Origin of the sequence: Pseudomonas sp. PDM19, from assembly GCF_014852215.1 — a bacterium.
In the GTDB taxonomy this organism is placed as follows: domain Bacteria; phylum Pseudomonadota; class Gammaproteobacteria; order Pseudomonadales; family Pseudomonadaceae; genus Pseudomonas.
The window spans coordinates 337,060-561,099 of the sequence record NZ_JACVBG010000002.1 but is presented as its reverse complement, the minus strand read 5'-3'; the positions used below and the strand labels follow the sequence as shown (position 1 = coordinate 561,099).

Genomic DNA, 224,040 nt, shown 5'->3' with positions numbered 1-224,040 from the left:
GGCTTCCCTGTTTCACTCGCGGCTTGCGCCGAGAGCACCTGAAGCAGGCGCGCAGCTTAGTGGCTGGCGGCCTGGGGCGTCAATTGAACAGGATGTCGCCGGGCTTGTCCCAGCAGCAGGCGGCCGCTCTACAATGCGACACACCTGTCCAATCATGGCACTGTGTAACTCCGCTAGAATGCGAACCATGACGATGACCGCCCAGCCCGGCCAGCTTCAGCTCGACACCTCCGCCAGCCCACCGCTGATGCATGTCAGCGGCGACTGGACGCTCGCGCATTTCTCCGCGCTGGAAGCCCAGGTAGCCGCCCAGCGTCACGCCGAGTCCCCCGCCACGCTGGACTTCGCCGGCCTCGGCGCGCTGGACACCGCCGGCGCCGCACTGCTCGCCGAGATCATCGGCGGCGCGCGCATGAGCCAGCTGGAACAGATCGCCCGCAACCTCCCCGCCGAGCGCCAGGCATTGCTGCGCGCCGTCGGCAGCGCCATCACCCAGTGCCGCCTGGACGAAAAGGCGCCAGAGCCCGGCAACGCGCTGGTCGACGTGCTGGAACGCATCGGCATCGCCACCCTGACCTTCCGCGAGCACCTGGTCGGCCTGCTCGGCTTCATCGGCCTGACCCTGCAGACGCTGCTGCGCAACCTGCTGCGCCCGCGACGCTGGCGGCTCACCTCGCTGGCCGCGCACATGGAGGAAACCGGGCTGGACGCCGTGCCCATCGTCGCCCTGCTGACCTTCATGGTCGGCGCGGTGGTGGCCTTCCTTGGCGCCACGGTGCTGCAGAAATTCGGCGCACAGATCTATACCGTCGACCTGGTGGGCTTCTCCTTCCTGCGCGAATTCGGCGTGCTGCTCACCGCGATCCTGCTCGCCGGCCGCACCGCCAGTGCCTTCACCGCGCAGATCGGCTCGATGAAGGCCAACCAGGAAATCGACGCCATCCAGGCCCTGGGCCTGGACCCTGTGGAACTGCTGGTGTTGCCGCGGGTGCTGGCCCTGCTGCTGACCCTGCCGATGCTGACCTTCCTGGCGATGATCTCCGGCATCTTCGGCGGCGGCGTGGTCTGTGCCCTCGCCCTGGATATCTCGCCGCGCATGTTTCTCTACATGCTGCAGAACGACATTGCCGTGCAGCACTTCCTGGTCGGCATCGTCAAAGCCCCGGTCTTTGCTTTCATCATCGCCGTGATCGGCTGCCTGGAAGGCTTCCGCGTCAGCGGCAGCGCGCAGTCGGTGGGCGAGCACACGACTTCCAGCGTGGTCCAGTCGATCTTCGTGGTGATCCTGCTGGATGCGGTCTTCGCGCTGTTCTTCATGGAGATGGGCTGGTGAGCGAACCGATCATCGTCGTCCGCGACCTCGCCAACCGCTTCGGCACCCATGCCGTGCACGAGCACCTGGACCTCGACGTGATGAAAGGCGAGATCCTCGGCGTGGTCGGCGGCTCGGGCACCGGCAAATCGGTGCTGCTGCGCAGCATCATCGGCCTGCGCCAGCCCAGCGAAGGCAGCGTGCATGTCTTCGGGCAGAACCTGCCGGCGCTGCCGCCGCTGGAACGCTCGAAGCTGGAAAGGCGCTTCGGCGTGCTGTTCCAGAACGGCGCGCTGTTCTCCTCGCTGACCGTGAGCGAGAACATCTGCCTGCCGCTGATCGAGCATGCCGGGCTGTCCCGCGCCGATGCGCAGTTCATGGCCAAGGTGAAGATTTCCCTCGCCGGCCTGCCGCCGGATGCCGGCGGCAAATACCCGGCCGAGCTTTCCGGCGGCATGGTCAAGCGCGCCGCCCTGGCCCGCGCCCTGGCGCTGGACCCGGACATTCTGTTCCTCGACGAACCCACCGCCGGCCTCGACCCCATCGGCGCGGCGGCTTTCGACCAACTCATCCTGACCCTGCGCGACGCCTTCGGCCTCACGGTGTTCCTGGTCACCCACGACCTGGACACCCTCTACACCATCTGCGACCGCGTCGCCGTGTTGTCGCAGAAACGCGTGCTGGTGGTGGGGCCGCTGGACCAGGTCGCCCGGACCGACGACGCCTGGGTGCAGGACTACTTCCACGGCCCGCGCGGCCGTGCTGCGCTGCAGGCCACCGAACACCTGCGGGAGGAAAGCTGAATGGAAACCCGTGCCCATCACGTGCTGATCGGCCTGTTCACCCTGGTCGTGTCGATCGGCGCGCTGCTCTTCGCCCTGTGGCTGGCGCAGTCGAGCAACGACCAGAAGTACAAGATCTACGACGTGATCTTCAACGAGGCGGTGACCGGCCTGTCCGAGGGCGGCACCGTGCAGTACAGCGGCATCCGCGTGGGTGACGTGGTGTCCCTGCGCCTGGACCCGAACGACCCGCGCAAGGTCCGCGCACGCATCCGCGTCTACGACAGCACACCGATCCGCGAAGACACGCGCGCCAAGCTGGCCCTCACCGGAGTCACCGGCCAGGCCATCATCCAGCTCTCCAGCGCCGCCCAGGACAGCCCACCGCTGGCCAGCAAGGACGGCGAGGTGCCGGTGATCAAGACCATCCCCTCGCCCTTCGCCAAGCTGCTGGCCAACGGCGAAGACATCGCCACCAACATCAACAATCTGATCAACAACGTGAACCGCATGTTCTCCCAGGAGAACGTCGACCGCATCAGCCGTACCCTGGACCACATCGACCAGGCCACCGGCGTGGTCGCCGAGCAGCGCGACGACATCCGCCAGACCTTCAAGGAACTGGCCGCCGCCAGCGAGCAGGCGCGCATCACCCTGGCCAACGCCAGCCAGCTGCTCGAACGGGCCAACCAGACTCTGGGCGGCAAGGGCCAGGATATCCTCGACGACACCCAGAAGACCCTCGCCTCCCTGCGCACCAGCAGCGAACGCGTGGAACAACTGCTGGGCAGCAACTACGACTCGGTGAATGGCGGCCTCAATGGCCTGGGCGAGATCGGCCCGGCGATCCGCGAACTGCGCTCCACCCTGGAAGACCTGCGCGGCGTCACCCGCCGCCTGCAGGAGAACCCCACCGGCTACCTGCTCGGCCGCGAGCGCAACAAGGAGTTCCAGCCATGACCGCCCTTCCCCGCCTGCTCGGTGTCGCCGCCCTGGTCAGCCTGCTGGGCGCCTGCTCGATCCTCCCGGAAGCGGAGAGCCCGGACTTCTACCTGCTGCCCGCCACCCAGCAACCCGCGCGCAGCAATGCGGCGGTCAACTGGTCGCTGCGCGTCAGCGCCCCCAACGCCAGCCTGGCACTGGACAGCAACCGCATCGCCGTGGTCCCGCAGGGCAACCAGCTGAGCAGCTACCAGGGCGCGCGCTGGAGCAACCGCGCACCGGGCCTGCTGCGTGACCGCCTGCTCGACGCCTTCACCGCCAACGGCAGCGTGCGCGCCCTGAGCAGTGACGAAGCCAGCCTGCAGGCCGACCTCGACCTGACCGGCGAGCTGCGCGCCTTCCAGAGCGAGTACCAGAACGGCCAGCCGGTGATCCACATCCGCTACGACGCGCGCCTGGTGCGCACCCTCGGCCAGCGCATCGTCGCCTCGCGCACCTTCGAAGTCCGCCAGCCGGTGGACGGCAAGCAGCTACCCGAAGTGGTCAGCGCCTTCGGCAAGGCGGCCGACCAACTTTCCGCGCAGGTGGTGGAGTGGACGTTGCAGCAGGGGCAGATGCAGAAGCTCACGCCACCTGCCCCGTGAGAGGGCTCAGCGACAGTGGTAGGGGCTTTCGCCCTCCAGCTCCTGGTCCGTTTCCACGTCCTTGATGGTGACGATGGCCTTCGGATAGACCGAGCAGAGTGAGTTGCGCACCGTATAGATGCCGCTGCCGTGGGCGAGGAACTTGCCGTTGCTCAGGGCCTTGCCGGACTCGTCACGGGCGCTGACTTCGTAATTGCCGGTCATGGTGATGCAGCCGGCGAGCGCCAGCAGGGAAAGGACGGGAACGAGGACTTTCATGGATTCTCCTTGGACGCGAGGCGCCCCTTCTGCCGGGGCATAGGGCGCAGGTGTCTATCCGTGACGGGTTCGCGAGAGCGGGAATGGCCAGCCAGCATGGCAAGGCCGATGCGGATACGACCGATGCCGGTCGCCGCAGTTCAGCCAGCGCCCCCACAAGAGCGCCGGCCGACGGTGTTTCAGACGAGAGGTTGCCTCAGCGCTTGCCCATCGAGCGACGCGAGCCGCGCGGATGCGGCGGGCGGTACTCGGCCTGGTCGTGAGGCTTGCGATGCTGGTAGGCGGTTTTCGCCTGCTGCTGCGCAGCAAGGGCGGCCTTGGCCAGCTCGGCCAGGGAGAGTTTGGGTTGTTCCTGCGCGTTGTCGGCGCTTTCGTCGCGGGGCGGCTGCTGAGAGGACGTCATGGGTAGACCGGTTCTGAAAGGTTTGAAACGGTGCACATGATAGCCGAAGTCGCCCTCTTCCGGCTGCCCGCCCGCACGAGCGGCGTGGGCAGACCTTCAACCCGCAAGCAAAGCCATCAACTCGTCGGCGGGAACAGCGTGTCCGGACGGGTCACGTACTCGGTCGCTTCTGCTTCGGTCATCACCCAGATCTGGCTGATCCGGCTATCCAGGCCCATCTTGATGCCGACGAACTTGCCGGTGATCTTCGGCAGCATGCCGTAGACCATGAAGCGGTTGTTCTCGTCGCGGATGCGGATGGTGACCGACAGCGGGTAGCTGATGGTCTTCTTGTACAGCCCGATGGTGATCACCTGGCGCAACAGGCTCGGCTTCGGCCGCTTGAGGGTGATCACCGGGTACACCGCGCTATCGACGAAACCCACCATCATCCCCGAGGGAATCACCCGGTCGGCCAGCGCCGGGCTGCTCAGCCCCAGCATCAGGGCCAGTGCGCCGAGTAGCTGAAGCGTCCAGCGTTGCAGCGAAGCGCGTGAAAGTACTGCTGATGTCATCGGATTTCCCGCCCTGGTTTTCCTGTTTTCGTTATCGCCCGGTTATGGCTTCCGGATCTGAGCGTGGAGCGTAGCGGTTCGCTGCGCCGCTGTCCGCACATTGATTCACAGCCTCCGGAGATTCCCACGGCAAGTTCGCGGATCGTCGCGCGACATTCCCGTGCAGGTCGGCGTCACGCGGCCGCCGGCCACATTGCGGTCGCCCCGCGCGCGCTCTATCGTGACGCATCCCGCCGTCACTCCGAGAACCCGCCATGAGCTCCCTGCGCGAAGCCCTCGCCCGCTTTTCCCGACTCGACCTGGCCGGCGGCCCGACGCCACTGGACAAGCTGGAGCGGCTGTCCGCACAGCTGGGCCGCGAGCTGTACGTGAAGCGCGATGACACGACGCCCTTCGCCCTGGGCGGCAATAAGGTACGCAAGCTGGAGTTTCTCACCGCCGATGCCCTGAAGGCCGGCGCCGACACGCTGGTTACTGCCGGGGCTATCCAGTCCAACCATGTGCGCCAGACTGCCGCTGTCGCGGCGAAGCTGGGCCTGCGCTGCGTGGCGTTGCTGGAAAACCCCATCGGCACCGATGACCACAACTACCTGAGTAACGGCAACCGCCTGCTGCTGGACCTGTTCGGCACCGAAGTCGAACTCGTACCCAACCTCGATACCGCGGACGAGATGCTGGCGCAAACCGGCGAGCGCCTGCGCCGCGAAGGCCGCAAGCCCTACCTCGTGCCCATTGGCGGTTCCAATGCGTTGGGCGCCCTGGGTTACGTGCGCGCCGGGCTGGAACTGGCGGAGCAGATTCATGGCAGTGGCCAGGAATTCTCCGCCGTGGTGCTCGCCTCCGGCAGCGCAGGAACCCATGCCGGCCTGGCAATCGCCCTGGCCGATTCCCTGCCGGAACTGGATGTCATCGGCGTGACCGTCTCGCGTACCGACGCAGCACAACGACCGAAAGTCGAAGGGCTGGTTGAACGCACGCTGGAACTGCTCGGCCACGACGCGCCGGCCCTGCCGAAGGTGCAACTGTGGGACGAATACTTCGGACCGCGCTACGGCGAACCCAATGCCGGCACGCTAGAGGCGGTGCGCCTGCTGGCAAGCCAGGAAGGCCTGTTGCTGGACCCGGTGTACACCGGCAAGGCCATGGCCGGATTGCTCGACGGCATCCGCCGTGATCGCTTCGTGAAACCCGGGCCTATCCTGTTCCTGCACACCGGAGGTTCGCCGGCGCTGTTCGCCTACCATTCGGCGAATTGACCTACCTAATAATCAGAACTAGGTATGTAATTTTTTATTATTTTATTGCATAACGATTCTGCCCATATAGTCGCCACGCGTTGACTAACCTGCTTAAAACACCAAAAACGGGGACCACCATGACCTTCTCCGCACTGCGACGTCATTTCCTGCTTGCCAGCCTGACCCTCTCCCTCGGAGCCAGCCTCTTCGGCCAGGCCCAGGCCGCCGACGACCTGCTCGCCCAGATCAAGTCGAAAGGCGAAGTCCGCGTCGGCCTCGAGGGCACCTACCCACCCTTCAGCTTCCAGGACGAGAACGGCAAACTCGCCGGCTTCGAAGTGGACTTCTCTCACCTGATCGCCAAGGAACTGGGCGTCACCGCCAAGCTCCAGCCAACCAAGTGGGACGGCATCCTCGCCGCGCTGGAGTCCAAGCGACTGGACCTGGTGATCAACCAGGTAACCATCTCCGAGGAGCGCAAGAAGAAGTACGACTTCTCTGACGCCTATACCGTTTCCGGCATCCAGGCGCTGGTGCGCAAGGGTGACGAAGGCAAGTACGACGCGCCGGAGAAACTGGCAGGCGTGAAAGTCGGCGTGGGCCTGGGCACCAACTACGAACAGTGGCTGCGCGAACACGTGCCGCAGGCTGACGTGCGGACCTACGAAGACGACCCGACCAAGTTCCAGGACCTGCGCAGTGGCCGCATCGACGTGATCCTGGTGGACCGTCTGGCGGCCTTCGACATGGTCAACAAGACCAAAGGCGCCATGGCGCTGACCGGCGCCCCCTTCGCCCGCCAGGAAGCCGGCATCGCCCTGCGCAAGGGCAACCCCGAATTGCTCGCGGCGCTGAACAAGGCCATCGAGAAGTTCAGGGCCGACGGCACGCTGAAAAAACTGTCGGAGAAGTGGTTCCAGGCTGACGTCACCCAATGATCGAAGAAAGCCTGCAGCTTGCGCTGGATTCCGCGCCCTTCCTGTTGAAGGGCGCGGTCTTCACGGTAGTCCTCAGCGTAGGCGGCATGTTCTTCGGACTGCTGCTCGGATTCGTTCTGGCGCTGATGCGCCTGTACGGTTTCACCCCCGTGCGCTGGATCGCGCGCATCTACGTGTCGTTCTTCCGCGGCACGCCGTTGCTGGTCCAGCTCTTCATGATCTATTACGGCCTGCCCCAGGCCGGCATCGAACTCGACCCGCTGCCGGCGGCGCTGATCGGCTTCTCGCTGAACATGGCCGCCTACGTCTGCGAAATTCTCCGCGCCGCCATCGGCTCCATCGACAAAGGCCAGTGGGAAGCCGCCGCCAGCATCGGCATGACCCGTGCCGAGACCCTGCGCCGGGTGATCCTGCCGCAGGCCGCGCGCACTGCCCTGCCGCCGCTGGGCAACAGCTTCATCTCGCTGGTCAAGGACACCGCCCTGGCCGCCACCATCCAGGTCCCAGAACTGTTCCGCCAGGCCCAGCTGATCACCGCACGCACCTTCGAGGTCTTCACCATGTACCTCGCTGCGGCGCTGATCTACTGGATCCTCGCAAGCATCCTGTCGCACCTGCAGAACCGCCTGGAAGACCGGGTCAACCGCCATGACCAGGAGCACGACGCATGATCGAAGTTCGCCAGCTGACCAAGCAGTTCCGCGGCCAGGAGGTGCTCAAGGGCATCGACCTGACCGTCGAGGCCGGCGAAGTGGTCGCGATCATCGGCCCCAGCGGCTCGGGCAAGACCACCCTGCTGCGCTGCCTGAACCTGCTGGAGGCGCCCAACGGCGGAACCATCAAGGTCGGTGACATACTCATCGACGCATCCAGACCGCTCAGCGGCCAGCAGGGGCTGATCCGCAAGCTGCGCCAACACGTGGGCTTCGTCTTCCAGAACTTCAACCTGTTCCCCCACCGCACCGCGCTGGAGAACGTGGTGGAAGGCCCGATCATCGTGAAGAAGGAGCCCCGCGCCCAGGCCATCGAGCGCGCGCGCCAGTTGCTGGCGAAGGTCGGGCTGGCGGGCAAGGAGGATTCGTACCCCAAGCGCCTCTCCGGCGGCCAGCAGCAGCGCGTCGCCATCGCCCGCGCCCTGGCCATGCAGCCGGACGTGATCCTGTTCGACGAGCCCACCTCGGCACTGGACCCGGAGCTGGTCGGTGAGGTCCTGGCCACCATCCGCGGCCTGGCCCAGGAAAAGCGCACCATGGTCATCGTCACCCACGAGATGAGCTTTGCCCGCGACGTCGCGAACCGGGCGATCTTCATCGACAAGGGCGTGATCGTCGAACAGGGAGACGCCAAGGCGCTGTTCGCCCATCCCCGGGAAGAGCGCACTCGCCAGTTCCTCAGCAAGTTCCTCGACCAGGGTGAGAAGCGCGCAGCCGAATAAAATCGAATTATTCGATCAATATACGCCGATATTTGCGCTTTTTTATCGATCAAGTGCGAGAGAAGATAGTCCCATGAACCGCGCGGACTGGCCCACCGGCGAGCCGCGCCCCACGAGGACTAAGTCATGATCGAACGCAGACCCTTCCAGCAACTCGGCGGCGCCAACCACGGCTGGCTCAACGCCAAGCACCACTTCTCCTTCGCCGAATACTACGACGCCGAGCGTATGGACTGGGGCAACCTCCGCGTCTGGAACGATGACGAAATCGCCGCCGGCACCGGCTTCCCGCCGCACCCTCACCGCGAGATGGAAATCATCACCTATGTCCGCCAGGGTGCGATCACCCACCAGGACAGCCTGGGCAACAAGGGCCGTACTGAAGCGGGCGATGTGCAGGTGATGAGCGCTGGCTCGGGCATCGTGCACTCCGAGTACAACCTGGAGAAGGATGTCACCAAGATCTTCCAGATCTGGATCATCCCTTCGGTACGCGGCGGCACGCCGTCCTGGGGCGCCAAACCCTTCCCGAAAGGCGACCGCGCCGGGCGTTTCGTGACCCTGGCCAGCGGCTATGAGAACGACACCGACGCCCTGCGCATCCGCGCCGAAGGCCGCCTGGTCGCCGCCACCCTGAAGGCCGGCCAGACCGCCGAGTACGAACTGGGCAACGGTCGCCGCGCCTACCTGGTGCCGGCAACCGGCAAGGTCGAGGTCAACGGTGTCGAACTGCAGGCCCGCGACGGTGCCGCCATCGCCGACGAGACGATGGTGAAGGTCACGGCGCTGGAAGACAGCGAAGTGATTCTGGTCGACGTAGCCTGATTCAGGCGCAGGAAACAAAAAAGGCACGCCAACTGGCGTGCCTTTTTTGTTTCTCAAGAATGACAAAATCAGCGCTGCACATTCAGCATGGCGGCGCAGGAGCCGGGTTTTGCATATAGCACAGTACCTGCCGGCAAGGTAGGAATGGAAAGCTCTTGGTAGTGCTCTCTGATATATGTGAGCAATAACCCATAGGTATTGGCCAGTTTTAGCCGCTCCAGCAAATCGACGGTATTTTCCGGCGCAAGCAGGATCAACTGCGTATCGCCAATCGCTGCGATGTGCTTACGCTGGAACTCTGGTGAGCGCTGATAGAGGTAATACATCTCCCAAAATGGCGCCTTCAGCCCCAGGAAAGCGTAAACCCCAGGGAAACTAGGCGCAGCCATGAACTCGCCATCCTTCAAAGAGCATTTTGCGGCGATTGCCCTTACTGTCTCCAGCACATCGGCTTGTGAGCGGTAGAGCAGAAATTTCTTACTGCCCATCGACACGGGCTGTACGCTTTGCGGATTGGCCTTTTGCGCGCGGAGCATTTGTACGATCGGTTCTGAAGGTAGCCAGGCCAACAGCACCACCAAGGTAGCCGCCACCGATAGGACGGGCGTCAGCCTTCGCCATCCGGGTTGTCGCGATGACAGGTAAAGCAGTATGAACACGACCGGAACTGCCGGCAGAACCGATTGCGCGATATGCCCGAAGTCGGCCCTGTCGAAAGCCTGGTGGAGATAGGGTAGGCCAGCAATGCTTGCAGCCCCCAGGAGCAATCGCTGCGGCATTTGACGAGCGATGGCCAATCCAGTGACCGGAAGCAGAAGGCCGCCGGTGAGGTAGAGGGCCGGCACTAAAAGGCAGAGAAGGCCAACCGCGATGGCTTGTAGTTGCTCAAGGGTCAGTGCCTGGTACCAGTCCACGCGCCAGGGAAACGGAATGGGCAATGGCAACTGCCATTGCGAAGTCAAGAGCACCGAGTCAATGAATACCTTGCGGAACTCCACATTGCCCAGGAAAAGCAAAATCACGGGAAGATAACCGACAATCACTCCAGCAGAAAAACTGCGGAAGCCCATAAAGAAGAGGTTCTTTCTCCCAATTCGTACTAGGTAGGCTCCGGTAAGGATCGCCGCGACGACAAAGAACACCCCATGGTTCCTGCCAACCATGGCCGCAACACCAGTTGCCAGACCGAACAACATCCAACGCTTGGCCGAGCCCGGCTTGAGCAGCGTCTCGAATACAACGCAAACCAGGATCAAGGACAAGCTCTGCTCAAATATCTTGTGCCGAGGAAAACCAAACCCCACTAGCAGAACCACCACGCACCCCACCCTCCAGAGCACAGGGATGCGCGCACGACATAAGGCAAACCAGGCTGCCGCGAGGCCCAGCGCGCCAAACAGCGAACAGGAGAGCAACAAGGTGAACAGCCCGGCATCGCCGGCCAGGCGAAAAATCATCGCATTCCAGTAATAGCGCCCCGGGTCGTAGCTGAAGAAATCAAGTAGCGGAATCTCGCCCAGTGCAGCCCTTTGCGAGCCGTACCAGAGCAATCCCTCATCTGCCCAACCAAAACCGAACCTCCATTGCACGAGGAATGCGAACACTGACAGCAGTAATGCCCCCGGGAGTGCCTCTCGCAGGCAATGGCGGGTATCCCTCACTTCGGCGCATCCAGCTCCACACACGCTTATTGCCCTACTCATCTTATTTTCGAGTCAACATCTCTGTGATTTGAAGAAACAGCTCGGCCGATTCCAAGCGAAACAAAGTAGCCCCGCCGAGGTCGCGACGTTGAGCAAACCGACTGGCCAGCTGCGATTGGCACTACAGCGTCATTTTGCGCACTTGCGGCAGAGGCTCATGCCATCACCGATCGGCACCAGCGAGTAATCCACGCGCTCATCCGTCTTCAGCGCCAGATTGAGCTGCTGGATCGCCCGTGTGTCCACACTTTCAGGATTCGCCTCCAGCACCCGTCCACTCCACAGCACGTTGTCGAAGATCACCAGGCCGCCCTCGCGCAGCAGGGTCAGGGCGTGCTCCAGATAGGCGGGATAGTTCGCCTTGTCCGCGTCGATGAAGACCAGGTCGAAGCTGCCTTGCTGATCGCCAGCCACCAGGGCCTCCAATGTGGCCAGAGCGGGGCCGAGGCGCAGTTCGATGCGCGAATCGACGCCAGCGTCACGCCAGTAGCCTCGAGCGATTTCGTTGTGCTCACCGGGAAGATCACAGCAGAGGATGTGGCCGCCTTCTGGCAAAGCTTCGGCCATGCACAGGGCGCTGTAGCCGGTGAACGTGCCGATCTCGAGGATGCGTTTGGCGCCGGTCAGCCTGACCAGCAGGGCAAGGAACTGCCCCTGTTCCGGAGCGACCTGCCAGCGGGACATCGGCAGGTTGGCCGTCTCGGCGCGCAGGCGTGCCTTGACGGGGGAATCGCGCAGGGAAACGTCGAGAAGGTACTGGTAGAGAGAGTCGTCCAGGTTCAGCGTGCGGGTGGTCATGGGCCCTCCTGAAGATCAGGGGTGGAGGGCGAGACTCTGCACGGCGAGGACACGCTTGGCTTCCAGGAAGGCTTTCTGCCAGTAGGCGCTGTCAAGGCTGTCCAGGCGCACGGTCCCGCCCGTTCTGGGCGCATGAACGAAGCGCCCTTCCCCGACATAGATACCTGCATGGCTGACGCCACGTCCACCGCTGGTGGCGAAGAACACCAGATCGCCGCTTTGCAGGGACTCACGGCCAACTGTGGGCGCGCGCAGGGTAATCATCTCGCGGGTGGAGCGCGGCAGCATCAGGCCGGTGGCATCGCGGTAGACATAGCCAATCAGACCACTGCAATCGAATCCGCCGTCGGGCGTGTTGCCGCCCCAGCGATAGGGAGTACCGACCAGGCCAATGGCACGGATCAGGACATCGTCAGCAGCCTGGGTGTTGTAGACGGGAGCAGTGGGCGCATTCACCACGGGGGGCGGCGACGGCGGGGTACGACTGGCACAGGCGGCCAGCGAGGCGAGAGCAGCGAGGAGAATGATGCGCTGAGGAACGAGCATGTGATGGCATCCCGTCAAGGAGTGCCATCACTTTGTACCAACAGTGACTTGAGCGCAATACTTAAAGTAAAACTTTAAGTTTAGCGAGTCACTGTCTTCGGCTCGAAGCCGGGCTCGAGTACGCGCTTGGCTTCCATATAGCTCAGGCGCCAGTAGCTCTCGTCCAGGCTGTCCACTCGCACACCACCGCCACGGCGGCTGGCGGAGTGGATGAACTGTCCGTCACCGATGTAGATGCCGGCATGGCTGACCCGACCGCGACCACGGTTGTTGAAGAAGATCAGGTCGCCCGGCTGCAGGTCTTCTTTCGAGACCAGCGGGACATCCATGTTGATCATCTCACGCGTGGAGCGCGGCAGGCTGATGCCTGCTTCTTCGCGGAACAGATAGCCCACGAAACCGCTGCAATCGAAGCCGGTCCGCTCGGATTTCCCGCCAAAACGGTACGGCGTACCGATCAGCGAGAACGCGCGATCCAGAATATCGGATACATGGGCAGTCGAACTGCCGTTATCGTTTTTGGCCCCCTCGTCCTGCGACTCATTCATCAGCGCTATGTTGTGCTGATTGACCTGGAACGCTGCTCGAGTGGCAGGCACTGAAGCGACCTGGTTCGGCTGCGATTCCGGCGAATGGCTGGCGCAAGCTGCCAGCAGCAGAACGAAACTCATGGGCACGAGGGGTGCTAAGCGTTTAAGCATGGGCACGACCGTGTCTCATTAGCTCCATTTATTAGCGGGCTAATTTGCCCGCTCAATGGGGCCAATGCAAGTTTTTTATCGAGGAATGTGACTTAGCAGGCGCGGCATAATGTCTAAGGCTCGACCAACCATTCTTTCTTCGACCACCGAACTGAGGTCGGTCAGACCCGGATTTACCTCGGCGGTAAAGCCTCCCGCGTCCCGCGTGCGCAGCACCGGCTCGATGATATAGGGGAAGCTCGCCGTGGTCCCCACCAGCAGAACGGCATCGAATCCCTTGCGCAATTGCGCATAGAGCGTGTCGATCGCCTCCTCCGGCAGCATCTCCTCGAACAGCACCACTGGCGGGCGCAATACGCCTGCACAGCGCGCGCATTTCGGCGGCAGCGGGCCATCGAGATGCCCGGCCAGTTCGCTGCTTTCCAGACCGCACGACTGGCAGTACAGCGGCGCCAGCTCGCCATGAATCTCGATCAGCCGCTCCGTCGGCGAACCAGCACGACGATGGAAGCCATCGATGTTCTGCGTCAGCACCCAGCACTCCGGCTTGAGCCGTTGCAGTTCGGCAATAGCGTCGTGGCCGGCGTTGGGTTGCGCACTCAGACAGGCCTTGCCCAGTTCAGCCAGGTACTTCCAGCACAGCGCCGGGTCCTTCTGCAGCATTGGGCCGGAGATCGCCACTTCGATGGGTATCCCTTCCGCCGTGCGTCCGTTGTAAAGACCGCCCAGGCCGCGATAGGTCGGCATGCCCGAGTCCGCGGACAGCCCGGCGCCAGTGATCACCAGGATGCGTTCGGCGCGGCCCAGTGCCGCGCCGGTGCGTTCGACGGCCGAAGCCATGCGCCCCTCCCTCGCGGCCGGGCCGCGCGTCAGTGATTGACCGTGTACGACAGCATCATCGAGATATGGCACAGCGGCCGGCCGCTTTGTTCCTGCCAGGTGTTGAACGCAGTTTGAACCAGCGCCAGGTCCTTCAGGCTGGTCGGCGTCTTGTCGACGATTTCCTGGGCCTTGAGCGCCGCGACCACATCATCGCTGAGAACGAAGGTGTCCTTCCCGGCCATGCGCAGGAAGCGCGGCGCGGACATGCCGCCCAACTGATTGCCCCGCTTGGCCAGCAGCTTCCAAAGGCTGACGATATCGCTGGACGGCCAGTCGGCCAGCAGTTTGCCGAAGCTGCCGTATTCCCGAGCGATGTCGAGGACGAACTGGGCGTTGAGCGGCACGCTCTTGAGCTTGCCGAGGTGACGGATCAGCCGAGTGTCCTGCATCAGGTTTTCCAGGCGCTCACCGCCCATCAGTACGACCTTCTCCGGATCGAAGCCAAAGAAGACCTCCTCGAAGGCCGGCCACTTGGCATCCACCAGACTGTGCTTGAGCCCCGCGCGGAAGATGCGCAGGCTGATCAGCGACAGGTAGCGATCATCACTGACCGCCGCCAGCTGGGCCGGGGACCTGGCCTGCGGCAGACGGGCTTCCAACGCTTCGACCGAGCCGAAGCGGTTCAGGCAGTATTCGTACAGCCACGGGTAATCGCGCATCGGGCGTCCTTGCGAGGTCTTACAGGTTCATCACGTCGAGGAAGCGCGGAGTGGCGGTCTCGTCGATGCGTAGGCTGTTGAAGTCGAACAGGTTGCGATCGGCCAGTTGCGACGGCACCACGTTCTGCAGGGCGCGGAACATGATTTCGGTGCGGCCCGGCGACTTGCGCTCCCATTCCAGCAACATTTCCTTGACCACCTGCCGCTGCAGGTTTTCCTGCGAGCCGCACAGGTTGCACGGGATGATCGGGAACTCCTTGAGCAACGAGTAGGCCTCGATGTCCTTCTCGTTGCAGTACGCCAGCGGACGGATCACCACGTTGCGGCCATCGTCGGACAACAGCTTGGGCGGCATGGCCTTGAGGGTGCCGCCGTAGAACATATTAAGGAAGAAGGTTTCCAGGATGTCGTCACGATGGTGCCCCAGCGCCATCTTGGTCGCGCCAATCTCGTCGGCGTAGGTATAGAGGGTGCCACGGCGCAGGCGCGAGCATAGCGAGCAGGTGGTCTTGCCCTCCGGGATCTTCTCCTTCACCACCGAGTAGGTGTCCTTCTCGATGATGTGGTACTGCACGCCGACGGACTCCAGGTACGCCGGCAGCACGTGCTCGGGGAAGCCAGGCTGCTTCTGGTCCATGTTCACCGCAACGATCTCGAACTGGATCGGCGCGACCTTCTGCAGGTACAGCAGGATGTCCAGCAGGGTGTAGCTGTCCTTGCCGCCGGACAGGCAGACCATCACCTTGTCGCCGTCCTCGATCATGTTGAAGTCGGTGACCGCTTCGCCAACCTGGCGGCGCAGGCGTTTCTGCAGTTTGTTCTGGTTGACCGAAAGGGTGCTGGCCATGGTGCTCTGGAATCCGAAGGGCAAGACGAAAAGCCGGTCATTTTACGCGCAAATCGCCAACGGCGGACACCAGACTCTTAAATCACTGATCTAAAAGACAATTTTTCATCAACACCGTAAAGGGTGTCGAAGAAGTGTCGAAGGCTAAGGAGCGGTCCTAGCGGACCGACCAGAAGGAATCCTCACGGCGGTTAAGACCTAGCTGACAGGTTAGTATGTTTGAACTTGCCCCTCACTACCGACGCTGGCCAACCATCGAAGCGGATGCTTACTCCAAAGCAGAACGCCTTTAAGCTCGAAAAGGAAACCAATCTACCGAAACGATTAGGGCCACCTTGACAACTAAAAGGCACCTTCAACAACTCATACAAATCGTCAATCATTAAAACCTGACAACACCTCAATTATTCTAACAGCGGCATGCCTAGCACATTTTTTCGAAATAGATTTTCTATGTGAAGCGTCATCCCGAGGAGTGGTTGGAGTGGGGTACTCTCTCTGATCTGTCGCCTGAATCTCTTCCGTCTCATTACCAGGAAAAACAATCACTGCAAAAACTTCGCACTTATAAACTGTCTTATCAAAAGAGTTCCCAGGAACGGAAGAAGTAAGGGAATAGTCGACATTGATAGCTGTCGTCTCTGGAGAAGCCAGTCCAATTTCATGACCGGCCCCTTTAGCTTCAGCCTCAAGAACACTGAGAATATCATCTTGAACCGGATCGCATGTAGAATCCTGAAATGCTATGGATACTTTCATTCCTATATCCTACAAATAATTTCACTTACCCAGAACCAGCCCAGCAAGCGCCACCCCTAACGCTTGCAATAAATTCTCCACCACGCCGACAAATTTAGCCATGGTATCCAGGGTCTCAGAAAATTTACCAACCTTATCTATAGTACCTTGAATTTCTTTATTTACCTCACCAAGTTCCTTGGCCAACCCTCTAAGCTTATCCGTATTTAACTCAAAGGAATTTTTTATCAGCTTTCGCTGATAGAAGTACAAGCTTTCCGAAACATCTTCAAGCCGATTCCAATCAGGCCCTCTATCCTGCTCAGTCATCAATGAATTGACATCATAAATCACATCACCAATGAGATTAATAATTTCCTGACGAGTCATTTTCCTTCCTCCTGTGCGTTGCGAATAGTCTCAATCGACTCACTGATCATTACAGCTCGCGAAACAAACACATCCATGGCCTCAGTTAGCTGCGCGAAATCCTGGGGACTCTTACTGCTGTTCGCATAAGTAACCAATTGACTGTGCGCATCACGCATAGCATTAAAACCCGGCGCTGGATTTGTTGTGATAAATGCATCCCACTTATCCTCGACAGCTTTAACCTCGGAGGCGGTCTTCTTGCGTTCGGAAGCTGGATATTTGCTTACCTTTATCGGCTTCCCATTATCATCCTTACAAGCCGCGCCTTCCGATTGGCAGTTATAATCATCGACCGACACCTGACGAGCAATCACCAAATCGGACCTTTGAGCCGCATAGAGGTTACGCATATCTTCCTCTATGGAGTCAATTAGTGCATCAACCTTCTTATTTGATTGATTTATTGCTGATTTCAACTCAGCATTAATTTTTTGCTCAATCACCATGCTAGCTATTTTTCCAGCCAACTCTGCAAACGGGCCGGCAAGGTTTTCGGTTGCCCTCGACCCATTAACCCCCTGACTCTCGTTTACTGCACCCTTTAAGCTACTCACAGCCGTGCTAAGTTTTCGCGCGGAAGTTACCGCCTTATCAGCCGAGTCGTTACTAGCAAGAGCCAGAAGAAGCTCACCGTGCTTCGCCAATGTATCGAGCGCATCCATTCGTACCTGTAAAGCGTCTGCACTAATCAACTTAGACTGTTCAATACTTTTAAAGGTTATTCGCTCATTCTTTGCCGTCAGCTGGTCAATCAATGCATCTCTTGATTTTTTATTCGCCAACGTATACTGGGTTCGCGCACTCTCAATAACAATTGTTGAAGCTTTTTGATATTTTATTATCGGGTCAGTGTAAGACGCAGGAGTTACGCAACCCGCCAATAGAAAAACAGCCGATAGCAAGAAGACATTCATTCCAAATTGTATTTTCATTCTAGTTTCCTGCTGCGCGATTTTATTCCTGATAAATCTTTCTGAGCGTAGCGAGAGCGGAAAAACAAGGACAAGAAAAATGTGACAGGCATCACACTTACATAATCACCAGTAGAAATTCCTTTTATTCGAAATTGTGCTTTAAGTGAAATTATGTAAAGCAGGCGATACAGCAAGAGAAAAAACATGCATACAGCGAGCAGCAGCAGAGTTTCCAATACAAGGTCACATGCATATCAGACAACTGTGTCCATCATAGGAAGCGCGTCGTAGGCCGATAATGGATTGAGCCGAACAGCGTCCTGGAGATATTCCGGCGACAAGTGAGCGTAACGCATCGTCATGTTCAGCGAGGTGTGCCCAAGAATCTCCTTGAGCGCCAAGATGTTGCCCCCGTTCATCATGAAGTGCGACGCGAAGGTGTGGCGCAGAACGTGGGTGCACTGACCACGCGGCAGCTCGATATTGCAGCGCTTCACCATACGGGCGAATGCCTCTCGGCAGAACGGAAAACGGTCTTTCTTGGCGAAGTAGGCCTCAAGGCGATCTTGCAGCTCCTGGCAGATTGGCACCGTCCGTACTCGCTTCGACTTGGTGTTGGCAAACACCACACAGCCGACACGAACCATCGGCCAAGTCAGACGTTGAGCTTCCGACCATCGCGCTCCTGTAGCCAAGCAGATCTCTGAAATCAGAGCCAAGTGGGGGAACGTCGAGTAATCTCGCAGTGCAGACACCAAGGTCGCGACCTGAGCTTTCGACAAGAACGACACCACATCCTGCTGAGGCTTTAGGGGCTTCAACGTGTCCAGGGGATTGGCATAGTCGATGTCACCGAGTCGGCGCAGCTCGGTATAGATAGACTTTAGGTAGGAATACCGCACGTTGATCGAGCGCGGGAGCGCCCCCTCCTCCAACTCCACCTTACGCAGTGCCACCAAGTCAGAGACAGTGAAGGTCTGAGCGATGGGATTCCCCAGCTTCGCAGCGATGAACAGCAGCATGTTCCTGCGACGTCGCCCGCTGGTGATCGCATGCCCGTGCAGCTCGTACCACCGCTCTATGAGTTGAGACAGCCGGCGCGTGTCCTTCGGCCTGGGATTCCACTCCGGCGTCACTGCCAGCTTTGCACGTACCGAAGCTTCGAAGCGTTGGGCCTCCCCCTTGGTCTTGAACCGCTTGCGAAAGCGCTTCCCCTTGATGGGCTCGACGTCGACGAACCAACGGCCATCCTCCAGCTTGGTGATCGCCATCAGATCGCGTACCCCCGCTTCAAGTACCGATCATTTATGAGTCCAATGATGTGTCTTTCGAGGTCGCGGCTGCTGTAGCCCTTGGCGGTGTAGTGATCCTCGATCACATGCCAAAAGGGCAAAGTACGCCCGACCTCTAAGGCTTTTTTTGGTGGTACGCGCTCCCGTGCAATGAGGCTGGCAAACTGGCCCAGGAACATCTCACAGTTCTTGCCGGAGAAGCCCTGAGCCGTCTTGTAGTAGCGGCGGTATTCGGTGCGATCAATGAGCGGATCGGCCTCTACCTGCACCTGGGTATCCAGGGTGATGAGCGACCAGAACGGATTGAACTCCTTCGGGCTGTCCAACAGCCGGAAGCTCTCACAGGCGTAGCCCCACAGGCCTTGCAGGTGCGGGCATAGTCCCGCGTAGGTGCGGCAGCCGATTACCTCACCAGAGGTCATGGTGGAGCCTTCGGAGAACTGCTGAACCACCGAATGGTGGAAGCGAAACTCGATACGCCAAACCGTTTCTAGCGGGTTGTAAGCAGGGTCACCATCACCGAAGGGATCGCCATTCAGGTTGGCCCAAACGCATTCCCAATAGTCGAGCTTGTCGGTTGTCCGGGCTTGGAGCGTTTTGTTGTAGATGCACAGTTGCAGCCCGCTGGCCGAGCCGAACATGTACGTTTCACCACGTCCGTACACCGAGGCGTTGCCATCGAACTCGATACGCTCGATGCCGCTGATCTGGCGAACACGCCGGGACCGGCAATGCATGCGATCCACCAAGTCAGACGGAGGCGTCCAACCCTGCACGTCGAGCGCAAGATGCACTGCACATTGATTGGTTTCGCAGGCCGAGAGCACGCCAGCGGCCAGGTCATCGAGCATACCTTGCAGGATCGACGGATCGGCGCCATCCAGGGCATGTGGCGACACTTCGATCTTGAGGTGCGGGCCGATGTTCTCCAGTTTCACGTTATGGTTCTTGATCAACAGGATCAGACCCATGTCAGCGTTCTGTAGCCGGTACTGGTAGCCGGAATCACGACCGATGCGCCCCTTGGCCCACTGGTAGCCGGCAAACTCCACGATGTCTTCCGGCTCATCGAAGATCGCCATGACCTCGGGCCGAATCAGACCGTTGTACAACTGCCGGACTGTATCCACGCCGCAACGCAACAGGCGCACACCGGAAAGATCGGTGAACTCCCCTGCCCTACTGCTGAAAAAGATGCGCCCTTTGGGCGACTCGAAGAACTGCCCGTCTTCCTGAAGTGTTGCGCGTATCTGGTGTTCTGCTGCCTTAGTCATGATTCAAACCTATCCAATGCTATCCAATGAGTAACTGGGTTATCCGACGTGTTACAGGGTCGTCGGCCGCGCCTTCGGCCTACCGCTCGTGCCTGGCGCTCCCGGCCGGCGGCGCGGCTCGCCGACTCAAAACGGAAACGCCCCGACCGGCTGCATCACCTGCAAGGCGGTGAGAAAGCCGAGCGCATACGCGAGCGCAAGCAGCCCAAGGGCGTTGATCAAGCCGTGCAGGGTCATTGGGTCCTCCAGGGGCGTGCGGGGTATTCGGAATCGGGGACGATGGTCAGCGTTGGCCCAGGGGGCGCTGCTGGGGCGGCTACGAGTTCTACGGGCGTTGCTGCGGGTGGCTGCGCTTGTCTGGGGAAGGCTCCGGCGCACACGATGGTTTCGTGGTACTCGCCGTAGGACAGCTCAGCCACGCATTCCGAACGGGCCTTCACGCCGTAGCCGGATTCGCCCATCTGCCAGGAATTGAGCATCAGCCGGCGTCCTTCGGAGTCGGTGATGACGAACATGTACATCTCGCGCTGCATGCCCTTCACCAGCCCTTTCACGCGGGCCGCCACGGCGATTTGTCGGCCCGCGAAGGGATGCTCAGCTAGTGGAAGAGTCGAAACACCTGATTGGCCAAAAACAGCACCAGCAGGAAGAGCGCGATTCGCAGTAGTAGGCGTTTGAGCAGGTAGAGCAGCCCCTTGAGGATGAGGCTCGCCGACTTGCTGAGGATGGGCAGAATCAGGGTTTTGCTGAGCCCCACCACCGACGACCTTGAGAGGTCCCATATAGCTGACAAAGCCAATAGTGCCGGCCAGCAATGCCAGTAGAAGAACCAACTTAGGCGACCGGAGCAGGCTTTTCCCTGCCTTGGTGTCCTGGGTCTTTCCGGTGGCGGTGGACTGGTAGAGGCGGAAGGTCTGCTTTCGGATTCGCTTGTATTCGACGATGGTGCCGTCAGCGGGTGGTCGGTTGAGCTGGGCGTCATGCTGGGCCTCCTTGTAGCGGCCAGGAATGCCGATCACTGCGAGGTTGGAGTGCTTGTAGGCCATCTCGCAGGTCATGCGGATGTCGTCGCGGATGTAGCTGATGTTCGGGGTGGTGAGGACGATGTCCCAGTTGAAGTGGCGGTGGCGGGTCCAGGCATCCAGCCAGCCCATGGGGCGATCCGCTTCGTGCGCCGCCTCGGGGCCACCAGGGAAATCGAACTTCTCCAGATCGCGTTCACGCCAGGACTTGGGAAACAGCAACTGGGTTTCGTCGAAGATCAGGAACGCGCCCCGCGGTGCCCACTGAAACCACGTGCGCATCTTTTCGAGGTCGGCCAGCGACTCCAGATCGAGGTTGATGATCTGCGCGGTGTTGGGGAGATCAGGGAAGACGGTGTAAGCCCGCTCCAGGGTGAAGCCCCGGACGTTGGTGATGATGACGCGACCTTCCTTGAGGGCGGGGACGGCATCGTCCTGAATCGCGCCGGAGGTTTTGTACGAGCCGTTGGGGCCATGGTGAATCTTGATGGACACAGATCACCTCCCAATGAACGGCACGAAGCGCATGCAGAAGCGCGTGGCCAGGGCGGAGAACATGATGTTGAGTGCCTGCGGTACGCCGAGAAATTGCAGCGCGGCCGCCAGCGGACCGGGGAGGGTGGCGTACATGGAGCGGACCATGTTGGACACGCCGAGGCTGTCGATCAGCTCGCGGGCGACGGTGTAGCTGACGTCGAGCAGGAATAGGAACGACTGGAGTGCGCTGTACATGGCCCACTGGGTGGCGACCACGAAGCCGTCCTTGATGAAGTCGTAGATCCCTTGGGTGAGGAAGTCCCAGATCCACTGGAGGAACAGGACGATCTGGTCAAAGAAGCTGGATAGCCATTCCATGATGGTCACTCCTTCAGAATGACGAACGCGGCCAGCACCGATGCCATGAACATCAGCGCGTAGCGCAGGTAGGAGAGCTTTTCTTCGTAGGGGGTGAAGCAGAGGCTGACGGTCTTTTTCCAGACCACGAAGGTGTCGCAGGGGAGCTTGCCGCCGCCCTCGCCGAGGTTGAGGTCGAACACCCCTTTCAGTTGGTCGGCGTTCTCTTTGATCTTCTCGGAGAACTCTTTCTTGGCTTCCGCAACCTTGGCTTCCCAGGTGCTGAGGGCGTCATCCCAGTTACCTTGCTTGGGCTGCTCCAGGGACTCTTTGGGGCCGTCGCCGCCGTTGGTGCCGCCATCACCGCCGCCCGTGCCACCACCCGTGGAGCCGCCGCCGTCACCGTTACCCGTGCCGGGGTTGCTGCCGCCGTCGCCACCATTGTTTCCGCCATCGCCGCCACCGGTATTGCCGCCGGAGCCGTCGGGGTTTTCGTTGCCACCGCCCGTGGTGGGGAAGCAGGCGGAGCCCGACCACGAATAGCCATCAGGGCATTTGTCGTCGGGGTCGATATCGGGCGGAGTTGTCTGGGCACCGGTACAGCCGACCGTGCCGTTGGCGGTCTTGCTGCATTCGAACTTCTTCGCCAGTTCGTCGAGGTAGTCCTGCAACTGCTGATCCGGGTTGTCCGGGTTATCCGACATGTCGTCGTTACCCACCGGGATCATGTCTACGGTGCAGACATTGTCGTCACAGCTATCAGGCGTACCCGGCTCGTACACACATCCGTCTTTGATTTCGGGATCGAGCTCAAGGACTGCGCCGCCATCGGTGTACGAGAACTGAATCGTCTTGGTGTAGTTGCCGCGAGTCTTGCACTCGGCATCCGAGGGGCGCGTGCAGATGCCGGTGTTGGTGTCGTAGCTACCGGAGCAGGTATCACCACCCCGAGATAGCGGCAGGCGACCATACTTCTCGCCGACTTGGTTGTAGAACAGGCAGCGGAAGGAGATCTTGGTATCCATCGGCAGCACGTAGGCTTCGGCCACCGCGTTACGTAGCCCGGCGACGGGATAGCCCTTTGCGACATAAGCACTGCACGCAGCCTGGGGAGAGGGATATCGATCCCCGTCCACCATGTACCAGTAATAGTCTTCGGCGAAGACGGACGAAGAGAAGCCGGCCAGCAGCGCGAGCAGTAGAAGTGCCTGCCTCATGTGAACTCCAAGCAACAAAAAAGCCCCTGCGGACGAACCGGAGGGGCTTCCGCTTTGGATCAGCGCGTTAGAAGAATTCGCCGCAGCGGTACCCGGTGATGAAGGCGCCGGCGAAGAACGCCCCCAACCACACCGACCAGAGCACTTAGGCCTTGCGCAGCATGCTGTAGATCAGGCCGGCGACCGCCAGGATGACCAGAGCACCGACGATGTAGCCGCCGATGTTGGACATGTCGGACTTGCCGTCGGTGATGGCCTGTTCCACCGCGCTGGTGTCGATGACGCTGGCTGCCCAAACCGGCATCGAGGACGCGGCGGTGACGGTGCCGGCGATGCACAGGTTGCGGAACGAGCGGACCGGGTTGAACTTGGCGATCTGTTGTTTCATGGCGTTCATGGTGTTTCCTCTCTACTTGGCTTTACGAAGAAGTGACGCGACCCAGCCAGTTAAAAGCCCCGTCACGAATGCCCCGAGAACGCCCGCAGCACCGATGCTGAAGGCCTCCAGGGAGAACCCGCCGTTGACCAGGATTTCAATTGCTCCAGCGGCCTCGGGCGGAATCAGATAGGCCTGTTGCCACTCAATCTGCTGGCAGCGCATCAGGCCGTCCGCCGTGGACGCCCAGCTGGTGCAGACCTGAATGGCAACCACGCCTGACATGTCAGCGGGCCTCCTTGCGCGGGCGGTCGCACCAGCTCCAGAAGGAGCGCAGGACGAACCACCAAATGGCGAAGAAGACGAACGCCGCCGCGACCACAGCGATCACGGAATCCAGCGGGTAGGGTTCGAAGAATTCGCGCACCGCACGCACGGCAGGCGATACCGCGCAAAGAATTGCCACGTACAGAACCCAGCCGAAGGCGAAACGGAGCGGCGCTTTCATCTACCTACCCTCGTCGTCAGGACTTGCTGTTGTCGGAGGGCTTGTCGCTGGCCGGCTGCTGAGTCGGGCGCTGGGCTTGTGCCTGGGGTTGCGGCTGGCGGCTCGGTGCCGGGGTGTGCACGTCTTTGCCGGTCGCGAGCAGTTCGGTCAGCACCTGGGTATTGGTGGTGCGGCCGAAACGGTCCTGAGTCGGGCGGACGACGCTAGCGAACTTGCAGAGCACCGGAGCGCCTTCAAAGACGATGGAATCCAGCAGAGTTGGCTCGACGTTGTATTCGCTGATCTCGAAGCCCTTGGCGTTGCCGCGAGCGGTTTCCGGGATCGGGGAGATGGCCTGGACGCTGGCGAAGATCTCGCCGGACTTGGTGGAGGTGTAGGTGTCGGTCTTGGTGACCCAGAGTTCGACTACGCCGCCAGTGGTTGCAAACATGTTCATTGCTAGTTCTCCTTTTGCCTTTTTTAGGCATGAGTTGGCCCGCAACCTGATTTGGTTGTTTCTCTTCAAATGGCGGGAATTACTGTTTTGCTGAACTATTCAAACATCTATTTCTACTGAAATTTCATAGATCAATTAATTTCAAATAAAGACTTTCAAACTGGATACTGTTGGATAGGACTGGACTCCATTTTCGTGCCAACTATCGATACATAAGAAAGTTTCATCTCTCTTAGATAAACGTCGTAAGGACTCCGCCCTTACCATCCCGCTCTCGCCGCCGAGGGCTCAGGAGCGCGGGGCGGTGGTGCTGCCCCTCACTCCCGAGCGGAGGCTATTCAAGGCGGAGGACGGTCAAGGGTGCGCTTCGCCCGGCGCTCCGTTTGTCCGAACGGGAACGCGCGTTCGGACAAGCCGGTGCGGCGGCCCTGGACCGGCTTGGCCTGGGTGCGGCTGTTGCGGTCAGCCCACTTCGAAATTTCGTGAGCCACGCACATCAGGGGAAAGCCGACACAGGTCAGGAGGGCGAACAGCAAACTTACGCAGAAGGTGGCGTCAGTGGGCATGGCTCAGGTCCCCAGCTCGAATGGCTCGCGGATCGGCACGAAAGGAGTCGGCTTGCCGCTGTCGTAAACAACGTACCAGTACTTCGGCGGACGGAGCGCGGGCATGTGTTTCGCGCAGGTAGAACCCGGTTCCACCCGGTACGTCGAGTGGATCGAGCGCCACACTCCAGCGACCTTGGCCATCGTGGTAACGACCGTGAAGACTCGCGTAGGGCGGCACTCGGTGCAGGGTGTGGACAGGGAGGGAGCGGGCATTGGCAGTTCGCGACGGGACCAGCAGACAGAGCAGTCGCAGTCCGGGGCGTGCGGTTGGTGCAGGTACTTCGACAGCATCGGAAGTCACCTCGCGATCAGTAGGCAGACGCGGATGAATCACGGCGAGGGAGAACAGGCACCGCATAGAAGGAAGAACGTCATCATCGCGGTTGGCTTCGACGGTCAATCGCGCAGAGGCAAGCTCCATTCGTCCTTCTTCATGGAATCTTCGTGCTGCATCCGAGAAGCCATCGGCCAAAGCCTTGTGCATCAGACGGAAAGACAGGCGTGCAGCAGCGAGCTTTTCTCGAACGCGCTGAGCACTGAGCGGAGAAAGAAGGCTCATCAGAGACCCTCCTGTTCCAGCAGACGACGACTCAGCAGCGCCACATTCACCATGACGCGGTTGCCGATCTTGATGCGCGGGATGTAGCCCACGCGAATCCAGCCCTCAACTACCCCCTCATCCATACCGATCCACGACGCAAATTTCCGCCACGGCATCAGCACGGGAGCGTTCTTCAGCAAATCGAGAGAAACCTTGCTTCCTTCCGTTTCCATGACCTTTCCTGCACTATCAGATGTCAATTATTCGGGGACATCCGACATTGCATTAAATGCAATGCCATAGATGCACCATAACAAATCAAGCACTTAATGTGTTGCACTATGTGCTAGATCATTAGAACTTTATGGAATGATCAGAGAAAGAATTATTGCTATTTGGGAATATATGGACTTGTCCGCTGCTAAGCTGGAGAAGCTGACGGCTATTGACCGCAACAATTGGTACCACCTGCGGAACGGCAGGCGACGAGCCAACGAAGACGACATAGAGGCAATAATCAAGATCGCCCCTCAGTTCGCTTTTTGGCTAACGACAGGACAGATTGCCCCGGAGATTGGACAGGTCAGCCCCGAGTTCGAAGAGGCAGACGCCCACTTGCAAGGTCCCCACGTGGGATAGAGCTGACAAGGAAGGCAGCCCTCAAGTGGTTCAAAGGAAAAAAGGGGTAACACCTGCAAGGTGTTGTGCTGCGTGCAAGACCCCAGGCACTGAAACGAAGAAGCCCGCCGATATGCGGGCTTTTTTATGGTCAGCTACCGACCCAAAGCGGACATTACAATTTAGAACGGAAATGGCCGGAAAAATTTTATGAAGGTGTTGGTGTGGGGTTGTGATGGCTCTGCCGTTTTTGGTTAGACATATCTATTTATCGTATGGGGCTAGAGACTTCTTCAGCTATACAGATTTCCATCGAAGCGCCCATGGCTCGGCCTGCGAACTTCCGATTAACTTGCACCTCAAGTGCAAGGTGCTAGCATCCTAATGTCCTTTGCCGCATAGGATCAGGAGGATCCGATGATTGGCTTGGTTTACATACTATTCTTTGCCGTCTATTTGGTCTTGTTTGTTATTGTCGTCAGCCTATCCTATCGATTTTCCAAAAGGCGCTTTAAGAAAGGGTGGGCTGGAGCGTGGGTCTCCGCAGCGATAATGTTTGGAATTGTATTCTGGGATTGGATTCCGGTTTATGTGCTTCATAAATATTACTGTTCATCGGAAGCGGGATTTTGGCTGTATAAAAGCCCGCAGCAGTGGGTAAAGAATAATCCGGGTGAGATCGGGAAAAAGTGGGGCTCCGAGTACGGAAGAAAATCAGAGACGTTAAGCCCTAATACTCGCAGGTATTGGTATTCAGACCGAATATACGTGGATGTTACGCAAGGTAGGTTCTTTTTCGATGAGCTTGGGGGAATTGAAAGAGTATTAGTCGACAGTGGGAGCGGCGACGTGCTGGCCAGAGGAAGAGAATTTGGCCGCGGAAATCCCGCAGCCTTATCATTGGGCGCGAGAAATTTAAGCGACTATAAGATATGGCTTAGCCTTGGTCGTTACAACTGTGGCCCGATTGAAAACCCCGCTGGATTCATGGATCAATTCAGCAAGAACGTCTACGCACTAGGGGAGCTGGTGAAGAAATATAAATAATGACTTATATGCTGCACGTTACAGAGCTGGCTGAGGCGACCTATACCAGCAGGCGAATTGAGAACATGGAGTAAAGCTCAGCTTTGAGATGGTCGGTTGCTGCTGTCCGCTTCTGGCCGATAGCAGCCCTGGCAACCTGTCGAAAAAGTGTCGATATCGCTGCCCATTTCTATCCGAAACTATCCAGCCCTAATGCAGTAAAAAGCCCCAGCCCCCTGATCTATCAAGGGCTATCCAACGCTATCCACTGAAAAATCATGGCTAGCATTTCTACGCGCAAAGCGACGCGTACCCCAGCCCCTCTATCGGGCTACTGCTAATCTGACCGCATGACGCCTGATCTCGAACCTTCCCTCGACCTGACGGATCAGCTCCTGCAGCTATTGCGGGAAGCGCCTGAAGGAATCTCCGAATTCCAGCTGATCCAGCACTTGAAGGCTCGGCATTCCACCCACGTGCCGCACCTGCCGCTGACCGACAAGCTGGTGCTGTTCCGCACCCATTTCCTGGTGTTCAACGCGCTCTATCGCCTGCGCGACCGGCTCTGGGAGGAGAACGCCGCGCACCTGGAGATCGGCCCGCTGCAGATTCGTCTCTCTCCTTATATGAGCGGCGTGCAGGCGCTCGGCGAGCAGGATGCCCTGCGCGCCTACTACCTCGATGAGAAACACCTGAAGGAAACCACCGAGCGCGACGTGGAGAAACTGCTGGAAAGCTTCTGGACGCGCATGCAGGGCAACGAGGAAAAGGCCGCGGCGCTGGCCCTGTTCGAGCTGGAAGACGGCCCGGTGGACTACGCGCTGATCAAGCTGCGCTACCGCCAGTTGGTCAGCCAGCACCACCCCGACCGGGGCGGCAGTACAACGCGCTTGCAGTCGATCAACAAGGCCATGGAAATTCTGGAGCGCTATTACAGCCGCCCGTGAAACTTCCATTTGCTCTAACCCCACGGACGACGTGGCCTGCAGCCATTCCTATACTGCGACTTAAGGTCGCATAGGTCGGCCGGGCACCGGATGACGCTGGCTACGCGTATTCGGCGCCTCGCTGGGGGGCGACCTTCTATAAGAAGAGGAGAATGCTGACATGATCCATCATGTGTGGGGGCTCTTCACCCATCCCGATCAGGAATGGCAGGACATCCGTGGCGAAGAAGAATCCATCAGCCACATGTATCTGACGCACGTCCTGATCCTCGCTGCCATCCCGGTCATTTCCGCCTACATCGGCACCACGCAGGTCGGCTGGGTATTGGGCAATGCAGGACCGGTCAAGCTGACGGCCGCCAGTGCGATCCAGCTGACCATCATGACTTACATCGCCATGCTCGCCGGCGTCGCCGTGATGGGCGCCTTCATCCACTGGATGGCCCGTACCTACGACGCGTCGCCATCGCTGACCCAATGCATAGTGTTCGCCGCGTACACCGCTACTCCGCTGTTCATCGGCGGCCTGGCGGCGCTCTACCCGCACCTGTGGCTGGGCATGATCATCGGCACCGCCGCGATCTGCTACACCGTCTACCTGCTCTATGTCGGCATCCCAACCTTCATGAACATTCCCAAGGATGAAGGTTTCCTGTTCTCCAGCTCGGTGCTGGCGGTAGGACTGGTGGTGCTGGTGGCAATGATGGCCCTGTCGGTCATCCTCTGGGGCAGCGGCGTCGGCCCGGAATACACCTGATTGCACGACACGAACGGAAAACCGGGCCCCAGCGGCCCGGTTTTCTTTTGCGTGCTTGCCTGAAACTCGCCCGGCTTGCCTGAACCTGCACCCCGGACGAGCGGCCGCGAGAAATCCTCCACCCGCGCTCCGACTGCGGCATAATCTGCCCCCGTCGGAGAACCACTGTATGCCTGAACAGCTCAACGCTCGCGTCGAAGCCTGCTACCAGCAGGCCGAAGCCTTCTTCCAGCGGCGCTTTCCCCGCCCGGAAGTCAGCTTCCGGCTACGCGGCCAGAAGGCCGGCGTCGCCCACCTGGATGAAAACCTGCTGCGCTTCAACCCGCAGCTGTACCGGGAAAACCACGAACACTTCCTGCAGCAGACCGTGGCCCATGAAGTGGCGCACCTGATTGCCCACCAGATGTTCGGCCCGCGCATTCGCCCGCATGGCGAGGAGTGGCAGCTGATCATGCGCGGCATCTACGGTCTGCCGCCCGATCGCTGCCATACCTACGAGATCAAGCGCCGCCGCTCCACCCGCTACCTGTATCGATGCCACTGCGGCGAGGGCAATGAATTCCCCTTCTCGTCCCAGCGCCACAACCTTGTTGCCCAGGGCCGCCGCTATTACTGCCGGCGCTGCCGTGCGACGCTGATCTTCACCGGTGAAACCCGCCGCGAGTGATGTGGTTCAGGCAATGACCTTCGCAGCCTTGAGCGCCGCAACCTGCTCGTCGGTGTAACCCAGTTCCGCCATCACTTCTGCCGTATGCGCCCCCAGCGCAGCACCGATATGCCGTGGCTCGGGCAGGCCGGCGGAGAAACGGATCGGGCAGGCCATCTGCCGTTGCTCGCCGCCCTTGCCGTTCGGCACCCGGGTGACCAGGCCGCGCTCTGCCAATTGCGGATGCTCCACCGCCTCGGCCAGCGACAGCATCGGCTCGACGCAGGCGTCCAGCGCGGCAAAGCGCTCCTGCCACTGGGCGAAATCCTGTTTCTCGAACTCGATGGCAATCTCGCGCTTGAGCGCCTGCTGCTCTTCCGGCCTGGGCGACAATCCACGCGCCGCCAGCTCCGGGCGGCCGATGGCGGCACAGAACTGCTGCATGAATTGCGGCTCCAGACTACCCACCGAGAACCAGCGGCCATCGCGGGTGCGGTAATAGTCGTAGAAGCTGCCGCCATTGAGCGCCAGGCCTTCCATCTCCGGCTCCACGCCCGCCGCGAGATAACCCGCACCAGCCATGCCATGCAGGCTGAAGGCGCAGTCGGTCATGCTCACATCGACCTGCTGCCCCTCCCCCGTCTGCTGCCGGTGGATGACCGCCGCGAGCAGGCCCATCACGCCATGCAGCGAGCCGCCGCCAATGTCCGCCAGTTGCACGCCCAGCGGCAGCGGGCCGCTCTCGTGGCGGCCGGTGTAGCTGGCGACGCCGGCCAGGGCCAGGTAGTTGATGTCATGCCCGGCGCGGTCGCGCAGTGGCCCGGTCTGGCCGTAGCCAGTGATCGACACGTAGATCAGCTTCGGGTTGATCGCTTTGAGCGCCTCGTAGCCCACGCCTAGCTTGTCCATCACGCCGGGGCGGAACTGCTCCAGCACGATGTCGTACTCCTGCACCAGTTGCTTCACCACTTCCACCGCCTCGGCCTGTTTCAGGTCCAGCGCGATACAGCGCTTGTTGCGGTTGAGGTAGGCGTGACTGGCGGAGGTACCGTCCACGTGCGGCGGCAGTACGCGCACCAGGTCCATGCGCGTGGGGGATTCCACGCGCAGCACCTGGGCGCCCATGTCGGCCAGAAGCAGCGAGGCGAACGGCCCCGGCAGCAGGGTGGAAAAATCGAGGATCTTCAGTGAGGCGAGCGGGCCGTTCATGGGCACTCCTGTTTCGCTCAATCGATGCGTGGGCGCCGCGCCTCAGAGCTTCATGCCGCGGCTGATGATCTCTTTCATGATCTCCGAAGTACCGGCGAAGATGCGCTGGATGCGCGCGTTCGCGTACATCTTGCAGATCGGATACTCCCACATGTAACCCCAGCCGCCGTGCAGTTGCACGCCTTCATCGACCACCTTGCACAGCAGCTCTGTGGTGAACAGCTTGGCCTCGGCGGCCACTTCGGGGGTGAGCTTCTTCTGGTTGTGGTCCATCACGCAGCGGTCGGTGAAGACCTGCGCCACGTCGATCTGCGTGCGCATCTCGGCGAGCTTGAAGCGGGTGTTCTGGAAGTGCGCCACCGGGCGGTCGAAGGCCTTGCGCTCCTTCACGTAGTCGACGGTCGCGTTCAGCGCCGCCTCGGCGCCGGCCACCGCGCCGCAAGCGTTGGTCAGGCGCTCCTGGGCCAGCATGTTCATCAGGTAGAAGAAGCCGCCCTTGGCATCGCCCAGAAGGTTCTCCTTCGGCACTTTCACGTTGTTGAAGAACAGCTCGGCGGTGTCCTGGCTCTTCATGCCCAGCTTCTTCAGGTTGCGCCCTCGCTCGAAGCCTTCCATGCCACGCTCGACTACGAACAGCCCCATGGCGTGCTTGTTCGCCGGGTCGGTCTTGGCCGCGACTATCACCAGGTCCGCCAGCAGGCCGTTGGAGATGAACACCTTGGAACCGTTGAGGACGAAGTGGTCGCCCTTGTCCACCGCCGTGGTGCGCATGCCGGCCAGGTCGGAGCCGGCGGACGGCTCGGTCATCGCGACCGCCAGGATACTCTCGCCACGGATGATCCCCGGCAGCCAGCGGGCCTTCTGCTCGGCGTTGCCGTACTCGGCGATGTAGGGGCCGCACAGCGCCGAGTGCAGCGGGATCATGAAACCCGGCTCGTTGATGGCGGCCAGTTCCTCACACATGATCTGTTCGTAGCGGAAATCCTTCAGAGCGGTTCCGCCGTACTCCTCTTCCGCCCAGGGCAGCAGGAAGCCCATCTCCCCCGCCTTGCGCCAGACACTGCGGTCCACCACGCCGGCTTCCTCCCATTCATCCTGGTGAGGCACCACTTCCTTGTTGAGGAAGGATCGGAAGGCATCGCGGAACAGGTTGTGCTCGGTCTCGAAGTGATTGCGCAGCATGGTCGACTCCCGGTGGGTTGAGTGCCCGCAGGGTAGGTGCTGGCTGCGCGCAGCCTCAATGACGCGAGCGCTCAGGGTCGATTGACGCAATCGCCCAGCAGATGCGAGTGTGAAACTTCCCAAAGCTGCACCGGAGAGCGCCCGCATGCAGATTCGCCCTTTCCAGCTGGGTGACATCCCGCCGTACGAAAGCTGGTTCAAGGATCCGCTGCTCGATGCACAACTGGGCCCGATGGATCGCTATTGGCTGGAACAGGTGCTGAAGGATGCGGACAAGGCCCAGTACAGCATTCTGCATGGCGGCCAACTGATCGCGGTGGTGGGGGTTTGCCTGCCCACTGCGGCGCATCCGTACTACTTCGTCACCGATCTTGCCGTGCGCCCGGAGTTACGCGGCTCGGGTGTCGGGCGCGCGGTGATGACCCTGGTGATGAGCCGGCCGGAACTGCAGGGCAGCCCCTTGTGGCGGGCCAGCGTGAGGCCGGACAACCCGACGGCACTGGCCTTCCTCATCAAGCTGGGCTGGACGCGGCTGGAAATGGGCAATCCGTTCGATGAGCTGCTCGAGTTCGAATTCCGCCGACGGCCAGCGGGGCCTTTGCTCCGCTGATCCAGCCGGTGCGTAAGTGCGGACTTTGTCCGCGATAGCTCACCGCCTACGCCGGGCCCGCCCGATCGCGGAAGAATCCGCTCCTACGCGAGCGAGAGATTCGGTGTTCGTAGGAAGGTAATTTTCCGACTCCATAAAAAAACCCCGCCGAGGCGGGGTTTACACAAAGGAGTCAAACGGTAGAGCGGCCGTTCTTAGAACACGTACTGCAGACGGGTCACGACACCGTTGCCGTCGTCGTCGCCGTTGGCATTGCGGATGCCGTCGGTGCTGACGTGAACGTAGTCCAGGGAGACCTTCACGGCTTCGTTGGCGTACCAGTTCACACCGATGGTGTTGGTGCTGGCCTTGGTGTCGCCCACGTCGCGGGTGGCGGTAGCCACGACCACGTTCGGGTCATCAACCTTGATGTGGTCGTAACGGTAGAAGACTTCCCAGGCACCGATTTCCTTGTTGGACGGCTTGATGGTGTCGAACTTGGCGCCATCGAGCTTGTACACGCGGGATTCACCGGTGATGGTGTAGGCCAGCTGGCCGTAGTAACCGTCAGCCTTGATGTCTTCGTAAGCGTCGGCATCAGCCTTCAGCTTGCGCTTCAGGTATTCGGCCTGAGCGGAGAACGGGCCGATGGCGTAGGCGAATTCAGCACCCCAGGTGGAGTCGTCCTTGTAGGAACCGGCCGGGCTCAGGGTGGCGCCGCCGAAGGTAGCGCGGTTGCCGTTGTCGCCAGCGTCGTTACCGCCGTTGGTGGCGATGCCACGCATGCCCAGACGCGGACGGATGCGGGAGTCGAAGGCGGTGTCATCCAGGTCACGGTAGGCGTAGTCCACGCCAACGTGCAGGACGTTGCCGTCGGTGTTCAGCGGAGCGAACACGCCGCGGAAGTTGAACTGCTTGACGCTGTCGCCGTCGGTGTCGTCGGCGTCCTTGGCGTAAACGCCGGCGTCCAGGTAAGCCATGTTGGCGACGACGCCGCCAACCTGGGCACCCATGCCGTCCTGGTGGGTGTTGATCCAGTCAGCCAGTTCGTAGGCGCTGGTACGCTCGGTGGCGGTGACCCACTTGGAGCTGGTGGCTTTTTCCAGACCGAAGTCCGGGTCGAAGCGGCCGAACTTCAGGGTGACCGGGCTGAAGCCGGTGTAGCTGAAGGAGGCTTCGTCGAAGTAACCGTTGTCAGCGTTACCGGAGTTGTGGGACATGTCGTAGTTGATCTGGTATTTCCAGTCTTTGTAGACAGTGCCGCCCAGTTCCAGGTAGGCGCGGCGGAAGTAGGCGCCGTCACCGTTGTTGCCGTTCTTGGTGTAGAAACCATCGAAGCGGCTGTAATCCGCTTGCAGACGGCCACCGAGCTTGAAGCTGAATTCCTTGTCGGTGGTGCCGACTTCAAGACCGCCTTTGGTCTTGATTACGATATCGGCGCCATCGGTGGTGACTGTGCCTGCGAAAGCCTGGGCGGAAACGGCCAGTGCCAGGGCAGTGGCGGCGTAACCGGCGAAGTGCTTACGGATCATCGAAGATTCCCCTTAATGGTATTTGCGTTGAACACGCCGAGTGCCTGGCTGCTGCGCGCCCCCCAAGGACTCGCACAGGCCGTTCTGGCGGCCCCCGTTTGTGTTGCTGGGAATCTTGGCGAGGGGTTATTTCAGATCAGTTGCTCGTAGATAAAACTTTTATTACAAAGGAACTTTTGATTTCCTTATGGCATAAAGGTCCTAAGCCATGTCCCACTAGGCCTTCAGGCATTTCTGAAGGCCGCTTTACCGGTATGCTGTCGCCTTCCCCAGGAAGACCGTTCCCGCCCAGGCTTTCCCATGCACGAACTGCAACCCCTGATCCAGCAGCACGGCCTCACCTTGCTGTTCTTCAACGTCCTGCTCGAGCAGTTGGGCCTGCCGATCCCGGCCTACCCGGCGCTGATCGTCGCCGGCGCCCTGACGCTGCAAGGCAGCGGCGTGCCGCTGGGCCAGGCACTGGCAGTGGCCGTCTGCGCCTGCCTGATCGCCGACCTGATCTGGTTCTGCGCCGGGCGGCACTATGGCGGCTTCATGCTGCGCAGCGTGTGCAAGGTTTCGCTGTCGCCGGACAGCTGCATTCGTCAGAGCCAGAGCTTCTATCTGCGCGTCGGCCCGCGCGCGCTGCTGATCTCGCGCTTCCTCCCCGGCGCCAGCGCGCTGACCACCACCATGGCCGGCATGACGCGCACGCCGCTGCCGCGCTTCCTCGCCTACGACTGCGCCGGAGCGGCACTCTGGGCGGGCTCCGCGCTGCTGCTCGGGAGTATTTTCAGCAGCGCGGTGGACCGCATCCTCGACCTGCTCACCGAGTACGCCAGCGTCGGCGTCGCGGCGTTGCTCGGCGCCTTCGCGCTGTTCATCGTCTGGAAGCTCTGGCAGCGCTTCAGCCTGCTCAAGCGCACCTCACGGATTCCGCGCATCAGCGTCGACGAGCTGCGCGCGCGCCTGGACGCTGGCGAGCCGCCGCTGATTCTCGATGTGCGTGCGCAGTTCGATGACGAGGCGATTCCCGGCTCCATCGCCTTCCGCCTGGACGGGGCGCTGGACGAACTGCGTGGCAGCCTGGAGGACAAGGACGTGGTGATTTACTGCGCCTGCCCCCACGAGCTTTCCGCGGCGATGCTGGCGGAGCGGCTGCAGGCGTTCGGACACCCGCGGACGTGGGCACTGTCGGGCGGGTTGGATGCGTGGCGAGCGCAAAGTCTGGGCTGAGGATTTGGCTGCAGGACCGTCATCGCACGGACGTATCCGGCAAGCGCTACGAGGTGTTCATCCCGCGCCGACTGCACAGGTCCGAATGATTCAGCGCCGCGCGCTGTCGCGGCGCAGTTCGGCGAGGTGGTCGGCCAGGCGTTCCGAGTCGGGTCGCGGCGGGTCCGGCAGCAGGCGCAGGGTGGCCTGGGCCAGACGCATCTGTCGCAGATAGCGCCGGCAGTTGCGGCACAGCAGGAGGTGCCGGCGCAGCGCCAACTTCTCGCGCCAGCCCAGCTGCTCGTCCAGCAGGTCGCTGGAGCGTGCCACCAGTTCCTTGCAGGTCAGCATTCCCCGGTCTCCTCGAAGTGCTCCACGGTGGCAAACACCTTCAGCCGCGCACGGTGCAACAGCACCCGGACATTGGAGAGCGAAACCTCCAGCAGATTACAGATCTCCTCCAACTCCAGTCCCTGGCGTTCGCGCAGCAGCAATACGCTGCGCTGCAGTTCGGAGAGGCTGAGCAGAGTCTTCTCCAGGCACTGCCGCAGTTCATCCTCGGCCAGCAAGGCTTCGGGCGAGTCCTCGTGCCAGGCCAGCGGCGCCGGGCTCCAGTGGCCGTCGGCGGCGAAGCGGGTTTCGTCGAGGCTGCCGTGGGGCGCGGGCAGGTCGTCCAGCGAAACGTCGCGGCGGACCTTGCGCAGGCGCGATTTGGCGGTATTGGCAGTGATGGTCAGCAGCCAGGTCTTGAGGCTGGAGCGACCCTGGAAGCCATCGAGGTTGCGCACCGCGGCGAGCCAGGCGTCCTGCACCACTTCATCGGCATGAGCGGCGCCGACGATGGCGATGGCCACGGCGCGCATCGCACCCTGGTAGTTGGCTACCAGGGTGCGGAAGGCCTGCTGGTCACCGGCCAGCAGGCGCGACAACAGCTCGCTGTCGTCGGCGGGCACGATCAGCGCTTGCGCAGGATCACGCTGCCGATGGAGTAGCCGGCGCCGAAGGAGCTCAGCACGCCGATGGCGCCGGCGGGCAGGTCGTCCTGGTACTTGTGGAAGGCGATGACCGAACCGGCGGAGCTGGTGTTGGCGTAGGTATCGAGGATCACCGGTGCTTCGTGGGCCTCGGCATCACGACCGATCAGCTTGCGGGTGATCAGCAGGTTCATGTTCAGGTTGGCCTGGTGCAGCCAGTAGCGCTTCACGTCGCTGACCGGGATGTCGTTCTGCGCCAGGTGTTCGCCGATCAGCTCGGCCACCATCGGGCAGACGTCCTTGAACACCTTGCGGCCTTCCTGCACGAACAGCTTGTCACGGCTGCCGATGCCCTCTTCCGCGGCGCGGTTGAGGAAGCCGAAGTTGTTGCGGATGTTGTTGGAGAACTGGGTCAGCAGCTTGGTGCTGACCACGTCGAACTGGTGCTCGCTGGTGGCCTGGTCGGCACGCTCGATGACCACGGCGGTGGCCGCGTCGCCGAAGATGAAGTGGCTGTCGCGGTCGCGGAAGTTCAGGTGGCCGGTGCAGATTTCCGGGTTGACCATGAGGATCGCGCGGGCCTGGCCCAGTTGCACGCTGTTCACGGCGGCCTGGATGCCGAAGGTGGCCGAGGAGCAGGCGACGTTCATGTCATAGCCGAAGCCCTGGATGCCGAGGGCAGCCTGCACTTCGATGGCCACGGCCGGGTAGGCGCGCTGCAGGTTGGAGCAGGCGACGATCACCCCGTCGATGTCTTCGGGGGTGCGGCCGGCACGCTGCAGGGCCTGCTTGGCGGCGGCAGTCGCCATCTCGCAGAGGATGCCCCAGTCTTCGTTTGAGCGCTCCGGAATGCGCGGCGCCATGCGCTGCGGATCGAGGATGCCTTCCTTGTTCACCACGAAGCGGCTCTTGATACCGGAAGCCTTTTCGATGAACGCCGAGCTGGACTCGGACAGTGCTTCGACTTCGCCCCTGGCGATGGCTTCGGCATTCTGCTCGTTGTGACTGCGGACGTAGCTGTTGAAGGATTCCACCAGTTCATCGTTGGAGATGCTGAACGGCGGGGTATACAGGCCGGTTCCGCTGATCACGACTTTATGCACGGTCAATCCTCTTCTCAATCTGCGCCGCCGGGCCGGGCGGCAAGGTTAGGCATCAAGGTGCCCGCCCATCGGCCGGCACTGGATATTCGTCGCTCCGCGTCCTGGCGCGAAGGCTTCGGGATGGCGATCCCCGCAACAGGGCAGTGTGCCACTCCCACCGACGGTGGGCACCTTTGCCCGCCCGGCGGTTTGCGGTTTCACCCCAGGTGCAACCGCTGATCGCTGATTATGCTGCAATTTTCGCCGAAAAGTCGCCGTGCGAGGGCGGCATTTGCGCAAGATCATGGACATAAATCACGCCACGCCTGCCCTGGAGCAACGGATTGAAATTTTCCACCGGCACCATAGGCACAGTGTTGGCGCGCCCAGGCGCGCCAGTCCTTATCCTTCAGTGCATTCCCGACTTTGCCAAGGAGACTTCAGGATGAGTGCCGCGAACCGCCCGGAAATGGACGAACAGACCCTGGAATTCGCCAACCAGGTGATCGACCTGGCCCGCCAGGGTGATACCCCGCGCCTGACCGACCTGCTGCAGCAGGGCCTGCCGGCCAACCTGCGCAACCACAAGGGCGACAGCCTGCTGATGCTGGCCAGCTATTACGGCCACCACGACACCGTTGGCGTGCTCCTCGACCACGGCGCCGACCCGGACCTGCGCAACAACGCCGGGCAGACGCCGCTGGCCGGGGCCGCCTTCAAGGGCGATCTGGAGATGGTGCGCCTGCTGCTCAGCCGGGGCGCACAGGTCGAAGGGGCATCGCCCGACGGCAAGACCGCGCTGATGATGGCGGCGATGTTCAATCGCCCGGAGATCGTCCGCTGCCTGCTGGAACACGGCGCCGACCGCGAGGCCCGCGACGCCAGCGGCCTGACGGCGCTGGCCGCGGCGAAGATGATGGGCGCGGCCGATACCCTGGCATTGCTCGAAGCCGCCTGAGTCAGTCGATGCGCACGTGCTCGGCGAGGAAGTCGAGCACCGCGCGCACCCGCGCCGGCAGGTGGCCCGGCTTGCCCAGGTAGAGCGCGTGCATGGGTTTGCGGTCGCCAGGATTGAAGTCCTCCAGCACCGCCACCAGCCGTCCGGCAGCGATATCCTCCCGTACCTGGAATTCTGCCAGCCGCGCCAGCCCCAGCCCGGCCAGCGCCAGATGACGCACGCTGTCGCCGTCGCTGGCCAGCAGGTTGCCGCTGGGCTCGGGGGCATCCGCCGGCTTGTCCAGGAATGGCCAGTCCGGCTCGACACGCCGGTAGCTGAAACCCACGCAGTTGTGCTCGCCCAGCTCGCGCGGATGCTGCGGCGCAGCGTGCCGCGCCAGATACTCGGGCGCGGCGACAATCTTGTGTCCGGACTCCCCCAGCGAACGCGCCACCAACCGCGAGTCCCGCAGTGGGCCGCTGCGCACGGCGACATCAGCACGCACTTCCAGCAGGTCCACCACTTCATCGGTCAGTTGCAGGTCGAGACTGACGCCCGGATAGCGCTCGAAGAACAGCGGCAGCGCCGGGATGAGGAACTGCCGGCCCACCGGCAGGTTGCAACTGATGCGCACCCTGCCCTGCGGCTCGGCACTGACCGAAGCCTCGCGTTCGGCTTCATCCAGATCGGCAAGGATGCGCAGGCTGCGTTCGTAGAACGCCGCGCCTTCAGCCGTGAGCTGCTGGCGCCGAGTGGAACGGTTGAACAGCCGCGCGCCGAGGCGATCCTCCAGGCGCGCCACCAGCTTGCTCACTGCCGAGGGCGTCATCCCGCACTGCTGCGCGGCGGCAGTAAAACCGCCGGTTTCCACCACGCGGATGAACACTTCCATTTCGCCGAAGCGGTTGACGTCAGGGCGGGCCATATTGAATTCAATTCACAGGTGATTTGCTTACAAGCAGTCTATATCAGCAATACGCACGGGGATAAGGTGGCGGCCATTCTACGAATCATCCGGGAGAGCCCCCGTGCCCATTGCCTTGTACGCCTTGACTGCCGGTGCCTTTGGCATCGGCGTTACCGAATTCGTGATCATGGGATTGCTGCTGGAGGTCGGCCATGATTTCGGCGTCTCCATCTCCGCCGCCGGCCTGCTGATTTCCGGCTACGCGCTGGGCGTAGTGCTCGGCGCGCCGCTGCTCACCGCCCTCACCGCGCGCTGGCCGCAACGCCGCACCCTGCTCGGGCTGATGGTGATCTTCACCCTCGGCAACCTCGCCTGTGCCCTGGCGCCGGATTACGCCACGCTGATGGCGGCGCGGGTGCTGACCTCCTTCGCCCATGGCACCTTCTTCGGCGTCGGTTCGGTGGTCGCCACCAGCCTGGTGCCGGCCGAACGCCGCGCCTCGGCCATCGCGCTGATGTTCACCGGCCTCACCGTCGCCACCATCCTCGGCGTGCCGCTGGGCACCTGGCTCGGTCAGCTCTATGGCTGGCGCGCGGCTTTCTGGGTGGTGACCGGCATTGGCCTGCTGGCCCTGGCGATCCTGGCGATCTACCTGCCGCGCCACAGCGCACCGCCGGCCGCCGGCAACCTGCGCGACGACTTCCGCGTGCTGAAGCGCCCCGCCGTGCTGCTCGGTCTGCTGACCACCGTGCTCGGCTTCGGCGGTGTGTTCACCGTGTTCAGCTATGTGTCGCCGCTGCTGACCCGCCTCGCCGGCTTCTCCGAAAGTGCGGTGTCGCCGGTGCTGCTGGTGTTCGGCGGCGGCCTGGTGCTGGGCAACCTGCTGGGCGGCAAGCTCGCCGACCGCAAACTGGTGCCCGCCCTGCTCGGCAGCCTGGTCGCGCTGGCGGTGGTCATGGGCCTGATGAGCTTCGCGCTGGAGAACCGGATTGCCGTGGTCATCTTCATCGCCCTGCTCGGCGCCGCCGGGTTCGCCACCGTGCCGCCGCTGCAGATGTGGGTGCTGGAGAAGGCCCACGGCGCCGGCCAGAGCGTCGCGGCCAGCTTCAACATCGCCGCCTTCAACCTGGGTAACGCCCTGGGTGCCTGGCTTGGCGGCATGACCATCGACCACGGCCCCGGCCTCGCCGCGCTGCCCTGGGTCGGCGCCGCGCTGCCGGTGGCGGCCATCATCACGGCGCTGCTGTGTCTGCGTCTGGAACGTGAACCGGCGATGCCGGCCGCGACCGTCCAGCAGGCCCGGTGAACGATCAGCGACACCTGACTGTCGAGGAAAGGGGCGCGCAAAGTCGCGCCCCTTTCTTTTATCCACCGACGGAGGACTCGCCCACCCATGCTGGTTTCGCTTCAGGCACTGCGGGCACTGGCCGCCTGGCTGGTGGTGTTCCATCACTTCATGCAAGTGTTCTTCGACTTCCGCGCCGACAGCCTCGGCGGCAAGCTCCTCTCCACCCGCGGCCAGGTCGGGGTGGACATCTTCTTCGTCCTCAGCGGCTTCGTGATCCACCTCTCCAGCGCCGGCCGGCCGATGTCGCCAGTGACCTTCCTGGTCCAGCGCCTGGCCCGTGTCGCCCCGGCCTACTGGCTGTACACGGCGATCACCGCCCTGATCATCTATGCCTTCGCCGACGTGATGCCGATCTACGGCGTCGGCGGCAAATCGCTGCTGCTCTCGCTGCTGTTCATCCCCAGCGAAAACCCGGGTGGTTTCGGCCTGTACCCGGTGCTGCCGGTGGGCTGGACGCTGAATTTCGAGATGCTTTTCTACGGCCTGTTCGCCCTCTCCTTCCTGGTCGCCGAGCGCTGGCGCCCCTGGCTGGTGACGGCGCTGGTGCTGCTGGTGGCGCAGGTGCTGGCGCGCGAACCCTGGCTCAGCAACTTCTACCGCAATCCGATCATCTTCGAGTTTCTCCTCGGCCTGGGCCTGGCGGCGCTGTACCGGCGCGGCTGGCTGAACCTGCCCCGGCCGCTGGCCCTGCTGATGGCTGCCGTGGCGGTGACGACCATCGCGGCGTTCCCCGCCGATCATCCCTGGCGCCTGCTGACCTGGGGCCTGCCTGCCGCCACGCTGCTGGCCGCGTGTGTGGCACTGGAGCCGCTGTTCGAGCGCAGCAAAGTGCTGCATGCGCTGGGCGACTGGTCCTATTCGGTGTACCTGCTGCACGTGATCGTGCTCTGGCTGGCCGCCTACTGGCTGCATGAGCGGCTGGGCCTGACGCCCTATCAGACGCTGAGCGTCGCCGTACCGGCGATCCTGCTGCTGTCCTGGCTGAGCTACGAATGGGTGGAACGGAAGATGGCGCGCCAGGTGCGCACGGCCTATGCGCGCCTCACCGAGCCGCTGGCGGCGAAGCGGACTCAGGCCGGGTCGCTGTAGACCAGCCGATTGCGCCCCTCGGCCTTGCCGCGATACAGGCGGCGGTCGGTGCAGCGGTAGAGTTCATCGGCATCCAGACCGTCGCCCGGCCACTCGGCGAGGCCGAAGGTGGCGGAAATCTCGATGCGCTCCCCGTGGTACATCAGCGGCGCCTCGTCGATGTCGCGGCGCAGGGATTCCACCAGCGGCTTGGCGTCGAAGCGATCGGTGAAGGGCAGCAGCAGGCCGAACTCCTCACCGCCCAGCCGGCCGATCAGGTCGGTGGCGCGCAGGCGGTGGCGCAGGCGGTTGCACAAGTGCTGCAAGGCCTTGTCGCCGGCATCGTGGCCCCACTGGTCGTTGATGTTCTTGAAGTGATCGACATCCAGCACCACCAGCACCAGCCGCGTCTCATAGCGGGCCGCCTCCTGGATGCAACGCCTCAGCGCACGCTGGAAGCTCTCGCGGCTGGCCACGCCGGTCAGCGCATCGGTCAGCGCCAGGTGCCGCAGTTGCTTGTAGGCGGCAGCGCGGCGCTCTTCATAGACGTGCATGAAGGCAATCACCAGCACGCCACAGAAGATGCCGTTGCCGATGTCGATCAGCCCCGGTGCATCCAGACGCAGGTGGTTCGCATGCAGGTACATCAGCGTGGCGATCAGCATGAACGGCACGGCGAGCAGGAAGCCACGCCACTTGCCCAGCAGCAGGTAGGCCATCACCGGCATCAGGTAGACCCAGACGAAAGCCGACGCCGAGGCGTTGGGCATGACGATGATGTAGAGGATGAAACAGAAGGTCGGCAGCAGGTAGGCGATGATCCATGGCACCAGCCGACGCACACGCTGCAGCCGGTGCGCCGCCCACAGCAGCAGCCCGCAGGTAGCGAGTTCGGCGCCCGCCAGCCAGAGATTGCCGGCGAGGTACTGCAGGATCGAGAACAACCCCAGGGTCGCCCCGGTGCAACCGAAGATCAGCCGCATCAGCAGGCGATGGTCTGCCTCTTCCAGCCCGGTAGGTCCGGCACTGGAGTCGAACAGATGGTCGGGATCGCTGTTGCGGTGCATCAGCCCTGCTCCTTGGCTCGACCGCCCGGCGGATCGGCCTGAATGGCGGCAATCGGGCACTCCAGCCCGAATCACATTTGCTGAAGACTACTCCAATTTCCTACGGTGCGTAGCCCAGCCGACGGAAACCGGTCGGATGGGCTAGCCTAGGCTGCATTGTCCATGGAGGAAGTCTATGCGTTCGATCCTTGCCGTCCTGTCCCTGCTCGCGCTTTCCGGCTGTGCTTCGTACCAGAGCGATGAAGTCCAACCCGTCCCCACCGACCGCCTGCTGGCCTACCAGCAACCGGGCAAGGACAGCGTCAAGGTCGATGTCACCCGCGACGTGGGCTACATCGGCGGCGGCTGCTTCGTCGCCCTCACCATCGACCATGAAATCGCCGCGCGCATCGGCAAGGGTGAGTCGGCCAGCTTCCACGTGCCGGTGGGCAAGCACGTGGTCGGCATCATCGGCGACAAGGACGGCGACGGCCTTTGCAGCAAGGCCATGCTGCGCCGTGAACTGCTGGTGCCGCTCGAACCGGGCGGCAACAACGCCTTCCGCATCGTCAGCGACAACCGCACCGGTTTCGACATCAAGCCGGCGGTCGAGTAACCGCCGGCACAGGTGCGCCTCAGCCGTTCAGGCGGGCAACGAGGCGCGCCTGCAGCTTCTCCAGCTCCGCCGCATCGGCCTTGTTCGCCGCGTGGATCCCCAGGCCCTCGCCGGCATAGCGGGGGACGATGTGCACGTGGATGTGGAACACCGTCTGCCCGGCCGGCGCGCCGTTGAACTGGGCGACCTGCACGCCATCGGGGTTGAGCTCTTCGACGATCACACCGGTCAGGCGCTGCACCACGCGCATTACCTTGGCCAGCGCATCGGGGTCGACTTCGAGGATGTTGCGCGCCGGAGAATTCTTCGGAATCACCAGGGCGTGGCCGTAGGACTGCGGGAACAGATCGAGGAAGGCAAGCACGTCGTCGTCCTCGTACAGCTTGAAGCAGGGAGCCTCGCCGCGAATGATCTGGGCGAAGATGTTCTGCGGATCGTAAGTGCCTTGCAGGCTCATGCTGGGTTCCTTGTCTGGTGACCGCATCGGGGCCGGTTGCTTGTCTATGGGCCCGCACCATACCGGTTTGTCGCGCGCGGGTCATGACCGTGGCCACGCAGAGGGCTATCCTGAGGGCCGACTCAAGATCCCGCTCACCTGACCGGAGTATGCATGTCAGACCTTTCCGCGTTCCCCATCACCCGCAAATGGCCCGCCGAACACCCTGACCGCCTGCAGCTGTACTCGCTGCCCACGCCCAACGGCGTGAAGGTATCGATCATGCTGGAAGAGCTTGGCCTGCCCTACGAGCCGCACCTGGTCAGCTTCGAGCGCAACGACCAGATGTCCCCGGAATTTCTCTCGCTGAACCCGAACAACAAGATCCCGGCGATCCTCGACCCCAACGGCCCGGACGGAAAACCCCTGGCGCTGTTCGAGTCCGGCGCGATCCTGGTCTACCTCGCCGACAAGACCGACTCGCTGATCGCCCCCGGCGCCAGCGGCCGCTATGAAACCCTGCAATGGCTGATGTTCCAGATGGGCGGGATCGGCCCGATGTTCGGCCAGATCGGCTTCTTCAACAAATTCGCCGGCAAGGACTACGAGGACAAGCGCCCGCTGCAGCGCTACGTGGACGAGTCCAAGCGCCTGCTGAGCGTGCTCGACCGCCACCTCGAAGGCCGCGACTGGATCATGGGCGAACGCTACACCATCGCCGACATCGCCACGTTCCCGTGGATTCGCAACCTGGTCGGCTTCTATGAAGCAGGCGACCTGGTGGGCTTCGACCACTTCCAGAACGTGAAGCGTGTGCTGGAGAAATTCCTCGCACGGCCGGCGGTGCAGCGCGGGCTGAACATCCCCAAGCGCGACTGACCTCGGAGTATTTCCTGTAGGAGCACACCATGCGCGCGAATCGCGGGCATGGCCCGCTCCTACAGGCGACTGCAGCTCAAGCCTCGACCTGGCTCCACTGCTTCGACAGGCGCTTGTCCGACACCGGCACCTTCGTCCCCAGTTGCTGGGCGAACAGCGAGACGCGGTATTCCTCCAGCATCCAGCGGTACATCACCAGTTCCGGGTCGCGCTTGCCTTCCTGGGCATGCTTGGCCACGCGCGCCGAGTACTGCTCCCAGTAACCGGCCATCTCGCCACTCCACACGCGGTCGCGCTGGACCTGACCGGCGACCTTGTCCAGACGTTGCTCGATCGCTTTCAGGTAGCGCGGGTATTCCTTCAGCCATTCCAACGGCGTGTCGCGGACGAAGCCGGGGTAGACCAGCTTGGCCAGCTGGCCCTTCACATCGTTCAGCGGCACCGTCATGGCGAGGTCGACCTTGCCCTTGAAGCGCTTCTGCAGACCGTGCCAGAGCTTGAGGATTTCCAGGGTCAAGCGGGCGATGCGCTCGGCGTGCTCGGTCCAGGCGCCTCGCTTCTTCTCGGCCAGCGACGCAAGCCCGGCGCCATCGCGCGGCAGGTTGCTTTCGCCGTCGAGAATGGCGCTGTCCAGGCTGGCCAGCAGGATGTCTTCCACCAGTGACTCGACGCGGCCCAGCTCGCGGTAGAGCAGGCCCATGTCGGTCTGCCCCGGCAGCTTGCTGCGCAGGAACTTGGCCGGCTCCGCGAGCTGTTGCAGGAGCAGGCGCTGCAGGGCGCGGCGGTGCTGGTAGTCAGCCTCGGCCTGGGTCGGGAAACGGTTTTCCTTCACCACGCCGGCCTCTTCCACCAGCGCCGGGTAGACCGTCATCGACAGCCCGGCGACCTTCTGCTGGAGCTTCTCCGCGACTTCGCCAAAGCCCTTGGCCTCCACCGGCTTCTGCGGCTTGTCCGCCTGCGGGATCGCCAGCGCAGCCTGGCTGGCCTCGGCGAAGCGCGCGGTGAGTTCAACGAGGTCGCGGCCTTCGCCGAGGAACTTGCCACGGGCGTCGACCACTTCGATGTTCATCCGCAGGTGGCTTTCCACCTGGGTCTCGGCCTCCGCCCAGGCTTCTTCCGGTACGCGGCTGCCGGTCATGCGCTGCAGCTCGCGGCCCAGGGATTCGGACAACCCGCCCTCGGCGAAGACCATCTTGCCCAGCGCGGCGCGGACGAAGTCCGGCACCGGCACGAAGTTCTTGCGGATCGCCTTCGGCAGGCTGCGCACCAGCTCGATGCACTTGGCCTCCAGCAGCCCCGGCACCAGCCATTCCAGGCGCTCGGCGGGCAGCTGCGGCAGCAGCGGCGCCGGCACGCGCACGGTCACACCGTCACGCACGTGGCCGGGCTCGAAGTGATAGGTGAGCGGCAGCTGCAGGTCGCCCAGGCGCAGGCGGTCCGGGTAGAGGCCGGCGGTGACTTCGCTGGCGTCACGGGCGAGGACGTCCTCCTCGCGCATGATCAGCAGGTCCGGCTGCTGCTTGTGCTCGCGCTCGTACCACTTCTCGAAGCTGGCGGACTGGTAGATGTCCGCCGGCAAGCGCTCGTCGTAGTAGGCGAACAGGGTTTCCTCGTCGGCCAGGATGTCGCGCCGGCGCGCCTTGGCTTCCAGCTCGTCGAGCTTCTCCAGCAACTGGCGGTTGGCTGCCAGGCACTTGGCGCGGCTGTTGATCTCGCCACGCACCAGCGCCTCGCGGATGAACATCTCGCGGGACACCGGCGCGTCGATCGGGCCGTAGTTCACCGGGCGACGGCCGATGATGATCAGGCCGTAGAGGGTGACCTGCTCGTAGGCCACCACCTGGCCACGGCGTTTTTCCCAGTGCGGCTCCAGGTAGTTTTTCTTCACCAGGTGCCCGGCCAGCGGCTCCAGCCAGTCCGGCTCGATCTTCGCGACCATGCGGGCAAACAGCTTGGTGGTCTCCACCAGCTCGGCGGCCATGATCCACTGCGGCTTCTTACGGCCGATCACGCTGGAGGGGTGAATCCAGAAACGCCTCTGGCGCGCGCCGAGGTAATCGCCCTCCTCCGCCTTCTGGCCTATCTGGCTGAGCAGGCCGGAGAGGATCGCCTTGTGCACGGCGGCGTAGTCGATGTCACGGGCCTTCGGCTCGTCCGCCTTGGCGACCGGCTGACGGCCACGGTTGTCGTGCTGCGTGGCCTGCGCGCGAGCGGGCTCGCTCTTGCGCTGGGCGCCTTCCGACTTGGAGCCGAAGGGCAGCTGCAGCTCACGGCAGATCAGCGTCAGCTGGCGGTGCGCATCACGCCACTCGCGAAGGCGCAGGTAATTCAGGAAGTTCTTCCGGCACCAGTTGCGCAGCGGGTTGGAGCCCAGCGCCTGGCGCTGCTCCTCGAAGCCGCGCCAGAGGTTGATCAGCGCCGCGAAGTCCGAGTCCGGGTCCTTCCACTGCGCGTGGGCCTGGTCGGCGGCCTGCTGGCGGTCCATCGGCCGCTCGCGCGGGTCCTGCACGGACAGCGCGCTGGCCACGGTGAGCACTTCGGGCAGGCTGCCCAGTTGCGCCGCTTCCAGCAGCATGCGCCCCAGCCGTGGGTCGATGGGCAGGCGCGCCAGCTGGCGGCCCAGCGGCGTCAGCTGGCCCTCGCGGTTCACTGCCGAGAGTTCCTGCAGCAGGGTGAAGCCGTCGTTGATCGCCTTGCCATCCGGCGGCTCGATGAAGGGGAAGGCCTCGATGTCGCCCAGGCGCAGGTGGAGCATCTGCAGGATCACCGCCGCGAGGTTGGTGCGCAGGATTTCCGGATCGGTGAAGGCCGGGCGGCCGTTGAAGTCTTCCTCGCTGTACAGGCGCACGCAGATGCCCGGCTCGACCCGGCCGCAACGGCCCTTGCGCTGGTTGGCGCTGGCCTGCGAGACGGCTTCGATGGGCAGGCGCTGGACCTTGGCGCGGTAGCTGTAGCGGCTGATCCGCGCGGTGCCGCTGTCGATCACATAGCGGATGCCCGGTACCGTCAGCGAGGTTTCCGCGACGTTGGTGGCGAGCACGATCTTGCGCCCCGGCATGGGTGCGAAGATCTTCTGCTGCTCGGCCGGTGTCAGCCGCGCATAGAGCGGCAGCACTTCGGTGTGGCGCAGGTTGGCCTTGCGCAGCATGTCGGCGGCGTCGCGAATCTCGCGCTCACCGGGGAGGAACACCAGCACGTCGCCGGGGCGCTTGCCGATTTCGCGCTCGTGGGCGGCGATCTCGTCCAGCGCGCGGAGGATGCCCTGGTCCACGGAGAGGTCGTCGAACAGCGCTTCGCCGTCCTCGTCTACTTCCGCCGCCAGCGGGCGGTACCAGGTTTCCACCGGGTAGGTGCGCCCCGAGACCTCGACGATGGGCGCATCGCCAAAGTGTTTGGAGAAGCGTTCCAGGTCGATGGTCGCCGACGTGATGATCAGCTTCAGGTCCGGCCGGCGGTGCAGCAGGGTTTTCAGGAAGCCGAGCAGGAAGTCGATGTTCAGGCTGCGTTCGTGGGCTTCGTCGACGATGATCGTGTCGTAGCGCTCGAGGTAACGGTCATGCTGGGTCTCGGCCAGCAGGATGCCGTCGGTCATCAGCTTGATCAGCGTGCTGTCGTCGCTCTGGTCTTCGAAACGCACCTGGTAGCCAACCAGCGAACCCAACGGCGTGCCGATCTCCTCGGCAACGCGGGTCGCCACGCTGCGCGCGGCCAGCCGGCGCGGCTGGGTGTGGCCGATCAGGCCATGGGTGCCACGGCCCAGCTCCAGGCAGATCTTCGGCAGCTGGGTGGTCTTGCCCGAGCCGGTCTCGCCGGCGATCACCACCACCTGGCTCTTTTCCAGCGCGGCCTTGATCTCGTCGCGCTTGGCGGCGATGGGCAGGCTGTCGTCGTAGCGGATCTTCGGGATGCTCGCACGACGTGCCTCGGCCTTGGCGCAGGAGGCCTGGAAGCGCTCGGCCCACTGGGCGAGCTTGGCCTCGTCGGGGTGCTTGCGCAGTTCGTGGAGCTGCCGGCGCAGGCGATGGCGGTCGCGGATCATCGCGTGATCCATGCGCTGCAGGAGCTGTTCGGGGGTCGGCGTACTGTCTGTGGTCATCGGCTTCGCGGGCATCAGGCGGGAGCGGCGCGAGCAGGTGCGGAGCCGGTCCCTGGAATGGGCTGTCATGGCGACAATTCGGGAATTGTCGCAAAAGACCGGCACGGGCCGCCAATCCGATTGCTTGGCGACCCGGATTGACGGGGCATTGCGCCCCGCCGGATCAGATGCGGAACTGGCCTACCAGTTGGCGCAGGCGCTCGCCGAGGCCGTTCAGCTCGGTCGCGGTACGCGCGCCCTTGGCGGCGTCGTCCGCCACGCTGTCCACGCCGCCGGCGATCTGGTGCACGCTGCGGTTGATCTCCTCGGCCACCGCAGTCTGCTCCTCGGCGGCGCTGGCGATCTGCGCGTTCATCGAGTTGATGGTGCCGATCAGCTGGGCGATGGCGTCCAGCGACTGGCCGGCCTGGTTGGCCTGGCCACGGGTGCGCTCGGCCATGTCGCTGGCGCGCTGCATGGCACTCACCGAGCCTTCCGTGGTGCCGCGCAGGCGGTCGATCATCTGCTGGATTTCCCCGGTGCTCTGCTGGGTGCGGCTGGCCAGGGCGCGGACTTCGTCGGCGACCACGGCGAAACCACGTCCGGCCTCGCCGGCACGGGCGGCTTCGATGGCGGCGTTGAGCGCCAGCAGATTGGTCTGCTCGGCAATGGAACGGATCACTTCCAGCACGCCGACGATGCCCTGAACATCCTGGCGCAGGGTGTCGAGGGAGTCGCTGCTGCTGCGCACCTCGCCCGCCAGGTCGTTGATCTGCGCGACGCACAGGTCCACTTCTCGCTTGGCCGCCTGGCCTTCACGGTCGGTCTGCTGTGCCGCGTCGGCCGCCTGCTGCGCGCTGCGCGCCACTTCCTGGGCGGCGGCGGTCATCTCGTTGATGGCAGTGGCGACCTGGTCGGTCTCGTGGCGCTGGCCATCCATCGCGCGTTCGGAGCGCTGCGCCTGCTGGGCCACGTCGCCCACCAGCCCGGACAACTGCTGGGTGGTACCGGCGACCTGCTGGACCAGTACATGGATCTTCTCGACGAAACGGTTGAACGAGCCGGCCAGCTCGCCCAGCTCGTCATGGCGACCGAGGTTCAGGCGGTGAGTCAGGTTGCCGTCTCCGGCGGCCATGTCGTCGAGGTTGTCGCGCACCTGCACGATGGGCTGGACGATGGTGCGGCTGAACAGCCCGGCGAGCACGCCGATCACCACCAGCAGCGCCAGCGCTGCGCCGCCCATGAGCAGCAGCAGGTTGTCGATCTTGGCGTCGAAGGCGGCGCCGGCCTCCTTCACTTCACGCTCGACGTCGTCGAGGTTCAGCGAGGTGCCGAACACCAAATTCCACTTGGGCAGGAAGTGGGCATAGCCGATCTTCGGCACGATGGCGTTGCCGCCCGGCAGGGTAAAGCTGTAGCGCACGTAATGCTGGCCACTCTGGCCCGCCGCCACCAGCTCGCGGATGGCGTAGACGCCATTCGGATCGCGATAGGTGCTGAAGTCCTCGCCCAGGCGCTCGTCGCTGGTGCCCTGGAAGACGCGCACGGAGCGGGTGTCGTAGCCCCAGAAGTAGCCGCCCTTGCCGTACTCGAGACGCTTGAGAATCGCGATGCCCTGTTCGCGCGCCTGGGCATCACCCTGGGTGGCGGCCTGGTAGACAGGGCCGACGGCAGCCAGCGCCACGTCGACGAAGTTCTTCAACTGGGCTTCGCGGTCCTGGGTGAGGTTCTCGCGGATCTGCGCTTCCTGCTGGCTCGCCAGCTGCTTCAGGGCAACAGTGGAAATGGCGCACAACAGCAGGGTCAGGAGGAGGATCGGCACGATGGCCAGGAGCAGGACCTTGGCGCGCAAACGGAGGGCAGTGTTCAAGGCGTTCACCTCAGGCAGATAAGGGACATGGCTTCCTTGCCCCATCAAAAAACCCGCCTTGCGGCGGGTTTCTTGTATATCGGCTTAAGCCCTGATCTTCTTGAGCTCTTCGTCGCGCAATTCGCGGCGCAGGATCTTGCCGACGTTGGTGGTCGGCAGGCTGTCGCGGAACTCCACGGACTTGGGACGCTTGTAACCGGTGAGGTTGTCGTGCATGTGCTGCATGACTTGCTCCTTGGTCAGGGTGACGCCCGGCTTGGACACCACGAAGACCTTGATCGCCTCGCCGGACTTCTCGTCCGGGATGCCGATGGCGGCGCACTGCAGCACGCCCGGCAGGGTGGCGAGCACGTCTTCCAGCTCGTTGGGGTAAACGTTGAAGCCCGACACCAGGATCATGTCCTTCTTGCGGTCGACGATACGCATGTAGCCGTCTTCCTGGATGATCGCGATATCGCCGGTACGCAGCCAGCCGTCCTTGTCGAGGATCTCGTCGGTGGCTTCCTGGCGCTGCCAGTAGCCCTTCATCACCTGCGGGCCCTTGACGCACAGCTCGCCGCGCTCGCCCAGCGGCAGGTCCTGGCCGTCATCGCTGATGACCTTGCACTGGGTCGACGGAACCGGGATGCCGATGGTGCCGATCTGGATGTTCTGGAACGGGTTTACCGAGACCACCGGGCTGGTTTCGGTCATGCCGTAACCTTCGCAGATGGCGCAGCCGGTGACGTCCTTCCAGCGCTCGGCAGCGGCCTGTTGCAGGGCCATGCCGCCGGAGAGGGTCAGCTTCAGTGCGGAGAAGTCCAGCTTGCGGAAGCCTTCGTTGTTGCACAGGCCGACGAACAGGGTGTTCAGGCCGACGAAGCCGGTGAACTTCCACTGCGAGAGTTCCTTGACCATGCTGGCCAGGTCGCGCGGGTTGGTCACCAGGATGTTGTGGTTGCCGGTGAGCATCATCGCCATGCAATGGAAGGTGAAGGCGTAGATGTGGTACAGCGGCAGCGGGGTGATGAGGATCTCGCAACCTTCGTTGAGGTTGGCGCCCATCAGTGCCTTGCACTGCAGCATGTTGGCGACCAGGTTGCGGTGGGTCAGCATCGCGCCCTTGGCCACGCCGGTGGTGCCACCGGTGTACTGCAGCACGGCGACGTCGTCGTTGTGCGGCGAGACTTCCTTCACCGCCTTGCCACGGCCCTTGGCCAGGACATCGGTGAGTTTCTGCGCATTGGGGATGTTGTAGGCCGGAACCATCTTCTTGATGTTCCTGACCACGAAATTGACGATGAAGCGCTTGAGCGGCGGCAGCATGTCACCCACTTCGGTGACGATGACGTTGCGGATGCCGGTCTTGGGCAGCACTTCCTCGGCCAGGTGCGCCATGTTCGCCAGGCACACCAGCGCCTTGGCGCCGGAGTCGTTGAACTGGTGCTCCATTTCCCGCGCGGTGTACAGCGGGTTGGTGTTGACCACGACCAGGCCGGCGCGCATGGCGCCGAAGACCACGACCGGGTACTGGAGCACGTTGGGCAGCTGCACGGCGATGCGGTCGCCGGGCTTGAGATCGGTGTTCTGTTGCAGGTAGGCGGCGAAGTCCCCGGAGAGCTTGTACATCTCACCGTAGGTCAGGGTCTTGCCCAGGTTGCTGAAGGCAGGCTTGTCTGCAAAACGTTGGCAGGATTCTTTGAGTACCGCGAGGATGTTCGGGTACTGGTCAGCGTTGATCTCGGCAGCGATCCCCACTGGGTATTTGTCCTTCCAGAAATTGTCGGTCATGGAAGCCCACTCCTAAGCAACAGCTCATCTTTACCGCGTTCGCGGTTCTTTGTTGTGTTTATGTCGCTTTCCCCTGCTCGGGGAGCGAAAAGCGGGCCGAGATTAGCAGCTTTGAGAAACAGCGACCAGCACCAAACACAGCCTTGTCAGTAAGAAAAATGACCAGAGACAGGCTTTCCGGTCACCAACACTCCACTCGTCGGAAAAGCCCGTGCCAGAAGGCTCGCAGCCTTGTTGGATTGTCCGACAAAGTGGATTTCAGAGAAATGAAACCGGAAAAAAGAACGGAAAGTGCTCCTCGGACCGGTTGCCGCGACAGGGTATATCGTCGGAGTTCGATCAGGCGATTTCGCGCAGCGCCTCGCGGCGTCTTCAATGATCTGCCTCAACACTCTCCGGGGCGGGATCTCGCAAAGTGCTGGTGCACTCTCCTGGAGAACCCTCATGTTTCCCGAATACCGCGAAAAGATTACCCGCCTGAAAGCCGAAGACCCGCATTTCGCCAAGCTCTTCCATAGCCACAACGATCTCGACCAGGAGATCAAGAACATGGAAGCCGGCATCACCCCTGCCTCCCATGACACCATCGAGGCGCTGAAGAAGCAGAAGCTGCAGCTCAAGGACGATCTCTACGAGATCCTGCGCAAGAAGAACAGCTGCTGTGGCGGCTGCGGCGGTTGACCAGCCCAGGCTGACAACCGGCAATAAAAAAGGGGGCTGATCCAGGATCAGCCCCCTTTTTCATTCACGCTCGCTTCAGGCGGTTTCGCGCAGCTCGCGGCGCAGGATCTTGCCCACCGGGGTCATCGGCAGGGCGTCCTTGAGCACGATGTGCTTGGGCACCTTGTAGCCGGTGAAGTTTTCCTTGCAGTAGGCCTTGAGCTCCTCGACGGTCACACCGCCCTCGCGGGCCACCACGAACAGCTTCACCGCCTCGCCGGACTTCTCGTCCGGCACGCCGACGGCCGCGCAGTTGGCGACTTTCGGGTGGGCCATGACCACGTCCTCGATCTCGTTGGGATAGACGTTGAAGCCGGAGACGATGATCAGGTCCTTCTTGCGGTCGACGATGCGGGTGAAACCGTCCGGATCGATCACCGCGATGTCGCCGGTGCGCAGCCAGCCTTCGGCGTCCAGCACCTCGGCGGTGGCGTCCGGGCGCTGCCAGTAGCCTTTCATGACCTGCGGGCCCTTCACGCACAGCTCGCCGCGCTCGCCCAGACCGACGTCGTTGCCGTCGTCGTCGATGACTTTCAGCGCGGTGCCCGGCACCGGCAGGCCGACGGTGCCCAGGCGCGCGGCATCACCGTAGGGGTTGGTGCTGACCACCGGGGAAGTTTCGGTGAGGCCGTAGCCTTCCACCACGGTGCAGCCGGTGGTGGCTTTCCAGCGCTCGGCGGTAGCGGTGACCAGCGCGGTGCCGCCGGAGTTGGTGACCTTCAGGTTGGAGAAGTCCAGTTCCTTGAACTCCGGGCGATCCATCAGCGCGACGAACAGGGTGTTCAGGCCCAGCAGCGCGGAGAAGCGCCACTTCTTCAGCTCCTTGATGAAGCCGGGAATGTCGCGCGGGTTGCTGATCAGTACGTTGTGGTTGCCGTTGACCATCATGCACATGCAGTTCGCGGTGAAGGCATAGATGTGGTACAGCGGCAGCGGCGCGATCATCACCTCGTTGCCGACTTGCATCAGCGGCTTGCCGTCCGGGCCGTGCTGCTGCAGGCAGGCATGCACCTGCTGCATGTTCGCCACCAGGTTGCCGTGGGTGAGCATGGCGCCCTTGGCCACGCCGGTGGTGCCGCCGGTGTACTGCAGCACCGCGATGTCTTCCAGGCCGACCTTGACCGGCTGCAGGCCATGGCCGCGGCCCTGGCGCAGGGCGGCCTTGAAGGAGACGGCCTGGGGCAGGTTGTACTCCGGCACCATCTTCTTCACGTGCTTGACCACGGTGTTGACCAGCAGGCCCTTGAGCGCGGGCTGCAGGTCACCCATCTGCGCCTCGATCAGGTATTCGATGCCGGTATCGGGCAGCACTTCCTGCACCAGCTTGCCGAACAGGTTCACGTAGACCAGCGCACGGGCGCCGGAATCCTTGAACTGGTGGCGCATTTCGCGGGCGGTGTAGAGCGGGTTGGTGTTGACCACGATGAGGCCGGCGCGCAGGGCACCGAACACGGCGATGGGGTATTGCAGGATGTTCGGCATCTGCACGGCGATGCGGTCGCCGGGCTTGAGGTCGGTGTGCTTCTGCAGGTAGGCGCCGAAGGCGGCGGACAGGCGGTCCAGCTCGGCGTAGGTCAGGGTCACGCCCATGTTGCTGAAGGCCGGACGGTCGGCGAATTTCTTGCAGGAGCGCTCGAAGACTTCCACCACCGATTTGTAGGCGGTCAGGTCAATGTCGCTGGGCACGCCGGCCGGGCGTTTGTCGTTCCAGAAATCAGGTTGCATTTATTCTTGTCCTCATACCTGAGCGAAACCGAACCGTCATTGCGGTCATTCGACGGAAGCTAGCAGTTCCTTTGGTCATCGCAAAGACTCCAGGCGGCGTCATAGACTGCGTGAATCTTGCGCCACCATCCCTGCATGGCGCGGGATAGAGCCGACGGCCGCCTAGGACGGGACTTACACGACAATAGCCGGGTGCTGTCGGCAATCCATACAGAAGATGTCCCGGCGTGGCAGAATCGCCCCGTCTGGCCCGCTCCATGGCCCCATTCCAATAAGAATCGACGAACAAGAAACAGGATGGACCCCATGCCCTACGCCGCCTACTGGCTTGCCGCCAGCGACGAGCCCCCGCTCTACACCCGCCACTGGGCGCCGGAAGGCCCGTCCCGCGGCGCCCTGATGCTGTCCCACGGCATGGCCGAGCACGCCGGCCGCTACGAGCGCCTGGGGCTTGCGCTGAACGCAGCCGGCTACCACCTCTACGCCATCGACCAGCGCGGCCATGGCCGCACCGCCGAGAACGGCGAATTGGGCCACTACGCCGACCGCGGCGGCTGGGGCAAGGTGATCGGCGACCTGCATACGCTGAACCAGCATGTGCGCGAGGAACACCCGGACCTGCCGATCATCCTGCTCGGCCACAGCATGGGCAGCTACATCGGCAGCGCCTATCTGATGCAGCACAGCGCCAGCGTGAAGGCGGCGGTGCTGTCCGGCTCCAACTACCAGCCAGTGGCGCTGTACAACAGCGCCCGCGTGATCGCCCGCTTCGAGCGCTGGCGCCAGGGCCCGCTGGGGCGCAGCGCGCTGATCGACTTCCTGTCCTTCGGCTCGTTCAACAAGGCCTTCAAACCCAACCGCACCGCCTTTGACTGGCTCAGCCGCGACCCCGTTGAAGTCGACAAATACGTCGCCGATCCGCTCTGCGGCTTCCGCTGCAGCAACCAGCTATGGGTGGACCTGCTCGGCGGTCTGGCGGATATAACGCCCGTCGAGCACCTGTCGCGCATCCGCAGCGACCTGCCGGTGATGGTGATCGGCGGCGAGTGCGACCCCGTGAGCCAGGGCAAGCGCCTGAACGATCTCGCCCAGGCGATGACCCGGGCCGGGGTTCGTGACGTCCAACTGAAGATTTATCCCGACGCTCGCCACGAGTTGTTCAACGAGAGCAACCGCGACGAGGTCACCCGCAACCTGATCGACTGGCTGGCGGCGCACTGCCCCGTCCCGCAGGTCGAGAGAACCGAGGAGCCCCTATGACTTCCGTACAGAACGTCCCTTACGAAGAACTCGAAGTCGGCCAGAAGGCCAACTTCCAGCGCAGCGTCACCGAGCGTGACATCCAGCTGTTCGCCGAGGTCTCCGGCGACCGCAACCCGGTACACCTGGACGCCGAGTACGCCGCCACCACCCAGTTCAAGGAGCGCATCGCCCACGGCATGCTCACCGGGGCACTGATCAGCGCGGCGATCGCCACCACCCTGCCCGGCCCGGGCACCATCTACCTCGGCCAGAACCTGAGCTTCACCCGCCCGGTGAAGCTCGGCGACGAACTGACAGTAGAACTGGAAGTGCTGGAAAAGCTGCCGAAGAACCGCGTGCGCATCAGCACTACCGTGCTCAACCAGGACGGCAAGGCGGTGGTCAAAGGCGAGGCCGAAGTCATGGCGCCGACCGAGAAGCTCAACATCGAACTGCCCGCCCTGCCGCCGATCACCATCGGCTGAGGCGCGTTCCGGGGCCGGCCATCCGGCCCCGGAAACTTGTATACAGTTTCCTGCTCGACTACCCTGCCCCGTCACACCACATCCACTTGGGATAACCGAAGGCTTCGTGCCCGAAACCCCTCACCGGGAATCGGAGCCGCCATGGACCTTCGACTGCTGTTGCTGTCCCTCTGCACCTTCGCCGCGGGCCTCGCCGAGGCCATCCTCACCGGCATCCTGCCCTCGCTCGCCGCCGACCTGCACGTCTCCCTCAGCCTCGCCGGGCAGCTCACCAGCCTGTTCTCCCTGAGCTTCGCCATCGCCGCGCCGTTGCTCGGCTGGCTCACCCGTGGCGCCGACTGCCGTCGGCTGCTGGTCATCACCCTGCTGGTATTCGCCGCGTTCAACGCGGGCACTGCGCTGAGTCCCGGCTATGTTTCGCTGCTGCTGATGCGCATCGGCATGGCCGCCTGCTGCGGGCTGCTGATCATGCAGGCCAGCCTGCTGGCGGTGGAGCTGGCGCCGCCGCCCCAGCGCGGGCGCGCCATCGGCCTGATCTTCATGGGCATCAGCGGTTCGCTGGTGTTCGGCGTGCCAGCCGGCGTGCTGGTCAATGACTGGTTCGGCTGGCGCTGGATCTTCGCCGCCATCGCCTTCTATTCGCTGCCACTGGCCGCGCTGCTGCGGATCGCCCTGCCCCGCCGCACACTGGATAGCCCGGCCAATGGCGCGGCCTACCGGCGCCAGTTGCGCAATCCGGCGCTGAACCTCGCACAACTGGTATCGATCCTGCTGCTGGGCGGGCACTTCACCCTGTTCGCCTACATCACCCCGTGGTTCCAGCAGGTTGCCGGGATCACCGACAGCCAGAGCATCGCGCTCACCCTGCTGCTGATCGGCCTGGCGGCCATCGGTGGCGGCTATCTGGGCGGTTGGCTGAGCGATCGCCTCGGCCATCGCCGCGCGCTGCTGCTGGTACCGGTGCTGTTCGGCCTGGCGATGCTGGCGATCCCGCTGAGCCTCGGCCGCCCGTGGCTGCTGCTTAGCGCACTGATGGTCTGGAGCACCATCAGCTGGATGATCTCGCCGGCAGTGCAGAGCTACCTGCTGGCCAGCGACCCGGCCAGCGGCAGTGCCGGGGTGGCGCTGAACACTTCGGCGATGCACCTGGGCGTGGCCCTCGGCGCGGCGCTGGGCGGTGCGGTGATCAGCCTGGCCGGCATCGCCTGGACGCCCTGGGTGGGCGTCTCGCTGGTCACTGCGTCGATCGTCTGCGCGGCCTTGTCCTGCTGGCTTCAGCGCGAGCGGGCAAGCGCCCCGCTCACGGTTTTACGGTGACGCTGGCGGTCATGCCGGCGCTCAGGTGTACGCCCTCGGGCACCTTGTCGAGGTGGATACGCACCGGGATGCGCTGGGCCAGGCGCACCCAGTTGAAGGTCGGTTCGACGTTGGCCAGCAATTGGCTGTCGGGGATCGCGTTGCGGTCGGTAATGCCGCTGCTGATGCTTTCCACGGTGCCATCGATGGCGATGTCGCCACTCATCAGCACCACCCGCGCCGGCTGGCCGATGCGAATGCCGGGCAGCTTGGTTTCCTCGAAGTAGGCGGTGACATAGAAGGACTTCTGGTCCACCAGCGCCATCATCGCCTGGCCGGCCTGCACATAGTTGCCCTGGGCCAGCCGCAGGTTGGTGATCTGCCCGTCGCGCGGGGCGCGCATCTCGCTGCGGGTCAGGTTCAGTTGCGCCAGGCGCACCTGGGCCTGTGCCTCGTCGTACTCGCTCTTGGCGATGGAAGCGTTGATCTGCGCGGTCTCCTTGTCCTCCGCGCTGATCGCCGCGATGCCCAGCTTGCTGCGCCGCGAAGCCTCGCTCACGCGCAGCAGGTACTGCTGGTGCCGGGTCTCGGCCAGGGCCTTGGCCTGCTCCAGGTTCGCCGCATAGCGCTCGTGGTCGATGCGCATGATCAGGTCGCCGGCCTTGACCTGCTGGTTGTCCTGCACGGCGAGGTCGGTGACCCAGCCGGAGACGTCCGGTGCAATCACCACGACGTCGGCGCGCACGCGCGCATCGCGGGTCCACGGCGACAGCATGTAGTAACGCCACAGCCAGGTGCCGGCCAGGACGGCGGCAATGACCAGGACGATGGTGACGATTACGCGAAGGTATCCGCGCATACAGCTTCTCCTCTCAAGGCGCTGCGCTGAGCGCCCAGGTGATGGCGCAGAGAATCAGCACGAACAACGCGCAGTCGAACAGCGCCTCGTGCCAGATCCAGCGCCCGAAGGGGGTGGCCTGCAGCAGCAGGCGCAATACGACCGTCAGGCCCAGCGCAAGCACCGCATAGATGAACAGCGGGCTGAGGAACACCCCGCCCCAGCCGAACTCATGCAGTCCCATCGGCGTCCTCCAGACGGCACCACTGGCGCCAGGTATGGCGCAATTGCGCCAGCGCGGCACGGGCCAGGCGGTTGGGTTCGTTGTCGCCCTGCAGGTCATGCGCAAGGGCTTCCTCCAGCGGCGGGCAGAGGGCCTCCAGGCGCTGCTCGCGCCCGTCTCCGGGCCCTTTCTCGAGTACGCTGCCCAGCGCGCCGAGGAACTGGTCACGGCGTTTGCGCAACTGCCCCTGGGCGCCGCTGAGGCAGGAGCGCAGGTGGATCAGTTCATTGCCCAGATCGAGCGCCAGCAGACCATCCTGCCAGCGCCGCTGCTCCTCCTTCGGCAACAGGGTGTAGTGCCGCGCCAGGCGGATCAGGCGGTCCGCCATGCGCCCGCCGAACCAGCTCTCGGCTTCGGCCAGCGGCCGCCGGGTCAGGCGCCCGAGGTCTTCGCAGGTGGCCTGGATCAGCCGCCGGTTGAGCCAGTCCGCCGGCAGGGTGAGCAGACGGAACACCAGTACGGCGAAACCCACGCCGATGACGATGCCCTGCGCCGAATTGAGCAGGTTGGCCAGGTCGTACTTCATCACGTTGCTCGGCGCCACCAGGGTGATGAAGTGGATCGAAAAGGACGTCGCCGTACCCGCCAGCGCCGGCGTGGCCATGCCCAGCAGCGCAAAGAACAGCGGCACACCCAGCGCCAGGCAGAGCAGCGGGAAGCCGTTCCACTGTGGCAGCAGCCATTGGCTGACGATGGCGGCCGCCGGAATCGCGTAGAGGATGCCGCGCAGGAAGCCCAGGCCGATGGTGACGGCGTTGTCGCGGTTGGCGAACAGGCTGCAGATCACCGCCGCCAGCAGCATGCCGCCGGTAGCCGCCGGCCAGGCGGTGGCCATCCAGAAGGCCGACATGCCCAGCAGCGCCAGCGCGCTGCGCAGGCCATAGAACAGCGCCATGAGCCAGTCGCGGTGCCAGGACAGGGTGCCGGTGGCGACATCGTCCACCCGCCCGTCCGCCACCGCGCGCATGGTCTTCTCCGAGTTCAGCGCCTTGAGCAGCAGCAGCGCGCAGCGGGTCAGGCAGTAGCGCAGGTCGTTGGAGTAGCTTTCGTCCAGGCCGGCCTCCTGCAACCGCTCCTGCAGCGAGCGCATGGCGTCGACCTGCGGGTCCTCCAGGGTGGCGCGCAGTTCCTCGAACCAGGGTTGCAGGCGCGCGCGGTCCTCGGCATCCAGCACGCTGCGCTGGCGGGCCACTCCACGCGCAGTGCGCAGCAGGCTGAGCAGGTCGCGGGAAAGAATCCGCAGCGCACGCGAACGCATCCGCCCGCGGTAACCCTCGAACCAGGCGTGGTCACGCTGCACATCGACTTCGACGATCTTGCCCAGCGCCTGCAACAGGCCCTTGATCTGCCGCGCGTCGGCATCGATCTCGCTGCGCGCGGCCTGCATGCCGGTGAGCCAGGTAGCGTAGGCCTGCTTGTCCAGGTTGGCCTCGACGCGGCGCGGCCAGAGGATGGCGCTGACCGCCGAGGCGCAGAGAATCCCCAGGCAGATTTCCGTACTGCGCGCCACGGCCTGGTCGAAGACGTCCAGCGGGTGGCTGATTGCCGGCAGGCCGATGATCGCCACGGTGTAGCCCGATAGTACGAAGGCGTAGGACACGTGGTTGCGCAGGGAGGTGGAGGCGGCGGTACAGAGGCCGAGCCAGAGCGAAATGGCCAGCAGGAACAGCCAGGGCGTCTGGGCGAACAGCGCGAGCATCACCACCGACATGACCGTGCCGATCAGGGTCCCGATCAGGCGGAAGATGCCCTTGGCCACAACCATCCCCGACAACGGCTGGGACACGATGAACACCGTCATCAGCGCCCACTGCGGCTGCTCCAGGTCGAAACGGAAGGCGCACCAGAGCGCCAGGCCGCCGGCCAGGAGGGTCTTGATCGCGAATTTCAGCGCCAGCGTATCCGGCGCGAGGAATGCCTGTAGCGTAGGTCGCACGCGGTCTCTCGAAAGGGTCCGGATCTATCGCTTAAAGATAGTCGGCAACGGGGATGACGGGATCGTTGTCGATAATATTATTAGCAAGCTAACAATATGTCATCCCGACTTTCGTCGAGGCAAAAAAACGGGCGACCTAAGTCGCCCGAAGTGCCTTGCGTGCTCTGTGTATCCGTAAGGATCAGCCCTTCTTGTGGCTGTCCTTCCAGATGAAAATTCCGACCCCACCGAAGAACAGAACCATGAGGCCAACGGTAAGGACGCCTGCGAGAACCACTTCGTCGATGAACATGATGCTGGCCTCCTGTTGCCTACATCGTCTGGGGATGTGTGCAGATTACCGGCGGCCGGGCGGGACCAATTGACCTGGATCAATGGTCGACAGGGCGCTTTGCGGGGAGGGCCGGAGCACTGACGCAGGTCAAGTTCCGGAGGGTGTCGGGTGCGGCGGGAAGCCGCGCAGAGCGGGGCCTTGCGGCCCTGGGAGGGGGTAAATCAGCGTTTCTTCGGCTTGCTCTTGCCCTTCTTGCGCGGCTTGCCCAGCGGTAGCGCCTGCTCGAAGGCCTTGCGCACGTCCTGCAGACGCTTTTCGTGCACGTCGTGGATGCGCTTGTCGCGCTCGGCGGTGAAGTCGATCAGCTTGTCGTCGTTGCTCATGGCAGGGCATGCACCAGGCGGAAAGTCAGATTCAGGCGCGGAGCTACCGGACGGCGCGTCTTGGCAACCTGATGTTGCCAATAATGCTGTGTCGCGCCAGACATGACCAGCAGCGATCCGCCGGACAACTCGATGGAGTGTTCGATTGTGTTTCGCCCCTTGCGCCGCAGATCGAAGCGCCGCGTACCGCCAAGGTTCAGCGAGGCCACCACCGGGTTGCGCCCCAGTTCCGGCTCGTCGTCGCTGTGCCAGCCCATGGAGTCCTGGCCATCGCGGTAGTAGTTGAGCAGCACGCCGTTGAAACGCTGGCCGGCGGCCTGTTCCACCGCCGAGCGGATTTCCGCCAGCAGCGGCGTCCAGGGCAGCGGCGCGTGGGTCTGGCCGGAATAGGTATAGAAAGCCTCGGGATCGCCGTACCAGTTGACCAGGCGCGGCACCGGGTAATCGCGCCCGTGCAGGTGCACGACGGTCTGTTCCCAGGGCGTCTGCTCGAGCAGTTGCTCCAGCCACTGGGCCGCGCGCGACGGCGGGCACCAGTCGGGGACCAGGCGCAGTTCGGCATCGGGGAGAAGGATCGGGGCGTCATCGAACAGCATGGAAAGCTCGGGTACTCAGCGATGGGCCAGTCTACTCCGCCGCCGGGTCAGACCTCGACATCGATCCACAGTCCCTTGCGCTGGGCGGCCTGTACGTCTTCGCCCAGTTCCTCGACTTCCTCCAGTTCCTCCAGCGCCTCGCCCTCGGGCGTGCCATCGGCGAGCTGGCGACGCTTGCGCCGGCGCTGGTATTCCTCGCGCAGCGCCTGTTCGTCAGGGCGACGCTCCAGTTCCACGCCGGCATTGCCCGCGCTGGGGGCAGGCGGAGTCACCGGGGCGACATCCGGTCGCGGCTTGGGCACGTCCTGCTGGGCAGTGACGGGTGCCAGACTATGGGGAATGGGCGGCAGCATCGAGTGTTCCTGGGGGCAAGCCCTGTGGAGAAGTGCGCTGACAAGTCCTCTGGTCAGGCTATCGGCCGGAGCGCTACAGACTTGAGTGCGCCTCGCTACACTTTCCACGATTCGTGATGAGTGCGCGCCTCCAACTGCTCTTGCCGATGATTCGGGCGACCGGAGGTGCCGACGGCCATCGCTGAACGCTGCGCGTTCCGGTACCATAGCCGGCTTTTTTTGGGAGGTGTCCATGGCGCAGTATCAACCCGGTCAACGCTGGATCAGCGACAGTGAAGCGGAACTCGGCCTGGGGACCATCCTGGCGCTGGACGGCCGCATGCTCACAGTGCTCTATCCCGCCACCGGTGATACCCGCCAGTACGCCGAGCGCAATGCGCCGCTGACCCGTGTGCGCTTCGCCCCGGGCGATCAGATCACCCATTTCGAAGGCTGGAAGATGACCGTCCGCGAAGTGGACGAGATCGACGGCCTGCTGATCTACCACGGCATCACCGCGCAGAACGAGCAGCACACCGTCCCGGAAACCCAGCTGTCGAACTTCATCCAGTTCCGCCTGGCCAGCGACCGCCTGTTCGCCGGGCAGATCGACCCGATGTCCTGGTTCGGCCTGCGCTACCACACCCTGGAACACCGCACCCGCCTGCTGCAGTCCTCGCTCTGGGGCCTGGGCGGCGCCCGCGCGCAACCCATCGCGCACCAGCTGCATATCGCCCGCGAAGTCGCCGACCGCATGGCGCCGCGCGTCCTGCTGGCCGACGAAGTGGGCCTGGGCAAGACCATCGAAGCGGGCCTGGTGATCCATCGCCAACTGCTCTCCGGCCGCGCCAGCCGCGTACTGATCCTGGTGCCGGAAAACCTGCAGCACCAGTGGCTGGTGGAAATGCGCCGGCGCTTCAACCTGGAAGTCGCCCTGTTCGACCGCGAGCGTTTCGTCGAGAGCGATGCCAGCAACCCCTTCGAAGACACCCAGCTGGCCCTGGTGGCACTGGAGTGGCTGCGCGAGGACGAGAAGGCCCAGGACGCGCTGTTCGCCGCCGAGTGGGACCTGCTGGTGGTCGACGAAGCCCACCACCTCGTGTGGCACCCGGAACAGGCCAGCGCCGAATACCAGTTGGTCGAACAACTCTCCCAGGTCATCCCCGGCGTGCTGCTGCTCACCGCGACCCCGGAACAGCTCGGCCTGGACAGCCACTTCGCCCGTCTGCGCCTGCTCGACCCGGACCGCTTCCACGATCTGGAAGCCTTCCGCACCGAAAGCACCCAGTACCGCCCGGTCGCCGAAGCGGTGCAGGAGCTGGTGGACCAGGGCAGCCTCTCCCCCGCCGCTCGCCAGGCCATCCATGGCTTCCTCGGCAGCGCGGGCGACGAGCTGCTGGCCAGCGTCGAGGCCGGCAATGAAGATGCCCGCGCCCGCCTGGTACGCGAACTGCTCGACCGCCACGGCACCGGCCGCGTGCTGTTCCGCAACACCCGCGCCGCCGTGCAGGGCTTCCCGGAGCGCCAGCTGCATCCCTATGTGCTGACCAACCCGATCGAGTACATGGAACTGCCGCTGGGCGAGCACCCGGACCTCTACCCGGAAGTCAGCTTCCAGGCCCAGGCCGAGGACGGCGACGAGAACGCCCGCTGGTGGCGCTTCGACCCGCGCGTCGACTGGCTGATCGACACCCTGAAGATGCTCAAGCAGTACAAGGTGCTGGTGATCTGCGCCCACGCCGAGACCGCCCTGGACCTGGGCGACGCGCTGCGCGTGAAGTCCGGCATCCCGGCCAGCGCGTTCCACGAGGGCATGAGCATCCTTGAGCGCGACCGCTCCGCCGCCTACTTCGCCGATGAAGAATTCGGCGCGCAGGTGCTGATCTGTTCGGAAATCGGCAGCGAAGGCCGCAACTTCCAGTTCGCCCATCACCTGGTGCTGTTCGACCTGCCGGCCCACCCGGACCAGCTGGAGCAGCGCATCGGCCGCCTCGACCGGATCGGCCAGAAGCACACCATCCAGATCCACGTGCCGCACCTGGAGAACAGCCCGCAGGAACGCCTGTTCCAGTGGTACCACCAGGCGCTCAACGCCTTCCTCAACACCTGCCCCACCGGCAACGCCCTGCAGCATCGCTTCGGCCCGCGCCTGGTGGAACTGCTGGACGGCGGCGACGACGACGCCTTCGAGGCCCTGCTGGCCGAAGGCACCGCCGCCCGCGAAGCGCTGGAAGCCGAGATGCACAACGGCCGCGACCGCCTGCTGGAGCTGAACTCCGGTGGCGCCGGCGAGGGCGAGGCGCTGGTGGAAGAGATCGAGGAGCAGGACGACCAGTTCGCCCTGCCGATCTACATGGAACGCCTGTTCGACACCTACGGCATCGACAGCGAGGACCACTCCGAGAACGCGCTGATCCTGCGCCCGAGCGAGAAGATGCTCGACGCCAGCTTCCCGCTGGGCGACGACGAAGGCGTGACCGTCACCTACGACCGCGCCCAGGCCCTGGCCCGCGAAGACATGCAGTTCCTCACCTGGGAACACCCCATGGTGCAGGGCGGCATGGACCTGGTGCTGTCCGGCTCGCTGGGCAACACCTCGGTGGCGCTGATCAAGAACAAGGCGCTCAAGCCCGGCACCGTGCTGCTGGAGCTCCTGTTCGTCAGCGAAGCCGTGGCGCCGCGCAAGCTGCAGCTGGGCCGCTTCCTGCCGCCGGTGGCGCTGCGCTGCCTGATGGACGCCAACGGCAACGACCTGTCCTCGCGTGTGTCCTTCGAGACCCTGAACGACCAGCTGGAAAGCGTGCCGCGCGCCAGCGCCAACAAGTTCGTGCAGGCGCAGCGTGATGTACTGGCCAAGCAGTTCGCCCAGGCCGAGACCAAGATCACCCCGCGCCATGCCGAGCGCGTCGAAGCGGCCCGCCAGCAGCTGACCGCGACCCTGGACGAAGAACTGGCGCGCCTGACCGCACTCAAGGCCGTCAACCCCAGCGTGCGCGACAGCGAGCTGGACGCCCTGCGCAAGCAGCGCGACGACAGCCTGGCGCTGCTGGACAAGGCCTCCCTGCGCCTGGAAGCGATCCGCGTACTGGTCGCGGGCTGATCCCCGCCATCGCGTCATGAAGAAGCCGCCACCGGGCAACCGGTGGCGGCTTTTTTCATGCCTGGCCGGAGCACCGGCCGACTTCGAAACACCCCGTTACGCCGCTCTATTCCCGGCACGATCGGACACACCGACTACCATTGACGCTGCGCAAGGGAATCTCGCCCATGGGGGGATAGAGTTTCCTTACCAAGCCACTCATTGAGGGAACACATCATGTACGAGCGCATTCTGGTAGCGGTGGACGGCAGCCCGGTTTCCGACCGTGCCCTGGTCGAAGCGGCCAAGCTGGCCCAGCTGAGCGGCGGCGAGCTGCGGGTCATCACCATCGTCGACAGCCCGCTGCGCCATCTGCCCGACTACGCCGTGTACTACAACCCGGAGCCGCTGCGCGAAGCCGCGCTGAAGGCTGCCGATGACATCCTCGCCAAGGCGAAGGACAAGGTCGCCGAGTTCCCGGTGAAAACCAGCTTCGAGCGGGTCTGCCAGGAACGCGCCAGCGAAGAGATCGCCGAGCGCATCGAGATCGAGGCCGAAGCTTCCAAGGCCGACATCATCGTCATGGGCACCCACGGCCGCCGTGGCGTGCGCCGGCTGATGCTGGGCAGCGTGGCCGAAGGCCTGCTGCGCGTCAGCAACCGCCCGGTGCTGCTGGTTCGCGAGAAGTAACAGCCCGCGCAAAGACAAAAGGCCCTGCGGCTCTCGCCGCAGGGCCTTTTTCATGGCCGCCGTTCAGGCCGGCCCTCAAGTCATTGCGCGGCAGTCATGTCGCGCCTGCAGGAGTGGAAGATATCCAGGTCCGGCTGGTACAGGCTGGTGTGCACGCCGTAAAGACCGAGCACCGAGTGGAACAGGTTGTCGTGGCTCAGCTCGGCGCCGTCGGCCTTCTTCTCCAGGCAACCGCGATCCACGCCCATGCCGCCCAGCGCACCGCTGCCGAACCACATCACCATGGGCACGTGGGTCTGCGCCTTCGGGGCGATGGCATAGGGCGCGGCATGCAGGTAGACGCCATTCTCGCCCAGCGACTCACCGTGGTCCGAGACATAGACCATCGAGGTGTCGAAGCGCTCCTGGTTCTGCTTGAGCAGCTCGACCACCCTGGACAGGAAGAAATCGGTGTAGAGGATGGTGTTGTCGTAGACGTTCACCAGTTCCTCGCTGCTGCAACTGCCCAGCTGGTTGGTGCGGCACACCGGGGTGAAGCGCTCCAGCGACTTGGGATAGCGCTCGTAGTATTCCGGGCCGTGGCTGCCGTCGGCGTGCAGGACAATGATGGCGTTGTCCTTCAGGCCATCGATGTAGGCCTGCAGGTTCTGCAGCAGGGCTTCGTCCAGGCAGTTCCTGCCGTCGCAGAACGGGCCCGGCTGATCCTTCGGAATATCGCGATTGGGCACGCGCAGGCAGGTGCCCTTGCAGTCGCTGTTGTTGTCCAGCCAGAGCACCGACACGCCGACGCGCTGGAGGATGTCCAGCAGCCCCTGGTTGGTCTTGCCCTTCTTGTCGCTGTAGTCCTCGCGGGGGAACCTGGAGAACATGCAGGGCACCGACACCGCGGTGGAAGTGCCGCAGGAGCTGACGTTGGTGAAGTTGAGGATGTCGAGTTTCTTCAGTTCCGGGTTGGTGTCGCGGGCGTAGCCGTTGAGGGAGAAGTGGTCCGCGCGGGCGGTTTCGCCAACCACGAAGATCATCAGCGACTTGCGGCCATCGGCACTCACCTTGCGCGGCATCACTGCGTCCTCGCCGATGGGCTGCACCACCAGGTTTTCCTTGATGCCCAGGCGCTGCTTGGTGAACTTGCTCACCGCGTAGATGTAGTTGGTCGGGTTGATGAAGTGGGTCAGCTTCTCTTCCTGGCGGAACACCGGGGCATAGGTGGAATAGAACGCCCCCACGCAGACGGCGACCACTACCAGGCAGCCGAAGATCACCAGCACCTTGTTCAGCAGGCCACGGAAGAACGGGCTGTAGCGCACCGGTGTCAGCCAGATGATCGCTGCCGGGAGCACGCCGAGCACCAGCAGGTAGCCGAACATGCGTGCACTGAACAACGCGGCGGCTTCGCCGGGGTTGGTCTCGACGACGTTCTGCACCATCACGGTATCGATCACGACACCGTAGGAGTTCATGAAGTACGCCGCGGCCGCGGACACCAGCGCCACCAGGGTCAATGCCGGCTTGAGCAGCGGGCGGAACGACACCAGGGTCAGCAGCAGGGTGAAGGCGGCCCACAGGAAGAAGCCGAACGAGGCGAAGAACGCCACGCCCCACAGGCCCTCCATGGGCACCAGACTGTTCAGCGCCCGCCAGGTGGCGAAGTTGTAGAACAGCACCAGTGCCAGCGAGAACATCAGGACCAGCCGCGCGGAACTGACCTGGGGGAAGAGGCGGCGCTTGCCCTCGGACATCGAGCGCACTCCTTACATCGAGAGTCGGATAGGAAATGGGATGGCCGACCCTGCCGGCCGGCGGCGCAACTCTAGCGGGCAGTTAGTCAAAAAAGTGTCAAGTTGGCTACAAGCTTCCGGTCGGCGGTCGGAACCGAGATCGGCTGGACACTTGGTACTACCGTACGTCGCGCGCCTCCCGGCATTGCGCCGAAAATTCAACGAGTTCCTTGCAGCGTCACCCGGGCTTCCTAGACTTGAAGCAAAGTGATATCAATCTGCCTCCTCCCCCGACATCCGGAGCATCCCGCCCATGGACTGGCACCAGGACGCCGTACCCGATGCTGTGCTGCTGGAGTGTTCACACAACCCCGGACTGGTCCTGCTGGCCATCCTGATCGCCTGCGTCGCCAGCTTCGTCGCGCTGAACATCACCGCCCGAATGGTCCGGGCTCCGCAACACGCACACCGCTGGCAGTGGGTCGGCGGCATCTGCCTGGGCAGCGGCATCTGGTCGATGCACTTCGTCTCCATGCTGGCCTTCCACGCTTCGGTGCCACTGCATTTCGCCGGCGGCCTGACCCTGCTTTCGCTGCTCATTGCCATCGCCATCTGCGTGGTTGCCATGCGCCTGCTCGCCCACGCCGGGCTGAGCCCGCTGCAGTACCTGCTGGCCGCCTGCTGCATCGGCGCCAGCATCGCCGGCATGCACTACACCGGCATGGCCGCCATCGAGTCACCACCGATGCAGCACTACGATCCGCTGCTGGTCACCCTCTCGGTGCTGATGGCCGTGCTGGTGGCCTTCGTCGCCCTGGTGCTGGCACCGGTGCTCAATCGCCAGCCGGCAGGCCGCCAGTGGATCTACCAGACCCTCGCCAGCCTGCTGCTGGGCGGAGCCATCTCCAGCATGCACTTCACCGGCATGGCCGCACTGATCCTGACCCTGCCCAGCTGGGTAGCGCCGGTAGCGGACCTGGGGCGCAACAACGCCATCCAGCTCGGACTGATGGTCGGCCTGCTGGCGCTGGCCGTGGTGCTGGCCGGACTCTGGGCGGCCTGGATCGAGGACAGCCTGGAAAGCAAGGTGAGCGAGCTGAGCCGGGTCAACGCACTGCTCAACCAGTTGGACAGTGCCAACGCCTCGCTGCAGAAACTGGCGCGCTTCGACGGCCTCACCGGCCTGCATAACCGCAATGCACTCAATGACGAGTTCGAGGCCCGCCTGCAACGCAACCGGCAGAAGGCCCAGGGGATGGCAGTCATCCTGCTGGACCTGGACCACTTCAAGCGGGTCAACGACTCCCTCGGCCACGCCGCTGGCGATGAACTGCTGTGCATCGTCTCCGAGCGCATCCGCAGCGCGCTGCGCAGCACCGACCTGCTGGCGCGCTTTGGTGGCGACGAGTTCTGCATCCTCGCGGACCTTGGCGAAGATCACGAAGCGCGCATCCTCGCCCAGCGTCTGATGCAACGCATGAAGGAACCGATCAGCATTGCCGGGCGCAGCCTGGTGATGACCATGAGCGTCGGTATCAGCCTGTTCCCCAACGACAGCGAGCAACCTGAAGAACTGCTCAAGCACGCCGACCTCGCGCTGTACCAGTCCAAGGGCAACGGCCGCAATGCCACGCATTTTTTCAGTCCGCACCTGAAAACCAAGGCGACCCAGGAACTGCAGCTGGAAGAGGAGTTGCGCAAGGCACTGTGGGACGACGAACTGGTGCTCTACTACCAACCCATCCTGCGCATCGACCACGGCGAAGTGGAGCAGCTCGAAGCCCTGGTGCGCTGGAAGCACCCGACCCACGGCCTGCTGGCACCGGATCGCTTCATCGGGCTGGCGACCGCCAACGGGCTGATCGGCGCGCTGGATGCCTGGGTGCTGCGCCGCGCCTGCGAGGACCTGCGCCGCCTGCACGACCTCGGCTACAAGGACCTGCGGGTGGCGGTGAACTGCTGCGCCAGCAACCTGGGCCGCGAAGGGCTGGTCGATGAGGTCCAGCAGACTCTCGCCGACACCGGCCTCGCCGCCCGCTACCTGGAGATGGAAGTCACCGAGAACGCCGTGATGTCCAACATCAGCCAGGCCATCCCGCTGCTCAATCGCCTGCGCGACCTGGGCGTGAGCCTGTCCATCGACGACTTCGGCACCGGCTATTCGTCCCTGTCCTACCTGCGCCAGCTGCCGCTGGATGCGCTGAAGGTGGACCGTTCCTTCATCCGCGACGTGCCGCAATCACGGCGTGACAGCGAGATCGCCCAGGCCATCATCGCCATGGCGCAGAAGCTGCACCTTAAGGTGATCGCCGAGGGCGTGGAGCACGCGCAGCAACTGGCGTTCCTGCGCGACAACCATTGCGAGCTCGCCCAGGGCTACCTGTTCAGCCGGCCCCTGCCACTCTCCGCGCTGGTGGAGTTCCTCGACGCCTACCGCGAGGACAGCGACTCGGCGCTGCTGCGCAGCCAGGCCTGAGGCCCGTGATCCAGGCTCAGAAGTCGAACTTGCCGGCGCGCCAGCGCGGCAGCCAGCGCAGGGAGTCGGCAGTGGTGCCGGTGGGGCGGTACTCGGCGCCCAGCCAGCCTTCGTAGCCGACATCGTCGAGCACCTGCAGCGGTACTGCGAACTCCATCTCGCCCGAGCCCGGCTCGCCGCGCTCGGGGTAGTCGGCGAACTGCACGTGGCCGATCTGGCCCATCAGCGCGTAGATGCAATCCACCAGTTCCAGGCCCATGCGCGCCATGTGGTAGAGGTCCAGCTGCGCGCGCAGGTTCTCCCGCGCCACGCGCTCGAGCATGTCCTGCAGGTGCTCGGGGGTGTTGAGCAGGAAGTCCTTCATGTCGTGGCAGTTGATGGCTTCCATCAGCACGTCGGTGCCGCTGCCGGCGAAGGCATCGCAGGTGGCGCGCAGGCGCTCGGCGAGGGTCTGCAGCGCGACTTCGCGCTCCTGCCCCTCGACCAGCCGGCCGGCCAGCACGTTGATGTGCTGCGGCTTGACGATGCGCGCATAGTCCAGCGCCTTGGCCAGCGCCGCTTCGAACTCCGTCGCACGCTCCGGTACGGCGGCGATGCCGGGACCGCCCTGCATCAGGTCACCGGCCGGCAGGTTGATCAGCACCAGCGGCAGGCCGGCTTCGTCCAGTGCGGCTTTCAGGTCCTGCGCGGGGACGTCGTAGGGAAACTGGATCTCCACGCCCTCGAAACCGGCTTTCGCGGCGGCGTCGATGCGCTGCAGCAGCGGGACTTCGGTGAACAGCAGGGACAGGTTGGCGCAGAGTTTCATGCGGGGAATTCCTTTGACTGACGGTATTGCTCGACCAGGGTAGCCGGGTCGCGTTCGAGATTGCCCTGGCTGCCATGCAGGCGCATCAGCTGCGCGGCAAGGCCGCTCATGGGCGTGGCCGAGCCTTCCTCGCGGGACAGCCTGACGGCGGTATCCAGGTCCTTGAGCAGTGTGCGCACGTGCCACTTCACCGGCTCGAAGCGGCTCTCGGCCATCTGCGGGGCAAGAATCTGCAAGGGCTTGGAATCGGCGAAACCGCCGGCCAGGGCCGGGGCGATCAGCCTGGCATCGACGCCGGACTGCTCCGCCAGCGCCACCACTTCGGCGATCACCAAGGCGTTGCAGGCGACGATCATCTGGTTGCACACCTTGGTCACCTGGCCTGCGCCGACATCGCCCATGCGCGTCAGGCGCTGGCCGAGGTGGGCGAGGATCGGCCGTACGCGCTCGATATCCTCGACGCGGCCGCCGGCCATGATCGCCAGGGTGCCGGCCTCGGCACCCGGCGTGCCGCCGGAAACCGGCGCATCGACCCAGCGCATGCCGGTGCGTGCTGCAAGCTCGGCGGCCATCTCGCGGGTGGCGGCCGGTTCGAGACTGGAGAAGTCCACCAGCACCTGGCCGGCGCGGGCGCCTTCCACGATGCCACCGGCGCCGAACACCACTTCGCGAACGGCGGCGGTATCGGCCAGGCAGAGCATCACCACTTCGGCGTCGGCGCAAAGCTGCGCGGGCGTTTCAACGGCCGTGGCGCCTTCGGCGGCCAGCAGCTCGCGCTTGCCGGCGGAGCGGTTCCACACGGCCAGCGGGTAGCCCGCGGCGAGCAGGCGGCGCGTCATGGGTACCCCCATCAGGCCGAGACCGGCAAAAGCGAGGGATGGCAAAGGGGACGACATGGGGTGATCTCCAGTTCGACAGCAGGACGGGCACGGGGAGGCGGCATTCTAACAGGCGCGAAGTTGACCCGGCGGACGACGTGCCAGCTGCCAAACAGGCGCGCCGCCACTATACTCCCGGAGTTTTTTCCGCCATTGAACCGGAGAACTCTCCCCATGCTGAAACGCTCCCTGGCGCTCGCCGCCGGTTTTGCCCTGTCCCTGTCCGCCGTTTTCGCCCACGCCGACACCCCGAAAGAACTGAAAGTCTCGGCCATTCCCGATGAAGCCCCCACCGAACTGCTGCGCAAGTTCAAGCCGCTGGGTGCCTATCTGGAAGAGCAACTGGGCATGCCGGTGAAGTTCATCCCGGTGTCCGACTATGCCGGCGTGGTCGAAGCCCTGGCTTCGGATCGCCTCGACATGGCCTGGCTGGGCGGCTTCACCTTCGTCCAGGCGCGCCTGAAGACCGGCAACGCCATCCCGCTGGTACAGCGCGAGCAGGACCAGCAGTTCACCAGCAAATTCATCACTGCCGACCCGAACGTGAAATCGATCCAGGACCTCAAGGGCAAGACCTTCGCCTTCGGTTCCGTGTCGTCCACTTCCGGCAGCCTGATGCCGCGCTACTTCATGCAGAAGGACGGCGTGGTACCCGAGCAGTTCTTCTCCCGCGTGGCCTACTCCGGCGCCCACGACGCCACCGTCGCCTGGGTCCAGGCCGGCAAGGTCGACGCCGGCGTGCTGAACGCCTCCGTCTGGCAGAAGCTGGTGGACAGCGGCAAGGTCGACACCAACAAGGTGAAGGTCTTCGCCACCACCCCGACCTACTACGACTACAACTGGACCGTGCGCGGCAACCTCGACCCGGCCCTGGCCGAGAAGATCAGGAAGGCCTTCCTCGCCCTCGACCCGAGCAAGCCGCGCGACAAGGAAATCCTCGACCTGCAGGCGGCCAGCCGCTTCATCGAGACCCAGCCTGACAACTACAAGGGCATCGAGGAATCGGCGCGCGCCGCCGGCCTGCTGAAGTGACCCTGAAACTGACCGGCGTGGAGCACATCCACGCCAACGGCCAGCGCTCGCTCGCCGGTATCGACCTCAGCGTCGCTGCCGGTGAACGGGTGGCGATCATCGGCCCGTCGGGTGCGGGCAAGACCACCCTGCTGCGTATCCTCGCCACTGCACTGAAGCCCGCTGCCGGCAGTTTCGACCTGCTCGGCACCCAGCCCTGGGCGCTGAGTGGTCCTGCGCGCCAGCGCCTGCGCTCGCGCATTGCCCTGGTGCACCAGGCTCCGCCGCTGCCACCGCGCCAGCGGGTGGTCACCGCCGTGCTCGCCGGCCGCCTCGGCCAGTGGCCGCTGTGGAAAAGCCTGGCCAGCCTGCTCTACCCCGTCGACAGCGCCGGCGCCCGCAGCGAACTGCAGCGCCTGGACCTGGGCGACAAGCTCTTCGAGCGCTGCGACCAGCTCTCGGGCGGCCAGCTGCAACGGGTCGGCATCGCCCGTGCGCTGTACCAGCAGGCCGAAGTGCTGCTGGCCGATGAACCCGTCTCGGCCATGGACCCGGTGCTCGCCGGCCATACCCTCGGCGTACTCACCCGTGAAGCGCAGAACCGTGGCGTGACGCTGCTGGCCAGCCTGCATGCGGTGGACCTGGCGCTGGAGCACTTCCCGCGTATCGTCGGCGTACGCGACGGACGCATCGCCTTCGACAAGGCGGCGGAGAACGTCACTCCCGAGGACCTGCGCGCCCTCTACGCCAACGAGCAGCTCGGCCAGCAGGACGCTTCCTCGCCGGTGGGCAAACCGCTGGTGGTGCAGATTCCGCGATGCTGAACCCCGCACTTTCCAAGAGCCCGCCGCGCGACCCGGCAGCGTTGCCGCGCCTGCTGCTCACCCTGCTTGCCCTGGCCTTGCTGTGGCCGGGCCTGCACCTGTCCGAGCTGGATATCGCCGGCCTGTTCAGCGGCGACAACGCGCGGACCATGGCCAACTTCCTCGGCGGCTTCTGGCCGCCGGCCCATGACGAGGAATTCCTCGCCCTGCTCGGCCGCGCCACCCTGGAAACCCTGGCCATTGCCACTGCCGGCATGGCGCTGGCCTGGCTGATCGCCTTCCCTGCCGCACTGCTGGCGACCCGCGCGCTGTCGATCTCCGCCCTGCCCCGTGGTGGCCTGCCGGCCTGGTGGGCGCGGGCGCTGCGCTGGCCAGTGCGCGGGTTGCTCATCGTGCTGCGCAGCGTGCCGGAAATCGTCTGGGCGCTGCTGTTCGTCCGCGCCGTGGGTCTGGGCCCCACCGCTGGCGTGCTGGCCATCGCCATCACCTATGGCGGCATGCTCGGCAAGGTCTACGCGGAAATCTTCGAATCGGTGGACCCGCGCCCGACCCGCGCCCTGTTGCTGGGCGGCGGTTCGCGGCTGCAGGCCTTCGCCTATGGCGTACTGCCCTCGGCCGCGCCGGAACTCATCTCCTACACCGTCTACCGCTGGGAATGCGCGATCCGCGCCTCGGTGGTGATGGGCTTCGTCGGCGCCGGCGGTCTCGGCCAGCAGATCGACCTGTCGCTGCGCATGTTCGCCGGCGGCGAGGTGGCGAGCATCCTGCTGATGTTCCTGGTGCTGGTGCTGGGCGCCGACCTGCTCAGCCGCTTCCTGCGCGGGAGGCTCGAATGACCGGCCTGCTGCGCAGCCTGGGCTGGCTGCTGCTGATCCTGCTCGCCATCGGCGCATCCTTCGCCTACCTGGAGATGGACACCGGCGGGCTGTTCGACGCGCGCGGCCTCGGCCAGATGCTCGACTACGGCCGCGACTTCCTCGCGCCGGACCTGAGCGCCACGCACCTCACGGCAGTCGGTCGCGGCGCCCTGGAAACCCTGGCGATGTCCGCCATCGGCACCCTGCTCGCGGCACTGCTGGGCATGTTGCTCGCGCTGCCGGCGGCCGGGCGTTTCGGGCGTATCGCCCAGAGCCTGTCGCGGCTGTTCCTGAATGCCCTGCGCGCGGTGCCGGAGCTGGTCTGGGGCGCGCTGATGGTGCTGGCCGCCGGGCTCGGCCCGAACGCCGGCACGCTCGCGCTGGCGCTGCACACCGGCGGCGTGCTCGGCCGGCTGTTCGCCGAGGCGCTGGAAAATACCCCGACCGCCCCGGCGGAAGCCGTGCGCCTGGCCGGCGGCGGACGCGTCGCCGCCTTCGCCTACGGCACTCTTCCGGCGGTCTGGCCGCAGTTGGTGGCGTACATGCTCTATCGCTGGGAGAACAACATCCGCATGGCCAGCGTGCTCGGCTTCGTCGGTGCAGGCGGCCTGGGGCAGATGCTGTATTTCAGCCTCAGCCTGTTCCAGCAGGCCCAGGCGGCCACAGTGATCATCACCATGCTGCTGCTGGTGCTGTGCGTCGACAGCCTCAGCGCCTGGGCGCGGCAGCGCTGGGTGAGCCACTGAGTTCTGTGGCAGATGACGCACAACAAAAAGCCCGGCACATGGCCGGGCTTTTCTTTGAATGCGTCGCTTACGAATCGCCGTGGATGACCTTGTCCAGGTCGATCGGGTCGCCAGGGTTGGTGCCGAGTTTCTGGCGGATGTCCTCGAACATCGCGTCGTACTCCTTGTGGTTGCGCACCATCGAGCCGAACCGTGGATGCAGGCCATGCTTCTGCGCAATGCGGGTGGCATCGCTGGCAAAGTTGAAGGCCTGCTCCTTGGGCATGTCCCACTCTTCGGTAAAGGAATTACCGTCGATCTCGCCCTTCATGGTGAAGTGGACGATGGTGCCCTTTTCCACATCCTTGCGGACTTCATAGTTGATGTGAGCGTCAATCTCCTGCTGCCCCAGCCCCGGCAGGGACTGGAGATGCAGATGGCCCGGTTCGAACATGGCGAATCTCCTTCTATGGAATCCCGACAGTCTAGCCGGCCTTTTCGAATTGGAAATCGCCCTGCGTCAGTGCACGGACTCTTTTCGAACTCTTTCTTGAACCAACACCCAGGGCGCAATCACCACCGCCCAGAGTTCCGGGTCACGGTCGTGGAAGTCCTGCGCCAGCTTTTCGTCGACCTTGCTCAGATCACCACTGGCCAGCCAGGCGGCAACCTTGGTCCGGTCGTCCTCGGCCACGCCCATCGCGACCTCCACCAGATCGGCGCAAGCCGCGACCTTGAGCAGGTTGCCGCGGGCGAAGAAGGGCGCGAGCTCCTGCCAGGAAATCTTCGCGGTTTCGCCAAGCAACTTGGCATAGAGGGTGCTAGCTTGTTCAGTCATGAATCTCACCTGGTAAACGAACGGCGCCATGATAGCGCCGGGACCGCGCCAGGCAAGGTTCGGACGGCGTTTTCGCTGGTGACGGAAACCCACAAGGAAAAGTCATACAGCGCCGTTTTTCTGTACGTTTGTTTCAATCTTGCGACATGCCCACAATCGGCTGCCCGCCACCCGCTTTTCAAGCGGTCCGGCGGCACTCTACACTGTACCGGTACAGTTGCCGGTGGGTCTGTCCGGGGCAATCCCGGTCCGGTGAGCCGCTGGCGACCAGGACTACAAAAACGAAAACACAAGAAGAGTGGAGCATTATGAAAAAGGGTACTCAGCGTCTTTCCCAGCTGTTCACCGCCATGGCCCTGGCCGGCGTTGCCAGCTTCTCCATGGCCGCCGACACCATCAAGATTGCTCTGGCCGGCCCGGTGACCGGCGCAGTCGCCCAGTATGGGGAGATGCAGTTCATTGGCGCGAAGATGGCCATTGAGCAGATCAACAAGGCCGGCGGCGTCGACGGCAAGCAACTCGAAGGCGTGGTCTACGACGACGCTTGCGATCCGAAACAAGCCGTGGCCGTTGCCAACAAGATCGTCAACGATGGCGTCAAGTTCGTCGTTGGCCACCTGTGCTCCAGCTCCACTCAACCGGCTTCGGACATCTACGAAGACGAAGGCGTGATGATGATCACCGCCGCTTCCACCAGCCCGGACATCACTTCCCGTGGCTACAAGCTGATCTTCCGCACCATCGGTCTGGACAGCCTGCAGGGCCCGACCGCCGGCAAGTTCATCGCCGAGCACATCAAGCCCAAGACCGTGGCCGTGATCCACGACAAGCAGCAGTACGGCGAAGGCATCGCCACTGCCGTGAAGAAGACCCTGGAAGACGCTGGCATCAAGGTCGCCCTGTTCGAAGGCATCAACGCCGGCGACAAGGACTTCTCCGCGATGATCGCCAAGCTCAAGCAGGCCAAGGTCGACTTCGTCTACTACGGCGGCTACCACCCGGAGCTGGGCCTGATCCTGCGCCAGGCTTCCGAGAAAGGCCTGAAAGTCGGCTTCATGGGCCCGGAAGGCGTGGGTAACAAAGAGATCTCCGCCATCGCCGGCCCGGCTTCCGAAGGCCTCTACGTGACCCTGCCGAAGTCCTTCGACCAGGATCCGAAGAACCAGGCCCTGGTTGACGCCTTCAAGGCCAAGAACGAAGACCCGAGCGGTCCGTTCGTGTTCCCGGCCTACGCCGCCGTCCAGGTTATCGCCGAAGGCATCAAGAAAGCCGGCAGCGAAGACACCGACAAGGTGGCAGCCGCTCTGCGCGCCAACACCTTCGCGACTCCCACCGGTGACCTGGGCTTCGACGAGAAGGGCGACCTGAAGAACTTCAACTTCGTGGTCTACCAGTGGCACAAGGACGGCACCAAGACCGAAGCCAAGTAAGCCACCCGCCGCCACACAAAGCCCACTGCCCACGCAGTGGGCTTTGTTTATCCGAGTATTCCGGGGGTCCGTCGCGCCACAAGCGCCGCTTCACGCGACGCCCGAGGAGTTAGGTAATGCCTGAGCTCTATCACTACCTGCAACAGCTGATCAACGGCCTCACCGTCGGCAGCACCTATGCCCTGATCGCCATCGGCTACACCATGGTCTACGGCATCATCGGCATGATCAACTTCGCCCATGGCGAGGTGTACATGATTGGCTCGTACGTAGCCTTCATCGTGATCACGGGGCTGGCCATGATGGGGATCGTTAGTCTCCCTGTCGTTATCATCTGCACCTTCGCCGCGGCGATCATCGTCACCAGCGCCTACGGCTACACCATCGAACGGATCGCCTATCGGCCCCTGCGTGGAAGCAACCGGCTGATTCCGCTGATCTCCGCGATCGGCATGTCGATCTTCCTGCAGAACGAGGTTCTGCTGGCCCAGGATTCCAAGGACAAGGCAATCCCCAACCTGCTGCCGGGCAACTTCATCATCGGCGCGGACGAGATGACCGGCGTGACCATCTCGTACATGCAGGTGCTGATCTTCATCGTCACCCTGCTGACCATGTACGGCCTGTCCATGTTCATTTCCCGCTCCCGCCTGGGGCGCGCCTGTCGTGCCTGCGCGGAAGACCTGAAGATGGCCAACCTGCTGGGCATCAACACCAACAACATCATCGCCCTGACCTTCGTCATCGGCGCCACCCTGGCCGCCGTGGCCGCGGTGCTGCTGGGCCTGCAGTATGGCGTGATCAACCCGCATATCGGCTTCCTCGCCGGCATCAAGGCGTTCACCGCCGCGGTGCTGGGTGGCATTGGCAGCATTCCGGGCGCCATGCTCGGCGGCCTGGTGCTGGGCGTTGCCGAAGCCTTTGGCGCCGACGTGTTCGGTGACCAGTACAAGGACGTGGTGGCGTTCACCCTGTTGGTGCTCGTGCTGCTCTTCCGCCCCACTGGCCTTCTCGGTCGCCCGGAGGTGGAAAAGGTATGAGCCAGAAACTCAAGACCGCCTTCTTCAGCGCCCTGCTGGTGATGGCCGTCGCCTATCCGGTGCTGGGCATCAAGCTCAGCGTGATCGGCATCGGCCTGCAGCTGGAGAACGTCAGCCCTACCCGCCTTTGGACCATCGCCGCCTGCGCCGTGCTGATGTTCGTCTGGCAACTGGTGCGTGATCGCTTCGCCTTCGGCGGCAGCGTGAAACAGGCGCTGTCGCACCCGCACACCAAGCTGGCCGAACGTCTGACCCACGCCTCCGTGCAACGCAAGATCATCATGGTGCTGATTCTCGTCGCCCTCGCCTGGCCGTTCTTCGGCTCGCGCGGCGCGGTGGACATCGCCACCCTGATCCTGATCTACGTGCTGCTGGGCCTGGGCCTGAACATCGTCGTGGGCCTGGCCGGCCTGCTCGACCTCGGCTACGTCGGCTTCTACGCCGTGGGCGCCTACAGCTACGCGCTGCTGTCGCACTACTACGGCCTGGGCTTCTGGGTGTGCCTGCCGATCGCCGGCCTGATGGCCGCGTTCTTCGGCTTCATCCTCGGCTTCCCGGTGTTGAGGTTGCGCGGTGACTACCTCGCGATCGTGACCCTGGGCTTCGGCGAGATCATCCGCATCCTGCTGCGCAACATGACCTGGCTCACCGGCGGCCCCAACGGCATCAGCAACATCGAGAAGCCGACGCTGTTCGGCCTCACTTTCGAGCGCCGCGCCCCCGAGGGAATGCAGACCTTCCACGAGTTCTTCGGCATCGCCTACAACTCGAACTACAAGGTCGTGTTCCTCTACCTGGTCGCGCTGCTGCTGGTACTGCTGGTGCTGTTCGTGATCAACCGTCTGCTGCGCATGCCCCTGGGCCGCGCCTGGGAAGCGCTGCGCGAAGACGAGATCGCCTGCCGCGCGCTGGGTCTGAACCCGACGCTGATCAAGCTCTCCGCCTTCACCCTCGGCGCCTGCTTCGCCGGTTTCGCCGGCAGCTTCTTCGCCGCGCGCCAGGGCCTGGTCACACCGGAGTCGTTCACCTTCATCGAATCGGCCATCATCCTCGCCATCGTGGTGCTGGGTGGCATGGGTTCCCAGCTCGGCGTCATCCTGGCCGCCGTGGTGATGATCCTGCTGCCCGAACTGATGCGTGAGTTCAGCGAGTACCGCATGCTGATGTTCGGCGCCCTCATGGTGCTGATGATGATCTGGCGTCCGCAGGGGCTTCTGCCCATGCAGCGCCCGCACCTGGAGTTGCGAAAATGAGCCGACCGATTCTTGAAGTAGCCGGCCTCACCATGCGCTTCGGCGGGCTGCTGGCCGTCAACAACGTGGCCCTGAAGGTCCAGGAGAAACAGGTGATCTCGATGATCGGCCCCAACGGCGCCGGCAAGACCACCGTGTTCAACTGCCTGACCGGCTTCTACGCGCCCACCGGCGGCGAAATCCTGCTGCGCGGCGAGCCCATCCAGGGCCTGCCGGGCCACAAGATCGCCCACAAGGGCGTGGTGCGGACCTTCCAGAACGTACGTCTGTTCAAGGAGATGACCGCGGTGGAGAACCTGCTGGTGGCGCAACACCGGCACATCAACACCAACTTCCTCGCCGGCCTGCTCAAGACCCCGGCCTTCCGTCGCGCGGAAGCCGAGGCCCTGGACTACGCCTCCCACTGGCTGGAAATCGTCAACCTCAAGGACATCGCCAACCGTCCGGCGGGCACCCTCGCCTACGGCCAGCAGCGCCGCCTGGAGATCGCCCGCTGCATGATGACCCGTCCGCAGCTGCTGATGCTGGACGAACCGGCGGCCGGCCTAAACCCGCGGGAAACCGAGGACCTAAAGGCGCTGATCGCCATGCTGCGCTCCGAGCACGGCGTCACTGTCCTGCTCATCGAGCACGACATGAAGCTGGTGATGAGCATTTCCGACCACATCTACGTGATCAACCAGGGTACCCCGCTGGCGGACGGCACCCCGGAGGAAATCCGCGGCAACCCGGATGTGATCAAAGCCTATCTGGGGGAGTCCTGAGTCATGCTGAAGTTCGACAAGGTTTCCACCTTCTACGGCAAGATCCAGGCGCTGCACGACGTCAGCATGGAAGTCCAGCAGGGTGAGATCGTCACCCTGATCGGCGCCAACGGCGCCGGCAAGTCGACCCTGCTGATGACCCTGTGCGGCTCGCCGCGCGCCTCCTCCGGCAGCATCACCTACATGGGCGAAGAGCTGGTCGGCAAGGAATCCTCCGTGATCATGCGCAAGAGCATCGCCGTCGTGCCCGAAGGCCGTCGCGTGTTCGCCCGCCTGACCGTGGAAGAGAACCTCGCCATGGGCGGCTTCTTCACCAGCAAGGGTGACTACCAGGAGCAGATGGACAAGGTCCTGGGGCTCTTCCCGCGGCTGAAGGAGCGTTTCAACCAGCGCGGCGGCACCATGTCCGGCGGCGAACAGCAGATGCTCGCCATCGGCCGTGCGCTGATGAGCAAGCCCAAGCTGCTGCTGCTCGACGAGCCGTCGCTGGGCCTGGCGCCGATCATCATCCAGCAGATCTTCGACATCGTCGAACAGCTGCGCCAGGAAGGCGTGACCGTCTTCCTCGTCGAGCAGAACGCCAACCAGGCGCTCAAGCTCGCCGACCGCGGCTATGTGCTGGAGAACGGTCGCATCGTCATGCAGGACACCGGCGCCAACCTGCTGGTGAACCCCAAGGTGCGCGACGCGTACCTCGGTGGCTGATCCTTCCCGCAGCGATGAGAAACGGCCCTTCGGGGCCGTTTTTTGTTGGCGAGCAGTCCGCACCGTTCTTGTAGGAGCGAGCTTGCTCCTACAGCGGCTCCGCCATTTCTACCGCATCTCCCGCTGCATCCGACAGACAATCGATCAGGGCTCACCAAGCATCTGCGGATACAACCAGGAGAGCTGCCATGAACGCTGACCATCTCGCCGACACCCTCGCTGTGCTGCGCAAGCTCGCCCAGGGCATCGACCCGCGCCACAACTCCCCCCTGGCCGTCGACGATCCCTGCCAGACACCGGAAGTGATCCGCGCCCTGTTCCACGCCATCCACGCACTGGAAATGCCTGCCCCGAAGCCACGCGCCCTGCCCCAGCAGGCCGGCAAACCCTGGCAGGCGGAAGAGGAAGCAGTGCTGCTGCAGCGCTTCGAGGCCGGGGAGACCGTGGCCGCCATCGCCCGTGAACATGGCCGCACCACGGGCGGCATCCGCTCACGCCTGAAGTACCTGGGCAAGTTATAGGCCCGGAAACGAAAACGCCGCCCATTGGGCGGCGCTTTCGTTGCAAGGTCGATCAGGTGCCGTAGCTCAGCACCTGCGCACGCTGGCGCAACTGGGAAACGACATCGTCCTCCATGCGGCCTTCAGAGATCAGCAGGTCGCGGCGAATGGTCTGCACCGCCTCTTCGCTCTGCTCATGGTCCGCCAGGTGCTGGCCTTCGATGACGCGTCGCAGAATAACGTCTCCATCGTTGTTGGTGAGGGTCAGAATGCGGCCGCCATCGGGGCGTGCCGGGCCCAGGGAGGGAGCGTAGGGAGCGAAGGTCTCGGTCAGCAGGGCGCTCAGCCGGTCCATGTCGTATCTCCTTGTTGCGAAATGAAAAACACGCAGAAAAAGACCGCACGATCGGCGATAAAGTTCGCCGTTGTCAGTACCGTTGGTCATGACGGCATGTTTCGCGAATGCTCCAAAGGCCGATTCGCGGCCATGAAAAAGCCCGCCAGGAGGCGGGCTTCTTCGAACGGCGATCCGCGCTTTAGAGCGGTTTTCCGCGGTTGCCGTGGGCGCTGACGAAGGCCTGGACCTTGGCCAGTTCGTTCGGCAGCACGGTGCAACGCTCTTCACGCTGGAACAGGTCGGTCAGGTGCGCCGGCAGTGCCGGAACAGCCTCGATGCCGGCCTGCTCCACGGCTTCCGGGAACTTGACCGGATGCGCGGTACCCAGGGTGACCATGGGCACGGCCAGGCTGCGACGGCACTCGCGAGCGGCACGTACGCCGATGGCGGTGTGCGGGTCCAGCAGCTCGCCGGACTCCGCGAAGACCTGGGCGATGGTCTCGCAGGTTTCCTCGTCGCTCACCGCCAGCGAATCGAACAGGCGCCGCGCTTCGGTCCAGCGGTCATCCTCGACGGCCAGCTTGCCGGTGGCCTTGAAGTTGTCCATCAGCTCGGCGACAGCCTTGCCGTTGCGGCCGTGCAGGTCGAACAGCAGGCGCTCGAAGTTGGACGAGACCATGATGTCCATGGACGGCGACAGCGACGCGTGCAGGGTGTCCTTGTCGTAGCGGTTTCCGGACATGAAGCGGTGCAGGATGTCGTTGCGGTTGGTCGCGACGATCAGTTGGCTGACCGGCAGGCCCATGTTGCGCGCCAGGTAGCCGGCGAAGATGTCACCGAAGTTGCCGGTGGGCACCGAGAAGGCCACGGAGCGGGCCGGTGCGCCGAGCTGCAGGGCAGCGTGGAAGTAGTAGACGATCTGGGCCATGATCCGCGCCCAGTTGATCGAGTTCACCGCCACCAGACGGGTGCCTTTCAGGAAGCCCTGGTCGGCGAAGCTGGCCTTGACCATCTCCTGGCAGTCGTCGAAGTTGCCTTCGATGGCGATGTTGTGGATGTTCTCGCCGAGGATGGTAGTCATCTGACGGCGCTGCACCTCGGACACACGGTTGTGCGGGTGCATGATGAAGATGTCGACGTTCTCGCAGGCCTTGCAGCCTTCGATGGCCGCCGAACCGGTGTCGCCGGAGGTGGCGCCCATGATCACCACGCGCTCGCCGCGCTTGGTCAGCACGTGGTCGAGCAGGCGGCCGAGCAGTTGCAGGGCGAAGTCCTTGAAGGCCAGGGTCGGGCCGTGGAACAGCTCCAGCACCCACTCATTGCCGTTGAGCTGGCGCAGCGGCGCCACGGCGTTGTGGGCGAAGACACCATAGGTCTCTTCGAGGATCTTCTTGAAGTCGGCGTCGGAGATGCTGCCGGCAACGAACGGGCGCATCACGCGGAAGGCCAGTTCGTGGTACGGCAGGCCGGCCCAGGAGGCGATCTCTTCGACGGTGAAGCGCGGCAGGTTTTCCGGCACGTAGAGGCCGCCATCGCTGGCGAGGCCGGCGAGCAGGACGTCTTCGAAGTTCAGCGCGGGCGCCTGGCCGCGGGTACTGATGTAGCGCATGTTCAAAACCTTCGGTTTTGGCTTCAGGCCTCGGGCCTCAGGCTTCTGGCTGTTTCGCCTGCCGCCTGCCGCCCATGGCCTGCAGCCCGATTAATTCAGTTGTTCGACGCGGATGCGTACGACATTGCCGACGACGTCATCCAGCGCTTCCAGCGCGGCGATGGCTTCGATGATGCGGGACTCGAGCACGCGGTGGGTAACCAGGATCATCGGCACCAGACCGTCATGCTCTTCGACTTCCATCTGCATGATCGATTCGATGTTGATGCCGCGCTCGGAGAGGATGGTCGCCACCTGGGCCAGTACGCCCGGATGGTCCTTGGCCTGGATGCGCAGGTAATAGGCGCTTTCGCAGGCGTCGATCGGCAGGATCGGGTGGTCGGAGAGCGAGTCCGGCTGGAAGGCCAGGTGCGGCACGCGGTTCTCAGGGTCGGCGGTCATGGCGCGAACCACGTCCACCAGGTCGGCGACCACCGAGGAAGCGGTGGGCTCCATGCCGGCGCCAGCGCCGTAGAACAGCGTGGAACCCGCGGCATCGCCGTTGACCATGACCGCGTTCATCACGCCGTTCACGTTGGCGATCAGGCGGTCGGCCGGAATCAGGGTCGGGTGTACGCGCAGCTCGATACCCTTGTCGGTACGGCGGGCGACGCCCAGGTGCTTGATGCGATAGCCCAGGGCCTCGGCGTAGTTCACGTCGGCGGTGGTCAGCTGAGTGATGCCTTCGGTGTAGGCCTTGTCGAACTGCAGCGGAATGCCGAAGGCGATGGACGCCAGGATGGTCAGCTTGTGCGCGGCATCGATGCCTTCGACGTCGAAGGTCGGGTCGGCTTCGGCGTAGCCCAGCGCCTGGGCTTCCTTGAGCACGTCGGCGAAGGCGCGGCCCTTCTCGCGCATCTCAGTGAGGATGAAGTTGCCGGTGCCGTTGATGATGCCAGCCAGCCAGTTGATGCGGTTGGCGGCCAGGCCCTCGCGGATCGCCTTGATCACCGGGATACCGCCGGCCACCGCGGCCTCGAAGGCGACGATGACGCCCTTTTCGCGGGCCTTGGCGAAGATTTCGTTGCCGTGCACAGCGATCAGCGCCTTGTTGGCGGTGACCACGTGCTTGCCGTTCTCGATGGCCTTGAGCACCAGCTCATGGGCCAGGGTGTAGCCACCGATCAGCTCGATGACCACGTCGATTTCCGGGTTGTTCGCCACGTCGAAGATGTCGGCAGTAATGGGGGTACTGCCGGTTTCACACTTCGGATTGGGGCGACGGGCGGCAATCTGCGCAACCTCGATACCACGCCCGGCACGGCGGGCAATCTCCTCGGCGTTGCGTTTGAGTACATTGAAGGTACCGCCACCGACGGTCCCCAACCCACAGATTCCCACTTTCACCGGTTTCACGCTGAAACTCCCCATGATTACAGCATCGGGGCGCCTGAGACGCCGATGCCCGCAACGAGGCGGGCATGGGAGCAGGCACCATGTCAGAACAGGCGGACTGCCTGTTCCCTAGTCAAAAGGAACCGAACATTACGAAGCGGTTCCGCATTAGTCAATCAGTGCGCAAGCCGCGGCTTACTTGGCTTCCAGAGCCAGCTTGGCGATCTGGCCGGCCGGCTGGTAGCCCGGCAGCAGGGTGCCGTCGGCGAGGATGATCGCCGGGGTGCCCTGCACACCGACCATCTGACCCAGGGCGAACTGCGCGTCCACCGGGTTTTCGCACTTGGCGGCCTTCACTTCCTTCTCGTGGAACATGTCGCTCATGGCCGCCTGGCGGTCCTTGGAGCACCACACGGCCTGGAGCTGGGCATCACCCGGCGAGTTCGGGCCCTGGCGCGGGAAGGCCAGGTAGCGCACTTCGATGCCGCGCTTCTGCAGCTCCGGCACTTCGGCGTGCAGCTTCTGGCAGTACGGGCAGGTGGTGTCGGTGAAGACGGTGATGTGCGCCTTGGTTTCGCCCTTGGCCGGGAACACCACCATGTCCTTGGCGGCGATGGCGTTGATGGTCTTGGCCACACCGGCGCTCTCGGCCTTCTCGGTCAGGTTGGTCGGCTTGCCGTCCTTCACCTGGTAGATGTTGCCCTGTACGACGAACTGGCCGTCGGCGCTGGCATAGAGAATGCGACCGCCCTTGAGCTGCACCTGGTAGATGCCTTCCAGGGGGCCCTTGGAGATGTTCTCGATGGGCAGGTCAGGCTGCAGGGACTGCAGGGTGGTGCGGATCGCCTGGTCCGGCTCGGCCGCCAGAGCGAGGGTGCTGACGAGGCCAAAAGCCGCGGCAGTCAGAAGTCGGGACAAACGCATGGAAAGCTCCTGATGTCAGTCGGCGAAGACTATCACACCGGACCGACAAGACCGAGCCAAAGGCTGTAGCGGGAAGCTTCGGCGGGAGTAGCGGTTAAGGCCTGGTCCGCAAAGATCGAACAAGGTGTAGACATCCCTGTCGAGACGACCTGCCCAGGTTCAGCCCCGCCCCGGCCATCCATGGCCGGTCGTTCGCGGGGCAACACATGCGTTGCAAGAGCCCCGCTCACCCACGCGGGTGGTGCTGGGCATGCAGGTCCTGCAGACGGGCACGGGCAATGTGCGTGTAGATCTGCGTGGTGGAGAGGTCGCTGTGCCCCAGCAGCATCTGCACCACACGCAGGTCGGCGCCGTGATTGAGCAGATGGGTGGCGAAGGCGTGGCGCAGGGTGTGCGGCGACAGGCTCTTGCCGATACCGGCCACCTTCGCGTGGAGCTTGATGCGGTGCCAGAAAGTCTGGCGGGTCATCTGCTCGCCGCGCAGGCTGGGGAACAGCACGTCGCTCGGCCGCCCGGCCAGCAGGTCGCCACGGGCCTCGCGCACGTAGCGTTCGATCCAGCGGATCGCCTCCTCGCCCAGCGGCACCAGGCGCTCCTTGCTGCCCTTGCCGAGCACGCGTACCACGCCCTGACGCAGGTTCACCTGCTCCAGGGTCAGGCCGACCAGCTCGCTCACGCGCAGGCCGCAGGCGTAGAGCACCTCCAGCATGGTGCGGTCACGCAGGCCGAGAGGATCGTCGGTCTCGGGCGCCGCGAGCAAGGCTTCCACATCCGATTCCGACAGCGACTTGGGTAGCGGCTTGCCCAGTTGCGGCAACTCCACCAGCAGCGTCGGGTCTTCGGCGATCAGGCCCTCGCGCAGGCAATAGCGGTAGAAACCGCGCAGCCCGGACAGGAAACGCGCCGTGGAACGGGCCTTGTAGCCCTCGCCCAGACGCCAGGCCAGGTGATCGAGGATCACGTCGCGCCCGGCGGACTCCAGTGCAACGCCGTGCTCGCCGAGCCAGCCATTGAACAGCGCAAGGTCGCTGCCATAGGCACTGCGGGTGTTGTCGGACAGGCCCTTCTCCAGCCAGAGGGCATCGAGGAAGCGATCGATCAGCAAATGTGAAACCGGGGTCATTTCAGGCCATAGCAAAGGAAAATGTGGCGCGGGTAGTCTTTCATATCCCGTATTGCCCTCACCACTCTTGCGCAGGATGTCACCGCTCCATGGATGAACACAGCACCTACTACGCCCTCGCCGGCATCGGCGCCGCCTCCCTCGCCAGCCAGTGGCTGGCCTGGCGACTTCGCCTGCCGGCGATCCTGTTCCTGCTGCTGACCGGCATCCTGGTGGGGCCAGTCCTTCACCTGCTATCGCCGGAGATGCTGTTCGGCCCACTGCTGTTTCCGCTGGTGTCGCTGGCGGTCGCCCTCGTGCTGTTCGAGGGCAGCCTGACTCTGCACCTGGACGAGTGGAAGGAAATCGGCACGGTGGTGCGGCGCATGGTCACCGTCGGCGCCCTGCTCACCTGGGGCGTGATCGCCCTGGCGACCCACTATCTGCTGGACTTCACCTGGGAGATGGCGTTGCTGTTCGGCACCCTCACCCTGGTCACAGGTCCGACAGTGATCGTACCCATGCTGCGCGTGGTGCGTCCCAACGCCACCATCGCCAACATCCTGCGCTGGGAAGGCATCGTCATCGACCCCATCGGTGCCCTGCTCGCGGTGGTGGTCTACACCTTCATCGCCGCCAGTGACAGTGGCTCGGGCTGGACCGACAGCCTGCTGACCTTCTTCAGCGTGATCGGCACCGGCATCGTTGCCGGCCTGCTGGGCGGCCAGACCCTGGGCGTGGCGCTGCGCCGCCACTGGCTGCCGGATTACCTGCACAACCTGGCGTCGCTGTCCGTGGTGCTGGGCCTGTTCGTGCTCTCCAACACGCTGATGTCCGAATCCGGACTGCTGGCGGTGACCGTCATGGGCCTGCGCCTGGCCAACATGAAAGGCGTGGACGTCCGGCAGATCCTGCACTTCAAGGAGAACCTCAGCGTGCTGCTGATCTCCGGCCTCTTCGTGCTGCTCGCCGCACGACTGGACCTCTCGGCACTGCTGGGGCTGGGTCCGATCGCCCTGCTGGTACTGGCGCTGATCCAGTTCGTCGCCCGACCGCTGAACGTACTGGTTTCCACCGCAGGCTCATCACTCAACTGGCGCGAGCGCGCACTGCTCAGTTGGATAGCCCCGCGCGGCATCGTCGCAGCGGCCGTCTCGGCGATCTTCGCGATTCGTCTGCAGGAAGCCGGCCACGCCCAGGCCGGCGTGCTGGTGCCGCTGACCTTCCTGGTGATCATCGGCACGGTGATCCTGCAAAGCGCCACCGCCCGCCCCCTGGCGCGCCTGCTGAAGGTGGCCGAGCCGGTGCCTACCGGGTTCCTCATCATCGGCGCCAACCCCGTGGCCCGCGCAGTCGGTACCGGCCTGCAGAATGCCGGGGTGAAGGTGCTGCTCACCGACTCCAGCTGGGAGAACACCCGCGCGGCACGCATGGAGCACCTGCCGACCTACTTCGGCAACCCCGCCTCGCAGCACGCGGAGGCCCATCTCGACCTGATCGGCCTGGGCCACCTGCTGGCGCTGTCGCCCAACGCCGAACTGAACGCGCTGATGTGCATGAGCTTCCGCCACGAGTTCAGCCCCCGCCACCGCTTCATCCTGCCCTCCAGCCAGGACAGCCGTCGCAGCGAGAAGCACCGGGTCAGCGACCGCCATCGCGGTCATCCGCTGGGCCAGAGCCTCGTCACCTACCCGCAGATGGCCGGGCTGATCGCCCGCGGCGCGGAAGTCCGCTCGACGCTGCTCAGCGACAACTTCGGCTGGGACGAATACCAGGCGCAACATGGCCAGCGTGCCCTGCTGCTGTTCGCCCGCGACCCGAGTGGCCGGCTGCACATTGCCAGCCCCGAGCAACCGCTCGCCCCTGCCAGTGGCTGGACGGTGATCGCGCTGATCGAAGAAGAGGCGGAGACCGCCGTGAGTAAGAACGACACCGTGCAGGCTCTGACAACCTGACGACCGGCCATGTCAGCCTATCTTTAGGCTGGTGACAGAATGTGTCCGAAAGACAATGATTGCACCTAGCCATCATAGCGCCCCACGAAGCCCATGCCATGCCTAGCCAACAGAACTCCCGTCTCGGCCAGATCCTTGTCACCAAGGGCCTGATCACCTCCCATCAGCTGGATAAGGCCATCCAGCTCCAGCTCACCAACGGACTGCGCCTGGGCGAAACCCTGATCCAGCAGGGCTGGATCAGCGAGCGCCAGCTCGGCCGCGCGCTGAAGAAGCAGAACAACCTGCGCCTGGCGGCGACATTGGTCGCCGCCCTGCTCAGCCCGTTCCAGCTGGCCAGCGCCGACGTGCAGCGCCAGGCGCCGACAAGCATCACCCGCCACGAAGCACCCAAGGGCCTCAAGCCGCTGAGCGACCGCGAGATGAGCGACGTCAGCGCCCAGGGCTTCGACGACACCCTGCAGAGCCTGCTGGTCAGCGCCGAGAGCGGCGATGGCGTCGGTGCCATCAAGCAGCTGTCGCGCCTGGTGATGCCGGTGGTCGACAGCCTCGATGCCGAGACCTCGCTGCATGACGTGCAGTACGACACCGCGCACGCTTCCTCGTCCCTGAACCCGGATGGCTCGATCAACGTGCGCCTGCCCAGCTCCATCGGCGAGGTACGCTTCGACAACATCCGCGTCGCCGGCGCACCCAAGACCCAGAGCATGGGCAGCCTGAGCCTGCAGAACATCGACCTGTCCCAGGCTTCGCTGAAGATCAGCCTGCGTCACTGAAGGCGAGCCATCATGCAAGAAGGCGCCCGCGGGCGCCTTCTTGCATTTCAGGCCTCGAAACCGGGCAGGACCGGCACCGGACGCTTCTCGTCGTCGATGGCGACGAAGCTGAAGAGCCCGTGGATGGCCTTCTCGCGGCCGTCGGCGGACATGCTCTCGACGAACACTTCCACCTCGACCTTCAGGCTGGTGTTGCCGACCTTCACTACCCGGCCGATCAGCTCGACGATGGAGCCGGCGGGAATCGGGTGCTTGAAGTCGATGCGGTCGGTGGACACGGTCACCAGCGGCAGACGGCAGAAGCGCGTCGCGGCGATGAACGAGACTTCGTCCATCCAGGCCAGGGCGGTGCCGCCGAACAGGGTGTTGTGGTGGTTGGTGGTGGGCGGGAAGATCGCCTTGGTCACGCGGGTTTCGGAAAGCTCCGTACGACGGAGGATTTCCTGTTCTCTGGGGCTCATGCCACTGCTACCTGATGCAATGAGGGTGGCTGCCGGTGCTGCGGGTGTTGTGTTTGTAATGCGCTGCGGGGGCAGTTAAGGCATCCAATTAAGGAGAGAAGAAATACACGGGCAAGAAAAAAGCAGCCCGTGGGCTGCTTTTTTCGGGAACAACCGGCGAATTAGGCCAGTTTTTCCTTGATACGAGCTGCCTTGCCGGACAGTTCGCGGAGGTAGTACAGCTTGGCCTTGCGCACGTCGCCGCGACGCTTGACGGAGATGCTGTCAACCAGCGGGCTGTAGGTCTGGAAGGTACGCTCTACGCCTACGCCGTTGGAGATCTTGCGAACGGTGAAAGCACTGTTCAGGCCGCGGTTACGCTTGCCGATGACAACGCCTTCGAAGGCCTGCAGACGCTGACGGTCGCCTTCCTTCACTTTAACCTGGACGATTACGGTGTCGCCGGGGGCGAACGCCGGAATCTCTTTGCTCATCTGTTCAGCTTCGATCTGCTGAATGATCTTGTTGGTCATTTCGTGCTCCTAAGACCTGCGCTCGGCGCGGGCCATCGATACGTTAACTATCGTTCCGCTGGCGGATGTATTCCTCCAGCAGCTTTTTCTCTTCTCCAGAAAGCGAGCGGCAATCCAGAAGATCGGCACGTCGTTCCCAGGTCCTGCCTAAGGACTGCTGCAAACGCCAGCGCCGGATGTGTTCGTGGTTGCCGCTGAGCAGCACCTCAGGAACACGTTTGTCTGCGTACACCTCAGGTCGGGTGTAGTGCGGACAGTCGAGCAGGCCATCCGTGAAGGAGTCCTCCTCGGCGGAGTCCACGTGGCCCAGTGCACCGGGCAACAACCGCGTGACCGCGTCAATCAGCACCATGGCCGGAAGCTCACCCCCGGACAGGACATAATCGCCAACTGACCATTCCTCATCGACATGCTCTTCAATGAAGCGCTCGTCGATGCCTTCGTAACGCCCGGCGATCAGGATCAGTCGTTCCTCGTTCGCCAGTTCTTTCACGGCCGCCTGCGTGAGCTTGCGACCTTGCGGCGAGAGGTAGATCACCTTCACCGGTCCGCCTGCGGCTTGCCGGGCATCGCCCAGTGCGCCTTCGAGCGGCTTGATTTTCATCACCATGCCGGGACCACCGCCGAAAGGCCGGTCATCCACCGTCTGGTGACGGTCCTCGGTGTTGCTTCGCGGGTTGAAGCACTGAAGCTGAATCAGCTCCTGCTTGACCGCGCGACTCGTGATGCCATAGTCGCTGATGGCGCGAAACATCTCCGGAAAGATGCTGATCACTCCTATCCACATCGGCTGAGGGCTCTCATCCACAAGGGTTAGAAGTCCGCGTCCCAGTCCACCCGCATCTCGCCGGCTTCCAGGTCCACCGATTGCACGCACTGATCCGTATACGGGAGCAGGCGTTCACGGTCGTCCAGGCTGCCTGCGCAGGGCTTGACTACCATCACATCGTTGGCGCCGGTCTCCAGCATGTGGTCGAGAATCCCGAACAGTTGCCCGTTCTGGTCGATCACCTTGAGACCTTCCAACTGGCTCCAGTAGAACTCGCCATCGTCCAGCACCGGCAGCTCGCTGCGCGGAACCAGGATTTCGAATTCAGCGAAGGTGCGGGCGATCTCGCGATCATCCAGTCCCTTCAGCTTCGCGACCAGGACATTGCCCTGCACGCGACCTTGAACCAGCTCAGCCTGTCGAACTTCGTTGCCACGCTTGAGCGTCCAGCGGCGATAGTCCAGCAGGTTGTCCAACGGATCGGTAAAGGAATACACCTTCACCTCACCACGAATACCGTGCACCGATACGATCTTGCCGAGAACAACCATCTCCTCGGCGGGAGCAGTATTCGTGTTCATCGATCTCAGGCAGCCTTGGCGGCTTCCTTGATCAGCTGAGCAACACGCTCAGACGGTTGAGCGCCTTGGCTCAGCCAGTAGTTCAGACGCTCCTGGTTGACCGAGAACTTGAGCTCAGCGCCAGTGGCGACGGGGTTGAAGAAGCCGACGCGCTCGACGAAACGGCCGTCACGAGCGTTGCGGCTGTTGGTCACGGTCAGGTGATAGAACGGGCGCTTCTTGGAGCCGCCACGAGCCAGACGAATGGTTACCATGCGTACGTTGTTCCTATGGTTTGCTTGCAAAAAAGAAATGCAGCCCTCGGGCACATAGCCCGAAAGGCCGCATATTCTATGAGCTAAAGCCACGCGCCGCAAGCCGCAGCGCGTCCGGCCCGCCAGGCGGCGAGCCGTCTGGCCTCACATCTTGGGCATGCCGCCGGGGAACATGCTCCCCATGCCGCGCATCATCTTGGCCATGCCGCCCTTGGCGGTGACCTTCTTCATCATCTTCTGCATCTGCTTGTGCTGCTTGATGAGGCGACCAACGTCCTGCACCTGGGTACCCGAACCCATGGCGATGCGGCGCTTGCGCGAGCCGCTGATCACTTCCGGATCACGGCGCTCGGCAGGAGTCATGGAGTTGATGATCGCCTCCATCTGCTTGAACTGCTTCTCCGCCGCGTTCTGCGCGTTGCCCATCTGCGACAGGTTGACGCCGCCGAGCATCGGCAGCTTGTCCATGAGGCTGCCCAGGCCGCCCATGTTCTTCATCTGTTGCAGCTGATCGCGGAAGTCTTCCAGGTCGAAGCCCTTGCCCTTCTTGATCTTCTTCGCGAGTTTCTCGGCCTTCTCGCGGTCCATGCTCTGCTCGGCCTGCTCAATCAGGCTGAGCACGTCACCCATGCCGAGGATGCGCGAGGCCACGCGATCGGGGTGGAACGGATCGAGCGCTTCGCTCTTCTCGCCCATGCCGAGGAACTTGATCGGCTTGCCAGTGATGGCGCGCACGGACAGCGCGGCACCGCCGCGGGCGTCGCCATCGACCTTGGTCAGCACCACGCCGGTCAGCGGCAGCGCATCATTGAAGGCCTTGGCGGTGTTGGCGGCGTCCTGGCCGGTCATGGCGTCGACCACGAACAGGGTTTCCACCGGCTTGATCGCCGCATGGACCTGCTTGATCTCGTCCATCATGTCGGCGTCGATGTGCAGACGGCCGGCGGTGTCGACGATCACCACGTCGATGAACTTCAGCTTGGCTTCGCGGATCGCCGCTTCGGCGATGGCGACCGGCTTCTGGCTGGTGTCGGACGGGAAGAAGGTCACGTCCAGATCGTTGGCCAGGGTTTCCAGCTGCTTGATCGCCGCCGGGCGATAGACGTCGGCGGATACCAGCAGCACGGACTTCTTCTTGCGCTCTTTAAGGAAGCGCGCCAGCTTGCCGGCAGTGGTGGTCTTGCCCGCGCCCTGCAGGCCGGCCATCAGGATGACCGCAGGCGGAGCGGCAGCAAGGTCGAGGTCCTCGTTGGCCGCGCCCATCAGCTCGACCAGCTCGGCCTGGACGATCTTCACGAAGGCCTGGCCCGGGGTCAGGCTCTTGGAAACCTCGGTGCCGACCGCGCGATCCTTGATCTTGGCGACGAAGTCCTTGACCACCGGCAGGGCCACGTCGGCTTCCAGCAGGGCCATCCGCACTTCGCGGAGCGTGTCCTTGATGTTGTCCTCGGTCAGCTTGGCCTTGCCGGTGACGTGGCGCAGCGTTTGCGAGAGGCGATCTGTAAGGTTTTCGAACATGCGCGTTCCTAATCAGGCCCGGTCGGACCAGGGTTTGGCTTGTCAGCAAGCCGCCGATTATAACCAAGTGCGGCCAACGCCAACACCGCCGATGATCCCGATGTGACGGACCGCTTCGCAGGCCAGAAGCGAACTGTTCTCAGCCGCTTTCTAGGCGCGGGCGATCTGTGCCAAACTCACGACCTTTCGGGTCCCCTTTCGAAGGACTGTTCCAAGGACTTATGCAACCTCTGCTGCCCAGCCTGATCGCCGCCGTCCTTTATATCGGCACCACCGCCTACCAGGGTGCAAGCCTGGCCCGCCGCAACCCGCCGCAGAAACCGCTGCTCCTCCTGCTGGGCCTGGTCGCCCTGCTCTGCCAGGCGTACAGCCTGAGCCAGGAGCTGCTGACGCCCGCGGGCCTGGCGCTGGACTTCTTCAACGCCGCCAGCCTGATCTCCGCCGCGGTTACCGCACTGACCCTGCTGGCGTGCCTGCGCATCCCGGTGCACAACCTGCTGATCTTCCTTTATCCGCTCGGCGCGCTGACCACCCTGCTGGCCGTGCTGATGCCCCACGGCACCATCGAACCGATCAACGAGCAGCCCGGCATCCTCGCCCACATCCTGCTGTCGATCCTGGCCTATGGCCTGCTGACCATCGCCGTGGTCCAGGCGCTGCTCCTGCTGGTTCAGGACCATCAGCTCAAGCACAAGCACCCGTCGGGCCTGATCCGCAACTTCCCGCCGCTGCAGACCATGGAAAGCCTGCTCTTCGGCTTCCTCTGGGGCGGCTGGTCGCTGCTCTCGCTGTCGCTGATTTCCGGCTGGCTGTTCGTCGACAACCTGTTCGCCCAGCACCTGGCGCACAAGACCATCCTCTCCTGCTTCGCCTGGGTGGTATTCGGCGTACTACTGTGGGGCCGCCACCAGCTCGGCTGGCGCGGCCACAAGGCGATCCGCTGGACCCTCGCGGGTTTCTGCCTGCTGATGCTGGCCTACTTCGGCAGCAAGCTGGTCAAGGAATTCATCCTGCACATCTGACGCTAACGGCGGCGCCCGAGCGCCGCTGAAGGACCTGCGCGCATGGAAGAGATCCACCCCGGCTACCTGATCGGCCTGCTGGTCTTCCTGATCCTCTGCTCGGCGTTCTTCTCCAGCGTCGAGACCGGCATGCTCAGCCTCGATCGCTACCGCCTGCGCCACCTGTCCAAGAAGGGCAACCGCGGCGCACGACGCACCAGCTGGCTGCTGCTGCGCACCGACCGGCTGCTGGGCACCATCCTGATCGGCAACAACTTCGTCAACATCATCGCCTCGTCCCTGGCGACCCTGCTGGCCCTGCGCCTGTGGGGCGAGGCCGGCGTGGCCATTGCCACCGTGGCACTGACGCTGATCCTGCTGATCTTCGGCGAGATCACCCCCAAGACCTACGCCGCCCTGCGCCCCGAGCGCGTCGCCTTCCCTGCCAGCCTGCCGCTGATCTGGATGCAGAAGCTGTTCAGCCCGCTGCTCTGGCTGATGACCGGCATCAGCAACCTCCTGCTGCGCCTGGGCGGCCTCGACCCGACCCAGCGCGGCAACAAGCCGCTGAGCAATGACGAGCTGCGCAGCGTGGTCACCGACTCCAGCGAGAAGCTCACCAACAACCGCCAGGACATGCTGCTGAGCATCCTCGACCTGGAAAAGATCACGGTGAACGACCTGATGGTGCCGCGCAACGAAGTCCAGGGCATCGACCTGGACGACGAGCTGGAAACCATCATCGGCCAGCTGCGCAACACCACCCACACCCGCCTGCCTGTGTTCCGCAACGACATCAACCAGGTCGAGGGCGTGGTGCACATGCGCCAGATCGCCCGCCTGCTGACCCACAACCAGTTGACCAAGGAAAGCCTCAAGGCCGCGTGCCTGGAGCCCTACTTCGTGCCCGAGAGCACGCCGCTGTCGACCCAGCTGATCAATTTCCAGAAGCAGAAGCGGCGCATCGGCATCGTCGTCGACGAGTACGGCGAGGTGATCGGCATCATCACCCTGGAAGACATCCTCGAAGAAATCGTCGGCGAGTTCAGCAACCAGAACACCCTGCGCAACCCGGACATCCATCCCCAGGCCGACGGCACCTACGTCATCGACGGCTCGGCCAACCTGCGCGACGTCAACCGCGCCCTGGGCTGGCAACTGCCCAGCGACGGACCCAAGACCCTCAACGGCCTGGTCACCGAAGCGCTGGAGCAGATTCCCGACTGCGCGGTGTGCCTGAAGATCGGCCGCTACCGCCTGGAAATCCTCCAGTCCGGCGAAAACCGGGTGAAAAGCGTGCGCGCCTGGTTGCCCGGCGCGCCGCCCAGGGAAGCTCCCTACACCGACGAGCTTGCCTGAGCCGCCCCGCCCGCCCCTATAATCCGGACGGCTTACCCAGCCTCCCGCCTGCGCCCGCCGTTACCCGCGACGCCGCGCCGGCCAGTCAATCGCACGCCCCGCCGAGCCTCGACCCGCGTCGTTGCCTTGCGAAGCAGCCGGCCTCGCCCTGACCCGCCGCGAGCCGCGCCCACCCTGCCCCGATCCCGGGCCGCGCTCGCACTCGCGCCATGGCGATGCCTCCTATGACGCTGGACACGACCAGAGAGTCGTCGCCAGCCGTGACTGCCAGGGATAATCCCCGTATGACCAGCGCCACCCTCGAAGCCGCACAACCGGCCGAACAGACCAATTCCACCACCCGCGTCGCGGTCGCCAGCTTCATCGGCACCGCCATCGAGTTCTACGACTTCTACGTCTACGCCACCGCCGCCGCGCTGGTGATCGGCCCGGTGTTCTTCCCGCAGACCTCCGGCACCGCCCAGGCGCTCAGCGCCTTCATCACTTTCGGTATCGCCTTCCTTGCCCGCCCGCTGGGCTCGGCGCTGTTCGGCCACTTCGGCGATCGCATCGGGCGCAAATCGACCCTGGTGGCCTCGCTGCTGCTGATGGGCATCTCTACCACCCTGATCGGCCTGCTGCCGGGCTACGACAGCATTGGCGCCTGGGCGCCGATCCTGCTCTGCGTGCTGCGCTTCGGCCAGGGCCTCGGTCTGGGTGGCGAATGGGGCGGCGCGGCGCTGCTGGCCACGGAAAACGCGCCCAAGGGCCGCCGCGCCTGGTTCGGCATGTTCCCGCAGATGGGCCCGTCGATCGGCTTTCTCGCCGCCAACGGCCTGTTCCTCTGCCTGGCCATGTTCCTCAGCGAAGAACAGTTCCGTTCCTGGGGCTGGCGCATCCCGTTCGTGCTCAGTGCCGTGCTGGTCTTGGTCGGCCTGTACGTGCGCCTGAAGCTGGTAGAAACGCCAGTGTTCGCCAAGGCCATGGAACGCCACGAGCGCTCCAGCCTGCCGATCGCCGAACTGCTGAGCAAACACTGGCGGCCGACCCTGCTGGGCGCCCTGGCGATGGTGGTGTGTTACGCCCTCTTCTACATCTCCACGGTGTTCTCGCTGAGCTACGGCGTCAGTACCCTGGGCTACAGCCGCGAGGACTTCCTCGGCCTGCTGTGCATTGCCGTGCTCTTCATGGCCGCCGCCACGCCGGTCTCGGCCTGGCTGAGCGACCGCTTCGGGCGCAAGCCGGTGCTGATCGTCGGCACCCTCGCCGCCATCGCCTCGGGCTTCGCCATGGAGCCGCTGCTGAGCCAGGGTTCGTCGGTGGAAGTGGCAGTGTTCCTGTCGCTGGAACTGTTCCTCATGGGCGTGACATTCGCCCCCATGGGCGCACTCCTACCGGAACTCTTCCCGACCCACGTGCGCTACACCGGCGCTTCGGCGGCCTACAACCTGGGTGGCATCCTCGGTGCCTCGGTGGCGCCGTACATCGCGCAGAAACTGGTGGGCATGGGTGGATTGAGCTGGGTGGGGGGTTACGTGTCGGTCGCGGCAGGACTCAGCCTGCTGGCCGTACTGTGCCTGCGCGAGACCCGCGAGGCTGACCTGAACGATATCCGCTGAGCCGGTAACCAGCGGATAACCGGAAACGGATTCGGCTGCCAAGGCAGCGGAATCCGTTGTTCCCGGTGATGATGGAACCTGGCGCCAACGCTGGCCCTGCCAGCGGTTCGCGGGCGTGGCCCGCTCCTACAGGGTCAGCGTTGGGCAACCAGCCACTCCGCCAGATGCTCGCCCCAGACCTGGTAGCCCAGCGCCGACGGGTGATAGCCATCGATGGCGAGGAACTGCGGCTGCATCTCCAGGCTCACCCCGCAATAGCCCGCCCCCTGCGCCAGCGCCAGAGCACTGAGCTGGCGATCCAGCAGCATCGCGCGCCAACCCAGCAACTGCCGCAACAACCAGGGCAAGGCCGTGAAGTGCTGCAACGGCGGCACCGCCGTGCACACCACCCGCGCGCCGCGGCGACGGAAGTGCTCGATCAATTGCCCGAGGGAGGCCTGCCAACGCTGGCGGGAGCTGAAGTGCGTGGTGTCGTTGACGCCGAAGACCAGCGCCACGAGGTCGTAGTCCTCTGCGACTACCAGCGGCAGCAGGCGTTCGCAGGCTTCGCCGGCGGTGATGCCGTTCTCCCCCACCGCACGCCAGGCGACGGGCCGCTGGAGACGAGCGGAGAGCGCCAGGGCCAGCCGGCCGGCCAACGCGAAATCCAGGCAGGACGCGCCAACACCGGCGACGGTGGATTCACCCAGCAGCAACAGACGAAAGGGGTCGCCGGCAAGTTCCGCCCCTGCGATGCCTTCGCAGACGCCGGCGGCGGGTGCCAGGCGCAAGGCCGTGCGCCGCGTGCGCACGGCCATGGGCAGGGCCAGCGGCAGCAGCGGCAACGCCGCTGCCCACCACATCAGCCCCGCCCAGCGGCTCACAGCTCGACTTTGACCGCCTGGGCCGAACGAGTGGCCTTGGCGCGCGCGGCGTCGATCGATTCGTCGCGCGCCAGGGCGACGCCCATGCGGCGCTGGCCATCCACTTCCGGCTTGCCGAACAGGCGCAGCGCAGTGTCCGGCTCGCTCAGCGCGGCGCCGAGGTTACCGAAGGACACCTGCTGCGACTTGCCTTCCACCAGGATCACCGCCGAGGCGGAATCGCCCAGCTGGCGGATCACCGGGATCGGCAGGCCGAGGATGGCGCGGGCGTGCAGGGCGAACTCGGAGAGGTCCTGGGAAATAAGAGTCACCAGGCCGGTGTCGTGCGGGCGCGGCGAGACCTCGCTGAACCACACTTCATCGCCTTTCACGAACAGCTCGACGCCGAACAGGCCACGACCGCCGAGGGCTTCGGTGACCGACCTGGCCACGCGCTCGGACTCGGCGAGCGCCTTCGGGCTCATCGCCTGGGGCTGCCAGGACTCGTGGTAGTCGCCCTTCACCTGGCGGTGGCCGATGGGTGCGCAGAAGGTGGTGCCACCGATGTGGCGGACGGTCAGCAGGGTGATTTCGTAGTCGAAGTCGATGAAGCCTTCGACGATGACGCGGCCCTTGCCGGCGCGGCCGCCTTCCTGGGCGTAATCCCAGGCGGTCTTCAGGTCGGCGTCGGACTTGAGCACGCTCTGGCCCTTGCCCGAGGAGCTCATGATCGGCTTCACCACGCACGGATAGCCCACGGCGGCGACACCAGCGGCGTAGTCCTCGTAGGTGTCGGCGAAGTGGTAGGGCGAGGTCGGCAGACCCAGCTCTTCGGCGGCCAGGCGGCGGATGCCCTCGCGGTTCATGGTCAGTTGAGCGGCACGGGCGGTGGGGATGACGGTGTAGCCTTCGTTCTCCAGCTCGACCAGGGTCGCAGTGGCGATGGCTTCGATCTCCGGCACGATGTAGTGCGGCTTTTCCTGCTCGATCACCGCGCGCAGGGCGACACCGTCGAGCATGCTGATCACGTGGCTGCGGTGCGCGACCTGCATCGCCGGTGCGTTCTCGTAGCGGTCGACGGCGATCACTTCACAGCCCAGGCGCTGCAGCTCGATCGCCACTTCCTTGCCCAGCTCGCCGGAGCCACAGAGCAGTACGCGGGTCGCGCTCGGCGACAGGGGAGTTCCAATACGGGGCATTGCGGGAAACCTCGGGAAGGGAAAGTTCGAAACGGGAAAACGTTCGGGCGTGGCGGTTCTAGACCAGCACGCCCTGCTCGCGGGCGCGCTGGTCGCAACGCTTCAGCACCTCGCGGCGCTCGGCGTTGTCCATCAGGCCCCAGCGGGTGATTTCGGCGGCGCTGCGCTGGCAGCCCAGACAGATGTCGGCGTCGTCCAGCGCGCAGACGTGCACGCAGGGCGAGGCGACGGGACGTTCTTCAGTCATCTTCCTGCTCGGCCAGGTCGCGGGCGTAGCGCTGCGCGTTGTGGACGTAATGGGCGGCGCTGGCTTCGAGCATCTTCTTTTGCGGCTCGGTCAGCTCGCGCACCACCTTGCCGGGGGAACCCATGACCAGGGAGCCGTCGGGAATCTCCTTGCCCTCGGGGATCAGCGCGTTGGCGCCGATGATGCAGTACTTGCCGATCTTCGCGCCGTTGAGGATCACCGCGTTGATGCCGATGAGGCTGTAATCGCCCACGGTGCAGCCGTGCAGCATGGCGTTGTGGCCGATGGTCACGCCTTTGCCCAGGGTCAGCGGGAAGCCCATGTCAGTGTGCATGACGGTGCCGTCCTGCACGTTGCTGTGCTCGCCGATGTGGATCAGCTCGTTGTCGCCGCGCAGCACGGCGTTGAACCACACGCTGGCGCCGGCATCGAGACGCACCTTGCCGACCACCATGGCGTTGGGGGCGATCCAGCTTTCCGGATGGGTTTCGACTCGGGACGAGCCCAGGCGGTACTTCATGGGTTTCTCCTCAGGCGGGGGCCGCTCTTGATTATCGGTTCTCAGCTCAGCTTGATGAACTTCGACGGCGGCTGGTGCAGGTCGATGCGAGCGTCGTACAGCAGGTTCAGCAGCTCGACCAGCATGATCGCGGACAGGCCCCAGATCTTGTACCCCTCGAACAGATAGCTCGGGACGTACCAGCTGCGGCCGAAATAATCGATGCGGTGGGTGGTTTCCCGCGGGTCGCCGCGGAAGAACTCCAGCGGCACCTTGAACACGGCGTCGATCTCGCCGTCGTTGGGGCGGTACTCCACGAAATCGGGGACGAAGCCGACGAATGGCTTGACCAGGATACCGTGCCGCGACACCAGGGTGCTCAACGGCCCGACGACCTCCACCAGTCCCGGTGGCAGGGCGATTTCCTCGTGGGCCTCGCGCAGGGCGGTGTGGATCAGGTCCACGTCCTCCGGGTCGCGACGCCCACCGGGGAAGGCCACTTCGCCGCTATGGGTCGAAAGCCCGGTCGCGCGCAGGGTGAGCACGAGCTCTTCCTGGGGAGTGATGGGGAGCAGGACCGCCGCTTCCGGGAAGCTGTGGTCCGTTTCAAGGTCGCTTGGCGTGTGCGTCTGTATGCGTTGGCGCAGCTGGTCCAGCATGCCGAACATCCTGCGGGGGCCGATTCTTCTAATTGAAGGATCATGGCACGAAAGACGCCCCTGCCCAACCCCCGCCCCTTGCTGGGCGCACCACGCAGCGCGCAAGATTGTTCCATTCAATAACAAGGAAGCGGCATGAAATTCTGCAGCCAGTGCGGCGCCAGCGTGAGCCTGCGCATCCCCAGCGGCGACAACCGCCCGCGCTTCGTCTGCGACCAGTGCCAGACCGTGCATTACCAGAACCCGCGCATCGTCGCCGGCTGCCTGCCGGTCTGGGAGGGCAGGATCCTCCTCTGCCGCCGCGCCATTCAGCCGCGCCAGGGCTTCTGGACGCTGCCGGCGGGCTTCATGGAGAACGGCGAGACCCTGGAACAGGCCGCCGCCCGCGAGACCCTCGAAGAGGCCAATGCCCGCGTCCACGGCCTGCAGCTTTATACGGTCTTTGATCTGCCGCATATCAGCCAGGTTTATATCTTCTTCCGCGCGGAGCTGGCCGACCTGGACTTCTCCGCGGGCGAGGAAAGCCTGGAGGTACAACTCTTCGAAGAATCCGACATTCCGTGGGACGAGCTGGCTTTCCCCACCGTGGGCCGTACCTTAGAATATTTCCTGACGGATCGGATCGTTCAGAACTTCCCGATACGCAATGAAGGGATTCTCCCAATGCTTGCACAGAAAAAGAACTAATAAGCTCATATACCGCCTCTAAGGCTTTAGGAACTACCGGGGAACACCACTCGATGCGCTGGTTGATTGCCGTACTTTGTCTGACCTTCGCAGCGTTCTCGCATGCCAACGCGATGCCCACGCTCGACGGTCGTATCGACAAGATTCTCGTGCTCAAGTCCGAGCGCAAACTGAACCTCATCAGCAACGGCAAGGTTCTCAAGAGCTATCGCGTGTCGCTGGGCAAGCGCCCGCAGGGCCCGAAGCTGGCCGAGGGCGACAACCGCACGCCGGAAGGCTTCTACTGGGTCGACTGGCGCAAGACCAGCGACAAGTACAACCTCTCCATGCACATCTCCTACCCCAATGCCCGCGACGTGGCCAAGGCGCGGGAAAAGAGCCTGTCGCCCGGCGGCATGATCATGATCCATGGCACGCCGATGGATGACGACTACCCGGAGTGGTACTTCTCGACCCTGGACTGGACCAATGGCTGCATCGCCATGACCAACGCCGACATGCGCGAGGTCTGGAGTCTGGTCAAGGACGGCACGCTGATCGAGATCCGCCCCTGACGCGACCACACTGATACCAGTGCTCGTCTGAAACGCCGCCACGGCCCTGCCCTGGCGGCGTTTTTCGTTGTGCGGCCGGCACTGCTTCCGACCTGCGCAAGCCTTTCTCCATCCACTCTGCAGACTTTTCGCCGATTGCGACGGGGGCTACAGTTCGTCGGCTGACGCCTGGTGATCGGCGAGGTGGCGTTGACGTGGTATCTAAGTGGTATTAGCGTAAATTCCACTACCTCGCCAACGAGCCGATCATGACCCGCCAGCCCACCCAGATCAGCGCCGAGCAACGCCTGCAGGCACTGCGGCCGGACGAGACCCTGTCCACCCCGCTCTACCTGCAGCTGGCCCGCAGCCTGGAGACCGCCATCCACGCCGGCCACTGGCGCGCCGAGGAGGCCCTGCCTTCCGAGCGCCACCTCAGCGAATACCTGGGTCTGTCACGGGTCACCGCGCGCAAGGCGCTGGAGGTCCTGCTGGAGCAGGGGCTGGTGCACCGCATCCAGGGCTCCGGCACCTTCATCACGCCGCGCCTTGAGCAGCCGCTGTCGCGCCTCTCCAGCTTCAGCGAAATGCTCCGCCTCAAGGGCTTCACCCCCAGTTCCACCTGGCTGGAACGCGAGATCAGCCTGCCGACCCACGAAGAAGTGCTCCGCCTGGGCCTGTCGCCGACCGAGAAGGTCGTGCGCATGAAGCGCCTGCGCAAGGCCGACGGCGTGGTCATGGCCATCGAACAGAGCAGCCTGCCGGCGCGCCTGCTCGGCGACCCGGCGACGGTCGGCGACTCCCTCTATGCCCACCTGGACGCCATCGGCCGCCCGGTGGTCCGCGCCCTGCAACACGTGCAGGCGGTCAACGCCTCGGCCGAGGAAGCCGCGCTGGTGGGCATCCGGCCCGGTACCGCGATGCTGCTGATGACCCGTATCGGCTACCTCGAAGACAACACCGCCATCGAGCTGACCGACACCTACTGCCGCAACGACTACTACGACTTCGTCGCCGAACTGCGGCGCTGACCCGGGAAGACTCCGATGCTCGAAGGCAACATCCTCACCCCCCAGGGCTGGATCGTGGGCCACCTGCACCTGCAGGAAGGCCGCATCCAGCGTATCGAAGGCTCGCTCGGCGATCCCTCGCACAACGACCTGCCCTACCTGCTGCCCGGCTTCATCGACCTGCATGTCCACGGCGGCGGCGGCCACGACATCATGGAAGGCGCCAGCGCCTTTGCCGCCATTGCCCGCACGCACCTGCGCTTCGGTACCACTTCGCTGCTCGCCACCACCATGACGGCGCCGCGGGACGAGATCGCCGGCGTGCTCGGCGCGCTGGGCGACTACTGCCAGGCTCCGCGCGGCAAAGCCGCACGCGTGCTGGGCGTGCACCTGGAAGGCCCGTTCATCAACTCCGGCAAGCTCGGTGCGCAGCCCAACTTCGCCCATGCCGCCGCGCTCGACGAAGTGGATGAGTTCCTGCGCCTGGCGCCTATCCGGGTCATCACCATCGCCCCGGAAATCGCCGGCCACCTGCCGCTGATCAGCGCACTGGTCGAGCGCGGCGTGCGCCTGCAGATCGGCCACACGCTGGGCAGCTACGAGGATGGCGTGGCCGCCATGGAGGCCGGCGCCACCAGCTTCACTCACCTGTACAACGCCATGACCGGCCTGCACCACCGCGAACCCGGCATGGTTGGCGCCGCATTGGCCCACGCGCGGTTCGCCGAGCTGATTCCCGACCTGCTGCACGTGCACCCCGGCGCGATCAAGGTCGCCCTGCGCTCGATCCCGTGCCTGTACTGCGTGACCGACTCCACCGCCGCCGCCGGCATGCCCGACGGCGAATACAAGCTGGGCAGCCACACCGTCACCAAGTGCCTGGGCGGCGTACGCCTGCCCGACGGCACCCTGGCCGGCAGCACGCTGACCATGGATCAGGCGCTGCGCAACCTGGTGAAGATCGGCCTGCCCATCGCCGAGGCCTCCCAGCGTCTCTCGCAGTTCCCCGCCGATTACCTGGGGCTGACCGAGCGTGGTCGCCTCACCCCCGGAGCCTGGGCCGACATCGTGCGCCTGGACCGTTCCCTGACCCTCGAGACCGTCTGGGTCGAAGGAGACCAGTTTGACCTCGCTGATGCTTGAAGAAGCACTGTCCGCCGCCGACGTGGTTGCGCGCCAGCTCACCGTACTGGACCGCAGCCTGCCGGAGCTCGGCGAGCGCCTGCGCGCTGTCGCACCGAAGCTGGCGATGACGGTCGCCCGTGGCAGCTCCGACCATGCCGCCAGCTACTTCGCCTACCTGACCATGCAGCATGCCGGCCTGCCGGTGGCCTCGCTGCCGATGTCGGTGGTGACTTTGCGTCAGGCGCCGCTGCAGGTGGACGGCCAGGTCGCCTTCGCCTTCTCCCAGTCCGGCCAGAGCCCGGACCTGGTCGACACCCTGAGCCGCCTGCGCGAGCGCGGCGCCCTCAGCGTTGCCCTGGTGAACGCCGAGAACTCCCCGCTGCAAGCTGCCGCCGAGTTCACCGTGCCGCTGTGTGCCGGCCCCGAACGCAGTGTCGCCGCCACCAAGAGCTTCATCGCCACCCTCAGCGCGTCCACCCGTCTGCTGGCCCATTGGCAGCGCGACCAGGCGCTGCTCGAAGCGGGAGCCGGGCTTGCCGCCGACCTCCGGCGCGCCGCGGCGCTCGACTGGACGCCAGCCGTCGAAGCCCTGCGCGACGGCGAGCGGCTGATGGTGATCGGTCGCGGTACCGGCTTCGCCGTGGCCCAGGAGGCCGCGCTGAAATTCAAGGAAACCTCGGCGATCCAGGCCGAGGCGTTCAGCAGCGCCGAAGTCCGCCACGGACCGATGGCCCTGGTGGACGAGCACTACCCGCTGCTCATCCTCGCCCCGCGCGGCCCCGAGCAGGCCGGCCTGCTGGCCCTGGCCGAGGACATGCGCCAGCGTGGCGCGCGCGTCCTGCTGGCCGCCCCGGACGATGTCGCCGGGCGTGACCTGCCGCTCGTAACCGCCGCCCACCCGGCGCTGGACCCGATCCTGGCGATCCAGAGCTTCTACGTCATGGCCGCCAGCTTGTCCGAAGCACGCGGCATGAACCCGGACCAGCCGCGGCACCTGAGCAAGGTCACCCGCACCCACTGAGCGCAGCCACCATGAACAACAACAATCTGGCCCTCAAAGCCCCCCTGAGCGGGCCCGTGATGCCGCTCAGCCGGGTCCCCGATCCGGTGTTTTCCAGCGGTGCCATGGGTGATGGGATCGCCATCGACCCGCTGAACGACTGCCTGCACGCGCCCTGCGCCGGTGTGGTCATGCACCTCGCCCGTACCCGCCATGCCGTGACCCTGAAGGCCGACAACGGTGCCGAGCTGCTGTTGCACCTGGGCCTGGACACCGTCCAGCTGCAGGGCGAGGGTTTCGAAGCGCTGGTGCGGGAAGGTGAGCGGGTCAGCGAAGGTCAACCGCTGCTGCGCTTCGACCTGGACAAGGTAGCGCGCGGCAGCAGGAGCCTGATTACCGTACTGATCGTCACCAATGGCGAAGGCTACGAGCTGCGCCCGCTGACCACCACTTCGGTGGACGTCGGCGCGCCGCTGCTGCAACTCAGCCGGACCGCTACGGCACCCGTGGCCAACGAACAACACGCTGGCGGCAGTGAAACCCGTGGCCGCGTCCGCGTGGCGCTGCGCGGCGGTCTCCACGCCCGCCCCGCCGCCCTGCTGCGCAAGACCGCCCAGGAGTTCTCCAGCCGCGCCGAACTGCATGTCGGCGGGCGCAGCGCCAGCATCGACAGCCTGGTCGGGGTCATGGGCCTGGGCGTCGCCGAGCAGGACGAAGTGGAAGTGATCTGCCGCGGCCAGGACAGCGAAGCGGCGCTCCACGCCCTGCTGAAAACCCTGGGCACCGCCGATGGCGAACCTCATCCCCTTCCCATCGCCGCCATCCCGGTATCTGCACCGCGGGGCGCGGACGAACCCGGCGTACTGGGCGGCGTCTGCGCAGCCCCTGGCTTGGCCAGCGGCCCGCTGGTGCGCCTGGGCACCATCCAGCTCCCGCAGGACACCGGAGATTCCCGACCGGACGAACAGCACCGCGCACTGGATCAGGCACTGGAGCATGTTCGCGATGACGTTCGCACCACGCTGCAACAGGCCGGGAAACAAGGTCACGCAGACGAGGAAGCGATCTTCTCCGCCCACCTCGCCCTGCTCGAAGACCCCGGCCTGCTGGATGCCGCCGACCTGCTGATCGACCAGCGCATCAGCGCCGCCCACGCCTGGAGCCGCGCCGTGCAGACGCAATGCGGCATTCTGCTGGCGCTGGGCAACCCGCTGCTGGCCGAGCGCGCCAACGACCTGCGTGACCTGGAGAAGCGCGTGCTGCGCGTCCTCCTCGGCAAAGAGGGCGAACAGCCGGTCCCGGCCGGCAGCCTGGTAGCCGCCCATGAAATCACCCCGTCCGACCTCGGCCCGCTGGTGCGTGCCGGCGCTGCCGGCCTGTGCATGGCCGAAGGCGGCGCCACCTCCCATGTCGCCATCCTTGCCCGCGCCAAGGGCCTGCCCTGCGTAGTCGCCCTCGGCCCGCAACTGCTGGAACTGGAAGAAGGCCGAACGCTGGTGCTGGATGCCGATCATGGCCGACTGGAATACAGCCCCAGCGCCGAACGGATCGCCCAGGTCGCGGCCCAGCGTGAACAACGCGAGCAGACCCGCGAACGCCAGCGCGTGCAGGCCCAGCAACCGGCCGTGACCCGCGACTGCAAGTCCATCGAGGTCGGCGCCAACGTCGCCAACCCGGAAGAAGCGGCCGAAGCCTTCGTCGCCGGAGCCGACGGCGTCGGCCTGCTGCGTACCGAGTTCCTCTTTCTCGACCGCCAGCAGGCGCCGAACGAGCAGGAACAGCAGCGCGCCTACCAGGACGTGCTGGACGCCATGGGCGAGCGGCGGGTGATCATCCGCACCATCGATGTCGGCGGCGACAAGCACCTCGCCTACCTGCCGCTGCCCGCCGAGGAAAATCCGGCCCTGGGCCTGCGCGGTATCCGCCTCGGCCGGGCACTGCCGCAACTGCTCGACCAGCAGTTGCGCGCACTGTTGCAGGTCTCGCCGCTGCACCGCTGCCGCGTGCTGCTGCCCATGGTCAGCGAAGTGGAGGAGCTGATCGCCATCCGCCAGCGCCTGGACCAGTTGGCGCAGGAACTGGGCATCGAGCAACGCCCCGAACTGGGCGTGATGATCGAGGTACCCTCCGCCGCCCTATTGGCCGACCAACTGGCCGAGCACGCCGACTTCCTCTCCATCGGCACCAACGACCTTTCGCAGTACACCCTGGCCATGGACCGCTGCCATGCCGGGCTCGCCGCGCGCATCGATGCACTGCATCCGGCCCTGCTGCGGCTGATCGCCCAGACCTGCGCCGGCGCCGCCCGCCATGGCCGCTGGGTCGGCGTCTGCGGCGCGCTCGCCAGCGAAGTGCTGGCCACGCCGGTGTTGATCGGCCTGGGCGTGCAGGAGCTCTCGGTGAGCCCCGGCCTGGTCGGCGAGATCAAGGCGCGAGTCCGCGAACTCGACGCCGAGGACTGCCGCCAGCGCAGCCAGGAACTGCTGGCCCTGGGCAGCGCCCGCGCCGTGCGGGAAGCCTGCGCGCGCCTGTGGCCGCAGCCCTGACGCCCCAGAACAAGAATCGGAGTCCCACCATGACCACTGAGCTGATCCAGACCGCACAAGGCCCGCGCCAGCTGCTCGCGCAGTTGTACGGCGGCTTCATCGAAACCCTGCAGCGCCTGGGCCGCGCCCTGATGCTGCCGATCGCCATCCTGCCGATCGCCGGCCTGCTGCTGCGCCTGGGCGACAAGGACCTGCTGAACATCCTGCTGATCCACGATGCCGGCAATGCGATCTTCGCCAACCTGGCGCTGATCTTCGCGATCGGCATCTCCGTCGGCTTCGCCCGCGACAACAACGGCACCGCCGGCCTGGCGGGCGCCGTGGGCTACCTGGTGATGATGTCGACGCTCAACGCCATCGATCCCGGCATCAACATGGGCGTGCTCTCGGGGATCATCAGCGGCCTGGTGGCCGGCGCGCTGTACAACCGCTTCAAGGACATCGCCCTGCCGCAGTACCTGGCGTTCTTCGGCGGCCGGCGCTTCGTGCCCATCGTCACCGGCCTCGCCGCACTGGGCCTGGGCGTGCTGTTCGGGCTGATCTGGCCGCCCATCCAGCAGGTCATCGACGACCTCGGCAACCTGCTGGTGGGCAGCGGCAGCCTCGGCGCCTTCGCCTTCGGCGTGCTCAACCGCCTGCTGATCGTCACCGGCCTGCACCACATCCTCAACAACCTGATGTGGTTCGTCTTCGGCGCCTTCACCGACCCTGATACCGGCCGGCAGATCACCGGCGACCTCGCCCGCTACTTCGCCGGCGATCCGAAGGGCGGCCAGTTCATGGCCGGCATGTTCCCGGTGATGATGTTCGGCCTGCCGGCGGCGTGCCTGGCGATGTACCGCAACGCCCGCCCGGAGCGACGCAAGCTGGTCGGCGGCCTGCTGCTGTCGATGGCGCTGACCGCCTTCCTCACCGGCGTGACCGAGCCCATCGAGTTCGCCTTCATGTTCCTGGCTCCGCTGCTGTACCTGTTGCACGCGCTGCTGACCGGGCTGTCTATGGCCATCACCGACCTGCTGAACATCCGCCTGGGCTTCACCTTCTCCGGCGGCGCCATCGACCTGGCGCTGGGCTGGGGCAAGTCCACCAACGGCTGGATGCTCTGGCCGCTGGGCCTGTGCTACGCCGCCGCCTACTACTTCGTGTTCGACTTCTGCATCCGGCGCTTCCAGCTGAAGACGCCCGGCCGCGAGGAGATCGACGAGAACACCGACGGCGAGACGGTTTCCAGCCCCTCCGAACAGCGCGCCCCTGCCTTCATCAAAGCGCTGGGCGGTGCCGCCAACCTGGAAGTGGTGGATGCCTGCACCACCCGCCTGCGCCTGAAACTGAAGGACCGCAACAAGGCCTCGGACGCACAGCTCAAGGCGTTGGGCGCCATGGCCGTGGTGCGCCCCGGCAAAGCCGGCAGCCTGCAGGTGGTGGTGGGCCCGGAAGCCGACAGCATCGCCGACGAGATCCGTCGCGCACTGCCGGCAGGCATCCTGCAGGAAAGTGCAGCCCCATCCATCAGCGACGATTCGGCCCCGCCGCCGGCGGAGCTCGTCTCGTCCCGGGAAGCTGGCGAATGGCTGCAGGCGCTGGGTGGCCAGGACAACCTGCGCAGTGTGGAGACCGTCGCGCTGACACGCTTGCGGGTGGCCGTGAAGAACGCTGAGCAGTTGCAGCGAGATCGTCTCGCCGAACTGGGTTGCCAGGGCGTCAGCCAGGTCGCCGAAGGCGTCTATCACCTGTTGGTCGGGGTTCGTGCGGGGGCGCTGGGGCAGTCTTTCGACCGCCTGCGCGGCTGATGGTTGAACATGAAAAAAGGCGCCTGCGGGCGCCTTTTTTTGGGTCAGAAGACCATGTCCGATAGCCGCCAGACCTCGAAGGCCGGCGTCTCGTACGGGTGGGCCTGCTTGAGGGCCTTCACCGAGTCATGGATCAACTCGTCGGCCACCACCATCTCCACCTTCCATTCGGCGACCTGCTCGACGCTGCCGGCCTGGCCGATGTAGGGGTTGCTGCCCTGCAAGGGGCGAAACTGTCCCTGTCCGAGCGCCTGCCAGCAACAGCTGTCATAGGCACCGATGCGTCCTGCACCGGCGGCGAACACCGCTTTCTTGACCGGTTCCAGATGGCTTTCCGGAACGTAGAAACACAGTTTGTACATCGGAGGCTCCGATCGAAACAGGGACACAGCCGTGACAAAGAGCGCCACGGGTGACAAATCCTGCCACAAATAGTGGCACTTTGCCTCTTATGACTTGCAGGTCATCGTGGAAGTTCGACCGTCCGGTTCCGGGCTTGTTCGCCAGGGAACGACTTTGTACGAAATCTGTGACGGACTTCGAGCTCACCGACCGGTGAAGCGCCGCCAGCGCTCTTTCAGACCTGGCGCCGCAGGAGCGTGGGAGCCGTCGCAGAACGGCAAGTTCGCCGACAGTCCGCAACAGCACAGCAGCAGATGCCACTCGCGCCCGACCGTCAGTTCCAGCGAGTCGGTACAACTCGCCGCGGCATCCGGCAGGCTGGCGCACTGCCCGCAGCGGCACAGGTGCAGGACCTGTCCCGGCGTGACTGCGCGAACCTCAGGAAGCCTCTCGTCGTCAGTCAACGCGCCCCTCCTCGATAGCCGGACAAAGAAAAAGGGGAAAGCCGAAGCTTTCCCCTTTCCCGTGTCGCATCAGTTCGGACTCAGCCGACCCAGACGCGGGCGTTGCGGAACATGCGCATCCAGCCGCCGTCCTCTTCCCACTCGTCCGGACGCCAGGAGTTCTGCACCGCGCGGAACACACGCTCAGGGTGCGGCATCATGATGGTGACACGGCCGTCACGGCTGGTCAGGCCGGTGATGCCACGCGGCGAGCCGTTCGGGTTGGCCGGATAGCTCTCGGTGACCTTGCCCAGGTTGTCGACGAAACGCAGGGCCACGGTGCCGGACAGATCGGACTCCAGCAGCGCCTCCTCGCTCTCGAACTCCGCATGGCCTTCGCCGTGGGCGATGGCGATCGGCATGCGCGAACCGGCCATGCCCTGCAGGAAGATCGACTGCGATTCCTGTACCTGGACCATCGCCACGCGCGCTTCGAACTGCTCGGAACGGTTGCGCACGAAGTGCGGCCAGAACTCGGTGCCGGGGATCAGCTCGTGCAGGTTGGACATCATCTGGCAACCGTTGCACACGCCGAGGGCGAAGCTGTCCTTGCGCTCGAAGAAGGCCTGGAAGCCATCGCGGGCACGGGCGTTGAACAGGATCGACTTGGCCCAGCCTTCGCCGGCGCCCAGTACGTCGCCGTAGGAGAAGCCGCCGCAGGCCACCAGGCCCTTGAACTGCTCCAGGCTGACGCGACCGGAGAGGATATCGCTCATGTGCACGTCGACGGCGGCAAAGCCGGCGCGGTCGAAGGCCGCTGCCATTTCCACCTGACCGTTGACGCCCTGCTCGCGCAGGATGGCGATCTGCGGACGCACGCCTTTCTTGATGTAGGGCGCGGCGATGTTGTCGTTGACGTCGAAGCTCAGTTTCACCGACAGGCCGGGATTGTCTTCTTCCAGCAGGCCGTCGAATTCCTGGTCGGCGCAGTCGGCGTTGTCACGCATGCGCTGGATGCGGTAGCTGGTTTCGCTCCAGATGCGCTGCAGGTTGCGGCGCTGGGCATTGAAGACGCGCTCGCCATTGAAGGACAGCTCGATGTCGGCGCCACTGGCCGGCTGGCCGATGACCGCGACGCAGTCTTCCAGGCCGGCGGCGCTGAACTGGGCCAGCACTTCCGGGGTGGCGGCGGAGCGCACCTGAATCACCGCGCCCAGCTCTTCGTTGAACAGGGCGGCGGTCAGCTCGTCACGGCTGTCGGCCAGCGCGTCGAGGTTCAGGTCCAGGCCGCAGTGACCGGCGAAGGCCATTTCGACCACGGTGGCCATCAGGCCGCCATCGGAACGGTCGTGGTAGGCCAGCAGGTGGCCGTCGGCGTTCAGGCCCTGGATCACGGCGAAGAAGGCTTTCAGGTCTTCGGCGTCGTCGACGTCCGGAGCGGCGCGGCCGATCTGGCCGTTGACCTGGGCGAGGATAGAGCCACCCATGCGGTTCTTGCCGCGGCCGAGGTCGATGACGATCAGGTCGCTCTCGCCCTTGTCCAGACGCAGCTGCGGGGTCAGGGTCTTGCGCACGTCATTGACCGGGGCGAAGCCGGAGATGATCAGCGACATCGGCGAGGTGACGCTCTTCTCGGCGTCGCCATCCTGCCAGCGGGTCTTCATGGACATGGAGTCCTTGCCCACCGGGATGGTGATGCCCAGCGCCGGGCACAGCTCCATGCCGACCGCCTTGACGGTGTCGTACAGGCGCGCGTCCTCGCCCGGGTGGCCGGCAGCGGCCATCCAGTTGGCGGAGAGCTTGATCTCGGAAATCTTGTCGATGCTCGCGGCGGCCAGGTTGGTGATGGTCTCGCCGATCGCCATGCGGCCAGAGGCCGGGGCGTCGATCACGGCCAGCGGGGTACGCTCGCCCATGGCCATGGCTTCACCGGTGTAGACGTCGAAGCTGGTGGCGGTGACGGCGCAATCGGCCACCGGGACCTGCCACGGGCCGACCAGCTGGTCGCGGGCAACCAGGCCGGTGATGGTGCGGTCGCCGATGGTGATCAGGAAGTTCTTGCTGGCCACGGCCGGGTGACGCAGCACGCGCTCGGTGGACTCGGTGAGGTCCAGGCCGGCGGCGGCGAAGTCATCGCCCAGCTCGGCTTCGCGGGTGACCGAACGGTGCATGCGCGGCGGCTTGCCGAGCAGCACTTCGAGCGGCATGTCCACCGGCTTGTTGCCGAAGTGGCTGTCGGCGACGGTCAGCTGCAGCTCTTCGGTGGCTTCGCCGACCACGGCGAACGGGCAGCGCTCGCGCTCGCAGATGGCCTTGAAGGTCTCGAAGTCGGCGGCATCCACCGACATCACGTAGCGTTCCTGCGACTCGTTGCACCAGATTTCCAGCGGGCTCATGCCCGGCTCGTCATTGGGCACGTTGCGCAGTTCGAAGCGGCCGCCACGGCCGCCGTCGTTGATCAGTTCCGGCAGGGCGTTGGAGATGCCGCCCGCGCCCACGTCGTGGATGAACTTGATCGGGTTGTTCTCGCCCATCTGCCAGCAGCGGTCGATGACCTCCTGGCAACGGCGCTCCATTTCCGGGTTCTCGCGCTGCACCGAAGCGAAGTCCAGGTCAGCGGCGGAAGCGCCGGTGGCCATGGAGGAAGCGGCGCCGCCGCCCAGGCCGATCAGCATGGCCGGGCCGCCGAGCACGATCAGCTTGGCGCCGACCGAGATCTCGCCCTTCTGCACGTGGTCTTCGCGGATATTGCCCAGGCCGCCGGCGATCATGATCGGCTTGTGGTAACCGCGGACTTCCTCACCACGCGGGGTGGCGATGGCCTGCTCGAAGGTACGGAAGTAGCCGGCCAGGTTCGGGCGGCCGAATTCGTTGTTGAACGCGGCGCCGCCCAGCGGGCCTTCGATCATGATGTCCAGCGGGGTGACGATGCGCTCGGGCTTGCCGTAGGGCACTTCCCAGGGCTGCTCGAAACCGGGGATGTTCAGGTTGGAGACGGTGAAGCCGACCAGGCCGGCCTTGGGCTTGGCGCCACGACCGGTTGCGCCTTCGTCGCGGATCTCGCCGCCGGAGCCGGTGGAGGCGCCGGGGAAGGGAGCGATGGCGGTCGGGTGGTTGTGGGTCTCCACCTTCATCAGGATGTGCACCGGCTCTTCGCTGGCGCCGTACTGGCGGGTCTCGGCGTTCGGGTAGAAGCGGCCGGCGACATAGCCCTTCATGACCGCGGCGTTGTCCTTGTAAGCGGACAGCACGCCTTCGCGGTGCATTTCATAGGTGTTCTTGATCATGCCGAACAGGCTCTTGTCCTGAGCCTGGCCGTCGATGTCCCAACTGGCGTTGAAGATCTTGTGGCGGCAGTGTTCGGAGTTGGCCTGGGCGAACATCATCAGCTCGACGTCATGCGGGTTGCGGCCCATCTCGACGAAGCTCTTCACCAGGTAGTCGATCTCGTCGTCGGCCAGGGCCAGGCCCAGCTCGAGGTTGGCCTTCTCCAGCGCGGCGCGACCGCCGGCGAGGATGTCGACCACGGTCAGCGGCTTGGGCTGGGCGTGGCTGAACAGGGCCGAAGCTTCTTCCAGTTGGTTCAGCACCAGCTGGGTCATGCGGTCGTGCAGGCGGGCGGCGACGGCTTGCGCGTCGGCCTCGCTCAGCTCGCCGGTGACGTAGTAGGCGATGCCGCGCTCAAGGCGCTCGATCTTCGCCAGGCCGCAGTTGCGGGCGATGTCAGAGGCCTTGCTCGACCAGGGCGAGATGGTGCCGAAGCGCGGGAGAACCAGGAACAGGCGGCCGGCGGGCTCCTGCACGGGAACGCTCGGACCGTATTTCAGCAGGCGCGCCAGGACTTGTTCTTCCTCGGCGTTGAGGGCTCCGGTGACCTCGGCGAAGTGCGCAAACTCGGCATACAGCCCGGTGACGGCGGGCACATGCTGGGTCAGCAGGTCGAGCAGTTTGCCGTGGCGGAAAGCGGAAAGGGCGGGGGCACCGCGCAGGATCAGCATTGTCGGAACAGCCTCTGGAGACGGGGAAGTGTGTGGGGCCGGACGGGCCGGCCCACAGAGGCCGTGCATTCTACCGTAAAGCGCAGCCCGGCGGCAGCTTTCAAGTACCTTCCTTGCCGCTGCTCCGGCGGAAATCGCCATTCATCTTCGAAGGCCTTCGAGCGGCCTAGGAAAAATCCCGGCCCTGCGGCCTTCAGCTGGAAAAATGCCGACGAACGGTGCCCCAGCTAGCAGAGAAGCTTCGAGCTGTCGAGATATGGCGCACAACGGCCTTTGCGTATACTGCCCTGATGCTTGCCCTGACTGTGTCCCGTGTGCGCTGCACCGCCTGGATCTTGGCGACCTGTATCTTTCTGCTGCTTTCCGGCTGTAGCGAGGCGAAAGCCCCGACGGCCCTTGAGCGCGTGCAGAAGGACGGCGTGCTGCGCGTGATCACCCGCAACAGTCCGGCCACCTACTTCCAGGACCGCAACGGCGATACCGGCTTCGAATACGAGCTGGCCAAGCGCTTCGCCGACAGCCTGGGCGTGCAGCTGCAGATCGAAACCGCCGACAACATCGACGACCTCTATGACCGCATCGGCCGCGACGGCGGACCGAACCTGGCGGCCGCCGGCCTGACGCCGGGCGGCGAGCGCGATACCCAGGTGCGCTACTCGCATTCCTACCTCGACGTCACCCCGCAGGTCGTCTATCGCAACGGCGCGCAGCGTCCTACCCGCCCCGACGACCTGGTAGGCAAGCGCATCGTCGTGTTGAAAGGCAGCAGCCATGCCTCGCAGCTGGCCGAACTGAAGAAGCAGTACCCCAAGCTGGAATACCGCGAATCCGACGCCGACGAGATGGTCGACCTGCTGCGCATGGTTGACGTCGGCGAGATCGACCTGACGCTGGTGGATTCCAACGAACTGGCGATGAACCAGGTGTACTTCCCCAACGTGCGCGTCGCCTTCGACCTCGGCGATGCCAAGGGCCTGGCCTGGGCGCTGCCGGCCGGCGATGACAACAGCCTGATCGAGAGGGTCAACGCCTTCCTCGACAAGGCCAAGCAGGACGGCCTGCTGCAACGCCTGAAGGACCGTTACTACGGCCACGTGGACGTCCTTGGTTACGTCGGTGCCTACACTTTCGCCCAGCACCTGCAGCAGCGCCTGCCCAAGTACGAACCGCACTTCCGCCAGAGCGGCACCAAGCTCGAGGCCGACTGGCGCCTGCTGGCCGCCATTGGCTACCAGGAATCCATGTGGCAGCCCGACGCGACCTCCAAGACCGGCGTGCGCGGCCTGATGATGCTGACCAACCGCACCGCCCAGGCCATGGGCGTGGCCAACCGCCTGGACCCGAAGCAGAGCATCCAGGGCGGCAGCAAGTACTACGTGCAGATCAAGGACGAGCTGCCCGACAGCATCAAGGACCCGGACCGCATGTGGTTCGCCCTGGCTGCCTACAACATCGGCGGCGCCCACCTGGACGACGCTCGCAAGATGGCCGAGCAGGAAGGCCTGAACCCGAACAAGTGGCTCGACGTAAAGAAGATGCTGCCGCGCCTGGCGCAGAAGCAGTACTACCGCAAGACGCGCTACGGCTACGCGCGCGGCGGGGAGACCGTGCACTTCGTGCAGAACGTGCGCCGCTACTACGACATTCTCACCTGGGTGACCCAGCCGCAGATGGAAGGCGGCCAGCTCGCCGAAAGCGGCCTGCACCTGCCGGGCGTGAACAAGACCAAGCCCAACGACGATGACGATGGGCGGGATCAGAAGCTCTGAGCCCAGCGCGGATTGAAATCGGTATTTCCATTGCAGGAGCGGGCCTTGCCCGCGATCGCGAGCATGGCTCGCTCCTACAGGTCAGCTCCGGCGCTTGGCCATTCGTACCGCGACACGGAGATGTTCGCGAGCAAGCTCGCCCCTACGACCTTCAGCTTTTGCTACGCCGCGCCTTGAAGAACGCCGAGAGCATCGCGCTGCACTCCTCCCCCAGCACTCCGCCTTCCACCAGCACCCGGTGGTTGAGGAAGTCCTGCTCGAAGAAGTTGCCACGGCTGACCACCACGCCGGACTTCGGCTCGGTGGCACCGAACACCACGCGCTGGATGCGCGAGTGCACCAGCAGGCCGGCGCACATGCTGCAGGGTTCGAGGGTCACGTAGAGCGTACTGCCGGGCAGGCGGTAGTTCTGCGCGGCGGCGGCAGCTTCGCGGATGGCGACCATCTCGGCATGGGCACTGGGATCGTGGGAAGTGATCGGTTGGTTGAAGCCGCGACCGATGACCTGCCCGTCCAGCACCAGCACGGCGCCCACCGGCACTTCGCCCAGCGCCGCGCCCTGCTCGGCCAGCGCCAGGGCTTCGCGCATGAAGGGGATGTCCCGGCTGCGGTCGATGACCGGCGCCAGCCCCTTCACCGTCGGGTGCCCCTTGCTGTTGGTCAGCCGCACCATGCCTCGCCCACCGCGATGGTTCCCATCAGCCCGGTCTCCATGTGATCGATCACGTGGCAGTGGAACATCCACAGGCCGGGGTTATCCGCCACCAGCGCCACGCGTGCCGTCTCATTCTTGCCCAGCAGGTAGGTATCGGTGAAATACGGGATGATCTCCCGACGATCGGAGTCCAGCACCTTGAAAGCCATGCCATGCAGGTGGATCGGGTGCTGGTACTGGGTCATGTTGCGCAGCACGAAGATATAGCTGTTGCCTTCCTTGAGCTTCGCCAGCGGCGGCGAGTTGTGCTTGTGCTCCTCGCCACCCTGCCAGGCCACGCCGTTGATCTGCCACAGCGAAGGCGCCGACTGACCCTTGGAGTAGTCGGACATGGCGCCGACCCACTCGAACTTGAAGTTGATGGTCTCGGCGTTTTTCAGGTCCGGCTCGGCCACCGGGTTGCGCGGCAGCGGGGCCGGCCACTTGGCGGTTGGCGCTTTCGGGTTGGCCACGCCACGGATGGTCGCCAGGCGTACCGGACCATTGCGCAGCGAGAGCTCCGTGCCTTCCGCCGGGCCACGGATGCCCAGCTCCAGGCGCATGCCCGGACCGATCCAGTACTGGTCGTTGGGGCCCTTGCCGAAGTCGCGCGGCTCCACCGGATGGCCATCGATGGCGTAGATCTTCGCCTCGGCGTCCGGCAGGTTCAGGCGATAGGTCACGGTGTTGTCGACGTTGAGGATGCGCACCCGGACGATCTCGCCGGCCGGCAGCTCGATCACCGGCGTGCGTTCGCCATTGATGGTCGACAGGCGCCCGCGGGTGCCCTCGCGCGCGGCCTCACGGGGAACACTGAAGGCGGTGAAGTTGCCCTCTTCGTCCACGTGCCAGGTCTTCAGGTTGAGGATCTTCTCGCTGGTGAACTCGCTCGGCTCGCGCTCGTCGATGATCAGCGGCCCGACCAGGCCACGGCCCAGCTGCTCGCTGCTCATCAGGTGCGGGTGATACCAGTAGCTGCCGGCGTCCGGCGTCTTGAACTGGTAGACGAAGCTCTCGCCCGGCTGCACCGGCGGCTGCGAGATGTAGGGCACGCCGTCCATCTCGATGGGCAGGCGGATGCCGTGCCAGTGGATGGTGGTCGGCTCGTCCAGCTTGTTGGTGAAGCGCACCCGCAGCCAGTCGCCCTGGCGCGCGCGGATTTCCACGCCGGGAGCCTGGCCGCCATAGCCAAGGCCGGGGGTCTTGTGGCCGGGCACCAGCTCCAGGTCGAGCGGCGCGGCGATCAGTTCGTAATCGTGCTCGGCGGCGACTTCCGGGCGCGCCAGCCAGATGCGCGCGCCACCGGCGCCCAGGCCGAGCACGGCCAGGCCGGCGATGCCGCCGAGTACTTGTCTACGGGTAAACGACATGGGTCCAGACTCCTAGAACAAGGGACTTGCGACCCCATCGGCTTTCACGGAGGTAGGCGCATTTCGCGCCTGGCGCCAGGCTCTTGCGGCCGGCTGCACGGTCCTGCCGGCTGAAACGCAAGCAGGAAGCAACTCTGCATGAAGAGGCAAACGCCTCTCATGCGCCAGGTCAAGGGCGGGCATTCCCGCCCTCGCCTGCTGCAGAAGGCGGGGAGATTGCCGTCTTCTGCGTTAAGGAAACGTTAAACGTCTCCGATCATTCCCACTCGATGGTAGCCGGCGGCTTGCTCGATACGTCGTAGGTGACGCGGGAGATGCCTTCGATCTCGTTGATGATGCGGTTCGAGACCTTCTCCAGCAGCTCGTAAGGCAGGTGCGCCCAGCGAGCGGTCATGAAGTCGATGGTTTCCACCGCGCGCAGGGCGACAACCCAGGCGTAGCGACGGCCATCACCGACCACGCCGACGGATTTCACCGGCTGGAACACCACGAAGGCCTGGCTGGTCTTGTGGTACCAGTCGAAGTTGCGCAGCTCTTCGATGAAGATGTGGTCCGCGCGACGCAGCAGGTCGGCGTATTCCTTCTTCACTTCGCCGAGGATGCGCACGCCCAGGCCCGGGCCCGGGAACGGGTGGCGATAGACCATGTCGTAGGGCAGGCCCAGCTCCAGGCCGATCTTGCGGACTTCGTCCTTGAACAGCTCGCGCAGCGGCTCGACCAGTTCGAACTGCATGTCTTCGGGCAGGCCACCGACGTTGTGGTGCGACTTGATCACGTGGGCCTTGCCGGTCTTGGCGCCGGCCGACTCGATCACGTCGGGGTAGATGGTGCCCTGGGCGAGGAACTTCACGTCCTGCAGCTTGGTGGCTTCCTGATCGAAGACTTCGATGAAGCTGCCGCCAATGATCTTGCGCTTCTGCTCCGGATCGCTGACACCAGTCAGGCGGCCGAGGAACAGCTCTTCGGCGTTGGCGCGGATCACCTTGACGCCCATGTTCTCGGCGAACATGGCCATCACCTGGTCACCTTCGTGCAGGCGCAGCAGGCCGTTGTCGACGAAGACGCAGGTCAGCTGGTCGCCGATGGCCTTGTGCAGCAGGGCCGCGACCACCGAGGAGTCGACACCGCCGGACAGGCCGAGCAGCACCTTGGAGTTGCCGACCTGGGCGCGAACGGTGGCGATGGCATCGTTGACGATGTTCGACGGAGTCCACAGGGCTTCGCAGCCGCAGATGTCCAGCACGAAGCGGGAGAGGATGCGGCCGCCCTGCTTGGTGTGGGTCACTTCCGGGTGGAACTGCACGCCGTAGTAGCCGCGGGCATCGTCGGCCATGGCGGCGATCGGGCAGCTCGGGGTGCTGGCGAGGATGTGGAAGCCGGCCGGGATTTCGGTGACCTTGTCGCCGTGGCTCATCCACACATCGAGGCCGAATACGCCGTCTTCACTGACGCAATCTTCGATGCCGTCCAGCAGGCGGGCCTTGCCGACCACGTCGACGCGGGCGTAGCCGAACTCGCGCAGGTCAGAGCCCAGTACCTTGCCGCCCATCTGCTCGGCCATGGTCTGCATGCCGTAGCAGATGCCGAACAGCGGCACCTTCAGGTCGAACACGGCCTGCGGCGCGCGCGGGCTGTTGGCTTCGTGCACCGACTCCGGGCCGCCGGCCAGGATGATGCCGCGCGGGGCGAAGGCGCGAACGTCGTCGTCGCTCATGTCGAACGGATGGATTTCGCAGTACACGCCGATCTCGCGAACGCGGCGGGCGATCAGCTGGGTGTACTGGGAGCCGAAGTCGAGGATCAGGATCCGGTGAGCGTGAATGTCTTGGGCCATGGCCATCTCTCGTAGCGAAATTCTCAAACGACACGGGGCTGTATCAACCAGCCCCGTGTCCGACTCATTTACCGAAGAACCCTCAACCTACGCGGTAGTTCGGGGCTTCCTTGGTGATCTGTACATCGTGGACGTGGGACTCGGCCATGCCGGCGCCGGTGATGCGCACGAACTGCGGCTTGGTGCGCATGTCCTGGATATCGGCGCTGCCGGTGTAGCCCATGGCGGCGCGCAGGCCACCCATCAGCTGGTGGACGATGGCCGTCAGCTGGCCTTTGTAGGGCACGCGGCCTTCGATGCCTTCGGGCACCAGCTTCTCGGCGCCAGCGGAGGCGTCCTGGAAGTAGCGGTCGGAGGAACCGGTGGAGCCGGCCATGGCGCCCAGCGAACCCATGCCACGGTAGGACTTGTAGGAGCGCCCCTGGAACAGCTCGATCTCGCCCGGAGCCTCTTCGGTACCGGCGAACATCGAACCCATCATCACGCAGTAGGCGCCAGCCACCATGGCCTTGGCCAGGTCGCCGGAGAAGCGGATGCCGCCGTCGGCGATCAGCGGAACGCCGGTGCCTTCAAGGGCTGCGGCGACGTTGGCGATGGCGGAGATCTGCGGCACGCCGACGCCAGCGACGATGCGGGTGGTGCAGATGGAACCTGGGCCGATACCGACTTTCACGGCGTCGGCGCCGGCGTCAGCCAGTGCCTTGGCGGCTTCGCCGGTGGCGATGTTGCCGCCGATGACCTGTACCTGCGGGAAGGTTTCCTTCACCCAGCGCACGCGGTCGATCACGCCTTTGGAGTGGCCGTGGGCGGTGTCGACGACAACGACGTCAACGCCGGCGGCAACCAGGGCGGAAACGCGCTCGCCAGTGTCGGCGCCGGTGCCGACGGCTGCGCCGACGCGCAGGCGGCCTTCGTCGTCCTTGGAAGCCAGCGGGTAGGTCTTGGCCTTCTCGATGTCACGGAAGGTCACCAGGCCGGTCAGGCGGAACTTCTCGTCGACCACCAGCATCTTCTCGATGCGGTTCTCGTAGAGAGCGGCCTTGATCTCTTCCAGGGCCGTGCCTTCGCGGGCGGTGACCAGCTTTTCCTTCGGGGTCATGATCGCGGACACGCTGTCGCCGACGTTCGGCTTCACGCGCAGGTCGCGACCGGTGACGATACCGACCAGCTCACCCTCTTCCACCACCGGGAAGCCGGAGAAGCCGTATTCGCGGGCGATCTGCAGCAGCTCGATGATCTTGGTCGACGGGGTCACGGTGACCGGGTCGCGAACGATGGCGGTCTCGTGCTTCTTGACCTTGCGGACCTCGGCGGCCTGCTGCTCGATGCTCATGTTCTTGTGGATGATGCCGATGCCGCCTTCCTGGGCCATGGCGATGGCCAGGCGGGCTTCGGTCACGGTATCCATCGCGGCGGACACCAGCGGGATGTTCAGTTCGATGCCACGGGTCAGGCGAGTCTTGAGACTCACGTCCTTGGGCAGGACTTCCGAATAACCTGGAATCAGGAGGACGTCGTCGAAAGTGAGGGCTTCTTGGCTGATGCGCAGCATGGCGGGGGCTCCCGATCGGGAAAAATGGAAGCGCGGCATTATATCTCAGTCAGGGGGTCGGGCTCAACGCAACCGGACGATCTGAATGAAGCCTTTATGAACCTCGCGCGCTGGCCCCTGTCCGCAGGCCCGCTTATCATCCTTCGCCATGCAGAAAGATCCCTTCCAACGGCTGGGCCTCGACCGCGAGGTTCTGACCGTCAGCCAGCTCAACCAGCGCGCCCGCCACTTGCTGGAGGACGTGTTCCCGCAGGTCTGGGTCGAGGGCGAAATCTCCAACCTCGCCCGACCGGCGTCCGGCCACATGTACTTCACCCTCAAGGACAGCAACGCCCAGGTGCGCTGCGCGCTGTTCCGGCAGAACGCCCTGCGCGTGCGCCAGGCCCTGCGCGACGGGCTCGCGGTGCGGGTGCGCGGCAAGGTTTCGCTGTTCGAAGGGCGTGGCGACTACCAGCTGATCGCCGATACCGTCGAGCCGGCCGGTGATGGTGCGCTGCGCCTGGCCTTCGAGGCGCTGAAGGAAAAGCTCGCCGCCGAGGGCCTGTTCGCCGCCGAGCGCAAGCAGGAACTGCCTGCCCACCCGCGGCGCATCGGCATCGTCAGCTCGCCCACTGGCGCGGTGATCCGCGACATCATCAGCGTATTCCGCCGCCGCGCGCCACAGGTCGAGCTGACCCTGATCCCCACCGCCGTGCAGGGTCGCGAGGCCATCGGGCAGATCGTCCGAGCCTTGAAGCTGGCCGACGCACAGGGCTTCGATGCGCTGATCCTGGCCCGTGGCGGCGGCTCGCTGGAAGACCTCTGGTGCTTCAACGAGGAACCGGTGGCCCTCGCCATCGCCGCCTGCGTGACGCCCATCGTCAGCGCCGTGGGCCATGAGACCGACGTCTCCATCAGCGATTTCGTCGCCGACGTGCGCGCGCCCACGCCCTCGGCCGCCGCCGAGTTGCTGGCGCCCCACAGCGGCGATCTGCAGCAGCGCCTGGACAGCCTGCGCCGCCGGCTGATCCTGCGCATCCAGGACCGCCTGACCCGCGAGCGCCTGCGCCTGGAAGGCACCGCCCGGCGCCTGCGCCACCCCGGCGAACGCCTGCGCCAGCAATCCCAGCGCCTGGATGACCTGGACATGCGACTGCGCCGCGCCTTCGAGCGCCAATTGCAGATTCGCCACGAGCGCGTCGCACGACTGGACACCCGCCTCGCCGCGCAGCACCCCGGCCGCAACCTGGCCCTGCTGCGCCAGCGCCTGGACAACCTCAGCGCCCGTCTGCCGCGCGCCACCAACGCCATCCTGCGCGAACAGCGCCAGCGCCTCGACAGCCTGATGCAGACGCTGCACATCGTCAGCCCGCTGGCGACCCTCGGCCGTGGCTACAGCATCCTGCTGGACGACAAGGGCCAGGCCATCCGCAGCGCCGCGCAGACGAAGAACGGCCAGCGCCTCAAGGCCAAGCTGGGCGACGGTGAACTGGAAGTGCGGGTGGAGGACAACCACCAGGCCCCCGTCACCCTTTCCCTGCTGGACTGATAGCCGATGACCGACCTGCTCGCGCCGATCCTGCCGCAACCCGATCCGGACTGGGCCGAGGCCTTCCGCGTGCCCATCGTCGAATGCGACCAGCCGCTGCAGGCGCTGGGCATCGCCACCGGCTTCGCGGTGTGGCCGGCCTACCACCGCCTCGGCGTGCCGAACGCGCAGCCGGAATGCTATGCGCGTACCGAAGTCTTCGAGCGCCTGCTGCACGCCGCGAGCCTGCTGCCCGATGGCATCCGTCTGGTGATCCTCGATGCCTGGCGGCCCTTCGCGGTGCAGCAGCACCTGTACGACACGCTCTACGAGATCCTCCGCCAGCACGAGCCGGACGCCGATCCGCGCGAGCTGACCCGGCGCACCCGTGAGTTCGTCGCGCCGCCCAGCACCCGCGCCGAGTCGCCCAGCCCGCACCTCACCGGCGGTGCCATCGACCTGACTCTGTGCGACAGCGAAGGTCGCTGGCTGGACATGGGCAGCCTGTTCGACGAGGCGACGCCGCGCTCCTATACCCGCCATTACGAGGAGATTGCCCAGCCCGACGGAGCCCAGCGCCGTGTGCGCGACAACCGCCGGATGCTGTTCAACGCCATGCTGGCGGCGGGCTTCAGCAACCTCTCCAGCGAGTGGTGGCACTACGACTACGGCGACCAGCTGTGGGCCGCGCACCTGGGCAAGCCCCACGCCATCTACGGCCCGGCGCAGGTGCCGTCGCTGGAACAACTGTGGCGCCAGCAGCTCGAAGGCCTGCGTCGCTAGCAGCTGCTTTTGTAGGATGGTGTGGAGCGCAGCGATACCCATCAATGGCGCAGCTGGGTTATCGATGAGTATCTCTGCGCTCCACCCACCCTACGTTCGTGCTCCTGGATTGGTCTGCTGCACAACTGGATTCCGCTTTCGACGAAATCGCCGCGCCCGCCGGAGCGGCCCGTGTAGACTGCCCGCTTCATCCGCCGACACGTCCACGGATAGCGCCATGTTTCGAATTTCCTGCCTGCTCGTCACCGCCCTGTTCACCCTGACCGCCCACGCCGAAGGCTTCATCAGCCGCACGCTGAACAAGCCGGTGCCCGGCGGCGTCGCCGTCGTCCAGCTGGGCCAGGACGCCGCCGTGCCGACCGCCACCTACCAGGGCAAACCGGTGCTGGTGGTACGCGAAGAAGGCCGCGACTGGATCGCCATCGTCGGCATCCCGCTGACCACCAAGGCCGGCAGCCAGCAGATCGCCGTGAAGCAGTCAGGCGCCAGCCGCAACCTCGGCTTCAGCGTGGGCAACAAGCACTATAAGGAGCAGCGCATCACCTTGAAGAATACCCGCCAGGTGAACCCGCTGCCCGAAGACCTCAAGCGCATCAACCGCGAGCTGGCCGAGCAGACCGCCGCCTACCGCAGCTTCAGCCCCGGTACGCCGAGCAACCTGGTGCTGGACAAACCGGTCAACGGCCCGCTCTCCAGCCCCTTCGGCCTGCGCCGCTTCTTCAACGGCGAGGAGCGCAATCCGCACTCCGGGCTGGACTTCGCCGTGCCCGCCGGCACCCCGATCAAGTCACCGGCCGCCGGCAAGGTGATCCTGATCGGCAACTACTTCTTCAACGGCAACACCGTGTTCGTCGACCACGGCCAGGGCTTCATCAGCATGTTCTGCCATATGTCGAAGATCGACGTGAAAGTCGGCGATGCGGTTCCGCGCGGCGGCGTGATCGGCCGCGTCGGCGCCACCGGCCGCGCCACCGGGCCGCACATGCACTGGAACGTCAGCCTGAACGACGCCCGCGTCGACCCGGCGATCTTCATCGGCGCGTTCAAGCCCTGATGCGGCTTCGCTTCGATGGACGCAGCGCCCTCTTCGCGCTGCTCTGGTTCGCCGTACTGGCCTGGCTGGCCACGGGCGGGGCGCACCTCGGCTGGTTGCGCGGCTTCGGCGGCGACGTGCTGGCGGTGATCTGGCTGTACTGCCTGCTGCGCACAGCTATCGATGCTCCTGCCCACTGGCTGGCCGCTGCGGCGCTGGGCTGTGGATTGATCATCGAGCTCGGCCAGTACCTCGCCGCGACCTTCCACTGGCAGATAGGCAACCGCGCGCTGCGCATCGTGCTCGGCGCCACGCCGGACTGGCTGGATGTGCTGGCCTACTGCATCGGCTTCGTGCTGATCCTCGCGGCGCGGCAGACGCGCCTGGCCCTCAGGCCAGCGGGTAGCTGAAGAACAGCGCCATCTCCCCGGGCAGCACCTGCGCCGGGTCGTAGAGGTCGGTGGACAGCCCGCTGAGGGCGAAGCCGCGGGAGCGGTAGAAGCCCACCGCCGGCAGGTTGAGGTTCTGGGTTTCCAGCCACAGGTGGCGCGCCTCGGTGCTGCGCGCCCAGTCCAGGCAGCCTTCCAGCAATTGCCGGCCGACGCCCTGGCCGCGCGCGTCGGCGAGGACGAACAGGTCGTCCAGCACCGCGCGGCGATTCCAGATTTCGTAGCGGGCGATGGCAAAGCCCAGCCGCTCGCCTTCCTCGTCGACGACCACGGCGGTCCAGTCGGCCGCCGTGACGTCGTCCTTCAGGTCGGCGAAGGGATAGCGCTTGGTCTGCGTCTCGGCCAGACGCTCCTCGCGCAGGATGAAACCATCGGCGGCGCTCTCGATCCGCAGGATCGAGTCGCTCGAGTAGCTGCCGTCGAAACCCAGCAGCCACTCGCCGTCTTGCGCCCACACCAGCGGGCGCAGGAGCCGGTCGCTCATCAGTTCATCTGCATGCCGTGCATGTCGTGGCCCATGTCGGTGCCCCCCTCTGCTCCTTTAGAGAGTGGAGCTTCCTTCTGCACCGCGACCTCGACCTTCACATCGCCGGCCTTCTGGAAATGCAGGGTCAGCGGGAAGCGCTCGCCGTCGGCCAGCGGCTTCTTCAGGCCGAACAGCATCAGGTGGTACTGGCCGGGCGCGAAGACGATCTTGCCGCTGGCGGGGATATCCACGCCCTCGACCTTCACCATCTTCATCATGCCGTCCTTCTCCACGTGCTGGTGCACTTCGGCGCTGGCAGCACGGTCGGTGTCGGCACCGAGCAGGCGGTCCGCCTCCTTGCCGTGGTTCTGCACGATGAAGTAGGCGGCGCCGTTCACCGAGTTGGCCGGCAGCAGCAGCGACCACGGGTGGTCGATGTGCAGGTTGCCGGCCTCGTATTCATGGGCCATGGCGGCGCCGGAGAAGCCCAGCAGGACAGCGAAAGCAAGCAGGGTTTTACGCATGTTCGAGACTCCAGTTGGCTTGTGATCAGGTCCGCCGCAGCGGCGGGAATCCATCGGGCCGCGGGCGCAACGATCGCGCCGCAGCATAGCCTGCCTCGCGGCAGGCGTCAGGGTGGAAGCACGTTCCACCCGCAACTCTCAACTCAAGGCCGGGCTGCGCGGCTTGATCCGCGACAGCACCGCCCAGTCCAGCGCCCAAACCAGCAACAGCGACGCACCCACCAGCGGGAAGGCGACGCCGAGGATGACCATGATCGCCACCCCGCCCTTCCAAACCGGCAACGCATGGGGCATCGGCGGCACACCAAGGCGCCCCTGCGGGCGGCGCTTCCACCAGATCCACAGGCCGCTGACGGCGCTGAGCAGGATCATCAGGCAGACAGCGAGCATGAGCATCTGGTTGAACAGACCGAACATCTTGCCTTCGTGCAGCATCACGCCGGACTCGACACCCTTGGCCACCAGCCCGTAGTCCTTCCAGCGCACGTCGGCGAGTACCTTGCCGGTGTACTGGTCGATGTGCAGGGTGGCGTCGTTGCGCGAGTCGTCAGCGAACACCGAAACGGTGAACACGCCCTGCTCGCCCTTGGGCAGGGCGATGGCGTAGCCCGGCGTCACACCAGCCTGGTTGGCGGTATCGACCACCTGCTGCAGGCTGATCTGCGGCATCGCCATACCGCCGGAGCCGTGAGCCATGTGCTCGGCGTGGGCGCCGCCGGACATCGGCATCGGGGTGTTTTCCATGGCCCAGGGGATGGTCTGACGATGCGCATCATTGAGCGTGCGCGCCTCCAGGTCCGACTTGGGCACCTCGTTCCACATGGGTGCCGGGAAGCGGTTCCACACGTCGGCGAAGGTCTTGCCCCAGAAGCCGGTCCAGGTCATCCCGGTGAGCAGCATGAAGAGCATCAGCAGCGAACCCCAGAAGCCGACCACCACGTGCACCTCGCGCCACAGCGCGCGGCCGCGACGCGACAGGTCCGGCCACAGCAGCACCCGCAGCGAACGCTGGCGCGGCCACCACAGGTACAGGCCGGACACCACCAGCACGATGCCCCAGCCGGCAGCCAGCTCGATCAACCGGTCACCGACGGTGCCGATCATCAGCTCGCCGTGCAGCGCGCGGGCCATCGCCTGCAGGTTGGACTTGCCGTCCTGCACGCCGAGCAGCTTGCCGCTATAGGGATCGACGAAGGCGTTCACCTCGCGTCCATCCAGCTGCGCGACGAACTGCGCGCTGCGGTCGGCGGCCGGCGCCGGCAGGTACTGGCTGACCTGCAACTGCGGGTTCTGGTGATGCAGGTGCATCAGTTGCTCGTCGGCAGACAGCCGCACCTCACCCGGCTTCACCTGCAGCAGGTCGCTGTACATCAGCGGGTCGAGCTGCGGCTTGAACAGGTAGATGATCCCGGTGATCGACAGCAGGATCATGAACGGCGCGACGAACAGCCCGGCATAGAAGTGCCAGCGCCAGGCCAGGTTGTAGAAATCGAATGTCTTCTTCTGCATTCGTTGATCTCCTCACGCAAGGAGGCCCCCGACTGGCGGGGGCCGGTCGGGCTTTAGAACGAGAAGTCCACTTTGGTCCAGAACGTACGTCCCGGTTCGTGGATCGATTCGGGGTCGTTGGCCGGGTAGCCGAAGCCGGCGTTGCCCGCCAGGTTCAGGTGCTCGGCGTAGTCCTTGTCGAACAGGTTGTCGACGCCGGTGCTGACCTTGAGGTTCTTGCTCAGCTTGTACGCGCCGTTGAGCGAGAACACCGCGAAGCCGGGGCTTTCGTCGAAGTCGTAACCGACCACGTTGCCCTGGCTCTCGGCAATCCGGCCCTGGTGCGCCACCACGCGCCAAAGCCCGCCGGCGCTCCAGTCGCCTTCCTCGTAGGTCAGGCCGAAACGCGCTTCCAGCGGCGGCATCTGCGGCAGCGCAGTGTCGTCGGTGGTGTTCTTGCCCCAGGCGTAGGCCAGGGTGCCGTCGGCGGTCCAGTTGCTGGTCAGCGCGTAGGCCGCGCCCAGTTCGCCACCCAGGATGCGGGCATCGACGTTCCGCGCCTGGGAGGTGCGGCCCATCATGCCGCCGGGCATGTAGTCGAACAGGATGTAGTCGCGGATCACCCCGACGTAGCCCGAGGCCCAGGCCTTGAGCTTCTCGTCCTCGTACTGCGCGCCGAAGTCCAGCTGGGTGGTCTTCTCCGGCTTGATGCTGTCGAAGGCGTTGACCGAGCCGGTCGGCCCCTTGTCCGGGGAGAACAGCTCCCAGTAGTCGGGGAAGCGCTGCACGTGGCCGAGGCCGACGTAAAGGGTGGTCGGCGTGTCGGCCAGGTCGTGCTCGTAGCGGGCGAAGCCGCTGGGCAGGGTATCGGCGCGGGTGTCGTCGGCGGTGGGATTGGGCATCGCCATCATCCCCGAGCCGGTGCTCTGCCGGTAATCCTTGACCGAGGCGCGGTCCAGGCGTGCGCCGGTGATCACCCGGTCGCGGTCGGCGGCGTACCAGGTCAGCTCGCCGAAGGCGCCGTAGTTGTGGAACACGGCGTCCTTGTCCCACGGCTGCTCGTCATAGGTGTTGATGCCCATGCCACTGCGTTCGCGGTGTTCGTTGGTCTGTGCATCGACGCCGGTGATCAGCTTGAAATCGTCCCAGCGCCAGGTGGCGGCCAGGCGCCCGCCGAGGGTGCGGCGGTCGACGTTGGAGGCCATGGGGCCGGCCATCATGCCGGTGCCCGAGGGCGTGCGCAGGCTGTAGTTGTCCATCACGTGGTCGGCGTAGTTGTAGTAGACCTGCGCCTCCAGCTTGTCGAGCACGCCACCGATGTTGGACTTCTCGAAGCGCAGGCCGAGGCTTTCGCGCTTGAACTGCGAGCCGTCCATGCCACGCCCGGCGTAGCGCGCCTCGCCATCGCCCTTGCCGGCGGTGAGTTCGACCAGGGTGTCGGCGTCCGGCGTCCAGCCCACGGCCACGTCGCCGTTCCACTTGTTCCAGCGCGAGGGCACGGTGTTGCCGCTGCCGTCTTCGTAGTCATCGGACTGCGACTTGTTGCCGGTGAAACGCAGGTAGCCCTCGGGGCCACCGGCGGCGGCGTCCAGCACGCGGTCGAAGCGGCCGTTGGAGCCGGCGGTGAGGCTGCCGTTGACGCGCATGCCCAGCTCGCCGAAGCGCTCCGGCTCACGGTCGAAACGGATGGTCCCGGCCGAGGCGCCGGGGCCCCAGATCACGGTCTCCGGGCCCTTGACCACGGTGAGCTTGTCGTAGGTTTCCGGGGAGATATAGGAAGTGGGCGCGTCCATCCGTGCCGGGCAGGCGCCAAGCATGGTGCTGCCATTGGTGAGGATATTCAGGCGCGAGCCGAACATGCCGCGCAGCACCGGGTCGCCGTTGGTGCCGCCGTTACGGATGGCGGAGAAGCCAGGGATGGTCTTGAGGTAGTCGGCGCCGTCGCTGGCGGGGATCGGCTGGCGTGGCTGCTTGGGGTCGGTGACCACGGTCAGCGGCGAACTCTGCGCCACGGCGGTGATGACGCTGGGCGACAGCTCGGTAACCGAAGCATTGGTGGCGTGGGCCGAGTGATCTTCTTCCTCGGCCAGCACCGGGACGGCAGTGAGACCGCCAAGGGCGGTCAGCGCGCACAGGGCGCGCAGGCCGACGGCAGTTTGCCGACGGCGCAGGGGCATGCGGGTCATTCCATGAATTCCATGATCGGTGATGACGCCCGCTCCACGCGTACTCGCACGGCGCGCAAGCGAATGCAGGCATCCGCGCCGGGGTCGGGGAATCGGGATTGCGGGTCAGCCGATCAGGAACGGGGGTGCGCGGGAGCGGGCGCCGGGGAAGACCGGCGAGGCGGGAATGCGGGACGAGACGAACTGGGCGGCGGGCGCGCCGATGGCGGGCAGGCCGTGGTCGATCACGACCGGCGGCGGCGTCAGCGGCGGGCTGTGGATCAGCAGGCTGCAGTAGCCGCACTTCTCCATGAAGGCGTCGGCGGTGAGCGGCTGCTCGCCGTGGGAAACCGGGGCGGCATGATGGTCCCCAGCACGCTGGCTGTCGGAGCAGTGCATGTCCTCCATGCCGGCCATGTCGTGGGACATGGCCTTGCCATGCTCCATCGGCATAGCACTCATGGACACGGCGTGATCCATGGGCATGGCGTGATCCATCGGCATCGACTGGGAGACCAGTGGGCCGACATAGATCATCAGCATGGCGAACAACGCCAGCCAGGTGCCTACGCCTTGTCGTGTACGACGGGTCACGAAATGTCCTTGCGGATGGAGAGTTCCCACCTAGGGCGGGTGCGCAATGATCGCACGGAGTGATAAAGCTTCGCTGCGGCACGAAGACGCAGAATCAGTTAAGCACAGCGATAAGCCTCAAGATAAATTGCTTAAAACGCCAATTCTCGACAATTAATTATCGATAAAAAGTCTTGAAAGACTATTTCTACCAAATTTTTCCAAATGCTTGCCATTGGTCTCCCAGGCCTTTAGCTTGGCACTCATGAAAACCGCACACACCCTCATTCTGCTTCGCCAACACGCCTGTCTGCGCCTGGTCAGCCCGCGACTGCGTGGCTGAGCCCCCTCCCCCGGTTCCGCCTCATTCAGATTTTTATGCGCAGGCCCCGCAGGCCGCAGAGAACAAGGATTCCGCTCATGAGCATGTTGAAAGACCCGTCGAAGAAATACCGCGCCTTCACCCAGATCACCCTGCCCGACCGCACCTGGCCGGACAAGATCATCGACAAGGCGCCGATCTGGCTGTCCACCGACCTGCGCGACGGCAACCAGTCCCTGATCGAGCCGATGGACGCCGAGAAGAAGATGCGCTTCTTCAAGTGCCTGGTTCAGGTCGGCCTGAAGGAAATCGAAGTGGGCTTCCCGTCCGCCTCGCAGACCGACTTCGACTTCGTTCGTGAGCTGATCGAGAACGACCACATTCCCGATGACGTCACCATCCAGGTGCTGACCCAGGCCCGCGACGACCTCATCGAGCGCACCTTCGAGTCCCTCAAGGGCGCGAAGAAGGCCATCGTCCACTACTACAACGCCTGCGCACCGAGCTTCCGCAAGATCGTCTTCAACCAGGACAAGGCTGGCGTGAAAGCCATCGCCGTGGCCGCCGGCCAGACCATCAAGCGCCTGGCCGAAGCCGCGCCGGAAACCCAGTGGGGCTTCGAGTACTCGCCGGAAGTGTTCAGCTCCACCGAGACCGATTTCGCCGTCGAGGTGTGCAATGCGGTGATCGACGTGTTCCAGCCGACTCCGGCCAACCGCCTGATCCTCAACCTGCCCGCCACCGTCGAGTGCGCCACCCCGAACAACTACGCCGACCAGATCGAGTGGTTCGGCCGCCAGATCAACAAGCGCGACAGCGTATTGCTCAGCCTGCACACCCACAACGACCGTGGTACTGGCGTGGCTGCTTCAGAACTGGCCCTGATGGCCGGCGCCGACCGCGTCGAAGGCTGCCTGTTCGGCAACGGCGAGCGCACCGGCAACCTCTGCCTGGTGACCATGGCGCTGAACATGTACACCCAGGGCATCGACCCCGAGCTGGACTTCTCCGACATCGACGCCGTGCGCAAGGTGGTGGAAGAGTGCAACCAGATTCCGGTGCACCCGCGTCACCCCTACGTCGGCGACCTGGTCCACACCGCCTTCTCCGGCTCCCACCAGGACGCCATCCGCAAGGGCTTCGCCCAGCAGAAGGACGATGCCGTGTGGGAAGTGCCGTACCTGCCGATCGACCCGGCGGACATCGGCCGCAGCTACGAAGCGGTGATCCGTGTGAACAGCCAGTCCGGCAAGGGCGGCATCACCTTCCTGCTCGAGCAGGAGTACGGCATCAGCCTGCCGCGCCGCATGCAGATCGAGTTCAGCCAGGTGGTGCAGAACGAGACCGACCGTCTCGGCCTGGAGATGACCGCCGAGCAGATCTACACCCTGCTGCAGACCGAGTACCTGCAGGCCGTCTCCCCGTTCGGCCTGAAGAACTACCGTCTGCAGGAAGAGAACGGTGTCTGCGCCATCGACATCGACGTGACCCACAAGGGCGAGCAGCATCGCTGGCACGGCAAGGGCAAGGGCACCCTGGAAGCCCTGGTCGCCTCGCTGCCGGTGGACGTCGAGATCATGGACTACAACGAGCACGCCATCGGCGCCGGCACCAATGCCCGCGCGGCCGCCTATATCGAACTGCGCGTCGAGGGTGGTCGTTCGCTGCACGGCATCGGCATCGATGAAAACATCACCACCGCGAGCTTCCGTGCGCTGTTCAGCGCCCTGAACCGCGCCGTGACGCTGGGCCACGCGAAAGCCGCGTAAGCCTTAAGCTAACCTGTAAGTCCCTTTGCCCCGAACGCCTTGTGCGTCCGGGGCTGTTTTCGAAGGAGCGAGAACATGACGGACACCTCGCAGGACAATCCCTTCCAGACTCCCGCCGCCGCACTCCAGGACGCGGCAACCACTGCCACAGGCGAACCGCTCTATCGCATCGCCGCCGTTGGCATCGCCACCTTCTTCGGCACGCCCCTGGCCGGCGCCTGGGTCATTGTGCAGAACCTCAAGGCACTCGGCCGCAGCCACGAATCCCGCAACATCTGGTTGATGGGCATCGGCTTGACCCTCGCCATCTTCGTCATCGGCTACTTCCTGCCGGAAAATACATCCGGTACGCCCATCGCCGTCGGCAGCGTCGTCGGCATGTACTACCTCGCCAAGCAGACCTTCGGCGTCGCGGTGGAGCGGCACCTCGTCGGCGGTGGACAGTGGCGCTCGAACTGGCGTGCGTTCGGCGTCAGCCTGCTGTTCCTGCTTGCGGTCGTTGTTGCGATTTTGGTTAGCACTCTTGCCTTCTCGCTTGCCCAAGGCTCCTTGTTTTTTCGAACCGTCCCCGCCTAAAGATTCCCCCTAGTCCCCTAGGGGGCAGTCTCCGCAATGCTGGTGCTCGCCCCGATTACCCCTGCCTCGCCCCTTCCCTAGTCTTGCGTGCACTGCCGTGAAAACGGCAGGCAAACAAAAAACCGTGTCACGCAATCAGACACATTCGGCTGCCCCTGCCTTGCGTACAGAGGCGCCTGGTTACCTACAACAACAACGAGCTCGACGTGCTTGGCCATCTGCCTTCACCCGCTTCAGGAGCCAGTAACCGTGACCCCACAATCCCACCCGAAATCCGCCCGTAATTCGCGTTATTCCTGGTATGTCGTCGTGCTCTGCATGGTGGCGTACATCTTTTCCTTCGTTGACCGGCAGATCCTTTCGCTGATGATCGAGCCGATCAAGGCCGACCTGCAGATCAGCGATACCCAGTTCAGCCTGCTCAGCGGGCTGGCCTTCTCGCTGTTCTACGCCTTCATGGGCCTGCCCATCGCCTATCTCGCCGACCGCTCCTCGCGGGTGAAGATCATCGCCATCGGCGTGGCCTTCTGGAGCATCGCCACCGCCGCGTGCGGGCTATCGAAGAACTTCCTGCAGATGTTCCTGGCGCGCATGAGCGTGGGCGTCGGTGAAGCCGCGCTGACGCCGGCAACCTACTCGATGCTCGCCGACCTGTTCCCCAGGGAGAAACTCGGCCGCGCGCTGGGGCTGTACTCCATGGGGGCGTTCCTCGGCGGCGGCCTGGCCTTCCTGGTCGGCGGCTATGTGATCGAGGCGCTGCGCGACGTGCCGGCCATCGACCTGGGCTGGCTGGGCCAGGTGCGCTCCTGGCAGATCGCCTTCTTCATCGTCGGCCTGCCCGGCGTGCTGGTGGCGCTACTGATCGCGCTGACCATCCGCGACCCGGCGCGCAAGGAGGTGAACCCGCAGCACAAGGCGACCATCGGCGACGGCCTGCGCTTCCTGCGCCGCCACCGCGCAACCTTCACCTGCCACTACCTCGGCTTCTCGTTCTTCGCCATGTGCCAGTACGCGCTGATGGGCTGGGCGCCGGCCATGTACATCCGCCAGTACGGCCTGACGCCGCTGGAGGTGGGCTACATCCTCGGCGGCATCCTGCTGGTGCTCAACACCGCCGGGGTGTTCTGCGCCGGCTGGCTGGTGGATGTGCTGCAGAAGCGCGGGCGCAGCGACGCGGCGATGATCAGCGGCATGCTCGGCGTGGCCTGCACCATTCCCTTCGTCATCGGTTCGGTGACAGCGAGCAGCCTGCAGCTGTCGGTGCTGCTGATGGGCCCGGCGATGTTCTTCTGCGCCTTCTGCATCTCCACCTCGGCGGCCGCCATGCAGGTGCTCACGCCCAACCGCCTGCGCGCGCAGGTGTCGGCGCTGTTCCTGCTGGTCTCCAACCTGATCGGCCTGGGTGTCGGCACCACCCTGGTGGCGCTGCTTACCGACCACTACTTCAAGAACCCGAAGGCTGTCGGCTCGTCCATCGGCATCATCGTCACCCTCGCTGGCCTGCTCTGCCTGTGGCTGCTCGGCATCGGGCGCAAGCACTTCCGTCGCAGCCTGGGCCAGGAGCAGACGGCCCAGCCTGAAACCGTGCCGCTGGACAGCGCCGCCACCGCGAACTGATCGCGCCCGCCTCGACAAGACGTACGCCCGTTCGCCGGCGTGGCGCCCTGCGCCCCGGTGAACGGCACCCAGGAGATGACGATGTTCCGTAATCGCTTTGCCGGCGCGCTGCTCTGCAGCGCGCTGATGCCCCTCTGCGCCCAGGCCGACCTGATCGACGAAAGCCGCCTGGACACCACCCTGCGCAACTTCTACATGCTGCGCGACTATCGCCAGGACAACGCTCCGCAATCCCAGGCCGGCAGTTGGTCCCAGGCCGTGCTGGCGCGCTTCAGCTCAGGCTTCAGCAAAGGCACCATCGGTGTCGGCGTGGACTTCACCGGTTTCTACGCCCTGAAGCTCGACGGCGGCGCCGGCACCAGCAACGACAGCAACCTGCCCTACGACCGCACGACGGGTGAGCCGGTGGATGACTTCAGCCGTGGCGGCGCCACGCTCAAGCTGCGCTATTCGAAGACCACGCTGAAGGTCGGCCTGCTGGAGCCGCGCCTGCCGGTGATCTTCCAGGATGACGTGCGCGTGCTGCCGCAGACGTTCCAGGGCGTGATGCTGGAGTCGAAGGAGTCGGATCGCTTCAAGTTCACCGCCGCGCAACTCTGGAACACCAGCACCCGCGCCTCCAGTGACCGCGAGTCGTTCTACCTGGCCACCCGCCCCGCCAGCCAGGACAGCAACAAGCTGAATCTGGGCGGCGTCGATGCGCAGTGGACGCCCGGCCTGTCTACCAGTTACTACTTCGCCCAGCTCGAGGATATCTACGACCAGCACTACGTCGGCGCCAACTTCAAGCAGCCGGTGGGCGAAAATACCGCGCTGCTCGGCACCCTGAGCTACTTCCACAACGAGGAATCCGGGCAGGCGCTGGCCGGGCGCATCGACAACCGCGCCTATGGCGCGCGACTCGGCGTGAAGCACGGCGGCCACATGCTTTCGGCCACCTACCAGCGCATGCTTGGCGAAGACATGTTCCCCATGCTGCTGGGCAACACACCACAGCCGTACCTGGTCAACTGGGTCACCAATGGCGGTTTCTTCTGGGCGCAGGAGCGCTCCTACCAGCTGCGCTACGACTATGACTTCGCCAGCCTCGGCGTGCCGGGCCTGACCCTGATGACGCGCTACACCAAGGGCACCGACATCTCGCGACCGGGCCAGAGCGACGGCCACGAATACGAGCGCGATACCGATGTGGGCTACACCATTCAGAGCGGCCCGCTGAAGACGCTGTCGTTCCTTGTGCGCACCTCCACGGTCCGCAGCAGCTACGCCAGCGACTACGACGAAGTGCGCTTCATCACCAGCTACCCGCTGGCGTTCTGAAACCCGAAATGAAAAAGGCCCCTCACGGGGCCTTCTTCGTTGTCAGGAGACGCTTACTCATCGTCGCCGCTGGCGGCGACTGCGCCAAGGCAGCACAGTCGGTGCTGCTGGTCGCCGGCCTGCAGCAGCCAGGTCTCGTCTTCGGCCTGATAGCTGGCCTCCATCACCTGGTTGTAGCTGAAGCGCCACTCGCGGCGGTCGCGGCCATCGATGGACTCGATCTGCAGCACCACGTCTTCGCTGGCGAAGGGCTGGTCGGCGTGGGCAGCGGCGTCGGCCTGGTCCAGCAATGCCTCGTTGAGCTCGAACTGCCAGGCGTGCAGACCGTCGATCAACAGCATGTCGGCGGTTTCCAGCTGGTCCAGCAGATAGGGAGTCGTGGTCATGACGGGCACTCGGCAATTGGGCTGGCCGCCATGATAGACCAGCTGGCGTACCGCTGCCGGCCAATCCGCCCCGCGGCGGCGGGCAGCACGTCTACACTGAGGGTTCCCGCACACCCGCTGAGGAGTCAAAGCAGATGCGTACACGCGAACTCGGACAATCGGGCCTGAAGATTCCTGCGCTGGTCTTCGGCGGTAATGTGTTCGGCTGGTCCTCCGACGAGGCGACCTCGTTTCGCTTGCTGGACGCGCTGCTCGACGCCGGGCTGAACTGCATCGACACCGCCGACGTTTACTCGCGCTGGGTGCCGGGCCACGAGGGCGGCGAGTCGGAAACCCTGATCGGCAAGTGGCTGAAGAAGACCGGCAAGCGCAACCAGGTGATCATCGCGACCAAGGTCGGCATGGACATGGGCAACGGCCACAAGGGACTGTCGGCGGTGTACATCGAGCAGGCACTGGAGCGCTCGCTCAAGCGCCTGCAGACCGACTACATCGACCTCTACCAGTCCCACTGCGACGACCCGCACACTTCGCTGGAGGAAACCATGGGTGCCTTCGCCGAGGCGGTGGAGCGCGGCAAGGTGCGGGTGATCGGCGCCTCCAACTTCGACGCCAAGCGCCTGCGCGAAGCCCAGGAGCTCTGCACCCGCTTGAAGCTGCCGCAGTACCAGAGCCTGCAGCCCAACTACAACCTCTACGACCGCGCCAACTACGAGACGCAGTTGGAGCCGGCGGTGCAGCAACTGGGTCTGGGCGTGATCAATTTCTACTCCCTGGCCGCCGGCTTCCTCACCGGCAAGTACCGCCGCGAGGACGACCTGGGCAAGAGCAGCGTGCGCGGCTACAAGGTGAAGAACTTCATGAACGAGCGCGGCTTCGCGATCCTCGATGCGCTGGAGGAAGTGGCCGGCGAACTGAATGCCACGCCGACCCAGGTCGCACTCGCCTGGCTGATGGCCCGCCCGAGCATCACCGCGCCGATTGCCAGTGCGTCGAAGCTGGAGCAGTTGCCCGACCTGATCGCGGCGGTGGAGCTGAAGCTCAGTGACGAGGCGATCCAGCGGTTGAATTCCGCCAGCGCCTACTGAAGAAGTCACGGGAAAACTGACCGTAGGATGGGTGGAGCGCAGCGATACCCATGCTGTCAGCGCTGCAATTGATGGGTATCGCTTCGCTCCACACCATCCTACTTGGAGACTCCCTGCAGGAGCGCGCCAAAGCCCGCCCTCCAGGGGGATCCGTTACGCCCGGATATCGAACTCGTCGGCGTCGAGGTTTGCCGGGAATCGCTCGCGGTAAGCCGCGAGCTCCGCTGCGCTCAGGGCAATCTGGAAGACCCCGTCGGCATTGCCGGCGGCCAGCAGGTTGTCACCCTGGAAATCGAGCACCTGGCTATCGCCGGAATAGGCATGGCCCTTGCCATCTTCACCGACGCGGTTGACCGCCGCGACATAACAGAGGTTCTCGATAGCCCGTGCCGGCAGCAGGCGATTCCAGTGCTGGCGGCGCGCAGCCGGCCAGTTGGCGGTATAGAGCAGCAGGTCGGTGTCCTGCGCGTCGCGGCTCCAGACCGGGAAGCGCAGGTCGTAGCAGACCAGCGGGCGAATCCGCCAGCCCTTCCATTCCAGTAGCACCTGCTGGTCGCCCGGCGTGTAGTGCTTGTGTTCGCCAGCCATGCGGAACAGGTGGCGCTTGTCGTAATGCTGCATCTCGCCGTCCGGGCGTGCCCAGAGCAAACGGTTGCGATGACTTCCGTCAGCGGCGCGGATAATTACGCTGCCACAGACCACGGCATCGAGCCGGGCCGCCTGCTCGCGAAGCCAGGCGTAGGTCGCGCCCTCCTCCGCCTCGGCCAGCGCCTCGGAATCCATGGAAAAGCCGGTGGTGAACATCTCCGGGAGGATCACCACGTCTGCGCCACGGGCGCTTTCCAGCAACGCCTCGAAGCGCTCGCGGTTGGCCTTGGCGTCGTGCCAGACCAGGGTAGTCTGCACGAGGGCGAGCTTGAGGTCGGCCAGTTGAGTCAGATCGCGCATAGTCGTTCCGCTGCCTGGCGCAGCGTCTCCTCTTTCTTGGCGAAGCAGAAGCGCACCAGACGCGCGTCCGCCGGAGCCTGCTGGTAGAACACCGAGACCGGAATGGCGGCCACGCCGTGTTCGGTGGTCAGCCATTCGGACATGGCGACATCATCGAGGTCCGGGCGAATCGCCGAGTAATCGACCACCTGGAAGTAGGTTCCGGCGGCACGCTGGAAGGTGAAACGCGAGCCTTCCAGCAGATTGCAGAACAGGTCGCGCTTGGCCTGGTAGAAGCTCGGCAGCTCGCGCAAGTGCTCGGGGTGCGCGGCCATGAAGTCGGCCAGCGCCCATTGCAGCGGCGTCACGCCACAGAAGTTCACGTACTGGTGAATCTTGCGCATCTCCGCCGACAGCGCCGGCGGCGCGACCACGTAGCCGGTCTTCCAGCCAGTGACATGGTAAGTCTTGCCAAAGGAGCTGATGACGAAGGCCCGCGGATACAGTTCGTCATGGGCCAGCACGCTGGCGTGCTGCACGCCGTCATAGATCAGGTGCTCGTAGACCTCGTCGCTGATCACGTAGATCTCGCGATCGCGGATCAGCTCGGCGAGGCGATCCAGGTCGGCACGATCGATCAGCGCACCGCTGGGGTTGTGCGGGCTGTTGAGGAAGATCAGGCGCGTGCGCGGGGTGATGGCATCGGCCAGGCGCTGCCAGTCGATGCGGAAGTCCGGCTGGCTCAGCGCGACGTGTACGCAACGACCGCCGGCCAGTTCGACCGAAGGCTCGTAGCTGTCGTAGCAGGGGTCGAGGACGATGGCTTCGTCGCCGGCACGGATCAGCGCCTGTACCGCACAGAAAATCCCTTCGGTCGCGCCGGGGACGATAGTCACTTCGGCGTCGGCGCTGACGTTGCGGCCATAGAGGCTCGCGACCTTGATCGCGACCTGTTCGCGCAGCGCCGGCAGGCCAGTCATCGGGCTGTACTGGTTATGCCCGTCCATGACGTGGCGGGCGACCGCTTCGAGCAGCGGTGCGGGGCCGGGGAAGTCCGGGAAGCCCTGGGAGAGATTCAGCGCTCCGCTTTGCGCGGCGAGCTGGGACATGCGGGTGAAGATGGTGGTGCCGACATTCGGCAGTTTGCTGGTAAGCATGGCGTGACTACAGGCTGCAGGCGATGAGAGGAAGTCCCTACTCTATCGCCTGCGGCTTGCGGTCTAAAGCCTGACAGACGTTATTTACGTTTGTCCTTCTTCTTCTTCTCCGCCTTCTTGTGGTGCGACATCAGGCGGCGCTTCTTGTTGACCTGGCGATCGGTGAGCTGGGTCTTCTTGCCCTCGAACGGGTTGTCACCGCCCTTGTACTCGATGCGGATCGGCGTACCGACCAGCTTCAGCACGCGACGGAAGGTCTTCTCCAGGTAGCGGGTATAGGCCTTGGGCACCGCGTCCACCTGGTTGCCGTGGATCACGATCAGCGGCGGGTTGGCGCCACCCAGGTGCGCGTAGCGCAGCTTGATGCGGCGGCCGTTGACCATCGGCGGCTGGTGGACCTGGATGGCGTCCTCGAGGATCTGCGTGAGCTTGCTGGTGGGCCAGCGGGTCACGGCGGAACGGAAGGAGTCCTGCACCGACTTGTACAGGTGGCCGACGCCGGTGCCGTGCAGCGCGGAGATGAAGTGGATGTCGGCGAAGTCGGCGAACATCAGCCGGCGCTCGAGCTCGGTCTTCACGTAGTCGCGCTCGGCCGATTCCATGCCGTCCCACTTGTTCAGCGCGATGACCAGCGCGCGGCCGGTCTCCAGCACGAAGCCGAGCAGGTTGAGGTCGTGTTCGACCACGCCTTCGCGGGCGTCCATGACGAAGATGACCACGTTGGCGTCCTGGATCGCCTGCAGGGTCTTCACCACGGAGAACTTTTCCACCGCCTCGAATATCTTGCCGCGGCGGCGCACGCCGGCGGTGTCGATGAGGGTGTACTTCTCTTCGTTGCGCTCGAAGGGGATGTAGATGCTGTCGCGGGTGGTGCCGGCCTGGTCGTAGACGATCACCCGCTCTTCACCGAGCATGCGGTTCACCAGCGTGGACTTGCCGACGTTGGGGCGTCCGATGATGGCGATCTTGATGCCATCCTTCTCGCTCGGGCCGGGAATGCGCTTGGCTTCCTCGCCTTCGGCGACTTCTTCCATCTCGCCGGGCAGGTCGTTGTCTTCCGGCGCTTCCGGCTCGGGAGCGAACATCTCGCCCAGGGCTTCCTGGAGCATCTGGGTGATGCCGCGGCCGTGGGCGGCGGCGATCGGGATCGCATGCCCCAGGGCCAGCGGGCTGAACTCGGCGCGGGCGATGTCCGGATCGACGGTGTCGACCTTGTTGGCCACCAGGTAGGTGCGCTTGTTCTTCTTGCGCAGGTGCTCGCCGATCATCTCGTCGGCGGCGGTGAGGCCGGCGCGGGAGTCGACCATGAACAGGACGGCATCGGCCTCTTCGATGGCCTGCAGCGACTGCTCGGCCATCTTGGCGTCGATACCCTCTTCGTCACCGGAAATACCACCGGTATCGATGACGATGAATTTCTTGCCCTGCCACTTGGCCTCGCCGTACTGGCGGTCTCGGGTCAGACCTGCGTACTCGGCGACGATGGCGTCGCGGGTGCGGGTCAGGCGGTTGAACAGGGTGGACTTGCCGACGTTCGGGCGGCCCACCAGGGCTATTACGGGAACCATGCGGCTCTCCAGGAAATTTGATTTTCAGAAAACACGACGGCCGCTGCCGTTTTTCACGGCAGCGGCCGGCAGTAACACTCAGCTTAGCGAATCGTGTAGGCGGCCAGCTTACCGCTGTTGCCGAACACGTACATCCAGCTGCCGACTACCAGCGGGCGAACCCGCACGCCGTCACCGTCGACCTTCTCGCGGCCAACGAAACGACCGTCCACCTGGCTCAGCAGGTGCACGTAACCTTCCAGGTCACCAACGACCACGTTGCTCGACAGCACGGCCGGAGCGGACAGCTGGCGGCGAGCCAGGGCGTCGTTGCTCCACAGCGAGGACGAACCACGGGAATCGAGGCTTTCGACGGTGCCGCTGGACTGGCTGATGAACACGCTGCCGGTACCTTCGGCGACGCCGACGTAGCTGGAAGCTTCACGCTGCCAGAGTACGCGGCCGGTGCCCACGTCCAGCGCCGCAGCGCGGCCCTGGTAGCTGGCGACATAGAGAACGTTGTCGACCAGCAGCAGGCCGCCGTCGATATCGACGACGCGGTCCAGCTCGGAACGGCCCTGAGGAATCGCAACGCGCGCTTCCCAGACCGGCAGGCCACGCTCCACGTCCACCGCAACGACCTTGCCGCTGGCCAAGCCAGCCAGGGCCAGACGACCCGCGATCAGCGGAGCGCCAGTGCCGCGCAAGGTCAGCACCGGTACGGTACCTTCGTAGATCCAGCGCTGGTTGCCGGTGGAGGCATCGAATCCGATCAGCTTGTCGTCCTGGGTCTGCACCACCACCACGTCACCGTTGGTGGCCGGGGCAGCCAGCACTTCGCTGGTGACCTTGGCGCGCCATTTCTGCTCGCCCGAACCGGAATCCAGGGCGATCACGTCGCCACGCAGGGTGCCCAGCAGGACCATGCCGCTGCCCACACCGACAGCGCCGGAGATCGGCAGATCGAGGTCTTTCTTCCACAGCACTTCGCCGGTTTCGCGCTGCATGGCCATGACGCGGCCTTCGGCGGACGCGGCGTAGATGGTCTGGCCATCCACGGCGGGCTCGAGCAGGTTGTACAGGTCGCCCTGGCCGTCACCGACCGAACGGCTCCACTGTTTCTCCAGGCGGACCTCTTCCTTGAAATCGGTCAGCTCGGCCGGTGGCAGTTCTTTCTTGCTATTGCTGCTGCAACCCACAGCCATCAGGGTCAGTGCCAGCAGTGCAACGTGTTTCCAACGCAACATCTCAGGCGTCTCCCTTGGCCAGGTCGTCGAGTTTCATCTGCAGGGCGCCAACGGCGGCGTCTTCCGGCAGGGCAGCCTTGGCCTTTTCGTAGGCGACACGGGCGTCGTCGTTGCGCTTGAGCTGCAGCAGCAGGTCGCCGCGCAGTTCTTCGCGAGTGGCGACGTAGGCCTTGTCGACGTTGCCGTCGAGCAGCTTCAGACCGTCTTCGGCCTTGCCCTGGGCAGCCAGGACACGTGCCAGGCGCTGGCGCGCCAGCTCGCCGAGGGTGGCGTCAACCGGCTTGTCGACCACGGCCTTGAGCTCGAGGACGGCGTCATCCAGCTTGCCGCTGTCCACCGCAACCTTGGCGACGAACAGGCGGCCGTACTGGGCGTACGGAGTGCCGGCGAAGTCGGTGTTCAGCTTGCCAGCGAGCTCGGCGACCTTGGCGGTGTCGGGCTTGCCGGCCGGGTTCAGCGCGGTTTCCAGCAGGGCCTGGTAAATGATCGAGGCGCCCTGGGACTGGTTGTTCTGGTACTTTTTCCAGGCCTGCCAGCCAAACACCACGATCAGCGCCAGAGCGGCGCCGGTCAGCAGGGGCATGCCGTTACGCTGCCACCAGTCCTTGATGTCAGCGATCTGTTCTTCTTCGGTACGGTTACTCACCCCAATACTCCTATCCGCTCGATTCAGGCCTGCTTGAGGCAGGCAGCCAGGTGCTCGGGCAGAGCATCCCAGGCGATATTCTGTTGTTCGCCCTCGCCACGCAGGGGCTTGAAACCTACCACGCGGTTGGCCAGTTCGTCGTCACCCAGAATCATTGCGAACTGTGCGCCGCTCTTGTCGGCCTTCTTGAACTGGCTCTTGAAACTGCCGGCACCGGCGTTGACCAGCAGGCGCAGGCCCGGAATGGCCTCACGCAGCTGCTCGGCCAGGGTCAGCGCAGCCAGCTCCGCCGGCTCGCCGAAGGCGCAGACGTAGAGGTCGGCCGGGCGGTTCAGCTCGGAGGGCACCACGCCCAGGGTTTCCAGCAGCAGCACCAGGCGTTCCACGCCCATGGCGAAGCCCACGCCCGGAGTCGGCTTGCCGCCGAACTGGCTGACCAGACCGTCGTAGCGGCCCCCACCGCAGACGGTGCCCTGGGCGCCGAGCTTGTCGGTGACCCACTCGAAAGCAGTGCGGCAGTAGTAGTCCAGGCCACGCACCAGCTTCTGGTTGATCTCGTAGCGCAGACCGACCGCATCCAGGCGGGCCTTCAGGCCCTCGAAGTGGGCGATCGACTCTTCGTCCAGGTAGTCGTGCAGGCTCGGCGCGCCGACCAGCAGGGCCTGGGTGCTCTCGACCTTGCTGTCGAGAATGCGCAGCGGGTTGGTGGTCATGCGACGCTGGCTGTCTTCGTCCAGTTGCTCGAAGCGTTCCTGCAGGTAGGCCACCAGGTCGTCGCGATAGCGCGCGCGGGCTTCACTGGAGCCCAGGGTGTTCAGCTGCAGGGTCACGGCGTCGGCCATGCCCAGCTTCTGCCACAGGCGCCAGGTAAGGATGATCAGCTCGGCGTCGATATCCGGGCCGGGCAGGTTGAAGACTTCAACGCCGATCTGGTGGAACTGGCGGTAGCGGCCTTTCTGCGGCTTCTCGTAGCGGAACATCGGGCCGGTGTACCACAGCTTCTGTACCTGGCCACCGCCCGACAGGCCATGCTCCAGCACGGCGCGCACGCAGCCCGCAGTGCCTTCCGGACGCATGGTCAGGGACTCGCCGTTGCGGTCGAGGAAGGTGTACATCTCCTTGTCGACCACGTCGGTGCCTTCGCCGATGCCACGGGCGAAGAGCTCGGTGAACTCGAGGATCGGCAGGCGGATCTCGCTGTAGCCGTAGCGGTCCAGCAGGCCGGCGAAGGTGCGTTCCAGATAGCGCCAGGCCGGGGTCTGGTCCGGCAGGATGTCGTTCATGCCACGGATGGCTTGCAGGGACTTGCTCACTTAGGATCCTTGTTGCGGTCAGCCGCGCACGATGAGTGCGGCGTCGGCCTCGGCCTTCTCGGCCGCTTTTTCGCGGATCAGCCGTTCCAGCTCATCCACCAGGTTATCGTTCTGCAGCTTCTGCGCCGGCTTGCCGTCGATGTAGATCAGGTTGCTCGGCGTGCCGCCGGTGAGGCCGATGTGGGCCTCCTTGGCTTCGCCCGGGCCGTTGACCACGCAGCCGATCACGGCAACGTCCAGCGGCACCAGCAGGTCCTCCAGGCGGCCCTCCAGCTCGTTCATGGTCTTGACCACATCGAAGTTCTGCCGCGAGCAGCTCGGGCAGGCGATGAAGTTGATGCCACGGGAGCGCAGGCGCAGCGACTTGAGGATGTCGAAGCCGACCTTGATCTCTTCCACCGGGTCGGCGGCCAGCGAGATGCGAATGGTGTCGCCGATGCCCTCGGCGAGCAGCATGCCCAGGCCGACGGCCGACTTCACGGTGCCCGAACGCAGGCCACCGGCTTCGGTGATGCCCAGGTGCAGGGGTTGTTCGATCTGCTTGGCCAGCAGGCGGTAGGCGGCGACGGCCATGAACACGTCGGAGGCCTTCACGCTGACCTTGAAGTTCTGGAAGTCCAGGCGGTCGAGGTGATCGACGTGACGCATGGCCGACTCCAGCAGCGCCTCAGGGGTCGGCTCGCCGTACTTCTTCTGCAGGTCCTTCTCCAGCGAACCGGCGTTGACGCCGATGCGGATCGGGATATTGCGCTCGCGGGCGGCATCCACCACGGCCTTCACGCGGTCTTCACGACCGATGTTGCCCGGGTTGATGCGCAGGCAGTCGACGCCCAGTTCGGCCACGCGCAGGGCGATCTTGTAGTCGAAGTGGATGTCGGCAACCAGCGGCACCTTGACCTGCTGCTTGATCTTGCCGAACGCCTCGGCGGCGTCCATGTCCGGCACGGAGACACGGACAATGTCCGCGCCTGCGTCTTCCAGACGACGAATCTGGGCGACGGTGGCGGCCACATCGAGGGTATCGGTGTTGGTCATGCTCTGCACGGCGATGGGGGCATCCCCACCCACCGGCACGTTACCTACCCAGATCTTGCGGGAAAGGCGACGTTTGATCGGAGACTCGCAATGCATCTTACTGTCCACCCAACTTCAGGCGAGCGGTGCCACCGCGCGCCGGCGTGACTTCGACCGGCTGGCCGTTGTAGCTGACCTGGGCGCCCTGGGCGAAGCCCAGGCGCAGCTGGACCGGCGCCTTGGCGGCGACTTCCAGCGAATCACCCTTGCGCTTGAGACCCTCGAGGACGACCTTGCCGTCGGCATCGGTCACCTGGGTCCAGCAATCGGCGCTGAATTGAACCTTGACCACGCCCTGCCCTGCAGAAGCGACCACCGGAGCGGCAGGCGCCTCGGTCGGAGCCACAGGGACAACCGGAGCAACAGGGCTGGCCGGAGCGACGGGCTGCTGTGCAGCCGGTTGCTGAGCCGGAACTGCAGGAGCCTGGGCCGGAGCGGTTTCGGCAACGGCCGGGGCGCCCGGTTCTGACGGGTTGGCAGCGACCGGTGGAGTGCCTTCGGCCGGAGCCTCGGCGCTGCCGTTGTCGCCGGCAGGCTCGCTGGGAAGCGCCGGAGTATTGGCCTGGTCCTCGGCAACAGCCTGGTCTTCCGGCTCGTCGAGGGTATGGATTTCGGTGGTGCCGTCGGCGCTCTCGACCTCGACGTGCTCCATGTTCAGGCTGCCGGTCTCGGCCGGGCGCGCAGAACGCTCCTGCCACCAGAAGTAGCCGAACCCGATGAGCACGGCCAGCAGCGCCAGACTGAACAGGCGCAGCAGGTTGCGCGACAGGCGTACCGGCTCGACCACGCGACCGAGTGCCTGGACGTTGCTGCCGGTGGCGTCGGTGCCGGTGTACTGGTCGAAGGCGGTGACCATCTGGGCCTGGTCCATGCCCAGCAGCTTGGCGTAGGCACGGATGTAACCACGGGCGAAGGTGTGGCCCGGCAACTGCTCGAACGAGCCCTGCTCCAGCGAACGCAGGGCGTTCTCGGTCAGGTTCAGCTGGCCGGCGACCTGAGCGGTGCTCCAGCCCTTGTTCTCGCGCGCCTGGCGCAGGGTTTCGCCAGGGTTGGCGCGGGTCGTGCCGATGACATCGGACTGCGACGTATTCATCATTTATCCGCCTGGTATGCCTGGTATTCAGGAGAAGCGGGATACAGGCGCTTGAGTTGCAGCCCGTAGCTGGCAGCGGTATCCCGGTCGTCGTAGATCTTTGCCAGTCGAATCCCCAGCAGCAGGCTGCGCGCAGTCTGCGGGCCCCGCTTGAGGTATTCCTCGTAATAGCTGCGAGCCGGCACGTACTCGCGGTCCTGGTAGGTCAGGTCAGCCAGTTCGAGCAGCGCACCCGTCGAATTGCGGTTCAGGCGAATGGCCTTCTCGAAGTATTCCTTGGCCTGAGCGCGGTTGTTGAGCTTCATGCTCACCAGGCCGAGATTCTCGAAGATGCGCGAACGCTCGGAATAGAGGCCGTCTTCGGTGGCCTTCATGTAGGTGTCGTAGGCTTCCTGATAACGCTTCTGCTCGAACAGGAAGCCCGCGTAGTTGTTCAGGATGCGCGCATCGCCCGAGCGCGAGGACAACGCCTTGCGAAACTCGCTCTCGGCGAGCTTGGGCTCTTTCTCGACCTGATAGACCACGGCCAGGGCAGCGTGGGCATCGGCGCTGGAGGAGTCGAGATCCAGGGCCTGGCGGAGCGGCACCTTGGCCTGCTCGGTGTTGCCCATCTGCAGGTAACCGATACCGAGCTGGATATAGGCGTCACGCGCCTCGTCCCGGCCCTTCTCGGTTTTCAGAGGATCCTGTTTACCAGTCGTCACGCAACCCGTCAGCACGGTTGCCAACAGTAAGCACAGCGCGGCGCGCAGGGTCATCGGAATCCTCCCTAGTTCAGTTTCGGTTGGTAGCTGGCGCGGTCTGGTCGGCATCGGCCGCCAGCTGACGTACGGCAATATAGCGTTCGCTGCGGCGGGTGCGGTCCATCACCTGGCCTACCAGCTGACCACAGGCGGCATCGATATCGTCGCCACGGGTGGTACGAACGGTCACGTTGAAGCCGCTCTTGTGCAGCATGTCCTGGAAACGGCGAATGGCATTGTTGCTCGGACGCTCGTAACCCGAATGCGGGAACGGATTAAACGGAATCAGGTTGATCTTGCAAGGGAAATCCTTGAGCAGTGCGATCAGCTGCTCAGCATGCTCGGGCTGGTCGTTGATGCCGGCCAGCAGGGTGTACTCGATCGTCAGCACGCGCTCCTTGCCCAGGCGCGTGATGTAGCGGTAGCAGGAATCGAGCAGCATCTCGAGCGGGTACTTCTTGTTGATCGGCACCAGCTTGTTGCGCAGTTCGTCGTTGGGTGCGTGCAGCGACAGCGCCAGGGACACGTCGGTCACCTCGGCGAGCTTGTCGATCATCGGCACCACGCCAGAGGTGGACAGGGTCACCTTGCGCTTGGAAATACCGTAGCCGAGGTCTTCCATCATGATGCTCATGGCGGTCACGACGTTGTCGAAGTTCAGCAGCGGCTCGCCCATGCCCATCATCACCACGTTGGTGATGGCACGGTCGATCTTGCCCGGGATGGTCCCGAACGACTGGTTGGCGATCCACACCTGGCCGATGATCTCGGCGGAGGTCAGGTCGCTGTTGAAGCCTTGCTTGCCGGTGGAGCAGAAGCTGCAGTCCAGCGCGCAACCGGCCTGCGACGACACGCACAGGGTACCGCGGCCGCCTTGCGGGATGTACACGGTCTCGACGCAACTGCCCGAGGCCACGCGCACCACCCACTTGCGGGTACCGTCAGCGGAAATGTCCTGGCTGACGATCTCCGGAGGACGAATTTCGGCAACGGCCTCGAGCTTTTCGCGCAAGGCCTTGCCGACGTTCGTCATGGCGCCGAATTCAAGGGCGCCAAAGTGGTGAATCCATTGCATCACCTGGCCGGCGCGGAAGCGCTTTTCACCGATGGACTCGAAGAATTCCTCGAGCTGGGGCTTGGTCATGCCCAGCAGGTTGGCCTTTACAGCGGTATCAGTCATGGATTCACCCTCGCTCATTCGCCTGGATCAGCGAATGCGCTCGCACACCTCGGTGCTGGAGAAGAAGTAAGCGATTTCGCGGGCAGCCGAAGCTTCCGAGTCGGAACCGTGTACGGCGTTCTCGTCGATGGAAACGGCGAAGTCGGCGCGGATGGTGCCAGCGTCGGCTTTCTTCGGATCGGTGGCGCCCATCAGTTCACGGTTGCGCAGGATGGCGTCTTCGCCTTCCAGAACCTGAACAACGACCGGGCCGGAGGTCATGAAGGAAACCAGGTCCTTGAAGAAGGGACGCTCTTTGTGCTCGGCGTAGAAACCGCCAGCTTCGCGCTCGGACAGCTGAACCATCTTGGAAGCGACAACGCGCAGGCCGGCTTTCTCGAAGCGGGTCAGGATTTCGCCGATGACGTTCTTGGAAACGGCGTCGGGCTTGATGATGGAGAAGGTACGTTGCAGGGCCATGGAAATAACTCCGAAAAGCAAGGTTGGTAATGCCAAGAAGCCCCTGGCGTGGCCAGGAGCTCCTGCGATTCTAGGGTTTGCCGCGCGCTGCGCCCGTGGGGCGGAAGCCGCGAAACCGGCCCGACTGCGACAGGGCCGGCGACTGGAAAATTCCCTCGGGGAAATTTTCGACAGCTCACCTAAAGATAAAACCCGCGAATTATACGCGGGTTCATGACAAATGGGTACGCGGCTCTAGTGAGCCGCGCCCTCAGTCGGCTTCTTCGATCCAGGCGGCCTGGATGGCCTCCAGGACCTTTTCCCCACCGCGGGAAGGATCGTCGCTGAACTCCGGCAATGCCAGCACCCAACGGTGCAGATCGACGAAATTTACGTAGCGCGGATCGACGTCCGGCTTGGATTCGGCCAGCTGGATGGCGATTTCGAGCACATCAACCCATTTCAGACTCATGTGAGCGCTCCGCCTCAGTGTCCTTCGGACACCTGGTTGATGGTGTATTTCGGGATTTCCACCACCAGATCGGTCTCGCCGACCACGGCCTGGCAGGACAGGCGCGAATCCGGCTCCAGGCCCCAGGCCTTGTCCAGCATGTCGTCTTCCAGCTCGTCGGAGGCTTCCATGGAGTTGAAGCCTTCGCGCACGACCACGTGGCAGGTGGTGCAGGCACAGGACATCTCGCAAGCGTGCTCGATCTCGATGCCGTTGCGCAGCGCCGCCTTCATGATGGTTTCGCCCGGCTGGGCTTCGATCACGGCGCCTTCGGGGCAGTGTTCGGCGTGGGGCAGAAAGACAATCTGCGGCATCTTCGCTTATTCCTCGAGTTCATTGAGCCGGCGACCGGCCAGTGCGGCTTTGACGGTAGCGTCCATACGGCGCGCGGCAAAGGCGTCGGTCAGCTGGGACAGACGCTTGATCTGTAGTTCGATGGCAGTGGCATCGCTGCCGGTAGCCAGCTCGCGCAGCGAGTCCATGCCGGCATCGATGACCAGGCGCTCGTCCGCATCGAGCAGGCGCTCGCCATCGGCGTCCAGCGCGGATTGAACGGCCTCCAGCAGACGCTGGGCCTCGACCTGCTGCTCACGCAGCGTACGGGCAGCCATGTCGTCGCCGGCGTACTGGAAGGAATCCTGCAGCATCCGGGCGATCTCGCCGTCGGTCAGGCCGTAGGACGGCTTGACCTGGATACTCGCCTCGACTCCCGAGGACAGCTCGCGGGCGGAAACACCCAGCAGGCCGTCGGCGTCGACCTGGAAGCTGACGCGGATCTTTGCCGCGCCCGCCACCATCGGCGGAATGCCGCGCAGCTCGAAGCGCGCCAGGGACCGGCAGTCCTTGACCAGCTCACGCTCGCCTTGCAGCACATGAATCATCATGGCCGTCTGGCCATCCTTGTAGGTGGTGAACTCCTGGGCACGCGCCACCGGGATGGTGGTGTTGCGCGGAATCACCTTCTCCATCAGCCCGCCCATGGTTTCCAGGCCGAGCGACAGAGGGATCACATCCAGCAGCAGCAGCTCTTCGCCACGCTTGTTACCGGCCAGGGCATCGGCCTGGATGGCGGCGCCGATGGCGACCACCTGATCCGGGTCGATATCGGTCAGCGGCTCGCGACCGAACAGCTCGCCCACCAGCTCGCGAACGCGCGGCACGCGGGTGGAACCACCGACCATGACCACGGCGCTGACCTCTTCCAGCTCGATGCCGGAATCACGCACCGCACGGCGGCAGGACTTGAGGCTGCGCTGGATCATCGGGTCGATCAGGGAATCCATCTGGGCGCGGGTCAGCTCGCCGGCCCAGCTGTCGTAGGCGACGGTAACGCTGGCGCTATCGGTCAGGGCTTCCTTGGCGGCACAGGCGGTCTGCAGCAGACGGCGCTGGGCGCCCGGATCGAGGTCGGCCGAGATGCCGGCCTGCTCGATGATCCAGCCAGCGATGGCATGGTCGAAGTCGTCGCCACCCAGGGCGGTGTCGCCGCCGGTAGCCAGGACTTCGAAGACGCCACGGGTCAGGCGCAGGATGGAGATATCGAAGGTACCGCCGCCCAGATCGTAGATGGCGACCAGGCCTTCGGCGTTCTTGTCCAGGCCGTAGGCAACGGCGGCTGCGGTCGGCTCATTGAGCAGGCGCAGCACGTGCAGGCCGGCCAGACGCGCAGCATCCTTGGTGGCCTGACGCTGGGCGTCGTCGAAGTAGGCGGGAACCGTGATCACCGCGCCCACCAGCTCGCCACCCAGGGTGGATTCGGCGCGCTGACGCAGGACACGGAGGATTTCGGCGGAGACTTCCACCGGGCTCTTGGCGCCCTGGACAGTCTCGATGAAGGGCATGTGCGATTCGCCCTGGGTGAAGCGATACGGCAACTGGCCGCCGAGCTGCTTCACATCTTCCAGGCCGCGGCCCATGAAGCGCTTGACCGAGATGATGGAGTTCAGCGGGTCTTGCGAGGCGGTGGCGCGAACGCTCTCACCCACCTCGATGCGATCGGCGAGGTAACGCACCGCCGAAGGCAGGATCACTTCGCCGCGGTCGTCCGGCAACGGAGCCGCGACGCCGCTGCGCACGGCAGCGACCAGGGAATTCGTGGTGCCCAGGTCGATCCCCACGGCCAGGCGACGCTGGTGTGGCTGGGGGGTTTGTCCGGGCTCGGCGATCTGCAGTAGGGCCATGCGGTTTCTAATCAGGCTATCGGGCGCGGCGCGGGCCGCGCGGATTAATCGTCGAGTCGCTCTTCCAGCTGCCGCACTTCCTGCGCCAGCTTGTCGAGGAACTGCATGCGACGCACCAGGCGTTCGGCCAGGTCGCGGCGGGCGGCGTCATCCCAGCAATCGGCGAAATCCTCTTCCAGCCGGTGTTGGGCGGACTTCAGCTGACGCTTGAACTGCGCCACGCCGTCGAGATCGGCGCTTTCCTGCAGGTCTTCCAGGTCCTCGCGCAGCTGCATCTGCTGCAGAAGGAACTCCGGGTCCTGCACCGTGGCTTCCAGCGGCAGCGAGTCGCCGCGCAGGGCCAGCAGGTACAGGGCACGACGCGGAACGCTCTTCAGCGTCTGGTAGGCATCGTTGAGTTCAGCGGCCTTGGCCTGCGCCAGTCGCTGCTCGCGCTCGGAAGCATCGGCGAAACGGTCCGGATGGACGGTTCGCACCAGCTCACGATAGCGATTGCCGAGGGCTTCCAGATCGATCCGGAAGCCCGGCTGCAGGTCGAACAGCGCGAAGTGACAGGGACTACCCACACCCAGCCTCAGACGTTGAAGCTTTCGCCGCAGCCACACTCACCGCGCACGTTCGGGTTGTTGAACTTGAAGCCCTCGTTGAGGCCTTCCTTGGTGAAGTCCAACTCGGTGCCGTCGAGGTAGACCAGGCTTTTCGGGTCAATGATGACCTTCACGCCGTGGCTCTCGAAGACCTGATCCTCGGCTGCCAGCTCGTCGACGAACTCCAGCACGTAGGCCAGACCGGAACACCCGGTGGTGCGCACGCCAAGACGAATGCCCTCGCCCTTGCCGCGCCCTTCAAGGGAGCGGCGAACGTGGTTGGCGGCGGATTCGGTCATGCTGATGGCCATGGGAACTCCTTAACTTCCGAATCGCTTCAGAGCAGACCTTTCTTCTGCTTGTAGTCGCGCACGGCCGCCTTGATGGCGTCCTCGGCGAGTACCGAGCAGTGGATCTTCACCGGCGGCAGGGCCAGTTCTTCAGCGATGGTGGTGTTCTTGATGGATTCGGCTTCGTCCAGGGTCTTGCCCTTCATCCACTCGGTGGCGAGGGAGCTGGAGGCAATGGCCGAACCGCAGCCGTAGGTCTTGAACTTGGCGTCTTCGATGACGCCCTGTTCGTTGACCTTGATCTGCAGGCGCATCACGTCGCCGCAGGCCGGCGCGCCGACCATGCCGGTGCCGACGTCCGGGTCTTCGGCATTGAGCTTGCCGACGTTGCGCGGGTTTTCGTAGTGGTCGATGACCTTGTCACTGTAAGCCATGGCTAATCCTCACTTCTACGGGGCGGGTCAGTGGGCCTGCCATTCGACCTTGGACAGGTCGACACCCTCTTTGAACATATCCCACAGCGGCGAGAGTTCACGCAGCTTGGAAACGGCTTCCACCACCTTCTTGGCGGCGTAATCGACCTCTTCTTCGGTGGTGAAGCGACCGAAGCTGAAACGGATGGAGCTGTGCGCCAGTTCGTCGTTGCGACCCAGCGCGCGGAGCACGTAGGACGGCTCCAGCGAGGCCGAGGTACAGGCGGAACCGGACGAGACGGCCAGATCCTTGAGCGACATCATCAGCGACTCGCCTTCGACGTAGTTGAAGCTGACGTTGAGGATGTTCGGCGCGTAGGAAGTCGGGCTGCCGTTGAGGTACAGCTCTTCCAGGTCCTGCACCTGGTCGAAGAAGCGCTTGCGCAGGCCTTCGATACGGGCCATTTCCTGGTGCATTTCTTCCTTGGCGATGCGGAAGGCTTCGCCCATGCCGACGATCTGGTGGGTCGCCAGGGTGCCCGAACGCATGCCGCGCTCGTGGCCGCCACCGTGCATCTGGGCTTCCAGGCGCACGCGCGGTTTGCGGCGCACGTACAGAGCGCCCATGCCTTTGGGGCCGTAGACCTTGTGGGCGGAGAAGGACATCAGGTCGACCTTGAGTTTCTCCAGGTCGATGTCCACCTTGCCGGCCGACTGTGCAGCGTCGACGTGCAGCAGGATGCCGCGCGAGCGGGTCAGCTCGCCGATGGCGGCGATGTCGTTGATGCTGCCGACTTCGTTGTTCACGTGCATGACCGAGACCAGGATGGTGTCGTCACGCAGGGCGGCCTCGACCATCGCGGGGGTGATGATGCCCTCGGGGGTCGGTTCCAGGTAGGTCACTTCGAAGCCTTCGCGCTCCAGCTGGCGGCAGGTATCCAGGACCGCCTTGTGCTCGATCTTCGAGGTGATGATGTGCTTGCCCTTGGTCGCGTAGAAGTGCGCGACGCCCTTCACGGCAAGGTTGTCGGACTCGGTGGCACCGGAAGTCCAGACGATCTCGCGGGGGTCGGCATTGACCAGCTCGGCGACCTGGCGACGGGCATTCTCAGCCGCTTCCTCGGCCTTCCAGCCGAAGAGGTGGGAGCGCGAAGCCGGGTTGCCGAAATTGCCGTCAACCAGCAGGCAGTCGGCCATTTTCTGAGCGACACGCGGATCCACCGGGGTGGTGGCGGAGTAGTCGAGGTAAATCGGCAATCTCATCAGGTAACTCCTACAGGCGGGCGTTCGCTCAATCGATGGCGGACGCTTCAATCTTGTCGAGGCGCAGCGGCTTGGTGCCCGAGCAGCGACGCTCGTCCTGGCGCTGGGCGACCTCTTGAACTTCGCGGCGCTCGACCAGGTCGGCCAGGCTGATGCCGCTGAGGAACTCGTGAATCTGCTGACTGAGGTCGCACCACAGGTGGTGGGTCAGGCAGGTATCGCCGGAGTGGCAGTCGCCCTGACCCTGGCAGCGGGTGGCGTCGACCGACTCGTTGACCGCATCGATCACCTGGGCGACGTGGATGCCGGTCATGTCACGGGACAGCTGGTAGCCGCCGCCCGGACCACGCACGCTGACCACCAGGTTGCCACGGCGCAACTTGGCGAACAGCTGTTCCAGGTAGGACAGGGAGATACCCTGGCGCTCGGAGATATCGGCGAGAGAAACCGGGCCACGCTGGGCGTGCAACGCCAGATCGAGCATGGCGGTGACGGCATAGCGGCCTTTGGTGGTCAATCGCATGGGGAAATCCGGAAGAATCGCTGGTATGGCGGAAGTATGCTCTTTTCCGACTATTTAAGTCAACTATAAGACCTATTACTTTAGTCGGAATTAGCCAGCGAACGGCGGCATATTGTAGCAGCAATGCAAGGGCCGGCGCATCACTGCGCCGACTTGCTGCTCTCCTCGTCCTTGACTCCCGCGAAGTCCTCTTCCCGCAGAACCGGAAGATCTTTCGCACAGTAGTCGCTACCCAGAGCTGTCAGAGCCTTGCACATGCCTTCCAACCGACCATCGACGGCCTGCAGGTGGTCGAGCAACTGGCCGATGGCACGAGCCACCGGGTCGGGCATGTCCTGGCTGACGCCATAAGCATCGAACCCGAGCTTTTCTGCCATGGCCTGACGCTTGGCGGCCTGATCCGCGTCATCCTTGACGATGATGCGGCCGGGAATACCCACCACAGTGGCACCAGGCGGCACCTCTTTGGTGACCACAGCATTGGAACCGACCTTGGCACCAGCACCAACGGTGAACGGACCGAGCACCTTGGCGCCCGCCCCCACCACCACGCCGTCCGCCAGGGTCGGGTGACGCTTGCCCTTGTTCCAGCTGGTACCGCCCAGCGTCACACCCTGATAGATGGTCACGTCGTCGCCGATCTCGGCGGTTTCGCCGATGACGATGCCCAAGCCGTGATCGATGAAGAAGCGGCGACCGATCTTCGCGCCTGGATGAATCTCGATACCGGTCATCCAGCGACCGAAGTTGGACACCATGCGCGCCAGCCACTTCCAGCCGGACGTCCACAGGCAATGGGCCAGGCGATGCAGCCAGACGGCATGCAGACCCGGGTAGCAGGTGAGCACCTCGAAGGCGTTGCGCGCCGCCGGGTCACGATGGAATACGCTCTGGATATCTTCGCGTACACGCTCAAACATCTTCATCACTCCGCTTGGAAAGCTCCCCGCGGGCAGCTTTCTGTGTCTCGGTGAGAATACCCCGCAGGATATTCATCTCCAGCTTGCTGACACCGGCACGGCCATACAGGCGGCGCAGGCGCGACATCAGGTGGCGCGGCTTCTGCGGGTCAAGGAACTGGATATCCACCAGGGTCGACTCCAGGTGCGCGTAGAAGCGCTCCAGCTCGTCCGACGTCACCGGGACGCTGTTGAGCATGGCAGTGGACTCGACCTTCTCCTGCTTGGTCGGCTGCCCCTGAACGGCCAGCCAGGCCATGCGCACCTCGTAGACCAGCACCTGCACCGCCGTCGCCAGGTTCAGCGAGCTGAACTCGGGATTGGCCGGGATGTGCACATGGAACTGACATCGCTGCAGCTCCTCGTTGGTCAGGCCGGCGTATTCGCGACCAAACACCAGCGCAACCTCGCCACCCTGCTGGACATGCTCCAGGCTGGTGGTGGCGCACTCGCGAGGATCGAGCAGCGGCCAGGGGATGCGACGATCTCGCGCACTGGTGCCGAGCACCAGGCTGCAGCCCGCCAGGGCATCTTCCAGGGTGGGAACGACCACGGCCGCATCGAGGATGTCATCGGCGCCGGAGGCGCGGGCGCGGGCCTCGCCACTGGGGAAATCCATCGGATCGACCAGGACCAGGCGCGACAGGCCCATGTTCTTCATCGCACGGGCCGTACCGCCGATATTGCCGGGATGGCTGGTGTTGACCAGCACCACGCGAATTTTGTCGAGCAACGCGCGACTCCACACAAAAGCGAAAAAGGGAGGGAATCCTACCGCAGCAGTGGGGCTTGCGCCACGCAGGCGACAGGTCGCTCTATTAACTCCATGGCTTTCTGCTAGAATGTCCGGCTTTCTTTAACGACCCAGGTGACCTCTCCATGCAGCCTATGCTGAATATCGCCCTGCGCGCCGCTCGCAGCGCCGGTGAACTGATCTTCCGCTCCATCGAACGCCTGGACACCCTGTCGGTCAACGAGAAAGAAGCCAACGACTACGTCACCGAAGTCGATCGCGCGGCCGAGCTCTCCATCGTCACCGCCCTGCGCAAGGCCTACCCGAACCACGGGATCATGGGCGAAGAAGGCGGCATGCTCGAAGGCAGCGGCGAAGGCGCCGACTACCTGTGGATCATCGATCCGCTGGATGGCACCACCAACTTCATCCACGGCGTTCCGCACTACGCGGTCAGCATTGCCTGCAAATACCGCGGCCGCCTCGAGCACGCCGTGGTCCTCGACCCGGTCCGCCAGGAAGAATTCACCGCCAGCCGCGGCCGTGGCGCCGCACTGAACGGCCGTCGCCTGCGCGTCAGCAACCGCAAGAGCCTGGAAGGCGCCCTGCTCGGCACCGGCTTCCCGTTCCGCGACAGCCAGATGGACAACCTGGACGCCTACCTGGGCATGTTCCGCAGCCTGGTCGGCCAGACCGCCGGCATCCGCCGCGCCGGCGCCGCCAGCCTCGACCTGGCCTATGTCGCCGCCGGTCGCTACGACGCCTTCTGGGAGTTCGGCCTGTCCGAGTGGGACATGGCCGCTGGCGCCCTGCTGATCCAGGAAGCGGGCGGCCTGGTGAGCGATTTCACCGGCGGTCACGAGTTCCTCGAGAAAGGCCAGATCGTCGCTGGCAACACCAAGTGCTTCAAGGCGCTGCTGACCAGCATCCAGCCGCACCTGCCGGCGTCGCTCAAGCGCTGAGCCTGAGCCACGACAGAAAAAGCCCGGCATTGCCGGGCTTTTTTGTGCCTGCGAGAAGGCAAATCCTGCACCTGAAGCCATAGCCTTCGGCGATTCGCGAGCAGGCTCGCTCCTACAAAGAGCCAAAGAAAAAGGCGCCCATCGGGCGCCCTCTTCGTTCCACACCTGGCGACTGCTTATTGCTGACCCAGGATCAGTCGGCCGCTCTTGTCGACCGGAATCTGCGAGCCCGGATCGCGATCCATGCGGACCTGACCGGCCTTGCCATCGAGCAGGTACTTCACGTCGTAGCCGACAACCTTCTCGCTGGTGTCGTTGACGGTGTTGCAGCGGGTTTCGGTGGTGGTGTAGGTGTCACGCTCCTGCATGCCTTCCTGCACCTTGTTGCCCGCGTAGCCGCCGCCGATGGCGCCCGCCACGGTGGCGATCTTCTTGCCGTTGCCGCCGCCGATCTGGTTGCCCAGCAGGCCGCCAGCGATGGCGCCGATCGCCGTACCGGCAATCTGGTGGGTGTCCTTGACTGGACGCTGATGGGTCACTGCCACGTCCTTGCAGACCTGGCGCGGATTCTTGATGGTTTCCTTGACCGGCTGAACGGCGAGCACCTCGGCGTATTGCGGCGCGCGGTCCACCAGACTGTAGGTAGCCACGGCGCCACCGGCAGTCACGCCTACAGCGCCCAGCACGGTACCGATTAGCAACGACTTGTTCATAGGGTTCTCCTGGTCTTTCTTCTCATTCGGGCCTCGCCCTTTACCTTGCCTTGGAGCAATCGATTTGTAAGAAAGTTCCGGCCGTTTCGTGACACAGCACCTACAAATGAAAACTCCCGCCGAAGCGGGAGTTTTCTCTGGAAGGCCGGGAACGCTCTATTACGGGCGCTCGTCGACTTCCTTGCTCGGCGGCGGAATCAGGTCCTCGGTGGACAGGTTCAGCCAGATCAGCACCACGTTGGCGATGTAGATCGACGAGTAGGTACCCGCCATCACACCGACGAACAGGGCAATGGAGAAACCGAACAGGTTGTCGCCGCCGAAGAACAGCAGAGCAGCGATCGCCAGCAGGGTCGACACCGAGGTGGCGATGGTCCGCAGCAGGGTCTGGCTGGTCGAGATGTTGATGTTGTCGATCAGGCTGGCCTTGCGCAGTACGCGGAAGTTCTCGCGCACCCGGTCGAAGATCACGATGGTGTCGTTCAGCGAGTAGCCCACCACCGCCAGTACCGCGGCGAGCACGGTCAGGTCGAAGGTGATCTGGAAGAACGACAGCACGCCCATCACGATGATGGCGTCGTGGATCAGCGAGAGGATCGCACCCAGGGCGAACTTCCACTGGAAGCGGAAGCCCACGTACAGGAGGATGCCGCCCAGCGCCAGGAGCATGCCGAGGCCGCCCTGGTCGCGCAGCTCTTCACCGACCTGCGGACCGACGTACTCGACGCCATTGACCTTGGCCGGGTTGGAAGCATCGGCCTTCTGCAGCGCAGTGGCGACCTTCTTGCCCAGTTCCGGGTCTTCGCTGGGCATGCGCACCAGGACGTCGCGGGTGTCACCGAAGCTCTGCACCACGGCTTCGCTGTAACCGGCGGCGACCAGTTGCTCACGCACCTTGGAGAGGTCGGCAGGCTGCTCGTAGGTCAGCTTGATCGACGTACCGCCAGTGAAGTCCAGGCCGAAGTTGATGCCTTTGAAGACCCAGCTGCCGAGGGCGATCAGGGTCAGGAGCAGGGTCGCGGCGAACGCAATGTTGCGCACGCCCATGAAGTTGATAGTACCGATCTTGATATTCATCTCTGGCCCCTTAGATCCACAGCTTCTTAACGTCGCGGCCGCCGTAGATCAGGTTCACCATTGCGCGGGTGACCATGATGGCAGTGAACATCGAGGTGAGAATACCCAGGGACATGGTCACGGCGAAGCCCTTCACCGGGCCGGTGCCCATGGCGTAGAGGATGCCGCCGACCAGCAGCGAGGTCAGGTTGGCGTCGATGATCGCGGTGAAGGCGCGGTTGAAGCCTTCATGGATCGCCCGCTGTGTCGACATGCCCGCAGCCAGCTCTTCTCGTATCCGCGAGAAGATCAGCACGTTGGCGTCCACCGCCATACCCATGGTCAGCACGATACCCGCGATACCCGGCAGGGTCAGGGTCGCGCCGAGGATCGACATCAGCGCCACCAGCATGACCATGTTGAAGGCCAGGGCGACGGTGGCGATCACGCCGAAGAAGCGGTAGATGACGATGATGAACAGGGAAACGAAGACCATGCCCCACAGGGAAGCGTCGATACCCTTGGCGATGTTGTCAGCACCCAGGCTCGGGCCGATGGTGCGTTCTTCAGCGAAGTACATCGGCGCAGCCAGGCCACCGGCGCGCAGCAGCAGGGCCAGTTCCGAGGACTCGCCCGGGGCGTCCAGGCCGGTGATGCGGAACTGGTTGCCCAGCGGCGACTGGATGGTCGCCAGGCTGATGATCTGCTTCTCTTCCTTGAACGCCGGAACAGCGACTTCCTGCTCGACGCCGTCGACGACCTGCTTGGTGTAGCGGGTGATCGGCTTCTGCTCGATGAACACCACAGCCATGCTGCGGCCGACGTTGTTGCGGGTCGCGCGGTTCATCAGCTCGCCGCCGTGGCCATCCAGACGGATGTTCACCTGCGGACGGCCGTTCTCGTCGAAGCTGGCGCTGGCGTCGGTGACCTGGTCACCGGTGATGATCACGCCCCGCTCCAGGCTCGCCGGCGGGCGACGCGGCTCGCGGAAATCGAAGGTCTCGGTGGAGGACTTGATCGCATCCGGCTCGGCGGCCAGGCGGAACTCCAGGTTGGCGGTCTTGCCGAGGATGCGCTTGGCTTCAGCGGTGTCCTGTACGCCCGGCAGCTCGACGACGATGCGGTTGGCGCCCTGGCGCTGTACCAGCGGTTCGGACACGCCCAGCTCGTTCACGCGGTTGCGGACGGTGGTGAGGTTCTGCTTGATCGAGTATTCGCGGATTTCGGCCAGCTTGGTGGCGGTCATGGCCAGGCGCAGGACCTGCATGCCATTACGCTCGCTCTGGGCGGTTTCGAAATCGCGGAAATCCTTGGCGATGATCGACTTGGCCTTGTCCAGGTCGGCTTCTTCGGTGAAGCCCAGCTGGATGCCGCCGTCCTGCACAGGCAGGCTGCGGTAGCGCACGCGCTCCTTACGCAGGGCGCTCTTGACCTCGTTCTCGTACACCTTCATACGAGCGTCGACGGCTTTCTCCATATCCACTTCCAGCAGGAAGTGCACACCACCGGACAGGTCGAGACCCAGCTTCATCGGGTGGGCGGCGATATTGCGCAGCCAGTTCGGCGTGGTCTGGGCCAGGTTCAGGGCGACCACGTAGTCGTCACCCAGCGCGCGGCGGACGATGTCCTTGGCCGGCAACTGATCTTCCTGCTTGACCAGACGGATCAGGCCGCTGTTCTTGCCCAGCGAGCCAGCCTTGACGGCGATACCGGCATCGGCGAGCGCCTTGCTGGCCTTGTCGACGTCGGCCTGGGTGACCTGCAGCGCAGTGCTCGCGCCACTGATCTGGACGGCCGGATCGTCAGGATAGAGGTTGGGTGCGGAATAGATGAAACCGACGGCCAGGACCGCCAGGATCAGCAGATACTTCCACAGGGGATACTTGTTGAGCATGACACCGCCCGTTATGACGCGGGGCGCATCTTGCGCCCCGTCGGTTGGGTTTCTAGGTGGAGGATCAGATCGCCTTCAGGGTGCCTTTCGGCAGGGTCGCGGCGATCGCGGCCTTCTGGAACTTCAGCTCGACGTTGTCGGAAACCTCGACGACGACGAAGTCCTCGGCGACCTTGGTCACCTTGCCAGCGATACCGGCGGAAGTGACGACTTCATCGCCCTTCTGCAGGCCGGACAGCAGGTTCTTGTGCTCTTTCGAGCGCTTGGCCTGGGGACGCCAGATCATCAGGTAGAAGATGACCAGGAAACCGACCAGGAAAATCCACTCGAAGCCAGTGCCGGCCGGGCCTGCAGCAGCGGCGGGAGCTGCGGCGTCAGCGTAGGCAGCGGGAATCAGAAAACTCATTGGAAACTCCTGTCTCAAAGCTTTTTCGATGAATAAGGTCAGTCCGCCAGCGGCGGCACGGGAAGGCCGCGCTTGGCGTAGAAGGCGTCGACAAAGTTCGCCAATGTACCCTGTTGGATTGCCTCGCGCAAACCAGCCATAAGCCGCTGATAATGCCGCAAGTTGTGGATGGTATTGAGCATGCTGCCGAGCATTTCGCCGCACTTGTCCAGGTGGTAGAGGTAGGCGCGGGAGAAGTGCTTGCAGGTGTAGCAATCGCAGGCCGGGTCCAGCGGAGACTCATCGTGCTTGTGCACCGCGTTGCGGATCTTGATCACCCCGGTGTCAACGAAAAGGTGGCCATTGCGCGCATTGCGGGTGGGCATGACGCAGTCGAACATGTCGACGCCCCGGCGCACACCTTCCACGAGGTCTTCGGGTTTGCCCACACCCATCAGGTAACGAGGTTTGTCAGCCGGCATGTGCCGCGGGAGGAAGTCCAGTACGCGGATCATCTCTTCCTTGGGCTCGCCCACCGACAGGCCGCCGATGGCCAGGCCGTCGAAGCCGATTTCCTGCAGGCCTTCGAGCGAGCGCATGCGCAGCTCTTCGTGCATGCCACCCTGGACGATACCGAACAGCGCCGACGGGCTATCGCCGTGGGCGGTCTTCGAACGCTTGGCCCAGCGCAGCGACAGCTCCATGGAGCGCTTGGCGACGTCGAACTCGGCCGGGTACGGGGTGCACTCGTCGAAGATCATCACGATGTCCGAGCCCAGCGCACGCTGCACGGCCATGGACTCTTCCGGGCCCATGAAGACCTTGGCGCCATCCACCGGCGAGGCGAAGTACACGCCCTCCTCCTTGATCTTGCGCAGCGCGCCCAGGCTGAACACCTGGAAGCCGCCCGAGTCGGTGAGGATCGGCCCCTTCCACTGCATGAAGTCATGCAGGTCGCCGTGCTTCTGGATCACTTCGGTACCCGGGCGCAGCCACAGGTGGAAGGTGTTGCCGAGGATGATCTGCGCGCCGATGCCCTCGATGTCGTGCGGGAGCATGCCCTTCACGGTGCCGTAGGTGCCCACCGGCATGAACGCCGGGGTTTCCACCACGCCACGGGGGAAGGTCAGGCGGCCGCGACGGGCCTTGCCCTCGGTGGCCAGCAGTTCGAATTTCATGAAGCTCATGGATCAGTCCTCGGGGCCGCGCGGTGCCGGGTTGCGGGTAATGAACATGGCATCGCCGTAGCTGAAGAAGCGATAGCCCTGCTCCACTGCCGCCGCATAGGCGGCCATGGTCTCGGGGTAGCCGGCGAAGGCGGAGACCAGCATCAGCAGGGTGGATTCGGGCAGGTGGAAGTTGGTGACCAGGGCGTCGACCACGTGGAACGGCCGCCCGGGGAAGATGAAGATGTCGGTGTCGCCACTGAACGGTTTGAGCACGCCGTCACGGGCCGCGCTTTCCAGCGAACGCACGCTGGTGGTGCCGACGGCGACCACGCGACCACCGCGCGCCTTGCAGGCGGCCACGGCATCGACCACGTCCTGACTGACTTCCAGCCATTCGTTGTGCATGTGGTGATCTTCGATGCGCTCCACGCGCACCGGCTGGAAGGTGCCGGCGCCCACGTGCAGGGTGACGAAGGCGGTATCCACGCCCTTGGCGCGGATCGATTCCAGCAGCGCCTCGTCGAAATGCAGGCCGGCGGTCGGTGCGGCCACGGCGCCCGCGCGCTCGGCATAGACGGTCTGGTAACGCTCGCGGTCGGCGTCTTCATCCGGACGGTCTATATAAGGCGGCAGCGGCATGTGGCCGACGCGCTCCAGCAAGGGCAGCACGTCCTCGCTAAAGCCCAGTTCGAACAGCGCGTCGTGGCGCTGCAGCATCTCGGCCTCGCCACCGCCGTCGATGAGGATCTTCGACCCCGGCTTGGGGGATTTGCTGGAGCGCACGTGAGCCAGCACGCGGTGGCTGTCCAGCACGCGCTCCACGAGGATTTCCAGCTTGCCGCCGGAAGCCTTCTGGCCGAACAGGCGGGCAGGGATTACCCGGGTGTTGTTGAACACCATCAGGTCACCCGGCTTGAGGAAGCCGAGGATGTCAGCGAATTGCCGGTGGCTGAGCTCGCCGCTCGGACCGTCCAGCACCAGCAGACGGCTGGAGCGGCGTTCAGGTAGCGGATGGCGGGCGATCAGCGCCTCGGGCAGGTCGAAATGAAAGTCAGCGACGCGCATGGGGGAGCTTTCTCGAAAGGGCGCACATCTTACTGGATATGCCGATTTCTGACCATGCGAGCCGATTGACCGGCGCAGAGCGCCTCCCTATACTGCCGCGCCATTGCCTCGGTGGCGGAATGGTAGACGCGGCGGATTCAAAATCCGTTTCTGGCGACAGAGTGAGAGTTCGAGTCTCTCCCGGGGCACCACCACATCGTTTCGGCAGTTCCGATGAACTGTCGAAACCCACGAAAAACCGGCCCTCGGGCCGGTTTTTTGTTGTCTGCGATTTCCCTGCCGGGTGCTGGCAGGAGCAGTTTCACCGTATCAGGAACAGGAACCTGTCGTCGTCTTGCTGACGTAGGCACGCCCCGTGGCGCTGACGTTGACCACTCGCTCCTGGGCACCAGCAGACGGCGCGGAGCGGCACACGGTGACGCTGGCCTGGGTATTGCCCACGCCGCTGGGCTGGAAGTCGATCTTGGCGACACTGGAAGTGACCTTGAACCCCGTCGGCGCGGCGGGATGTTTCTGGATCACGGTGGAGCCGGAAATCACGATCCAGCCCTGCTCCCAGCCCCCGGAGCCGCAACTGGTGCCGTTGCTGGATACGCACAGGCTGGTCACCGTGTTGCGCTTGATCGCCTCGCTGCGCCCCATGGCGACGCCCGCCACAAGATCGTTGGCACTGGAGGCAAGCTTGCCGGTAAGAGTCGCATCGCTGAGCGAAGGCACGGCTATGCCGACCAGGATGGCCAGCACCGCGAGTGTCACCATCAGTTCCAGCAAGGTGAAACCATTGGCCAGGCGTCTGTTGATCGCGTTCATGGCTCGCCCTCCTATCGCTCGATATCCCAGAACACCCAGGACTTGGGCTGCGGGCTGGTGCCCGGCGCGGTCGGCTCGGAGACCTTCAGCGGTGAATCGGAAGAACCGCCGATGATGAAGTCCCTCAGGCTGCCGTCGTCGAGTTGTACGCGCCCCGCCACGGGTGACGGAGGCAGGCCGCCGCCGGAGATGACGCCGAAGCGCTGGTCGCCGGTGCCTGCGGCGTTCAGGTAGCTGATGTTGTAGACGCGCGCGGTGCCCAGGCTGGAGCAGCTGGTGGGGCTGGCCACGGCAGGCTGGTGGGTGCTGAAGGTGATGTTGTTGTAAAGCAGCAGCGCCGAGGTCACTACCTGCTCGGTCGACTGCAAGCCCAGGTACCAGCCTTTGGGGTAGGCCGCGACCTGCGTATTGGTGGGCGTTGCCGTGGAGGTAATGGGCAGCAGCGAGCTGTTGCAGATCAGGTTGGCGGCGCAGGTGGCGTTCTCCAGGGTCAGCCAGTTGACGTCGCTGGGCTTGTCGCGCAGGGCATAGAAGCGGTTCGCCACGCTGGCGGCGGAGGTGTAGGTGAGCAGCGGCTTCTCGCGGTCGCCGGAGCCCAGCAGGATCACGTACTCGCCGTTGACGGAGGCCACCTCCGGGCCGTAGAGGAACTTGCGGTTGGCTGTACAGGAAGTCGCCGTCGCGCACCCCAGGGAAGCGATCTTGGTCATGGTCCAGTTGGCCGGCGGGGTACTGCCGATGGCACTGAAGGCATCGACGCCGGAGATCCGGTAGACGTTGCCGCCCATGTCGGAGGCATAGCCGTAGGCGATCAGGCCGCTGCTGTTGGTGACCAGGGCGACACTGCCGACGACCCCGCGATCGGTGTCGAAGGTTTTCAGCAAGGCGCCGGTGTCCGCATCCAGCAGATAGATGTGATTGCCCTTGGAGGTCGCCGTGCAGGTATTGGGATCGGCGTCCTCGCACTTGTCGTAGCCACCGCCCATGGCCAGGATCGTCGACGCACCGCTGCCGTAGCCTTGCGCCAGGACGGGAACCGGCGTCGCCCAGGTCTGCCCTATGCCGCTGAGGCCAGTACCGCAGCTGGTGTCATTGGCCATGTTGGGACAACCGATCTTCCACTTCAGGGTCGGGCTGGCCGGGGTGGTGACGTCAAAGGCATAGATCGAGCGGCCGCCGCGGCGCATGGCGGAGTAAATCCAGGTGCTGGTGCCCTGCTGCACCACGGAAACCGAGCCGTCCATGCCGTAGTCCTTGGGCTGCGGCGTGGGCGTGCCCGTGGTATGGCCGGGGAAGCTGATGGTGGTGGTGTTGTCCCGCAGGCGCTTGATCCGCGGGTAGAACTCCGGCGGCATGAACGACCAGATTTCACTGCCGGCCGAGACGCCCGCGACGGTTCCGCTGCGGTTGCCGTTGATAGCGTGCAACAGCCCGTCGTTGGCGCCGTAGTAGACCACCACCAGGGGTGAGGACGTGGTTCCGTAGTTGACCGCCGCGGGGCGCGAGTGCACGACGTCGCCGTGAACCGAGGAGCGCATCTCGGTGACGTTGGCGTTGAGGTTCTCGTCCTGATTGTCGGCGCCGATGGCCCAACCGATCAGGTTGGTCCGCTCGGTGGCGTCTGCCGCCCCCAGCAGGGCCTGGGTGACGGCCGTGTTGGCGGTGTTGAAGTTGGTCAGCGTCGTGCAGGTCGTGGGGTCGCAAGTCTTCATGGTCCGCGAACTGGCCTGGCGCAATACATAGGCCTGGGCGCCCTTCTCGACGATGTTGCCGTCGGGATAGTTGGACAGGTCGGAGCCGGTCACGGTCAGGCAGTTGCCCTGCGGCTTGAACGCCCAGTAGTTGTCCAGCGAGGTGGGCGTCCAGAAGCTGCGGGCGCATTCGGTGATGAAGCCGGTGCCGCTGTTGATTGCGCTGTTGCCGTTGGCGTCCACCGTGGTGAGCTGGCTGCTGACCACGCCCACCTTGTATTGCTTGAGGTTGCCGGGCCAGCGCGGGAAGGAATCGGAGTCGGGGCGGAACATGCCGACGAACACCTGGTTCAGGTAGGTGCTCTGGGAGCTGACGCTGATCGGCAGGGTGACGGAGGCGAACACGCTGTTGGTGGCCTGGATCTCGGAGAAGATGGCATTCAGTGCATCGGATATTTGCGTGCCACTGGCCGTCACGTCGAAATATTTGCCACTGCTGACGTTGGCCATGCTCTTCAACAGGGCGGTCCAACCCGGGCCCTGGCCGGTGGTGACCTTGTTGATATCCACGGTGTAGGTGGTGATGGCCTGGGTGCTCTTCTTCATGAAGCGCGCCCATTCGTCGGCCATGTTGTCCTGCGAGCCGCTGGGGGAAATGGGGATCGCCGTGGTATTGCCCCCGGCAGCAGTCAATGCACTGGTCGCCTGCTTGATATCGTTGGTGTTGTCCTGCGCCGCGCCGTTACTGATGTAGATGATGAAGTTTTTCGCGCAGCCAGCGACGATCGGGTTGTTATAGGTGGTGGCGTCCTTCGACGCCAGGGCGTTGCCGCTCAGGGCATAGATCGCGTTGGATGCGGTGGTGCCGCTGGCGTTGCCGGCGAAGTCGGTCTTGACCTTCTGGTTGCCGGAATTGGGCGTGCCCGCCGAGTAATACAGCCAGGCCTCCTCCATGGCCTTGCTGATCTTGCCGCCATTGGACTTGTCGCTCCCCACGTCCAGGCTGCTGACCAGCGTCTGATACTTGGGCTTGGTCGAACTGTCGAGCAGACGCATGGCGGCACGCACATAGGCGCCGTCGTCACCCTTGTTGCCGCTGCCGGTCTCGCTGAACAGCATCAGACTGACGCGGAACTTGTTCACCTGCAGCCCGTTGACCACAGAGGCCAGCGCAGTCATCTCGTTGCTGAACGGCGTGGTCCAGTTGGCGGTGTTGTCCAGGATGATCAGGACGTTGGGCGCGTCCGTGGCACCGCTGGGCGTGCCGACGAACAGGTCGATGTCCTCGGCACGAACGGCCGACTGGGCGACGCACAGGAGGCAGAGGGCGAAAATCCGCCGGAGCATTCCGGCGTGGCAGCTCTTGTTCATGTTCATGCTCCGCACGCGGCGACTTTCTGCGAATCGGTCAGGTGCACCCGCACCCCGGAACGCACTCTTACCGAGGTGCCGGTCACGGCATCGGTGACATCGGCGTTGAGCCCCCAGACGGTGTCCCATCCCGTGGAACACATGGCTGCCTGGCCACCACCACAAGCCAGATTGGAGGGACTCGGCCTGGCGCTCATGCACACCGGCGACGCCATGGAAACCTGGTAGTCGGTGGTACCGTCGTTATTGATGTCGACATTGAGCTGCTCGGCCGCCGGCGCGGCGGTGAAGGCCGAGCCGATGACCCGCTGGATACCGACATCAGCCGCGGCAATGGCCTCGTTGCGGAACTGCATGTTGCCCACTGCCTTCAGATTGGTGCCGCTGAGGGTGTAGGCGCTGCCGACCATCAGCATCAGCATCAGCAACATCACCAGGGCGACCACCAGGGTCGCGCCCTGCTGGGCTCTCGAATTGCGCTGCGTCGTCATGGCGTCTGCCTCCGACGGGATACGTTCACCAGCGTGGCGCTGGAGGTGAACAGATGCCGTTTGTAGCCATCGGTGAACGGGCCCAGGGTGGAGCTACCCAGGGCGTAGGTCTTGTCCGAGGTGTAGCCCGCGGTTTGCGTGCGGGCGCGAGCCAGGACGTAGAGCCGGGCTTCCACCACATTCGCCAGCTGGGCCACCGTGCAGGAACCGGCCCCGCAATGGACAAAGCTGCCGTCGGGCGAGCCATCGCCACGGTTGGTCACGGTGACCCGGGTATTGGGGTCATCCCAATGCGGCGCCGCGAGGTAATCGGTCGGATCGTTCGACTTGCTGAGGCTGTCCAGGCCCAGCTCGACGCGGAAGGCCTCGACCCCCTCGATCAGCGGTACTGCTGCCTGCAGCGCGTTGGCCGGCGTGGCCCCACCGGAAAGATCGAAGGTGGAGCGCATCAGGGTCGGTATGCCATCGCCTGCGCTCACCGCGTAATCGCGCACGTAATACAGATCGATGACGAACTTGCGACGCTCGGCGATGGTCAGGCAATTGAGGCTCGTCAGGGTGAACCCGGTGGTGTCCAGCACAAAGGCCCCGAGGGTCTCGTTCTTGCAGAAGGACGACTGGAAATACACCTTGCCGGCTGCCAGTGCATCGCAATTGCCAACGCCCGGTGAGCAGGTATCGACATGCCGCACCACCAGCACATCGGAGTTGCTCGCCAGGTTGGTGACTATCGCCGAACAACCGGGGGGCACCGCGGAGAAGGTCTGTGCCGCGATGCCGACGGAGTTGATCCTGTCCTGCTGCGTCCAGGTCGAGAAGGCCGAGCACACCGGCGGCAACGCCGTCGGGTAATCGGCCGGCGGATCGGTCGCGCTCAGGTCATCGAACTGCGGTACATAGCCATTCCAGAACCCGGCGTGGGCGAGGTCTTCCTGCAGCAGGCCCACGGCGAAGCGCCCATTCTCGATCAGCGAGTTGGTCTGAGCCATGTCGTCACTGGTCCGGCGTAGGTTCAGGTAGAGCGTCAGCACCGCGACCATGATCAGCAGGCTGATGGTCACTGCGATCATCATCTCTACCAGGGTGAAGCCCCTGTGGCGGGATACGCCCCTCATAGCGAGGCCACCCGCACAACCGTGGTGACCACGCGCCGGCACAGGTCGCTGCTGCATCCGGAGCTGCCGTTGTAGCTGTTACTGCCACACGCCACGCTCGAAGGCGGCGCCGAGATCGGCGACATGCCCTGCCAGGCCACGGTGATCAGGTACTGATTGCTGCCCAGCGACTCGATGCAGCCTCGCCCGCCGAGCATGGCGCCGGCCTTCACGCTGCCGCCGCCCACTTCCGCCGCGCCCTGCAGGCTGTTGCACCAGTCAGCGAGGTCCGCCTGCTGACGGGTCCCGCTGCTGGTCGGACAGGACATGCCCGCTCCCACCGGCGAGCTGCTGCCGGTGACATAGCTGGAGGAGTTCTTCGCGTTGGCGTTCATCCGGCTGGACATGTCATTGAGCAGCAGCAGCGCCTGGGCGCGCTGGTAGGACTCCATGTCCGACAGCTGCATGCGCATCTGCAGCTTGGCCAGGCCGAGCAGGCCCAGCGAGATGATGAGGATGCTGACAAGCAGCTCGATCAGGGTGAAGCCGCGGTGCCGGGAGGTCATCATGTTGATCACCACTTCGCAGATGGCGTCCGAGTGCCGTCGCTGGCCAGGGTCAGGTTGCCGTCGCTGGCCTGCCCGCCGCTCGGGGTGAAGGTGATGGTGAAAGTCGGCGGTGTGCCGCTGCCCACGGTGATGTCGTAGCTGTAGTTGCCCGACACCTCACTGGGCAGCGCATAGCCGCCGCTTTCCAGCGCCGACTTGCTGGCGTAGGCGCGGTTGGCCAGCAGGTACTGCTGCTGGCGGTTGGCGATATCCATCATCTGCGCCTGGGCCGCGGACCGCTTGCCCCGGATGACGTACTGCTGATAGCTGGGGTAAGCGATTGCAGCCAGGATCGCTACTATCGCCGCCACCACCATCAACTCGATCAGGGTAAAACCACGGGAACTAACAGGCATTATCGAGACTCTCTTTGCCGGGGCCTTTTTCAAAGACTCTATTAGTTAAATGGCGAATCGCCACCCCGCCGACACAGTAATTCAATACCAGTCGTCGCCGACGTATCGCCATATATAAAAATAGCTAACGAAAAGAGGGCCAATTCCGGAGCGCCAAAATACCAACACCCTCTGAATCCGGGGCATTAGAACGAAACATCGCGAGGGCAGAAAGGATTGTAAATCAGGCACTTCCGCATCAAAACAAACACCCGACAGCCAGCCAGAAAAGCAATATAAAGAACAACCGCACCATTCATGAAATACACATGAAGAAGTTGTGAAAAAAACGTAAAATCAAACTCTCCATAGTGCATTTCAAGTTAATAACATCAGCACTGATAACCTATTAAAAAGCAGCCATCTCGCAATAACGAACGAGAAACCATTACATCTTTAAAACTATGCTTATCCGACTATTCATCAGCTAACTATCGAGTCAATCAGCTCCCAGACAGGAACAGCCGGCTGTTCACATCCGCTCCACAAGCTGGAAAATTTTCCCAGTGCGCCGCCCCCTCACCACAACAGGGACGGCAAGCCGGCATCAGCCCCCGAGCGACCGGCCCTGAAGGGCCTGGACAAATGCCGCCAGCGGCATCGGTCGATCGAAGAGGTACCCTTGCAGCACCCCCACCCCACGCAGGGCCAGGTAGTCCTGCTGCTCCTCGGTTTCCACACCCTCGGCGATGATCATCAGGTCCAGCTTGCCGCACAGCTCGACGATGCTGTCCAGAACGTGCGAAGACAGGGCATCCACGCCAATCATCGCCACGAAACTCTTGTCGATCTTCAGCGCGTCCACCTTGAAGCGATGCAGGTAGGCGAGACTGGAATTGCCGGTGCCGAAGTCGTCGATGGCCAGCTTGACGCCCAGGCCATGAAGGTTGTCGAAGAGTTCGTCGGTTACCTCACTGGAAACGATCAGCTCGCGCTCGGTCAGCTCCAGGGTCAGCTCCGGCCGATGGGGCAGGAAGCGCGCCTGGAAGTCGCGGCAATCACCGAACAACCCCGGCTCCGTGCAATGCCGGGCGCTGATGTTGAAGCTCAGATGGAAGCCCTCGCCCAGCAGGTGCCCGTGCGGTGCCAGCCCATCGGCGACCTGGTGGAACAGCTCGCGGGTCATCGCCACGATCAGCCCGGAGCGTTCGGCCATGGGGATGAACAGGTCGGGGCCGACCATGCCTTCGCGCGGATGCACCCAGCGCATCAGCACTTCCGCACCGACCCAGCGGCCGTCCCGGGCATCGACCAGCGGCTGCAGGTACGGCACGAACTCCCCGGCGAGCAAGGCACGCTCAAGCTCCAGGCTTGGCGTCGCCGAACGCCCCCAGAGCCAGTAGCAGGCCACGCCCGATGCACCACCCAGCATCAGCATCAACGCCACCAGCGGCAACGCGTCTTCGTGGATGTGCCGCCATTGCGCCCCTTCGGGGAAGCCGCCGATGACCTTGTAGGGGAATCGCTCGGAGGTCAGCTCGACATGCCCCAGCGGCAAGCGGACAGGCTTGCCGTCGAACACCCTGCCCTCCTCGTCCATCCACTGCCCGCCGACCTGCAATTGCAGGTCGCTGCGTTGATCGACCAGTTGCAGCGTGTTGCTCAGGTAACGTCCATCCACCGTCGCCAGCGCGGCGTGGCGTCCTTCGACACGCCGCAGGATCAACAGCGCGTAGTTCGGCGTAATCTCGTTACCGGCCATCATCCGCAGCCGGCCGGCGACATACAGGCTCGAATCCAGCGGCGCCTCGAAATCGCCGAACAGCGAGGTGCAATAGATTTGGTCATCACGAGTCAGATTGACCGACCGGACGAACGGTACCACCGCCACCTGTTCGCGCAGGACGAGCGTCGCCTCGTCGCAGCCCTCGTCCACATGCAGCAGAGCCACCTGGGCGGCCCCTGCCGCATTGCTCAGCATCACGTCGAACAGCCGAACGGCCTCGTTCGAAGCAGTACGCGCCTCGACGCTCAGGGTGCGCAAGGCCTGCCAATAGATGATGGCGCTGCCCAGCAGCAACGGCAGCAGGGCCATGGAGAGGGAGAAGACCAGGCGAGGCAGCAGCCGGCGCCGGGTGTAGTTGCGAAGCGGCATCCTTGTTCCCTGCTTGACGGCGCCGCGACCTGCGACGCATTGCCACTCCCCCATGGGCAGCGACGTGGTTTGAGCTTAGAACAGCCACCGCCGCCGGGCGCCGCGCGGCGGAATCCGTATAATCCCCGCCCCATCCATCCTGATCGCCACTGAAGACGCCCATGTCCAAGCCGCAGCAGCTCCAGCCCGCGGGGAACTTCCCGCCCGCCACGCTCCTCCGTCGCTTTGCCGCGATGTTCTATGACTTCCTGCTCTGCGTGGCCTTGCTGATGGTGGTGACGCTGGCCTATCAGCAGGGCTTCCTGCGCCTGATCTATGGCAGCGAGAAGCTCCGGATGCTGGCCGACCAGGGGGCGCTGACCGGCGACCCGCTGCTGTCCAGCCTGCTGTTCATCAGCGTGTTCGCCTTCTTCGCGAAGTTCTGGACCCACAGCGGCCAGACCCTGGGCATGCAGGTCTGGGGCGTTCGTGTGCAGAACGCCAACGGCACGCGCATCACCCTGATGCAGGCGCTGCTGCGCTTCGTCATCGCCATCGCGTCCTGGGGCTGCGCCGGCCTGGGCTTCCTCTGGATGCTCTGGGACAAGGACCAGCGCACCTGGCAGGACCGCTACTCGGAAAGCGTGGTGATCCAGATCCCCAAGGCGGTGCGCAAGGCATCGCAGGGGCGGGGCTGAAATCTCAGGCAATAAAAAAGCCGGCGATTGCCGGCTTTTTTGCGGGCGCGGGTTCTACCGCGCGATGGGACTCAGCCCGCCCGCTTCAACAGCAGCGTGCCGAGGAAAGCGCAGATCGCCGCCGGCACCAGCACCGCCAGCAGCGGCGGGAAGTTGAACACCTGGCTGGACGGGCCGAGCAGGTCCTGGGCGATGCGGAAGGTGAAGCCCACCAGCACCCCGGTGAACACGCGCTGGCCGAGGGTCACGCTGCGTAGCGGGCCGAAGATGAACGAGATCGCCATCAGCACCAGGGCAGCGGTCACCAGCGGCTGCAGGATCTTGGTCCAGAACGCCAGCCAGTAGCGGTTGGAGCTCAGGCCCTGGTCCTGCAGGTAATGGATGTAGTTCCACAGGCCGGTGATGGACAGCGCCTCCGGCTCCATCACCACGGTGTTGAGCAGTTGCGGGCTGAGCTGGATGTTCCAGGTCTCGCTGGGCTTGCTTACGACCTCGCTGCGCTTTTCAGCCGCGTGCAGCACCGAGGTGGTCACGTCCTGCAACTGCCACTGGTCGTTCTCGAACACCGCCTGACGGGCGAAGCTCGCGCTCTGCAGGCGACGGTTGTCGTCGAAGTTGTAGCGGGTCACGCCCAGCAGCACGCCATCCGGGCGCACCACGTTGATATGGATGAATTCATGCCCCTGGCGGTGCCACAGGCCCGACTTCGAGCTTTGCGAACCATTGCCGCTCTGCGCCAGGGCGCGACCGCTCTGGGCAGCGGTTTCGGTGTAGGGAATCACGTACTCACCCACCAGGATGCCGGCGAACATCAGCACCAGCATCGGTTTCATCACCGCCCAGACGATGCGCTGCAGCGACACGCCAGCGGCGCGCATGATGGTCAGCTCGCTGTTGCTGGCCAGGGTACCCAGGCCCACCAGGCAGCCAATCAGCGCGGCCATGGGGAGCATGTCGTAGCCACGGCTCGGCGCGGTCAGCAGGACGAACTTGAGCGCCTCGCCAAGGGTGTAGGTGTCGCTGATCTGCCCCAGCTGGTCGACGAAGGCGAACAGTTCGGCCAACCCGAGGATCACCCCGAGTACCGCGAGAATGGAAACGAAGACAGTGGTGCCGATGTAACGATCCAGCTTACGCATGCTTCAGCACTCCGCCCGACTTCGCTCGCTTGGCGGCCAGCTTCAGACGCAGCGGCTCCCAGTACAACAACAACAGGCCGATGGCCAGGAATATCCCGTGAATCCACCACAGGCCCAGGGCCATGGGAATCTTGCCCTTGTCGAGCATGCCGCGCCCGGCGATCAGCAGCGCCAGGTAGGCCATGTACAGCAGCACGGCCGGCAGCAGCTTGAGGAAGCGGCCCTGGCGCGGGTTGACGCGCGACAGCGGCACGGCCAGCACGGTCACCACGAAGACCAGCAGCGGGATGGACAGGCGCCACTGCAACTCCGACTTCATGCGAGGATCGTCGCTGCCCAGCAGGTCGGAGGTGGGAATGGCGTCGCGGTCGTCGATCTCGCTGCTCACTTCCGGCTTGGGCAGCAGGGCAGCGTAGGTGTCGTATTTGATCTCGCGGTAATCGGCCTGTCCGGGCGTGCCGTCGTAGCGATAGCCGTCCTTGAGGATCAGGTAGCGACTGCCGTCAGCGTGGATCTCCTGCACGCCGGTGGTGCCGACCAGCACCGAAGTGCCGCCGTCCTTGCCATTGCGCGGGCGGTTCTTGTCCGAAATGAACACACCACCCAGCTCGGTGCGCTCGTTGGCCAGGGTCTCGGTATAGGTCACCCGCGTGCCATCGCGCATCGACTGGAAGCGCCCCGGCGCCAGGGTGTCGAACTCGGTCATCGCATCCTGCTTGTTCAGCAGCAACTGCATCTGGGTAATGCCCTGGGGCGCCAGCCACAGGCTCAGCCAGGCCACCAGCAGGGCGATGAACAGCGCCGGCGCCAGGGTAATGGCCAGCAGGCGCTGCTGGCTCATGCCAGTGGCGGTGAGCACGGTCATCTCGCTGTCCAGGTACAGGCGGCCATAGGCCAGCAGAATGCCGAGGAACAGGCCCAGCGGCAGGATCAGCTGCAGGAAGCCCGGCAGGCGCACGCCCATGATCATGAACAGCGAACCCGGATCGAGCAGGCCTTGGGCCGCCTGCGCCAGGTACTTGATGAAACGGCCGCTCATGATGATGACCAGCAGCACGGCGCTCACCGCACTCATGGTGATCAGCACTTCACGGGACAGGTAACGGAAGACAATCAAACCGGACACTCCAGGGTTGTCACGCTCAGGCGGCTACGCTCAAACTAGCCGCCGTGAAGCATTGCCGGGTGCGCGCGGACGCGACCCAGCGCAAATAGCCGGCATTATCCTGCGATTCGCCAGGCCTGTCACTGCGCAGTCCACCTTCATTCGCAGACCCTTCTGCTCTTTGTCCCGGGGACACTCAGCCATGGAATTCCTTGTAAAAAGCGTACGTCCGGAAACTCTCAAGACCGCCACCCTGGTCATCGCCGTGGGCGAAGGCCGCAAGCTTGGCGCCACCGCCAAGGCCGTCGACGAAGCCACCGGCGGCGCCATCGCCAACCTGCTCAAGCGTGGCGATCTGGCAGGCAAGGTGGGCCAGACTCTACTGCTGCAAGATTTACCCAACATTAAGGCTGAGCGCGTCCTGCTGGTCGGCGCCGGCAAAGAGCGCGAACTCTCCGACCGCGCCTACCGCAAACTGGTTTCCGCCGTCCTGGGCAATCTGAAGAACCTGGGTGGCGCCGACGCCGTCCTGGCCCTGGGCGACCTGGCCGTCAAAGGCCGCAATGCCCACGGCAAGGCCCGCCTGCAGGTGGAAACCCTGGCCGACGGCACCTACGTCTTCGATCGCTTCAAGAGCCAGAAGGCCGAAGCGCCGAAGCTGAAGAAAATCACCCTGCTCGCCGACAAGGCCGACGCCGCAGCTGTCGAACAAGGCGCCAGGGAAGCCCAGGCCATCGCCAACGGCATGGCCCTGACCCGTGACCTGGGCAACCTGCCGCCGAACCTCTGCCACCCGACCTTCCTCGGCGAACAGGCCAAGGCGCTGGGCAAGGAATACAAGGGCCTGAAGGTCGAAGTCCTCGACGAGAAGAAACTGCGCGAGCTGGGCATGGGCTCCTTCCTCGCCGTCGCCCAGGGCAGCGACCAGCCGCCGCGCCTGATCGTGCTGCAGTACAACGGCGCGAAGAAGAAAGACGAGGCCCCGCACGTACTGGTCGGCAAGGGCATCACCTTCGACACCGGTGGCATCAGCCTCAAGCCCGGCCTGGGCATGGACGAGATGAAGTTCGACATGTGCGGCGCCGCCTCCGTGTTCGGCACCTTCCGCGCCGTGCTGGAGCTGCAGCTGCCGATCAACCTGGTGGGCGTGATGGCCTGCGCCGAGAACATGCCCAGCGGCGGCGCCACCCGTCCGGGCGACATCGTCACCACCATGAGCGGCCAGACCGTCGAAATCCTCAACACCGACGCCGAAGGCCGCCTGGTGCTGTGCGACGCGCTGACCTACGTCGAACGCTTCAAGCCGCAGTCGGTGGTGGACATCGCCACCCTCACCGGCGCCTGCATCGTCGCCCTGGGCTCCAACACCTCGGGCCTAATGGGCAACAACGACGCGCTGATCAAGCAACTGCTCAAGGCCGGTGAAGTCGCCGACGATCGCGCCTGGCAGCTGCCGCTGTTCGACGAGTACCAGGAACAGCTCGACAGCCCGTTCGCCGACATCGCCAACATCGGCGGCCCGAAGGCCGGCACCATCACCGCCGGCTGCTTCCTGTCGCGCTTTGCGAAGAAGTTCCACTGGGCGCACCTGGACATCGCCGGCACCGCCTGGATCAGCGGCGGCAAGGACAAGGGCGCCACGGGCCGCCCGGTGCCGCTGCTGACCCAGTACCTGCTGGACCGCGCCAAGTAATGGCACAGTGCAACCTGCCGATGGGATCGAACGCATGACGCGTGTGGATTTCTACGTCATTCCCAGCGCCGATCCCGACGCACGCCTGACCATCGCCTTCCGCCTGGCTGAAAAAGCCTGGCGGCAAGGCATGCGCATCTTCGTGCTGTGCAGCGACGAGGCCCAGCGCGATGCGCTGGATGCCCGGCTGTGGAACTTCCGGGGCGAAACCTTCATCCCACACAACGCGGTGGAAGAAGATGCCGACTCGCCGATAGTTCTCGCCCTCGGCGAGCCGCCGGAAAGCCACCGGGACCTGCTGATCAACCTGACCCTGGCCATTCCTGCCTTCGTCGACCGCTTCAACCGGGTCGCCGAACTGGTGATCGAGGAGCCGGCGATTCGTCAGGCCGCGCGGGAGAATTTCCGTCGCTACCGCGAGCAGGGCTATCCTTTGCAGGACCACCGCCTGCCGCGCCCTTGAGAGCGTCTCAGCCAAGACACCATGGACAACCACAAGCCCCCGCACGACCCCGACCACCTGCTGGAAGACCTGAAGAAGATCCAGGACCTGCTGGACGAGTCGGGCGCCGAGCCGCCCCTGCTCACCGAATCCTTCGAGCCGGACAACATCCCGCTGCTCTCCGACGTCGTCACGCCCGCGCCCCAGGCGCCGGAGCCTGCAGCCACCCAGCCCGCCGCGCCGCAGGCCACTCCCGCCGCCAGCGAGCTGAACCGCCTGGACCTGGAACTGCGCGCCGCGGCCCAACTGATCCTGCAGGACGTCCTCGACGACTTCGCCCCGCAGATCGAAGCCGAACTCCAACGCCGGCTCGAAGCGCGCATGCAGCGCCTGCTGGCCCAGCGCAAGACTTGACTCTCCGCCCGGGGAAACACCAGAGCCAGCCTATAGAAGCGCCCCATGGGCGCGATCACGGGCATGGCCCGCTCCTACAACGGGCGTCGGCGCCAGACCGCCCACGCCCGCACCCCGAAAGCCGCCGATAAGCCCCCGGTGGCCTGAACTCCCCGCCTCCCGTTATACTCAGCGGTTTTCCGTCTAGCCTTATCAGGGTCCCGCCGCGCTCATGGACAAGACCTACCAGCCGCACGCCATCGAATCCCACTGGTACCCCCTGTGGGAGAAAGAGAACTACTTCGCCCCGCAAGGTTCCGGCGAACCGTACACCATCATGATCCCGCCGCCGAACGTCACCGGCAGCCTGCATATGGGCCACGGCTTCAACAACGCCATCATGGACGCGCTGATCCGCTACCGCCGCATGCAGGGCCGCAACACCCTGTGGCAGCCGGGCACCGACCACGCCGGCATCGCCACCCAGATGGTGGTGGAGCGCCAGCTGGCCGCCCAGGGCATCGCCCGTCATGATCTGGGCCGCGAGAAGTTCCTGGAGAAGGTCTGGGAGTGGAAGGATCAGTCCGGCGGCACCATCACCCGCCAGATTCGCCGCCTGGGTTCCTCCGTGGACTGGTCGCGCGAGCGCTTCACCATGGACGAAGGCCTGTCCAACGCCGTGAAGGAAGCCTTCGTGCGCCTGCACGAGGACGGCCTGATCTACCGCGGCAAGCGCCTGGTCAACTGGGATACCAAGTTCCACACCGCCATTTCCGACCTCGAAGTGGAGAACCACGACGAGAAGGGCCACCTCTGGCACCTGCGCTACCCGCTGGCCGACGGCAACAAGACCGCCGACGGCAAGGACCACCTGGTCGTCGCCACCACCCGCCCGGAAACCGTGCTGGGTGACAGCGCCGTCGCCGTGCACCCGGAAGACGAGCGCTACGCCGCGCTGATCGGCACCTTCATCGACCTGCCGCTGGTGGGCCGGCGCATCCCGATCATCGCCGACGACTACGTCGACCGCGAGTTCGGCACCGGCTGCGTGAAGATCACCCCGGCCCACGACTTCAACGACTACGAAGTCGGCAAGCGCCACGATCTGCCGCTGATCAACATCTTCGACAAGGACGCCGCCGTCCTCGCCGTCGCCCAGGTGTTCAAGCTCGACGGCAGCGTCAACGCAGAGCTGGACGCCAGCCTGCCGGCCGCCTACGCCGGTCTCGACCGCTTCGTCGCGCGCAAGCAGATCGTTGCCGACTTCGAAGCCGCCGGCCTGCTCGAGAAGATCGACGACCACGCACTGAAAGTGCCCAAGGGCGACCGCTCCGGCACCGTCATCGAGCCGTGGCTGACCGACCAGTGGTACGTCTCCACCAAGCCGCTGGCCGAACCCGCCATCGCCGCCGTGGAAGACGGCAGCATCCAGTTCGTGCCCAAGCAGTACGAGAACATGTACTTCAGCTGGATGCGTGACATCCAGGACTGGTGCATCAGCCGTCAGCTGTGGTGGGGCCACCGCATCCCCGCCTGGTACGACGATGCCGGCAACGTCTACGTCGGCCGCAATGAGGCCGAAGTGCGCGCCAAGCACAACCTGGGCGACGCCAACCTGCGCCAGGACGAAGACGTCCTCGACACCTGGTTCAGCTCGGGCCTGTGGACCTTCTCCACCCTCGGCTGGCCGGAGCAGACCGACTACCTGAAGACCTTCCACCCCACCGACGTGCTGGTGACCGGCTTCGACATCATCTTCTTCTGGGTTGCGCGCATGATCATGCTGACCATGCACCTGATCAAGAATGGCGATGGCAGCGCGCAGATCCCGTTCAAGACCGTCTACGTCCACGGTCTGGTGCGCGACGGCCAGGGCCAGAAGATGTCCAAGTCCAAGGGCAACGTGCTCGACCCGCTGGACATCGTCGATGGCATTACCTTGGACGAGCTGCTGGAGAAACGCACCAGCGGCATGATGCAGCCCAAGCTCGCCGAGAAGATCGCCAAGCAGACGAAAGCCGAGTTCCCCGAAGGCATCGCCAGCTACGGCACCGACGCCCTGCGCTTCACTTTCTGCTCGCTGGCTTCCACCGGTCGCGACATCAAGTTCGACATGGGCCGCGTCGAGGGCTACCGCAACTTCTGCAACAAGCTGTGGAACGCCGCCAACTTCGTCATCGAGAACACCGATGGCAAGGACACCGGCGTCAATGGCGAGCCGGTCGAGCTGTCCTCGGTGGACCGCTGGATCATCTCCGCCCTGCAGCGCACCGAGATCGAAGTCGCGCGCCAGCTCGACGCCTTCCGCTTCGACCTCGCCACCCAGGCCCTCTACGAGTTCATCTGGGACGAGTACTGCGCCTGGTACCTGGAACTGGTCAAGCCGGTACTGTGGGACGAGAAAGCGCCGATCGAGCGTCAGCGCGGCACCCGCCGCACCCTGGCGCGCGTGCTGGAAACCGCACTGCGCCTGGCGCACCCGTTCATGCCATTCATCACCGAGGAAATCTGGCAGCGCATCAAGACCGCCGCTGGCAAGTCCGGTGACACCCTGATGCTGCAACCCTGGCCGATCGCCGACGAGGCGAAGATCGACGCCGCCGCCGAAGGCGACATCGAGTGGGTCAAGGCCCTGATGCTGGGCATCCGCCAGATCCGCGGCGAGATGAACATCTCCATGGCCAAGCGCATCGACCTGGTGCTGAACAACGCATCCCCCGAGGATCACCGTCGCCTGGCCGACAACGAGCCGCTGCTGATGAAGCTGGCCAAGCTGGAGACCATCCGCGTGCTGGACGAAGGCGAAGAGCCGCCGATGTCCGCCACCGCGCTGGTTGGCGACCTGCAGGTGCTGGTGCCGATGGCCGGCCTGATCGACAAGGCTGCCGAGATGGCGCGCCTGGACAAGGAAATCCAGCGCCTGGAAGGCGAAGTCAAACGCGTGGGCGGCAAGCTGTCCAACGAAGGCTTCGTCGCCAAGGCACCGCCGGAAGTGATCGAGAAGGAACGCGCCAAGCTGGCTGAAGCCGAGCAGGCCGTGACCAACCTGATCCAGCAGCGCGAGAAGATCGCCAGCCTGTAAGCCCCAACACAAGGCCCGCCAATGCGGGCCTTGTGCTTTTCGCTTGTGCTACCTTCAGGCGTATTCCCTGATCCGGTAACCAACATGGACCGCCGCCACACCCTGACCCTGCTGGAAAGCTGCAAGCCAGAACTGGCCAACCGCTTCGGTGTAGTGAGACTGGCTCTGTTCGGCTCGACCGCACGTGACGACGCAGGACCGGACAGCGATGTGGATATTCTGGTCAGTTTCGACGGCCCCGCGACCTCGGAGCGCTACTTCGGCGTGCAGTTCTACCTGGAAGACCTGCTGGGCAGCAGTGTCGATCTGGTAACCGAAAAGGCACTTCGCCCGGAGCTCCGCCCCTTCATCGAGGCGGAGGCGGTGAATGTCTGAGCGTCCCGAGCGAGTCTGGTATTTCTACGTCGACGACATGATTGCATGCGCTGAGAAGGTCCTCGCCTACTGCGCGAATCTGGATCAGCAGAGCTTCGTCACTACCCCGCTGGTTTATGACGCGACCTTGCGCAATCTGGAAATCATCGGCGAAGCCGCGACCCGCATTCCCGATGAAGTTCGCCAGGCACACCCGCTGGTCCCTTGGCGCATGCTGGTGGCTACCCGAAACCGACTGATCCACGGCTATCTGGGTATCGATAACGACACCCTTTGGAGCATCGTCCGCGACGAGGTTCCCAAGCTACTGACGCAGCTGCGAGGGCTGCGCCAGCAACAACCCTGAAGAGCCTCAGTACACCGCCCCCACCGGGTACACGTAGGCATTCACGTCATGGAACGGCGTGCGCTCGAAGAACCACTGCAGCCGTGCCTGGGCGTCCTTGGCGAAGGCCTTGTCGTCCTTGAGTTTCTTCTCGAACTCGGCCTTCAGCTTCGGGTCTTCGGCGAGCATCTTGCGCGCCATCGGCTCCATCACGTATTCCTCCGGCTCCTCGGCCACCACCAGGGTCGAGTTGAAGAAGCCCCAGGACCAGAACGAGTCCGGACTTTCCGCCGTCAGCAGGTTGACCGCCAGCACGCCCAATGGCTGGTCGGTGTCGATCACCACCGAGCCTGCCGGGTAGGTCTGCAGGCGCTGGAACGGCTTGCCGACGCCACTGACCAGCAGGTGCCCCTCATAACCGGGAATCTCGTTGGTGGCAGCGCGATCGGGCTCGAAACCGCCGGCCAGCTTGATGTTGTCCATGCGGTACAGGGTCACCTCGATGGGCGTCGCCTTGTCCAGAGTCTTCATCTGGATGCCATGGGACTTCAGGCGCGCGATCACCTCGCTCCACTGCACCGGCACCACATACTGCTTCGGCCGCTTCACCACCAGGTCCGGCACCGAGTTGTCGGTGACCGGCACGTTCAGCTGCTTGGGCTTGTTGCTCCAGACGATGGTCTTCTTGCCGGTGATCGGTGACACCTCATAGCGGTAATCACCCACGGTGAACGGCGTGTGCTGCGGCTCGCCCGGCTTCCAGGTGAGGATCACCTCCTTCTGCGCCGCCAGCCGTTCGCGGTCCTTGCCAATCGCCTGCTTCAGCGAGTCGGCGTTGTCGCCGATCACCTGGAACATCGCCTTGAGCATCACGTAGTTGCCCAGCACCTGGGTTTCGTAGGGGTGCAGGGCATGCTGCTCGATGAGGATCGACGGCACGTTGCGAATATCGCCGTACTGATTCGAGAAGCGCGCCAGGTCGGTGCGGTACGGGTAGTAACCCTGGGTCGGGTCCTGGTTGTCGTTGAAGCTGATGCACTCATGGACCACATGCCCGTCGCCCTCCAGCTCCTTGTACACCGGGCCGCGCATCACCTTGTCCATCCAATCGCTAGAAGCCGGCGACCAGCCGTTGCCGTTGTGGCAGTAGGAGCTGTCGTAGGGATACATGGCGCCGTCGGTGGAATGGGTGTCGGCGAAGAAGCTCAGGTCGTACTGGTTGAACACCGAGACGACGTTGCGGATCTCCGCACTGTCGAGCTTGGTGAAGTCGCGGTTGAGGTTGTAGTTCAGGCCGTTGACCCGCCAGCCGGTGACGTCAGGGCCGTTCTGGTTGATCCGCCCGTAGGGGCTGCGGCGCAGGTCGCCGTCGATGTTCACGGTGGGGATGAAGAGGATGTTGACCTTGTCCAGCAGAGCGGCCAGCGGCTTGTCGCCGGTGGTCATGTCGCGCAGCAGCATGAACATGGCGTCCTTGCCGTTGGCCTCGCCGGGGTGGATTTCCGCTTCGACGAAGATCGTCGGCTTGCCGGACTTGTTCAGCCCCGCTGCCGACTTGTCCGCCTCGCGGCTGGCGGTCACCAGCAGCATCGGCTCGCCGGTGGCGCTGTTCTCCGGCAGGTCGCTGAGGGTGATGGCGCCGCCGGAGGCATCGGCCAGCTTCTGCAGCCACGCGCGGGTCTGGTGGTAATCGGAGGTCTGCTTGAAGCCGGTGGATTCGGCCAGGGTGATCAGCGGGTTGTCGGCCTTGGCGATGTACTTCGTGCTGGTGAGCTTCTGCTCGAACATCGCCGGGAGGATGCGGGTTTTCGCGGCGGCGCTGTAGCCGCTGTCATCGACGTACCCCGGCGCCGAAGGCAGGGCGGCATACAGGGGCAGGCTGGAGGTGGCGAAGAAGCCGGCGAGCAGTGCTCGGGACGAGAGGTGGTACATGGGAGGTTCTCCTTTTGCAGCAATATCGTCCTGCGGACGCGTCTGCGTCCGTGCATCAACCATAGACAAACATCGGGAAATGCCCGCGCGGTTCGTCGTCGCGCCCGCTCTGGCATGCACCTTTTTCAAAAGGCGTTCATTCCCCGAAGGAATGACCTTGCGAAGAATGCTCGCTTGGATCACCGCGCCGGTTCGCCGAAGATCAGCGCACAGCTGCGCCCTGCTCCCCTGCCAAGGAACCCCACGCCCATGTCCGATACTCCGGCCCGCAACGGCGGCCAGATCCTCGTCGATGCCCTGCTGCGCCACGCGGTGGATACCGTCTACTGCATCCCCGGCGAAAGCTACCTGCCGGTGCTCGATGCGCTGCACGACGCGGCCGCCATCCAGACCATCGTCACCCGCCACGAAGGCGCCGCCTCGAACATGGCCGATGCCTACGGCAAGCTCACCGGCCGCCCCGGCATCTGCTTCGTCACCCGCGGGCCGGGCGCGACCCACGCAGCCAACGGCGTGCACACGGCAATGCAGGACTCGACGCCGATGATCCTCTTCATCGGCCAGGTGGAAAGCGCGTTCAAGGGCCGCGAAGCCTTCCAGGAAGTGGACTATCGGCAGATGTTCGGCGGCCTGGCCAAGTGGGCCACCGAGGTAGACGACATCCGTCGCCTCCCCGAGATCGTCGCCCGCGCCTTCCGCGTCGCCCAGTCCGGGCGGCCCGGTCCGGTGGTGATCGGCCTGCCGGAGGAAGTACTGTTCGGCTCTGCACCGGTCGCCGACGTAGCGCCGACGCCGATCACCCGAGCAGCGCCAAGCGCCGACTCGCTGGCCGAACTGCGCGAGCGCCTGAGCCAGGCCCGGCGCCCGCTGCTGATCGTCGGCGGCACCGGCTGGACGCCGCAGGCCTGCGCGCAGGTTCGCGCCTTCGCCCACGCCAACCGCCTGCCGCTGGTGGCCTCGTTCCGCCGCCAGGACCTGATCGACAACCGCGACGAGCAGTACGCCGGCCAGCTCGGCTTCGGCGCTTCCCCCAGGCTCACCGCCCGCGTGCAGGAAGCCGACCTGCTGCTGGTGCTCGGCTCGCGCCTGAGTGAAACGCCCAGCGCCGGCTACAGCCTGATCCAGAGCCCACGCCCGCTGCAGGGCATGATCCACGTCTACCCCGACGCCAGCGAGCTGGGCCGCGTCTACCAGGCGGACCAGAGCATCCAGGCCGGCATGCCGGAGATCGCCGCCGCCCTCGCCGGCCTCGCTCCGCTCGCCGAGACGCCCTGGGCCGAGTGGACCGCCGCGGCCCGCGCCGATTACCTCAACTACATCACCCCACCGCAGAACGCAGAACCGCCACAGGGCGTGGACCTCACCCAGGTCGTCCAGTACCTGAATGAAACCCTGCCGGACGACGCGGTGATCAGCAACGGCGCTGGCAACTATGCCGTCTGGGTGCACCGTTTCTACCGCTATCGCTCGCCGCGCAGCCAGCTCGCTCCCACCAACGGCGCGATGGGCTACGGCTTCCCCGCCGCCATCGCCGCCAAGCTGCGCGATCCGCAGCGCAGCGTGGTGTGCTTCGCCGGCGACGGCTGCTTCATGATGTATCCGCAGGAGCTGGCCACCGCCGTGCAGTATGGCGCGGCGCTGACCGTCATCGTGGTGAACAACGGCATGCTCGGCACCATCCGCATGCACCAGGAGCGCGAGTACCCCGGCCGCATCAGCGCGACCGAGCTGCGCAACCCCGACTTCGTCGCCCTCGCCCGCGCCTTTGGTGCCCATGGCGAGCTGGTGGAGAGAACCGAGGACTTCGCCGCCGCCTTCGAGCGCGCCCAGGCCAGCGGCAAGCCGGCGCTGATCGAACTGCGCACCGATCCACAGCAGATCACCCCGGTCGCACGGCTGCCCTGAGGACCTCCAGCATCCCCCCGCAGCAGCGCAGGCTTCGCTAAGCTGCACCGGGTCAAGGCATTGCGCCCGCTCCTGCGGGCACAATGGCGCCGGGAATTCGCTAGGGAAGCGCATGAGTCTGCAACTGATCTGGGTCCTCGCCCTGCTCGCCACCGCCGTCGGGCTGTTCGTCATCAACCGTCCGCGCATGGACGTGGTCGCCCTGCTGGTGATGGTCGCCCTGCCGCTGTCGGGCATCCTCAGCGTGCAGGAATCACTGGCCGGCTTCGCCGATCCCAACGTCATCCTGATCGCCGCGCTGTTCGTCATCGGCGAAGGCCTGGTGCGCACCGGCGTGGCCTATCGCATCGGCGAATGGCTGACCCGCCGCGCCGGCGCCAGCGAGACGCGCCTGCTGGTGCTGCTGATGCTCGCCGTGGCCGGGCTCGGCTCGGTGATGAGTTCTACCGGCGTGGTCGCCATCTTCATTCCCGTGGTGCTGAGCATCGCCGCGCGCCTGCACGTGTCGCCGCGCCGGCTGATGATGCCACTGAGCTTCGCCGGGCTGATCAGCGGCATGCTCACCCTGGTCGCCACCGCGCCCAACGTGGTGATCCACAGCGAGCTGGTGCGCGAAGGTTCGAAGGGTTTCGGTTTCTTCAGCTTCACGCCGTTCGGCCTGGTGGTGCTGGTGCTCGGCGTCGGCTACATGCTGGTGGCGCGGCGCTGGCTGGGCGATGACGGCGACGACGAAGGGCAGCGCGTCAAGCGCCGCACCCTGGGCGACCTGATCCGCGACTACCAGCTCGCCGGCCGCGAGCGCCGCCTGCGCATCCGCCCCGATTCGCAATTGGTGGGCAAGAGCCTGGGCGACATCGAGCTGCGCGCCCGCGCCGGCACCAACGTGGTGGCCATCGAGCGCATGGTGCACTTCCGCCTGAAGATACTGAGCCCCGGTGCCAACATCGTGCTGCACGCCGGCGACGTGCTGCTGGTGGATATCTACGGCGAGCGCAGCGACCTGCTGGGCATGTACCACGAGTTCGGCCTCGAGCCACTGAGCCTCCAGGGCGACTACTTCACCGAACGCGCCCACGAAGTGGGCATGGCCGAGGTGACGATGCCGCCGGAGTCCGTCCTGCTGGGCAAGAGCGTGCTGGACCTGGAGTTCCGCAGCCAGTTCGGCCTCAACGTGGTCGGCCTGCGGCGCAACCGCGAAGCCCTGGTGGAAGGCCTGCTGGACGCCAAGCTGAAGGTCGGCGACACCCTGCTGGTGATCGGCGGCTGGAAGGAAATCCGCCAGCTGCAGGCGCGCGCCCGCGACTTCCTGGTGCTCAGCCTGCCCGCCGAGGTGGACGAAGCCGCCCCCGCCGCCAGTCAGGCGCCCCACGCACTGTTCAGCCTGGCGGTAATGGTGGTCCTGATGGTCAGCGGGCTGGTGCCCAACGTCATGGCGGCGCTGATCGCCTGCCTGCTGATGGGTTCGTTCCGCTGCATCGACATGGACAGCGCCTACCGCGCCATCCACTGGCAGAGCCTGCTGCTGATCGTCGGCATGCTGCCCTTCGCCCTGGCGCTGCAGAAGACCGGCGGCATCACCCTGGCGGTCAACGGCCTGGTCGGTGCACTCGGCGGCGCCGGCCCCTACGCCATCCTCGCCAGCCTGTTCGTGCTGACCGCGGTGATCGGCCTGTTCATCTCCAACACCGCCACCGCCGTGCTCATGGCGCCGGTCGCCATCGCCACGGCCAAGGCCCTGGGCGCCTCCCCCGAAGCCTTCGCGATGATCGTCGCGCTGGCCGCGTCGGCCGCCTTCATGACGCCGATCTCCTCACCGGTGAACACCCTGGTGCTGGGGCCGGGGCGCTATCGTTTCGCCGATTTCGTCAAGGTTGGCGTACCCTTCACGATTCTGGTGATGATCGTCAGCGTTGTGCTGGTACCCTGGCTGCTGCCGCTGTAGCCGCCCATTACAAGATCGCCAAGGAATCGTCTCGATGGAAGTGAGCAAGACCAAAAGCAGTTTCTACCGCCGCCTCTACGTGGCCTGGCTGATCGACAGCGGCACTGCGACCAGCGTCCCGGCGCTGATGGAAGCCACCGGCATGCCCCGGCGCACCGCCCAGGACACCCTGGCCGCGCTGGCCGACCTGGACATCGACTGCGCCTTCGAGCAGCACGACGGCGAGCGCAACAACGCCGGCCACTACCGCATCCGCGACTGGGGCGCCATCGATCCGCGCTGGATCGCCGCGCACCTGCCGAAGATCAAGGACATCCTGCAGTACCCCTGAGCCCGCCCGCATGCTTGCCGTCCCACCCACCCTCTGGCGCTTTCGCCGACTGATCCTGCTGCTAGCCTTCGCCGTGGTGCTGGTGCTGCTCTATCGCGCCAGCGGGCTGCATGAGGAGTTCAGCCTCGACTACCTGCGCAACGAGCTGACTGACAACCGCCTGCGCGGCCTGCTGCTGTTCGTCGGCCTGTTCGCCCTGGGCAACCTGCTGCACATCCCCGGCCTGCTGTTCCTCGCCGCCGCCGTGCTGGCCATGGGCAAGCTGTGGGGCGGGCTGATCACCTACTGCGCGGCGGTGTTCTCCTGCGGCTTCACCTTCCTGATCGTGCGCGCCGTCGGCGGCAATGGCCTGCGCCTGCTGAACAACAAGCTGACCCGCGCGGTGTTCAGCCACCTCGACCAGCGCCCGGCGAGCAGCGTGTTCCTGCTGCGCCACGCCTTCATCACCTCGCCGACGCTGAACTACAGCCTCGCGCTGTCGGGCATCGGTTTCTGGCCCTACATGCTCGGCACCCTGCTCGGCCTGCCGATTCCGCTGCTGCTCTGCTGCCTGCTGTTCGACCGCCTGGGCAACGTGCTGCTCGGCTGAAGCGCCCAACTGTGGGAAAATCGCCCACCGCCTCCCAGCCCCGCGCGCCCTCATGTCGAAAGCACCCAGATCGCCCAAACACCCCGCCGGCCCGGCAAAGCCTGCCCAGCCCCTGCGCGACCCCGCCGCCAAGCGGCCGAACCTGCTGCACCCGCGCAACCGCCACCAGGGGCACTACGACTTCCCGGCGCTGATCGAGGGCTGCCCGGAGCTGGGCCGTTTCGTCATCACCAACCCCTACGGCAAGCCGAGCATCGATTTCGCCAGCCCCGAGGCGGTGCGCGTGTTCAACCGCGCGCTGCTGAAAGGGCAGTACGGCATCGGCCAGTGGGACATCCCCGCCGGCTTCCTCTGCCCGCCGATCCCCGGCCGGGCGGACTACGTGCACTACCTCGCCGACCTGCTCGCCGAGGAAAACGGCGGCAGCGTACCGCGCGGGCCGGACGTGCGCATGCTGGACATCGGCGTCGGCGCCAACTGCATCTACCCGTTGATCGGCCACCGCGACTACGGCTGGCGCTTCCTCGGCTCGGACATCGAACCCGCTGCCCTGGCCTCCGCCCACGCCATCGTCAACGGCAATCCGGGCCTGAGCGATGCCATCGAACTGCGCCAGCAGCACGATCCGAAACACATCTTCCGCGGCCTGCTCGGCGCCGACGAGCGCTTCGACGCGACCCTGTGCAACCCGCCCTTCCACTCCTCGCCCGAGGAAGCCAGCAGTGGCAGCCGGCGCAAATGGAAGAACCTCGGCAAGCTCGACCCGTCGCGCCAGCTGCCCAAGCTGAACTTCGGCGGGCAGAGCAACGAGCTGTGGTGCGAAGGCGGCGAGATCGCCTTCCTGCGCAAGCTGGCGATGGAAAGCGCCGAGGTCGGCCAGCAGGTCCGCTGGTTCAGCTCGCTGGTGTCCAAGGCCGGCAACCTGGACGACTTCCGCCGCGCGCTGAAAAAGGCTGGCGCCATTTCCATCCGCACCGTGGACATGGCCCAGGGGCAGAAGCAGAGCCGCTTCGTCGCCTGGACCTTCCTCGAACCGGAACACCGCCGCTACTGAATCAAACCGCCACCACCGCGCGCACAATGGATCGGCGGATAACCGCAAGCGATTGTTCGCCCTGCGTCCCCCAACCGACGCACCACCGGGCACAAGCGTAGGGCGCATAACGCGGCACGCGTTATCCGCCGCCACCCCGCGCTCAAGCCTCGGCGGCGAGCACCGGCGCGCATTCCCGGCCCAGCAGCAGAAACACCAGCCCGGCGACCACGAAGGTCACGCCCGCCAGCAGCTCCAGCACCCGACTGAACACCGCCACGTAGTCGCTGCGCAGTTGCTCGGGCGCCAGCTGCGGCAGTTGCTCGACCACCGCCGCCAGGTTGCCGATGGCCAGCTGGTTGGCACTCATCAGGCGCTCCGCCGCGGCCAGGCCCAGCGGCTGCAGTTGCGCCGCGAGCAGGGTCGCCAGCAAGGCGCCGACCACGGCGATGGCCACCGCGTCGGCGGACACCCGCACCGTGTTGAAGATGCCCGTCGCCATGCCAGCACGTTCGCGCTTGACCACGCTCACTGCCAGGCCATCCATCAGCCCCCACGGCAGGCCAATGCCGATGCCGATCACCAGCAGCGGCATATCCGGCGCAATACCAACCTCCAGGTTGCGCGCCAGCCACAGCAGCCCACCCGCGACGATCAGCAGACCGATCGCCGACAGGCTGCCAGCGCTGAAGTGCTTCGCCAGCAGCGCCGCCAGGAAGGGCACCACCAGCAGCGGCGCCGACAGCGCCAGCATGGTCCAGCCGGCCTGCAGCGCGCCCTGCCCCTCGATGCCGATGAAGCGCCCCGGCAACAGCACGATCAGCACCACATAGGCGAACGCTGGCGACGCGCCCAGCAGTTGCACGCCAACGAAACGCCATTGGCTGAACAGCGACAGGTCCAGCAACGGTCGCTCCATGCGGCGTTCGACGGCAATGAACACGACCAGCAACACGCCGCTCAGCACCAGCGTCGCGATTACCGGGACGCTAGCCCAGCCCTGTTCCGGCGCCAGCAGCAGGCCGTAGGTGAACAGGCTGAGCGCGGCGGTGAAGCTCAGCGCGCCGGGCCAGTCCAGACCGCGCGCCTGCGGATCACGGGTCTCGCGGCAGAAGCGCACCACCACCGGAACCGAGGCCAGCGCGCACACCGCCGGGACCAGGAACACCCAGCGCCAACCCGGCCCGTCGGTGAGCCAGCCGGCGAGCAGCGGGCCGAACGCCAGGCCGACGCCGAAAGTAGTGCCCAGCAGGCTGAACACCCGCGTGCGGATCGGCCCGTCGAACTCCTGCGCCAGCGCTGCCATGGCAGCGGCGAAGGCGGCCGAGCCACCCGCGCCCTGGACCAGGCGCAACACGTCGATGGCCGCCACCGAACCGGCCAGCGGGATCGCCAGGGTGGTCACGCAGAACAGCGCCAGGCCGACCAGCCAGACGCGTTTGCGCCCGTAGACATCCGCCAGGCTGCCCGCCGCCATCATTGCCGCGCCGTAGGCCAGCACGTAGCCGTTGACGATCCAGTTCAACGCCACCGCCGAGCCGCCCAGCTCATGGGCAATGGCCGGCAGCACCACGGCCGGGCCGGTGAAGCACAGGGGAATCAGCACCGCCGTCAGGCTGGCGGCGAGCAACAACAGCCAGCGCGAGGCCTCGGATCGGTTTTCAGGGGTGTCGTGGGAAGACTTCATGGTGGTTCCGCAAGGAATCGAGGAAGACCTGCCCAAAGCTAATCAACCCGGCATTGCGGAAAAACAGGCTAGGATTCCGAACAAAACGGACACTTGTGTCCGCAATCGATCCCCCATCGCGCGGCACAATGGCGGCCCGCCCGCACGGACACCTTTCCATGGACAGTCTCAACGGCCTGCGCGTCTTCCTCCAGGTTGCCGACTCCCTGAGCTTCGCCCAGGCCGCGCGCCTGCTCGGCCTCTCCGCCTCGGCGGTGGGCAAGAGCATCGCTCGTCTCGAGGAGCGCCTGGGCGTGCGCCTGTTCCACCGCAGCACGCGCAGCCTGAGCCTGTCCAACGAAGGCCAGCTGTTTCTCGAGCGTTGCCGGCGCATCCTCGACGAGCTGGAAGCGGCGGAGCAGGAACTGGCGCTATCGACCCAGCAGGCTCGCGGCCGCCTGAAGATCAGCATGCCGCTGGTGGCTGGGCTGTTGCCGCAGGTGCTGCCGGAATTCCTCCGCTGCTACCCGCGCATCCAGCTGGACATCGACTTCACCGACCGCCTGGTGGACGTCATCGAAGAGGGTTTCGACCTCGTGGTGCGCGGTGGCGAGCTGCGCGACTCACGGTTGAAGGCGCGCAAGCTGGGCGACTTCAGCCTGCTGCTGGTGGCCTCGCCCGGTTACCTGCGGCAGTACGGCACGCCGCGGCGGCCGGCGGACCTCAACCAGCACCTGTGCCTGCACTACCGCTACCCGAGCAGCGGGCTGGTGCAGCGCTGGCCGCTCGAGCTCGCCCCCGGAGAAACGGAGCCGCGCCTGGACGGCGGGCTGATCTGCAATACCGCCGACATGCTGATCAACGTCGCCAGCCAGGGCATGGGCATCGCCTGCCTGCCGGATTTCGCAGTGCGCAGCGCACTGAACGACGGCCGGCTGGTGCAGGTGCTGAGCGAACACACCACGCATCAGGGCAGCTTCCACGCGCTGTGGCCGGCGGGCCGGCGCATGCCGCTGAAGCTGCGGGTGTTCCTCGACTTCCTCGGCGACCGCCTGTTCGTCACCCGTTGAGGGGGACTCACGGGCAGTTCAGCGGATGAACTGCTTGCTGATCTCGCGGAAGACTTCCGTCCCGGCGCGCTCCAGCCACTCGAAGGCGACCATCTCCCGCGAGACGATCACCGCGCCGGCCTGGCGCATCCGCTCCAGCGCCAGCGCCTTGTCCTGCGGGCGGCGCGAGCCGACGGCCTCCGCCACCACGAACACCTCGCGGTCCTCCGCCAACAGGCCCAGCACCGTCTGCAGCACGCACACATGGGCCTCGGTGCCGCACACCACGAACTGTCGGCGATCACCACCGGGCAACTGCGACAGGCCGGGATCGGTGACGGCCGAGAAGGCAATCTTCTCCAGCACCTCGCCTTCGACCAGCTCGGCGCGCAGCGCCGGTAGCGTCGGGCCGAGGCCCTTGGGGTACTGCTCGGTGGCCAGTACCGGCACACCAAGCCGCCGCGCGATGGCCAGCAGCCAGGCGCTGTGCTCGAGCACCGCCTCGTTGTCGTGGATGGCCGGGAACAGACGTTCCTGGATGTCGATGAGCAGCAGGCAGGCGGTTTGCGCGCGTATCAGCATGGCTAGGTTCCTCGCAGGTCCAAGCTGTGTTTTTCGGCTCAGGAGCTGGTGCTGTCAACCTGTGCGCGGCGCATCTCCTCGGCGAGCACATCGGAATAAACGGCGTCAGGCTGCTGGCAGCGCTCCAGCACGCGAGGCAGAGCGGCATCGAAGCGCTTGCCGATCAGCCGGTTCTTCTCCACATCCAGCTTGCCACCGAGCTGGGCAAGGAACAGCGCGCCACTGGTCATGCGGAAGGTCGCCAGTTGATCCAGCGGTCGGTCCGGGTAGGCCTGATGGAACTCTGCGTACTGGCTGCTGATCGCGCTGCGGGGCTGGGCGAGGAGTTCGCGCACGGTGTTCGCCAGACTCTCCTCGGAGTTACCCGCCGCCTTGTCCGAGGGCAGCATCGGGGTGCCGGCTTCGGCCTGCTTGAACTCGAAGGTCTTCACCACCTGCCGTGGCGCGGGGTACTTGGCGGTGGGCTGCCAGGGCTCGAAGCGCCACTGGGATACACGCTCGCGCACGGCTTCGGCCAGCGCAGGGTTGCTCGACTCGACGATCTGCACGTTGGCAACCTCGCCGCTGGCCTCGATATCGAAGGAGGTCTTCACCCTGCCATCGATACCCCGCGGCCGGAACTGCTGCGGATACTCCGACGACGCCATGTCGCGCGGCACCAGTCGTGGCGTCTCGTCCTGCGGTACGCTGCTGCAGGCCGTCATTGCCGCTACCGCCAGCAGCAGGCCGATACGCGCGATACCCGTTGTCCTCTCCATGCGATGCAATCCCGAAGCTCCCTGTTCATGAGGGGCGCGATGGTAGCGCTGCGCCACTATCCCTCACAAGCATCAGGCCCCCTTGGCAGGCGCCGCTCCAGCACGCACCCTATGCGGCGCCAGAACAACACAACAACGAGCCTGGGAGAGACGGGAACATGGGCAAGAACATCAGCATCGCCGCGCGTGACGGCAGCGGCAGCTTCAGCGGTTATCTCGCGGTACCGGCCAGCGGGCACGGCCCTGGCGTGGTGATCGGCCAGGAGATCTTCGGCGTCAACGCCAACATGCGCAGCATCGCCGACAGTTATGCCGAGGAGGGCTATGTCGCACTGGTGCCCGACCTGTTCTGGCGCCTAGAGCCGAACCTGGAACTGGGCTACAGCGAAGCCGAGTTCGGCCAGGCCATCGGCCTGTTCCAGCGCTTCGACGTAGACAAGGGCGTGGACGACATCGCCGCTGCCATGGACGCCCTGCGCGCCCTGCCGGAGGTCGAGGAACGCGGCATCGGCTACGTCGGCTTCTGCCTGGGCGGCAAGCTTGCCTACCTGACCGCCGCGCGTACCGACGCGGCCTGCTCGGTGGGCTACTACGGCATGGGCATCGAGCAGATGCTCGACGAGGCGCAGAACATCAAAGGTCGCCTGGTGCTGCACTTCGCCGAGCAGGACGTGTACTGCGACGCCAGCGCCCGCGCGGCCATCGGCGAAGTCCTCGGCAAGCTGCCGAAGGCGGAAATCTACAGCTACCCCGGCGTCGACCACGCCTTCGCCCGCCCCAACGGCATGCACTTCGACAAACCCGCTGCGCTGATGGCCCACGAGCGCAGCATCGGCGCGCTCAAGCGCGAGATCGGCCCGGACTTCGACCTGTCGCAGCTGTGGGAAGACCACATCCACCACGAGTTCGCCGCCCGCGACGTGCCCGCCACCATGGCGACCATGGTCGCCCAGCCCTACGTCAACCACATCCCGACCATGACCGGCGGCGTCGGCCAGGACGAACTGGCGCGCTTCTACCGCAACCACTTCGTCCACGGCAACCCGCCGGACATGAAGCTGGTGCCGATCTCCCGCACCGTCGGCGCGCTGCAGGTAGTGGACGAATTCGTCATGTGCTTCACCCACACCAGCGAGATCGATTGGATGCTTCCCGGCGTGCCGCCCACCGGCAAGTACGTGGAGATTCCCATGCTCGGCGTGATCCGCTTCCGTGGCGACAAGCTGTGCCACGAGCACATCTACTGGGACCAGGCCAGCGTGCTGGTGCAGATCGGTCTGCTCGACCGCGCCGGGCTGCCGGTGGCCGGCGTGGAGACGGCGAAGAAGCTGCTCGACGAGAGCCTGGAATCGAACACCCTGATGACCAAGTGGAAGGACAGCGAAGGTCGCTGATCTTCCTCGATCAACCCAAGGAGCACCCGATGTACCCCATAGGGAAATGGACCTGCGCCGCGCTGCTGACCCTCGCCGCCAGCGCCGGCGCAGCGGAGCGCACCGCGCAGCCTTGCGACGCAGCCACCCTGCAGACCCTGGCCGGGCTGCTCGGCCAGCAGGGCTGGCAGGCACCGGAGACCGGAGCGGCAACACCCGTAGTAGCCGCTGCGTGCAAGCCCTGGCCGGACGACCCGAAGCTGAAGGTGATTGCAGTCGCCTACAGCGCGGCGGGCGACAAGGCCGAACCGGGCGAGCGCAACCTGAACCTGCTGGTCGGCCAGCTCGACACACAAAGCGGCAAACTGGTGACGCGCAGCGACGACAGCATCGGCGAGGACGCCATGGTGGAGATCGACAGCTCCAGCCTGTGGCTCGACACCGCACGCTATCGCCTGGCGCCGGAGGTGCGCGGCTTCGGCCTGATCATCGGCAGCGTGGCGCGCGGCGCAAGCTGCCCGGACGCCTGGTCCTATGACGACTTCAGCCTCTACGCGCCGCAAGGTGACCAGCTCAAGGAGGTGTTCCGCACCTACCTGCGGCAGTGGACGACGCTCGAAGGCGTGGTCTGCGGTGGAGCCGACAAGCTGGTCATCGAGCGCTCGCAACTCACCCTGGCCATGGGCAAGGACAGTCACCACGGCTACGCCGACCTGATCGTGACGTCGAAGGTGCAGCGCGAGCACGAAGGCGACGACGTTGGCGCACCGAAGACCGTGCGCACCACCGTCAGCTACGACGGAACGCGCTATCCGTTCGAGGAGTTCTCCACCTTCTGGCAGAGCCCGCCCACGGCGGCGCAGTAACGAAAAAGGCCCCTCGCGGGGCCTTTTTCCATTGCCGGCACCAGGATCAGTGGCCGGTGTTGTCACCCCGGCGGCTGGTCTCGAAGAGGAACCAGGTGCGCTGCTCGGTCTCGTCGATCCAGTTCTCGATCAGGCTGGCGGTGGCGATGTCATGGTGCTCATCGCACAAATCGTGCACTTCACGCATGTATGAAGTCAGCGATTTGTTGTCCTCCTGCAGCTCGGCCAGCATGTCCAGCGGCTGGACGAACTCGGCATCGTTGTCGAGGATGCGCTTCAGCCGCGAGATATGGCCGATGGAGCGGATGGTGTTGCCGCCGATCTTGCGGTTGCGCTCGGCGATGGCGTCGGTCATCGCGAAGATTTCGGTGGCGTGGTCATCCAGCAGCAGGTGGTAGTCGCGGAAGTGCGGACCGCTCACATGCCAGTGGAAGTTCTTGGTCTTCAGGTACAGCGCGAAGACATCCGCCAGCAGGCGGTTGAGCGCCGCCGACAGATCGCGGGTGGCGTTCTTGCTCAGGTCCGACGGCGTGGCCAGCGCAGGGGCGCGGCGCGGAGCGGCCTTGGCAGCAGCCGGTTTGGCAGCGGAGGCCTTGGTGGCGGGCTTGGCCGCGGCGGTCTTGGCGGCAGGTTTGCTGGCAGCAGGCTTGGCGGCCGGCTTGGCAGCAGCGGGTTTTGCGGCAGGTTTGCTGGCCGCTTTCGCAGCCGGCTTCGCGGCGGGTTTGGCCGCTGCGGGTTTCTTCGGAGCCGATGCGGATTGCTTCATCACAAATCACCTCTACGAAAGATCACGATACCTGTGGATGCCGACCCGGGCGGGAACGGCTGACTTACGCGGTCTTGAGCCTATCTCGCCTGACGTCGATTGCAAGTTGACCGCAGTGCCGCGCTCGCGTTCCGACTGATGTGGATCAATCGTGGAGGGGCTTGCGGAAGTACACGACCCGCTCGGTTTCGACGAAGCCCAGGGCACGATGCAAGGCATGACTGACGCTGTTGTCCAGCGCCGCATCGGAGGCGAAATCCACACAGCCGCGCGCAAGGCCCCAGGCCTGTACCGCGCGCACCAGAGCCCGCGCCACGCCTTGCCGGCGGGCGTCCTCACGCACGTAGATGCCTTCGAGAAACAGCACGGGCGAGCCGTCCGTGCCATTCACGTAATCGCTGCGCACCGAGGCTTCCGCCAATCCGAGCGCCCTGCCCTTTTCATCGCGGGCCAGCCACGCGCCATAGCGCTGCGGCTGCACGAGGATGTCGCGTGCCTCCTCGACGAACTCTTCCGCGTGATCGCCCGGCCAGAGTTGCAGGCGCAGGTCGATCCAGTCGGGTAGATCGTTCTCTTCGCAGTGGCGCACGGGCGTGTCCATCAGGCTTTCTCCGGCTCGGATCGCTCGGGGTTGAAACGGAAGCGTGCGTCGAGCTGGCTGTAACCCATGCCGACGCCCTTGTGTACCTTGAGTTGCACCGGAATACGTTCCTTCAACGCCTCGACGTGACTGATCACGCCGATGGTCTTGCCCGTGGCGTTGAGGCTGTCGAGGGCATCCAGCGCCACTTCCAGCGTCTCGCCGTCGAGGGTGCCGAAGCCTTCGTCGAGGAACAGCGAATCGATGCTGGTCTTGTGGCTGACCAGGTCGGACAGCGCCAGCGCCAAGGCCAGGCTGACCAGAAAGCTCTCGCCGCCCGACAGCGTCTTGCAGTCACGCGCGGTGTCGCCCTGCCAGGTGTCCACCACTTCCAGTTCCAGCTCGCCGTCGCTGCGTCGGGCCAGCTGGTAGCGACCGTGCAGGCGCTGCAGCTGGCGGTTGGCGAGGTGCACCAGGTGGTCGAGGGTCAGGCCCTGGGCGAAACGCCGGTAGCGCGCACCGTCGGAGGCGCCGATCAGACTGTTGAGGCGCTGCCAGAGATCATGTTCCTCTTCCTGCCGGGCGATTTCCGCAAACAGGCTCTGCTGGCTGGCGCGGCGATTGTCGTCGCCTTGCAGCTGGGCACGAATCTCGCCCTGGCGCTGGCCGAGTTCGCGCAGCTGAGTGGCGAGCGCTTGCAGCTGCTCGTCGAGTTCCTCCAGCGCGTGTTCGCCATGGGGCTCGGCCTGCAGGCGCTCGACGTCCTGATTCGCGGCCGCGCGCAGGGTAACGGCTTCGGTGATGGCCGTTCCCAGACGCTGGCGCAGTTCACTGAGTTCGCTGCGCCGGGCATCGTCCAGCAGCGCGGCGAGGTAGGTCGCCTCATCGGTGAAGGGGCTCACCGCCAGCGCCTGCTGCCAACTCGCCAGGCGCTCGGCAAGGCGCGCCTGCTCCTGCTCCAGCCGTTCCGCCAGCGACTGCTCGCGCCCTTGCAAGGCATCGGCCTGACGCTGGGCGGCAGCCAGCTGCTCCTCGGCCTGTACCAATGCCTGTTGTGGAGTTGCGTGAATCGCCAGCGGCTGGCGCGCATCGAAGCCGGCCGTCTGCCAACGCTGCTGCCATTGCGCGGCGATCTGTTGCGCCGCGCGGGCAGCCTGTTCGGCGTCGCGCTCGGCCGCAGCCAGTTCCTGGCCACGCTGCTGGTCCTGCTGCCATTGCTGCCATTGCGCGGTGCGCTCGGCAAGCCATTGCTCTCCGTCGTCCGGCACGCTGTAGCCCAGTTCGCCCAGCGTGGTGGCCAGTGTCTGGTCCTGCTGTTGCAGGTCAGTACGCTGAACCGCGAGTTGCTGCGCGCGCTCTTCCTGGCGCTGGCGTTCGTGGGTCTGTTGCTGGTCGAAGAGTGCCAGCTGCTGTGCGGCTTCGGCGTGATCGCGCTCGGCGCGCTGGCGTTGCTGCTGCGCCTGCTGGAGCTGAACCCGAAGCGCTTCGAGCGCCTTCAGTTGCCGCTGCAAGGCAGCCTGCAAAGCTTCATGGCGCTCACGCTCGGCGCTGAGCTGCTGATCGTCCTTCAGCGCAATGCCCTGTGCTTCACACTGTTGCTGCCAAGCCTGCTGGTGCTGCGCCAACGCGACCTGGGCTTCGTCCCGCTGACGCTGCCCCTGCTGCAGTTGCGCATCCAGTTCGGCCAGTTCACCCCGCAGGGCAATGCCCTGGCTTTCCAGCTCGGCCAGCTGCTGACGTGCCTGCTCCAGCGCTGACTGCGTGGAGGAAACATCCAGCGCCTGGTAGGCCGCCACCGCCGGGTGCTCCGGCGAGCCGCACAACGGGCAGGCCTCGCCGGGCTGCAACTGCGCGCGCAGATGCTCCAGCTGGTGGATGCGCTGCTCCTGCTGCAGGAGTTTTTCCTTGTCGGCGACCTGCTGCTTGGTCGCCTGATAACGCTCGCGCAGCGCGACGATAGCTGTGTCGCGCTCGGTTCTTTTCTGGCGCAGCGCATCCAGTTCGGGCTGCCAGCGTGCCAGCTGCGCAGCAGCCTGGGCGCGGGCCTGGGCTAGTTGCTCCAGACGGTCCAGCCCACGGCTATGCAGTTGCGCCTGTTGCAGGCGTTCACGCAGGTCAGTTTCAGTTGCGCCGCCCAGCAAGGCATCGAGCTGCTGCTGGTGCTGACGCTCCTGCGTGCCGGCCGTGTCAATCTGCTGCTGCATGAAGGCGACGGTGCCCTGCAGCGTCTGCCGCTGCGCGGTCGCGTTCTGCAATGCCTGGTCGGCTGCCTGCGTCTGCCGCTGCAGATCGGCAATGGCCTGAGCCAGACGCGAGCGCTGGGCGAATTGCGCGCGCCAGCCGCCGAGCAGTTCTCCCAGTTTCGCGCGCTGCGGATGCTGCGCCAGACGCACCTGCAGCTCCTGGTGTTGTTCGCTGACAGCCTTGTGCTCGCCCTCGCGCGCAGCCAGCATCTGCTGCGCGTACTGGCTGGACGCCCACAGAGCCTGGGCGACTGCTTCACGGTTGGACGCCTGCTGTGTGCGATTGTCCTCCAGCGCCGCGCGGCCCTGTTCAGCGCTCTCGTGGGTGCTGCGCCAGGCCTGGTGCAGCGGTTGCAGTCGTGCGGCGGGCTCGCTGTCCGCCAGGCGTTGCAGATCGGGTTGCGCCTGCTCCAGCGCCTGGCGCGCGCCTGCCTCTTTCGCACCGGCCTGCTCGACCTGCTGTTGCGCGCGGGTCAGGTCTTCGCGCCAGCGGCGTTGTGCCTGGAGCGCTGCGTGCTGTGCTTGCCAGGCGGTTTCCTGCACGGCGGCGTCGCGGCCCTGCTGTTCCAGTTCGCCGCGTTGTTCGGCGCTGAGCAGCTCGAAGCCTTCGGCGCGGGCGCGCAACTGGTCCAGCGCGCCGCGTACTTCACGAGTGCGCTCGAATACACGCTGGGAAATCAGCCCGTAGATTTCGGTACCGGTGAGCTCCTCCAGCAGCTCCGCGCGCTGGTTGGCGTTGGCCTCGAGGAAGGCGGCGAAACCGCCCTGGGCCAGCAGCATGGACTTGGTGAAGCGCTCGAAGTCGAGGCCGGTGAGCGTCTCGGTCTGCTTGAGCTTGTCGTTGATCTTGTCGGTGAGAATCTGCCCTTCACCGGTGGCGCGGTCGATGCGCACCAGCTCCACCTTTGGCGCCTGCAATGCACCTTCGGCCTTGTCGCGGGCGCGGCGCTGGCTCCAGAAGGCGCGGTAAGGCTGGCCCTTCACCTCGAATTCCACTTCGGCAAGGCAGTCGGCGGTGTGCCGGGTCATCAGTTCGTTGCCGCTCTGCGACAGCACACTCATGCGCGGCGTGCGGTGGTACAGGGCGAGGCAGATGGCATCGAGCAGCGTGGTCTTGCCCGCCCCGGTCGGCCCGGTGATGGCGAACAGGCCGTTGCCGGCGAAGGGCTCGGCGGTGAAGTCGATCTTCCATTCGCCCTTGAGCGAGTTGAGGTTCTTCAGGCGCAGGCTGAGGATTCTCACGGGTGCTCCTCCTGCAGATCGGCCACGACCTGTCGGTAGAGCCCGGTCAGTCGCTCGCGCAGCGGCGCCTCCAGGTCCTCGGCGTCCAGGCGCTGGCGAAACACGTCTTCGGGGCTGAGTTCGTCGAGGGTTTCCCTGGCTTCGCTGAACAGCGCCGCCTGCGTGGTGCCGCGCTCGCGACGGGTGCGCAGGACGATCACCGGCAGCTCCTCGCAGAGCTTCTCGACGCGCAGCTGGATGTCGGTCAGGTAGTCGTCGGTGTGCACCATGACTTCCAGCCAGACCGGCTGCTCCGCGCTGCCTTCGCGGGCGACGCGGGCCAGTTCAGCGGGCAGCTCGGCGAGGCTGCCGGACACCGACTTCAGCGGCTGGAAGCGCGGCACCGGCAGTGCGGTGACGCTTTGCAGGCCGCTGTCATCCAGGTTCACCAGCAGCACTTCCTTGCCCTGGGTCGCCTCGTCGAAGCTCAGCGCGATGGGCGAGCCGCAATAGCGGATGTGCTCCAGGCCGCCGACCTTCTGCGGCCGGTGGATATGGCCGAGAGCGATGTAGTCCGCCGCCGGGAAGGCGCTGGCGGGGAAAGCCTCCAGGGTGCCGACGTAGATTTCCCGCACCGACTCGCTGGCGCTGGCGCCAACGGTGGTGAGGTGGCCGGTGGCGATGATCGGCAGGTGCCGGCCAAGCTGTTCGCGCTGCGCCTCGGCGCGCTCGAACAGCTCGCGGTAATGCGTCTGGATCGCCTGCTGCAGGGCCAGTTGCTTGTCCTGCGCGCTCTGCCCGGCCTGGCTGGTGAGCACGTCGCGCGGACGGATGAAGGGAATCGCGCAGAGGATGGCGCCGGGCTGGCCGTCACGTTGCGGCAGCACCAGCAACTGGCGATCGAGGTCGGTGCCGACGGCGGCAATCACCTGGGTATCCAGGCAGGCCAGCAGGTCGCGGGACTCCTCCAGCATCGCCACCGAGTCGTGGTTGCCACCCAGCACCACCAGACGCGCGCCGGTATCGCGCAGCTCGACGATGAAGCGGTTGTACTGCTCACGGGCATAGCTGGGCGGCGCGCCGGTATCGAACACGTCGCCAGCGATGATTACCGCGTCCACGGCCTGCTCGCGCACCTGTTCGACCAGCCAGGCGCAGAACGCCTGGTGCTCGGCCTCGCGGCTCTTGCCCATGAAATGCTGGCCCAGGTGCCAGTCGGAGGTGTGGAGAATGCGCATGCCGTGAAGTCCGCAGCCGTGTTTCGAGGCTTGCGATGATAGCGGTTTGCGCCCTGCCGATGGCGGATTCGCCGGCCTTGCCGGCGGATCGCGGGCATGGCCCGCTCCTACAGGGAAACTCCTGCGCCACGGAGCCGCGGTGCTGGCGGTTCGGAAACACCTGATTCGTCACCCGTCATTCACCAGCGTCCAGGCTGGCTATCTTTTCAGGACAGCACGTCGTCACAAGGACTCCCCATGCAACGCCTTCTGAACATGCTCAAGGACCTTGCCATCCTGGTCCGCGCCAACCTCTGGCTGGTGCCGGTGCTGGCCGCACTGGTCGCCGCGGTCTTCTACTTCGTCGCGCCGCCGCCACCGATGAGCGCCACCCTGGCCACCGGCGCGCCGGGTGGCGGCTACGCGGTGTTCGGCCAACGGCTGAAGGAGGAACTGGCCAAGCAGGGCTTCGACCTGCAGCTGGTACGCACCGCAGGTTCCCGCGACAACCTCGGCAAGCTGCTGGACGGCAAGAGCGGCGTGGACCTGGCGCTGGTGCAAAGTGGCCAGGAGCAACAGCTCGAACCCAAGCAGCGCGCGCACCTGCAAACCCTCGGTGCCGTGTTCCAGGAGCCGCTGTGGCTGTTCCAGCGCCGCGAGGCGAAGATCGACCGCCTGGCCGACCTGCTCGCCCTGCGCGTCGCCATCGGTGGTTCAGGCAGCGGCACCGAGGCGGTGACCGAGGCCATCCTCAAGGCCAACGAGATTCCCACCGATCCCCTGCCCGCCGGCTGGCAAGCGCACGGCGGCAACGCGGTGGCCAACCAGTTGCTGGCCGGCGAACTGGACGCCGCCTTCTTCGTCGGTCCGGCGGAGAACCCGCTGATCCAGCGCCTGGCGGCGAGCCCCGAGCTCAAGCTCACCGGGTTTCGCCGCGCCCATGCCTACGAGGCGCGGATTCCCTTCCTCAAGCGCGTGGAAGTCAGCGAGGGCCTGCTGAACCTGGCGCAGAACGTGCCGGACGAGGACCTTGCGACCCTCTCGCCGGTCGCCACCCTGGTGGTCAACGGCGACTTCCACCCGGCGCTCACCCCGCTGATCCTCGAAGCCGCGCGTGCGGTGATGAAGAGCGGCACCCTGCTCGACGCAGCCGGCGCCTTCCCCAGCGCCGAGCCGCGCACACTGGCCCTGCAGGAAGACGCCGAGCGCTACTACAAGAGCGGCCCGCCGCTGCTGCAGCGCTTCCTGCCGTTCCGCATCGCCTCGCTGGCGGACCGCTACATCATCCTGCTGATCCCCTTCATCGCCATCCTCATCCCGTTGCTCAAGTCCATCGGCCCGCTGTATCGCTGGCGCATCCGTGCGCGCATCTACCGCTGGTACCGCTACCTGCGCGAGATCGACCGGCGCCTGGACGAGCGCACCGGCAGCGCCGAGCTGAGCACCGAGATCGAACGCCTGGAGCAGCTGGAGGCCGAACTGGCCAAGGTCGAGGTGCCGCTGTCCTACTACAACGAGCTGTACGAGCTGCACCTGCACCTGAACTATGTAATCCGCCGCCTGCGCCAGCTGCGCCGCAATCGCCGTGAACGCGACGAAGGCTTGGTGCCGGCGGATTGAGCCGATGACGATTTCGGAATCCACTGCAGCCGACGGACGCATGCAGCACCTGTAGTAGGTTGTAGTATCTTGTAGTGCAAGCCACTACACCCCACGCCACTACACATGAGGTGCTCCATGCCCATCATGTCCCTGCGCCTGTCGGACGATCAGTCCGAAACCCTCGCCAAGCTGGCCGAGGCCACTGGCCGCAGCAAGAACTTCCTCGCCGTCCAGGCGCTGGAGGAATACCTGAACCGCGAATCCTGGCAGATCGGCGAAATCCAGCAGGCGATAGCGGAGGCGGATGCCGGTGACTTCGCCAGCGACGCCGAGGTGAAGGCCATCCTCAACAAGTGGGCGCGCGATGCGGATTGAGTGGCTGCGCAATGCCCTGCGCAACCTCGATACCGAAGCCAGCTATATCGCCCAGGACAACCCCGCAGCGGCGCGGGCCTTCGTCAGCGCCGTGCTGACCGACGTCGCTTTGCTCGCCGCCAATCCTGCCGCCGGCCGGGAGGGCCGCGTGCCTGGCACGCGCGAATGGGCGATGAGCAGCCATCCCTACCTGATCCCCTACCGTATTCGCGGAGGCCGCTTGCAGGTGCTGCGCATCTTTCATACCCGCCGCCTGCCACCGGTCCGCTGGTAAGCGTCGCGCATCCCGGCGCCGGGTCGGGTAAACTCTGGCGTTTTCCAATCCGCCCGCCCCGCCGCCGCTTCGATGCGTGCGGCGCCGCCGGCACTGAACATCCGGGTCCGCCATGCCGATTCGTCACGCCATCGTCCACCTGATCGACAAGAAGCCCGACGGCAACCCCGCGACGCTGCACGCGCGCGACGCCGAGCTGGGCGACTCCCAGGCCATCGAGAACCTGATGGCCGACCTCAACGAGAGCTACAACGCCAAGCCGAACAAGGCCTGGGGCCTGTTCCAGGGCGAGTCCGGCGCCTACCCGTTCAGCGGCTGGCTGAGCGAGTACCTGGACAACGGCAAGGACTTCGTCGCCTTCTCCAAGCAGGCGGTGGAACACCTGAAGACGCTGATGGAAGAATCCAACCTCTCCACCGGCGGCCACGTGCTGTTCTGCCATTACCAGCAGGGCATGACCGACTATCTGTCCATCGCCCTGCTGCACCACAGCGAAGGCGTGGCGGTGACTGACGCTCTGGAAGTGACCCCGTCGCGCCACCTGGACCTGGGCCAGCTGCATATGGCCGCGCGGATCAATATCTCGGAGTGGCAGAACAACAAGACGTCCAAGCAGTACATCTCGTTCATCAAGGGCAAGGGCGGCAAGAAGGTCTCCGACTACTTCCGCGACTTCATCGGTTGCACCGAGGGCGTCGACGGCCCGAGCGAAACCCGCACCCTGCTCAAGGCCTTCAGCGACTTCGTGGAGAGCGAAGACCTGCCCGAAGAACAGGCCCGCGAGAAGACCGACGTGCTGGTGGACTACGCCACCAGCCAGGCCAAGATCGGCGAGCCGATGGCCCTGGACGCGCTCTCCGAGCTGATGGACGACCAGGCGCCGCGCGCCTTCTACGACTACATCCGCAACAAGGACTACGGCCTGTCGCCGGAGATCCCGGCGGACAAGCGCACCCTCAACCAGTTCCGCCGTTTCACCGGCCGCGCCGAGGGGCTGTCGATCAGCTTCGAGGCGCACCTGCTGGGCAGCAAAGTGGAGTACGACGAGGCCCGCGACATGCTGATCATCCGCGGCCTGCCAACCCAGTTGCAGGACCAGCTCAAGCGCCGCAAGGACTGAGGTCCGTGCGCTGACGAAAAAGCCCATCTCGCGATGGGCTTTTTTGTAGCCACGGCAAATGTTCTTTCCTGTAGGAGCGGGCCCCCTCAGCAGGCCCAGTCGATCTTCATGTCGCGGAAATCCAGCTGCGCGTTACCGGTGCCGAAGTTGTAGCCACCCAGGTATTCCTCGAAACCGATGTAGTAGGCGCTGATGTCCGGCATGCCCTGCACCGGGCGCATGGTGCCGCCGATGTGGTTGGGCTGGTGGCCCAGGCTCCAGGCGTGCTCGCGGTAGTTGTCGCGATGGATGTCGTCGTTCTCCCAGTAGTAGAACTGCTGGTAGTCCGTCTCGCCGTACTCGTCGGGCTTGATCCCGGCATTGGGGTCGCTGGCGCGCGGGGTCCAGCGCAGCAGGTACCGCGTCTCCAGCCCCGGCTGGGGAATGCCGCCGAACAGGCCGAACAGGTAGTCGCCTTCCTTCATGGTGGTGTCGAAGGTGCTCGCCGAACCCGACACCAGCCATTGTGGCGCGGCCGTCTGCGCCAGCAGTGGATTGCCCGTGGGCAGTTGCGGCGGCAGGCACGCGGCGCCGTTGAATTCGGCTTCGGTCAGCAGGATCACGGCGTAGCCGCCGCCAAGGATGTCCTCCATGCGGTGCAGGCGCGGGTGGCTGGCGCGGCCGGCTTGCCAGAACGGCAGCAGGTGCGGATCGGCCGGAGGCTGATCGTCCGGCGAAAGGATCTGCTCGGCGATGCCGTCCACCGTGCTCGGGCCGCCGTCGTTCTGGTCCGGCGACAGCGAGAAGAAGCTCAGCGCGACGATCTCCGGCCCGTGCACCCGATAATCCTCGGGCAGGCGCAGGGTGAAGCCGTGCATCAGCGGGTAGCCGGTATCCGGGTCCAGCGGCCATTGCGCGGGCGTGATGCCCGGCGGCAGGCCGAAGCACCAGCCCTGGAGCTCCTCCCCGGCGGCGGGCGTGGAATATTTCAGCAGTTCGATATCGTAGGCGTGCATGCGCGGCGTCCTTTCTCGTGCATTGGGTGTTGTTCATGGGTGTCGTGCAAGGAGGGTTGGACGATAGACGCCCGCGCCAGACGCCTCAAGCGACCATCGCACAGTCTTCCGACAAAGCGCCCCGCAGCCCGCGCAGTATGGCTGCTAGAGTCAGATCAGGCGCCTCTCGCTCGCGGTGGTCGCCATGTCCGCCTTGCCTGCTTTCACTGCCGCTGCGTCTCCGCTCTCCGGGCATCCCCGGTTGCACTGCTCGTACTGGACGCTGCTGTTGCTGCTCTGCACCCGTCTCCTGTTCGCCGACCCGACGCCCCCGTCACTGACGCCCAACGTCGCACGCTTCGTGCTGGCCAACGCCGAGTTCAGCGTGATGCACGAGATGGGGCATGTACTGATTGCCGAGTACGACCTGCCGGTGCTCGGGCGTGAGGAGGATGCGGCGGACCAGCTCGGCTTCATCCTGCTGTTCCACCTCTACGCCCGGTTGCCACGCGACGAGGTGGACGCACGCCTGCTGGACATCGCCGATTACTGGCGACTGGAGTGGCAGACGCCCAAGCCGCCGCCGGACCAGGTGCTGGCCTGGGACAGTCACCCGCTGGACGAGCAGCGCTACTACAACATCGCCTGCCTGCTCTACGGCAGCGACATGGCGCGGCTGGACTGGCTGCCGCCGCTCACCGGCCTGCCCTATGAGCGGGCGGTCTACTGCGACCGGGAGTTCCGCCAGGCGAGCAAGGCGTTCGAATGGATCCGGCACACCCGGCGTACGTCCTCGATCCAGCACCACGCGGCCTGGCGCCTGAGCTGGGACCCGCCTTCGATGAACCCGGAGCAAGCCGGGCCGCTGATCGCCCTGCTGCGCGACGGCGATCACCTGCAGCTGATGGTCAACGAGGTCTTCCGCCTGTTTCACCCGCCGCGCCCGCTGAACCTGCGGCTGGTCAGCTGCGGCGCACCGGACGCCTGGTACAACAGCAACAGCGGGGAAATGGCGCTCTGCTACGAGCGCCTGCAGCACTTCCGCGAAATGGCCGAAAACCTGCCGCGCCTGCGTACGCCGGTGACGCGGCAGTGCCCCGGCCCGGCAGGACTCAGGCCGGGCGGATGCTGAAGCCGATACGCGGGAAGTGCACGTGGACGGTCCCGGCGCGCGGGTCTTCGCGGCGCAGGATCAGGCTTTCCAGCCCGGCGTGCAGCAGCTCGCCTTCCACCGGGTCGCAGCCGTAGTCGGTGGCGGCGATTACCACGCGCTGGCCGGCCTTGAAGCCGTTGGGATCGACGAAGGCCTCTTCCGGCAGTGCCGCCGGCTGGCTGTCTCGAGCCACGGCGATGGCTTGCTCGGCGCTCATCTCGCTGGCGGCACCGTGGCCGAAGCCCAGGACGCGGCCGAGCCAGGCAGCGACCGACGGGTAATCGTCCACCAGCGGCGCGGTGACCGGCGTGCCTTTGAGGAACCACAGGCAGTGCGCCAGGGCGAAATCGGCGATGGAGGGCTCGCCGAACAGGAAGTCGCCCTCCTCGCGGGCCAGTTGCTCCTCGACGCGGGCCATGAAGGCAGGCCACTGGTGCTTGGCCTGCTCGGCCGGCAGCTTGCTGGCGGTGCCGCCGCTGAACAGCTGGCTGCGGTCGGCGACGAAGGCCTGGAGGAACTGCGGCGGCAGCTTGCCGAAGCGCATGGCGATGGATTCGGGCTGGAACACCAGGCTGACGGCATGCTGGAAGATTACCGAGTCGGCCCACAGGGCGAAGCTGGCCGAGGTGAATTCGTGGCCTTCGGGGAACAGCGCCGGCACGGCCTTTTCCTGCTCCAGGCGGCGGGCGATCAGCGCGGTGTCGCAGTAGATGTCGGCGCCGACCTGCAGCACCGGGGTCTTGCGGTAGCCACCGGTGAGGGCCATGAGGTCCGGCTTGGGCATCAGCGGCGGAATGGTCACCGAGCGCCAGGACAGCTGCTTGAAGCCCAGCATCAGACGCGCCTTTTCGGCGAAGGGCGAAGTCGGGTAGTGGTGCAGGATCAGCTCGGACATGGGGGGCTCCAGCGGCCGGAAGGTGGTCCGGCAGCTTAACCCTTACGTAGGACGACTCCTACCTCATCCCTCGGATAGGACGACATCCACGGCGCTGATGGTGAAGGGATTGGCCAGCACCAGGCGCTCCTTGGCCTTCTTGGTCAGCGCCTTGATCGCGCGCTCGCGGCGCAGGGCGTCGCCCTTGCCGGCGCAGGCCTCGACATAGACCAGCGCCTGGGCCGGGCTGGAATGGAAGAAGCGCGCGCCCTTGCCGGTACGATGGGTTTCGAAGCGCCGTTGCGCGTCGTCGCTGATGCCGCAGTACAGCGCGCCGTTCTCGGCGCGCACCAGGTAGACGAACCAGGGTTTGGGCTCGGCGGCGGTCACGACGCCCAGACCCGCGCCTGCATGCGGTCGCAGTAGGCGACCAGGCGCTCGTAGCTGCGCGCCATGTCGTTGAGCGGGGTTTCCAGGGTGCTGAGGATCAGGTTGGCCAGCACGCCGTAGGTCGCCGCATCGGCGCTGCACGGCTGGGCGCCGCCGAAGTACGGCAGGTCGCCGAGCATGCCGTCCAGGGCTTCGAGGTCGTCACGGGCGAAGCCCAGCAGTTCCTCGCGGCTGTGGCGCAGCAGGCCGCGGCCCTTGAGGTCGCCGCGAATCTTGCGTTGCAGCATCGCCCCCACCACCGGCCGCAGCGGCCCGGGCACGCCGCGGAACATCACGTCCTTCACCTGGCGGAAGCCCTGCTCGTCGAGCCAGCGGAAGTACACCAGCAACGGCACCAGGTGCTCGTCGCACAGACGGGTGATCGACACCGCCCAGCCACGGCCACGGGCATCGAGGCCGGCGTCGAGGTCGAATTCGTAGTACTGCTGCAGCGTGCGCATGATGATCGCCGTATCGGCGACGGCCTTGCCGTCCAGCGTAATGAACGGCAGCTTGCCCTTGGGCCCCTTGCGCGGGTCCATCACATGCTTGATCTGGTACTCCAGGCCGGCGAGGCGCAGGAAGGTCTCCAGCTTCAGGCAGAAGGGGCTGACGTTGGGTACGTTGAAGGCGGGCGGGAACTGGAAAAGTGTGATCATGGCGGCATCCGGCTCTCAGTCGCCTGTCATTTAAGCCTATCCCGCCGCCACGGGCGAGCCCGAAAGCCCGCGATCAGGCCTTCCCAACCCGTTGTGCGCGGTACGCCGCCAGGCCTTTGGCGGCCTGGGCACGGATCGCCCCCTGCACCGGCGGCGCCCAACCCAGCAGGGCACCCTTGGCGCCGAGGGCCTGGCGGGACCATTTCCACAGATCGAAGCTGTCCACGTGCTGACAGATCAATCCGTCGCGGAAGTGGAAATGTGCCCGGATGTGATTGATCACTTTCCGACCAGTCTGGGTAAAGGTGTAGGACGCCACCCAGCGTGCCGAACCGCGCGTCTCATCGGCCTCGACGCCCTCGTAGGTCAACGAGAAATCCTGGGCGCGGGCGGTGAGCATGCGCCACATGTCGCCGGCCTCGGCGCCGCGCAGGTCGGTGAAGACCGGGTCGCTGAACTGCACGTCGGCGCTGTAGCAGGCGGCCATGGCCTCGCCGTCACGACGCTGGAAGGCCTGGTAGAAACGTTCGATCAGCTGGGCGTTGGGGTGGGCCATGGTGGGGCTCGTGTCAGGAGAGATGACGCAGTATCGGGGATGGATCGACTGGACACGATTGGCAATATCGACAACATTATGATCAATAGCGCCACTTCCATCGACGGAGCAAAGCGAGACGCCATGTTCAGGATAGCCCTGTTCGTCTGCCCGCAAACCCTGTGTTCCAGCCTTGGCCTGGCCATGGACAGTTTCCACCTCGCCAACCGCCTGGCCGGCGAACGACGCTTCGAGGTGCTGCGGGTCAGCGCCGACGGCGGCCCAGTGGCGCTGCCCTTCGGCCGCGTGGAAGTGGAAGGCGGGCTCGACCTCGCCGCGCGCTGCGACCTGCTGCTGATCCCCGCCACCGGCGCCGACATCGACGCGACCTTCGCCGCCAATCAAGCGCTGCTGGACTGGTTGCGCCGCGCCCCCGCCAGCGTACAGCTGGGCAGCCTGTGCAGCAGCGCCTTCCTGCTGGCCGAAGCCGGCGTGCTGGACGAGCGCCGCGCCACTACGCACTGGGCGCTGGAAACGGCGTTCCGCGCACGTTATCCCCGTGTGCGGCTGGACATCGACGCCCTGTGCACCGACGACCACGGCCGGCTCTGTTCCGGCGGCGCGCAAGCCGGACTGGACCTGTGCCTGTACCTGATCGAGCGCCATGCCGGCGCGGCACTCGCGCGTCGCGCGGCGGCGACCCTGGTGTTCGAGCACGGACGCGGCCGCCAGCGGCGCTTCACCCCGCTGCTGCCCGACCCGCTGCCCGCTGGCTCGCCACTGGAGCCACTGCTGACCTGGCTGGAAGACAACTACGCGCAGCCCTTCGACCTCGCCAGCCTGGCGCAGCGCGTGCACTGCTCCACACGCACGCTGTTGCGGCGCTTCCGCGAGCAGGTCGGGATGTCGCCGAACGATTACGTGCAACGCCTGCGCATCGCCTCGGCGCAGGAGGCACTGGGTGATCCGGGGCGTTCGCTGGAGCGCATCGCCAGCGATGTCGGCTATGCCGACCGGGCAAGCTTCGCGCGCCTGTTCAAGCAGGTGTGCGGGGAGACGCCGGGGGCTTTCCGGCAGCGGCTGATGGGGCGGCAGGCGTAAGACGTCTGAGAGGTGCAGGAACGTAGGAAGGGTGGAGCTTGCGATACCCATGCTGCTGGATGCATGGGTATCGATGGGTATCGCTTCGCTCCACACCATCCTACGTGGAAGCAAACCGCGATTCCGGCTCGGTCAGTTGAACCACTCCATGGCCGTGCGCCACACGCAGACGCCGACGAAGTAAGCCGAAGCCACGAACCACAGGCCGAGCAGCCAGGGCTGGTCCACCGGGTGCTGGAGGATCAGCAGCGCGCTGCTGAGCATCCAGACGAAGGTCACAGCGATGTTCAGCGGCATGAACTGGCGTACGCGGAAGGGGTGCAGGAACTTCATGCGGGTCAGGGTCAGCGCGGCCAGCACCAGCACGGTGACGAAGCTCACCCAGGGGTTCAGGTCGAGCACGAAGAAATACACCGCCACCACGTTCCAGGCGGCCGGGAAGCCGACGAAGTAGTTGTCCTTGCTCTTCATGTTGACGTTGCAGAAGCAGAACAGCGAGGACACCAGGATCACCCCCACCGCCAGCAGTTCGGTGTGCACCGGCAGCGGCACGTAGCGGTAGATGAAGATCGCGGGGATGAAGACGTAGGTGAGGTAGTCGATCACCAGGTCCAGGGTGGAGCCATCGAAGTGCGGCAGCACCGCCTTGACGTCGAACTTGCGCGCCAGGGTGCCGTCCAGGCCGTCCACCAGCAAGGCCGCACCCAGCCACAGCAGGCAGGCCTGCGGCTTGTTGTCGACCAGCGCGAGAAGCGCGAGCAGCGCGAGGATGACACCGCTGGAGGTCACCGCGTGGGCGCCCCAGGCCTTGGCTTTGCTGAGGTTCAATGGCGATAGGATCAGGTTCACGTCGGCTCTCTTCCTTTGGACGGCGGATGCAGGGGAGCTACCTGAAACGGTAGCCCATCCCTGGCAAACCACTGCACATGGGAACACCGATGGGGCGGCCGAGTTCAGCCGGTTTTCCCGATGCGCACCTTGTTGCGGTGGAATCGGCAGCATACGCCGTTGCGGCGCTGGCTTGCCATCGGGGGAGACGAGCGTTGCAAGCGATCACCTGCCCCTCTCCCCAAGGAGAGGGGCAGGTTCGGATATCAGTGCAGGATCTGGCTGAGGAACAGCTTGGTGCGGTCCGACTGCGGGTTGTCGAAGAACTGGTCCGGCGGCGCCTGCTCGACGATCTCGCCCTTGTCCATGAAGATCACCCGGTTCGCCACGGTGCGCGCAAACCCCATCTCGTGGGTCACACAGAGCATGGTCATGCCGCTCTGCGCCAGGCCGATCATGGTGTCGAGCACCTCCTTGACCATTTCCGGATCGAGCGCCGAGGTGGGTTCGTCGAACAGCATGATCTTCGGCTTCATGCACAGCGCGCGGGCGATCGCCACCCGCTGCTGCTGACCGCCGGAGAGCTGGCCGGGGAACTTGTTGGCCTGCTCCGGGATGCGCACGCGCTCCAGGTAATGCATGGCGACTTCCTCGGCCTGGCGCTTGGGCATCTTGCGCACCCACATGGGCGCCAGGATGCAGTTCTGCAGCACGGTCAGGTGGGGGAACAGGTTGAAGTGCTGGAACACCATGCCGACTTCGCTGCGGATCGCCTCGATCTGCTTGAGGTCGTTGGTCAGCTCGGTGCCATCGACCACGATGCTGCCCTGTTGGTGTTCCTCCAGGCGGTTGATGCAGCGGATGGTGGTGGACTTGCCCGAGCCGGAGGGCCCGCAGAGCACGATACGCTCGCCCTGCTTGACCTCCAGGTTGATGTCCTTGAGCACGTGGAACTGGCCGTACCACTTGTTCACACCCTTCATGGTGATCATCACGTGATCGCCGATGGCCGGCTGTGCGGTCTTGTTGGTGGCTTCAGACATGATGAATCGCTCCTAACGCTTGTGGCCCGTGTCCAGCTTGTGCTCCAGGTGCATGGAGTAGCGGGACATGCCGAAACAGAAAATCCAGTAGACGACCGCGGCGAACACATAGCCTTCGGTGGCCATGCCCAGCCAGGCCGGGTCCGCGGTGGCGCGCTTGATGCTGTTGAGGAAGTCGAACAGGCCGATGATGATCACCAGGCTCGTGTCCTTGAACAGCGCGATGAAGGTGTTGACGATGCCGGGGATCACCAGCTTGAGCGCCTGCGGCAGGATCACCAGGCCCATGGTCCGCCAGTAGCCCAGGCCCATGGCGGCCGCGGCTTCGTACTGACCTTTCGGAATGGCCTGCATGCCGCCGCGCACCACCTCGGCGATGTACGCGGCCTCGAACAGCACCACCATCACCATCGCGCGCAGCAGCTTGTCCAGGTTCATCCCCTCGGGCAGGAACAGCGGCAGCATCACCGAGGACATGAACAGCACGGTGATCAGCGGCACACCGCGCCAGAACTCGATGGTGGTGACGCAGATGACCTTGATCGCCGGCATCTTCGAACGCCGCCCGAGTGCCAGCAGGATGCCCAGCGGCATCGCCCCGCAGATGCCGACCGCAGCGATCACCACGGTGAGCATCAGCCCGCCCCAGGCGCTGGTCGGCACGCTTTCCAGGCCGAGGAAGCCGCCGTGCAGCAGCCAGTAGGCCACGATCGGCAGCGCCACGAGGAAGCCCAGGCCGTACTTCACCTTGTACGCAAAGCGCTTGAGGAACAGCGGCGCCGCGCCGAACACCACGAACAGCACGGTGAGGTCCACGCGCCAGCGCAGTTCCTCGGGGTAGAAGCCGTACATGAACTGGCCGAAGCGCGAACCGATGAACACCCAGCAGGCGCCTTCGCGGGAGCAGTCGGCGCGCGTGGCGCCGGTCCAGTCGGCCTTGATGATCGCCCACTCCAGCAGCGGCGGCAGGATCAGCCAGACCAGGTAGAGGCCGACCAGCGTCAGCAGGGTGTTGAACCAGCTGGAAAACAGGTTGCCGCGCAGCCAGGCGAGCACGCCGACGCTGCGCGCGGGGGGCGGCAGGTCGGGCTTGAAGGTATGAGTTGTCATGGATATCCCCTTACCGCTCGACCAGCGCGATGTGCTTGTTGTACCAGTTCATCAGCAGCGAAATGCTGATACTGATGGCCAGGTACACGCTCATGGTGATGGCCATGGTCTCGATAGCCTGGCCGGTCTGGTTGAGCACCGTGCCGGCGAACAGCGAGACCATGTCCGGGTAGCCGATGGCAGCGGCCAGCGAGGAGTTCTTCGCCAGGTTCAGGTACTGGCTGGTCAGCGGCGGAATGATCACCCGCAGCGCCTGCGGGATGACTACCAGGCGCAGCGTCTGCCCCGGGCGCAGGCCTAGGGAGCCGGCGGCCTCGGTCTGGCCGTGGCTCACCGCCTGGATGCCGGCGCGCACCGTCTCGCCGATGAAGGCGGCGGTGTAGACCGACAGCGCGAGCACGATAGACACCAGCTCCGGGATCACCACCCAGCCGCCACGGAAGTTGAAGCCCTGCAGCACCGGCATGTCCCAGTGGAACGGCGCGCCGGCCACCAGCGACACCAGCCCCGGCAGCACGACCAGCAAAGCCAGGCCACTGAGGAACACCGGGAAGGCCTTGCCAGTGGCATGGCGACGGGCCTTGGCCCACTTCCAGATCACCGCCCAGCCGACGATGGCCAGGATCACCGCGACGATGAACGGGCCGAGGCCGTCGGCGGCGATCGGCGCGGGCATCTGCAGGCCGCGGTTGTTGATGAAGAACAGGTCGCCGAAGCTGATGCTCTGCCGCGGGTTCGGCAGCGGGCCGAGCACGGCGAAGTACCAGAAGAAGATCTGCAGCAGCGGCGGGATGTTGCGGAAGGTCTCGATGTACAGGGTCGCCAGCTTGCGGATCAGCCAGTTGGGCGACAACCGCGCCACGCCGAGGATGAAGCCAAGGATGGTGGCGAAGACGATGCCGATCACCGTGACCAGCAGCGTGTTAAGCAGGCCGACCATGAACACCCGTCCGTAGGTGTCGCTTTCGCTGTAGTCGATCAGGTGCTGGGAGATGCCGAAGCCGGCGCTGTGGTCGAGGAAGCCGAAACCGGACTGGATGCCACGGTGGGCGAGGTTGGTCTGGGTGTTGTCGAAGAGGAACCAGCCGACCGCCACGACGAAGATGACGGCTATGACCTGGAATGCCCAGCCGCGCACGACGGGATCGTTGAGCGATACCCCCCGCGGACGCTGGGCCTTGACGGAATTCTGCATGTAAGCCCTCTCGGAAGCGCGCCGGGCGACCACGGGCCAAGCCCGTGACCACCCGGAGGCTTCACGTCGTTCGAAACAGTCCGGCGCCCACACTCCGGGCGCCGGAGCGGGTCAGGTCAGCGCACCGGCGGTGCGTACTGCAGACCACCCTTGTTCCACTGGGCGTTGAGGCCACGCTTGATCTTCAGGTCGCTGCCGTCACCGACGTTGCGGTCGAAGATCTCGCCGTAGTTACCCACTTGCTTGACGATCTGTACCGCCCAGTCCTTGGGCAGCTTGAGGTCCTTGCCGTAATCACCCTCGGCGCCGAGCAGGCGCGCGACGTCCGGGTTCTTGGTGCTCTTGGCCTGTTCCTCGACGTTCTTCGAGTTGATACCCAGTTCCTCGGCGTTGAGCATCGCGAAGAGCGTCCAGCGGGCGATGTCGAACCACTCCTCGTCACCCTGGCGCACGGCCGGGCCGAGGGGCTCCTTGGAGATCACTTCGGGCAGCACCACGTAGTCATCCGGCGCCGCCAGCTTGATGCGCTGGGCATAGAGCTGCGACTGGTCGGAGGTCAGCACGTCGCAACGGCCGGACTCCAGCGACTTGGCGCTCTCGTCGGAGGTGTCGTAGGTGATGGGGGTGTACTTGAGGTTGTTGGAGCGGAAATAGTCGGACAGGTTGAGCTCGGTGGTGGTGCCGGCCTGGATGCACACGGTGGCGCCGTCGAGTTCCTTGGCGCTGGAGACGCCGAGCTTCTTGTTCACCAGGAAGCCCTGGCCGTCGTAGTAGGTCACGCCGACGAAGTTCAGGCCCATCGCGCTGTCGCGGGAGCTGGTCCAGGTGGTGTTGCGCGAGAGGATGTCGATCTCGCCGGACTGCAGCGCGGTGAAGCGCTCCTTGGCCGTCAGCGGGCTGTACTTGACCTTGGTCGAGTCGCCGAACACGGCCGCCGCCACGGCGCGGCAGACATCCACGTCGATGCCCTTGTACTGGCCCTTGGCGTCGGCATACGAGAAGCCGGGAAGACCGTCACTGATACCGCACTGCACGTAGCCTTTCTTCTTCACTGCATCCAGGGTGGCGCCGGCATGCGCGAGGCCGCTGATGCCGAACACGGCGGCGGTGGTCAGCACTGCCAGGGTGGATTTCACCATCTTCATCGATCTTCTCCGTTGCTTTTTTAGTGTTTTGGAGTCCCGGTTCCACCGCCGTACCCTCGTGAGGCACCAGCAAGACAACAAACGGGATGGAGACCTGAAAGTGAGTCTAGACGGCCTACGAAAATTCCTTCGCCAGGCCGCGAACACACCTTCGAGCGCGCAGGTCTTGCACGCTGGAACGGGTCATCAAGGGATCATTGCGTGAAGGCGAAGGCCCGCCGCGCCGGCTGTTGACCGCAGCCGGCGCGGCGGGCCCTGAAGCAGCCCAAGGTTGTCGCGGCGCCACTTCCGGTACAGCTTTCCGGATGGGGTCGGTAGAGTGTTACCGGAAGTGGGGCCGCACAGCCTGCCAGTAGCGATAGCAAGGGGCGTACCAGCCTAGGAACGTTCGTGCAAATTCGTGCAGTCAAGTCCCACAAGTTATGGCCATGCGACATCTTCTTGCATCGCCCCTCCTCCCTTTTTCCCACGCAGCGCCCCTTCCTAGAGCGCCTGCCCCATCCTGGAGCCACCATGACCCAGCCCCTGATCCTCGAACCCGGCCAGAGCGCCGACTCCTGCGTCATTTGGTTGCACGGCCTGGGCGCCGACCGTTACGACTTCGAGCCGGTAGCACAGATGCTGCAGCGCAGCTTCACCTCGACACGCTTCATCCTGCCCCAGGCGCCGACCCGCCCGGTCACCGTGTTCAACGGCATGCCCGCGCCCAGCTGGTACGACATCCTCGCCATGGCCCCGGCCCGCGCCATCGACGACGCGCAGCTGGAAGCCTCGGCCGACAGCGTGATCGCGCTGATCCAGGGGCAGATCGACCAGGGCATTGCGCCCGGACGCATCATCCTTGCCGGCTTCTCCCAGGGCGGCGCGGTGGTGCTGCACACCGGCTACCTGCGCTGGGACGGCGAACTGGGCGGGGTCATGGCCCTCTCCACCTATGGCCCGACATTCAGTGACGACATAAAGCTGCCCGCTACAAAAAGACAACTGTCCGCCCTCTGCCTGCATGGCACTTTCGATGACGTGGTGACGCCGGCCATGGGCCGCGCCGCCTACGACTTCCTGCAGGCCAACGAGGTGCCCGCCCAGTGGCGCACCTACCCGATGAGCCACGAAGTGAGCAATGAGGAACTTGGCGATATCGGCGCCTGGCTGCGGGAGCGCCTGTGATCCCCTGACCCTGCGGAGAACAAGAAGAAGCATGAACGCCCCGATCAGCAGCCTGCGTGACGTCGAAGCCCTGGAACAGGTCCCCCTGCAAGACCGCGACCTGCCGCCCAACACCTATGAACTGCTACGCCGTTCGGCGCAGCAGTATGGCCCGTCCACCGCCCTGAGCTTCCTGCTGCAGGGTTCGGCGGCGGAGGAACCGGTCAAGGTCAGCTACGAGCAGCTGTTCGCCCGCGTCACCCAGGCGGCGAATGCCTTCCATCGCCTTGGCGTGCGGCCGGGCACCGCGGTGTCGTTCCTGCTTCCCAACCTGCCGCAGACCCACTACGTGATCTGGGGCGGCGAAGCGGCGGGGATCGTCAACGCGATCAACCCGTTGCTCGATCCCGAGCACATCGCCGAACTGGTGCGCGCCGCCGATTCGCGCGTGCTGGTGACGCTGGCGCCCTTCCCGGGCACCGATCTCTGGAACAAGGTCGCCGGCCTGCGCGAGCACCTGCCGGAATTGAACGCCATCGTCACCGTCGACATCGCCAACCTGCTGCCCGAGCCACAGCGCTCGGCGATCAAGGCCGCTCGCGACGCGCTGCCCGAAGGCGTGCTGGACTTCGACGAACTGCTCGCCCAGTGCCCGGCGGACCACTTGGAAAGCGGCCGTGTGATCGGCCCGGACGAAGTCGCTTCCTACTTCCACACCGGCGGCACCACCGGCACGCCCAAGCTTGCGCCGCACAGCCATTTCAACGAAGTGGCGATGGCCGAGATCATGGGCCTGAACTCCGACTACGACGGCAACGACGTGCTGCTCTGCGGCCTGCCGCTATTCCACGTCAACGGCGTGATGGTCACCGGCCTTGCGCCCTTCATGCGCGGCGGCGAGGTACTGCTCGCCGGTACCCAGGGCTATCGCAACCCGACGCTGATCCAGGACTTCTGGAAGCTGGTGGAGCGCTACAAGGTCACCAGCTTCAGCGGCGTGCCGACCATCTACGCCGCCCTGCTCCAGGTGCCCAGCGAGGGTCGCGACCTCTCCAGCCTGCGCTTCGCCCTGTGCGGCGCTGCGCCCATGCCGGTGGAGCTGATCCGCCAGTTCGAGGCGAAGACCGGCCTGAAGGTCATCGAAGGCTACGGCATGACCGAAGGCACCTGCGGCACCAGCTGCAACCCGCGCGGCGGCGAGCGTCGGCCCGGCTCCATCGGCCTGCGCCTGCCCTACTGCGAGCTGAAATCGGTGGTCCTCGACGGCGACGGCCAGTACCTGCGCGACGCGGCCGTGGACGAGATCGGCAACATCTGCCTGCGCGGCCCCACCGTCTTCAAGGGCTACCTGCAGGCCAGCAAGAACAAGGACATCTGGGTCGACGGCGACTGGTTCAACACCGGCGACCTGGGCCGCATCGACGCCGACGGCTACATCTGGCTCACCGGCCGCAGCAAGGACCTGATCATCCGGGGCGGGCACAACATCGACCCGCAGATGATCGAGGAAGCCCTGCACCGCCACCCCGCCGTGGCCATGGCCGCCGCCGTGGGCAAGCCGTGCCTGAAGGCCGGCGAGCTGCCGGTGGTGTACATCCAGCTCAAGCCGGGCATGCAGGCGAGCGAAGCGGAACTGCTGGAACACGCCGCGCAGCACGTGCCCGAGCGCGCCGCAGTACCCAAGGACGTCTGGCTGCTGGACGCCATCCCGGTCACCGCGGTGGGCAAGACCTTCAAGCCGGCGCTGCGCCTGGATGCCATTCGTCGCGTGCTCGAGGACGAGACCCGGCACCTGTCCCCGGCACCGCGCATCGAGGTGATCGCCGATGACCGCTTTGGTCAGAAAGCACGTCTTTTCGTTGGCGGCCTCGACCTAGACTCACGCGCCGCCCTGGCCGACCGTCTGGGCGGTTACGCAGTGCACGTGGAGCTGCTGGAACACTGATGAAACACCCGGCCGACCGCCGGTCGGCCGGGTCTGGATGCGAATTGCCAGTAGTCAAATCTGACTAATACTGATGGCTCAATGTGCGAAGAGGACTACAGGGAGAGTCAGTCGTGCACATCATCAGCCGCTACCCGACGTCCGCCGCGCCATGAAAGCCGCGCAGTGGAAAGAGGACATCCGCCAACTCCAGCACTTGCGCCTGTTCCAGAACGTGGCCGCGGCCAACCTGCAGCAGCTGCTCAAGGATTTCCGCGCCTGCGAACTGGAGCGCGGCGAAATCCTGCTGTCGCCCTTCAACCGCAACCACTTCCTTTATATGGTCCTCTCCGGGCACCTGACGGTGTACCTGGGGTCGCTGGACAACCAGCCGGTAAGCACCCTGCATCCGGGTGACTGCGCCGGCGAGATCAGCTTCATCGACAGCGACCATCCTTCGGCCTATGTCGTCGCCAGCGAACCGACCACCGTCCTGCGTCTGCACCGCGAAGCGCTGATCGGCCTGTTCGAGCACTCCCCGCAGGTGATGCAGAACCTTCTCTCGGTGCTTTGCGAGCGGGTGCGCGAAGGCAACCGGATCATTCTCGACACCGAGCAGAACGCCAACATCGACACCCTCACCGGGCTGTTCAACCGGCGCTGGCTGGAGCACATCTACGACCGCGAGAGCACGCGCTGTGCCTTCAACGAGCAACCCATGTGCATGCTCATGCTCGATGTCGACCACTTCAAGAACTACAACGACGAGCACGGCCACCTGGCCGGCGACTACGCGCTGTGCCTGGTCGCCCATACACTGCGCAGCCAGCTGCGGCCCAAGGACAGCATGGCGCGCTATGGCGGCGAGGAGTTCGTCATCCTGCTGCCGGAAATCGCCATCGATGAAGCCCGGCGCATCGGCAATCGCCTGCGCCAGAGCCTGGAGCAGGTCGCCTCCTTCTACTCGCCGGTGGGCGTGCTGCCCGGCGTCACCGTGTCCCTGGGGCTGGCCGAGATGGACATCCAGGAAAACCTGCCGAGCCTGATCCTGCGGGCAGACGGCGCCCTCTACCAGGCCAAGCAGAAGGGCCGCAACTGCCTCTGCGGCTGAGGCCGCTTCCCTTCACCTGCCCTTCTGTTAGATTGCGCCCCAGCAAGAAAACCAATAACAAAGCTGGGAAGCTGACATGCGCAAACTGCTGATCATCCTGCTCGTCCTGCTGGCCGTTGGCCTGGGGATCTTCTTCAACCTGCCGGGCTACATGGACCGCAAGATGAACACCGTGGCCAGCCCGCCACCCTACCCCGCCTCGTCGCAGGCCCAGGCGCTGCACCAGACCCTGTTCGTCGCCGACCTGCACGACGACGCCCTGCTCTGGGACCGCAACCTGCTGGACCGCCACGACCACGGCCACACCGACCTGCCACGTCTGCTCGAAGGTCATGTCGGCCTGCAGGTATTCTCCACCGTCACCAAGACCCCGCGCGGCCTGAACTACGAAAGCAACAGCGCCGACAGCGACAACATCACCCCGCTGGTCATTGCCCAGCGCTGGCCGGCACGCACCTGGAACAGCCTGCTCGAACGCGCGCTCTACCAGGGCGAACTGCTGGACAAGGCCGCCGCCGACAGCCAGGGCAAGCTCACCCTGGTGCGCAGCCGCGACGACCTCACCCGCTACCTCGCGGCCTGGCAGAAAGACCCGAAGCAGCTCGCCGCCGTGCTCGCCACCGAAGGCCTGCATCCGCTCGAAGGCAAGCTCGAGAACATCGACCGCATGTACGACGCGGGCTTCCGCATCATGGGGCTGACCCATTTCTTCGACAACGAAGTCGGCGGCTCCGCCCACGGTCTGAAAAAAGGCGGCCTGACCGCGTTCGGCCGCGAGGTCATCCCGCGCCTGGAAGACAAGAAAATGCTGATCGACCTGGCCCACGCCTCGCGCCCGCTGATCGACGACGTGCTGGCCATCGCCAGGCGCCCGGTGATCGTTTCCCACACCGGCGTCGCCGGTACCTGCCCCGGCCCGCGCAACCTGACCGACGCCCACCTGCGCGGCATCGCCAACACGGGTGGGGTGATCGGCATCGGTTACTGGGACGGCGCGGTCTGCGAAACCTCGGTGGAGGCCATCGTCAAGGCCATGCGCTACGCCGCCGACAAGGTAGGCGTCGAGCACGTGGCGCTGGGTTCGGACTTCGACGGCGCGGTGAATGCGCCCTTCGACACCACCGGCCTCGCGCAACTGACGCAAGGCCTGGCGAAAGCCGGCTTCAGCGACCAGGACATCGCCGCCATCATGGGCGGAAACGTCCGCCGGCTGCTGCTGGAGAACCTTCCGTAGCCCAAGTCAATAGGCAGAATGCCCGTGGCACTTCGCCCTGCGGGCATCTTGCATTACACTGGCGGCCGTTCATTCCTTAACCAGTACGAGACCAACGTGCTCAAAGCACTCAAGAAAATCTTCAGCAAGGGTGATGGCGAGCAGCCCGTCACCACGCCGGCAGCCCCCGCACCCGCTGCCTCCCAGCCCGCCCCGAGCGGCGAAAAGCGTCCGCGCAAACCGCGCAATCCGCGCCCCGAAGGCGACAACGGCGAGAAGCCGGCCCGCGGTCCGAAAAGCGACAAACCCCGCGCCGAGCGTTCCGACAAAGGCGAACGCGGCGAAAAACGCGAGCACGCGCCGAAGCAGGAGCATGCCAAGGCCGAGGGTGCCGACAAGCCCCGCGAGCGCAAGCCGCGCCCGCCGGTGGTGGACAACTGGAAGCTGGAAGACTTCGTGGTCGAGCCGGCCGAAGGCAAGACGCGCTTCCACGACTTCAACCTCGACCCGCGCCTGATGCACGCCATCCATGACCTGGGCTTCCCGTACTGCACGCCGATCCAGGCACAGGTGCTGGGCTTCACCCTGCGTGGCCAGGACGCCATCGGCCGCGCCCAGACCGGCACCGGCAAGACCGCCGCGTTCCTCATCTCGATCATCACCCAGCTGCTGCAGACCCCGCCGCCCAAAGAGCGCTACATGGGCGAGCCGCGTGCGCTGATCATCGCGCCGACCCGCGAGCTGGTGGTGCAGATCGCCAACGACGCCCTCGGCCTGGCCAAGTACACCGGCCTGAATGTCATGAGCTTCGTCGGCGGCATGGACTTCGACAAGCAGCTCAAGACCCTGGAATCGCGCTTCTGCGACATCCTGGTCGCCACCCCCGGCCGCCTGCTGGACTTCAACCAGCGCGGCGAGGTGCACCTGGACATGGTCGAGGTGATGGTGCTGGACGAAGCCGACCGCATGCTCGACATGGGCTTCATCCCGCAGGTCCGCCAGATCATCCGCCAGACCCCGTACAAGGGCGAGCGCCAGACCCTGCTGTTCTCCGCCACCTTCACCGACGACGTGATGAACCTGGCCAAGCAGTGGACCGTCGACCCGGCCATCGTCGAGATCGAGCCGGAAAACGTCGCCAGCGATACCGTCGAGCAGCACGTCTATGCCGTTGCCGGCAGCGACAAGTACAAGCTGCTGTACAACCTGATCGCGCAGAACGACTGGACCCGCGTGATGGTCTTCGCCAACCGCAAGGACGAGGTGCGTCGCATCGAGGAACGCCTGACCAAGGACGGCATCAGCGCCGCCCAGATGTCCGGCGACGTGCCGCAGCACAAGCGCATCAAGGTCCTGGAAGGCTTCCGTGAAGGCAAGATCCGCGTCCTGGTCGCCACCGACGTCGCCGGCCGCGGCATCCACGTCGACGGCATCAGCCACGTGATCAACTTCACCCTGCCCGAAGACCCGGACGACTACGTGCACCGCATCGGCCGTACCGGCCGCGCCGGCAGTACCGGCACCTCCATCAGCTTCGCCGGCGAGGACGATGCCTTCGCCCTGCCGCCGATCGAGGAACTGCTGGGCCGCAAGATCAACTGCGAAATGCCGCCCACCGAGCTGCTCAAGCCGGTACCGCGCAAGCACTGATCGCTTGTTGCACCAGAAGAAGGCGAAGCCACATGGCTTCGCCTTTTTTGTTTCCACCGGCGTTACCGCGGGTGACGAATTCCCTTTCCTAGAGCCTGCCATTCCTCCTGCCGGACCCGCTGGGACGACCGTGCGGCATCCCCCCGCAAACAATGGCCACGCGCCATTATCCGCGCAATAGGCCTGCCCCCGGCCGTTTCTGCTCAGTTTTATTTACAGACGTAAAAAAATTCGCACGCTTCTTGCAAAGCACGCGAGAACAAT

218 protein-coding genes, 1 tRNA gene, 2 pseudogenes and 1 riboswitch (1 of these 222 only partly in view) are annotated in these 224,040 nt (G+C 64.8%); of the genes and pseudogenes, 87 read left to right on the top strand and 134 right to left on the bottom strand.

The features are described from left to right. A riboswitch (cobalamin riboswitch) is annotated at window positions 1–57 on the bottom strand (it extends 166 nt beyond the left edge of the window). A gap of 130 nt (window positions 58–187) precedes the next feature. From IB273_RS10885 to IB273_RS10870, 4 genes are read left to right on the top strand one after another with little or no spacing between them, the layout of a single operon-like run. Further along, window positions 188–1,333 (top strand): ABC transporter permease, encoded by a 1,146-nt coding sequence (locus IB273_RS10885; RefSeq protein WP_192224062.1) that lies wholly within the window; start codon window positions 188–190, stop codon window positions 1,331–1,333. Continuing rightward, window positions 1,330–2,115 (top strand): ABC transporter ATP-binding protein, encoded by a 786-nt coding sequence (locus IB273_RS10880; RefSeq protein ID WP_151188005.1) that lies wholly within the window; start codon window positions 1,330–1,332, stop codon window positions 2,113–2,115. Before IB273_RS10885 ends, IB273_RS10880 begins: the two co-directional genes overlap by 4 nt. Then, entirely contained in the window at window positions 2,116–3,054 is a 939-nt protein-coding gene (locus tag IB273_RS10875) for an MlaD family protein (RefSeq protein ID WP_081520119.1), read from the top strand. Continuing rightward, window positions 3,051–3,680 carry an ABC-type transport auxiliary lipoprotein family protein gene (locus tag IB273_RS10870; RefSeq protein ID WP_192224061.1) on the top strand — a complete coding sequence of 210 codons (630 nt, stop codon included), beginning with the start codon at window positions 3,051–3,053 and terminating at the stop codon, window positions 3,678–3,680. Before IB273_RS10875 ends, IB273_RS10870 begins: the two co-directional genes overlap by 4 nt. Before the next feature lie 6 nt (window positions 3,681–3,686). Here the strand turns inward: IB273_RS10870 and IB273_RS10865 are convergent, their stop codons facing one another. The 3 genes from IB273_RS10865 to IB273_RS10855 all read right to left on the bottom strand — a co-directional run bounded on the left by IB273_RS10865 (window position 3,687) and on the right by IB273_RS10855 (window position 4,895). Then, entirely contained in the window at window positions 3,687–3,938 is a 252-nt protein-coding gene (locus tag IB273_RS10865; protein ID WP_151188007.1) for a hypothetical protein, read from the bottom strand. A 196-nt stretch (window positions 3,939–4,134) separates the two neighbouring features. After that, a complete protein-coding gene (locus IB273_RS10860) occupies window positions 4,135–4,341 on the bottom strand; it encodes a hypothetical protein (RefSeq protein ID WP_045210393.1) in 207 nt (68 codons plus the stop codon). A gap of 116 nt (window positions 4,342–4,457) precedes the next feature. Then, on the bottom strand, window positions 4,458–4,895 hold the full coding sequence (locus IB273_RS10855; RefSeq protein ID WP_225594643.1) for a hypothetical protein: 438 nt from the start codon (window positions 4,893–4,895) through the stop codon (window positions 4,458–4,460). 254 nt (window positions 4,896–5,149) lie between these two features. Between IB273_RS10855 and IB273_RS10850 the strand changes: the two genes are divergently transcribed. The 5 genes from IB273_RS10850 (at window position 5,150) to IB273_RS10830 (ending at window position 9,331) form a co-directional block, all read left to right on the top strand. Then, window positions 5,150–6,151 (top strand): D-cysteine desulfhydrase, encoded by a 1,002-nt coding sequence (locus IB273_RS10850; RefSeq protein ID WP_081520115.1) that lies wholly within the window; start codon window positions 5,150–5,152, stop codon window positions 6,149–6,151. A gap of 119 nt (window positions 6,152–6,270) precedes the next feature. Further along, window positions 6,271–7,071 (top strand): cystine ABC transporter substrate-binding protein, encoded by an 801-nt coding sequence (gene tcyJ / locus IB273_RS10845; protein WP_081520114.1) that lies wholly within the window; start codon window positions 6,271–6,273, stop codon window positions 7,069–7,071. Then, window positions 7,071–7,742, top strand: coding sequence for a cystine ABC transporter permease (gene tcyL, locus IB273_RS10840; protein ID WP_171049556.1), 672 nt, complete (start codon window positions 7,071–7,073; stop codon window positions 7,740–7,742). The genes tcyJ and tcyL overlap by 1 nt, the downstream gene beginning before the upstream one ends. Then, window positions 7,739–8,506, top strand: a complete 768-nt coding sequence (gene tcyN, locus IB273_RS10835; RefSeq protein ID WP_192224060.1) for an L-cystine ABC transporter ATP-binding protein TcyN — start codon at window positions 7,739–7,741, stop codon at window positions 8,504–8,506. Before tcyL ends, tcyN begins: the two co-directional genes overlap by 4 nt. A 126-nt stretch (window positions 8,507–8,632) precedes the next feature. Continuing rightward, window positions 8,633–9,331, top strand: coding sequence for a pirin family protein (locus tag IB273_RS10830; RefSeq protein ID WP_151188010.1), 699 nt, complete (start codon window positions 8,633–8,635; stop codon window positions 9,329–9,331). Between the two features lie 68 nt (window positions 9,332–9,399). On the opposite strand, the gene IB273_RS10825 is transcribed toward IB273_RS10830, so the two are convergent. The 22 genes from IB273_RS10825 to IB273_RS10720 all read right to left on the bottom strand — a co-directional run bounded on the left by IB273_RS10825 (window position 9,400) and on the right by IB273_RS10720 (window position 25,892). Next, window positions 9,400–10,992: a hypothetical protein gene (locus tag IB273_RS10825; protein WP_192224059.1), complete on the bottom strand. Its 1,593-nt coding sequence runs from the start codon at window positions 10,990–10,992 to the stop codon at window positions 9,400–9,402. Window positions 10,993–11,163: 171 nt separating this feature from the next. After that, on the bottom strand, window positions 11,164–11,832 hold the full coding sequence (locus IB273_RS10820) for an O-methyltransferase (RefSeq protein WP_151188012.1): 669 nt from the start codon (window positions 11,830–11,832) through the stop codon (window positions 11,164–11,166). Between the two features lie 15 nt (window positions 11,833–11,847). Then, entirely contained in the window at window positions 11,848–12,378 is a 531-nt protein-coding gene (locus tag IB273_RS10815; protein ID WP_081520108.1) for a C40 family peptidase, read from the bottom strand. An 80-nt stretch (window positions 12,379–12,458) separates the two neighbouring features. Continuing rightward, window positions 12,459–13,085 carry a C40 family peptidase gene (locus IB273_RS10810; RefSeq protein ID WP_139791663.1) on the bottom strand — a complete coding sequence of 209 codons (627 nt, stop codon included), beginning with the start codon at window positions 13,083–13,085 and terminating at the stop codon, window positions 12,459–12,461. Between the two features lie 69 nt (window positions 13,086–13,154). Further along, window positions 13,155–13,919 carry an NAD-dependent deacylase gene (locus IB273_RS10805; protein ID WP_192224058.1) on the bottom strand — a complete coding sequence of 255 codons (765 nt, stop codon included), beginning with the start codon at window positions 13,917–13,919 and terminating at the stop codon, window positions 13,155–13,157. A 29-nt stretch (window positions 13,920–13,948) separates the two neighbouring features. Next, window positions 13,949–14,620, bottom strand: coding sequence for a DNA-3-methyladenine glycosylase I (locus IB273_RS10800; RefSeq protein WP_192224057.1), 672 nt, complete (start codon window positions 14,618–14,620; stop codon window positions 13,949–13,951). Between the two features lie 19 nt (window positions 14,621–14,639). Further along, window positions 14,640–15,467 (bottom strand): tRNA 2-thiocytidine(32) synthetase TtcA, encoded by an 828-nt coding sequence (gene ttcA, locus IB273_RS10795; protein WP_192224056.1) that lies wholly within the window; start codon window positions 15,465–15,467, stop codon window positions 14,640–14,642. Window positions 15,468–15,842: 375 nt separating this feature from the next. Beyond that, a complete protein-coding gene (locus tag IB273_RS10790) occupies window positions 15,843–16,226 on the bottom strand; it encodes a hypothetical protein (RefSeq protein ID WP_192224055.1) in 384 nt (127 codons plus the stop codon). A gap of 21 nt (window positions 16,227–16,247) precedes the next feature. Further along, window positions 16,248–16,595, bottom strand: a complete 348-nt coding sequence (locus tag IB273_RS10785; protein WP_192224054.1) for a hypothetical protein — start codon at window positions 16,593–16,595, stop codon at window positions 16,248–16,250. Next, on the bottom strand, window positions 16,592–17,569 hold the full coding sequence (locus tag IB273_RS10780) for a hypothetical protein (RefSeq protein WP_192224053.1): 978 nt from the start codon (window positions 17,567–17,569) through the stop codon (window positions 16,592–16,594). Before IB273_RS10780 ends, IB273_RS10785 begins: the two co-directional genes overlap by 4 nt. A gap of 236 nt (window positions 17,570–17,805) precedes the next feature. Beyond that, window positions 17,806–18,822 carry a tyrosine-type recombinase/integrase gene (locus IB273_RS10775; protein ID WP_192224052.1) on the bottom strand — a complete coding sequence of 339 codons (1,017 nt, stop codon included), beginning with the start codon at window positions 18,820–18,822 and terminating at the stop codon, window positions 17,806–17,808. Next, window positions 18,822–20,117 (bottom strand): hypothetical protein, encoded by a 1,296-nt coding sequence (locus tag IB273_RS10770; protein ID WP_192224051.1) that lies wholly within the window; start codon window positions 20,115–20,117, stop codon window positions 18,822–18,824. The genes IB273_RS10775 and IB273_RS10770 overlap by 1 nt, the downstream gene beginning before the upstream one ends. A gap of 233 nt (window positions 20,118–20,350) precedes the next feature. Then, complete coding sequence (locus IB273_RS10765) at window positions 20,351–21,634, bottom strand: zonular occludens toxin domain-containing protein (protein ID WP_192224050.1); 1,284 nt, start codon at window positions 21,632–21,634, stop codon at window positions 20,351–20,353. A 3-nt stretch (window positions 21,635–21,637) separates the two neighbouring features. Further along, complete coding sequence (locus tag IB273_RS10760; RefSeq protein WP_081520099.1) at window positions 21,638–21,994, bottom strand: DUF2523 family protein; 357 nt, start codon at window positions 21,992–21,994, stop codon at window positions 21,638–21,640. A 5-nt stretch (window positions 21,995–21,999) separates the two neighbouring features. Next, the gene (locus IB273_RS10755; RefSeq protein ID WP_192224049.1) at window positions 22,000–23,190 is read right to left on the bottom strand and encodes a hypothetical protein; all 1,191 of its coding nucleotides are present in this window, start codon (window positions 23,188–23,190) and stop codon (window positions 22,000–22,002) included. Between the two features lie 145 nt (window positions 23,191–23,335). Next, window positions 23,336–23,587, bottom strand: coding sequence for a major capsid protein (locus tag IB273_RS10750; protein ID WP_192224048.1), 252 nt, complete (start codon window positions 23,585–23,587; stop codon window positions 23,336–23,338). Between the two features lie 12 nt (window positions 23,588–23,599). Beyond that, on the bottom strand, window positions 23,600–23,851 hold the full coding sequence (locus IB273_RS10745; protein ID WP_151188024.1) for a hypothetical protein: 252 nt from the start codon (window positions 23,849–23,851) through the stop codon (window positions 23,600–23,602). A 1-nt stretch (window position 23,852) separates the two neighbouring features. Then, complete coding sequence (locus tag IB273_RS10740; RefSeq protein WP_192224047.1) at window positions 23,853–24,074, bottom strand: hypothetical protein; 222 nt, start codon at window positions 24,072–24,074, stop codon at window positions 23,853–23,855. Window positions 24,075–24,090: 16 nt separating this feature from the next. Next, entirely contained in the window at window positions 24,091–24,510 is a 420-nt protein-coding gene (locus tag IB273_RS10735) for a DNA-binding protein (RefSeq protein WP_192224046.1), read from the bottom strand. Window positions 24,511–24,848: 338 nt separating this feature from the next. Beyond that, a complete protein-coding gene (locus IB273_RS10730; RefSeq protein ID WP_192224045.1) occupies window positions 24,849–25,076 on the bottom strand; it encodes a hypothetical protein in 228 nt (75 codons plus the stop codon). A 3-nt stretch (window positions 25,077–25,079) separates the two neighbouring features. Next, window positions 25,080–25,409, bottom strand: coding sequence for a lysogeny maintenance protein PflM (gene pflM, locus IB273_RS10725; protein WP_192224044.1), 330 nt, complete (start codon window positions 25,407–25,409; stop codon window positions 25,080–25,082). Window positions 25,410–25,676: 267 nt separating this feature from the next. Next, window positions 25,677–25,892, bottom strand: coding sequence for a DNA-binding protein (locus IB273_RS10720; protein ID WP_192224043.1), 216 nt, complete (start codon window positions 25,890–25,892; stop codon window positions 25,677–25,679). An 802-nt stretch (window positions 25,893–26,694) separates the two neighbouring features. On the opposite strand from IB273_RS10720, the gene IB273_RS10715 reads away from it, so the two are divergent. The 4 genes from IB273_RS10715 to IB273_RS10700 all read left to right on the top strand — a co-directional run bounded on the left by IB273_RS10715 (window position 26,695) and on the right by IB273_RS10700 (window position 29,674). After that, window positions 26,695–27,324, top strand: a complete 630-nt coding sequence (locus tag IB273_RS10715; protein ID WP_192224042.1) for a hypothetical protein — start codon at window positions 26,695–26,697, stop codon at window positions 27,322–27,324. Window positions 27,325–27,653: 329 nt separating this feature from the next. After that, window positions 27,654–28,250, top strand: a complete 597-nt coding sequence (locus IB273_RS10710) for a DNA-J related domain-containing protein (RefSeq protein WP_192224041.1) — start codon at window positions 27,654–27,656, stop codon at window positions 28,248–28,250. A 160-nt stretch (window positions 28,251–28,410) separates the two neighbouring features. Further along, window positions 28,411–29,007 carry a Yip1 family protein gene (locus IB273_RS10705; protein ID WP_024764594.1) on the top strand — a complete coding sequence of 199 codons (597 nt, stop codon included), beginning with the start codon at window positions 28,411–28,413 and terminating at the stop codon, window positions 29,005–29,007. A gap of 169 nt (window positions 29,008–29,176) precedes the next feature. Further along, entirely contained in the window at window positions 29,177–29,674 is a 498-nt protein-coding gene (locus IB273_RS10700) for a SprT family zinc-dependent metalloprotease (RefSeq protein WP_088419775.1), read from the top strand. 6 nt (window positions 29,675–29,680) lie between these two features. Here IB273_RS10700 and IB273_RS10695 read toward each other — a convergent pair whose 3' ends face one another. Both IB273_RS10695 and IB273_RS10690 read right to left on the bottom strand, forming a co-directional pair. Further along, a complete protein-coding gene (locus IB273_RS10695; protein ID WP_192224040.1) occupies window positions 29,681–30,862 on the bottom strand; it encodes a CaiB/BaiF CoA transferase family protein in 1,182 nt (393 codons plus the stop codon). Window positions 30,863–30,904: 42 nt separating this feature from the next. Beyond that, window positions 30,905–32,044, bottom strand: coding sequence for an acyl-CoA dehydrogenase family protein (locus IB273_RS10690; RefSeq protein WP_192224039.1), 1,140 nt, complete (start codon window positions 32,042–32,044; stop codon window positions 30,905–30,907). 145 nt (window positions 32,045–32,189) lie between these two features. Between IB273_RS10690 and IB273_RS10685 the strand changes: the two genes are divergently transcribed. Then, the gene (locus tag IB273_RS10685; RefSeq protein ID WP_192224038.1) at window positions 32,190–32,654 is read left to right on the top strand and encodes a GNAT family N-acetyltransferase; all 465 of its coding nucleotides are present in this window, start codon (window positions 32,190–32,192) and stop codon (window positions 32,652–32,654) included. 194 nt (window positions 32,655–32,848) lie between these two features. Here the strand turns inward: IB273_RS10685 and IB273_RS10680 are convergent, their stop codons facing one another. Then, complete coding sequence (locus tag IB273_RS10680; protein WP_081515835.1) at window positions 32,849–34,165, bottom strand: OprO/OprP family phosphate-selective porin; 1,317 nt, start codon at window positions 34,163–34,165, stop codon at window positions 32,849–32,851. Window positions 34,166–34,465: 300 nt separating this feature from the next. On the opposite strand from IB273_RS10680, the gene IB273_RS10675 reads away from it, so the two are divergent. Then, window positions 34,466–35,380, top strand: a complete 915-nt coding sequence (locus tag IB273_RS10675; RefSeq protein WP_192224037.1) for a DedA family protein/thiosulfate sulfurtransferase GlpE — start codon at window positions 34,466–34,468, stop codon at window positions 35,378–35,380. A 90-nt stretch (window positions 35,381–35,470) separates the two neighbouring features. Here the strand turns inward: IB273_RS10675 and IB273_RS10670 are convergent, their stop codons facing one another. From IB273_RS10670 to IB273_RS10660, 3 genes are read right to left on the bottom strand one after another with little or no spacing between them, the layout of a single operon-like run. Continuing rightward, a complete protein-coding gene (locus tag IB273_RS10670; RefSeq protein ID WP_081515839.1) occupies window positions 35,471–35,710 on the bottom strand; it encodes a zf-HC2 domain-containing protein in 240 nt (79 codons plus the stop codon). Continuing rightward, window positions 35,704–36,312: an RNA polymerase sigma factor gene (locus IB273_RS10665; protein ID WP_081515841.1), complete on the bottom strand. Its 609-nt coding sequence runs from the start codon at window positions 36,310–36,312 to the stop codon at window positions 35,704–35,706. The genes IB273_RS10670 and IB273_RS10665 overlap by 7 nt, the downstream gene beginning before the upstream one ends. 2 nt (window positions 36,313–36,314) lie before the next feature. Continuing rightward, window positions 36,315–37,436, bottom strand: a complete 1,122-nt coding sequence (locus tag IB273_RS10660) for a beta-ketoacyl-ACP synthase III (RefSeq protein WP_192224036.1) — start codon at window positions 37,434–37,436, stop codon at window positions 36,315–36,317. A 424-nt stretch (window positions 37,437–37,860) separates the two neighbouring features. Here IB273_RS10660 and IB273_RS10655 point away from each other — a divergent pair, with 424 nt between their 5' ends. Next, window positions 37,861–38,373 (top strand): ankyrin repeat domain-containing protein, encoded by a 513-nt coding sequence (locus IB273_RS10655; RefSeq protein WP_192224035.1) that lies wholly within the window; start codon window positions 37,861–37,863, stop codon window positions 38,371–38,373. Window position 38,374: 1 nt separating this feature from the next. On the opposite strand, the gene IB273_RS10650 is transcribed toward IB273_RS10655, so the two are convergent. Continuing rightward, the gene (locus IB273_RS10650) at window positions 38,375–39,277 is read right to left on the bottom strand and encodes a LysR family transcriptional regulator (protein WP_151188044.1); all 903 of its coding nucleotides are present in this window, start codon (window positions 39,275–39,277) and stop codon (window positions 38,375–38,377) included. A gap of 103 nt (window positions 39,278–39,380) precedes the next feature. On the opposite strand from IB273_RS10650, the gene IB273_RS10645 reads away from it, so the two are divergent. Both IB273_RS10645 and IB273_RS10640 read left to right on the top strand, forming a co-directional pair. Beyond that, entirely contained in the window at window positions 39,381–40,565 is a 1,185-nt protein-coding gene (locus IB273_RS10645; protein ID WP_192224034.1) for an MFS transporter, read from the top strand. An 87-nt stretch (window positions 40,566–40,652) separates the two neighbouring features. Next, a complete protein-coding gene (locus tag IB273_RS10640; RefSeq protein WP_081515848.1) occupies window positions 40,653–41,696 on the top strand; it encodes an acyltransferase family protein in 1,044 nt (347 codons plus the stop codon). Here IB273_RS10640 and IB273_RS10635 read toward each other — a convergent pair. Further along, window positions 41,678–42,742 carry a GGDEF domain-containing protein gene (locus IB273_RS10635; protein WP_192224033.1) on the bottom strand — a complete coding sequence of 355 codons (1,065 nt, stop codon included), beginning with the start codon at window positions 42,740–42,742 and terminating at the stop codon, window positions 41,678–41,680. The two genes, IB273_RS10640 and IB273_RS10635, sit on opposite strands and share 19 nt — an antisense overlap. A gap of 175 nt (window positions 42,743–42,917) precedes the next feature. Between IB273_RS10635 and IB273_RS10630 the strand changes: the two genes are divergently transcribed. After that, complete coding sequence (locus IB273_RS10630) at window positions 42,918–43,337, top strand: 3-isopropylmalate dehydratase (protein ID WP_081515852.1); 420 nt, start codon at window positions 42,918–42,920, stop codon at window positions 43,335–43,337. 19 nt (window positions 43,338–43,356) lie between these two features. Here the strand turns inward: IB273_RS10630 and IB273_RS10625 are convergent, their stop codons facing one another. Beyond that, the gene (locus IB273_RS10625; protein WP_192224032.1) at window positions 43,357–43,794 is read right to left on the bottom strand and encodes an HIT family protein; all 438 of its coding nucleotides are present in this window, start codon (window positions 43,792–43,794) and stop codon (window positions 43,357–43,359) included. A 153-nt stretch (window positions 43,795–43,947) separates the two neighbouring features. Here IB273_RS10625 and IB273_RS10620 point away from each other — a divergent pair, with 153 nt between their 5' ends. Continuing rightward, a complete protein-coding gene (locus IB273_RS10620) occupies window positions 43,948–44,652 on the top strand; it encodes a glutathione S-transferase N-terminal domain-containing protein (RefSeq protein ID WP_192224031.1) in 705 nt (234 codons plus the stop codon). Window positions 44,653–44,728: 76 nt separating this feature from the next. Here IB273_RS10620 and hrpA read toward each other — a convergent pair whose 3' ends face one another. From hrpA to fadD1, 4 genes and pseudogenes are all read right to left on the bottom strand, one after another. Beyond that, a complete protein-coding gene (hrpA, locus tag IB273_RS10615) occupies window positions 44,729–48,748 on the bottom strand; it encodes an ATP-dependent RNA helicase HrpA (RefSeq protein ID WP_192224030.1) in 4,020 nt (1,339 codons plus the stop codon). Window positions 48,749–48,911: 163 nt separating this feature from the next. After that, window positions 48,912–49,511: pseudogene (locus IB273_RS31930) on the bottom strand (methyl-accepting chemotaxis protein); the annotation flags it as partial. 258 nt (window positions 49,512–49,769) lie between these two features. Beyond that, a pseudogene (locus tag IB273_RS31925) lies at window positions 49,770–50,642 on the bottom strand (cache domain-containing protein); the annotation flags it as partial. A gap of 39 nt (window positions 50,643–50,681) precedes the next feature. Beyond that, complete coding sequence (gene fadD1, locus IB273_RS10605) at window positions 50,682–52,367, bottom strand: long-chain-fatty-acid--CoA ligase FadD1 (protein WP_081515857.1); 1,686 nt, start codon at window positions 52,365–52,367, stop codon at window positions 50,682–50,684. Window positions 52,368–52,811: 444 nt separating this feature from the next. Between fadD1 and IB273_RS10600 the strand changes: the two genes are divergently transcribed. Then, a complete protein-coding gene (locus tag IB273_RS10600; RefSeq protein ID WP_192224029.1) occupies window positions 52,812–53,048 on the top strand; it encodes a YdcH family protein in 237 nt (78 codons plus the stop codon). A gap of 75 nt (window positions 53,049–53,123) precedes the next feature. Here the strand turns inward: IB273_RS10600 and fadD2 are convergent, their stop codons facing one another. Beyond that, entirely contained in the window at window positions 53,124–54,812 is a 1,689-nt protein-coding gene (gene fadD2 / locus IB273_RS10595; protein WP_081515859.1) for a long-chain-fatty-acid--CoA ligase FadD2, read from the bottom strand. Between the two features lie 306 nt (window positions 54,813–55,118). On the opposite strand from fadD2, the gene IB273_RS10590 reads away from it, so the two are divergent. The 3 genes from IB273_RS10590 (at window position 55,119) to IB273_RS10580 (ending at window position 57,856) form a co-directional block, all read left to right on the top strand. After that, window positions 55,119–56,072: an alpha/beta hydrolase gene (locus IB273_RS10590; protein WP_192224028.1), complete on the top strand. Its 954-nt coding sequence runs from the start codon at window positions 55,119–55,121 to the stop codon at window positions 56,070–56,072. After that, a complete protein-coding gene (locus IB273_RS10585; protein WP_138215376.1) occupies window positions 56,069–56,539 on the top strand; it encodes a MaoC family dehydratase in 471 nt (156 codons plus the stop codon). Before IB273_RS10590 ends, IB273_RS10585 begins: the two co-directional genes overlap by 4 nt. Before the next feature lie 141 nt (window positions 56,540–56,680). Next, entirely contained in the window at window positions 56,681–57,856 is a 1,176-nt protein-coding gene (locus tag IB273_RS10580; protein ID WP_192224027.1) for an MFS transporter, read from the top strand. Here IB273_RS10580 and IB273_RS10575 read toward each other — a convergent pair. The 7 genes from IB273_RS10575 to IB273_RS10550 form a co-directional block, all read right to left on the bottom strand. Beyond that, complete coding sequence (locus IB273_RS10575) at window positions 57,840–58,694, bottom strand: HlyD family secretion protein (RefSeq protein ID WP_192224026.1); 855 nt, start codon at window positions 58,692–58,694, stop codon at window positions 57,840–57,842. The two genes, IB273_RS10580 and IB273_RS10575, sit on opposite strands and share 17 nt — an antisense overlap. Before the next feature lie 13 nt (window positions 58,695–58,707). Then, complete coding sequence (locus IB273_RS10570; RefSeq protein WP_037010214.1) at window positions 58,708–58,917, bottom strand: DUF1656 domain-containing protein; 210 nt, start codon at window positions 58,915–58,917, stop codon at window positions 58,708–58,710. Continuing rightward, complete coding sequence (locus IB273_RS10565) at window positions 58,904–60,892, bottom strand: FUSC family protein (RefSeq protein WP_192224025.1); 1,989 nt, start codon at window positions 60,890–60,892, stop codon at window positions 58,904–58,906. Before IB273_RS10565 ends, IB273_RS10570 begins: the two co-directional genes overlap by 14 nt. A gap of 181 nt (window positions 60,893–61,073) precedes the next feature. Then, window positions 61,074–61,184 (bottom strand): cytochrome c oxidase subunit CcoM, encoded by a 111-nt coding sequence (gene ccoM, locus IB273_RS31750; RefSeq protein ID WP_277873429.1) that lies wholly within the window; start codon window positions 61,182–61,184, stop codon window positions 61,074–61,076. Between the two features lie 203 nt (window positions 61,185–61,387). Next, window positions 61,388–61,549, bottom strand: a complete 162-nt coding sequence (locus IB273_RS10560) for a hypothetical protein (protein ID WP_088419735.1) — start codon at window positions 61,547–61,549, stop codon at window positions 61,388–61,390. Beyond that, entirely contained in the window at window positions 61,546–62,145 is a 600-nt protein-coding gene (locus tag IB273_RS10555) for an alpha-ketoglutarate-dependent dioxygenase AlkB family protein (RefSeq protein ID WP_081515870.1), read from the bottom strand. The genes IB273_RS10560 and IB273_RS10555 overlap by 4 nt, the downstream gene beginning before the upstream one ends. A gap of 47 nt (window positions 62,146–62,192) precedes the next feature. Continuing rightward, window positions 62,193–62,498 (bottom strand): aspartate-semialdehyde dehydrogenase, encoded by a 306-nt coding sequence (locus IB273_RS10550; RefSeq protein ID WP_081515872.1) that lies wholly within the window; start codon window positions 62,496–62,498, stop codon window positions 62,193–62,195. 226 nt (window positions 62,499–62,724) lie between these two features. On the opposite strand from IB273_RS10550, the gene rapA reads away from it, so the two are divergent. Continuing rightward, window positions 62,725–65,577, top strand: a complete 2,853-nt coding sequence (rapA, locus tag IB273_RS10545; RefSeq protein ID WP_177429470.1) for an RNA polymerase-associated protein RapA — start codon at window positions 62,725–62,727, stop codon at window positions 65,575–65,577. 216 nt (window positions 65,578–65,793) lie between these two features. Continuing rightward, window positions 65,794–66,246 carry a universal stress protein gene (locus IB273_RS10540; RefSeq protein ID WP_192224024.1) on the top strand — a complete coding sequence of 151 codons (453 nt, stop codon included), beginning with the start codon at window positions 65,794–65,796 and terminating at the stop codon, window positions 66,244–66,246. Window positions 66,247–66,326: 80 nt separating this feature from the next. Here the strand turns inward: IB273_RS10540 and IB273_RS10535 are convergent, their stop codons facing one another. Continuing rightward, window positions 66,327–67,985, bottom strand: coding sequence for a phosphoethanolamine transferase (locus IB273_RS10535; RefSeq protein WP_192224023.1), 1,659 nt, complete (start codon window positions 67,983–67,985; stop codon window positions 66,327–66,329). Between the two features lie 292 nt (window positions 67,986–68,277). On the opposite strand from IB273_RS10535, the gene IB273_RS10530 reads away from it, so the two are divergent. After that, window positions 68,278–70,440 carry a putative bifunctional diguanylate cyclase/phosphodiesterase gene (locus IB273_RS10530; RefSeq protein WP_192224022.1) on the top strand — a complete coding sequence of 721 codons (2,163 nt, stop codon included), beginning with the start codon at window positions 68,278–68,280 and terminating at the stop codon, window positions 70,438–70,440. A 16-nt stretch (window positions 70,441–70,456) separates the two neighbouring features. On the opposite strand, the gene IB273_RS10525 is transcribed toward IB273_RS10530, so the two are convergent. Then, a complete protein-coding gene (locus IB273_RS10525; protein ID WP_192224021.1) occupies window positions 70,457–71,248 on the bottom strand; it encodes a hydroxypyruvate isomerase family protein in 792 nt (263 codons plus the stop codon). Continuing rightward, complete coding sequence (locus IB273_RS10520; protein ID WP_081515881.1) at window positions 71,245–72,144, bottom strand: NAD(P)-dependent oxidoreductase; 900 nt, start codon at window positions 72,142–72,144, stop codon at window positions 71,245–71,247. The genes IB273_RS10525 and IB273_RS10520 overlap by 4 nt, the downstream gene beginning before the upstream one ends. A gap of 156 nt (window positions 72,145–72,300) precedes the next feature. Between IB273_RS10520 and IB273_RS10515 the strand changes: the two genes are divergently transcribed. From IB273_RS10515 to phnE, 4 genes are read left to right on the top strand one after another with little or no spacing between them, the layout of a single operon-like run. After that, complete coding sequence (locus IB273_RS10515) at window positions 72,301–73,158, top strand: putative selenate ABC transporter substrate-binding protein (protein ID WP_081515883.1); 858 nt, start codon at window positions 72,301–72,303, stop codon at window positions 73,156–73,158. Then, entirely contained in the window at window positions 73,155–73,961 is an 807-nt protein-coding gene (locus tag IB273_RS10510; RefSeq protein ID WP_192224020.1) for a phosphonate ABC transporter ATP-binding protein, read from the top strand. Before IB273_RS10515 ends, IB273_RS10510 begins: the two co-directional genes overlap by 4 nt. Continuing rightward, window positions 73,955–74,797, top strand: coding sequence for a PhnE/PtxC family ABC transporter permease (locus IB273_RS10505; protein WP_192224019.1), 843 nt, complete (start codon window positions 73,955–73,957; stop codon window positions 74,795–74,797). The genes IB273_RS10510 and IB273_RS10505 overlap by 7 nt, the downstream gene beginning before the upstream one ends. Further along, on the top strand, window positions 74,794–75,564 hold the full coding sequence (phnE, locus tag IB273_RS10500) for a phosphonate ABC transporter, permease protein PhnE (RefSeq protein ID WP_192224018.1): 771 nt from the start codon (window positions 74,794–74,796) through the stop codon (window positions 75,562–75,564). Before IB273_RS10505 ends, phnE begins: the two co-directional genes overlap by 4 nt. A gap of 67 nt (window positions 75,565–75,631) precedes the next feature. On the opposite strand, the gene IB273_RS10495 is transcribed toward phnE, so the two are convergent. Together IB273_RS10495 and IB273_RS10490 are read right to left on the bottom strand one after the other, a co-directional pair. Further along, a complete protein-coding gene (locus tag IB273_RS10495; RefSeq protein ID WP_081515890.1) occupies window positions 75,632–75,997 on the bottom strand; it encodes a DUF5064 family protein in 366 nt (121 codons plus the stop codon). Window positions 75,998–76,063: 66 nt separating this feature from the next. Then, the gene (locus IB273_RS10490; RefSeq protein ID WP_081515892.1) at window positions 76,064–76,381 is read right to left on the bottom strand and encodes a DUF2288 domain-containing protein; all 318 of its coding nucleotides are present in this window, start codon (window positions 76,379–76,381) and stop codon (window positions 76,064–76,066) included. Between the two features lie 308 nt (window positions 76,382–76,689). Between IB273_RS10490 and IB273_RS10485 the strand changes: the two genes are divergently transcribed. From IB273_RS10485 to IB273_RS10460, 6 genes are all read left to right on the top strand, one after another. After that, a complete protein-coding gene (locus IB273_RS10485; RefSeq protein ID WP_081515893.1) occupies window positions 76,690–77,811 on the top strand; it encodes a branched-chain amino acid ABC transporter substrate-binding protein in 1,122 nt (373 codons plus the stop codon). A 116-nt stretch (window positions 77,812–77,927) separates the two neighbouring features. Further along, window positions 77,928–78,851 (top strand): high-affinity branched-chain amino acid ABC transporter permease LivH, encoded by a 924-nt coding sequence (gene livH, locus IB273_RS10480; protein ID WP_081515895.1) that lies wholly within the window; start codon window positions 77,928–77,930, stop codon window positions 78,849–78,851. Beyond that, complete coding sequence (locus IB273_RS10475; RefSeq protein WP_138215391.1) at window positions 78,848–80,104, top strand: high-affinity branched-chain amino acid ABC transporter permease LivM; 1,257 nt, start codon at window positions 78,848–78,850, stop codon at window positions 80,102–80,104. The genes livH and IB273_RS10475 overlap by 4 nt, the downstream gene beginning before the upstream one ends. Beyond that, a complete protein-coding gene (livG, locus tag IB273_RS10470) occupies window positions 80,101–80,868 on the top strand; it encodes a high-affinity branched-chain amino acid ABC transporter ATP-binding protein LivG (protein WP_081515899.1) in 768 nt (255 codons plus the stop codon). The genes IB273_RS10475 and livG overlap by 4 nt, the downstream gene beginning before the upstream one ends. 3 nt (window positions 80,869–80,871) lie before the next feature. Next, window positions 80,872–81,573 carry an ABC transporter ATP-binding protein gene (locus IB273_RS10465; RefSeq protein WP_045210454.1) on the top strand — a complete coding sequence of 234 codons (702 nt, stop codon included), beginning with the start codon at window positions 80,872–80,874 and terminating at the stop codon, window positions 81,571–81,573. A 188-nt stretch (window positions 81,574–81,761) separates the two neighbouring features. Then, the gene (locus IB273_RS10460) at window positions 81,762–82,094 is read left to right on the top strand and encodes a hypothetical protein (protein WP_151188064.1); all 333 of its coding nucleotides are present in this window, start codon (window positions 81,762–81,764) and stop codon (window positions 82,092–82,094) included. Between the two features lie 52 nt (window positions 82,095–82,146). Here IB273_RS10460 and IB273_RS10455 read toward each other — a convergent pair whose 3' ends face one another. The 5 genes from IB273_RS10455 to xerD form a co-directional block, all read right to left on the bottom strand. Next, complete coding sequence (locus IB273_RS10455; protein ID WP_192224017.1) at window positions 82,147–82,428, bottom strand: DUF3509 domain-containing protein; 282 nt, start codon at window positions 82,426–82,428, stop codon at window positions 82,147–82,149. Window positions 82,429–82,609: 181 nt separating this feature from the next. Further along, window positions 82,610–84,019 carry a threonine synthase gene (gene thrC / locus IB273_RS10450; RefSeq protein WP_192224016.1) on the bottom strand — a complete coding sequence of 470 codons (1,410 nt, stop codon included), beginning with the start codon at window positions 84,017–84,019 and terminating at the stop codon, window positions 82,610–82,612. Between the two features lie 90 nt (window positions 84,020–84,109). Then, window positions 84,110–85,414, bottom strand: coding sequence for a homoserine dehydrogenase (locus IB273_RS10445; RefSeq protein ID WP_024766890.1), 1,305 nt, complete (start codon window positions 85,412–85,414; stop codon window positions 84,110–84,112). 174 nt (window positions 85,415–85,588) lie between these two features. Beyond that, window positions 85,589–86,317, bottom strand: a complete 729-nt coding sequence (locus IB273_RS10440) for a disulfide isomerase DsbC N-terminal domain-containing protein (protein ID WP_081515907.1) — start codon at window positions 86,315–86,317, stop codon at window positions 85,589–85,591. Window positions 86,318–86,543: 226 nt separating this feature from the next. Further along, a complete protein-coding gene (xerD, locus tag IB273_RS10435; RefSeq protein ID WP_081515909.1) occupies window positions 86,544–87,440 on the bottom strand; it encodes a site-specific tyrosine recombinase XerD in 897 nt (298 codons plus the stop codon). Window positions 87,441–87,529: 89 nt separating this feature from the next. On the opposite strand from xerD, the gene IB273_RS10430 reads away from it, so the two are divergent. Both IB273_RS10430 and IB273_RS10425 read left to right on the top strand, forming a co-directional pair. Further along, window positions 87,530–89,374, top strand: a complete 1,845-nt coding sequence (locus IB273_RS10430) for a cation:proton antiporter (RefSeq protein WP_081515910.1) — start codon at window positions 87,530–87,532, stop codon at window positions 89,372–89,374. A 98-nt stretch (window positions 89,375–89,472) separates the two neighbouring features. Beyond that, entirely contained in the window at window positions 89,473–90,150 is a 678-nt protein-coding gene (locus IB273_RS10425; protein WP_081515911.1) for a hypothetical protein, read from the top strand. A gap of 47 nt (window positions 90,151–90,197) precedes the next feature. On the opposite strand, the gene IB273_RS10420 is transcribed toward IB273_RS10425, so the two are convergent. The 6 genes from IB273_RS10420 to ffh form a co-directional block, all read right to left on the bottom strand. Continuing rightward, on the bottom strand, window positions 90,198–90,611 hold the full coding sequence (locus tag IB273_RS10420; protein ID WP_026079396.1) for an acyl-CoA thioesterase: 414 nt from the start codon (window positions 90,609–90,611) through the stop codon (window positions 90,198–90,200). A gap of 161 nt (window positions 90,612–90,772) precedes the next feature. Further along, window positions 90,773–91,123: a 50S ribosomal protein L19 gene (gene rplS / locus IB273_RS10415; RefSeq protein ID WP_017522234.1), complete on the bottom strand. Its 351-nt coding sequence runs from the start codon at window positions 91,121–91,123 to the stop codon at window positions 90,773–90,775. A 43-nt stretch (window positions 91,124–91,166) separates the two neighbouring features. Then, the gene (trmD, locus tag IB273_RS10410) at window positions 91,167–91,910 is read right to left on the bottom strand and encodes a tRNA (guanosine(37)-N1)-methyltransferase TrmD (RefSeq protein WP_024766884.1); all 744 of its coding nucleotides are present in this window, start codon (window positions 91,908–91,910) and stop codon (window positions 91,167–91,169) included. Between the two features lie 26 nt (window positions 91,911–91,936). Next, window positions 91,937–92,473, bottom strand: a complete 537-nt coding sequence (gene rimM, locus IB273_RS10405; RefSeq protein WP_081515912.1) for a ribosome maturation factor RimM — start codon at window positions 92,471–92,473, stop codon at window positions 91,937–91,939. 5 nt (window positions 92,474–92,478) lie between these two features. Then, a complete protein-coding gene (gene rpsP, locus IB273_RS10400; protein ID WP_081515913.1) occupies window positions 92,479–92,727 on the bottom strand; it encodes a 30S ribosomal protein S16 in 249 nt (82 codons plus the stop codon). Window positions 92,728–92,871: 144 nt separating this feature from the next. Further along, the gene (ffh, locus tag IB273_RS10395; protein WP_081515914.1) at window positions 92,872–94,245 is read right to left on the bottom strand and encodes a signal recognition particle protein; all 1,374 of its coding nucleotides are present in this window, start codon (window positions 94,243–94,245) and stop codon (window positions 92,872–92,874) included. Window positions 94,246–94,466: 221 nt separating this feature from the next. On the opposite strand from ffh, the gene IB273_RS10390 reads away from it, so the two are divergent. The 3 genes from IB273_RS10390 to IB273_RS10380 all read left to right on the top strand — a co-directional run bounded on the left by IB273_RS10390 (window position 94,467) and on the right by IB273_RS10380 (window position 98,203). Beyond that, the gene (locus IB273_RS10390) at window positions 94,467–95,267 is read left to right on the top strand and encodes an inner membrane protein YpjD (RefSeq protein ID WP_081515915.1); all 801 of its coding nucleotides are present in this window, start codon (window positions 94,467–94,469) and stop codon (window positions 95,265–95,267) included. A 42-nt stretch (window positions 95,268–95,309) separates the two neighbouring features. Next, window positions 95,310–96,605 (top strand): HlyC/CorC family transporter, encoded by a 1,296-nt coding sequence (locus tag IB273_RS10385; RefSeq protein ID WP_081515916.1) that lies wholly within the window; start codon window positions 95,310–95,312, stop codon window positions 96,603–96,605. Window positions 96,606–96,889: 284 nt separating this feature from the next. Continuing rightward, a complete protein-coding gene (locus IB273_RS10380; protein WP_192224015.1) occupies window positions 96,890–98,203 on the top strand; it encodes an MFS transporter in 1,314 nt (437 codons plus the stop codon). A 134-nt stretch (window positions 98,204–98,337) separates the two neighbouring features. Here the strand turns inward: IB273_RS10380 and IB273_RS10375 are convergent, their stop codons facing one another. From IB273_RS10375 to IB273_RS10355, 5 genes are read right to left on the bottom strand one after another with little or no spacing between them, the layout of a single operon-like run. Next, window positions 98,338–99,066 (bottom strand): SGNH/GDSL hydrolase family protein, encoded by a 729-nt coding sequence (locus tag IB273_RS10375; protein WP_081515918.1) that lies wholly within the window; start codon window positions 99,064–99,066, stop codon window positions 98,338–98,340. Beyond that, window positions 99,063–100,244 (bottom strand): formate-dependent phosphoribosylglycinamide formyltransferase, encoded by a 1,182-nt coding sequence (gene purT / locus IB273_RS10370; RefSeq protein WP_081515919.1) that lies wholly within the window; start codon window positions 100,242–100,244, stop codon window positions 99,063–99,065. Before purT ends, IB273_RS10375 begins: the two co-directional genes overlap by 4 nt. Before the next feature lie 58 nt (window positions 100,245–100,302). After that, a complete protein-coding gene (locus IB273_RS10365) occupies window positions 100,303–100,491 on the bottom strand; it encodes a DUF1289 domain-containing protein (protein ID WP_081515920.1) in 189 nt (62 codons plus the stop codon). Beyond that, window positions 100,484–101,011 carry a gamma carbonic anhydrase family protein gene (locus IB273_RS10360; RefSeq protein ID WP_151188070.1) on the bottom strand — a complete coding sequence of 176 codons (528 nt, stop codon included), beginning with the start codon at window positions 101,009–101,011 and terminating at the stop codon, window positions 100,484–100,486. Before IB273_RS10360 ends, IB273_RS10365 begins: the two co-directional genes overlap by 8 nt. 41 nt (window positions 101,012–101,052) lie before the next feature. Further along, window positions 101,053–101,649 carry an NUDIX hydrolase gene (locus IB273_RS10355; protein ID WP_081516425.1) on the bottom strand — a complete coding sequence of 199 codons (597 nt, stop codon included), beginning with the start codon at window positions 101,647–101,649 and terminating at the stop codon, window positions 101,053–101,055. Window positions 101,650–101,784: 135 nt separating this feature from the next. On the opposite strand from IB273_RS10355, the gene IB273_RS10350 reads away from it, so the two are divergent. From IB273_RS10350 to nagE, 7 genes are all read left to right on the top strand, one after another. After that, on the top strand, window positions 101,785–102,336 hold the full coding sequence (locus tag IB273_RS10350; RefSeq protein WP_081515922.1) for an NUDIX hydrolase: 552 nt from the start codon (window positions 101,785–101,787) through the stop codon (window positions 102,334–102,336). Between the two features lie 53 nt (window positions 102,337–102,389). Continuing rightward, the gene (locus IB273_RS10345; protein WP_081515923.1) at window positions 102,390–102,890 is read left to right on the top strand and encodes a L,D-transpeptidase family protein; all 501 of its coding nucleotides are present in this window, start codon (window positions 102,390–102,392) and stop codon (window positions 102,888–102,890) included. 248 nt (window positions 102,891–103,138) lie between these two features. Beyond that, complete coding sequence (locus IB273_RS10340) at window positions 103,139–103,900, top strand: GntR family transcriptional regulator (RefSeq protein WP_081515924.1); 762 nt, start codon at window positions 103,139–103,141, stop codon at window positions 103,898–103,900. A gap of 15 nt (window positions 103,901–103,915) precedes the next feature. Beyond that, the gene (gene nagA, locus IB273_RS10335; protein WP_192224014.1) at window positions 103,916–105,022 is read left to right on the top strand and encodes an N-acetylglucosamine-6-phosphate deacetylase; all 1,107 of its coding nucleotides are present in this window, start codon (window positions 103,916–103,918) and stop codon (window positions 105,020–105,022) included. Then, window positions 105,003–106,025, top strand: a complete 1,023-nt coding sequence (locus IB273_RS10330) for an SIS domain-containing protein (protein ID WP_192209810.1) — start codon at window positions 105,003–105,005, stop codon at window positions 106,023–106,025. The genes nagA and IB273_RS10330 overlap by 20 nt, the downstream gene beginning before the upstream one ends. A gap of 11 nt (window positions 106,026–106,036) precedes the next feature. After that, window positions 106,037–108,550 (top strand): phosphoenolpyruvate--protein phosphotransferase, encoded by a 2,514-nt coding sequence (ptsP, locus tag IB273_RS10325; RefSeq protein ID WP_192224013.1) that lies wholly within the window; start codon window positions 106,037–106,039, stop codon window positions 108,548–108,550. A 131-nt stretch (window positions 108,551–108,681) separates the two neighbouring features. Then, on the top strand, window positions 108,682–110,340 hold the full coding sequence (gene nagE, locus IB273_RS10320) for an N-acetylglucosamine-specific PTS transporter subunit IIBC (RefSeq protein ID WP_412548078.1): 1,659 nt from the start codon (window positions 108,682–108,684) through the stop codon (window positions 110,338–110,340). 44 nt (window positions 110,341–110,384) lie between these two features. Here nagE and IB273_RS10315 read toward each other — a convergent pair whose 3' ends face one another. The 3 genes from IB273_RS10315 to purL all read right to left on the bottom strand — a co-directional run bounded on the left by IB273_RS10315 (window position 110,385) and on the right by purL (window position 115,123). After that, a complete protein-coding gene (locus tag IB273_RS10315; protein ID WP_045210478.1) occupies window positions 110,385–110,702 on the bottom strand; it encodes a YqfO family protein in 318 nt (105 codons plus the stop codon). Window positions 110,703–110,885: 183 nt separating this feature from the next. Next, window positions 110,886–111,146 carry a CDGSH iron-sulfur domain-containing protein gene (locus IB273_RS10310; RefSeq protein ID WP_192224012.1) on the bottom strand — a complete coding sequence of 87 codons (261 nt, stop codon included), beginning with the start codon at window positions 111,144–111,146 and terminating at the stop codon, window positions 110,886–110,888. 80 nt (window positions 111,147–111,226) lie between these two features. After that, on the bottom strand, window positions 111,227–115,123 hold the full coding sequence (purL, locus tag IB273_RS10305) for a phosphoribosylformylglycinamidine synthase (protein ID WP_081515927.1): 3,897 nt from the start codon (window positions 115,121–115,123) through the stop codon (window positions 111,227–111,229). A gap of 290 nt (window positions 115,124–115,413) precedes the next feature. Here purL and mltF point away from each other — a divergent pair, with 290 nt between their 5' ends. Beyond that, window positions 115,414–116,892 carry a membrane-bound lytic murein transglycosylase MltF gene (gene mltF, locus IB273_RS10300; RefSeq protein WP_151188075.1) on the top strand — a complete coding sequence of 493 codons (1,479 nt, stop codon included), beginning with the start codon at window positions 115,414–115,416 and terminating at the stop codon, window positions 116,890–116,892. Between the two features lie 151 nt (window positions 116,893–117,043). On the opposite strand, the gene tadA is transcribed toward mltF, so the two are convergent. From tadA to guaB, 4 genes are all read right to left on the bottom strand, one after another. Beyond that, complete coding sequence (gene tadA, locus IB273_RS10295; protein ID WP_151188076.1) at window positions 117,044–117,565, bottom strand: tRNA adenosine(34) deaminase TadA; 522 nt, start codon at window positions 117,563–117,565, stop codon at window positions 117,044–117,046. Then, window positions 117,553–118,956, bottom strand: coding sequence for a multicopper oxidase family protein (locus IB273_RS10290; RefSeq protein ID WP_192224011.1), 1,404 nt, complete (start codon window positions 118,954–118,956; stop codon window positions 117,553–117,555). The genes tadA and IB273_RS10290 overlap by 13 nt, the downstream gene beginning before the upstream one ends. 256 nt (window positions 118,957–119,212) lie before the next feature. Continuing rightward, window positions 119,213–120,790, bottom strand: a complete 1,578-nt coding sequence (gene guaA / locus IB273_RS10285; RefSeq protein WP_151188078.1) for a glutamine-hydrolyzing GMP synthase — start codon at window positions 120,788–120,790, stop codon at window positions 119,213–119,215. Window positions 120,791–120,872: 82 nt separating this feature from the next. Continuing rightward, the gene (gene guaB, locus IB273_RS10280; RefSeq protein WP_081515933.1) at window positions 120,873–122,342 is read right to left on the bottom strand and encodes an IMP dehydrogenase; all 1,470 of its coding nucleotides are present in this window, start codon (window positions 122,340–122,342) and stop codon (window positions 120,873–120,875) included. 148 nt (window positions 122,343–122,490) lie between these two features. On the opposite strand from guaB, the gene xseA reads away from it, so the two are divergent. The 4 genes from xseA (at window position 122,491) to IB273_RS10260 (ending at window position 126,075) form a co-directional block, all read left to right on the top strand. Beyond that, entirely contained in the window at window positions 122,491–123,870 is a 1,380-nt protein-coding gene (gene xseA / locus IB273_RS10275; protein WP_192224010.1) for an exodeoxyribonuclease VII large subunit, read from the top strand. A gap of 6 nt (window positions 123,871–123,876) precedes the next feature. Continuing rightward, window positions 123,877–124,632, top strand: coding sequence for a M15 family metallopeptidase (locus IB273_RS10270; RefSeq protein WP_081515935.1), 756 nt, complete (start codon window positions 123,877–123,879; stop codon window positions 124,630–124,632). A gap of 217 nt (window positions 124,633–124,849) precedes the next feature. After that, a complete protein-coding gene (locus tag IB273_RS10265) occupies window positions 124,850–125,686 on the top strand; it encodes a M23 family metallopeptidase (RefSeq protein WP_192224009.1) in 837 nt (278 codons plus the stop codon). Beyond that, window positions 125,686–126,075, top strand: a complete 390-nt coding sequence (locus tag IB273_RS10260; RefSeq protein ID WP_081515937.1) for a DUF2809 domain-containing protein — start codon at window positions 125,686–125,688, stop codon at window positions 126,073–126,075. Before IB273_RS10265 ends, IB273_RS10260 begins: the two co-directional genes overlap by 1 nt. Here IB273_RS10260 and IB273_RS10255 read toward each other — a convergent pair. From IB273_RS10255 to IB273_RS10235, 5 genes are all read right to left on the bottom strand, one after another. Beyond that, window positions 126,056–126,598 carry a GNAT family N-acetyltransferase gene (locus tag IB273_RS10255; RefSeq protein ID WP_151188081.1) on the bottom strand — a complete coding sequence of 181 codons (543 nt, stop codon included), beginning with the start codon at window positions 126,596–126,598 and terminating at the stop codon, window positions 126,056–126,058. The genes IB273_RS10260 and IB273_RS10255 overlap by 20 nt on opposite strands. Further along, window positions 126,598–127,104, bottom strand: a complete 507-nt coding sequence (locus IB273_RS10250) for a copper chaperone PCu(A)C (RefSeq protein ID WP_192224008.1) — start codon at window positions 127,102–127,104, stop codon at window positions 126,598–126,600. The genes IB273_RS10255 and IB273_RS10250 overlap by 1 nt, the downstream gene beginning before the upstream one ends. A 138-nt stretch (window positions 127,105–127,242) precedes the next feature. Then, window positions 127,243–128,613, bottom strand: coding sequence for a PepSY-associated TM helix domain-containing protein (locus IB273_RS10245; protein WP_192224007.1), 1,371 nt, complete (start codon window positions 128,611–128,613; stop codon window positions 127,243–127,245). A 53-nt stretch (window positions 128,614–128,666) separates the two neighbouring features. Further along, complete coding sequence (locus tag IB273_RS10240) at window positions 128,667–130,778, bottom strand: TonB-dependent copper receptor (protein WP_192224006.1); 2,112 nt, start codon at window positions 130,776–130,778, stop codon at window positions 128,667–128,669. Window positions 130,779–130,883: 105 nt separating this feature from the next. Beyond that, the gene (locus tag IB273_RS10235) at window positions 130,884–131,351 is read right to left on the bottom strand and encodes a DUF2946 domain-containing protein (protein WP_192224005.1); all 468 of its coding nucleotides are present in this window, start codon (window positions 131,349–131,351) and stop codon (window positions 130,884–130,886) included. A gap of 399 nt (window positions 131,352–131,750) precedes the next feature. Between IB273_RS10235 and leuA the strand changes: the two genes are divergently transcribed. The 4 genes from leuA to IB273_RS10215 all read left to right on the top strand — a co-directional run bounded on the left by leuA (window position 131,751) and on the right by IB273_RS10215 (window position 136,934). Next, window positions 131,751–133,421: a 2-isopropylmalate synthase gene (gene leuA / locus IB273_RS10230; RefSeq protein WP_081515945.1), complete on the top strand. Its 1,671-nt coding sequence runs from the start codon at window positions 131,751–131,753 to the stop codon at window positions 133,419–133,421. Between the two features lie 75 nt (window positions 133,422–133,496). Next, entirely contained in the window at window positions 133,497–133,997 is a 501-nt protein-coding gene (locus IB273_RS10225; protein ID WP_192224004.1) for a hypothetical protein, read from the top strand. A 249-nt stretch (window positions 133,998–134,246) separates the two neighbouring features. Then, window positions 134,247–135,614 (top strand): spinster family MFS transporter, encoded by a 1,368-nt coding sequence (locus IB273_RS10220; RefSeq protein ID WP_192224003.1) that lies wholly within the window; start codon window positions 134,247–134,249, stop codon window positions 135,612–135,614. Window positions 135,615–135,695: 81 nt separating this feature from the next. Then, a complete protein-coding gene (locus tag IB273_RS10215; protein WP_192224002.1) occupies window positions 135,696–136,934 on the top strand; it encodes an OprD family porin in 1,239 nt (412 codons plus the stop codon). A gap of 53 nt (window positions 136,935–136,987) precedes the next feature. Here the strand turns inward: IB273_RS10215 and IB273_RS10210 are convergent, their stop codons facing one another. After that, a complete protein-coding gene (locus IB273_RS10210; protein ID WP_081515953.1) occupies window positions 136,988–137,320 on the bottom strand; it encodes a DUF5629 family protein in 333 nt (110 codons plus the stop codon). A 134-nt stretch (window positions 137,321–137,454) separates the two neighbouring features. Here IB273_RS10210 and IB273_RS10205 point away from each other — a divergent pair, with 134 nt between their 5' ends. Beyond that, complete coding sequence (locus IB273_RS10205) at window positions 137,455–138,408, top strand: aldo/keto reductase (RefSeq protein ID WP_192224001.1); 954 nt, start codon at window positions 137,455–137,457, stop codon at window positions 138,406–138,408. Between the two features lie 153 nt (window positions 138,409–138,561). Here IB273_RS10205 and IB273_RS10200 read toward each other — a convergent pair whose 3' ends face one another. The 21 genes from IB273_RS10200 to trmJ form a co-directional block, all read right to left on the bottom strand. Further along, window positions 138,562–139,356: an amidohydrolase gene (locus IB273_RS10200; RefSeq protein WP_192224000.1), complete on the bottom strand. Its 795-nt coding sequence runs from the start codon at window positions 139,354–139,356 to the stop codon at window positions 138,562–138,564. Beyond that, window positions 139,344–140,492, bottom strand: coding sequence for a pyridoxal phosphate-dependent aminotransferase (locus tag IB273_RS10195; RefSeq protein WP_192223999.1), 1,149 nt, complete (start codon window positions 140,490–140,492; stop codon window positions 139,344–139,346). Before IB273_RS10195 ends, IB273_RS10200 begins: the two co-directional genes overlap by 13 nt. An 80-nt stretch (window positions 140,493–140,572) precedes the next feature. Further along, entirely contained in the window at window positions 140,573–142,060 is a 1,488-nt protein-coding gene (der, locus tag IB273_RS10190) for a ribosome biogenesis GTPase Der (protein WP_081515961.1), read from the bottom strand. Window positions 142,061–142,143: 83 nt separating this feature from the next. Beyond that, a complete protein-coding gene (bamB, locus tag IB273_RS10185) occupies window positions 142,144–143,286 on the bottom strand; it encodes an outer membrane protein assembly factor BamB (RefSeq protein WP_081515963.1) in 1,143 nt (380 codons plus the stop codon). 1 nt (window position 143,287) lies between these two features. Then, complete coding sequence (locus tag IB273_RS10180; protein WP_081515965.1) at window positions 143,288–143,932, bottom strand: YfgM family protein; 645 nt, start codon at window positions 143,930–143,932, stop codon at window positions 143,288–143,290. 23 nt (window positions 143,933–143,955) lie between these two features. Then, window positions 143,956–145,245 carry a histidine--tRNA ligase gene (gene hisS, locus IB273_RS10175; protein WP_192223998.1) on the bottom strand — a complete coding sequence of 430 codons (1,290 nt, stop codon included), beginning with the start codon at window positions 145,243–145,245 and terminating at the stop codon, window positions 143,956–143,958. Window positions 145,246–145,263: 18 nt separating this feature from the next. Further along, complete coding sequence (gene ispG, locus IB273_RS10170) at window positions 145,264–146,376, bottom strand: flavodoxin-dependent (E)-4-hydroxy-3-methylbut-2-enyl-diphosphate synthase (protein WP_017522283.1); 1,113 nt, start codon at window positions 146,374–146,376, stop codon at window positions 145,264–145,266. Between the two features lies 1 nt (window position 146,377). Next, entirely contained in the window at window positions 146,378–147,415 is a 1,038-nt protein-coding gene (locus IB273_RS10165) for a helix-turn-helix domain-containing protein (protein ID WP_167523222.1), read from the bottom strand. Further along, window positions 147,412–148,170, bottom strand: a complete 759-nt coding sequence (gene pilW, locus IB273_RS10160; RefSeq protein WP_081515971.1) for a type IV pilus biogenesis/stability protein PilW — start codon at window positions 148,168–148,170, stop codon at window positions 147,412–147,414. The genes IB273_RS10165 and pilW overlap by 4 nt, the downstream gene beginning before the upstream one ends. 16 nt (window positions 148,171–148,186) lie before the next feature. Next, window positions 148,187–149,335: a 23S rRNA (adenine(2503)-C(2))-methyltransferase RlmN gene (rlmN, locus tag IB273_RS10155; RefSeq protein ID WP_081515973.1), complete on the bottom strand. Its 1,149-nt coding sequence runs from the start codon at window positions 149,333–149,335 to the stop codon at window positions 148,187–148,189. Window positions 149,336–149,362: 27 nt separating this feature from the next. After that, window positions 149,363–149,794 (bottom strand): nucleoside-diphosphate kinase, encoded by a 432-nt coding sequence (ndk, locus tag IB273_RS10150; RefSeq protein ID WP_024762960.1) that lies wholly within the window; start codon window positions 149,792–149,794, stop codon window positions 149,363–149,365. A gap of 250 nt (window positions 149,795–150,044) precedes the next feature. Beyond that, a complete protein-coding gene (iscX, locus tag IB273_RS10145; protein WP_017522288.1) occupies window positions 150,045–150,245 on the bottom strand; it encodes a Fe-S cluster assembly protein IscX in 201 nt (66 codons plus the stop codon). 14 nt (window positions 150,246–150,259) lie between these two features. After that, a complete protein-coding gene (fdx, locus tag IB273_RS10140; protein WP_081515975.1) occupies window positions 150,260–150,598 on the bottom strand; it encodes an ISC system 2Fe-2S type ferredoxin in 339 nt (112 codons plus the stop codon). A 6-nt stretch (window positions 150,599–150,604) separates the two neighbouring features. Then, complete coding sequence (gene hscA / locus IB273_RS10135; RefSeq protein ID WP_081515977.1) at window positions 150,605–152,464, bottom strand: Fe-S protein assembly chaperone HscA; 1,860 nt, start codon at window positions 152,462–152,464, stop codon at window positions 150,605–150,607. Window positions 152,465–152,508: 44 nt separating this feature from the next. After that, complete coding sequence (hscB, locus tag IB273_RS10130; protein ID WP_081515979.1) at window positions 152,509–153,030, bottom strand: co-chaperone HscB; 522 nt, start codon at window positions 153,028–153,030, stop codon at window positions 152,509–152,511. A gap of 8 nt (window positions 153,031–153,038) precedes the next feature. Beyond that, window positions 153,039–153,362 carry an iron-sulfur cluster assembly protein IscA gene (iscA, locus tag IB273_RS10125; RefSeq protein WP_017522292.1) on the bottom strand — a complete coding sequence of 108 codons (324 nt, stop codon included), beginning with the start codon at window positions 153,360–153,362 and terminating at the stop codon, window positions 153,039–153,041. A gap of 26 nt (window positions 153,363–153,388) precedes the next feature. Then, window positions 153,389–153,775 (bottom strand): Fe-S cluster assembly scaffold IscU, encoded by a 387-nt coding sequence (iscU, locus tag IB273_RS10120; RefSeq protein WP_015478505.1) that lies wholly within the window; start codon window positions 153,773–153,775, stop codon window positions 153,389–153,391. A 27-nt stretch (window positions 153,776–153,802) separates the two neighbouring features. Then, window positions 153,803–155,017, bottom strand: coding sequence for an IscS subfamily cysteine desulfurase (locus IB273_RS10115; RefSeq protein WP_081515981.1), 1,215 nt, complete (start codon window positions 155,015–155,017; stop codon window positions 153,803–153,805). Between the two features lie 28 nt (window positions 155,018–155,045). After that, entirely contained in the window at window positions 155,046–155,540 is a 495-nt protein-coding gene (iscR, locus tag IB273_RS10110; RefSeq protein ID WP_017522294.1) for a Fe-S cluster assembly transcriptional regulator IscR, read from the bottom strand. 140 nt (window positions 155,541–155,680) lie between these two features. Continuing rightward, a complete protein-coding gene (gene cysE, locus IB273_RS10105; RefSeq protein ID WP_192223997.1) occupies window positions 155,681–156,460 on the bottom strand; it encodes a serine O-acetyltransferase in 780 nt (259 codons plus the stop codon). Beyond that, window positions 156,453–157,232, bottom strand: a complete 780-nt coding sequence (gene trmJ, locus IB273_RS10100; protein WP_017522296.1) for a tRNA (cytosine(32)/uridine(32)-2'-O)-methyltransferase TrmJ — start codon at window positions 157,230–157,232, stop codon at window positions 156,453–156,455. The genes cysE and trmJ overlap by 8 nt, the downstream gene beginning before the upstream one ends. 146 nt (window positions 157,233–157,378) lie before the next feature. Between trmJ and suhB the strand changes: the two genes are divergently transcribed. Next, window positions 157,379–158,194, top strand: a complete 816-nt coding sequence (gene suhB / locus IB273_RS10095) for an inositol-phosphate phosphatase (protein ID WP_081515987.1) — start codon at window positions 157,379–157,381, stop codon at window positions 158,192–158,194. A gap of 176 nt (window positions 158,195–158,370) precedes the next feature. On the opposite strand, the gene IB273_RS10090 is transcribed toward suhB, so the two are convergent. The 6 genes from IB273_RS10090 to queA form a co-directional block, all read right to left on the bottom strand. Further along, entirely contained in the window at window positions 158,371–158,907 is a 537-nt protein-coding gene (locus IB273_RS10090; protein WP_081515989.1) for a glycine zipper 2TM domain-containing protein, read from the bottom strand. Between the two features lie 159 nt (window positions 158,908–159,066). After that, the gene (gene secF, locus IB273_RS10085) at window positions 159,067–159,984 is read right to left on the bottom strand and encodes a protein translocase subunit SecF (RefSeq protein WP_081515990.1); all 918 of its coding nucleotides are present in this window, start codon (window positions 159,982–159,984) and stop codon (window positions 159,067–159,069) included. 10 nt (window positions 159,985–159,994) lie between these two features. Next, complete coding sequence (secD, locus tag IB273_RS10080; protein ID WP_081515992.1) at window positions 159,995–161,857, bottom strand: protein translocase subunit SecD; 1,863 nt, start codon at window positions 161,855–161,857, stop codon at window positions 159,995–159,997. A gap of 64 nt (window positions 161,858–161,921) precedes the next feature. Beyond that, window positions 161,922–162,263, bottom strand: a complete 342-nt coding sequence (yajC, locus tag IB273_RS10075) for a preprotein translocase subunit YajC (RefSeq protein WP_017522301.1) — start codon at window positions 162,261–162,263, stop codon at window positions 161,922–161,924. A gap of 38 nt (window positions 162,264–162,301) precedes the next feature. After that, a complete protein-coding gene (gene tgt, locus IB273_RS10070; RefSeq protein WP_192224504.1) occupies window positions 162,302–163,420 on the bottom strand; it encodes a tRNA guanosine(34) transglycosylase Tgt in 1,119 nt (372 codons plus the stop codon). Window positions 163,421–163,432: 12 nt separating this feature from the next. After that, the gene (gene queA / locus IB273_RS10065) at window positions 163,433–164,476 is read right to left on the bottom strand and encodes a tRNA preQ1(34) S-adenosylmethionine ribosyltransferase-isomerase QueA (RefSeq protein WP_045210558.1); all 1,044 of its coding nucleotides are present in this window, start codon (window positions 164,474–164,476) and stop codon (window positions 163,433–163,435) included. A 105-nt stretch (window positions 164,477–164,581) separates the two neighbouring features. Between queA and IB273_RS10060 the strand changes: the two genes are divergently transcribed. After that, a tRNA-Leu gene (locus IB273_RS10060) sits at window positions 164,582–164,667 on the top strand. 118 nt (window positions 164,668–164,785) lie between these two features. On the opposite strand, the gene IB273_RS10055 is transcribed toward IB273_RS10060, so the two are convergent. From IB273_RS10055 to IB273_RS10025, 7 genes are all read right to left on the bottom strand, one after another. Continuing rightward, window positions 164,786–165,286 (bottom strand): GspH/FimT family pseudopilin, encoded by a 501-nt coding sequence (locus tag IB273_RS10055; RefSeq protein WP_151188141.1) that lies wholly within the window; start codon window positions 165,284–165,286, stop codon window positions 164,786–164,788. Window positions 165,287–165,297: 11 nt separating this feature from the next. Continuing rightward, the gene (locus tag IB273_RS10050; RefSeq protein WP_225610151.1) at window positions 165,298–168,348 is read right to left on the bottom strand and encodes a pilus assembly protein; all 3,051 of its coding nucleotides are present in this window, start codon (window positions 168,346–168,348) and stop codon (window positions 165,298–165,300) included. Between the two features lie 2 nt (window positions 168,349–168,350). Then, window positions 168,351–168,839: a PilX N-terminal domain-containing pilus assembly protein gene (locus IB273_RS10045; RefSeq protein WP_081516031.1), complete on the bottom strand. Its 489-nt coding sequence runs from the start codon at window positions 168,837–168,839 to the stop codon at window positions 168,351–168,353. Further along, window positions 168,836–169,954 carry a PilW family protein gene (locus IB273_RS10040; RefSeq protein WP_192223996.1) on the bottom strand — a complete coding sequence of 373 codons (1,119 nt, stop codon included), beginning with the start codon at window positions 169,952–169,954 and terminating at the stop codon, window positions 168,836–168,838. Before IB273_RS10040 ends, IB273_RS10045 begins: the two co-directional genes overlap by 4 nt. Further along, the gene (pilV, locus tag IB273_RS10035; protein ID WP_081516432.1) at window positions 169,951–170,502 is read right to left on the bottom strand and encodes a type IV pilus modification protein PilV; all 552 of its coding nucleotides are present in this window, start codon (window positions 170,500–170,502) and stop codon (window positions 169,951–169,953) included. Before pilV ends, IB273_RS10040 begins: the two co-directional genes overlap by 4 nt. A 5-nt stretch (window positions 170,503–170,507) precedes the next feature. Further along, window positions 170,508–170,897, bottom strand: a complete 390-nt coding sequence (locus IB273_RS10030; RefSeq protein ID WP_192223995.1) for a type IV pilin protein — start codon at window positions 170,895–170,897, stop codon at window positions 170,508–170,510. A 586-nt stretch (window positions 170,898–171,483) separates the two neighbouring features. Further along, the gene (locus IB273_RS10025; RefSeq protein ID WP_192223994.1) at window positions 171,484–173,031 is read right to left on the bottom strand and encodes a cyclic diguanylate phosphodiesterase; all 1,548 of its coding nucleotides are present in this window, start codon (window positions 173,029–173,031) and stop codon (window positions 171,484–171,486) included. Window positions 173,032–173,192: 161 nt separating this feature from the next. Between IB273_RS10025 and IB273_RS10020 the strand changes: the two genes are divergently transcribed. Continuing rightward, entirely contained in the window at window positions 173,193–173,708 is a 516-nt protein-coding gene (locus IB273_RS10020) for an RDD family protein (RefSeq protein ID WP_081516039.1), read from the top strand. Between the two features lie 71 nt (window positions 173,709–173,779). Here IB273_RS10020 and lptG read toward each other — a convergent pair whose 3' ends face one another. Beyond that, window positions 173,780–174,847: an LPS export ABC transporter permease LptG gene (gene lptG / locus IB273_RS10015; protein WP_081516041.1), complete on the bottom strand. Its 1,068-nt coding sequence runs from the start codon at window positions 174,845–174,847 to the stop codon at window positions 173,780–173,782. Then, window positions 174,840–175,964 carry an LPS export ABC transporter permease LptF gene (gene lptF, locus IB273_RS10010; protein WP_151188145.1) on the bottom strand — a complete coding sequence of 375 codons (1,125 nt, stop codon included), beginning with the start codon at window positions 175,962–175,964 and terminating at the stop codon, window positions 174,840–174,842. Before lptF ends, lptG begins: the two co-directional genes overlap by 8 nt. A 190-nt stretch (window positions 175,965–176,154) precedes the next feature. Between lptF and IB273_RS10005 the strand changes: the two genes are divergently transcribed. The 6 genes from IB273_RS10005 (at window position 176,155) to IB273_RS09980 (ending at window position 182,283) form a co-directional block, all read left to right on the top strand. Then, entirely contained in the window at window positions 176,155–177,645 is a 1,491-nt protein-coding gene (locus IB273_RS10005; RefSeq protein ID WP_192223993.1) for a leucyl aminopeptidase, read from the top strand. 34 nt (window positions 177,646–177,679) lie between these two features. After that, window positions 177,680–178,108 (top strand): DNA polymerase III subunit chi, encoded by a 429-nt coding sequence (locus IB273_RS10000; protein ID WP_192223992.1) that lies wholly within the window; start codon window positions 177,680–177,682, stop codon window positions 178,106–178,108. Between the two features lie 21 nt (window positions 178,109–178,129). Then, window positions 178,130–178,501: a DNA polymerase III subunit chi gene (locus IB273_RS09995; RefSeq protein WP_081516049.1), complete on the top strand. Its 372-nt coding sequence runs from the start codon at window positions 178,130–178,132 to the stop codon at window positions 178,499–178,501. 211 nt (window positions 178,502–178,712) lie between these two features. Beyond that, complete coding sequence (locus IB273_RS09990) at window positions 178,713–181,562, top strand: valine--tRNA ligase (RefSeq protein ID WP_192223991.1); 2,850 nt, start codon at window positions 178,713–178,715, stop codon at window positions 181,560–181,562. An 84-nt stretch (window positions 181,563–181,646) separates the two neighbouring features. Beyond that, a complete protein-coding gene (locus tag IB273_RS09985) occupies window positions 181,647–181,937 on the top strand; it encodes a nucleotidyltransferase family protein (protein ID WP_081516053.1) in 291 nt (96 codons plus the stop codon). After that, window positions 181,930–182,283 carry a DUF86 domain-containing protein gene (locus IB273_RS09980; protein ID WP_192223990.1) on the top strand — a complete coding sequence of 118 codons (354 nt, stop codon included), beginning with the start codon at window positions 181,930–181,932 and terminating at the stop codon, window positions 182,281–182,283. The genes IB273_RS09985 and IB273_RS09980 overlap by 8 nt, the downstream gene beginning before the upstream one ends. A gap of 6 nt (window positions 182,284–182,289) precedes the next feature. On the opposite strand, the gene IB273_RS09975 is transcribed toward IB273_RS09980, so the two are convergent. Beyond that, window positions 182,290–184,194 (bottom strand): M14 family metallopeptidase, encoded by a 1,905-nt coding sequence (locus IB273_RS09975; protein ID WP_192223989.1) that lies wholly within the window; start codon window positions 184,192–184,194, stop codon window positions 182,290–182,292. Between the two features lie 249 nt (window positions 184,195–184,443). Between IB273_RS09975 and IB273_RS09970 the strand changes: the two genes are divergently transcribed. The 5 genes from IB273_RS09970 to rlmF all read left to right on the top strand — a co-directional run bounded on the left by IB273_RS09970 (window position 184,444) and on the right by rlmF (window position 190,015). Then, entirely contained in the window at window positions 184,444–186,099 is a 1,656-nt protein-coding gene (locus IB273_RS09970) for a thiamine pyrophosphate-binding protein (protein ID WP_192223988.1), read from the top strand. 112 nt (window positions 186,100–186,211) lie between these two features. Next, window positions 186,212–188,041: an SLC13 family permease gene (locus IB273_RS09965; RefSeq protein ID WP_192223987.1), complete on the top strand. Its 1,830-nt coding sequence runs from the start codon at window positions 186,212–186,214 to the stop codon at window positions 188,039–188,041. Between the two features lie 34 nt (window positions 188,042–188,075). Continuing rightward, window positions 188,076–188,372, top strand: a complete 297-nt coding sequence (locus tag IB273_RS09960; protein WP_024762881.1) for a winged helix-turn-helix domain-containing protein — start codon at window positions 188,076–188,078, stop codon at window positions 188,370–188,372. Between the two features lie 10 nt (window positions 188,373–188,382). Next, window positions 188,383–188,961, top strand: a complete 579-nt coding sequence (locus IB273_RS09955; protein WP_081516063.1) for a VTT domain-containing protein — start codon at window positions 188,383–188,385, stop codon at window positions 188,959–188,961. A gap of 52 nt (window positions 188,962–189,013) precedes the next feature. Further along, window positions 189,014–190,015 carry a 23S rRNA (adenine(1618)-N(6))-methyltransferase RlmF gene (rlmF, locus tag IB273_RS09950; RefSeq protein WP_225610150.1) on the top strand — a complete coding sequence of 334 codons (1,002 nt, stop codon included), beginning with the start codon at window positions 189,014–189,016 and terminating at the stop codon, window positions 190,013–190,015. A 142-nt stretch (window positions 190,016–190,157) separates the two neighbouring features. On the opposite strand, the gene IB273_RS09945 is transcribed toward rlmF, so the two are convergent. Beyond that, window positions 190,158–191,681 (bottom strand): MFS transporter, encoded by a 1,524-nt coding sequence (locus tag IB273_RS09945; protein WP_192223986.1) that lies wholly within the window; start codon window positions 191,679–191,681, stop codon window positions 190,158–190,160. A 158-nt stretch (window positions 191,682–191,839) separates the two neighbouring features. Here IB273_RS09945 and IB273_RS09940 point away from each other — a divergent pair, with 158 nt between their 5' ends. After that, window positions 191,840–192,730 (top strand): LysR family transcriptional regulator, encoded by an 891-nt coding sequence (locus IB273_RS09940; protein WP_081516067.1) that lies wholly within the window; start codon window positions 191,840–191,842, stop codon window positions 192,728–192,730. Window positions 192,731–192,748: 18 nt separating this feature from the next. Here IB273_RS09940 and IB273_RS09935 read toward each other — a convergent pair whose 3' ends face one another. Beyond that, on the bottom strand, window positions 192,749–193,291 hold the full coding sequence (locus tag IB273_RS09935; protein WP_081516069.1) for a hydrolase: 543 nt from the start codon (window positions 193,289–193,291) through the stop codon (window positions 192,749–192,751). 38 nt (window positions 193,292–193,329) lie between these two features. After that, window positions 193,330–194,049: an energy transducer TonB gene (locus IB273_RS09930; RefSeq protein WP_192223985.1), complete on the bottom strand. Its 720-nt coding sequence runs from the start codon at window positions 194,047–194,049 to the stop codon at window positions 193,330–193,332. Window positions 194,050–194,207: 158 nt separating this feature from the next. Here IB273_RS09930 and IB273_RS09925 point away from each other — a divergent pair, with 158 nt between their 5' ends. Next, window positions 194,208–195,443, top strand: coding sequence for a dienelactone hydrolase family protein (locus tag IB273_RS09925; RefSeq protein ID WP_192223984.1), 1,236 nt, complete (start codon window positions 194,208–194,210; stop codon window positions 195,441–195,443). A gap of 29 nt (window positions 195,444–195,472) precedes the next feature. Next, window positions 195,473–196,288 (top strand): hypothetical protein, encoded by an 816-nt coding sequence (locus IB273_RS09920; protein WP_192223983.1) that lies wholly within the window; start codon window positions 195,473–195,475, stop codon window positions 196,286–196,288. Window positions 196,289–196,334: 46 nt separating this feature from the next. Here the strand turns inward: IB273_RS09920 and IB273_RS09915 are convergent, their stop codons facing one another. From IB273_RS09915 to sbcD, 4 genes are all read right to left on the bottom strand, one after another. Continuing rightward, complete coding sequence (locus IB273_RS09915) at window positions 196,335–197,054, bottom strand: Dps family protein (RefSeq protein WP_192223982.1); 720 nt, start codon at window positions 197,052–197,054, stop codon at window positions 196,335–196,337. Between the two features lie 145 nt (window positions 197,055–197,199). Beyond that, entirely contained in the window at window positions 197,200–197,655 is a 456-nt protein-coding gene (gene aac(6'), locus IB273_RS09910; RefSeq protein WP_192223981.1) for an aminoglycoside 6'-N-acetyltransferase, read from the bottom strand. Beyond that, window positions 197,655–201,119, bottom strand: a complete 3,465-nt coding sequence (locus IB273_RS09905) for an AAA family ATPase (RefSeq protein ID WP_192223980.1) — start codon at window positions 201,117–201,119, stop codon at window positions 197,655–197,657. The genes aac(6') and IB273_RS09905 overlap by 1 nt, the downstream gene beginning before the upstream one ends. Beyond that, window positions 201,116–202,336 carry an exonuclease subunit SbcD gene (sbcD, locus tag IB273_RS09900; RefSeq protein WP_192223979.1) on the bottom strand — a complete coding sequence of 407 codons (1,221 nt, stop codon included), beginning with the start codon at window positions 202,334–202,336 and terminating at the stop codon, window positions 201,116–201,118. The genes IB273_RS09905 and sbcD overlap by 4 nt, the downstream gene beginning before the upstream one ends. A gap of 237 nt (window positions 202,337–202,573) precedes the next feature. Here sbcD and IB273_RS09895 point away from each other — a divergent pair, with 237 nt between their 5' ends. The 4 genes from IB273_RS09895 to yejK all read left to right on the top strand — a co-directional run bounded on the left by IB273_RS09895 (window position 202,574) and on the right by yejK (window position 205,686). Beyond that, window positions 202,574–203,935: a TAXI family TRAP transporter solute-binding subunit gene (locus tag IB273_RS09895; protein WP_192223978.1), complete on the top strand. Its 1,362-nt coding sequence runs from the start codon at window positions 202,574–202,576 to the stop codon at window positions 203,933–203,935. A gap of 117 nt (window positions 203,936–204,052) precedes the next feature. Continuing rightward, window positions 204,053–204,292, top strand: a complete 240-nt coding sequence (locus tag IB273_RS09890) for a CopG family ribbon-helix-helix protein (protein ID WP_192223977.1) — start codon at window positions 204,053–204,055, stop codon at window positions 204,290–204,292. Beyond that, entirely contained in the window at window positions 204,282–204,566 is a 285-nt protein-coding gene (locus IB273_RS09885) for a type II toxin-antitoxin system RelE/ParE family toxin (RefSeq protein ID WP_192223976.1), read from the top strand. The genes IB273_RS09890 and IB273_RS09885 overlap by 11 nt, the downstream gene beginning before the upstream one ends. A 112-nt stretch (window positions 204,567–204,678) precedes the next feature. Further along, window positions 204,679–205,686, top strand: coding sequence for a nucleoid-associated protein YejK (gene yejK / locus IB273_RS09880; RefSeq protein WP_081516091.1), 1,008 nt, complete (start codon window positions 204,679–204,681; stop codon window positions 205,684–205,686). Between the two features lie 86 nt (window positions 205,687–205,772). Here yejK and IB273_RS09875 read toward each other — a convergent pair whose 3' ends face one another. Then, window positions 205,773–206,681: a hypothetical protein gene (locus tag IB273_RS09875; protein WP_192223975.1), complete on the bottom strand. Its 909-nt coding sequence runs from the start codon at window positions 206,679–206,681 to the stop codon at window positions 205,773–205,775. 184 nt (window positions 206,682–206,865) lie between these two features. Here IB273_RS09875 and IB273_RS09870 point away from each other — a divergent pair, with 184 nt between their 5' ends. Further along, window positions 206,866–207,792, top strand: coding sequence for a DUF4344 domain-containing metallopeptidase (locus IB273_RS09870; RefSeq protein ID WP_225605906.1), 927 nt, complete (start codon window positions 206,866–206,868; stop codon window positions 207,790–207,792). Here the strand turns inward: IB273_RS09870 and IB273_RS09865 are convergent. From IB273_RS09865 to IB273_RS09850, 4 genes are all read right to left on the bottom strand, one after another. Continuing rightward, complete coding sequence (locus IB273_RS09865) at window positions 207,773–208,708, bottom strand: glutathione S-transferase family protein (RefSeq protein ID WP_081516095.1); 936 nt, start codon at window positions 208,706–208,708, stop codon at window positions 207,773–207,775. The genes IB273_RS09870 and IB273_RS09865 overlap by 20 nt on opposite strands. 63 nt (window positions 208,709–208,771) lie before the next feature. Continuing rightward, window positions 208,772–209,077, bottom strand: a complete 306-nt coding sequence (locus tag IB273_RS09860) for a GIY-YIG nuclease family protein (RefSeq protein ID WP_151188164.1) — start codon at window positions 209,075–209,077, stop codon at window positions 208,772–208,774. Then, window positions 209,074–209,775 carry a glutathione S-transferase C-terminal domain-containing protein gene (locus IB273_RS09855; protein ID WP_192223974.1) on the bottom strand — a complete coding sequence of 234 codons (702 nt, stop codon included), beginning with the start codon at window positions 209,773–209,775 and terminating at the stop codon, window positions 209,074–209,076. Before IB273_RS09855 ends, IB273_RS09860 begins: the two co-directional genes overlap by 4 nt. 73 nt (window positions 209,776–209,848) lie before the next feature. Next, window positions 209,849–210,331, bottom strand: a complete 483-nt coding sequence (locus tag IB273_RS09850) for a nuclear transport factor 2 family protein (protein WP_081516101.1) — start codon at window positions 210,329–210,331, stop codon at window positions 209,849–209,851. Between the two features lie 123 nt (window positions 210,332–210,454). Between IB273_RS09850 and IB273_RS09845 the strand changes: the two genes are divergently transcribed. After that, window positions 210,455–211,411 carry a GlxA family transcriptional regulator gene (locus IB273_RS09845; RefSeq protein WP_192223973.1) on the top strand — a complete coding sequence of 319 codons (957 nt, stop codon included), beginning with the start codon at window positions 210,455–210,457 and terminating at the stop codon, window positions 211,409–211,411. Between the two features lie 132 nt (window positions 211,412–211,543). Here the strand turns inward: IB273_RS09845 and pcsA are convergent, their stop codons facing one another. The 5 genes from pcsA to IB273_RS09820 form a co-directional block, all read right to left on the bottom strand. Then, complete coding sequence (gene pcsA, locus IB273_RS09840; protein WP_138216157.1) at window positions 211,544–212,260, bottom strand: phosphatidylcholine synthase; 717 nt, start codon at window positions 212,258–212,260, stop codon at window positions 211,544–211,546. Window positions 212,261–212,505: 245 nt separating this feature from the next. After that, entirely contained in the window at window positions 212,506–213,282 is a 777-nt protein-coding gene (locus IB273_RS09835; RefSeq protein WP_024767156.1) for an amino acid ABC transporter ATP-binding protein, read from the bottom strand. Between the two features lie 12 nt (window positions 213,283–213,294). Next, complete coding sequence (locus IB273_RS09830) at window positions 213,295–214,392, bottom strand: amino acid ABC transporter permease (protein ID WP_081516105.1); 1,098 nt, start codon at window positions 214,390–214,392, stop codon at window positions 213,295–213,297. A 10-nt stretch (window positions 214,393–214,402) separates the two neighbouring features. Further along, entirely contained in the window at window positions 214,403–215,587 is a 1,185-nt protein-coding gene (locus tag IB273_RS09825; protein ID WP_081516107.1) for an amino acid ABC transporter permease, read from the bottom strand. Between the two features lie 116 nt (window positions 215,588–215,703). Then, on the bottom strand, window positions 215,704–216,732 hold the full coding sequence (locus IB273_RS09820; RefSeq protein ID WP_081516109.1) for an amino acid ABC transporter substrate-binding protein: 1,029 nt from the start codon (window positions 216,730–216,732) through the stop codon (window positions 215,704–215,706). Window positions 216,733–217,245: 513 nt separating this feature from the next. On the opposite strand from IB273_RS09820, the gene IB273_RS09815 reads away from it, so the two are divergent. The 5 genes from IB273_RS09815 (at window position 217,246) to rhlB (ending at window position 223,776) form a co-directional block, all read left to right on the top strand. Continuing rightward, window positions 217,246–217,899, top strand: coding sequence for an alpha/beta hydrolase (locus IB273_RS09815; RefSeq protein WP_192223972.1), 654 nt, complete (start codon window positions 217,246–217,248; stop codon window positions 217,897–217,899). Window positions 217,900–217,930: 31 nt separating this feature from the next. Next, complete coding sequence (locus tag IB273_RS09810) at window positions 217,931–219,823, top strand: acyl-CoA synthetase (protein WP_192223971.1); 1,893 nt, start codon at window positions 217,931–217,933, stop codon at window positions 219,821–219,823. 151 nt (window positions 219,824–219,974) lie between these two features. Beyond that, entirely contained in the window at window positions 219,975–220,913 is a 939-nt protein-coding gene (locus IB273_RS09805) for a GGDEF domain-containing protein (RefSeq protein ID WP_081516115.1), read from the top strand. Window positions 220,914–220,989: 76 nt separating this feature from the next. Beyond that, on the top strand, window positions 220,990–222,147 hold the full coding sequence (locus tag IB273_RS09800) for a dipeptidase (RefSeq protein ID WP_192223970.1): 1,158 nt from the start codon (window positions 220,990–220,992) through the stop codon (window positions 222,145–222,147). Between the two features lie 96 nt (window positions 222,148–222,243). Beyond that, a complete protein-coding gene (rhlB, locus tag IB273_RS09795; RefSeq protein ID WP_192223969.1) occupies window positions 222,244–223,776 on the top strand; it encodes an ATP-dependent RNA helicase RhlB in 1,533 nt (510 codons plus the stop codon). The last annotated feature ends 264 nt before the right edge of the window (window positions 223,777–224,040 follow it).

Excerpts from the sequence above, each read along its gene's own strand:
- IB273_RS10885 (WP_192224062.1), top strand. The coding sequence starts at position 188 with ATGACGATGACCGCCCAGCCCGGCCAGCTTCAGCTCGACACCTCCGCC.
- IB273_RS10875 (WP_081520119.1), top strand. The coding sequence starts at position 2,116 with ATGGAAACCCGTGCCCATCACGTGCTGATCGGCCTGTTCACCCTGGTC.
- IB273_RS10870 (WP_192224061.1), top strand. The coding sequence starts at position 3,051 with ATGACCGCCCTTCCCCGCCTGCTCGGTGTCGCCGCCCTGGTCAGCCTG.
- IB273_RS10865 (WP_151188007.1), bottom strand. The coding sequence starts at position 3,938 with ATGAAAGTCCTCGTTCCCGTCCTTTCCCTGCTGGCGCTCGCCGGCTGC.
- IB273_RS10860 (WP_045210393.1), bottom strand. The coding sequence starts at position 4,341 with ATGACGTCCTCTCAGCAGCCGCCCCGCGACGAAAGCGCCGACAACGCG.
- IB273_RS10855 (WP_225594643.1), bottom strand. The coding sequence starts at position 4,895 with ATGACATCAGCAGTACTTTCACGCGCTTCGCTGCAACGCTGGACGCTT.
- IB273_RS10850 (WP_081520115.1), top strand. The coding sequence starts at position 5,150 with ATGAGCTCCCTGCGCGAAGCCCTCGCCCGCTTTTCCCGACTCGACCTG.
- tcyJ (WP_081520114.1), top strand. The coding sequence starts at position 6,271 with ATGACCTTCTCCGCACTGCGACGTCATTTCCTGCTTGCCAGCCTGACC.
- tcyN (WP_192224060.1), top strand. The coding sequence starts at position 7,739 with ATGATCGAAGTTCGCCAGCTGACCAAGCAGTTCCGCGGCCAGGAGGTG.
- IB273_RS10830 (WP_151188010.1), top strand. The coding sequence starts at position 8,633 with ATGATCGAACGCAGACCCTTCCAGCAACTCGGCGGCGCCAACCACGGC.
- IB273_RS10820 (WP_151188012.1), bottom strand. The coding sequence starts at position 11,832 with ATGACCACCCGCACGCTGAACCTGGACGACTCTCTCTACCAGTACCTT.
- IB273_RS10815 (WP_081520108.1), bottom strand. The coding sequence starts at position 12,378 with ATGCTCGTTCCTCAGCGCATCATTCTCCTCGCTGCTCTCGCCTCGCTG.
- IB273_RS10805 (WP_192224058.1), bottom strand. The coding sequence starts at position 13,919 with ATGGCTTCGGCCGTCGAACGCACCGGCGCGGCACTGGGCCGCGCCGAA.
- IB273_RS10800 (WP_192224057.1), bottom strand. The coding sequence starts at position 14,620 with ATGCGCGATTACCCGTGGCTGTACGAATACTGCCTGAACCGCTTCGGC.
- ttcA (WP_192224056.1), bottom strand. The coding sequence starts at position 15,467 with ATGGCCAGCACCCTTTCGGTCAACCAGAACAAACTGCAGAAACGCCTG.
- IB273_RS10790 (WP_192224055.1), bottom strand. The coding sequence starts at position 16,226 with ATGAAAGTATCCATAGCATTTCAGGATTCTACATGCGATCCGGTTCAA.
- IB273_RS10785 (WP_192224054.1), bottom strand. The coding sequence starts at position 16,595 with ATGACTCGTCAGGAAATTATTAATCTCATTGGTGATGTGATTTATGAT.
- IB273_RS10780 (WP_192224053.1), bottom strand. The coding sequence starts at position 17,569 with ATGAAAATACAATTTGGAATGAATGTCTTCTTGCTATCGGCTGTTTTT.
- IB273_RS10775 (WP_192224052.1), bottom strand. The coding sequence starts at position 18,822 with ATGGCGATCACCAAGCTGGAGGATGGCCGTTGGTTCGTCGACGTCGAG.
- IB273_RS10770 (WP_192224051.1), bottom strand. The coding sequence starts at position 20,117 with ATGACTAAGGCAGCAGAACACCAGATACGCGCAACACTTCAGGAAGAC.
- IB273_RS10760 (WP_081520099.1), bottom strand. The coding sequence starts at position 21,994 with ATGGAATGGCTATCCAGCTTCTTTGACCAGATCGTCCTGTTCCTCCAG.
- IB273_RS10755 (WP_192224049.1), bottom strand. The coding sequence starts at position 23,190 with ATGAGGCAGGCACTTCTACTGCTCGCGCTGCTGGCCGGCTTCTCTTCG.
- IB273_RS10750 (WP_192224048.1), bottom strand. The coding sequence starts at position 23,587 with ATGAACGCCATGAAACAACAGATCGCCAAGTTCAACCCGGTCCGCTCG.
- IB273_RS10745 (WP_151188024.1), bottom strand. The coding sequence starts at position 23,851 with ATGTCAGGCGTGGTTGCCATTCAGGTCTGCACCAGCTGGGCGTCCACG.
- IB273_RS10740 (WP_192224047.1), bottom strand. The coding sequence starts at position 24,074 with ATGAAAGCGCCGCTCCGTTTCGCCTTCGGCTGGGTTCTGTACGTGGCA.
- IB273_RS10735 (WP_192224046.1), bottom strand. The coding sequence starts at position 24,510 with ATGAACATGTTTGCAACCACTGGCGGCGTAGTCGAACTCTGGGTCACC.
- IB273_RS10730 (WP_192224045.1), bottom strand. The coding sequence starts at position 25,076 with ATGCCCACTGACGCCACCTTCTGCGTAAGTTTGCTGTTCGCCCTCCTG.
- pflM (WP_192224044.1), bottom strand. The coding sequence starts at position 25,409 with ATGCTGTCGAAGTACCTGCACCAACCGCACGCCCCGGACTGCGACTGC.
- IB273_RS10720 (WP_192224043.1), bottom strand. The coding sequence starts at position 25,892 with ATGGAAACGGAAGGAAGCAAGGTTTCTCTCGATTTGCTGAAGAACGCT.
- IB273_RS10715 (WP_192224042.1), top strand. The coding sequence starts at position 26,695 with ATGATTGGCTTGGTTTACATACTATTCTTTGCCGTCTATTTGGTCTTG.
- IB273_RS10710 (WP_192224041.1), top strand. The coding sequence starts at position 27,654 with ATGACGCCTGATCTCGAACCTTCCCTCGACCTGACGGATCAGCTCCTG.
- IB273_RS10705 (WP_024764594.1), top strand. The coding sequence starts at position 28,411 with ATGATCCATCATGTGTGGGGGCTCTTCACCCATCCCGATCAGGAATGG.
- IB273_RS10700 (WP_088419775.1), top strand. The coding sequence starts at position 29,177 with ATGCCTGAACAGCTCAACGCTCGCGTCGAAGCCTGCTACCAGCAGGCC.
- IB273_RS10695 (WP_192224040.1), bottom strand. The coding sequence starts at position 30,862 with ATGAACGGCCCGCTCGCCTCACTGAAGATCCTCGATTTTTCCACCCTG.
- IB273_RS10690 (WP_192224039.1), bottom strand. The coding sequence starts at position 32,044 with ATGCTGCGCAATCACTTCGAGACCGAGCACAACCTGTTCCGCGATGCC.
- IB273_RS10685 (WP_192224038.1), top strand. The coding sequence starts at position 32,190 with ATGCAGATTCGCCCTTTCCAGCTGGGTGACATCCCGCCGTACGAAAGC.
- IB273_RS10680 (WP_081515835.1), bottom strand. The coding sequence starts at position 34,165 with ATGATCCGTAAGCACTTCGCCGGTTACGCCGCCACTGCCCTGGCACTG.
- IB273_RS10675 (WP_192224037.1), top strand. The coding sequence starts at position 34,466 with ATGCACGAACTGCAACCCCTGATCCAGCAGCACGGCCTCACCTTGCTG.
- IB273_RS10670 (WP_081515839.1), bottom strand. The coding sequence starts at position 35,710 with ATGCTGACCTGCAAGGAACTGGTGGCACGCTCCAGCGACCTGCTGGAC.
- IB273_RS10655 (WP_192224035.1), top strand. The coding sequence starts at position 37,861 with ATGAGTGCCGCGAACCGCCCGGAAATGGACGAACAGACCCTGGAATTC.
- IB273_RS10650 (WP_151188044.1), bottom strand. The coding sequence starts at position 39,277 with ATGGCCCGCCCTGACGTCAACCGCTTCGGCGAAATGGAAGTGTTCATC.
- IB273_RS10640 (WP_081515848.1), top strand. The coding sequence starts at position 40,653 with ATGCTGGTTTCGCTTCAGGCACTGCGGGCACTGGCCGCCTGGCTGGTG.
- IB273_RS10635 (WP_192224033.1), bottom strand. The coding sequence starts at position 42,742 with ATGCACCGCAACAGCGATCCCGACCATCTGTTCGACTCCAGTGCCGGA.
- IB273_RS10630 (WP_081515852.1), top strand. The coding sequence starts at position 42,918 with ATGCGTTCGATCCTTGCCGTCCTGTCCCTGCTCGCGCTTTCCGGCTGT.
- IB273_RS10625 (WP_192224032.1), bottom strand. The coding sequence starts at position 43,794 with ATGAGCCTGCAAGGCACTTACGATCCGCAGAACATCTTCGCCCAGATC.
- IB273_RS10620 (WP_192224031.1), top strand. The coding sequence starts at position 43,948 with ATGTCAGACCTTTCCGCGTTCCCCATCACCCGCAAATGGCCCGCCGAA.
- hrpA (WP_192224030.1), bottom strand. The coding sequence starts at position 48,748 with ATGACCACAGACAGTACGCCGACCCCCGAACAGCTCCTGCAGCGCATG.
- fadD1 (WP_081515857.1), bottom strand. The coding sequence starts at position 52,367 with ATGACCGACAATTTCTGGAAGGACAAATACCCAGTGGGGATCGCTGCC.
- IB273_RS10600 (WP_192224029.1), top strand. The coding sequence starts at position 52,812 with ATGTTTCCCGAATACCGCGAAAAGATTACCCGCCTGAAAGCCGAAGAC.
- fadD2 (WP_081515859.1), bottom strand. The coding sequence starts at position 54,812 with ATGCAACCTGATTTCTGGAACGACAAACGCCCGGCCGGCGTGCCCAGC.
- IB273_RS10590 (WP_192224028.1), top strand. The coding sequence starts at position 55,119 with ATGCCCTACGCCGCCTACTGGCTTGCCGCCAGCGACGAGCCCCCGCTC.
- IB273_RS10585 (WP_138215376.1), top strand. The coding sequence starts at position 56,069 with ATGACTTCCGTACAGAACGTCCCTTACGAAGAACTCGAAGTCGGCCAG.
- IB273_RS10580 (WP_192224027.1), top strand. The coding sequence starts at position 56,681 with ATGGACCTTCGACTGCTGTTGCTGTCCCTCTGCACCTTCGCCGCGGGC.
- IB273_RS10575 (WP_192224026.1), bottom strand. The coding sequence starts at position 58,694 with ATGCGCGGATACCTTCGCGTAATCGTCACCATCGTCCTGGTCATTGCC.
- IB273_RS10570 (WP_037010214.1), bottom strand. The coding sequence starts at position 58,917 with ATGGGACTGCATGAGTTCGGCTGGGGCGGGGTGTTCCTCAGCCCGCTG.
- ccoM (WP_277873429.1), bottom strand. The coding sequence starts at position 61,184 with ATGTTCATCGACGAAGTGGTTCTCGCAGGCGTCCTTACCGTTGGCCTC.
- IB273_RS10560 (WP_088419735.1), bottom strand. The coding sequence starts at position 61,549 with ATGAGCAACGACGACAAGCTGATCGACTTCACCGCCGAGCGCGACAAG.
- IB273_RS10555 (WP_081515870.1), bottom strand. The coding sequence starts at position 62,145 with ATGCTGTTCGATGACGCCCCGATCCTTCTCCCCGATGCCGAACTGCGC.
- IB273_RS10550 (WP_081515872.1), bottom strand. The coding sequence starts at position 62,498 with ATGCTGCCGCCCATTCCCCATAGTCTGGCACCCGTCACTGCCCAGCAG.
- IB273_RS10540 (WP_192224024.1), top strand. The coding sequence starts at position 65,794 with ATGTACGAGCGCATTCTGGTAGCGGTGGACGGCAGCCCGGTTTCCGAC.
- IB273_RS10535 (WP_192224023.1), bottom strand. The coding sequence starts at position 67,985 with ATGTCCGAGGGCAAGCGCCGCCTCTTCCCCCAGGTCAGTTCCGCGCGG.
- IB273_RS10530 (WP_192224022.1), top strand. The coding sequence starts at position 68,278 with ATGGACTGGCACCAGGACGCCGTACCCGATGCTGTGCTGCTGGAGTGT.
- IB273_RS10525 (WP_192224021.1), bottom strand. The coding sequence starts at position 71,248 with ATGAAACTCTGCGCCAACCTGTCCCTGCTGTTCACCGAAGTCCCGCTG.
- IB273_RS10520 (WP_081515881.1), bottom strand. The coding sequence starts at position 72,144 with ATGTCGTCCCCTTTGCCATCCCTCGCTTTTGCCGGTCTCGGCCTGATG.
- IB273_RS10515 (WP_081515883.1), top strand. The coding sequence starts at position 72,301 with ATGCTGAAACGCTCCCTGGCGCTCGCCGCCGGTTTTGCCCTGTCCCTG.
- IB273_RS10505 (WP_192224019.1), top strand. The coding sequence starts at position 73,955 with ATGCTGAACCCCGCACTTTCCAAGAGCCCGCCGCGCGACCCGGCAGCG.
- phnE (WP_192224018.1), top strand. The coding sequence starts at position 74,794 with ATGACCGGCCTGCTGCGCAGCCTGGGCTGGCTGCTGCTGATCCTGCTC.
- IB273_RS10495 (WP_081515890.1), bottom strand. The coding sequence starts at position 75,997 with ATGTTCGAACCGGGCCATCTGCATCTCCAGTCCCTGCCGGGGCTGGGG.
- IB273_RS10490 (WP_081515892.1), bottom strand. The coding sequence starts at position 76,381 with ATGACTGAACAAGCTAGCACCCTCTATGCCAAGTTGCTTGGCGAAACC.
- IB273_RS10485 (WP_081515893.1), top strand. The coding sequence starts at position 76,690 with ATGAAAAAGGGTACTCAGCGTCTTTCCCAGCTGTTCACCGCCATGGCC.
- livH (WP_081515895.1), top strand. The coding sequence starts at position 77,928 with ATGCCTGAGCTCTATCACTACCTGCAACAGCTGATCAACGGCCTCACC.
- IB273_RS10475 (WP_138215391.1), top strand. The coding sequence starts at position 78,848 with ATGAGCCAGAAACTCAAGACCGCCTTCTTCAGCGCCCTGCTGGTGATG.
- livG (WP_081515899.1), top strand. The coding sequence starts at position 80,101 with ATGAGCCGACCGATTCTTGAAGTAGCCGGCCTCACCATGCGCTTCGGC.
- IB273_RS10465 (WP_045210454.1), top strand. The coding sequence starts at position 80,872 with ATGCTGAAGTTCGACAAGGTTTCCACCTTCTACGGCAAGATCCAGGCG.
- IB273_RS10460 (WP_151188064.1), top strand. The coding sequence starts at position 81,762 with ATGAACGCTGACCATCTCGCCGACACCCTCGCTGTGCTGCGCAAGCTC.
- IB273_RS10455 (WP_192224017.1), bottom strand. The coding sequence starts at position 82,428 with ATGGACCGGCTGAGCGCCCTGCTGACCGAGACCTTCGCTCCCTACGCT.
- thrC (WP_192224016.1), bottom strand. The coding sequence starts at position 84,019 with ATGCGCTACATCAGTACCCGCGGCCAGGCGCCCGCGCTGAACTTCGAA.
- IB273_RS10440 (WP_081515907.1), bottom strand. The coding sequence starts at position 86,317 with ATGCGTTTGTCCCGACTTCTGACTGCCGCGGCTTTTGGCCTCGTCAGC.
- xerD (WP_081515909.1), bottom strand. The coding sequence starts at position 87,440 with ATGACCCCGGTTTCACATTTGCTGATCGATCGCTTCCTCGATGCCCTC.
- IB273_RS10430 (WP_081515910.1), top strand. The coding sequence starts at position 87,530 with ATGGATGAACACAGCACCTACTACGCCCTCGCCGGCATCGGCGCCGCC.
- IB273_RS10425 (WP_081515911.1), top strand. The coding sequence starts at position 89,473 with ATGCCTAGCCAACAGAACTCCCGTCTCGGCCAGATCCTTGTCACCAAG.
- IB273_RS10420 (WP_026079396.1), bottom strand. The coding sequence starts at position 90,611 with ATGAGCCCCAGAGAACAGGAAATCCTCCGTCGTACGGAGCTTTCCGAA.
- rplS (WP_017522234.1), bottom strand. The coding sequence starts at position 91,123 with ATGACCAACAAGATCATTCAGCAGATCGAAGCTGAACAGATGAGCAAA.
- trmD (WP_024766884.1), bottom strand. The coding sequence starts at position 91,910 with ATGTGGATAGGAGTGATCAGCATCTTTCCGGAGATGTTTCGCGCCATC.
- rimM (WP_081515912.1), bottom strand. The coding sequence starts at position 92,473 with ATGAACACGAATACTGCTCCCGCCGAGGAGATGGTTGTTCTCGGCAAG.
- rpsP (WP_081515913.1), bottom strand. The coding sequence starts at position 92,727 with ATGGTAACCATTCGTCTGGCTCGTGGCGGCTCCAAGAAGCGCCCGTTC.
- ffh (WP_081515914.1), bottom strand. The coding sequence starts at position 94,245 with ATGTTCGAAAACCTTACAGATCGCCTCTCGCAAACGCTGCGCCACGTC.
- IB273_RS10390 (WP_081515915.1), top strand. The coding sequence starts at position 94,467 with ATGCAACCTCTGCTGCCCAGCCTGATCGCCGCCGTCCTTTATATCGGC.
- IB273_RS10385 (WP_081515916.1), top strand. The coding sequence starts at position 95,310 with ATGGAAGAGATCCACCCCGGCTACCTGATCGGCCTGCTGGTCTTCCTG.
- IB273_RS10380 (WP_192224015.1), top strand. The coding sequence starts at position 96,890 with ATGACCAGCGCCACCCTCGAAGCCGCACAACCGGCCGAACAGACCAAT.
- purT (WP_081515919.1), bottom strand. The coding sequence starts at position 100,244 with ATGCCCCGTATTGGAACTCCCCTGTCGCCGAGCGCGACCCGCGTACTG.
- IB273_RS10365 (WP_081515920.1), bottom strand. The coding sequence starts at position 100,491 with ATGACTGAAGAACGTCCCGTCGCCTCGCCCTGCGTGCACGTCTGCGCG.
- IB273_RS10360 (WP_151188070.1), bottom strand. The coding sequence starts at position 101,011 with ATGAAGTACCGCCTGGGCTCGTCCCGAGTCGAAACCCATCCGGAAAGC.
- IB273_RS10355 (WP_081516425.1), bottom strand. The coding sequence starts at position 101,649 with ATGCTGGACCAGCTGCGCCAACGCATACAGACGCACACGCCAAGCGAC.
- IB273_RS10350 (WP_081515922.1), top strand. The coding sequence starts at position 101,785 with ATGAAATTCTGCAGCCAGTGCGGCGCCAGCGTGAGCCTGCGCATCCCC.
- IB273_RS10345 (WP_081515923.1), top strand. The coding sequence starts at position 102,390 with ATGCGCTGGTTGATTGCCGTACTTTGTCTGACCTTCGCAGCGTTCTCG.
- IB273_RS10340 (WP_081515924.1), top strand. The coding sequence starts at position 103,139 with ATGACCCGCCAGCCCACCCAGATCAGCGCCGAGCAACGCCTGCAGGCA.
- nagA (WP_192224014.1), top strand. The coding sequence starts at position 103,916 with ATGCTCGAAGGCAACATCCTCACCCCCCAGGGCTGGATCGTGGGCCAC.
- ptsP (WP_192224013.1), top strand. The coding sequence starts at position 106,037 with ATGAACAACAACAATCTGGCCCTCAAAGCCCCCCTGAGCGGGCCCGTG.
- nagE (WP_412548078.1), top strand. The coding sequence starts at position 108,682 with ATGCTGCCGATCGCCATCCTGCCGATCGCCGGCCTGCTGCTGCGCCTG.
- IB273_RS10315 (WP_045210478.1), bottom strand. The coding sequence starts at position 110,702 with ATGTACAAACTGTGTTTCTACGTTCCGGAAAGCCATCTGGAACCGGTC.
- purL (WP_081515927.1), bottom strand. The coding sequence starts at position 115,123 with ATGCTGATCCTGCGCGGTGCCCCCGCCCTTTCCGCTTTCCGCCACGGC.
- mltF (WP_151188075.1), top strand. The coding sequence starts at position 115,414 with ATGCTTGCCCTGACTGTGTCCCGTGTGCGCTGCACCGCCTGGATCTTG.
- tadA (WP_151188076.1), bottom strand. The coding sequence starts at position 117,565 with ATGGTGCGGCTGACCAACAGCAAGGGGCACCCGACGGTGAAGGGGCTG.
- IB273_RS10290 (WP_192224011.1), bottom strand. The coding sequence starts at position 118,956 with ATGTCGTTTACCCGTAGACAAGTACTCGGCGGCATCGCCGGCCTGGCC.
- guaA (WP_151188078.1), bottom strand. The coding sequence starts at position 120,790 with ATGGCCCAAGACATTCACGCTCACCGGATCCTGATCCTCGACTTCGGC.
- guaB (WP_081515933.1), bottom strand. The coding sequence starts at position 122,342 with ATGCTGCGCATCAGCCAAGAAGCCCTCACTTTCGACGACGTCCTCCTG.
- xseA (WP_192224010.1), top strand. The coding sequence starts at position 122,491 with ATGCAGAAAGATCCCTTCCAACGGCTGGGCCTCGACCGCGAGGTTCTG.
- IB273_RS10270 (WP_081515935.1), top strand. The coding sequence starts at position 123,877 with ATGACCGACCTGCTCGCGCCGATCCTGCCGCAACCCGATCCGGACTGG.
- IB273_RS10265 (WP_192224009.1), top strand. The coding sequence starts at position 124,850 with ATGTTTCGAATTTCCTGCCTGCTCGTCACCGCCCTGTTCACCCTGACC.
- IB273_RS10260 (WP_081515937.1), top strand. The coding sequence starts at position 125,686 with ATGCGGCTTCGCTTCGATGGACGCAGCGCCCTCTTCGCGCTGCTCTGG.
- IB273_RS10255 (WP_151188081.1), bottom strand. The coding sequence starts at position 126,598 with ATGAGCGACCGGCTCCTGCGCCCGCTGGTGTGGGCGCAAGACGGCGAG.
- IB273_RS10250 (WP_192224008.1), bottom strand. The coding sequence starts at position 127,104 with ATGCGTAAAACCCTGCTTGCTTTCGCTGTCCTGCTGGGCTTCTCCGGC.
- IB273_RS10245 (WP_192224007.1), bottom strand. The coding sequence starts at position 128,613 with ATGCAGAAGAAGACATTCGATTTCTACAACCTGGCCTGGCGCTGGCAC.
- IB273_RS10240 (WP_192224006.1), bottom strand. The coding sequence starts at position 130,778 with ATGACCCGCATGCCCCTGCGCCGTCGGCAAACTGCCGTCGGCCTGCGC.
- leuA (WP_081515945.1), top strand. The coding sequence starts at position 131,751 with ATGAGCATGTTGAAAGACCCGTCGAAGAAATACCGCGCCTTCACCCAG.
- IB273_RS10225 (WP_192224004.1), top strand. The coding sequence starts at position 133,497 with ATGACGGACACCTCGCAGGACAATCCCTTCCAGACTCCCGCCGCCGCA.
- IB273_RS10215 (WP_192224002.1), top strand. The coding sequence starts at position 135,696 with ATGTTCCGTAATCGCTTTGCCGGCGCGCTGCTCTGCAGCGCGCTGATG.
- IB273_RS10210 (WP_081515953.1), bottom strand. The coding sequence starts at position 137,320 with ATGACCACGACTCCCTATCTGCTGGACCAGCTGGAAACCGCCGACATG.
- IB273_RS10205 (WP_192224001.1), top strand. The coding sequence starts at position 137,455 with ATGCGTACACGCGAACTCGGACAATCGGGCCTGAAGATTCCTGCGCTG.
- IB273_RS10200 (WP_192224000.1), bottom strand. The coding sequence starts at position 139,356 with ATGCGCGATCTGACTCAACTGGCCGACCTCAAGCTCGCCCTCGTGCAG.
- IB273_RS10195 (WP_192223999.1), bottom strand. The coding sequence starts at position 140,492 with ATGCTTACCAGCAAACTGCCGAATGTCGGCACCACCATCTTCACCCGC.
- der (WP_081515961.1), bottom strand. The coding sequence starts at position 142,060 with ATGGTTCCCGTAATAGCCCTGGTGGGCCGCCCGAACGTCGGCAAGTCC.
- bamB (WP_081515963.1), bottom strand. The coding sequence starts at position 143,286 with ATGTTGCGTTGGAAACACGTTGCACTGCTGGCACTGACCCTGATGGCT.
- ispG (WP_017522283.1), bottom strand. The coding sequence starts at position 146,376 with ATGCATTGCGAGTCTCCGATCAAACGTCGCCTTTCCCGCAAGATCTGG.
- IB273_RS10165 (WP_167523222.1), bottom strand. The coding sequence starts at position 147,415 with ATGATGAATACGTCGCAGTCCGATGTCATCGGCACGACCCGCGCCAAC.
- pilW (WP_081515971.1), bottom strand. The coding sequence starts at position 148,170 with ATGACCCTGCGCGCCGCGCTGTGCTTACTGTTGGCAACCGTGCTGACG.
- rlmN (WP_081515973.1), bottom strand. The coding sequence starts at position 149,335 with ATGACTGATACCGCTGTAAAGGCCAACCTGCTGGGCATGACCAAGCCC.
- ndk (WP_024762960.1), bottom strand. The coding sequence starts at position 149,794 with ATGGCCCTGCAACGTACCTTCTCCATCATCAAGCCCGACGCCGTTTCC.
- iscX (WP_017522288.1), bottom strand. The coding sequence starts at position 150,245 with ATGAGTCTGAAATGGGTTGATGTGCTCGAAATCGCCATCCAGCTGGCC.
- fdx (WP_081515975.1), bottom strand. The coding sequence starts at position 150,598 with ATGCCGCAGATTGTCTTTCTGCCCCACGCCGAACACTGCCCCGAAGGC.
- hscA (WP_081515977.1), bottom strand. The coding sequence starts at position 152,464 with ATGGCCCTACTGCAGATCGCCGAGCCCGGACAAACCCCCCAGCCACAC.
- iscA (WP_017522292.1), bottom strand. The coding sequence starts at position 153,362 with ATGGCCATCAGCATGACCGAATCCGCCGCCAACCACGTTCGCCGCTCC.
- iscU (WP_015478505.1), bottom strand. The coding sequence starts at position 153,775 with ATGGCTTACAGTGACAAGGTCATCGACCACTACGAAAACCCGCGCAAC.
- IB273_RS10115 (WP_081515981.1), bottom strand. The coding sequence starts at position 155,017 with ATGAGATTGCCGATTTACCTCGACTACTCCGCCACCACCCCGGTGGAT.
- iscR (WP_017522294.1), bottom strand. The coding sequence starts at position 155,540 with ATGCGATTGACCACCAAAGGCCGCTATGCCGTCACCGCCATGCTCGAT.
- cysE (WP_192223997.1), bottom strand. The coding sequence starts at position 156,460 with ATGTTTGAGCGTGTACGCGAAGATATCCAGAGCGTATTCCATCGTGAC.
- suhB (WP_081515987.1), top strand. The coding sequence starts at position 157,379 with ATGCAGCCTATGCTGAATATCGCCCTGCGCGCCGCTCGCAGCGCCGGT.
- IB273_RS10090 (WP_081515989.1), bottom strand. The coding sequence starts at position 158,907 with ATGAACAAGTCGTTGCTAATCGGTACCGTGCTGGGCGCTGTAGGCGTG.
- secF (WP_081515990.1), bottom strand. The coding sequence starts at position 159,984 with ATGAATATCAAGATCGGTACTATCAACTTCATGGGCGTGCGCAACATT.
- secD (WP_081515992.1), bottom strand. The coding sequence starts at position 161,857 with ATGCTCAACAAGTATCCCCTGTGGAAGTATCTGCTGATCCTGGCGGTC.
- yajC (WP_017522301.1), bottom strand. The coding sequence starts at position 162,263 with ATGAGTTTTCTGATTCCCGCTGCCTACGCTGACGCCGCAGCTCCCGCC.
- tgt (WP_192224504.1), bottom strand. The coding sequence starts at position 163,420 with ATGAAATTCGAACTGCTGGCCACCGAGGGCAAGGCCCGTCGCGGCCGC.
- queA (WP_045210558.1), bottom strand. The coding sequence starts at position 164,476 with ATGCGCGTCGCTGACTTTCATTTCGACCTGCCCGAGGCGCTGATCGCC.
- IB273_RS10055 (WP_151188141.1), bottom strand. The coding sequence starts at position 165,286 with ATGAACGCGATCAACAGACGCCTGGCCAATGGTTTCACCTTGCTGGAA.
- IB273_RS10050 (WP_225610151.1), bottom strand. The coding sequence starts at position 168,348 with ATGAACAAGAGCTGCCACGCCGGAATGCTCCGGCGGATTTTCGCCCTC.
- IB273_RS10045 (WP_081516031.1), bottom strand. The coding sequence starts at position 168,839 with ATGACGACGCAGCGCAATTCGAGAGCCCAGCAGGGCGCGACCCTGGTG.
- IB273_RS10040 (WP_192223996.1), bottom strand. The coding sequence starts at position 169,954 with ATGAGGGGCGTATCCCGCCACAGGGGCTTCACCCTGGTAGAGATGATG.
- pilV (WP_081516432.1), bottom strand. The coding sequence starts at position 170,502 with ATGATGACCTCCCGGCACCGCGGCTTCACCCTGATCGAGCTGCTTGTC.
- IB273_RS10030 (WP_192223995.1), bottom strand. The coding sequence starts at position 170,897 with ATGCCTGTTAGTTCCCGTGGTTTTACCCTGATCGAGTTGATGGTGGTG.
- IB273_RS10025 (WP_192223994.1), bottom strand. The coding sequence starts at position 173,031 with ATGCCGCTTCGCAACTACACCCGGCGCCGGCTGCTGCCTCGCCTGGTC.
- IB273_RS10020 (WP_081516039.1), top strand. The coding sequence starts at position 173,193 with ATGTCCAAGCCGCAGCAGCTCCAGCCCGCGGGGAACTTCCCGCCCGCC.
- lptG (WP_081516041.1), bottom strand. The coding sequence starts at position 174,847 with ATGCGTAAGCTGGATCGTTACATCGGCACCACTGTCTTCGTTTCCATT.
- IB273_RS10005 (WP_192223993.1), top strand. The coding sequence starts at position 176,155 with ATGGAATTCCTTGTAAAAAGCGTACGTCCGGAAACTCTCAAGACCGCC.
- IB273_RS10000 (WP_192223992.1), top strand. The coding sequence starts at position 177,680 with ATGACGCGTGTGGATTTCTACGTCATTCCCAGCGCCGATCCCGACGCA.
- IB273_RS09995 (WP_081516049.1), top strand. The coding sequence starts at position 178,130 with ATGGACAACCACAAGCCCCCGCACGACCCCGACCACCTGCTGGAAGAC.
- IB273_RS09990 (WP_192223991.1), top strand. The coding sequence starts at position 178,713 with ATGGACAAGACCTACCAGCCGCACGCCATCGAATCCCACTGGTACCCC.
- IB273_RS09985 (WP_081516053.1), top strand. The coding sequence starts at position 181,647 with ATGGACCGCCGCCACACCCTGACCCTGCTGGAAAGCTGCAAGCCAGAA.
- IB273_RS09980 (WP_192223990.1), top strand. The coding sequence starts at position 181,930 with ATGTCTGAGCGTCCCGAGCGAGTCTGGTATTTCTACGTCGACGACATG.
- IB273_RS09975 (WP_192223989.1), bottom strand. The coding sequence starts at position 184,194 with ATGTACCACCTCTCGTCCCGAGCACTGCTCGCCGGCTTCTTCGCCACC.
- IB273_RS09970 (WP_192223988.1), top strand. The coding sequence starts at position 184,444 with ATGTCCGATACTCCGGCCCGCAACGGCGGCCAGATCCTCGTCGATGCC.
- IB273_RS09965 (WP_192223987.1), top strand. The coding sequence starts at position 186,212 with ATGAGTCTGCAACTGATCTGGGTCCTCGCCCTGCTCGCCACCGCCGTC.
- IB273_RS09960 (WP_024762881.1), top strand. The coding sequence starts at position 188,076 with ATGGAAGTGAGCAAGACCAAAAGCAGTTTCTACCGCCGCCTCTACGTG.
- IB273_RS09955 (WP_081516063.1), top strand. The coding sequence starts at position 188,383 with ATGCTTGCCGTCCCACCCACCCTCTGGCGCTTTCGCCGACTGATCCTG.
- rlmF (WP_225610150.1), top strand. The coding sequence starts at position 189,014 with ATGTCGAAAGCACCCAGATCGCCCAAACACCCCGCCGGCCCGGCAAAG.
- IB273_RS09945 (WP_192223986.1), bottom strand. The coding sequence starts at position 191,681 with ATGAAGTCTTCCCACGACACCCCTGAAAACCGATCCGAGGCCTCGCGC.
- IB273_RS09940 (WP_081516067.1), top strand. The coding sequence starts at position 191,840 with ATGGACAGTCTCAACGGCCTGCGCGTCTTCCTCCAGGTTGCCGACTCC.
- IB273_RS09935 (WP_081516069.1), bottom strand. The coding sequence starts at position 193,291 with ATGCTGATACGCGCGCAAACCGCCTGCCTGCTGCTCATCGACATCCAG.
- IB273_RS09930 (WP_192223985.1), bottom strand. The coding sequence starts at position 194,049 with ATGGAGAGGACAACGGGTATCGCGCGTATCGGCCTGCTGCTGGCGGTA.
- IB273_RS09925 (WP_192223984.1), top strand. The coding sequence starts at position 194,208 with ATGGGCAAGAACATCAGCATCGCCGCGCGTGACGGCAGCGGCAGCTTC.
- IB273_RS09920 (WP_192223983.1), top strand. The coding sequence starts at position 195,473 with ATGTACCCCATAGGGAAATGGACCTGCGCCGCGCTGCTGACCCTCGCC.
- IB273_RS09915 (WP_192223982.1), bottom strand. The coding sequence starts at position 197,054 with ATGAAGCAATCCGCATCGGCTCCGAAGAAACCCGCAGCGGCCAAACCC.
- sbcD (WP_192223979.1), bottom strand. The coding sequence starts at position 202,336 with ATGCGCATTCTCCACACCTCCGACTGGCACCTGGGCCAGCATTTCATG.
- IB273_RS09895 (WP_192223978.1), top strand. The coding sequence starts at position 202,574 with ATGCAACGCCTTCTGAACATGCTCAAGGACCTTGCCATCCTGGTCCGC.
- IB273_RS09890 (WP_192223977.1), top strand. The coding sequence starts at position 204,053 with ATGCCCATCATGTCCCTGCGCCTGTCGGACGATCAGTCCGAAACCCTC.
- IB273_RS09885 (WP_192223976.1), top strand. The coding sequence starts at position 204,282 with ATGCGGATTGAGTGGCTGCGCAATGCCCTGCGCAACCTCGATACCGAA.
- yejK (WP_081516091.1), top strand. The coding sequence starts at position 204,679 with ATGCCGATTCGTCACGCCATCGTCCACCTGATCGACAAGAAGCCCGAC.
- IB273_RS09875 (WP_192223975.1), bottom strand. The coding sequence starts at position 206,681 with ATGCACGCCTACGATATCGAACTGCTGAAATATTCCACGCCCGCCGCC.
- IB273_RS09870 (WP_225605906.1), top strand. The coding sequence starts at position 206,866 with ATGTCCGCCTTGCCTGCTTTCACTGCCGCTGCGTCTCCGCTCTCCGGG.
- IB273_RS09865 (WP_081516095.1), bottom strand. The coding sequence starts at position 208,708 with ATGTCCGAGCTGATCCTGCACCACTACCCGACTTCGCCCTTCGCCGAA.
- IB273_RS09855 (WP_192223974.1), bottom strand. The coding sequence starts at position 209,775 with ATGATCACACTTTTCCAGTTCCCGCCCGCCTTCAACGTACCCAACGTC.
- IB273_RS09850 (WP_081516101.1), bottom strand. The coding sequence starts at position 210,331 with ATGGCCCACCCCAACGCCCAGCTGATCGAACGTTTCTACCAGGCCTTC.
- IB273_RS09845 (WP_192223973.1), top strand. The coding sequence starts at position 210,455 with ATGTTCAGGATAGCCCTGTTCGTCTGCCCGCAAACCCTGTGTTCCAGC.
- IB273_RS09835 (WP_024767156.1), bottom strand. The coding sequence starts at position 213,282 with ATGTCTGAAGCCACCAACAAGACCGCACAGCCGGCCATCGGCGATCAC.
- IB273_RS09830 (WP_081516105.1), bottom strand. The coding sequence starts at position 214,392 with ATGACAACTCATACCTTCAAGCCCGACCTGCCGCCCCCCGCGCGCAGC.
- IB273_RS09825 (WP_081516107.1), bottom strand. The coding sequence starts at position 215,587 with ATGCAGAATTCCGTCAAGGCCCAGCGTCCGCGGGGGGTATCGCTCAAC.
- IB273_RS09820 (WP_081516109.1), bottom strand. The coding sequence starts at position 216,732 with ATGAAGATGGTGAAATCCACCCTGGCAGTGCTGACCACCGCCGCCGTG.
- IB273_RS09815 (WP_192223972.1), top strand. The coding sequence starts at position 217,246 with ATGACCCAGCCCCTGATCCTCGAACCCGGCCAGAGCGCCGACTCCTGC.
- IB273_RS09810 (WP_192223971.1), top strand. The coding sequence starts at position 217,931 with ATGAACGCCCCGATCAGCAGCCTGCGTGACGTCGAAGCCCTGGAACAG.
- IB273_RS09805 (WP_081516115.1), top strand. The coding sequence starts at position 219,975 with ATGAAAGCCGCGCAGTGGAAAGAGGACATCCGCCAACTCCAGCACTTG.
- IB273_RS09800 (WP_192223970.1), top strand. The coding sequence starts at position 220,990 with ATGCGCAAACTGCTGATCATCCTGCTCGTCCTGCTGGCCGTTGGCCTG.